General features: G+C 69.1%; 220 protein-coding genes and 6 tRNA genes (2 of these 226 running past the window's edge). 150 read left to right on the top strand and 76 right to left on the bottom strand.

The window, feature by feature from the left end; translation table 11 throughout:
• The 3 genes from AB0E56_RS17480 to AB0E56_RS17470 form a co-directional block, all read left to right on the top strand.
• Nucleotides 1-291 carry the end of a helix-turn-helix domain-containing protein gene (locus tag AB0E56_RS17480; protein WP_062635493.1) on the top strand. Its footprint begins 447 nt before the window's first position, so only the last 291 of its 738 coding nucleotides appear in the window; the start codon falls outside the window, past its left edge; it ends in the stop codon at nt 289-291.
• Between the two features lie 14 nt (nt 292-305).
• On the top strand, nt 306-1,436 hold the full coding sequence (locus AB0E56_RS17475; protein WP_062635495.1) for a tyrosine-type recombinase/integrase: 1,131 nt from the start codon (nt 306-308) through the stop codon (nt 1,434-1,436).
• A 90-nt stretch (nt 1,437-1,526) separates the two neighbouring features.
• The gene (locus tag AB0E56_RS17470; RefSeq protein ID WP_029266130.1) at nt 1,527-2,474 is read left to right on the top strand and encodes a hypothetical protein; all 948 of its coding nucleotides are present in this window, start codon (nt 1,527-1,529) and stop codon (nt 2,472-2,474) included.
• Nucleotides 2,475-2,642: 168 nt separating this feature from the next.
• Here AB0E56_RS17470 and AB0E56_RS17465 read toward each other — a convergent pair.
• From AB0E56_RS17465 to AB0E56_RS17455, 3 genes are all read right to left on the bottom strand, one after another.
• Nucleotides 2,643-2,715, bottom strand: a tRNA-Phe gene (locus AB0E56_RS17465).
• 69 nt (nt 2,716-2,784) lie between these two features.
• Nucleotides 2,785-2,858, bottom strand: a tRNA-Asp gene (locus AB0E56_RS17460).
• 29 nt (nt 2,859-2,887) lie between these two features.
• A tRNA-Glu gene (locus AB0E56_RS17455) sits at nt 2,888-2,960 on the bottom strand.
• 211 nt (nt 2,961-3,171) lie between these two features.
• Here AB0E56_RS17455 and AB0E56_RS17450 point away from each other — a divergent pair.
• Nucleotides 3,172-4,539 (top strand): peptidoglycan DD-metalloendopeptidase family protein, encoded by a 1,368-nt coding sequence (locus AB0E56_RS17450; RefSeq protein WP_359801143.1) that lies wholly within the window; start codon nt 3,172-3,174, stop codon nt 4,537-4,539.
• Between the two features lie 75 nt (nt 4,540-4,614).
• Here AB0E56_RS17450 and AB0E56_RS17445 read toward each other — a convergent pair whose 3' ends face one another.
• Both AB0E56_RS17445 and AB0E56_RS17440 read right to left on the bottom strand, forming a co-directional pair.
• Complete coding sequence (locus tag AB0E56_RS17445) at nt 4,615-5,106, bottom strand: inorganic diphosphatase (RefSeq protein WP_046014122.1); 492 nt, start codon at nt 5,104-5,106, stop codon at nt 4,615-4,617.
• An 82-nt stretch (nt 5,107-5,188) separates the two neighbouring features.
• Nucleotides 5,189-5,854: a TMEM175 family protein gene (locus tag AB0E56_RS17440; RefSeq protein WP_359801142.1), complete on the bottom strand. Its 666-nt coding sequence runs from the start codon at nt 5,852-5,854 to the stop codon at nt 5,189-5,191.
• Nucleotides 5,855-5,924: 70 nt separating this feature from the next.
• Here AB0E56_RS17440 and tilS point away from each other — a divergent pair, with 70 nt between their 5' ends.
• Nucleotides 5,925-6,926 carry a tRNA lysidine(34) synthetase TilS gene (gene tilS, locus AB0E56_RS17435; protein ID WP_359801139.1) on the top strand — a complete coding sequence of 334 codons (1,002 nt, stop codon included), beginning with the start codon at nt 5,925-5,927 and terminating at the stop codon, nt 6,924-6,926.
• Nucleotides 6,927-6,977: 51 nt separating this feature from the next.
• On the opposite strand, the gene AB0E56_RS17430 is transcribed toward tilS, so the two are convergent.
• A complete protein-coding gene (locus AB0E56_RS17430; protein ID WP_359801136.1) occupies nt 6,978-7,580 on the bottom strand; it encodes a DUF937 domain-containing protein in 603 nt (200 codons plus the stop codon).
• Between the two features lie 125 nt (nt 7,581-7,705).
• Between AB0E56_RS17430 and hpt the strand changes: the two genes are divergently transcribed.
• The 10 genes from hpt (at nt 7,706) to AB0E56_RS17380 (ending at nt 16,355) form a co-directional block, all read left to right on the top strand.
• On the top strand, nt 7,706-8,257 hold the full coding sequence (gene hpt / locus AB0E56_RS17425; RefSeq protein ID WP_359801135.1) for a hypoxanthine phosphoribosyltransferase: 552 nt from the start codon (nt 7,706-7,708) through the stop codon (nt 8,255-8,257).
• A gap of 71 nt (nt 8,258-8,328) precedes the next feature.
• Complete coding sequence (gene ftsH / locus AB0E56_RS17420) at nt 8,329-10,329, top strand: ATP-dependent zinc metalloprotease FtsH (protein ID WP_359801134.1); 2,001 nt, start codon at nt 8,329-8,331, stop codon at nt 10,327-10,329.
• A gap of 1 nt (nt 10,330) precedes the next feature.
• The gene (gene folE / locus AB0E56_RS17415) at nt 10,331-10,939 is read left to right on the top strand and encodes a GTP cyclohydrolase I (RefSeq protein WP_359801132.1); all 609 of its coding nucleotides are present in this window, start codon (nt 10,331-10,333) and stop codon (nt 10,937-10,939) included.
• The gene (gene folP / locus AB0E56_RS17410; RefSeq protein WP_359801129.1) at nt 10,936-11,745 is read left to right on the top strand and encodes a dihydropteroate synthase; all 810 of its coding nucleotides are present in this window, start codon (nt 10,936-10,938) and stop codon (nt 11,743-11,745) included. Before folE ends, folP begins: the two co-directional genes overlap by 4 nt.
• A 44-nt stretch (nt 11,746-11,789) precedes the next feature.
• A complete protein-coding gene (folB, locus tag AB0E56_RS17405; RefSeq protein ID WP_359801128.1) occupies nt 11,790-12,185 on the top strand; it encodes a dihydroneopterin aldolase in 396 nt (131 codons plus the stop codon).
• Nucleotides 12,182-12,724: a 2-amino-4-hydroxy-6-hydroxymethyldihydropteridine diphosphokinase gene (folK, locus tag AB0E56_RS17400; protein ID WP_359801125.1), complete on the top strand. Its 543-nt coding sequence runs from the start codon at nt 12,182-12,184 to the stop codon at nt 12,722-12,724. Before folB ends, folK begins: the two co-directional genes overlap by 4 nt.
• Nucleotides 12,721-13,203 (top strand): DUF3180 domain-containing protein, encoded by a 483-nt coding sequence (locus AB0E56_RS17395; RefSeq protein WP_220173945.1) that lies wholly within the window; start codon nt 12,721-12,723, stop codon nt 13,201-13,203. The genes folK and AB0E56_RS17395 overlap by 4 nt, the downstream gene beginning before the upstream one ends.
• Entirely contained in the window at nt 13,154-13,735 is a 582-nt protein-coding gene (locus tag AB0E56_RS17390; RefSeq protein WP_359801123.1) for a PH domain-containing protein, read from the top strand. The genes AB0E56_RS17395 and AB0E56_RS17390 overlap by 50 nt, the downstream gene beginning before the upstream one ends.
• Nucleotides 13,732-15,660, top strand: a complete 1,929-nt coding sequence (locus tag AB0E56_RS17385; RefSeq protein WP_359801121.1) for a PH domain-containing protein — start codon at nt 13,732-13,734, stop codon at nt 15,658-15,660. Before AB0E56_RS17390 ends, AB0E56_RS17385 begins: the two co-directional genes overlap by 4 nt.
• 2 nt (nt 15,661-15,662) lie before the next feature.
• A complete protein-coding gene (locus AB0E56_RS17380) occupies nt 15,663-16,355 on the top strand; it encodes a DUF2520 domain-containing protein (RefSeq protein WP_359801266.1) in 693 nt (230 codons plus the stop codon).
• A gap of 28 nt (nt 16,356-16,383) precedes the next feature.
• Here AB0E56_RS17380 and AB0E56_RS17375 read toward each other — a convergent pair whose 3' ends face one another.
• Nucleotides 16,384-18,261 (bottom strand): DUF2207 domain-containing protein, encoded by a 1,878-nt coding sequence (locus tag AB0E56_RS17375; RefSeq protein WP_359801120.1) that lies wholly within the window; start codon nt 18,259-18,261, stop codon nt 16,384-16,386.
• Nucleotides 18,262-18,341: 80 nt separating this feature from the next.
• Here AB0E56_RS17375 and lysS point away from each other — a divergent pair, with 80 nt between their 5' ends.
• Nucleotides 18,342-19,874: a lysine--tRNA ligase gene (gene lysS / locus AB0E56_RS17370; protein WP_359801118.1), complete on the top strand. Its 1,533-nt coding sequence runs from the start codon at nt 18,342-18,344 to the stop codon at nt 19,872-19,874.
• A 14-nt stretch (nt 19,875-19,888) separates the two neighbouring features.
• On the opposite strand, the gene AB0E56_RS17365 is transcribed toward lysS, so the two are convergent.
• Nucleotides 19,889-21,007, bottom strand: coding sequence for a DUF4192 family protein (locus AB0E56_RS17365; protein ID WP_359801116.1), 1,119 nt, complete (start codon nt 21,005-21,007; stop codon nt 19,889-19,891).
• 112 nt (nt 21,008-21,119) lie between these two features.
• Between AB0E56_RS17365 and AB0E56_RS17360 the strand changes: the two genes are divergently transcribed.
• The 3 genes from AB0E56_RS17360 to AB0E56_RS17350 all read left to right on the top strand — a co-directional run bounded on the left by AB0E56_RS17360 (nt 21,120) and on the right by AB0E56_RS17350 (nt 23,624).
• Nucleotides 21,120-21,293 (top strand): hypothetical protein, encoded by a 174-nt coding sequence (locus AB0E56_RS17360; RefSeq protein WP_359801115.1) that lies wholly within the window; start codon nt 21,120-21,122, stop codon nt 21,291-21,293.
• Nucleotides 21,294-21,381: 88 nt separating this feature from the next.
• Nucleotides 21,382-22,842, top strand: a complete 1,461-nt coding sequence (cls, locus tag AB0E56_RS17355; RefSeq protein ID WP_359801113.1) for a cardiolipin synthase — start codon at nt 21,382-21,384, stop codon at nt 22,840-22,842.
• Nucleotides 22,843-22,889: 47 nt separating this feature from the next.
• Entirely contained in the window at nt 22,890-23,624 is a 735-nt protein-coding gene (locus AB0E56_RS17350) for a hypothetical protein (RefSeq protein ID WP_359801110.1), read from the top strand.
• Between the two features lie 63 nt (nt 23,625-23,687).
• Here the strand turns inward: AB0E56_RS17350 and AB0E56_RS17345 are convergent, their stop codons facing one another.
• Nucleotides 23,688-24,686, bottom strand: coding sequence for a diacylglycerol kinase family protein (locus tag AB0E56_RS17345; protein ID WP_359801107.1), 999 nt, complete (start codon nt 24,684-24,686; stop codon nt 23,688-23,690).
• Between the two features lie 82 nt (nt 24,687-24,768).
• Here AB0E56_RS17345 and AB0E56_RS17340 point away from each other — a divergent pair, with 82 nt between their 5' ends.
• Entirely contained in the window at nt 24,769-25,299 is a 531-nt protein-coding gene (locus tag AB0E56_RS17340) for an RNA polymerase sigma factor (RefSeq protein ID WP_359801105.1), read from the top strand.
• A gap of 33 nt (nt 25,300-25,332) precedes the next feature.
• Here AB0E56_RS17340 and AB0E56_RS17335 read toward each other — a convergent pair whose 3' ends face one another.
• Nucleotides 25,333-25,713 (bottom strand): nuclear transport factor 2 family protein, encoded by a 381-nt coding sequence (locus AB0E56_RS17335; protein WP_359801103.1) that lies wholly within the window; start codon nt 25,711-25,713, stop codon nt 25,333-25,335.
• Nucleotides 25,714-25,904: 191 nt separating this feature from the next.
• On the opposite strand from AB0E56_RS17335, the gene serS reads away from it, so the two are divergent.
• From serS to AB0E56_RS17290, 9 genes are all read left to right on the top strand, one after another.
• Nucleotides 25,905-27,221 carry a serine--tRNA ligase gene (gene serS, locus AB0E56_RS17330; RefSeq protein ID WP_359801102.1) on the top strand — a complete coding sequence of 439 codons (1,317 nt, stop codon included), beginning with the start codon at nt 25,905-25,907 and terminating at the stop codon, nt 27,219-27,221.
• Nucleotides 27,218-28,039: an HAD hydrolase family protein gene (locus AB0E56_RS17325; RefSeq protein ID WP_359801099.1), complete on the top strand. Its 822-nt coding sequence runs from the start codon at nt 27,218-27,220 to the stop codon at nt 28,037-28,039. Before serS ends, AB0E56_RS17325 begins: the two co-directional genes overlap by 4 nt.
• A 43-nt stretch (nt 28,040-28,082) precedes the next feature.
• Nucleotides 28,083-28,167: transfer RNA gene (locus AB0E56_RS17320), tRNA-Ser, on the top strand.
• Nucleotides 28,168-28,217: 50 nt separating this feature from the next.
• On the top strand, nt 28,218-29,456 hold the full coding sequence (locus tag AB0E56_RS17315; RefSeq protein ID WP_359801097.1) for an LCP family protein: 1,239 nt from the start codon (nt 28,218-28,220) through the stop codon (nt 29,454-29,456).
• Between the two features lie 61 nt (nt 29,457-29,517).
• Complete coding sequence (locus AB0E56_RS17310; RefSeq protein ID WP_359801095.1) at nt 29,518-30,522, top strand: LacI family DNA-binding transcriptional regulator; 1,005 nt, start codon at nt 29,518-29,520, stop codon at nt 30,520-30,522.
• Between the two features lie 179 nt (nt 30,523-30,701).
• Nucleotides 30,702-32,333 (top strand): glycoside hydrolase family 13 protein, encoded by a 1,632-nt coding sequence (locus tag AB0E56_RS17305; RefSeq protein ID WP_359801263.1) that lies wholly within the window; start codon nt 30,702-30,704, stop codon nt 32,331-32,333.
• A 51-nt stretch (nt 32,334-32,384) separates the two neighbouring features.
• Nucleotides 32,385-33,755, top strand: coding sequence for an extracellular solute-binding protein (locus tag AB0E56_RS17300; RefSeq protein WP_359801094.1), 1,371 nt, complete (start codon nt 32,385-32,387; stop codon nt 33,753-33,755).
• A 6-nt stretch (nt 33,756-33,761) separates the two neighbouring features.
• A complete protein-coding gene (locus AB0E56_RS17295; protein WP_359801092.1) occupies nt 33,762-34,727 on the top strand; it encodes a sugar ABC transporter permease in 966 nt (321 codons plus the stop codon).
• Nucleotides 34,724-35,671, top strand: a complete 948-nt coding sequence (locus tag AB0E56_RS17290) for a carbohydrate ABC transporter permease (protein ID WP_359801089.1) — start codon at nt 34,724-34,726, stop codon at nt 35,669-35,671. Before AB0E56_RS17295 ends, AB0E56_RS17290 begins: the two co-directional genes overlap by 4 nt.
• A gap of 140 nt (nt 35,672-35,811) precedes the next feature.
• Here the strand turns inward: AB0E56_RS17290 and AB0E56_RS17285 are convergent, their stop codons facing one another.
• Complete coding sequence (locus AB0E56_RS17285; RefSeq protein WP_359801087.1) at nt 35,812-36,393, bottom strand: TetR/AcrR family transcriptional regulator; 582 nt, start codon at nt 36,391-36,393, stop codon at nt 35,812-35,814.
• Between the two features lie 94 nt (nt 36,394-36,487).
• On the opposite strand from AB0E56_RS17285, the gene AB0E56_RS17280 reads away from it, so the two are divergent.
• Nucleotides 36,488-38,761, top strand: a complete 2,274-nt coding sequence (locus AB0E56_RS17280; RefSeq protein WP_359801084.1) for a glycoside hydrolase family 3 C-terminal domain-containing protein — start codon at nt 36,488-36,490, stop codon at nt 38,759-38,761.
• Nucleotides 38,762-38,855: 94 nt separating this feature from the next.
• Here AB0E56_RS17280 and AB0E56_RS17275 read toward each other — a convergent pair whose 3' ends face one another.
• From AB0E56_RS17275 to AB0E56_RS17265, 3 genes are all read right to left on the bottom strand, one after another.
• The gene (locus AB0E56_RS17275) at nt 38,856-40,730 is read right to left on the bottom strand and encodes a DUF5979 domain-containing protein (protein WP_359801082.1); all 1,875 of its coding nucleotides are present in this window, start codon (nt 40,728-40,730) and stop codon (nt 38,856-38,858) included.
• A gap of 116 nt (nt 40,731-40,846) precedes the next feature.
• A complete protein-coding gene (locus AB0E56_RS17270; RefSeq protein WP_359801081.1) occupies nt 40,847-42,115 on the bottom strand; it encodes a hypothetical protein in 1,269 nt (422 codons plus the stop codon).
• A 104-nt stretch (nt 42,116-42,219) separates the two neighbouring features.
• Nucleotides 42,220-43,227 (bottom strand): LacI family DNA-binding transcriptional regulator, encoded by a 1,008-nt coding sequence (locus AB0E56_RS17265; protein WP_183151899.1) that lies wholly within the window; start codon nt 43,225-43,227, stop codon nt 42,220-42,222.
• A gap of 148 nt (nt 43,228-43,375) precedes the next feature.
• Here AB0E56_RS17265 and AB0E56_RS17260 point away from each other — a divergent pair, with 148 nt between their 5' ends.
• From AB0E56_RS17260 to rhaS, 4 genes are read left to right on the top strand one after another with little or no spacing between them, the layout of a single operon-like run.
• Entirely contained in the window at nt 43,376-44,905 is a 1,530-nt protein-coding gene (locus AB0E56_RS17260) for a sugar ABC transporter ATP-binding protein (protein ID WP_359801078.1), read from the top strand.
• Complete coding sequence (locus AB0E56_RS17255; protein ID WP_359801075.1) at nt 44,902-45,930, top strand: ABC transporter permease; 1,029 nt, start codon at nt 44,902-44,904, stop codon at nt 45,928-45,930. Before AB0E56_RS17260 ends, AB0E56_RS17255 begins: the two co-directional genes overlap by 4 nt.
• Nucleotides 45,927-46,976, top strand: coding sequence for an ABC transporter permease (locus AB0E56_RS17250; protein WP_359801073.1), 1,050 nt, complete (start codon nt 45,927-45,929; stop codon nt 46,974-46,976). Before AB0E56_RS17255 ends, AB0E56_RS17250 begins: the two co-directional genes overlap by 4 nt.
• A 55-nt stretch (nt 46,977-47,031) precedes the next feature.
• Entirely contained in the window at nt 47,032-48,075 is a 1,044-nt protein-coding gene (rhaS, locus tag AB0E56_RS17245; RefSeq protein ID WP_359801071.1) for a rhamnose ABC transporter substrate-binding protein, read from the top strand.
• A gap of 55 nt (nt 48,076-48,130) precedes the next feature.
• Here rhaS and AB0E56_RS17240 read toward each other — a convergent pair whose 3' ends face one another.
• The 6 genes from AB0E56_RS17240 to AB0E56_RS17215 all read right to left on the bottom strand — a co-directional run bounded on the left by AB0E56_RS17240 (nt 48,131) and on the right by AB0E56_RS17215 (nt 55,602).
• Nucleotides 48,131-49,531, bottom strand: a complete 1,401-nt coding sequence (locus AB0E56_RS17240) for a rhamnulokinase family protein (protein ID WP_359801069.1) — start codon at nt 49,529-49,531, stop codon at nt 48,131-48,133.
• Between the two features lie 106 nt (nt 49,532-49,637).
• Nucleotides 49,638-51,674, bottom strand: coding sequence for a bifunctional aldolase/short-chain dehydrogenase (locus AB0E56_RS17235; protein ID WP_359801068.1), 2,037 nt, complete (start codon nt 51,672-51,674; stop codon nt 49,638-49,640).
• 92 nt (nt 51,675-51,766) lie between these two features.
• On the bottom strand, nt 51,767-52,528 hold the full coding sequence (locus AB0E56_RS17230; RefSeq protein WP_359801066.1) for a DeoR/GlpR family DNA-binding transcription regulator: 762 nt from the start codon (nt 52,526-52,528) through the stop codon (nt 51,767-51,769).
• Between the two features lie 35 nt (nt 52,529-52,563).
• The gene (locus AB0E56_RS17225; RefSeq protein ID WP_359801064.1) at nt 52,564-53,541 is read right to left on the bottom strand and encodes a LacI family DNA-binding transcriptional regulator; all 978 of its coding nucleotides are present in this window, start codon (nt 53,539-53,541) and stop codon (nt 52,564-52,566) included.
• A 70-nt stretch (nt 53,542-53,611) separates the two neighbouring features.
• The gene (locus tag AB0E56_RS17220) at nt 53,612-54,766 is read right to left on the bottom strand and encodes a Gfo/Idh/MocA family oxidoreductase (protein WP_359801062.1); all 1,155 of its coding nucleotides are present in this window, start codon (nt 54,764-54,766) and stop codon (nt 53,612-53,614) included.
• Nucleotides 54,763-55,602 (bottom strand): aldolase, encoded by an 840-nt coding sequence (locus AB0E56_RS17215; RefSeq protein WP_359801060.1) that lies wholly within the window; start codon nt 55,600-55,602, stop codon nt 54,763-54,765. The genes AB0E56_RS17220 and AB0E56_RS17215 overlap by 4 nt, the downstream gene beginning before the upstream one ends.
• Nucleotides 55,603-55,754: 152 nt before the next feature.
• On the opposite strand from AB0E56_RS17215, the gene AB0E56_RS17210 reads away from it, so the two are divergent.
• The 12 genes from AB0E56_RS17210 to AB0E56_RS17155 all read left to right on the top strand — a co-directional run bounded on the left by AB0E56_RS17210 (nt 55,755) and on the right by AB0E56_RS17155 (nt 68,209).
• Nucleotides 55,755-56,762, top strand: coding sequence for an aldose 1-epimerase family protein (locus tag AB0E56_RS17210; RefSeq protein WP_359801057.1), 1,008 nt, complete (start codon nt 55,755-55,757; stop codon nt 56,760-56,762).
• Nucleotides 56,763-56,886: 124 nt separating this feature from the next.
• Nucleotides 56,887-57,963: a LacI family DNA-binding transcriptional regulator gene (locus AB0E56_RS17205; protein ID WP_359801055.1), complete on the top strand. Its 1,077-nt coding sequence runs from the start codon at nt 56,887-56,889 to the stop codon at nt 57,961-57,963.
• Nucleotides 57,960-59,006, top strand: coding sequence for a hypothetical protein (locus AB0E56_RS17200; protein ID WP_359801053.1), 1,047 nt, complete (start codon nt 57,960-57,962; stop codon nt 59,004-59,006). The genes AB0E56_RS17205 and AB0E56_RS17200 overlap by 4 nt, the downstream gene beginning before the upstream one ends.
• A complete protein-coding gene (locus AB0E56_RS17195) occupies nt 59,003-60,412 on the top strand; it encodes an FGGY family carbohydrate kinase (RefSeq protein WP_359801051.1) in 1,410 nt (469 codons plus the stop codon). Before AB0E56_RS17200 ends, AB0E56_RS17195 begins: the two co-directional genes overlap by 4 nt.
• 3 nt (nt 60,413-60,415) lie before the next feature.
• Nucleotides 60,416-61,258, top strand: coding sequence for an ATP-binding cassette domain-containing protein (locus AB0E56_RS17190; RefSeq protein WP_359801049.1), 843 nt, complete (start codon nt 60,416-60,418; stop codon nt 61,256-61,258).
• Complete coding sequence (locus tag AB0E56_RS17185) at nt 61,255-62,337, top strand: ABC transporter permease (RefSeq protein ID WP_359801046.1); 1,083 nt, start codon at nt 61,255-61,257, stop codon at nt 62,335-62,337. The genes AB0E56_RS17190 and AB0E56_RS17185 overlap by 4 nt, the downstream gene beginning before the upstream one ends.
• Nucleotides 62,338-62,389: 52 nt before the next feature.
• Nucleotides 62,390-63,385 carry an ABC transporter substrate-binding protein gene (locus AB0E56_RS17180; RefSeq protein WP_359801044.1) on the top strand — a complete coding sequence of 332 codons (996 nt, stop codon included), beginning with the start codon at nt 62,390-62,392 and terminating at the stop codon, nt 63,383-63,385.
• Nucleotides 63,386-63,446: 61 nt separating this feature from the next.
• Entirely contained in the window at nt 63,447-64,214 is a 768-nt protein-coding gene (locus AB0E56_RS17175; protein ID WP_359801043.1) for an SDR family oxidoreductase, read from the top strand.
• 1 nt (nt 64,215) lies between these two features.
• Nucleotides 64,216-65,703, top strand: a complete 1,488-nt coding sequence (locus AB0E56_RS17170) for an FGGY-family carbohydrate kinase (protein WP_359801041.1) — start codon at nt 64,216-64,218, stop codon at nt 65,701-65,703.
• Nucleotides 65,700-66,455, top strand: a complete 756-nt coding sequence (locus AB0E56_RS17165; protein WP_359801038.1) for a class II aldolase/adducin family protein — start codon at nt 65,700-65,702, stop codon at nt 66,453-66,455. Before AB0E56_RS17170 ends, AB0E56_RS17165 begins: the two co-directional genes overlap by 4 nt.
• Entirely contained in the window at nt 66,452-67,186 is a 735-nt protein-coding gene (locus tag AB0E56_RS17160) for an SDR family oxidoreductase (protein WP_359801036.1), read from the top strand. Before AB0E56_RS17165 ends, AB0E56_RS17160 begins: the two co-directional genes overlap by 4 nt.
• Nucleotides 67,187-67,198: 12 nt before the next feature.
• Complete coding sequence (locus tag AB0E56_RS17155; RefSeq protein WP_359801035.1) at nt 67,199-68,209, top strand: PfkB family carbohydrate kinase; 1,011 nt, start codon at nt 67,199-67,201, stop codon at nt 68,207-68,209.
• A 21-nt stretch (nt 68,210-68,230) separates the two neighbouring features.
• Here AB0E56_RS17155 and AB0E56_RS17150 read toward each other — a convergent pair whose 3' ends face one another.
• Nucleotides 68,231-69,445 (bottom strand): HAD-IA family hydrolase, encoded by a 1,215-nt coding sequence (locus AB0E56_RS17150; protein WP_359801034.1) that lies wholly within the window; start codon nt 69,443-69,445, stop codon nt 68,231-68,233.
• 79 nt (nt 69,446-69,524) lie between these two features.
• Here AB0E56_RS17150 and AB0E56_RS17145 point away from each other — a divergent pair, with 79 nt between their 5' ends.
• Both AB0E56_RS17145 and AB0E56_RS17140 read left to right on the top strand, forming a co-directional pair.
• The gene (locus AB0E56_RS17145; protein WP_359801032.1) at nt 69,525-70,433 is read left to right on the top strand and encodes a hypothetical protein; all 909 of its coding nucleotides are present in this window, start codon (nt 69,525-69,527) and stop codon (nt 70,431-70,433) included.
• A 67-nt stretch (nt 70,434-70,500) separates the two neighbouring features.
• The gene (locus AB0E56_RS17140) at nt 70,501-71,481 is read left to right on the top strand and encodes a LacI family DNA-binding transcriptional regulator (RefSeq protein ID WP_359801261.1); all 981 of its coding nucleotides are present in this window, start codon (nt 70,501-70,503) and stop codon (nt 71,479-71,481) included.
• A 24-nt stretch (nt 71,482-71,505) separates the two neighbouring features.
• Here AB0E56_RS17140 and AB0E56_RS17135 read toward each other — a convergent pair whose 3' ends face one another.
• Nucleotides 71,506-73,722, bottom strand: coding sequence for a nucleoside/nucleotide kinase family protein (locus AB0E56_RS17135; RefSeq protein WP_359801029.1), 2,217 nt, complete (start codon nt 73,720-73,722; stop codon nt 71,506-71,508).
• A gap of 83 nt (nt 73,723-73,805) precedes the next feature.
• On the opposite strand from AB0E56_RS17135, the gene AB0E56_RS17130 reads away from it, so the two are divergent.
• The 3 genes from AB0E56_RS17130 to AB0E56_RS17120 all read left to right on the top strand — a co-directional run bounded on the left by AB0E56_RS17130 (nt 73,806) and on the right by AB0E56_RS17120 (nt 76,867).
• On the top strand, nt 73,806-74,534 hold the full coding sequence (locus AB0E56_RS17130) for an SDR family oxidoreductase (protein ID WP_359801027.1): 729 nt from the start codon (nt 73,806-73,808) through the stop codon (nt 74,532-74,534).
• 71 nt (nt 74,535-74,605) lie between these two features.
• Entirely contained in the window at nt 74,606-75,391 is a 786-nt protein-coding gene (locus tag AB0E56_RS17125) for an SDR family oxidoreductase (RefSeq protein ID WP_359801025.1), read from the top strand.
• Between the two features lie 27 nt (nt 75,392-75,418).
• Nucleotides 75,419-76,867: an FGGY-family carbohydrate kinase gene (locus tag AB0E56_RS17120; protein WP_359801022.1), complete on the top strand. Its 1,449-nt coding sequence runs from the start codon at nt 75,419-75,421 to the stop codon at nt 76,865-76,867.
• 21 nt (nt 76,868-76,888) lie between these two features.
• On the opposite strand, the gene AB0E56_RS17115 is transcribed toward AB0E56_RS17120, so the two are convergent.
• A complete protein-coding gene (locus tag AB0E56_RS17115) occupies nt 76,889-77,821 on the bottom strand; it encodes a sugar-binding domain-containing protein (protein WP_359801021.1) in 933 nt (310 codons plus the stop codon).
• A 142-nt stretch (nt 77,822-77,963) separates the two neighbouring features.
• Here AB0E56_RS17115 and AB0E56_RS17110 point away from each other — a divergent pair, with 142 nt between their 5' ends.
• From AB0E56_RS17110 to AB0E56_RS17090, 5 genes are all read left to right on the top strand, one after another.
• Nucleotides 77,964-79,010 (top strand): NAD(P)-dependent alcohol dehydrogenase, encoded by a 1,047-nt coding sequence (locus AB0E56_RS17110; protein WP_359801019.1) that lies wholly within the window; start codon nt 77,964-77,966, stop codon nt 79,008-79,010.
• Entirely contained in the window at nt 79,007-80,596 is a 1,590-nt protein-coding gene (locus AB0E56_RS17105) for a sugar ABC transporter ATP-binding protein (protein ID WP_359801017.1), read from the top strand. Before AB0E56_RS17110 ends, AB0E56_RS17105 begins: the two co-directional genes overlap by 4 nt.
• Nucleotides 80,593-81,600, top strand: coding sequence for an ABC transporter permease (locus AB0E56_RS17100; RefSeq protein WP_359801015.1), 1,008 nt, complete (start codon nt 80,593-80,595; stop codon nt 81,598-81,600). The genes AB0E56_RS17105 and AB0E56_RS17100 overlap by 4 nt, the downstream gene beginning before the upstream one ends.
• A 50-nt stretch (nt 81,601-81,650) precedes the next feature.
• Nucleotides 81,651-82,724, top strand: coding sequence for a substrate-binding domain-containing protein (locus AB0E56_RS17095; RefSeq protein ID WP_202045558.1), 1,074 nt, complete (start codon nt 81,651-81,653; stop codon nt 82,722-82,724).
• Between the two features lie 73 nt (nt 82,725-82,797).
• Nucleotides 82,798-84,198, top strand: a complete 1,401-nt coding sequence (locus AB0E56_RS17090; protein ID WP_359801014.1) for an FGGY family carbohydrate kinase — start codon at nt 82,798-82,800, stop codon at nt 84,196-84,198.
• 38 nt (nt 84,199-84,236) lie between these two features.
• Here AB0E56_RS17090 and rhaI read toward each other — a convergent pair whose 3' ends face one another.
• Both rhaI and AB0E56_RS17080 read right to left on the bottom strand, forming a co-directional pair.
• Nucleotides 84,237-85,403, bottom strand: a complete 1,167-nt coding sequence (rhaI, locus tag AB0E56_RS17085) for an L-rhamnose isomerase (protein ID WP_359801011.1) — start codon at nt 85,401-85,403, stop codon at nt 84,237-84,239.
• The gene (locus tag AB0E56_RS17080; protein ID WP_359801009.1) at nt 85,400-85,780 is read right to left on the bottom strand and encodes an L-rhamnose mutarotase; all 381 of its coding nucleotides are present in this window, start codon (nt 85,778-85,780) and stop codon (nt 85,400-85,402) included. The genes rhaI and AB0E56_RS17080 overlap by 4 nt, the downstream gene beginning before the upstream one ends.
• Before the next feature lie 209 nt (nt 85,781-85,989).
• Between AB0E56_RS17080 and AB0E56_RS17075 the strand changes: the two genes are divergently transcribed.
• Entirely contained in the window at nt 85,990-86,997 is a 1,008-nt protein-coding gene (locus AB0E56_RS17075) for a LacI family DNA-binding transcriptional regulator (protein ID WP_359801007.1), read from the top strand.
• 16 nt (nt 86,998-87,013) lie between these two features.
• Here the strand turns inward: AB0E56_RS17075 and AB0E56_RS17070 are convergent, their stop codons facing one another.
• Nucleotides 87,014-89,602, bottom strand: a complete 2,589-nt coding sequence (locus AB0E56_RS17070; protein WP_359801005.1) for a family 78 glycoside hydrolase catalytic domain — start codon at nt 89,600-89,602, stop codon at nt 87,014-87,016.
• A 43-nt stretch (nt 89,603-89,645) separates the two neighbouring features.
• Entirely contained in the window at nt 89,646-90,356 is a 711-nt protein-coding gene (locus AB0E56_RS17065; RefSeq protein ID WP_359801003.1) for a potassium channel family protein, read from the bottom strand.
• Between the two features lie 159 nt (nt 90,357-90,515).
• Between AB0E56_RS17065 and AB0E56_RS17060 the strand changes: the two genes are divergently transcribed.
• Together AB0E56_RS17060 and AB0E56_RS17055 are read left to right on the top strand one after the other, a co-directional pair.
• A tRNA-Ser gene (locus AB0E56_RS17060) sits at nt 90,516-90,604 on the top strand.
• Nucleotides 90,605-90,658: 54 nt separating this feature from the next.
• Nucleotides 90,659-91,333, top strand: coding sequence for a haloacid dehalogenase type II (locus tag AB0E56_RS17055; RefSeq protein WP_359801002.1), 675 nt, complete (start codon nt 90,659-90,661; stop codon nt 91,331-91,333).
• Here the strand turns inward: AB0E56_RS17055 and AB0E56_RS17050 are convergent.
• Nucleotides 91,330-92,226 carry a LysR family transcriptional regulator gene (locus tag AB0E56_RS17050; RefSeq protein ID WP_359801001.1) on the bottom strand — a complete coding sequence of 299 codons (897 nt, stop codon included), beginning with the start codon at nt 92,224-92,226 and terminating at the stop codon, nt 91,330-91,332. The two genes, AB0E56_RS17055 and AB0E56_RS17050, sit on opposite strands and share 4 nt — an antisense overlap.
• Nucleotides 92,227-92,339: 113 nt before the next feature.
• Between AB0E56_RS17050 and AB0E56_RS17045 the strand changes: the two genes are divergently transcribed.
• Genes AB0E56_RS17045 through AB0E56_RS17020 form a run of 6 tightly spaced genes read left to right on the top strand, consistent with a single transcriptional unit; the run spans nt 92,340 to nt 98,073 of the window.
• Entirely contained in the window at nt 92,340-93,683 is a 1,344-nt protein-coding gene (locus AB0E56_RS17045; protein WP_359800999.1) for an MFS transporter, read from the top strand.
• Nucleotides 93,684-93,726: 43 nt separating this feature from the next.
• Nucleotides 93,727-94,656, top strand: a complete 930-nt coding sequence (locus AB0E56_RS17040; RefSeq protein ID WP_359800997.1) for a carbon-nitrogen hydrolase family protein — start codon at nt 93,727-93,729, stop codon at nt 94,654-94,656.
• Between the two features lie 30 nt (nt 94,657-94,686).
• On the top strand, nt 94,687-95,589 hold the full coding sequence (locus tag AB0E56_RS17035) for an NAD(P)-dependent oxidoreductase (protein ID WP_359800995.1): 903 nt from the start codon (nt 94,687-94,689) through the stop codon (nt 95,587-95,589).
• Nucleotides 95,586-96,011 (top strand): carboxymuconolactone decarboxylase family protein, encoded by a 426-nt coding sequence (locus tag AB0E56_RS17030; protein ID WP_359800994.1) that lies wholly within the window; start codon nt 95,586-95,588, stop codon nt 96,009-96,011. The genes AB0E56_RS17035 and AB0E56_RS17030 overlap by 4 nt, the downstream gene beginning before the upstream one ends.
• Before the next feature lie 32 nt (nt 96,012-96,043).
• Nucleotides 96,044-96,853, top strand: coding sequence for an N-acyl homoserine lactonase family protein (locus AB0E56_RS17025; RefSeq protein WP_359800993.1), 810 nt, complete (start codon nt 96,044-96,046; stop codon nt 96,851-96,853).
• Nucleotides 96,844-98,073, top strand: a complete 1,230-nt coding sequence (locus AB0E56_RS17020; protein WP_359800992.1) for an alpha/beta hydrolase — start codon at nt 96,844-96,846, stop codon at nt 98,071-98,073. The genes AB0E56_RS17025 and AB0E56_RS17020 overlap by 10 nt, the downstream gene beginning before the upstream one ends.
• On the opposite strand, the gene AB0E56_RS17015 is transcribed toward AB0E56_RS17020, so the two are convergent.
• Nucleotides 98,059-98,589, bottom strand: a complete 531-nt coding sequence (locus AB0E56_RS17015) for a hypothetical protein (protein WP_359800990.1) — start codon at nt 98,587-98,589, stop codon at nt 98,059-98,061. The genes AB0E56_RS17020 and AB0E56_RS17015 overlap by 15 nt on opposite strands.
• Nucleotides 98,590-98,706: 117 nt before the next feature.
• Here AB0E56_RS17015 and AB0E56_RS17010 point away from each other — a divergent pair, with 117 nt between their 5' ends.
• From AB0E56_RS17010 to AB0E56_RS16960, 11 genes are all read left to right on the top strand, one after another.
• Nucleotides 98,707-100,326 carry a sodium-dependent transporter gene (locus AB0E56_RS17010; RefSeq protein ID WP_359800987.1) on the top strand — a complete coding sequence of 540 codons (1,620 nt, stop codon included), beginning with the start codon at nt 98,707-98,709 and terminating at the stop codon, nt 100,324-100,326.
• Entirely contained in the window at nt 100,323-100,457 is a 135-nt protein-coding gene (locus tag AB0E56_RS17005; protein ID WP_359800985.1) for a methionine/alanine import family NSS transporter small subunit, read from the top strand. Before AB0E56_RS17010 ends, AB0E56_RS17005 begins: the two co-directional genes overlap by 4 nt.
• A gap of 99 nt (nt 100,458-100,556) precedes the next feature.
• On the top strand, nt 100,557-101,420 hold the full coding sequence (locus tag AB0E56_RS17000) for an AraC family transcriptional regulator (RefSeq protein ID WP_359800983.1): 864 nt from the start codon (nt 100,557-100,559) through the stop codon (nt 101,418-101,420).
• A gap of 103 nt (nt 101,421-101,523) precedes the next feature.
• Nucleotides 101,524-102,168 carry a GyrI-like domain-containing protein gene (locus tag AB0E56_RS16995; protein WP_359800981.1) on the top strand — a complete coding sequence of 215 codons (645 nt, stop codon included), beginning with the start codon at nt 101,524-101,526 and terminating at the stop codon, nt 102,166-102,168.
• A 55-nt stretch (nt 102,169-102,223) separates the two neighbouring features.
• Nucleotides 102,224-103,024 carry a DUF1206 domain-containing protein gene (locus AB0E56_RS16990; protein WP_359800979.1) on the top strand — a complete coding sequence of 267 codons (801 nt, stop codon included), beginning with the start codon at nt 102,224-102,226 and terminating at the stop codon, nt 103,022-103,024.
• 80 nt (nt 103,025-103,104) lie between these two features.
• Entirely contained in the window at nt 103,105-104,412 is a 1,308-nt protein-coding gene (locus AB0E56_RS16985; protein WP_359800977.1) for a SufS family cysteine desulfurase, read from the top strand.
• Nucleotides 104,409-104,843 (top strand): Fe-S cluster assembly sulfur transfer protein SufU, encoded by a 435-nt coding sequence (gene sufU, locus AB0E56_RS16980; RefSeq protein ID WP_359800976.1) that lies wholly within the window; start codon nt 104,409-104,411, stop codon nt 104,841-104,843. The genes AB0E56_RS16985 and sufU overlap by 4 nt, the downstream gene beginning before the upstream one ends.
• Before the next feature lie 71 nt (nt 104,844-104,914).
• Nucleotides 104,915-105,556: an NAD(P)-binding domain-containing protein gene (locus tag AB0E56_RS16975; protein ID WP_359800973.1), complete on the top strand. Its 642-nt coding sequence runs from the start codon at nt 104,915-104,917 to the stop codon at nt 105,554-105,556.
• Between the two features lie 121 nt (nt 105,557-105,677).
• Nucleotides 105,678-106,343: a GntR family transcriptional regulator gene (locus AB0E56_RS16970; protein WP_359800971.1), complete on the top strand. Its 666-nt coding sequence runs from the start codon at nt 105,678-105,680 to the stop codon at nt 106,341-106,343.
• Nucleotides 106,344-106,450: 107 nt separating this feature from the next.
• Entirely contained in the window at nt 106,451-106,696 is a 246-nt protein-coding gene (locus AB0E56_RS16965) for a hypothetical protein (protein WP_359800969.1), read from the top strand.
• Nucleotides 106,693-107,556 carry a hypothetical protein gene (locus AB0E56_RS16960; RefSeq protein ID WP_359800967.1) on the top strand — a complete coding sequence of 288 codons (864 nt, stop codon included), beginning with the start codon at nt 106,693-106,695 and terminating at the stop codon, nt 107,554-107,556. Before AB0E56_RS16965 ends, AB0E56_RS16960 begins: the two co-directional genes overlap by 4 nt.
• 16 nt (nt 107,557-107,572) lie before the next feature.
• Here the strand turns inward: AB0E56_RS16960 and AB0E56_RS16955 are convergent, their stop codons facing one another.
• Complete coding sequence (locus AB0E56_RS16955; RefSeq protein WP_359800964.1) at nt 107,573-108,412, bottom strand: SDR family oxidoreductase; 840 nt, start codon at nt 108,410-108,412, stop codon at nt 107,573-107,575.
• Between the two features lie 133 nt (nt 108,413-108,545).
• Between AB0E56_RS16955 and AB0E56_RS16950 the strand changes: the two genes are divergently transcribed.
• A complete protein-coding gene (locus AB0E56_RS16950; protein WP_359800962.1) occupies nt 108,546-109,130 on the top strand; it encodes an asparagine synthase in 585 nt (194 codons plus the stop codon).
• 64 nt (nt 109,131-109,194) lie between these two features.
• Nucleotides 109,195-109,267: transfer RNA gene (locus AB0E56_RS16945), tRNA-Arg, on the top strand.
• Between the two features lie 69 nt (nt 109,268-109,336).
• Here AB0E56_RS16945 and AB0E56_RS16940 read toward each other — a convergent pair.
• A complete protein-coding gene (locus AB0E56_RS16940; protein ID WP_359800959.1) occupies nt 109,337-110,266 on the bottom strand; it encodes a LysR family transcriptional regulator in 930 nt (309 codons plus the stop codon).
• Nucleotides 110,267-110,343: 77 nt separating this feature from the next.
• Between AB0E56_RS16940 and AB0E56_RS16935 the strand changes: the two genes are divergently transcribed.
• Complete coding sequence (locus tag AB0E56_RS16935; protein WP_359800958.1) at nt 110,344-112,074, top strand: FAD-binding protein; 1,731 nt, start codon at nt 110,344-110,346, stop codon at nt 112,072-112,074.
• Nucleotides 112,075-112,166: 92 nt separating this feature from the next.
• Here AB0E56_RS16935 and AB0E56_RS16930 read toward each other — a convergent pair whose 3' ends face one another.
• Complete coding sequence (locus AB0E56_RS16930) at nt 112,167-112,475, bottom strand: hypothetical protein (protein WP_359800956.1); 309 nt, start codon at nt 112,473-112,475, stop codon at nt 112,167-112,169.
• Nucleotides 112,476-112,616: 141 nt separating this feature from the next.
• Between AB0E56_RS16930 and AB0E56_RS16925 the strand changes: the two genes are divergently transcribed.
• The 5 genes from AB0E56_RS16925 to AB0E56_RS16905 are packed head-to-tail and all read left to right on the top strand — an operon-like array spanning nt 112,617 to nt 117,146.
• Entirely contained in the window at nt 112,617-114,113 is a 1,497-nt protein-coding gene (locus tag AB0E56_RS16925; protein WP_359800953.1) for an L-serine ammonia-lyase, iron-sulfur-dependent, subunit alpha, read from the top strand.
• Between the two features lie 59 nt (nt 114,114-114,172).
• Nucleotides 114,173-114,928 (top strand): AAA family ATPase, encoded by a 756-nt coding sequence (locus AB0E56_RS16920; RefSeq protein ID WP_359800951.1) that lies wholly within the window; start codon nt 114,173-114,175, stop codon nt 114,926-114,928.
• A 50-nt stretch (nt 114,929-114,978) separates the two neighbouring features.
• Entirely contained in the window at nt 114,979-115,575 is a 597-nt protein-coding gene (locus AB0E56_RS16915) for a TetR family transcriptional regulator (RefSeq protein WP_359800949.1), read from the top strand.
• Nucleotides 115,576-115,632: 57 nt separating this feature from the next.
• Nucleotides 115,633-116,415 (top strand): ABC transporter ATP-binding protein, encoded by a 783-nt coding sequence (locus AB0E56_RS16910; protein ID WP_359800947.1) that lies wholly within the window; start codon nt 115,633-115,635, stop codon nt 116,413-116,415.
• Complete coding sequence (locus AB0E56_RS16905) at nt 116,412-117,146, top strand: ABC transporter permease (RefSeq protein ID WP_359800944.1); 735 nt, start codon at nt 116,412-116,414, stop codon at nt 117,144-117,146. The genes AB0E56_RS16910 and AB0E56_RS16905 overlap by 4 nt, the downstream gene beginning before the upstream one ends.
• A gap of 21 nt (nt 117,147-117,167) precedes the next feature.
• Here the strand turns inward: AB0E56_RS16905 and hrpB are convergent, their stop codons facing one another.
• The 3 genes from hrpB to AB0E56_RS16890 all read right to left on the bottom strand — a co-directional run bounded on the left by hrpB (nt 117,168) and on the right by AB0E56_RS16890 (nt 121,958).
• Nucleotides 117,168-119,720, bottom strand: coding sequence for an ATP-dependent helicase HrpB (gene hrpB, locus AB0E56_RS16900; protein WP_359800943.1), 2,553 nt, complete (start codon nt 119,718-119,720; stop codon nt 117,168-117,170).
• A gap of 84 nt (nt 119,721-119,804) precedes the next feature.
• Nucleotides 119,805-121,400 (bottom strand): SPFH domain-containing protein, encoded by a 1,596-nt coding sequence (locus tag AB0E56_RS16895; RefSeq protein WP_359800941.1) that lies wholly within the window; start codon nt 121,398-121,400, stop codon nt 119,805-119,807.
• 129 nt (nt 121,401-121,529) lie between these two features.
• A complete protein-coding gene (locus AB0E56_RS16890) occupies nt 121,530-121,958 on the bottom strand; it encodes a MarR family transcriptional regulator (RefSeq protein ID WP_359800939.1) in 429 nt (142 codons plus the stop codon).
• Between the two features lie 389 nt (nt 121,959-122,347).
• On the opposite strand from AB0E56_RS16890, the gene AB0E56_RS16885 reads away from it, so the two are divergent.
• A complete protein-coding gene (locus AB0E56_RS16885; protein WP_359800937.1) occupies nt 122,348-122,848 on the top strand; it encodes a hypothetical protein in 501 nt (166 codons plus the stop codon).
• Between the two features lie 43 nt (nt 122,849-122,891).
• Nucleotides 122,892-123,374, top strand: coding sequence for a hypothetical protein (locus AB0E56_RS16880; protein WP_359800936.1), 483 nt, complete (start codon nt 122,892-122,894; stop codon nt 123,372-123,374).
• A gap of 43 nt (nt 123,375-123,417) precedes the next feature.
• Here the strand turns inward: AB0E56_RS16880 and AB0E56_RS16875 are convergent, their stop codons facing one another.
• Complete coding sequence (locus tag AB0E56_RS16875) at nt 123,418-124,251, bottom strand: hypothetical protein (protein WP_359800934.1); 834 nt, start codon at nt 124,249-124,251, stop codon at nt 123,418-123,420.
• A gap of 48 nt (nt 124,252-124,299) precedes the next feature.
• Between AB0E56_RS16875 and AB0E56_RS16870 the strand changes: the two genes are divergently transcribed.
• Nucleotides 124,300-124,935: a hypothetical protein gene (locus AB0E56_RS16870; RefSeq protein ID WP_359800932.1), complete on the top strand. Its 636-nt coding sequence runs from the start codon at nt 124,300-124,302 to the stop codon at nt 124,933-124,935.
• A gap of 79 nt (nt 124,936-125,014) precedes the next feature.
• On the opposite strand, the gene AB0E56_RS16865 is transcribed toward AB0E56_RS16870, so the two are convergent.
• Nucleotides 125,015-125,968 (bottom strand): bile acid:sodium symporter, encoded by a 954-nt coding sequence (locus tag AB0E56_RS16865; RefSeq protein ID WP_359800929.1) that lies wholly within the window; start codon nt 125,966-125,968, stop codon nt 125,015-125,017.
• A gap of 157 nt (nt 125,969-126,125) precedes the next feature.
• Here AB0E56_RS16865 and AB0E56_RS16860 point away from each other — a divergent pair, with 157 nt between their 5' ends.
• The 3 genes from AB0E56_RS16860 to AB0E56_RS16850 all read left to right on the top strand — a co-directional run bounded on the left by AB0E56_RS16860 (nt 126,126) and on the right by AB0E56_RS16850 (nt 129,387).
• Complete coding sequence (locus AB0E56_RS16860; protein WP_359800927.1) at nt 126,126-126,776, top strand: GntR family transcriptional regulator; 651 nt, start codon at nt 126,126-126,128, stop codon at nt 126,774-126,776.
• Between the two features lie 207 nt (nt 126,777-126,983).
• Nucleotides 126,984-128,000 (top strand): TerC family protein, encoded by a 1,017-nt coding sequence (locus AB0E56_RS16855; RefSeq protein ID WP_359800925.1) that lies wholly within the window; start codon nt 126,984-126,986, stop codon nt 127,998-128,000.
• A gap of 94 nt (nt 128,001-128,094) precedes the next feature.
• Entirely contained in the window at nt 128,095-129,387 is a 1,293-nt protein-coding gene (locus tag AB0E56_RS16850) for a hemolysin family protein (protein ID WP_359800923.1), read from the top strand.
• Nucleotides 129,388-129,393: 6 nt separating this feature from the next.
• On the opposite strand, the gene AB0E56_RS16845 is transcribed toward AB0E56_RS16850, so the two are convergent.
• The 3 genes from AB0E56_RS16845 to AB0E56_RS16835 form a co-directional block, all read right to left on the bottom strand.
• Complete coding sequence (locus tag AB0E56_RS16845) at nt 129,394-130,317, bottom strand: arginase family protein (protein WP_359800921.1); 924 nt, start codon at nt 130,315-130,317, stop codon at nt 129,394-129,396.
• A gap of 39 nt (nt 130,318-130,356) precedes the next feature.
• On the bottom strand, nt 130,357-131,262 hold the full coding sequence (locus AB0E56_RS16840; protein WP_359800920.1) for an SDR family NAD(P)-dependent oxidoreductase: 906 nt from the start codon (nt 131,260-131,262) through the stop codon (nt 130,357-130,359).
• An 80-nt stretch (nt 131,263-131,342) separates the two neighbouring features.
• A complete protein-coding gene (locus AB0E56_RS16835) occupies nt 131,343-131,879 on the bottom strand; it encodes a small multidrug efflux protein (protein WP_359800918.1) in 537 nt (178 codons plus the stop codon).
• 155 nt (nt 131,880-132,034) lie between these two features.
• Between AB0E56_RS16835 and AB0E56_RS16830 the strand changes: the two genes are divergently transcribed.
• The 10 genes from AB0E56_RS16830 (at nt 132,035) to AB0E56_RS16785 (ending at nt 144,656) form a co-directional block, all read left to right on the top strand.
• A complete protein-coding gene (locus AB0E56_RS16830) occupies nt 132,035-133,234 on the top strand; it encodes a histidine kinase (RefSeq protein WP_359800916.1) in 1,200 nt (399 codons plus the stop codon).
• Nucleotides 133,231-133,833 carry a response regulator transcription factor gene (locus tag AB0E56_RS16825; protein WP_220173975.1) on the top strand — a complete coding sequence of 201 codons (603 nt, stop codon included), beginning with the start codon at nt 133,231-133,233 and terminating at the stop codon, nt 133,831-133,833. The genes AB0E56_RS16830 and AB0E56_RS16825 overlap by 4 nt, the downstream gene beginning before the upstream one ends.
• Before the next feature lie 222 nt (nt 133,834-134,055).
• Nucleotides 134,056-134,820, top strand: coding sequence for a 23S ribosomal RNA methyltransferase Erm (gene erm, locus AB0E56_RS16820; protein ID WP_359800915.1), 765 nt, complete (start codon nt 134,056-134,058; stop codon nt 134,818-134,820).
• A gap of 536 nt (nt 134,821-135,356) precedes the next feature.
• The gene (gene thrC / locus AB0E56_RS16815; protein ID WP_359800913.1) at nt 135,357-136,760 is read left to right on the top strand and encodes a threonine synthase; all 1,404 of its coding nucleotides are present in this window, start codon (nt 135,357-135,359) and stop codon (nt 136,758-136,760) included.
• A gap of 215 nt (nt 136,761-136,975) precedes the next feature.
• Complete coding sequence (locus tag AB0E56_RS16810; RefSeq protein WP_359800911.1) at nt 136,976-138,316, top strand: cytosine permease; 1,341 nt, start codon at nt 136,976-136,978, stop codon at nt 138,314-138,316.
• Between the two features lie 43 nt (nt 138,317-138,359).
• Nucleotides 138,360-139,907, top strand: coding sequence for a hydantoinase/oxoprolinase family protein (locus tag AB0E56_RS16805; protein ID WP_359800910.1), 1,548 nt, complete (start codon nt 138,360-138,362; stop codon nt 139,905-139,907).
• Between the two features lies 1 nt (nt 139,908).
• Nucleotides 139,909-141,009 carry a DUF917 domain-containing protein gene (locus AB0E56_RS16800; RefSeq protein ID WP_359800907.1) on the top strand — a complete coding sequence of 367 codons (1,101 nt, stop codon included), beginning with the start codon at nt 139,909-139,911 and terminating at the stop codon, nt 141,007-141,009.
• Nucleotides 141,006-142,109, top strand: a complete 1,104-nt coding sequence (locus AB0E56_RS16795) for a DUF917 domain-containing protein (protein ID WP_359800905.1) — start codon at nt 141,006-141,008, stop codon at nt 142,107-142,109. The genes AB0E56_RS16800 and AB0E56_RS16795 overlap by 4 nt, the downstream gene beginning before the upstream one ends.
• Before the next feature lie 10 nt (nt 142,110-142,119).
• The gene (locus AB0E56_RS16790; protein ID WP_359800903.1) at nt 142,120-143,148 is read left to right on the top strand and encodes a DUF917 family protein; all 1,029 of its coding nucleotides are present in this window, start codon (nt 142,120-142,122) and stop codon (nt 143,146-143,148) included.
• Entirely contained in the window at nt 143,145-144,656 is a 1,512-nt protein-coding gene (locus AB0E56_RS16785; protein ID WP_359800900.1) for a helix-turn-helix domain-containing protein, read from the top strand. The genes AB0E56_RS16790 and AB0E56_RS16785 overlap by 4 nt, the downstream gene beginning before the upstream one ends.
• A 3-nt stretch (nt 144,657-144,659) precedes the next feature.
• Here AB0E56_RS16785 and AB0E56_RS16780 read toward each other — a convergent pair whose 3' ends face one another.
• From AB0E56_RS16780 to AB0E56_RS16765, 4 genes are all read right to left on the bottom strand, one after another.
• On the bottom strand, nt 144,660-145,070 hold the full coding sequence (locus AB0E56_RS16780) for a VOC family protein (RefSeq protein ID WP_359800897.1): 411 nt from the start codon (nt 145,068-145,070) through the stop codon (nt 144,660-144,662).
• A 95-nt stretch (nt 145,071-145,165) separates the two neighbouring features.
• On the bottom strand, nt 145,166-145,432 hold the full coding sequence (locus AB0E56_RS16775; protein WP_359800894.1) for a thioredoxin family protein: 267 nt from the start codon (nt 145,430-145,432) through the stop codon (nt 145,166-145,168).
• Between the two features lie 84 nt (nt 145,433-145,516).
• The gene (locus AB0E56_RS16770) at nt 145,517-146,527 is read right to left on the bottom strand and encodes an FUSC family protein (RefSeq protein WP_359800891.1); all 1,011 of its coding nucleotides are present in this window, start codon (nt 146,525-146,527) and stop codon (nt 145,517-145,519) included.
• 52 nt (nt 146,528-146,579) lie between these two features.
• A complete protein-coding gene (locus tag AB0E56_RS16765) occupies nt 146,580-147,320 on the bottom strand; it encodes an SDR family oxidoreductase (protein WP_359800890.1) in 741 nt (246 codons plus the stop codon).
• A 97-nt stretch (nt 147,321-147,417) separates the two neighbouring features.
• Here AB0E56_RS16765 and AB0E56_RS16760 point away from each other — a divergent pair, with 97 nt between their 5' ends.
• The gene (locus tag AB0E56_RS16760) at nt 147,418-148,767 is read left to right on the top strand and encodes a M20/M25/M40 family metallo-hydrolase (RefSeq protein WP_359800889.1); all 1,350 of its coding nucleotides are present in this window, start codon (nt 147,418-147,420) and stop codon (nt 148,765-148,767) included.
• Nucleotides 148,768-148,822: 55 nt separating this feature from the next.
• Nucleotides 148,823-150,283 (top strand): MFS transporter, encoded by a 1,461-nt coding sequence (locus AB0E56_RS16755; protein ID WP_359800888.1) that lies wholly within the window; start codon nt 148,823-148,825, stop codon nt 150,281-150,283.
• Between the two features lie 50 nt (nt 150,284-150,333).
• On the opposite strand, the gene AB0E56_RS16750 is transcribed toward AB0E56_RS16755, so the two are convergent.
• The 4 genes from AB0E56_RS16750 to AB0E56_RS16735 all read right to left on the bottom strand — a co-directional run bounded on the left by AB0E56_RS16750 (nt 150,334) and on the right by AB0E56_RS16735 (nt 153,427).
• A complete protein-coding gene (locus tag AB0E56_RS16750; RefSeq protein WP_183151968.1) occupies nt 150,334-150,624 on the bottom strand; it encodes a hypothetical protein in 291 nt (96 codons plus the stop codon).
• Nucleotides 150,625-150,779: 155 nt separating this feature from the next.
• Complete coding sequence (locus AB0E56_RS16745) at nt 150,780-151,949, bottom strand: RtcB family protein (RefSeq protein ID WP_359800886.1); 1,170 nt, start codon at nt 151,947-151,949, stop codon at nt 150,780-150,782.
• A gap of 272 nt (nt 151,950-152,221) precedes the next feature.
• Nucleotides 152,222-152,626 (bottom strand): VOC family protein, encoded by a 405-nt coding sequence (locus AB0E56_RS16740; RefSeq protein ID WP_359800885.1) that lies wholly within the window; start codon nt 152,624-152,626, stop codon nt 152,222-152,224.
• A 33-nt stretch (nt 152,627-152,659) separates the two neighbouring features.
• Nucleotides 152,660-153,427, bottom strand: coding sequence for a siderophore-interacting protein (locus tag AB0E56_RS16735; protein WP_359800882.1), 768 nt, complete (start codon nt 153,425-153,427; stop codon nt 152,660-152,662).
• Nucleotides 153,428-153,526: 99 nt separating this feature from the next.
• Between AB0E56_RS16735 and AB0E56_RS16730 the strand changes: the two genes are divergently transcribed.
• From AB0E56_RS16730 to AB0E56_RS16715, 4 genes are read left to right on the top strand one after another with little or no spacing between them, the layout of a single operon-like run.
• A complete protein-coding gene (locus AB0E56_RS16730; protein WP_359800881.1) occupies nt 153,527-154,519 on the top strand; it encodes an ABC transporter substrate-binding protein in 993 nt (330 codons plus the stop codon).
• 48 nt (nt 154,520-154,567) lie between these two features.
• Nucleotides 154,568-155,554, top strand: coding sequence for an iron chelate uptake ABC transporter family permease subunit (locus AB0E56_RS16725; RefSeq protein ID WP_359800880.1), 987 nt, complete (start codon nt 154,568-154,570; stop codon nt 155,552-155,554).
• 22 nt (nt 155,555-155,576) lie between these two features.
• Nucleotides 155,577-156,590: an iron chelate uptake ABC transporter family permease subunit gene (locus AB0E56_RS16720; RefSeq protein ID WP_359800879.1), complete on the top strand. Its 1,014-nt coding sequence runs from the start codon at nt 155,577-155,579 to the stop codon at nt 156,588-156,590.
• Entirely contained in the window at nt 156,587-157,342 is a 756-nt protein-coding gene (locus AB0E56_RS16715; RefSeq protein ID WP_359800877.1) for an ATP-binding cassette domain-containing protein, read from the top strand. The genes AB0E56_RS16720 and AB0E56_RS16715 overlap by 4 nt, the downstream gene beginning before the upstream one ends.
• Before the next feature lie 10 nt (nt 157,343-157,352).
• On the opposite strand, the gene AB0E56_RS16710 is transcribed toward AB0E56_RS16715, so the two are convergent.
• Genes AB0E56_RS16710 through AB0E56_RS16700 form a run of 3 tightly spaced genes read right to left on the bottom strand, consistent with a single transcriptional unit; the run spans nt 157,353 to nt 159,283 of the window.
• A complete protein-coding gene (locus AB0E56_RS16710) occupies nt 157,353-157,550 on the bottom strand; it encodes a hypothetical protein (RefSeq protein WP_359800876.1) in 198 nt (65 codons plus the stop codon).
• A 22-nt stretch (nt 157,551-157,572) separates the two neighbouring features.
• Nucleotides 157,573-158,532, bottom strand: a complete 960-nt coding sequence (locus AB0E56_RS16705; protein ID WP_359800874.1) for a DNA-3-methyladenine glycosylase 2 family protein — start codon at nt 158,530-158,532, stop codon at nt 157,573-157,575.
• Between the two features lie 46 nt (nt 158,533-158,578).
• The gene (locus tag AB0E56_RS16700) at nt 158,579-159,283 is read right to left on the bottom strand and encodes a winged helix-turn-helix domain-containing protein (protein ID WP_359800872.1); all 705 of its coding nucleotides are present in this window, start codon (nt 159,281-159,283) and stop codon (nt 158,579-158,581) included.
• 332 nt (nt 159,284-159,615) lie between these two features.
• Between AB0E56_RS16700 and AB0E56_RS16695 the strand changes: the two genes are divergently transcribed.
• From AB0E56_RS16695 to AB0E56_RS16680, 4 genes are all read left to right on the top strand, one after another.
• Nucleotides 159,616-159,924, top strand: coding sequence for a GNAT family N-acetyltransferase (locus tag AB0E56_RS16695; RefSeq protein WP_359800870.1), 309 nt, complete (start codon nt 159,616-159,618; stop codon nt 159,922-159,924).
• Between the two features lie 50 nt (nt 159,925-159,974).
• Nucleotides 159,975-160,457, top strand: coding sequence for a DIP1984 family protein (locus AB0E56_RS16690; RefSeq protein WP_359800868.1), 483 nt, complete (start codon nt 159,975-159,977; stop codon nt 160,455-160,457).
• A 251-nt stretch (nt 160,458-160,708) separates the two neighbouring features.
• Nucleotides 160,709-161,878: an exonuclease SbcCD subunit D gene (locus tag AB0E56_RS16685; RefSeq protein WP_359800866.1), complete on the top strand. Its 1,170-nt coding sequence runs from the start codon at nt 160,709-160,711 to the stop codon at nt 161,876-161,878.
• Complete coding sequence (locus AB0E56_RS16680) at nt 161,879-164,902, top strand: SMC family ATPase (RefSeq protein ID WP_359800865.1); 3,024 nt, start codon at nt 161,879-161,881, stop codon at nt 164,900-164,902.
• Nucleotides 164,903-164,927: 25 nt separating this feature from the next.
• Here AB0E56_RS16680 and AB0E56_RS16675 read toward each other — a convergent pair whose 3' ends face one another.
• Complete coding sequence (locus AB0E56_RS16675) at nt 164,928-165,485, bottom strand: nucleoside phosphorylase (protein ID WP_359800863.1); 558 nt, start codon at nt 165,483-165,485, stop codon at nt 164,928-164,930.
• Nucleotides 165,486-165,594: 109 nt separating this feature from the next.
• Between AB0E56_RS16675 and nadE the strand changes: the two genes are divergently transcribed.
• The 3 genes from nadE (at nt 165,595) to AB0E56_RS16660 (ending at nt 170,745) form a co-directional block, all read left to right on the top strand.
• Nucleotides 165,595-166,413: an ammonia-dependent NAD(+) synthetase gene (gene nadE, locus AB0E56_RS16670; protein ID WP_359800860.1), complete on the top strand. Its 819-nt coding sequence runs from the start codon at nt 165,595-165,597 to the stop codon at nt 166,411-166,413.
• An 85-nt stretch (nt 166,414-166,498) separates the two neighbouring features.
• On the top strand, nt 166,499-169,969 hold the full coding sequence (locus AB0E56_RS16665) for a TM0106 family RecB-like putative nuclease (protein ID WP_359800859.1): 3,471 nt from the start codon (nt 166,499-166,501) through the stop codon (nt 169,967-169,969).
• Entirely contained in the window at nt 169,966-170,745 is a 780-nt protein-coding gene (locus AB0E56_RS16660) for a hypothetical protein (RefSeq protein WP_359800856.1), read from the top strand. Before AB0E56_RS16665 ends, AB0E56_RS16660 begins: the two co-directional genes overlap by 4 nt.
• 22 nt (nt 170,746-170,767) lie before the next feature.
• Here AB0E56_RS16660 and upp read toward each other — a convergent pair whose 3' ends face one another.
• A complete protein-coding gene (upp, locus tag AB0E56_RS16655; protein WP_220173979.1) occupies nt 170,768-171,400 on the bottom strand; it encodes a uracil phosphoribosyltransferase in 633 nt (210 codons plus the stop codon).
• Nucleotides 171,401-171,479: 79 nt separating this feature from the next.
• Between upp and tadA the strand changes: the two genes are divergently transcribed.
• Entirely contained in the window at nt 171,480-171,935 is a 456-nt protein-coding gene (tadA, locus tag AB0E56_RS16650) for a tRNA adenosine(34) deaminase TadA (RefSeq protein ID WP_359800853.1), read from the top strand.
• A gap of 19 nt (nt 171,936-171,954) precedes the next feature.
• Here the strand turns inward: tadA and AB0E56_RS16645 are convergent, their stop codons facing one another.
• On the bottom strand, nt 171,955-172,926 hold the full coding sequence (locus AB0E56_RS16645) for a cation diffusion facilitator family transporter (protein ID WP_359800851.1): 972 nt from the start codon (nt 172,924-172,926) through the stop codon (nt 171,955-171,957).
• Between the two features lie 59 nt (nt 172,927-172,985).
• Between AB0E56_RS16645 and proC the strand changes: the two genes are divergently transcribed.
• Together proC and AB0E56_RS16635 are read left to right on the top strand one after the other, a co-directional pair.
• On the top strand, nt 172,986-173,825 hold the full coding sequence (gene proC, locus AB0E56_RS16640; RefSeq protein ID WP_359800850.1) for a pyrroline-5-carboxylate reductase: 840 nt from the start codon (nt 172,986-172,988) through the stop codon (nt 173,823-173,825).
• Between the two features lie 4 nt (nt 173,826-173,829).
• On the top strand, nt 173,830-174,117 hold the full coding sequence (locus tag AB0E56_RS16635) for a DUF1905 domain-containing protein (protein ID WP_359800848.1): 288 nt from the start codon (nt 173,830-173,832) through the stop codon (nt 174,115-174,117).
• A gap of 210 nt (nt 174,118-174,327) precedes the next feature.
• On the opposite strand, the gene AB0E56_RS16630 is transcribed toward AB0E56_RS16635, so the two are convergent.
• The 4 genes from AB0E56_RS16630 to AB0E56_RS16615 form a co-directional block, all read right to left on the bottom strand.
• On the bottom strand, nt 174,328-175,920 hold the full coding sequence (locus tag AB0E56_RS16630) for a hypothetical protein (protein WP_359800845.1): 1,593 nt from the start codon (nt 175,918-175,920) through the stop codon (nt 174,328-174,330).
• Nucleotides 175,902-176,678 (bottom strand): ABC transporter ATP-binding protein, encoded by a 777-nt coding sequence (locus tag AB0E56_RS16625; protein WP_359800842.1) that lies wholly within the window; start codon nt 176,676-176,678, stop codon nt 175,902-175,904. The genes AB0E56_RS16630 and AB0E56_RS16625 overlap by 19 nt, the downstream gene beginning before the upstream one ends.
• A gap of 74 nt (nt 176,679-176,752) precedes the next feature.
• The gene (locus tag AB0E56_RS16620; RefSeq protein WP_021198064.1) at nt 176,753-177,424 is read right to left on the bottom strand and encodes a TrkA family potassium uptake protein; all 672 of its coding nucleotides are present in this window, start codon (nt 177,422-177,424) and stop codon (nt 176,753-176,755) included.
• Nucleotides 177,417-178,847, bottom strand: a complete 1,431-nt coding sequence (locus tag AB0E56_RS16615; protein ID WP_359800840.1) for a potassium transporter TrkG — start codon at nt 178,845-178,847, stop codon at nt 177,417-177,419. The genes AB0E56_RS16620 and AB0E56_RS16615 overlap by 8 nt, the downstream gene beginning before the upstream one ends.
• A 107-nt stretch (nt 178,848-178,954) precedes the next feature.
• On the opposite strand from AB0E56_RS16615, the gene AB0E56_RS16610 reads away from it, so the two are divergent.
• On the top strand, nt 178,955-179,374 hold the full coding sequence (locus AB0E56_RS16610; RefSeq protein WP_359800837.1) for a metalloregulator ArsR/SmtB family transcription factor: 420 nt from the start codon (nt 178,955-178,957) through the stop codon (nt 179,372-179,374).
• 179 nt (nt 179,375-179,553) lie between these two features.
• Here the strand turns inward: AB0E56_RS16610 and AB0E56_RS16605 are convergent, their stop codons facing one another.
• A complete protein-coding gene (locus tag AB0E56_RS16605) occupies nt 179,554-180,381 on the bottom strand; it encodes an ABC transporter permease (protein WP_359800835.1) in 828 nt (275 codons plus the stop codon).
• Nucleotides 180,378-181,271, bottom strand: coding sequence for an ATP-binding cassette domain-containing protein (locus AB0E56_RS16600; RefSeq protein ID WP_359800832.1), 894 nt, complete (start codon nt 181,269-181,271; stop codon nt 180,378-180,380). The genes AB0E56_RS16605 and AB0E56_RS16600 overlap by 4 nt, the downstream gene beginning before the upstream one ends.
• A gap of 102 nt (nt 181,272-181,373) precedes the next feature.
• On the opposite strand from AB0E56_RS16600, the gene AB0E56_RS16595 reads away from it, so the two are divergent.
• The 11 genes from AB0E56_RS16595 to AB0E56_RS16545 all read left to right on the top strand — a co-directional run bounded on the left by AB0E56_RS16595 (nt 181,374) and on the right by AB0E56_RS16545 (nt 187,803).
• Nucleotides 181,374-182,306: a helix-turn-helix domain-containing protein gene (locus AB0E56_RS16595; RefSeq protein ID WP_359800830.1), complete on the top strand. Its 933-nt coding sequence runs from the start codon at nt 181,374-181,376 to the stop codon at nt 182,304-182,306.
• Between the two features lie 38 nt (nt 182,307-182,344).
• Nucleotides 182,345-183,271, top strand: coding sequence for a cyclase family protein (locus AB0E56_RS16590; RefSeq protein ID WP_359800827.1), 927 nt, complete (start codon nt 182,345-182,347; stop codon nt 183,269-183,271).
• Nucleotides 183,272-183,346: 75 nt separating this feature from the next.
• Complete coding sequence (locus AB0E56_RS16585; RefSeq protein WP_359800825.1) at nt 183,347-183,538, top strand: helix-turn-helix domain-containing protein; 192 nt, start codon at nt 183,347-183,349, stop codon at nt 183,536-183,538.
• Between the two features lie 16 nt (nt 183,539-183,554).
• A complete protein-coding gene (locus AB0E56_RS16580) occupies nt 183,555-184,040 on the top strand; it encodes a hypothetical protein (RefSeq protein WP_359800824.1) in 486 nt (161 codons plus the stop codon).
• A 113-nt stretch (nt 184,041-184,153) separates the two neighbouring features.
• Entirely contained in the window at nt 184,154-184,252 is a 99-nt protein-coding gene (locus AB0E56_RS16575) for an AURKAIP1/COX24 domain-containing protein (RefSeq protein ID WP_003792170.1), read from the top strand.
• A gap of 78 nt (nt 184,253-184,330) precedes the next feature.
• Nucleotides 184,331-184,633 carry a rhodanese-like domain-containing protein gene (locus AB0E56_RS16570; RefSeq protein ID WP_183151995.1) on the top strand — a complete coding sequence of 101 codons (303 nt, stop codon included), beginning with the start codon at nt 184,331-184,333 and terminating at the stop codon, nt 184,631-184,633.
• Complete coding sequence (locus tag AB0E56_RS16565; protein ID WP_359800811.1) at nt 184,630-184,926, top strand: glutaredoxin family protein; 297 nt, start codon at nt 184,630-184,632, stop codon at nt 184,924-184,926. The genes AB0E56_RS16570 and AB0E56_RS16565 overlap by 4 nt, the downstream gene beginning before the upstream one ends.
• Nucleotides 184,923-185,225, top strand: coding sequence for a Dabb family protein (locus AB0E56_RS16560; protein ID WP_359800809.1), 303 nt, complete (start codon nt 184,923-184,925; stop codon nt 185,223-185,225). Before AB0E56_RS16565 ends, AB0E56_RS16560 begins: the two co-directional genes overlap by 4 nt.
• A 175-nt stretch (nt 185,226-185,400) precedes the next feature.
• Entirely contained in the window at nt 185,401-186,219 is an 819-nt protein-coding gene (locus AB0E56_RS16555; protein WP_359800807.1) for a basic amino acid ABC transporter substrate-binding protein, read from the top strand.
• Between the two features lie 34 nt (nt 186,220-186,253).
• Entirely contained in the window at nt 186,254-187,051 is a 798-nt protein-coding gene (locus AB0E56_RS16550) for an amino acid ABC transporter permease (protein WP_359800806.1), read from the top strand.
• Nucleotides 187,048-187,803, top strand: coding sequence for an amino acid ABC transporter ATP-binding protein (locus AB0E56_RS16545; protein ID WP_359800804.1), 756 nt, complete (start codon nt 187,048-187,050; stop codon nt 187,801-187,803). Before AB0E56_RS16550 ends, AB0E56_RS16545 begins: the two co-directional genes overlap by 4 nt.
• Before the next feature lie 86 nt (nt 187,804-187,889).
• Here the strand turns inward: AB0E56_RS16545 and AB0E56_RS16540 are convergent, their stop codons facing one another.
• The 6 genes from AB0E56_RS16540 to AB0E56_RS16515 form a co-directional block, all read right to left on the bottom strand.
• Nucleotides 187,890-188,066 carry a YegP family protein gene (locus AB0E56_RS16540; protein ID WP_183152001.1) on the bottom strand — a complete coding sequence of 59 codons (177 nt, stop codon included), beginning with the start codon at nt 188,064-188,066 and terminating at the stop codon, nt 187,890-187,892.
• A gap of 89 nt (nt 188,067-188,155) precedes the next feature.
• Complete coding sequence (locus AB0E56_RS16535; RefSeq protein ID WP_359800802.1) at nt 188,156-189,247, bottom strand: ABC transporter ATP-binding protein; 1,092 nt, start codon at nt 189,245-189,247, stop codon at nt 188,156-188,158.
• Entirely contained in the window at nt 189,244-190,035 is a 792-nt protein-coding gene (locus tag AB0E56_RS16530) for an ABC transporter permease subunit (RefSeq protein WP_359800800.1), read from the bottom strand. Before AB0E56_RS16530 ends, AB0E56_RS16535 begins: the two co-directional genes overlap by 4 nt.
• Nucleotides 190,032-190,970, bottom strand: coding sequence for an ABC transporter permease (locus tag AB0E56_RS16525; RefSeq protein WP_359800799.1), 939 nt, complete (start codon nt 190,968-190,970; stop codon nt 190,032-190,034). Before AB0E56_RS16525 ends, AB0E56_RS16530 begins: the two co-directional genes overlap by 4 nt.
• The gene (locus AB0E56_RS16520) at nt 190,967-192,106 is read right to left on the bottom strand and encodes an ABC transporter substrate-binding protein (RefSeq protein ID WP_359800797.1); all 1,140 of its coding nucleotides are present in this window, start codon (nt 192,104-192,106) and stop codon (nt 190,967-190,969) included. Before AB0E56_RS16520 ends, AB0E56_RS16525 begins: the two co-directional genes overlap by 4 nt.
• A 136-nt stretch (nt 192,107-192,242) precedes the next feature.
• On the bottom strand, nt 192,243-192,758 hold the full coding sequence (locus AB0E56_RS16515) for a GNAT family N-acetyltransferase (protein ID WP_359800795.1): 516 nt from the start codon (nt 192,756-192,758) through the stop codon (nt 192,243-192,245).
• A 112-nt stretch (nt 192,759-192,870) separates the two neighbouring features.
• Between AB0E56_RS16515 and AB0E56_RS16510 the strand changes: the two genes are divergently transcribed.
• The gene (locus tag AB0E56_RS16510) at nt 192,871-193,656 is read left to right on the top strand and encodes a TSUP family transporter (RefSeq protein ID WP_359801260.1); all 786 of its coding nucleotides are present in this window, start codon (nt 192,871-192,873) and stop codon (nt 193,654-193,656) included.
• Between the two features lie 95 nt (nt 193,657-193,751).
• On the opposite strand, the gene aspS is transcribed toward AB0E56_RS16510, so the two are convergent.
• Nucleotides 193,752-195,533: an aspartate--tRNA ligase gene (aspS, locus tag AB0E56_RS16505; protein ID WP_359800792.1), complete on the bottom strand. Its 1,782-nt coding sequence runs from the start codon at nt 195,531-195,533 to the stop codon at nt 193,752-193,754.
• A gap of 115 nt (nt 195,534-195,648) precedes the next feature.
• On the opposite strand from aspS, the gene AB0E56_RS16500 reads away from it, so the two are divergent.
• The gene (locus tag AB0E56_RS16500) at nt 195,649-196,023 is read left to right on the top strand and encodes a DUF5684 domain-containing protein (protein WP_183152007.1); all 375 of its coding nucleotides are present in this window, start codon (nt 195,649-195,651) and stop codon (nt 196,021-196,023) included.
• Nucleotide 196,024: 1 nt separating this feature from the next.
• Nucleotides 196,025-196,654, top strand: a complete 630-nt coding sequence (locus tag AB0E56_RS16495; RefSeq protein ID WP_359800789.1) for a histidine phosphatase family protein — start codon at nt 196,025-196,027, stop codon at nt 196,652-196,654.
• A gap of 72 nt (nt 196,655-196,726) precedes the next feature.
• On the opposite strand, the gene AB0E56_RS16490 is transcribed toward AB0E56_RS16495, so the two are convergent.
• Nucleotides 196,727-197,632, bottom strand: a complete 906-nt coding sequence (locus tag AB0E56_RS16490) for an NAD(P)/FAD-dependent oxidoreductase (protein WP_359800788.1) — start codon at nt 197,630-197,632, stop codon at nt 196,727-196,729.
• 54 nt (nt 197,633-197,686) lie between these two features.
• Here AB0E56_RS16490 and AB0E56_RS16485 point away from each other — a divergent pair, with 54 nt between their 5' ends.
• The 5 genes from AB0E56_RS16485 to ccsB all read left to right on the top strand — a co-directional run bounded on the left by AB0E56_RS16485 (nt 197,687) and on the right by ccsB (nt 202,420).
• The gene (locus AB0E56_RS16485) at nt 197,687-198,091 is read left to right on the top strand and encodes a MerR family transcriptional regulator (protein ID WP_359800787.1); all 405 of its coding nucleotides are present in this window, start codon (nt 197,687-197,689) and stop codon (nt 198,089-198,091) included.
• Nucleotides 198,092-198,154: 63 nt separating this feature from the next.
• Complete coding sequence (locus AB0E56_RS16480) at nt 198,155-198,805, top strand: TlpA disulfide reductase family protein (protein WP_359800786.1); 651 nt, start codon at nt 198,155-198,157, stop codon at nt 198,803-198,805.
• Nucleotides 198,806-198,821: 16 nt separating this feature from the next.
• On the top strand, nt 198,822-199,607 hold the full coding sequence (locus AB0E56_RS16475; RefSeq protein ID WP_359800784.1) for a cytochrome c biogenesis protein CcdA: 786 nt from the start codon (nt 198,822-198,824) through the stop codon (nt 199,605-199,607).
• Between the two features lie 43 nt (nt 199,608-199,650).
• Nucleotides 199,651-201,435 carry a cytochrome c biogenesis protein ResB gene (locus AB0E56_RS16470; protein WP_359800782.1) on the top strand — a complete coding sequence of 595 codons (1,785 nt, stop codon included), beginning with the start codon at nt 199,651-199,653 and terminating at the stop codon, nt 201,433-201,435.
• A gap of 4 nt (nt 201,436-201,439) precedes the next feature.
• Nucleotides 201,440-202,420: a c-type cytochrome biogenesis protein CcsB gene (ccsB, locus tag AB0E56_RS16465; protein ID WP_359800780.1), complete on the top strand. Its 981-nt coding sequence runs from the start codon at nt 201,440-201,442 to the stop codon at nt 202,418-202,420.
• A gap of 8 nt (nt 202,421-202,428) precedes the next feature.
• Here ccsB and AB0E56_RS16460 read toward each other — a convergent pair whose 3' ends face one another.
• The 3 genes from AB0E56_RS16460 to AB0E56_RS16450 form a co-directional block, all read right to left on the bottom strand.
• Nucleotides 202,429-203,019 carry a 2'-5' RNA ligase family protein gene (locus AB0E56_RS16460; RefSeq protein ID WP_359800778.1) on the bottom strand — a complete coding sequence of 197 codons (591 nt, stop codon included), beginning with the start codon at nt 203,017-203,019 and terminating at the stop codon, nt 202,429-202,431.
• Nucleotides 203,020-203,124: 105 nt separating this feature from the next.
• The gene (locus AB0E56_RS16455) at nt 203,125-205,098 is read right to left on the bottom strand and encodes a YhgE/Pip family protein (protein ID WP_359800776.1); all 1,974 of its coding nucleotides are present in this window, start codon (nt 205,096-205,098) and stop codon (nt 203,125-203,127) included.
• A complete protein-coding gene (locus tag AB0E56_RS16450; protein WP_359800774.1) occupies nt 205,095-207,893 on the bottom strand; it encodes an MMPL family transporter in 2,799 nt (932 codons plus the stop codon). Before AB0E56_RS16450 ends, AB0E56_RS16455 begins: the two co-directional genes overlap by 4 nt.
• 131 nt (nt 207,894-208,024) lie before the next feature.
• Between AB0E56_RS16450 and AB0E56_RS16445 the strand changes: the two genes are divergently transcribed.
• Nucleotides 208,025-208,648 carry a helix-turn-helix domain-containing protein gene (locus AB0E56_RS16445; RefSeq protein WP_359800772.1) on the top strand — a complete coding sequence of 208 codons (624 nt, stop codon included), beginning with the start codon at nt 208,025-208,027 and terminating at the stop codon, nt 208,646-208,648.
• A 6-nt stretch (nt 208,649-208,654) separates the two neighbouring features.
• On the opposite strand, the gene AB0E56_RS16440 is transcribed toward AB0E56_RS16445, so the two are convergent.
• Entirely contained in the window at nt 208,655-209,638 is a 984-nt protein-coding gene (locus tag AB0E56_RS16440) for an o-succinylbenzoate synthase (RefSeq protein WP_359800770.1), read from the bottom strand.
• Between the two features lie 138 nt (nt 209,639-209,776).
• Here AB0E56_RS16440 and AB0E56_RS16435 point away from each other — a divergent pair, with 138 nt between their 5' ends.
• From AB0E56_RS16435 to AB0E56_RS16385, 11 genes are all read left to right on the top strand, one after another.
• The gene (locus AB0E56_RS16435; protein WP_359800769.1) at nt 209,777-210,109 is read left to right on the top strand and encodes a helix-turn-helix transcriptional regulator; all 333 of its coding nucleotides are present in this window, start codon (nt 209,777-209,779) and stop codon (nt 210,107-210,109) included.
• Between the two features lies 1 nt (nt 210,110).
• Nucleotides 210,111-211,106 (top strand): permease prefix domain 1-containing protein, encoded by a 996-nt coding sequence (locus AB0E56_RS16430; RefSeq protein WP_359800767.1) that lies wholly within the window; start codon nt 210,111-210,113, stop codon nt 211,104-211,106.
• 84 nt (nt 211,107-211,190) lie between these two features.
• Nucleotides 211,191-212,111, top strand: a complete 921-nt coding sequence (locus AB0E56_RS16425; protein WP_359800765.1) for a 1,4-dihydroxy-2-naphthoyl-CoA synthase — start codon at nt 211,191-211,193, stop codon at nt 212,109-212,111.
• 13 nt (nt 212,112-212,124) lie between these two features.
• Nucleotides 212,125-213,279 carry an AMP-binding protein gene (locus AB0E56_RS16420; RefSeq protein ID WP_359800763.1) on the top strand — a complete coding sequence of 385 codons (1,155 nt, stop codon included), beginning with the start codon at nt 212,125-212,127 and terminating at the stop codon, nt 213,277-213,279.
• Nucleotides 213,280-213,320: 41 nt separating this feature from the next.
• On the top strand, nt 213,321-214,112 hold the full coding sequence (locus tag AB0E56_RS16415) for a class I SAM-dependent methyltransferase (RefSeq protein ID WP_359800762.1): 792 nt from the start codon (nt 213,321-213,323) through the stop codon (nt 214,110-214,112).
• A gap of 61 nt (nt 214,113-214,173) precedes the next feature.
• Nucleotides 214,174-215,352, top strand: a complete 1,179-nt coding sequence (locus AB0E56_RS16410; RefSeq protein ID WP_359800760.1) for a histidine kinase — start codon at nt 214,174-214,176, stop codon at nt 215,350-215,352.
• Complete coding sequence (locus tag AB0E56_RS16405; protein WP_359800758.1) at nt 215,349-215,984, top strand: response regulator transcription factor; 636 nt, start codon at nt 215,349-215,351, stop codon at nt 215,982-215,984. Before AB0E56_RS16410 ends, AB0E56_RS16405 begins: the two co-directional genes overlap by 4 nt.
• Before the next feature lie 116 nt (nt 215,985-216,100).
• Nucleotides 216,101-216,862, top strand: a complete 762-nt coding sequence (locus AB0E56_RS16400) for an ABC transporter ATP-binding protein (protein ID WP_359800756.1) — start codon at nt 216,101-216,103, stop codon at nt 216,860-216,862.
• Nucleotides 216,859-218,319, top strand: coding sequence for an ABC transporter permease (locus tag AB0E56_RS16395; RefSeq protein WP_359800755.1), 1,461 nt, complete (start codon nt 216,859-216,861; stop codon nt 218,317-218,319). The genes AB0E56_RS16400 and AB0E56_RS16395 overlap by 4 nt, the downstream gene beginning before the upstream one ends.
• 18 nt (nt 218,320-218,337) lie before the next feature.
• Nucleotides 218,338-218,997, top strand: a complete 660-nt coding sequence (locus tag AB0E56_RS16390; RefSeq protein WP_359800753.1) for a 2-phosphosulfolactate phosphatase — start codon at nt 218,338-218,340, stop codon at nt 218,995-218,997.
• A 65-nt stretch (nt 218,998-219,062) separates the two neighbouring features.
• Complete coding sequence (locus tag AB0E56_RS16385; protein ID WP_359800752.1) at nt 219,063-219,539, top strand: DUF3054 domain-containing protein; 477 nt, start codon at nt 219,063-219,065, stop codon at nt 219,537-219,539.
• Nucleotides 219,540-219,546: 7 nt separating this feature from the next.
• Here AB0E56_RS16385 and AB0E56_RS16380 read toward each other — a convergent pair whose 3' ends face one another.
• From AB0E56_RS16380 to AB0E56_RS16365, 4 genes are all read right to left on the bottom strand, one after another.
• On the bottom strand, nt 219,547-220,035 hold the full coding sequence (locus tag AB0E56_RS16380; RefSeq protein ID WP_359800750.1) for a SprT-like domain-containing protein: 489 nt from the start codon (nt 220,033-220,035) through the stop codon (nt 219,547-219,549).
• Nucleotides 220,036-220,079: 44 nt separating this feature from the next.
• On the bottom strand, nt 220,080-220,607 hold the full coding sequence (locus AB0E56_RS16375; RefSeq protein ID WP_183152020.1) for a hypothetical protein: 528 nt from the start codon (nt 220,605-220,607) through the stop codon (nt 220,080-220,082).
• Between the two features lie 152 nt (nt 220,608-220,759).
• Entirely contained in the window at nt 220,760-221,620 is an 861-nt protein-coding gene (locus AB0E56_RS16370; RefSeq protein WP_359800748.1) for a fused MFS/spermidine synthase, read from the bottom strand.
• Nucleotides 221,621-221,649: 29 nt separating this feature from the next.
• Entirely contained in the window at nt 221,650-222,912 is a 1,263-nt protein-coding gene (locus tag AB0E56_RS16365) for an LCP family protein (protein ID WP_359800746.1), read from the bottom strand.
• A gap of 188 nt (nt 222,913-223,100) precedes the next feature.
• On the opposite strand from AB0E56_RS16365, the gene AB0E56_RS16360 reads away from it, so the two are divergent.
• Together AB0E56_RS16360 and AB0E56_RS16355 are read left to right on the top strand one after the other, a co-directional pair.
• The gene (locus AB0E56_RS16360; protein WP_359800743.1) at nt 223,101-223,331 is read left to right on the top strand and encodes a hypothetical protein; all 231 of its coding nucleotides are present in this window, start codon (nt 223,101-223,103) and stop codon (nt 223,329-223,331) included.
• A 293-nt stretch (nt 223,332-223,624) separates the two neighbouring features.
• Nucleotides 223,625-224,820: the 5' portion of a sugar ABC transporter substrate-binding protein gene (locus AB0E56_RS16355; RefSeq protein ID WP_359800742.1), read on the top strand. It continues 94 nt past the right edge of the window; only the first 1,196 of its 1,290 coding nucleotides appear in the window; the start codon lies at nt 223,625-223,627; its stop codon lies off the right edge, out of view.

Here is a 224,820-nt window from a genome sequence, read left to right as displayed (position 1 = left end):
GAGTCGTATGACCAGGTGGATGCACAGTGGGGGGCCATGACGGAGGTGCCCGACCGTGACACGCGTCAGAGCGCTCGTCGGCCTAGTGTGAGCCTTGCAGAGTCTCGGGCGGCAAAGAAGCTTGGGATACGCCCACCTCTGCTTCAGCAGTACGCGGCGCGACTCTGGGGCCATTCCCTTGAAGTCGAGGCCCTGCTCCGTGCCGGCGAGGACAGCACGCCGCAGGCGCGTGGGCGCGTCACGCGTGTGCTCATTGACGAACTCCGCGCATCCACCGACGGTGAAGTCTGATGGCCAGACCTCGAATGGCGATCGGAACCTACGGCACCATCCACGTGGCCGAGGTTCAGCCGGGGAAGTGGCGTGCCCGCACGCGGTATCGTTTCGCGGACGGCAAATCCCGCCAGATCGAGAAGCACGCGCCGAGCAAGGCCAAGGCGACGGCCGCGCTGAGGCATGCGCTGACCACGATCGAGGCCGACCGCGGTGGCGAGCTGAAACCGGCAACGCACCTCCGCGCCCTCGGCCAGAGGTTCTTGGAGTCCCGGCGTGAGTTGGGGCGCTCAGAAGGCACGCTGGAGACCTACGGCTATGCAGTCACCGCTCATATCGCGCCCCGGATCGGCGACCTCTCAGTCGCCGAGGCCACACCTGAACGGCTGCAGAAGTTCCTTAACGCCGTTGAGAAGGAAGCCGGCCCGGGGGCAGCAAAGAACTGCCGATCGGCGCTGAGTGGCATGCTCGGCCTAGCGGTGCGGAACGGGGCTTTGTCGCACAACCCCGTGCGTGAGCTCGAGCGCGTCACCCAAAGGAAGAAGAAGGGCAGCACCGCAATCCCGTTGGACGAACTGCCGATGTTTCTCCAGCGCGTCCGTGAGGACGAGAAGCTCAACGAGTGGGACACGGTGGATCTGATCACGTTCATGCTCGCGTCAGGGTGGCGAGTGGCCGAGGTGTGCGCGCTCGAAGCGAGCGCTATCGACTTCGCCGCCGGCACAGCTTCCGTTGTCGCGCAGAATGTGCGTGTGAAGGGGCGGGGAATTGTGCGGCAGGAGTTCGCGAAGACCGACAAGTCCGCGCGTACCACCCACTTGCCGGAAGCGACCATGCTCCTCCTTCACAAGCGGCACGAGAGGCTGCGCGCCGATACCAACCTCATCTTCCCGACTCCGCTGATGCGCCCTCGCGATCCCTCGAACACGCAGCGGGAGCTTCGAGACCGTCGCGACGGCCTGGGGTACCCGGGATTGTCAACGCACGCGTTCCGAAAGTCGGTAGCCACGATTCTTGACAAGGCTGGACTGTCCGCGACAGAGATCGCCGACTACCTCGGACACGAGAACCCGAGCATGACCCAGGACGTGTACATGAACACCATCAAGGGCTCCACCAAAGCTGCAGGCATCATGGGCCAGAAGCTGGACGGGCTGATCTAATCCGGTGCGAGAAGCAGCCCGGGGCGGAGTGAGGAGAGGGCTTCCGCTCTACCCGATCGTAGTGTCCGTGGCTGCGGATACGATCCATCGATGACTGATGAGCAGCCGCCGGCGCCTGATCCTGCGAGCGGGCTGAATCTTGCGGACGAGCTGAACCGTGACTTCTATTCGCATTCACCATCGCAGTACCTGCGAACTCGAATCGCGTTGCTCGTCGCCCTCGGCGACGCCGATGCCGCCTTGCATCCCGCGCTCGTTGGAGGTGTCCGTGCGTGGGGTATGGGCGTCGAGCTAGAGGTGCCACTAGACGACGAAGAGATCGACGGATTCGCTGTGGTCGAGTCGATCTCGATCATGTACCTCGCGGCGGAGGCACTCCTGCGGTTGTACTTCGCGCACGTGGAACCGGAGCCTTGTCCGCCGCTGAAGCTCTCGTCGTTGACGAGCTTCGCGAAGTTCAAGCAGATGGCGGGCGACTTGTTGACCAGCCCTCCGCGCAATGAGCTATTGCGCGAGGTATTCCGCGGCAGGCTCGATGCGCCTGCTGAGGTATCCGCGGAGGCATGGACAGAGGACGCTGACGTCCTTCGATTTCTCTTGACTCGGGCAGCCGCGCTGCTCGCCCGCGAGGCTAACGTGTACAACTCGACGAAGCACGGGCTTGCAGTGCAACCTCGGAAATCCGGGCTGCGCCTCGGTAGCGAGGAGGACCCGAATGGCGTGATCATCGACCACCACGGACCGTCCATCCGGTTCCTCAGCAAGGGTCCTAGCGCCGAAGAGGGGGTGCAACAGTGGCGAGAGACGATCCAGTTCGCGTTCCCTTCCATCAACCTCGCAGTTGCATCCGCTTTCGCCGACGAGATCGACGCGATCCACGCGGTGGCGAAGGCGCGCTTGACTGGTGAACAGGGCTCAGTGACGATTCGTCAGCGAGCGTTGATTGACCACCTTCGTGCCGTGCCCTTCGCTAGCAACTACACGGGGCTTCTATCTCTGGGGATGCATCGAGACTTTGGGGTCAGGATTGGGCGCTAGTTGCGTTCGGGCGACGCTGCTGCCTGAGCCTGATAGTGCGGAGTTTGTGCGGAGTCCACGACTGAAAACCCCAGAGCCTGCCCGGAGGGAGGCAGTCGCTGACGCGGAAAAACCCTGATAAGCGCATAAAAGAACCCCCGCGATGTAGAAGCTACGCGAGGGTTCCAGTGGCTCCGACCGGCATCGATCCGGTGACCTTTCGATTTTCAGTCGAACGCTCTACCAACTGAGCTACAGAGCCGCGCGACCGGCGAACCTGTCGCGTCCTAGACGAAGAGCCCTCTCCGAAGAAAGAGCTCATCGCACGGAGCGACCCTGACGGGACTTGAACCCGCGACCTCCGCCGTGACAGGGCGGCACGCTAACCAACTGCGCTACAGGGCCATACTTGTTTTCAATTATATCGGAAGGTGTGACCCCAACGGGATTCGAACCCGTGCTACCGCCGTGAAAGGGCGGCGTCCTAGGCCGCTAAACGATGGGGCCGAGTCAGTCCCGGGGGACTTCCTTGCCGACGCTCAAGCATAAGGGATGATCCGAGCAAATCGCGAATCGAGGGCGCGTCGTCTTCCCCCGGGCGTGTTCCGGGAGGACGATGGGTGCATGTGGGCGTCGCCGTATCCGCTCCCCCCGGCTCTGGTGCGGATGTGAAAGTTGTTGTTAGTGTGGCATTTGTGAAACCGGCGGAAGGGGCCGTGTGAACGACCACCAGGAAGCTCTGGACGCCGCGGTTGCTGCGGCCTCAGACGATTGCGGCTGCGCACCCAGCCCGTCCGAACAGCGCGCGTTCGGCAAAGAGGGCTTCAGCCGTCGCGGGGCTCTCGGGTTCGGCGTGCTCAGCGTCGTCGCGCTCAGTGCCTTCGGCATCTCCAACGGCGTCTCCGCTGCCTACGCCGCCACGTACCCGAGCTGGGACGACGTGCAGCGCGCGAAGAACAACGAAGCGGCGAAGTCGGCCGAAGTCGCTCGCATCGAGGGGCTCATCCAGTCGCTGACCCAGAAGGTCGCCGAGACGCAGGCCGCTGCAGAGGTCGCCTCGGACGAGTTCTACGAGGCCCAGCAGAAGTACTTCGCCGCCGCCACCGAGGCGGATTCCCTCCAGGCGAAGGCCGACGAACAGGCCGCGAAGGCCGACGAGTCGGCGAAGAAGGCCGGCCAGGTCGCGGCGCAGCTGTACCGCAACGGCGGTGACGACACCTCGCTGGAGCTGCTGTTCACCGGCTCCGCCGACAACGCCGACGAGCTGCTCGCGCGCCTCGGCACGATGGACAAGCTGTTCGAGTACAACCAGTCGGTCTACGACGACGCGGTCGCGGCCCGCAATTCCGCGCAGTCTCTCAGCGACCAGGCGGTCCTGGCGCGCGATGAGCGCGATCGGCTGCAGAAGATCGCCGAAGAGAAGATGATCGTCGCCCAGCAGGCGGCGGACGCTGCTCAGGCCGCGCTCGACGAGCAGTCCGCGAACCTCGCGACCATGCAGGCGCAGCTCGCGGCGCTCAAGGACACGACCGCGAAAACCGTCGCCGGCTATCGGGCAGGCGTCGAGGCCGCTGAGAAGGCGCGGCGCGAGCGCGAGGCCCGCGAGGCCGCAGCAGCAGCCGCCGGCAACGGCGGCGGTGGCGGCGGTGGTGGCGGATCCCAGGGCAGCGGCGGCTGGTGCCGTCCGCATGGCGGCGGCAAGAGCTCGGGCTACGGACCCCGGTCGCAGCAGTGCGGTCCCCAGGGCTGCTCGTCGAGCTTCCACTACGGTACGGACTTCGCCAACGGCTGCGGCGCCGCGATCTATGCCGCCCAGTCCGGCACGGTCGACTACGCGGGCGGCAACGGCGGTTACGGCAACTACATCCGCATCCAGCACGGTGGCGGAATCGGCACCGGCTATGCGCACATCCGCAACGGCGGGATCCTCGTCCGCTCCGGACAGTGGGTCCGCTCCGGACAGGTCATCGCCTACGCCGGGAACACCGGCCGCTCGTTCGGCTGCCACCTGCACTTCGAGGTGTACGTGAACGGGCAGGCCGTCAACCCGGTGCAGTTCCTGGCGCGACACGGCGTCTCCGCCTGAACGCCCACCTCACGACAGACGAAAGACCCCCGGCCGCTCGTGCGGAGCCGGGGGTCTTCTGCGTGAATGCGGGAGTCAGTGACCCTGCTCGCCGAAACGGACGATCGCCTCGTCGAGGATGCGCTGCGCCTCGGCGGCGTTCCCCCACTCGTCGACCTTGACCCACTTGTTGGGCTCGAGATCCTTGTAGTGCTCGAAGAAGTGCGAGATCTCCTTCTTCGTGTAGTCGGCGATGTCGTCGATGTCCTGGATGTGCGCCCAGCGCGGGTCTTTCGACAGCACGGCTACGAGCTTGTCGTCTCCGCCGGCCTCGTCGCTCATCTTCAGCACGGCGACAGGACGGACCTCGACGACGACGCCGGGGTAGATGGCGTGATCGAGCAGCACGAGCACGTCGAGCGGGTCGCCGTCCTCGCCGAGCGTGTTGTCGAAGTAGCCGTAGTCGGCCGGGTAGCCGAAGGTCGTGTAGAGCACGCGGTCGAGGTGGACTCGTCCGGTCTCGTGGTCGACCTCGTACTTCACGCGGCTGCCGCGCGGGATCTCGATGACGGCGTCGTGTGCGCCCATACGTGTGCTCCTCAGGAAAAGTTCGGTTGGATACCGCCGACCAGCCTACCGTCGGCTTCTTCGCGACCGGGGGCCGGCATCCTCAGGAGGAGGCCTCGGCAGGCGGCCTCGGGCTGTCGTCGCCGCGTCTGCGCAGGAGGCGATTCAGCAGGCGGCTCATCGGGTCGCTCAGGAGGAGAAGGAGGAGTCCTGCATAGCCGTTCGGAGAGGCGAGGACGGCGATGGCCAGTGCCGCGACGAACAGGATGATCGCCGCGAGGTCTCCGATGGCTCCCAGGCGCACGGTCTCGGCCGACACGGAGCCGAGCTCGGGATGACGCGCCAGATACAGCCAGCCGGCGAGGGTGGTGACCTGCGTCATGATCAGCGTGCCGATGTACACCACAGCCTGCAACGCGTCGGTGTCCATCTGCCCGATCATGGCGGTGGGCACGGGCAGCCACACGATCGTCGCCATCCAGGCGACGTTGATCCACAGCAGGGGGCCGGTGACGAACTCCACGTCCCGGTACTGGCGGTGATGTCCCATCCAGAACGTCGCGATGAGGAGGAAGCTCAGCCCGAAGCTGAGGAGCTGACCCGAGTGCTCGTCCAGGAATTCCGCGGTACTCATGTGGGCGGACGCCGCCTCGGAGATGGACTCCATGAGGGGGAGGATGAGCAGCGTCATGGCGATCGCGACGACGGCATCGATGAACGCCTTGAAGCGATCGCTCGGAATCGGCCTCGTGCGTGGAGTCTCGGTCACGGCGTCAGGATAGACCCGAGACGGTCGCCGCGTGCCGCGGGGACAGCGGGCTGTGCCCTACCGTTGTCCTGTGTCGTCACTCGCTCCCGCCGTCGCTGAGATCCGCCTCGCCGTCCGCACCGCGCTCGCGGAGCTCTCCGAGGGATCGACGGTCGCCGTCGCGCTCTCCGGGGGAGCAGACTCGCTCGCGCTCACCGCCGCCACGGTCTTCGAAGCGCGTCGTCGGGGGATCCGGGTGGTCAGCGTGACCGTCGACCACGGCCTCCAGGAGGGGTCGTCCCTCATCGCGAGCAGGGCAGCTGTCGCCGCAGAAGCAGTGGGCGTCGACGACGCGCTGCAGACCCGAGTCGCGGTCGAGCTGGCGTCCGGCTCAGGGATCGAGGCCGCCGCTCGTGATGCCCGATACGCGGCACTCGCCGGTGTCGCGCGCGCGGAAGGAGCGTCAGCGGTGCTGCTCGGGCACACGCTCGACGACCAGGCGGAGACCGTGCTGCTGGGGCTCGCCCGGGGTTCGGGCGCGACCAGTCTGCGCGGCATGGCCCCCTCACGCGAGGACGAAGACGGGCTCCGCTGGATCCGCCCGCTGCTCGCCGTGCGTCGCGAGACCACTCGTGCGTTCTGCGTCGCATCCGATCTCGAGTTCTGGGACGATCCCCACAACCTCGACGACCGCTATGCCAGGGTGCGGGTGCGGCAGCGGGTGCTGCCGGTGCTCGAGGCCGAGCTGGGCCCCGGCATCGCGGATGCCCTCGCACGAACTGCAGAACAACTCAGGGAGGACGCGGAGGCCTTCGACGAGATGATCCACGAGACGATCGAGGACATCGTCGAGCACGCCGAGGCAGGGATCTCCGTCAGCGTCGCCGCCCTCGCCGCGAATCCAGCGGCATTGCGCAACCGCATCATCCGCCTCGTGGTCGACAGCGAGTTCGGGGTCAGCCTCACGAGGGCGCAGACCGTCGAGGTCGCGCGCCTCGTGACCGACTGGCACGGTCAGGGCCCGATCGACCTTCCCGAGTGCTCCGCCGTGCGCCAGGGCGGACGCATCGTGTTCACCGCATCCGGCCGCTGAGCAGGACTCGCCGGCAGCGGTCGTCTCGCGACCGGATGCGTCGGTGTGGTCCTACTTCTTGCCGCCGAAGAGGCCGCCGAGGAGGCCGCCGAGGTCGATGCCTCCGCCCGAGCCGCTGCTGCCGCCGCCAAGCAGACCGCCGATGACGTCGCCGATGACGTCGCCGATGCCGCCGGAGGAGCCGCCGTTGCCGCCGCCGAGGATGCCGCCGATCACGTCCCCGATGCCGCCGGAGCTCTCGCCTCCGGCCTCCGCCTTCGACGTCTTGTCCTTGCTGGCGTTCGCGATGAGCCCCATCACGATGGGGGCGAGGATCGGGAGGAGCTTGCCGAAGTCGATGCCGGGGGTCGCCTTGGACTCGGTCAGCTCCTTGGTGACCTCCTTCTCCTTCGAGCCGAGGATGTGCGCGACGATCTTGCCGCCGTCGGTCTGATCGATGTCGTCGACCTTCGCCGCGCCGGTGGTGCCCGCGTGCTTCTTCAGGGCGTTCTGGATCGCGGCCGACCCCTCCTCGGTCTCCGCGTTCTTCGCGAGCCCGCCGAGCAGAACGGCGCCGCCCTGCTCGACCGCGACCTTCGCCTCGTCCCGCGAGACACCAAGCTTCTCCGCGATGTCGTCGATCGGCACCTGCGCGAGGATGTCGTCAAGAGCCATGGTGAATCCTTCCGTCCGGGGCGTCCGCCCGCATCTCCCGCTCACAGTAGTGCGGATGGTCGACGTTGGGGAGATATCCGCGGCACTGCGTCGAAGCACGCGGCGACGTCGCCTAAAATCGATCCATGCGCGCCGCGGAGATCCAGGACGACCTTGCACAGATCCTCGTCACAGAGGAGGAGATCCTCGCCAAGCTCGATGAGCTGGCGGCGCAGGTCGCCGAGGACTACGAAGGCAAGGACCTCGTGCTCGTCGGTGTGCTGAAGGGGGCCGTCATGGTCATGGCCGACTTCGCGCGGGCCCTGCCGTTCCACGCCCCGATGGACTGGATGGCCGTGTCGAGCTACGGAGCGAGCACAAAGTCCAGCGGTGTCGTGCAGATCAGGAAGGACCTCGACACCGACCTCAACGGCAAGCACGTCCTGATCGTCGAGGACATCATCGACTCCGGCCTCACGCTCAGCTGGCTGCTCGAGAACTTCGGGTCCCGCGGCGCCGAGTCGATCGAGGTGCTGGCGCTGCTGCGCAAGCCGGAGGCGGCGAAGGTCGTGATCGACTGCAAGTACGTGGGCTTCGACATCCCCACCGACTTCGTCGTCGGATACGGCCTCGACTACGACGAGCGCTACCGCAACCTGCGCGATGTCGCCGTGCTCGCACCGCACGTCTACTCCTGACCGCCGACGCGCTACGCCGTGGGTGAACGCACAGCGACCCCCTAGGACGCGCGCGATACGCTGATCCGATCATGGATGTGAAGAAGCTCACCCGGAATCCGCTGATCTACGTCGCGCTGATCGGCGTGCTGCTCTTCGGCGGATTCCTGCTGATCTCGAATCTGGGTGCGCCCGCGCAGATCACCACCCAGGAAGGCCTGAAGCTCCTGGGCGGTGAGACGGTCACCAAGGTCGTGAACACGGATGGCGATCAGCGCGTCGACATGACACTCTCCAAGCCGTTCGAAGGCTCCGAGAACGTGCAGTTCTACTACGTCGATGCCCGCGCCGACGAGGTGGTCAGCGCGATCAACGAGGCCGCGCCCAAGGACGGCTTCAACGACGCGGTCCCGCGCGCGACCTGGTTCGACGGCTTCCTCTCCCTCCTGCTCCCTCTCGTGCTGCTGGGCCTTCTCTTCTGGTGGCTCCTCTCGTCGATGCAGGGCGGCGGCGGCAAGGTCATGCAGTTCGGCAAGTCGAAGGCCAAGCTCGTCAACAAGGAGACGCCGACCGTCACCTTCGCCGACGTCGCAGGCGCCGACGAGGCGATCGAAGAGCTCCACGAGATCAAGGAGTTCCTGCAGGACCCCGCGAAGTTCCAGGCGATCGGCGCCCGCATCCCGAAGGGCGTGCTCCTGTACGGTCCTCCCGGAACCGGCAAGACGCTCCTCGCCCGCGCCGTCGCAGGCGAGGCCGGTGCCCCGTTCTACTCGATCTCCGGTTCCGACTTCGTCGAGATGTTCGTCGGCGTCGGCGCCTCCCGCGTGCGTGACCTGTTCAGCCAGGCCAAGGAGAACGCCCCGGCCATCATCTTCATCGATGAGATCGACGCCGTCGGCCGGCACCGTGGCGCCGGGATGGGCGGCGGAAACGATGAGCGCGAGCAGACGTTGAACCAGATGCTCGTCGAGATGGACGGCTTCGACCCGAACGCGAACGTCATCGTGATCGCGGCCACCAACCGTCCCGACATCCTCGACCCCGCGCTGCTGCGTCCCGGTCGCTTCGACCGCCAGATCGGCGTCGACGCCCCCGACCTCAAGGGCCGCCAGAAGATCCTCGAGGTGCACAGCAAGGGCAAACCACTGTCGAAGAACGTCGACCTCGAGGTCGTCGCCCGCAAGACCCCCGGCTTCACCGGCGCCGACCTGGCGAACGTGCTGAACGAGGCCGCGCTGCTCACAGCCCGCTCGAACGCCCAGCTCATTGACAACCGTGCCCTCGACGAGGCCATCGACCGCGTGATCGCCGGTCCGCAGCGCCGCACCCGCGTGATGAAGGACAAGGAGAAGCTCATCACGGCGTACCACGAGGGCGGTCACGCGCTCGCGGCGGCGGCGATGAACTACACCGACCCCGTGACCAAGATCACGATCCTGCCCCGTGGCAAGGCGCTCGGCTACACGATGGTGCTGCCGCTCGACGACAAGTACTCGGTGACCCGCAACGAGCTGCAGGACCAGCTCACCTACGCCATGGGCGGCCGCGTCGCCGAGGAGATCGTCTTCCACGACCCGACGACCGGCGCGTCGAACGACATCGAGAAGGCGACCTCGATCGCTCGCAAGATGGTGATCGAGTACGGCATGACCACGCAGGTCGGCCCGGTCAAGCTCGGCACCGAGGGCGGCGACATGTTCGTCGCGCGCGACGTGGGACGAGGTCGCGAATACTCCGAGAAGGTCGCCGAGCGGGTGGATGCCGAAGTGCGCGCCCTGATCGAGCAGGCGCACAACGAGGCGTACGCGGTCATCAGCGAGAACCGCGACATCCTCGACAAGCTCGCCCTGGCGCTCCTCGAGGAGGAGACCCTCGACCACAACCAGATCGCCGAGATCTTCACCGAGGTGAAGAAGCTCCCCGAGCGTCCCCTGTGGCTCTCGAGCGAGGATCGTCCGGTGTCGGAGCGCCCCCCGATCGAGGTGCCGAAGAAGGACGTCTCGCTCGCCGCATCCGTCGAGGCTCCGGCCACCGCGCCGCGCACGCAGCAGGGTTCGGCGGGAGCCGGGCACCCGCGGCCTGCGACGGCGTGACGTGGCCGTCGACAGGGAACGCGTCGAGCGTCTCACCCGGGAACTGCTCGAGGCGATCGGCGAGGATCCGGACCGCCCTGGGCTGAAGCAGACCCCGTCGCGGATGGCGGAGTTGTACTCGGAGTTCTTCTCCGGTGTGGGAGCGGATGCTGCCGCGCCCCTCGCGCGCACCATCAGCGTCTCGCGAGGCCCCGCACCCGACACCCTCCCGTCCGGCGCTGTGCTGCTGCGTGACATCCGCTTCCGCTCGGTCTGCGAGCACCACCTGCTGCCGTTCGCCGGTCACGCCCACATCGCGTATCTCCCCGGTGAACAGGTCGTGGGCCTCGGGGCGCTCGTGCACGTGGTCGAGATCCTCGCCGCCCGCCCGCAGGTGCAGGAGCGCCTCGGCGAGCAGATCGCCGACACGATCGCCGATGGCCTCGACACACGGGGTGTCCTCGTGGTCCTCGACGCCAGCCACGGCTGCGTCACGATGCGCGGCGGCCGGCAGACGGAGGCCTCGACCCTCACGATCGCCGCACGCGGCGAGTACACGGACGCCGTCGCCAGAGCGGAGCTCATCACGCTGATCGGTGCATCGGCGGCCAACGGAAGCGCGCACGGATGACGGCCATCTGGGGCATCGTCAACGTGACGCCGGATTCCTTCAGCGACGGCGGACGCTATCTCGATGTCGACAGCGCCGTCGCTCACGGTCTGCGCCTGCGCGCAGAGGGAGCTGACGTGCTCGACATCGGCGGCGAATCCACCAGACCCGGCGCAGACCGCGTCGGCGACGAGGTCGAGCAGCAGCGGGTTCTTCCCGTGATCGAACGACTCGTCGCCGCGGGTGCGCCCGTGAGCGTCGACACGCTCAGCGCCGTCACGGCCGCCGCCGCCGTGCGGGCGGGAGCCAGGATCGTCAACGATGTGTCAGGGGGACTGGCCGATCCGGAGATGCTCGGGGCCGTCGCCGAGTCGGGGGCGGATTTCGCGATCGGCCACTGGCGCGGCTTCTCGGCCGACATGTACGCGAACGCCGAGTATCGTCGCGTCGCGCGCGAGGTCGCGGGGGAGCTTCACGAGCGCATGGGCGAGGCGGCAGCGGCGGGGATCGCCCCGTCCCGTCTGATCGTCGACCCCGGTGTCGGGTTCGCGAAGGCGGGTTCCCAGAACTGGGACGTGCTGCGCGGGCTCGATGAGATCGTCGCACTCGGTCCCCGCGTTCTCGTCGGCACATCCCGCAAGCGCTTCCTGGCAGAGACACTGCGGCAGAGCGCAGGGTCGGAGGACGAGGTGTCGGAGTCGCGACGCGACCTGGCGACCGCGGTGACGAGCGCCCTCGCCATGCGCGCCGGAGTCTGGGCCGTGCGGGTGCATGACGTCGCCGCCACGCGCGATGCGCTCGCGATCGCGCGCGCATGGGCAGGCTGAGCCCGCACCCCCGCCGAGAGGGCGCGTCCCCGTACGCTAGTCACATGGATTCCCTCGATGAGATCGTCCTCACCGGTCTGACCGTCTTCGGCCGCCACGGCGTGTACGCGAAAGAGCGCGAAGAGGGGCAGGAGTTCACGGTCGACCTCCGGCTGAGCCTGTCGCTCGAGCAGGCCGCGGCGACCGACGACGTGGGCGACACGGTGCATTACGGAGAACTGGCCGAGAAGGTGGCCGCTGTCGTGTCCGGTGAGCCGGTGAACCTGATCGAGACGCTCGCCGAGCGGATCGCCGAGGTGGCGCTGGCGGATGCCCGGGTGCAGAACGTGTCTGTCACCGTCCACAAACCGCACGCCCCTATCGCCGTGCGTTTCGCCGACGTGTCCGTCACGGTCCGCCGCAGCCGCGCCTTCGAGGCGCTCGAGGACATCACGGTATGAGTCGGAACCTCGCGAACCCGCTCGATCGTGCTGCCCCCGCGCAGCGGCGGCCCGAGATCGAGGCTGTCGTCGCGCTCGGCGCGAACCTCGGAGACCGCCAGGCGACGATCGAGGCGGCAGCAGCAAGGATCGCCCGGTTGCCGTTGGTCAGCGAGGTGCGTCTGTCGCGACTCTTCGAGACCGTCGCCCTCAGAGTCGACGGCCCCGACCCCGAGGCGCCGGGCTATGTCAACGCGGTCGCGCTGGTGACGACACGGCTCGCGCCCGAGATCCTCCTCGGGATGCTGCACGCCATCGAGGAGGAGAACGGCAGGGAGCGCCGGGAGGTGTGGGGCGATCGCACCCTCGACCTCGACCTCATCGCGTACGGCGACGTCACCTCCGACGAGCCGCGTCTGCGATTGCCGCACCCGCGCGCCGCGGAGCGCCTGTTCGTGCTGGAGCCCTGGCTGGACGTCGACCCCGAGGCCGAGCTCCTCGGCCGGGGGAAGGTGGCGGACCTCGTGGCCGAACTGCGTGCACGGGGCGACGAGAGATGAGGCGCACCTCCGCCGGAGTCCTCATCGTCCTCGCGCTGCTCGCTGCCGGCGCCGGGTTCCTCCTCGATCACATGCTGACGGCGACGGGGCGCGTCACCTTCACCCCCTCGCTCTTCCTGCCGGTGCTCCTGGTCCTGATCGCCGCAGCATCGGTGGGCGTCGCCTGGCCGGTGCGGCGCAGCGTGCGGTCGGGCATCCGCATAGACCCGTTCCGGGCGCTCAGGGCGGCGACCCTCGCGAGGGCATCGAGCCTGCTGGGTGCCATCATGGCGGGGTTCGGTGCCGGGCTGCTGGTCTTCCTGCTGTCCCGGCCGGTCGATCCACAGGTAGGGTCGACTGTGGCCATGCTGGCCCTCATCGGGAGCGCGATCGTCCTCGTGATCGCCGCACTCGTCGCCGAACAGTTCTGCACCCTGCCGAAGGATCCTGATGACTCAGAACCCAGAGACCGCGCCCCTGAACCCGGCGGAGGGCACTGACCTCGACGCGCTCGATCGGGGCACATACCCGGAACTGCGCACCGCACGCAATGAGGCGCGCCTCGAGCTCGACGGCACCTGGCACCAGATCTCGCCGCGATACGTCGTGTCGCAGGTCCTGCAGAACGTGATCTTCCTCGTCTTCGTCGCGGTCGTCGCCGTCGTGCTGAGCCTCGTGCTCGACCAGCAGTGGGTGTGGATCCCCGCCGGCATCATCCTCGTCATCACGCTGTTCGCGCTCATCATCCTCCCGCGTCAGGCCAAGGCGATCGGATACATGCTGCGCGCCGACGACATCGTCTTCCGCAAGGGCATCCTCTGGCAGCGCATGATCGCCGTGCCCTACGGTCGTATGCAGCTCGTGGACATCACGCAGGGTCCGCTCGACCGCGGCTTCGGGATCGCCCAGCTCAAGATGGTGACAGCCGCTGCGACGACCGGTGTGCAGATCCCCGGGCTCACCCAGCAGGCCGCAGAGGCATTGCGCGACACTCTGATCCAGGTCGCCGAGACCCGCCGGACAGGCCTGTGAGCGAGCCGCAGCTTCCGCCCACCACGCCCGTGCAGGAGGCCGCCGTGCCGTCGACGAGCATGGCGAACGGCGAGTGGCATCGCATGCACCCGCTCACGCCGCTCTTCAAGGGCGGCCTGGCGTTGATCATCATCGCGGGCATCGTGATCGCGAACATGCGCGACCGTCTCATCGCATGGGCCGTAGGCATCTTCACCCCGGAGGAGGCGCATTACGGCGACTACACGGGTGGCGATCCCGTCGACTGGGTGCTCTCGAACAACCTCATCCTTGTCGCACTGCTCGTCGTGCTGGGGCTCGTCGTCGTCCTCGTGCTCATCTTCTGGTTCGTCTGGCGCTTCCAGCAGTTCCGGATCACCGGCGACCATGTGGAGGTCCGCAAGGGGATCATCTTCCGCTCGCACCGTCGCGCGCCGCTCGACCGGGTTCAGGGCGTGAACCTGACGCGTCCGTTCCCCGCTCGCATCATCGGCCTCGCGAAGCTGGAGGTCGTCGGAGCGGGCAACGATGCGAACGTCGAGTTGGAGTACCTGGCGACGCAACGGGCCGAGTCGGTCCGTGCCGACATCCTCCGACTCGCTTCCGGGGCGAGGGCAGCACGCGATGCCGCGCTGAACCCCTCGGCGGGCGCACCGGCCCAGCCGGTTCCGACCTCCGCTCGCGCGCAGCTCGTCGGGTCGATGAACGACGGTGTCAACGGACTGATCGCGGGCGTCGACCTGGCCGATGTCGTACCAGAGAGCGTCGTGAAGATCCCCACGGGCCGTCTGGTCGGATCGCAGCTGATCTCTGGGCTGTTGTGGTTCGTGTTCTTCGGTGCGATCTTCGCGATCGCGATCGGCAGCGCGCTGATCGGCATGTTCATCGACGGCGACACGGGCGGTGGAGTCGTGCTGCTCGGCCTGGGCCTGGGCATGGGAATCCCCATGGTCGTGGCTGTGGTGGGTATCACCTGGGCGCAGATCTCGAAGTCGCTGCGGTACTCGATCGCCCCGACGCCGGACGGCGTGCGCATCACCTACGGGCTGCTGACGACCGTGACCGAGACGCTTCCGCCCGGACGCATCTTCGCCGTCGAGGTGTCGCAGTCTCTGTTGTGGCGTCCGTTCGGCTGGTGGACCATCAAGATCAACCGGATGAGCGGCAAGAGTGCCGCTCAGCAGTCGTCCGGCAGTGGGCAGCAGTTCAACGTGGTGCTGCCGGTGGGGAAACGTGCCGATGTCGAGCGGGTGCTCGCGCTCGTGCTGCCCGACGTGCCGGCCGACAGGATCCCGTCCGTCTGGGATCAAGGAGTCATGGGTCCGATCGAGGGGGACCCCTACCGGTCGATGCCGCGGCGTGCCTGGTGGCGACGGCCCTTCTCCTGGAAGCGCCACGGCTACCTGGTCACCGACTTCGGCCTGCTGCTGCGCAGGGGGATCGTGTGGCGCAAGCTTGCCGTGTTCCCCCTGGCCCGGCTGCAGGGTGTGTCCTTGAGTCAAGGACCGATCGATCGGGCGCAACGCGTCTCGGGCGCGCAGGTGCACACCGTCCCCGGCCCGATCACGGGCTACCTCTCCGGTCTGGAGCGCGCCGACGCGCTGGCGCTCCTCGACGACGTGAGCCGTGCCGCTGCCGAAGCTGCGTCACGGGACACCACCCACCGTTGGAGTCAGCACGCGATCGAGACTCCGGTCGCACGGTCCGCGGCGCCGCCCGCCTACGCGGGACCGCCGCCCGTGTCGCCGCCTCCCGCCTTCGTGCCGCCGCTCGCGCCCCCGTCTCCAGGGGCGCAGCCGGCGCCGTACGCGCCGCCGCCTACGTTCGTCGCTCCTCCGCCTCCGGCCGCACCTCCGGCTCCTCCGCCTTCGGCAGCACCTCCTGCTCCTCCGCCTTCGGCAGCACCTCCTGCTCCTCCGGCGCCTCCCGCTCCTCAGGGCGAGTGACCGTGTCTCGTGACGGGCGCCTGGGCGTCGGAGTCATCGGGGCGGGGCGAGTCGGACCTGTGATCGGGGCGGCGCTCGGAGCGGCCGGGCACGCGGTGGTCGGCATCACCAGCGGATCCGATGACGAGCGCGCTTCCGCGGTACTGCCGGACGTTCCCGTGCTCGAGGCGCTGGAGGTCGTCCGCCGGGCGGAGCTCGTGATCATCGCGGTCCCCACGGAAGAGCTGCCTTCGTTGGTCGCCGGGATCGCGGAGGTCGGGGGCTGGCAAGTCGGGCAGCTGGTCCTGCACACCGATCCGGCATACGGCATCGACGTGCTGCGGCCGGCTGCCGAGCGCGGCGCCATCCCGCTCGCGGTCCACCCCGCGATCACGTTCACGGGGACATCCATCGACGTACGGCAGCTGCAGGCGGCGTTCGCTGCGGTGACGGCCCCGGCTCCGGTGTTGCCGATCGCGCAGGCGCTCGCCGTGGAGATGGGCTGTGAGCCGGTGGTGATCGCCGAGCAGGACCGGCCCGCCTACGCCGACGCCATCGCGACGGCCACGGAGTTCTCCCGATCGATAATCGGACAGTCGACCGCCCGGCTGCGCGAGATCGGCATCGAGAACCCGGGTGGTTACCTCTCGGCTCTGGTGCAGTCGACCGTGGAGCGGGCCCTGCGCGATGCGTCCGACCCGCCTCTCCTGACCTGAGGGTGCACCGGAACTGAGCGCACTCGGCTCAGCGCCCGCCGGAGAACCCGCCGCCTCCGCCGCCTCCGGAGAACCCGCCGCCGAACGACCCGCCGGCGCTCGACGACGTGCCAGCCGATGGTGCTGAGTAGGTCGCGGCCGCGTGCGACGACGCTATGAACGACGCGAGCTGCATCCGGAGGGCGAACGATGCCGGGTCGCCGATCCACGTCGCCCCTCGCCCCTCGTGCGTGTAGGCGCGTTCGAGCACTCCGCCCCACTCGTCTTCCATGCCGAACAGGATCGCGTAGGGGAGGAGTCGCTCGTACACGTGGATGACATCGGCGGCACCGTCCGTCCGCCGCTCGGCGCCGCTGTACGACTGGAGCATCTTCAGGCGGTCGGCCTCGGCCACGCGGATGAACTCCTGCACGCCCTGCAGATACTCGTACGTGCGGGCTCCCTCGGACGTGAGCACCGTGTGCTTCGAGAAGGCGTACAGGCTCGACAGGAGCACGAGGAAGGCGACGAACGACATCACCACGAGCGCGGGTATCGCGGAGAGGCGCCCCGTGGTCGCTCCCCAGATCCCGAGCGCCAGACCGACGGCGGCGATGCCGATCGCGGTCCACTGCAGGATGACGGCGCCGCGGCTGCGGACCTTCTCGGTGAGACCGCGCGTCGCCGCCGCGGTCGCACCGCTCTGCTCCAGGACGCTCATCCGCGCGGCGAAGCCCTCGTCTTCTGCGGGCAGGTCGACCACGCCTTCCGCATCGGCGTCCACGAAGAGTGCGTCCAGTGCGTCGTGATCGAGGTCATCGAGTGCGCGCGGGGAGGAGAGACGCCGCAGTCGCGGTTGCTCCTCTTCCGCCCCTTCTTCGATACGCAGGGCACCGCTCACAGCGAGATGCACGATCTCGGCGGGGACGACATCCTTCGCGCCGGGGATCACGGCTCCCGCGATCAGCGGCGGCAGCGAGGCGGGTACGTCGTACTGGGCGACGACGATCCCGGTGGCCTTCCGCCGCCGTCGTGCGAATCCCGCGACCGCGAACCAGCTCCCGACCGAGAGGGCCGCAGCACCGCCGGCCGCGATGAGAGGGGCGACATCGCCGACCGGATCGGGGGTGCGGGCAGTGGGCTGTGTGACGGTGCCGGCGTCGAAGCCGACGGCGACCGTCACCCCGTCGCCGGCCGGACGTTCGCCGGATTCGACGCGGAACGTCGCGGTGCCGTCGGTCACAGTCGGACCTTGCAGATCGCAGGTCTCCGTCGACCCCGACGTCCCGGTGTAACACCGGGTCGCGCCGGTCAGCGCCGCGGTCATCGCGGTGTCGAACACGACATCGGCGCGGAAACGCTCGATGGCCTGGGTGCTGTCGAGCGGCAGCAGGTCCCAGTAGAACTCGTCGACCGAGGGCGTCGTCGCTCCTGCCGCGGGCTTAGTCGCGAGGATGACGTCGCGCATCTCGTACTCGATGACGTACGTGGTGAGGCCCTGCACATAGTCGTCGGTGCCCGTCTGCACGTAGAGAAGTCCGTCCTCCTCGTCGGTCTCGTAGGGGACGGGGGTGCCATCTTCGTCCGTGACCGCGATGATGCGCGTCTCGAGGCTCGCTCCCTCGTACGACGTGGGAAGGCCGCGGACGATGCCTCTGTTCTGGTCGGTTTCGGGGAATCGGGCGACCAGAGTCTCGGTCACATGCATCCGAGCGCGGCCGTCCTCATCAAGCCCGACACGATAGGAGGCATCCCACGAGGCGTAGGAGAAGTCGTCCACCTCCGCGGCGACGACGGCGGGGTGACCGCCAGAATCTGCCGCGGGTGCGACGTCACCCGTAGCGGCTGCGACCGGAGTCGGGGCGGCGATGGCGGCGAGGGCGAGAGCGAATGCAGCGAACGCGCGGAGGATCCGTGTGTGGGCCATTCTTCGAGGCTACCCAGCACGCGCCGAAGAGCGGCACGTCGCCTCGGTAAACTGGGAGGGACTTCCAAGGAGCCCCGCACATGACTGACGCGTCCGCCGCGCCCGAATCGGCCTCGACCGACCCTTCCATCGAAGAGGACGTCCACGAGCAGAAGGCCGTGCGCCTCGCCAAGCGCGAGCGCCTGATCGAGAAGCGCACGGACGCGGCCGGAGGGGCCTTCCCGGTGAGCGTTCCGGTGACCCACACGATCCCCGCGCTTCGCGCCGAGTACGGCGCCCTCGAGGCGGGAGCCGAGACCGGTGTCGTCGTCGGTGTCGCAGGGCGTGTCGTGTTCAGCCGCAACACCGGCAAACTGTGTTTCGCCACCCTGCAGGCCGGTGACGGCTCGCGCATCCAGGCGATGATCTCGCTGGCGAACGTCGGTGAGGAGTCCCTCGCGGACTGGAAGGAGTACGTCGACCTGGGCGATCACGTCTTCGTGCACGGTGAGGTCATCTCGAGCCGCCGCGGCGAGCTGTCGATCATGGCGGACGGCTGGGAGATCGCGTCCAAGGCGATCCTCCCGCTTCCGAACGCCTACGCAGAGCTCAGCGAGGAAGGGCGCGTGCGCAGCCGTTACCTCGACCTCATCGTCCGGGAACAGGCGCGCACCACCGTCCGCGCCCGCGCCGCTGTGAACGCGAGCCTGCGTGCCACTTTCACCAGCCACGACTACCTCGAGGTGGAGACTCCGATGCTGCAGGTGCAGCACGGCGGCGCTTCTGCGCGCCCGTTCGTCACCCACTCCAACGCCTTCGACACCGAGCTCTACCTGCGTATCGCTCCGGAGCTCTACCTGAAGCGCGCCGTCGTCGGCGGCATCGAGCGCGTATTCGAGATCAACCGGAACTTCCGCAACGAGGGCGCTGACTCGACTCACAGCCCCGAGTTCGCGATGCTCGAGGCGTATCAGGCATACGGCGACTACAACCAGATGGCGGCGCTGACCCAGGAGCTCGTGCAGAAGGCGGCGATCGCCGTCTCCGGCTCGACGACCGTGACCTGGGCGGACGGCACCGAGTACGACCTGGGCGGCGAGTGGGATCGCATCTCGATGTACGAGTCGCTCTCGGCCGCGACCGGTCGCACGATCACTCCGCAGGACTCGGTCGAGGACCTCATCGCCTTCGCCGAGGCGAACGAGGTCGAGCTTCCCGCGCAGGCCACTCACGGCAAGCTGGTCGAAGAGCTGTGGGAGCACTTCGTCAAGGGTGACCTGGTCCGACCGACCTTCGTGATGGACTTCCCCGTCGACACGTCGCCTCTCGTGCGCGAACACCGCTCGATCGCCGGCGTCGTGGAGAAGTGGGATCTCTACATCCGCGGCTTCGAGCTGGCCACCGGATACTCCGAGCTCGTCGACCCCGTGATCCAGCGCGAGCGCTTCGTGGAGCAGGCGAAGCTCGCGGCACGGGGCGACGTGGAAGCGATGCCCGTCGATGAGGAGTTCTTGCGGGCGCTCGAACACGGCATGCCGCCGTCCGGCGGGATGGGCATGGGGATCGATCGTCTGCTGATGGCGATCACCGGCCTGGGGATCCGTGAGACCATCCTCTTCCCTCTGGTCAAGTAGGGCTCGGCAGGTCGTCATCCGGCCGAACCTCGACGGAACGCCCACTCCGGAAGGAGAGCGATGCCGATCATGGCCTCGAGCAGTGCCGCCAGGGAGTACCGGGGGTCGATCTCCCGCACGCGCTCGAGGTAGATGCCGGCATGAGTCGATCGCCCCAGGGCCCAGGACAACCACGCGGCGGCGGTGAGCGGTGCGGGTCGCGACGCTCGAGGTGCCCGTGCGGCCGCCGCTCGGACGACCGAGAGCGCGAGGCGCAGGCGATCCGTGGAGGGGGCGGGGCCCTCACCCAGGAAGACGCGCCCCAGTTCATCGGGCACCATCTCGCCGGACCTGGCATACGCCGTCTGGGCTTCGAGCGCGCGGATGCCACCTGCGAGGTCGGTCGCCCACTGCGCGAGGGCGACGTCGCGGAGCAGCGGACGTTCCAAGCACCACAGCAGTGCCGCCGTCTCGAAAGAGGGAAGGTCACCGGGGGTCTTCAGCACAGACTCGAAGAAGGCGGGGATGTCTTCGAGCAGCGCCAGGGCCGCGATCAGCTGCGGGTGCTCCCGTCCGGTCAGACGGACCCCGCCTTCCGGGTCGAGCAGCGCGGCCACGTCGAGCAACGCCCTCCCCACCCTCTCCTTCTCCGCCAGATTGACCACCGGGAGCGCGACCCCTGACGCCTGGTCTCCGGAGACATCGGCGACGGACGACACATCAGCCGGGGTGCATATCTCGTCGAGACTTCGAAGCGCGGGGATCGCCTCGATGTAGCTGGACCAGCCGGAGGGGGTGACGCACAGTGCGTCGATCACCCGGAGACCCGCATCCTCCGCGCAGCCGAGGAGCTCCTCCAGTGCCACGACGTGCGGGAGTACGAGGCCGTCTCGCGTGGCTTCCGCTTCCACGTCGGTGTACACGACCGCGGCCATGGCGTCGGTGCCCGGGACGCGCGAGAGGAGTCCGACCGCCGCATCGGCGTAGTCGTCGAGGGGTGTTCCCTCGTGCGGGAGGTCGAGCCGCATCGCGCCCTCGGTGCGGGGGCCGCGGAACGGGAGGAGCACGATGCTCCGGTGCGGTGTGAAGCCGGCGAGGGCGGGGACGAGGCCGAGGAATGCGGCGGAATCGGTGGCTCGAAGCACTGTTGTCATGCCGAGAGTGTCGCCGGTTCGCGCGCCCGTCGGGAACGAGATGCCCCATTGTGGATGCGGATCCTGAGAAGCCGGGAATGTGCATGAACAGTGGCTCGCGTACCATGGGGTGATGGACAACTTCTGGCTCGCCGTGGCATGGTCGCTCCTGCCGACCATCGGAGTGAGCGTCGTGTTCGTCCTCGTGCTCCGAGGCATCCTCCGCTTCGACCGCACCGAGCGCAAGGTCCATGCGCAGATCGAGGCGGAAGAGCGTGCGGCCCGCGGTCTCCCGCCGCGCGCCTGAGTCCGACCCATCCGCTACTGTGAAGCCAGCGCACCCGGTTGCGGTGCGCGTCCGAGGTGACCGTCACCGCGGTGGGTGAGGGGGCACGATGACCGCGGAGACCTGGGGATGGTGGATCGCCGCCTTCCTCGTGGCCCTCGATATCGTGATCCGCGTCACGGCGATCATCGTCATCCCGCGGAACCGGCGGCCCACGGCCGCCATGGCCTGGCTCCTCGCGGTGTTCTTCATCCCGTTCGTCGGCGTCTTCCTGTTCCTGCTGATCGGCAATCCGCGCCTGCCGCGCGCGCGGCGCCGCAAACAGGACCAGATCAACGAGTACATCGCCGACACCAGCGAGCATCTCCACTTCGGCACCCTTCGGCCGAACGCACCCGCGTGGTTCGGACCGATCGTCCAGATGAACCAGAGGCTGGGCGCGCTCCCGCTCTCAGGTGACAACGGCGCGCACCTGATCTCCGACTACCAGGAGTCCCTCGACGAGATGGCGGAAGCCATCCGCACCGCCGAGGACTACGTGCACGTCGAGTTCTACATCCTTCAGTCCGACACCTCGACAGACAACTTCTTCCGAGCGCTCGAAGAGGTGGCCGAGCGGGGCGTCGAGGTGCGGGTGCTGCTCGACCACTGGGCGAACCGCGGCAAACCTCGGTACAAGCAGACCATCGCCCGCCTCAACGCGATGGGTGCCGACTGGCGACTGATGCTGCCGGTGCAACCGCTCAAGGGCAAGATGCAGCGCCCCGATCTGCGCAACCACCGCAAGCTGCTCGTCGTCGACGGGATCGTGGCCTTCCTCGGCTCGCAGAACATCACGGACTCGACGTACAACCTCAAGAAGAACATCAAGAGGGGCTTGCACTGGGTCGACCTCATGGTCCGCCTCGACGGCCCCGTCGTGCTGAGCGTCAACGCGATCTTCCTCAGCGACTGGTACAGCGAGACCGATGTCGTGCTCTCGGAGATCGACATCGCGCACGCGAACATCGGCTCGGGCGACCTCGACTGTCAGGTCGTGCCCTCTGGCCCGGGGTTCGAGGTCGAGAACAACCTGCGCCTCTTCCTCGCGCTGCTGTACGCGGCGAAGAAGAAGATCATGATCGTCAGCCCGTACTTCGTGCCGGACGAGGCCCTCCTGCTCGCTGTCACCGCTGCTGTCGACCGGGGGGTGCACGTCGAACTCTTCGTGTCGGAAGAGGGCGACCAGGCCATGGTCTATCACGCGCAGCGCAGCTACTACGAGGTGCTGCTCAAGGCAGGGGTGCGCATCTGGATGTACCGCAAGCCGTACATCCTGCACACCAAGACCCTCACGATCGACGAAGAGGTCGCCGTCATCGGCTCCAGCAACATGGACATGCGCTCCTTCGGCCTGAACCTCGAGGTGTCGATGCTCGTGCGGGGCGAGGAGTTCGTCGCCGAGATGCGCGAGGTCGAAGACAAGTACCGTTCGCTCAGCAGGGAGCTGACCCTCGAGGAGTGGATGCAGCAGCCGTTGCGGTCGACCGTGCTCGACAACCTCGCCCGCCTCACCTCCGCTCTGCAGTAGGCGCCGCAGGCTATCCCGCCTACAGCCGTGCCAGCTACCCTGTGAGCATGACCACTGCGCTTCGTCCCCTCGTCTCCGCCGTCGGCCTCATCGCGGCGGCGCTCCTCGTCGCGGGATGCACCAGCGGTCCGGGTTCGGAGACCCCGACGAGTTCGCCCGCCCCCAGCGCCGGTGGCGTCGATGTCGACGACCAGAACGACGTGGAGGGCACGCTGCTCGACGACGGACGCATGTTCGCCGTGATCACCTGGGGGTCGTCGACGTGCGTGCCGCAGGTCGATCAGGTGTCGGCCGAAGGCCAGACCGTCACGGTGACCCTCGTCGACCCCGACGGCGAGACGCCGCGACCGTGCACGAAGGACATCGCGCCCCGGGCCAGCCTCGGCGCTCTGCCGGAAGGCGTCGATCCGAAGAACGACATCACCCTGAACGTGACCTACGGCGACATCACCGACGACGTCGACCTCGACGGCGACCCCGCAGCCACGGGCACGCCGGGAACCCCGGGCGAATACCTCCCGTCCGCCGGGTGGTTCGACGACGACGGCCTCGTATTGCTCACCTGGGGTTCCTCGTCATGCGTCCCGGTCGTGGATTCCCTCGAAGGGTCGGGCAACGCCGGCACCGTGACATTCGCGACCGCCGAAGACCAGGTGTGCACGATGGACATGGCACCGCGCGCGACTCTGCTCGCCTTCGGCGACGACATGATCGAGGACGACGGTCCCTTCACGTTGACGCTGGTCGGCGGGGGCCTCGACGGCACGGTCGAGGTCCGCTGAACCGTTCGCGGCGACCCTCCTCGGTGCGCGCGAACGTGGCAAGACCGACTGAGGGCGTGCTCCTCAGAGCATGTGCACGGGGTGACCGGGCGGCAGCGCCAGCAGCAGCGCGCCCGGATCGGCCCAGCAGGTGATGCGCACGGCCGCGCCGAACTCGTCTCCGTCGAGCTCGATCGGGACCGGGCCCGGGGCCGCCGCCTCGGCCGCGGTCCCGTGGAAATAGTGCACCGAGGCGTTCTTGCCCCGTCGCTCCAGCACGCGGCGTCCGGCGCGGAAGCGCCGCAGCACGGAGTTGTCCCACCAGATCTTGCGCCACACCGCGAACCAGCCCAGTACGCCCGTTGGTTGAATGACCGCGATGTCGAGGGCGGCGTCCGTGATCGAGGCATCCGGGATCAGCGCTATGCGCGCGGGAAGCGTGCCGCAGTTCGCGAACAGGAGGCTGTACGCACGGTGCGTGTGCAGACGTCCGTCGTCGATCTGGTACACCGCGCGGAACGGCTTCGCGCGCGGCAGCGATCGTGCGGCACCGTCGACATAGGCGATCCACCCGACCGACTTCTTCAGATCCGAGCGGGTGTTCGCGATCATGTCGGCATCCAGCCCCATGCCGGCCAGCACGACGAACGCGTGCTCCTCCTCGTCGCCGTCCTCGCGGGTCAGACGCGCCCAGCCGATGTCGATCGGATGGCGGAAGTCGCCGAGTGCGGCCCGGATCATCTCCGCAGGGTCACCGAGAGGCAGCCCGAGGTTGCGCGCCAACAGGTTCCCGGTTCCGCTCGGCAGGATCGCGAGCGGGACTCCCGTGTTCGCGATCGCCTCCGACACAGCACGCACCGTCCCGTCGCCACCGGCGACCAGCACGACATCGACACCGCGCGCGAGAGCCTGCGCCGTCGCGTCCTGCCCCGCATCCTCGACCGTCGTGGGGTAGAAAGCGGGATGCTCCCAACCGGCCTCACGCGACAGGTCGCGCACGGTGGCTCGGAGTTGTTTGCCGTCGACCTTGATGGGGTTGTAGATGAGCGCGGCCTGTCGCTGAACGGAGGCAGGCGTGGTCATGGCGCTACTCTAAACCGGGACGCGGCCGTGTCGCCCCATCCGGGTCGGGTGGCAGGGATGCGTCGGAGGAGGGAGCAGTCGGATGCCCGAGGAATCCGGCGCGGCGGCCCGAGGGGTGCTGTCGGAGCTGATCACGGCCGAACCCGACCGGCTCCGCCGCCGCAGCATCTCCCTCGGGGTGCCCGTGGATGACGCCGAAGACGCTGCGCAGACCTCGCTGCTTCGCGCCTGGCGCTCGATCGCGCACCTGGAGACCCCGGGACCGGGACGCGTGTGCTCCTGGCTCGATGCGATCGCCCGCAATGTCGCGATCGATCTCGCCAGGCAACGCGCACGTCGGCCGCAAACCGTGCTCGAGGAGGACACGGCGGGGGAGCAGCCGGGCGTCGACGCCGCGGTCGAGATCCGCGTGTTCCTCGACGGCGCTCTGGGCGCGCTGCACGCACTCCCGGAGACGATCAGGGAGCCGTTGCTGCTGTCGGTGGTCGACGGACTCTCGGCCGAGCAGATCGCGGCGCGCCTCGGCATCGAACCCGCCGCCGCGAGGCAACGGATATCTCGCGGCCGCAAGGCGATGAAGGCGTGCCGCAGCTCCGGGATGGGCGAAGGCTGAGGGAGACCGGCGGAGTTCCGACCTCCCCGAGTTTCACGCCGTGCCGAAGGGGTTGTCGACGACGTAGCGCCAGCCGTGCGTCTCGTCGTACACCGCGACATCGGCGGTCGTCCCCGCCAGCGAGACCGCAGACCCATCGGGGCCGGTGCCGGTGATGGTCCAATCGGCGATCGCGAGTCCGGCGCCCGCGCTCTCGAAGACATGGCGCACCGTCATCGAGATCGGCAGTTCGAGTCCGAGGAACTGCGCGAGCGCACCGCGGACGGCGTCGGCGCCCGTCACCGGAGTGCCCGGTGCGGGGACGAAGACGACGTCGGGCGCGTTCAGGGCCATCAGGCCGTCGAGGTCGCGCGCATTGAATCGCTCGGCGAACGCGAGGTTCAACTGATCGAGAGAGGTCACAGGAGTGGTCATGGACGTTCCTTCCGAGGTCGGCCGTGCGCCGACCATCGCAGAGGAAGACGACGCAGCGGCGGACGTGTGACATCCTTCTTCGGCCGGCGTGCCTCCTGCGCCCGCCTCGGCCGATTCCTCGGCCCGAATCGGGGTGGCTCGCCCGGAGCAGGGCCGCTCGACGACCCGATAGCGCACCGTAGACTTGGCAGATGATCGACCTCGCACTCCTCCGCGAAAACCCGGAGATCGTCCGCCGTTCACAGGCTGCCCGTGGAAACGACCAGAGCACCGTCGACGTCGCACTCGAGGCCGATCGATCGCGCAGGGCCGCGCTCGCCGCCTTCGAAGAGCTGCGGGCCGAGCAGAACGCGTTCGGTAAGCAGGTCGCGAAGGCTCCCAAGGACGAGAAGGCGGCGCTCGTCGCGCAGGCCAAGGATCTCGCCGAGCGCGTCAAGCTGGCACAGCATGCCGCCAACGAGGCCGCGGAAGCGGCGTCCGCCGCACTCGCCCGCATCGAGAACGTCGTGATCGACGGCGTCCCGGCGGGCGGCGAGGCCGACTTCGTCGAGCTGCGGCGGGTCGGCGAGGTGCCGGCCTTCGACTTCGAGCCCCGTGACCACCTGGAACTCGGCGAGCTCCTCGGTGCGATCGACATGGAGCGCGGGGCCAAGGTGTCTGGTGCGCGCTTCTACTTCTTGCGCGGCATCGGGGCGCGACTCGAGATCGCGTTGATGAACCTCGCTCTCGACAAGGCTCTGCAGAACGGCTTCGTCCCGCTGATCACCCCGACCCTCGTTCGTCCCGAGATCATGCAGGGAACCGGCTTCCTCGGCGAGCACGCCGACGAGGTCTACCACCTCGACAAGGACGACGACCTGTACCTGGTCGGCACCAGCGAGGTCGCGCTCGCCGGATACCACAAGGACGAGATCGTCGACCTGGCCGACGGTGCGCTCCGCTACGCGGGGTGGTCGACCTGCTACCGCCGCGAGGCCGGTTCGCACGGCAAGGACACCCGCGGCATCATCCGGGTCCATCAGTTCAACAAGCTGGAGATGTTCGTCTACACGACGGCGGAGGACGCCGAGGCCGAGCACCTGCGACTCGTCGCCCTGCAGGAGGAGATGCTGACCTCCCTCGGTCTGGCCTACCGCGTGATCGACGTCGCGGCCGGAGACCTCGGCTCGAGCGCCGCCCGCAAGTACGACATCGAGGCGTGGGTCCCGACGCAGGGCGCCTTCCGCGAGCTCACCTCGACCTCGAACTGCACGACGTACCAGGCGCGCCGTCTCGATGTGCGGTATCGCCCGACCGTCGATGCTGCGGATGCCGCAGCGCAGGGCGCCGCGAAGACCCAGCACGTCGCCACCCTCAACGGCACTCTCGCCACCACGCGGTGGATCGTGGCCCTGCTCGAGACTCACCAGCAGGCCGACGGTTCGGTCCGCGTCCCGGAGGTCCTGCGGCCCTACCTCGGGGGCCTCGACGTGATCCACCCGGTCGAGCAGGGGCGGGCCGCGCGGTGACGGAACCCTGGCTGGTCGGCCTCGACGTCGACGGCACGATCCTCCTCCAGGACGAGACGATGAGCCCTGGTGTGCCCGAGGCCGTCGCCCGCGTGCGCGACGCCGGGCACCTGGTCACGATCGCGACGGGGCGCAGCTGGATGGCCACGCGTCGGTACGTCGAAGAACTCGGTCTGCTCGCCGACTACGTGGTGTGCTCCAACGGCGCCGTCACGATGCGCCGAGTCGGCGACGACTGGGAGCGCTGGAACGTCGAGACGTTCGATCCGACCCCCGTCCTCGGTCTGCTGCGCAATCGGCTTCCCGAAGCCCGCTACATGGTCGAGCTGGCGTCGGGGCAGCGGTTGTTCACGGAGCAGCTCGACGACTGGACCCTCGACGGCGGCCGACAGGTCGACTTCGACGAGCTCGGAGCGTTGCCCGTCTCGCGCATCGTCGTGGTCTCGCCCGGTCACGACGAGGACGACTTCCACCGCCTGGTCGCGGATGCCGGCCTCAACGAGGTGTCGTACGCCATCGGATGGACCGCGTGGTTGGACATCGCCCCGCAGGGTGTCGACAAGGGCACGGCTCTGGAGCAGGTGCGTCTCGAGCTCGGACTCGACCGAGGCCGCATCCTCGTCGCCGGCGATGGGCGCAACGACATCGGCATGTTCGGCTGGGCGCGGTCTCTCGGAGGACGCGCCGTCGCGATGGGGCAGGCGCCGGACGAGGTCAAGGATGCCGCCAGTGAGGTCACCGCAGACGTCGAGGACGGAGGGCTGGCGCAGGCGCTCGACACGCTTCCAGCGCCCGCCCAGGTCAGCGCGGGAGAATAGAACTCGGCTAGACTCACGCCTTGTCGACGGATGCGTCCGTCGAGGAGGGTTGTCCGAGCGGCCGATGGAGCTGGTCTTGAAAACCAGTGGGCAGAGATGTCTCGTGGGTTCGAATCCCACACCCTCCGCAGACTGAGCACGGTGACCCCGCACCGGTGCTGAATCCGAAAGGCCCTGAGTGAGCGAGAACACCCGACGCCGCCGCACCGTCGCGCGACATGGCCAGTTGGCCACGCCGGGTCCGATCAGCCAGCTGCTCAAGTTCATCGCGATCGGCCTGGCCGTCGTCCTCGTGAGCGGGCTGGGGGTCGGAGCCTACATCGCCTACGACCTCTCCAGCACGGTCTCGGCCAACGCCGTGGAGCTCGACGGGCAAGGTGCACTGCCGCCGGACATCGGCGAGTACGAGGGCGGCTTCAACCTCGTCCTCACGGGAGTGGACACCTGCGAGGAGAAGTACAAGGACCTGTTCGGCGACCGCTGCACCGGTGGCGACGCCGAGGGCACTCTGAACGACGTGAACCTGCTGGTGCACGTCTCCCAGGAGCCGCGGCGGATCACCGTCGTCAGCTTCCCGCGCGACCTCATGATCCCGATCCCGGAGTGCACGGACGAGCAGGGCAACACCCACTCCGCGATGAGCAAGCAGCCGCTGAACACGGCGTACACGGACGGCGGTCTCAACTGCGTCGTCCAGACGATCTCCGAGCTCACCGACCAGGAGGTGCAGTTCGCGGCATCCGTGACCTTCGGCGGAGTGATCGAGATCACCAACGCGATCGGCGGCGTCGACGTCTGCCTCGCGAACCCGATCAAGGACCGCTACACCGGGCTCGACATGGCAGCGGGCACCCACACGGTCGAGGGTCTGCAGGCCCTGCAGTTCCTCCGCACGCGGCACGGTGTCGGCGACGGCAGCGACCTCGGGCGCATCGGCAACCAGCAGCAGTACATGTCGAGCCTCGCCCGCAAGATGATCAGCGGTGAGGTGCTCGGCAACGTGCCGGTCATGCTCAAGCTCGCCAACACCGCCCTGAGCAATCTCGAAGCCAGCACCTCCCTCGCGAACAACCCGATGACCCTCGTGCAGATCGCCCTCGCCGTGAAGTCGGTTCCGTTCGAGGACATCGTCTTCGTGCAGTATCCGACCGGGGCGGACTACGCCGACCCGAACAAGGTCGTTCCCAATTACGAGGCGGCCGACGCGCTCTGGGAGGCGATCGCCGCCAACGCGCAGCTGCAGATCACGCATGAGAACAACAGCAACGACGGCGTCGTCGTGCAGGAGCCGACGGAGCCGACCCAGGAGGCGACTCCCGACCCCACGGCCACGCCGGACGACGTGGTGGCCCTGCCGGACTCCATCAAGGGCAACTCGGCTGCACAGGCGACCTGTTCCAACGGCAACGTCCGCTGAGCGGAACGTCCTCACGCAACCTGCTTGCGCGTCCTTGCAAGATCTTGCGTAAGCTGACCGCATGTCGAAGCGACTCGCCGAGGTGGCGCGCAAGGTCGGAGTGAGTGAGGCCACGGTCAGCCGTGTGCTCAACGACAAGCCAGGGGTGTCCGATGCGACCCGGCAGGCCGTGTTGACCGCTCTCGACGTGCTCGGCTACGAGCGTCCGTCGAAGCTGCGCGGTGAACGTGCCCGTCTGGTCGGACTGGTGCTGCCGGAACTGCAGAATCCGATCTTCCCGGCGTTCGCCGAGATCGTGGGCGGCGCGCTCACGCAGAACGGGTACACGCCGCTGCTGTGCACGCAGAATGCGGGAGGCGTCACAGAGTCGGACTATGTCGATCTCCTCCTCGCGCAACAGGTGTCCGGCGTGATCTTCCTCGGGGGCAACTACACCCAGGCGGATGCCGCCCACGAGCACTACGAGCGGCTGCGCCAGGTGAATCTGCCGACCGTGCTCGTCAACGCGCGCGTGCCCGAACTGCAGTTCGCGACCGTTTCGACCGACGACACGGCGGCTGCGGAACAAGCGGTGCTGCATGTGCATCAGCTCGGCCATCGCCGGATCGGGATGTTGCTGGGACCCGAGGATCATGTGCCCTCACAGCGCAAGCTCGAGTCCGCCCGGCGTCTGCTCGAGCGCCTGGGAGATCCGCTCTCCGCCGAACTGGTGGTCCGCGGTCTCTACTCGCTGGAATCCGGTCAGGCGGGCGCCGCACGACTCTTCGCAGCAGGAGCCACCGCGGTCGTGTGCGCGAGCGACCCCCTGGCTCTCGGCGCCGTGCGCGCTGCCCGCCGCGCGGGGCTGTCGGTGCCCGGAGACGTCAGTATCGTCGGCTTCGACGACTCGGCGCTGATGAGCTGCACGGAGCCGCCGTTGACGACCGTGCGGCAGCCGATCGAGTCGATGGGGCGCGCCGTTATCGCGCTGCTGCTCGCGCAGATCGCCGGCACCGCGCAGCCGAGCGATGAGCTGTTGTTCGAGCCCGAGCTGGTGCTGCGCGCGTCGACGGGTCCCCTGGCCTGAGCGGTCCTCTCGGGACATACGCTGTCGTGCGCCCGCAAGTCATCGCAATTTTGCGACAAACTGTTTAGTTCTTGCGTCTACAGTGCAGAAAAGCTACATTCAACTCATCGCCATCGACGACGAGGAGTTCCGTGGACACCGATGTTCTGCGTTCTGCCGCACCGGCCCGCGCTCTGACCATGCCTGCGGGCGAGGGATGGTGGCGCACGGCCGTGATCTACCAGGTGTACGTGCGCAGCTTCGCCGACGGCAACGGCGACGGCACGGGCGACCTGGCCGGGGTGCGCTCCCGCCTGCCGTATCTGAAGAGCCTCGGCGTCGACGCGCTCTGGTTCACGCCGTGGTACCGGAGCCCGCTCGCCGACGGTGGCTACGACGTGCAGGACTATCGGATGATCGACCCGCGCTTCGGGACGCTCGCCGAAGCGGAGCAGCTGATCGCCGAGGCTCTCGAGCTCGGCATCCGCACGATCGTCGACATCGTCCCCAACCACATCTCGGATCAGCACGAGTGGTTCCAGCAGGCGCTGTCCGCAGGGCCGGGCAGCGCGGAGCGGAAGCGCTTCTGGTTCCACCCCGGCCGTGGTGACGACGGCGGAGGGATGCCGACGAACTGGGTGTCCAGCTTCCAGGGCGAGACCTGGACACGCACGCAGAACCCCGATGGGACGCCGGGGGAGTGGTACCTGCATCTGTTCACCCCGCAGCAGCCGGATCTGAACTGGAACCACCCCGACGTGCGCCGCGAGCACGAGGACGTGCTGCGCTTCTGGTTCGACCGAGGCGTCGCCGGTGTGCGCATCGACTCCGCAGCCTTGCCGGTCAAGGACCCGACGCTTCCGGACCTGCCCCCGGGCGCCGCTCCGACGGATGACCACCCCCACATCGACCGCGACGAACTGCACGATATCTACCGCGACTGGCGCGCGGTCGCCGAGGAGTACGACGGCGAGCGCGTGCTCGTCGGCGAGGTCTGGCTCGACGACCCGGAGCGCTTCGCGCGCTACCTGCGGCCGGGCGAGATGCACACCGCCTTCAACTTCGGGTTCATGACCCAGCCGTGGAGCGCGCAGGCGATGCGCGACTCCATCACGCGCACGCTGGCCGAGCACGCTCCTGTCGGGGCTCCGGCCACCTGGGTCTTGTCGAACCACGACGTCACCCGTCCGGTCACACGCTACGGACGGGCCGATTCCTCGTTCGCGTTCGAGCGCAAACGCTTCGGGACGGCGACCGATGCCGAGCGGGGGACGAAGCGGGCGCGCGCCGCGGCACTGCTCGTGGCCGCCCTGCCGGGGAGCCTGTACATCTACCAGGGCGACGAACTCGGGCTCCCCGAGGTCGAACTCCCCCTCGACGCGATCGAGGACCCGATGCACTTCCGCTCCCGCGGGGTCGACCCAGGGCGCGATGGATGCCGCGTGCCGCTGCCGTGGAGCGGGAACGCGAGTCCGTACGGCTTCGGCGGTCGCCCGTGGCTTCCGCAGCCCCAGGGCTGGGCGGGACTCACGGTCGAGGCGCAGGAGCGCGACCCCGGCTCGACCCTCAACCTCTACCGGACGGCGATCGCCCTGCGCCGCCGGACTGCCGACTTCAGCGGCAGCGACCTGGAGTGGCTGGAGCTCGGGGCCGACATCCTCGCGTTCCGTCGCGGTGACGGCACCGTGAGCATCACGAATCTCGGTTCCGTCCCTGTGCCCCTCCCCGCGCACCACGAGGTGCTCCTCTCGAGCGCGCCCCTCGACGGCACGCTCCCTCCGGACGCCACCGCGTGGCTCGCCCTCCGCGCCGTTCCGGCGCGCTCCGCCTGAGCGGTCGACAGCCCTGCACCACCCGATCAGCACCACATGGAAGGACAGACGATGAAGTCACCAACGAAAGCCCTGGTCGCCGGCGTCGCGGTACTCGCGACGGTCGGCGCCCTGGCAGGATGCACCTCGAGCGGCAGCGATGACAGCGCCGACGGCAAGACGGAGCTGCGCGTCGCGACGTTCCCCCCTGGCGCCGACGCCGCGGCCTACGAGGCGTTCGCCGCGCAGGAGAAGCAGTTCGAGAAGGAGCACCCCGATATCGACATCATCGGGGTCGAATACGAGTGGGAGGGCCCGACCTTCGCCGTGCAGCTCGCGGGCGGCAGCCTGCCGGACGTCTTCACCGTGCCGTTCACCGACTCCAAGACGCTGCTCGAGAACGGGCAGCTGATGGACGTGACCGACGCGATCGAGGAGCTCGGCTACACGGACAAGTTCAATCCCATCATCCTCGACGGGGTCACCGGCTCCGACGGGAAGCTCTACGGGTTCCCCCGGCAGGCGTACGCGGCAGCACTGCACTACAACCGCGACCTGTTCGAGCAGGCGGGCCTGGACCCCGACAACCCGCCGGAGACGTGGGAGGAGATCCGCGAGGCTGCCAAGGCCATCACGGAGGCAACAGGCAAGGCCGGATACGCGCAGATGGCGATCAACAACACCGGCGGATGGCAGCTCACCTCGCAGACGGTGGCGCGTGGTGGTCGCACGCAGACCGACAACGGCGACGGCACCGCCGAGTCGACGATCGACAACGACGCGACCAGGGCCACCCTGCAGTTCCTGCACGACGTCAAGTGGGAGGACGGCTCCTTCGGATCGAAGGTCGACCTCGACTGGGGCACGATCAACCAGGAGTTCGCCGCGGGCAACATCGGCATGTACTCGTCGGGATCCGACATCTACACCGCCCTCGTGCGCGACTTCGGCATGGACTCCGACATCTACGGCATGACGGTGGTGCCGATGGAGGGCGACGACCCCGGCACGCTCGGCGGCGGCGACATCGCGGTGATCAGCCCGACCGTCGACGAGACGACGAAAGCCGCGGCCGTCACCTGGATCGACTGGTACTACATGCAGAAGCTCATGGACGAGGACGCGGCAGCCCTCGACGCCAAGACATTGAACGAGTCGGGTCAGGCCGTCGGCACCCCGCTGCTGCCGGTGCTCAGCCGCGAGCTGTACGACGAGTCGCAGGAGTGGATCGCCGACTACATCAACGTGCCGGTCGACCAGATGGCACCGTTCAGCGAACGGATCTGGGACCAGACGCCCGTCGGTGAGCCCAAGGTGAAGACACAGGAGGTGTATGCGCTCCTCGACGCCGTCGTGCAGACCGTGCTGACCGATCAGAGTGCCGACATCGACGCTCTGCTCGCCCAGGCGCAGACCGACGCGCAGGCGAAGCTCGACGAGTAGCAGTCCATGACGATGACGCTCCCCGAGCAGCGGGCGGCGGTGGAGGACTCTCCGCCGCCCGCTGTGCGCCCTCCCCGCCGCCGCTCGCCCCTCACCTGGTTCCGCGGCGGCGGGCTTGCGAACCTGCTGTTCGTGCTTCCCATGCTGTTCGTCTTCGTGTTCTTCTCGTGGTCGCCGATCGTGCAGTCGGTGATCATGAGCCTGCAGAAGACGAACCTGATCGTCTCCGAATGGGTGGGCTTCGACAACTACCTCGCTGTGATCGGTGACCCCGAGCTGGGCCGCGCCGTGATCAACACGCTGTGGTTCGCGGTGCTCGCCCTGCTCTTCGGGTTCCCCTTACCGCTGCTCATGGCGGTGCTGATGAGCGAGGTGCGGCGGGGCAAGGGCATCTATTCGGCCCTCGCCTATCTCCCCGTTGTGATCCCACCGGTCGTGGCGGTGCTGCTGTGGAAGTTCTTCTACAGTGCAGACCCGTCCGGTGTGTTCAACACGGTGCTCGGGTTCGTCGGCATCCCGCCGCAACCCTGGATCCAGGACGCTGTGCAGGCCATGCCGTCCCTCGTGCTCGAAGCCACCTGGGCGGGTGCGGGCGGGTCGATCATCATCTACCTGGCCGCGCTCCTTGGCGTCCCGCCTGAGCTCTACGACGCGGCGGAGGTCGACGGTGCCGGTATCTGGAAGAAGGTCTGGCACGTCACGCTGCCGCAGCTGCGCGGCATCCTCTTCATCATGCTGATCCTGCAGGTCATCGCGACGGCGCAGGTCTTCCTCGAACCGTTCCTCTTCACCGGGGGCGGACCCGCCGGCGCGACCAAGACCGTGCTGCTGTACATCTACGACAAGGCGTTCCGGAACAGCCTGGGCGGCGACTACGGCGAGGCGACCGCCGTATCGGTGCTGCTCGCGATCGTCCTCGCCCTCCTCTCCTGGCTGTACTTCAAGCTGACCGACCGTTGGAGCACGACGTGAGCCTCACCACCCGCCTCTCCACCCGTGCCGCGGAGAAGGCCGCAGCGAAGGCCGCCGACCGCGTGGGCGACCGCACGGTCATCTCGGACTCGGAGCGTCGGCGCCCCGGCATCCGCATCGGGATGTCCGTCACGCACGTGTTCCTCGCGGTCGGGCTGGTGGTCGCCGGTCTCGGCCCGATCCTGTGGCTCGCGAAGTCCGCTGTCACGCCGACGCAGGACACCCTGCAGCAGCCGTTCGCGCTGTGGCCGAACGGCATCGACTGGGAGAACCTGTCGACGGCATGGAACGACATCCATATCGACCAGTACTTCCTGAACACGGTCGTGATCGCGCTCGGCGCCTGGTTCGTGCAGCTGTTCATCGCGACGACGGCAGGCTACGCGCTCTCGGTGCTGCGGCCGAGGTACGCGCCGGTGCTCAATGCCCTCGTGCTGGCGACACTGTTCATCCCCGGCATCGTGCTGCTCGTGCCGCTGTACCTCACGATCGTGAATCCGCCGCTGCTCGGCGAGGTGAACCTGCTCAACAACTACCTCGCGGTCTGGCTCCCGATGGGGGCGAATGCCTTCAACATCCTGCTGGTCAAGCGCTTCTTCGACTCGCTGCCGCGTGAGGTGTTCGAGGCGGCACGCACAGATGGCGCCGGTCCGTTCCGGCTGTTCTGGTCGATCGTGCTGCCCATGTCGAAGCCCATTCTCGGAGTGGTCTCGGTGTTCGCCATCATCGCCGCGTGGAAGGACTACCTGTGGCCCATGCTGGTGCTGCCGGATCCCGCGGTGCAACCGCTGTCGGTGCGGCTTCCGGCCGTGCAGTCCCAGACCGAGCTCGATGTGTTCCTGGCGGCGCTGGCGATCGCGACGTTGATCCCGATCGCGATGTTCCTGCTGTTCCAGTCGGTCTTCCTGCGGTCGGCCGGTCTCGGAGGTGCGGTCAAGGGCTAGCGGGCGACGTCGTTCGGTCCGCACGGATGTCGGGCGGGCGAGCGGATGCAGGACCGGATCCGAGGCATTCGCCCGACATCCGGACATCCGCCCGACAAGTGTCCCCTCCGGGAGGGGCGGACGAGTGTGCGGGAGGGGCGCTAGGAGTCGTGCGCCGTCGGGGGGAGCAGGGCGTCGATCAGGGCGGCCATGATGCCGGGCATGTCGACGGTCGGATCGATCATCCACTGCAGCTGGAGTCCATCGGACACGGCCTGGATGACGCGGGCGAGAGTGTCGGGGTCGAGGGAGGAGTGCTGCTCTCCGCCGCTGAAGTTGTCGGCGATGGACTCCCGCAGGCGCGCACTGCGGTCGAGAAAGTACGGGTGGGCGGGATGCGCCGGGTCTGCCGCATCCACCGCGAGCCGCGAGAACAGGGCGACGAGCCCGGGGACCTCGGTGTTGTGCCGGATCACGTCGAGGAACGCCCCTCGGGCATCATCCGCGCTGAGGCCGGCAGGGTCGAGGCCGTCGTGCTCGTCGCGCTTGCGGAGGACCTCGGTGAAGAGCTCTTCCTTCGAGCCGAAGTAGTGAAGGAGGGCGGCAGGGGTGACGCCGACGACCTCGGCGATCTCTTTGAGCGAGGCGTTCTGGTACCCCTTGCGCCCGATCACGTCGAGCGCGCTCTCGAGGATCTCTTCGCGTCGCGCGACGCCCTTCGCGTATGAACCTCGTCGAGCCATGCTCCGAGACTAATCCTGAATGCCGTTTGAAATCTAATACTGAAGAGCATAAGGTTTTCGCAAGGACATCGATGTCGCCCGCGAAAGGACCACAATGACCGAGAACTCGGCTTCCGACCTCACGCTCGAGGAGAAGGCCTCGCTCACCAGCGGTGCGGACTTCTGGACAACGAAGGCCATCGACCGTGTCGGCATCGCCTCGGTGATGATGACGGACGGCCCGCACGGGCTCCGCAAGCAGTCAGGGGCCACCGACCACCTCGGTCTGGCCTCCAGCGTGCCGGCCACGTGCTTCCCTCCCGCCGTCGGCATCGGCTCCTCCTTCGACCCGGAGATCATCGAGCGGGTGGGCGCTGCGATCGGGGTGGAGGCCGCGATCGAGGATGTCGCCGTCGTGCTCGGCCCCGGCGTCAACATCAAGCGCTCACCGCTGTGCGGCCGCAACTTCGAGTACTTCTCCGAGGACCCGATCGTGTCGGGCGTGCTCGGCGCCGCCTCGGTCCGAGGCGTGCAGTCGAAGGGCGTGGGCACGTCGCTGAAGCACTTCGCCGCGAACAACCAGGAGTTCGACCGCATGCGCGCGAGCTCGGACGTCGACCCCCGCCCGCTGCGGGAGATCTATCTGCGCGGGTTCGAGCGCGTGGTCAAGGACGCCGCGCCGTGGACCGTCATGTGCTCGTACAACAAGCTCAACGGCGTGTGGACCTCGGAGGATCCGTGGCTGCTGACGAGCGTGCTGCGTGACGACTGGGGCTTCGACGGCCTCGTCGTGTCGGACTGGGGTGCGGTGAACGACCGCGTCGCGGGTATCGCCGCTGGACTCGATCTCGAGATGCCCGCATCAGGAGGACGTACTGACGCGCAACTCGTCGCGGCGGTGCGGGCGGGAACTCTGGAGGAGAGCGCGCTCGACACCGCAGCCGCACGCGCGATCGACCTGGTCCGCAGGGCACAGGAACGACCGATCGTGGAGGGTTCGTTGGATGTCGACGCGCACCACGCGCTTGCGCGTGAGGCCGCAGGCCGCTCGATCGTGCTGCTGAAGAACGACGGAGGTCTCCTGCCGCTCGCCCCCGAGCAGCGGATCGCGGTGGTCGGCGCGTTCGCGACCGAGCCGCGTTTCCAGGGAGCGGGTTCATCGCTGATCAACCCGACCAGGATCGACAAGGCGCTCGACGAGCTGCGCGCCGTCGGCGGGGAGAACGTCAGTTACGCTCCCGGCTTCGCGGTCGAAGGCGGAGTCATCGCTGCCTCTGGACGGACTGACGACGACCTTCGGGCGGAGGCGGTCGAGGTCGCCGCCGCGGCGGACGTGGCGGTGGTCTTCCTCGGTCTCCCCGCGGCAGAGGAGTCGGAGGGGTTCGATCGCGAGCACATCGACCTTCCCGCGGAGCAGCTCGCCGTGCTGGATGCCGTGCTCGAGGTGAACCAGCGCGTCGTGGTGGTGCTCTCGAACGGCGGCGTGGTGGCCCTGCCGTTCGCCGACCGCGTGCCGGCGATCGTCGAGGGCTGGCTGCTCGGACAGGCCGGGGGCAGCGCTGTCGCCGACGTGCTCTACGGCGCGGTCAATCCTTCCGGAAAGCTCACCGAGACCGTGCCCGTGCGCCTGGAGGACAACCCGTCGTTCGGCAACTTCCCGGGGGAGTTCGGACACGTCCGCTATGGAGAGGGACTGCTGGTCGGCTACCGGTGGTACGACGCGAAGGGCCTCGACGTGGCCTTCCCGTTCGGGCACGGACTGTCGTACACGAGCTTCGACTATGCGCCGGCGACGGCCGAAGTGGGCGCGAGCGGAGACATCGTCGTGCGGGTCGATGTCACGAACTCGGGCGATCGTGACGGGCGCGAGGTCGTGCAGGTGTATGTGGCGCCGGAGCAGTCGATCGTGCAGCGCGCGCCGAGAGAGCTCAAGGCATTCGCTTCGGTCGCGGTCGCCGCGGGGGAGACCCGCACGGTCGAGCTGGTCGTGCGCCGGGAAGACCTCGCCTACTGGGACGTGCGTGTCGACCGGTGGATCGTCGAGGGCGGCGCCTACGTCGTCGACGTCGCCGCGTCGAGCCGTGACATCCGGTCGACGTCGACCGTCGACGTCGCGGGTGACGAGGTGCGTCAGGAACTCACCATGAACTCGTCGGTGGGCGATCTGATGGCGCATCCGGTCGCGGGGCCTATCGTGCAGCAGGCGCTCGGCGGTCTCCTGGGCGGGCAGGCCGGTGATGCTGCGGCGGCGTCGATGATGCCGAAAGACGAAGCGATGGAGAAGATGATGGCCTCGTTCCCGATCGGTCGACTCGCCGGCTTCCCGGGTCTCCCCGTCACCTTCGAGCAGATCGAGCAGCTGATCGCCTCGGCCAACGCGGAAGGCTAGCGCGACCGGTCTCGGGCTCACACAGGGGCGTGCACGGTCAAAGAGATGCGGCACCCGGGACATGTCCCGGGTGCCGCATCTGGCTAGATCACGATCAGTGCTTCACGCCCTTCCGTCGCGCGACGACCACGGCGCCGCCGGCGATGAGCAGGCCCAGGCCGAGAAGTGCGGCCGTGCCGGCTGCGAATGACGAGCCCGTCTGCGCCAGTCCCGTCGGAGGAGTGGTCGGAGGCGTCGTCGGCGGAGTGGCCGGAGGCGTCACCGGCGGCGTGGGCGGCGGGACCAGGGTCGTCGGGTTCTCGAGTTCGACGGCGAGTGCCTGGTCGGCGTCGGTGATGGTGACGGTTGCCGTGGTGCCGAGGGTTTCGCCGCCTGCGGTGAAGACGGGGTCGCCGTACTTCACGGTGCCCTGGTCGGTGGTGACCGACTCGGGTGCGACCTCGGTGAAGGTGACCTCGGTGCCGACCGGGAGGTCGGCGTCGATCGCGGCGGTGTCACCGTCGGCGATCGTGAGGTCGCCTTCGGTGGCGGTGCCGTCGACGGTGTACGCGTAGTGGACCGTGTACTTCGCGTCGGGGACCAGCGCGGCGCCCGCGCCGGTGACGTGCTTCGTCACGGAAACGGTGCCCGTGGGCGGCGGGACGACGTCAGCCGAGTTGTCGAGCGTGAGCGCGACGGCGGTGCTGTCACCCGGGGTGACGGAATACGTACCATCGCCGTTGTCGGTCACGCCAGGGCCGGTGATGGTGTAGTCGCCCCAGGTCAGCCCCGCGACGGTGGGGATGTCGATCTCGGAGATCACGAACGTCGATCCGATCGGGTACCGCTCGGACTGCACACGGTTGGCCTCTCCGGCTTTGACGGTCATATCGTGGGTGTCACCTGCGACGGTGTAGTGCACCGTGAACTCCGTGTCGGCGGGCACGAGCGATGCGCCATCGCCGGAGACAGCCTTGGCGATCGAGAAGCGCGCGTAGGACTTGGCGTCTCCGTCGCCGCCGCCCGACGCCTGGTAGGTGTACGTCGTGTTCACCGTCGTGGACTGCACGGTCGCTTCGTTGGCGTACGCGTCGCCAGGGAAGAACGCCCCGTCAGGGGTGGTGTAGTAGATGACCTGATAGGCGCGAGCCTGGTCCGCCGGAACATTGCCGATGGTGAGGGTGAAGGACTTGCCGCCCGCGGCGAAGGTGTTCTCCAGGAAGTCCGACGCGGGAACAGCGGTGGCCGGCCCGGTGAGGTTGCCGTTGCCGTCGACGGCACGCCATTCGGCGCGCACCTGCCCCGTCAGCGTGTGGTTCTCGAGCTGCAGCGAACCGGGGACGAGCGTGTCCTGGATCGTGAACTGCCCACCCGAGGCGACCGAGCTGGGGACGTTGATCGTCCAGCCCCAGACGCCTTCGTCGAACGACTGCCATCCGTCCTTCGAGACCGTTGTCGGGGCGGGGCTGGAGCCGACGATCGGCTCGCCTCCCGGGATGCCGACCGGCACGAAGGTGTTGCCGATCTGGAACTCGAGCGTCGAGTCCGTCGTCGACTTGACGGCCTGAGCCTTGAACCAGAGGCTTCCGCTGATGTCTTCCTTGCCGTTGACGAAGTCCGTCAGCGTGCAGGTGAGGATCGGCGTGGCATCCTCGCTGATCGTGCAGGTGCCGACCAGATCCCCCGCGGGGTTGTTGAGGTCGAACGCACCACCGGCGAGGTTGTGAAGCTCGGACGGCAGTGTCATCCCGAAGGTCTCGCCCCCGACGGCGCCGTTGGGCACCGACCAGTCGGCCGTCACCGTGAAGATGTCCCCGACCTCAGCGGGAGCCGTCTCCCCGGTGTCGAACGCCATCTGCACGTTCGTGATCGCGTCGGGATATGTGTATGTGGCGGCTGAAGCCGTAGCCCCGGCGGAGATGACCCCCAGAGCCGCCAGCCCCACCACCGTCACCGATGATAAGAGCTTCTTGAGCGATTTGATGCGCATTTCAATTCCCCTAACGGCCCCCAGGCCCACTGCGCTTATTATTTGACGAGTAAGATGTTACTGCATGAAACGCCAGCTGTCATATGTGTTCGATTTTCGACGTGGACGGGCGGCGGTCAGCCGTTGAGCCGCCCACGGCGGATGACCACAGCGGACGTGACCGCCAGGGCCACCAAGGCCACCACGAGGGCCGCACCCAAGCCGGTGATGACGGGAGCGACGACGGCGCGCGTGGCGATCGGCCCTTCCGCAGACGCGGCATCGCCGACGCCGACGTACTCCGGTAGCGCCGCGTCGCCCTGCGGAGATGCGAGGTCGACGCCTTGTCCGCGCGCGGCGCGGGAAGGTTCGGCGTGCTGCGGCGACACGTCGGCCGTCGCCGACTCGGCCGACGGCGTAGCGCCGGTGACGGGTCGCGCGGGCCCCGACGCGTCGGCGGCATCGAGGGCAGGGCTCTCCGCCTGGCTCGACGGACCGGCATCGGGCAGAGAGCCGGCATCAGACAGAGAGCCGGACTCGGCCGGCGCAGGATCCGGTGCCGGGTCTGACGCCGGTACGGGGTCGGGGGCCGGAGCGGGAGCGGGCTGTTCCGGCGTTGCCGGGATGGCAGGATCGGCCGGATCGCCAGGAGTGGTCGGGTCGGTGGGATCGGCCGGGTCGGCCGGATCCGCGGGGTCGGTCGGAGCACCAGGGTCGGTCGGAGCACCAGGGTCGGTCGGAGCACCGGGACCTGCCGGATCGGCCGGGTCGGCCGGGGCGCCAGGGTCGGTCGGGTCGGTCGGATCGGCGGGGTCGGTCGGAGCGCCGGGGTCGGTCGGAGCACCCGGATCGCCGGGGGTGTCGCCCTCGCCGTCCCCGGGCGTCGGGCGCCCGGGCATGACGATGGGTGCGCCGCCGGGGATCTCCACCCTCACGACGTCGGCGCCGATGCGGAAGTCGAGGCTCGAGCCCGCAGACGCGGTCGCGGCGATGGCCGTGAAGCGAAGCGAGCCCTCGACGCCGTCCCTCCGATGAACGGTCCCCAGCAGGGTGCAGGTGAGTGTCGGGCCGGCGCCCACGCCGACGGAGCAGGTGACCACGGGCTGTCCGTGGGCGTCGACGGCGCCGAAGGGCACTTGATCCACGCCGCGCAACTCGGGTGGCAGGACCATGGCGAACGTATCGCCGCCATCCGCTCCGACGGGAACGGCCCAGTCCGCCGTGATCTGGAACGCCCCTCCGATGTACGCCAGGTGGGCGTCGTCCGCGAATTCCATCCGGACGTCGGTGAAGCCCCCCGCGTCGCCGGCCGCGAGCGCCGTCGAACTCGCCGCGGCGATGCCGATCACTACGAGCCCTATCGCCGTCGTCGGCGCGATAACGCGCCACATCGTCTTCTTCCGCATGTCGCCATGCCTCCCCAGTGTCGTTTCCCCTGTGTCGCGTCCCCACGCGCACGGTAAAGTATTACACGACACTCACGGGGGTGCCGCCGAGGAACCGCTGCGGCTCAGCCCGTGGTGGAGCGGCGCACGATGAGTTCGGGCGGGAAGACCGTCTGCCGCGGGATGCTGTCGGGGTCGGCGGCCTCTTCGAGCACGATGCGGAGCGCGGTGCGTCCGATCATCCGGCTCGGCTGTCGGATGGACGAGAGCGGAACGGCAGCCGCCGCAGCGAACGGGATGTCGTCGAACCCGATCAAGGCGATCTCGTCGGGGACGAGCACCCGGCCGCCCGCGGCGAGGGACTGCAGCAGGCCCAGTGCGAGGAGGTCGTTCGCCGCGAACAGCGCGTCAGGCCACTCGCGACGAGGGCGGGTGAGGAGCCTCGCGCCTGCTGCCGCGCCCTCCTCCACGGTCATCGCCGCCGTGGGGACCACCTCGAGGTCGACGTGCACGGAGGCGTTCTCGGCCGCGGCGCGTGCGCCGGCGAGCCGATCGGTGACCTGGCGCATGTCGAAGGGGCCCCCGACGAAGGCGATGCGGCGTCGGCCCACCTCGATCAGGTGCTCGACGGCGAGCCGTCCTCCGGCGACGCTGTCGACCGAGACGGAGGAGAACCCGCTGTCGGCGCTGAACCTGTCGACGAGCACGGTGGCGATGCCGCTCGCGCGGAACCGGCGCAGCTGCGTCATCACGTCGCCGTAGGGTGCGATCAGCAGACCGCGCACCTGCTGCTCGCGGAAGAGGTCGAGGTACACCTTCTCGCGGGAGGGGTCGTCGTCGGTGTTGCCGTACAGGATCGCGATGCCGTGACTGGATGCCTCGTCTTCGGCGCCGCGGACCACGTCGCTGTAGAACGGGTTCTGTCCGTCGAGCACCACGAAACCCACTGTCGTGCTGACGCCGGCGCGCAGTTTGCGGGCGGCGTCGTTGCGCACGTATCCGAGTTCCTCGATGGCGCGGCTCACGCGTGCGACGGAATCGCTCGAGACCTCTTCCGGTCGGTTCAGGACGTTCGACACGGTGCCGACGGAGACGCCCGCACGGAGGGCGACATCGCGGATGCTGACCGCCACGGCTGTCCTCTCGTCGTCGGGTGGATCACGGTTCGGGTATCAGGGCTTGACCTGACGCTCGCATCACATACACTAGCCTGAAACCCACCTGAATCGATTCATCTCGGTTCATTCCGAACATCATCCCCCTCAACGGAGAGGAAAGCCAGTGGTCGACGACGCACACGCCCGCAGTGCTCCCCCCACCGCGCTGGAACTGCACCGCGTCGTGAAGTCCTTCGGACCGGTCATCGCGCTGCGCTCCGGAAGCCTCACGCTTCAGTCCGGTTCGATCCACGCCCTCATCGGCGAGAACGGCGCGGGCAAGTCCACGCTCGTGAAGATCATGGCCGGGCTGTACCGCCGCGACTCCGGAGACTTCCGCCTCCACGGCGAAGAGGTCGACTTCACCAGCACGGCGCAGTCCAAGGCCGCAGGCATCGCCGTGATCTACCAGGAGCCGACGCTCTTCCCCGACCTCTCCGTCACCGAGAACATCTTCATGGGCCGACAGCCCACGCGCGCCCTCGGCCGCATCGACCGCAAGGCCATGCGCGCCGAGGTCGACCAGATCTTCCGGCGGCTCGGTGTCGCGCTCGACCCCGATCGCATCACCGAGGGGCTGTCGATCGCGGACCAGCAGATCATCGAGATCGCCAAGGCCATCTCCCTCGACGCGAGCGTGCTGATCATGGACGAGCCGACCGCAGCGCTCAGCGGCGTGGAGGTCGACCGCCTGTTCGCGGTCGCGAGGAGCCTGCGCGACGAAGGACGTGCGATCCTGTTCATCTCGCACCGCTTCGACGAGGTGTTCGATCTGTGCGACACGGTCACCGTGATGCGCGACGGCGCCTACATCGACACGACGCCCGTCGCCGACACCACCGTCGACGACCTCGTGCGTCAGATGGTCGGCCGCGACGTCACCGAGCTCTTCCCCAAGCAGGAGGCCGAGATCGGCGAACCGCTGCTCGAGGTGCGAGGACTCACGAGCCCCGGCGTGTTCCATGACATCTCGTTCACGGTTCGAGCCGGCGAGATCGTCGCGCTCGCCGGTCTCGTGGGTGCGGGTCGCAGCGAGGTCGCACGCGCCGTGTTCGGTGTCGACGCCTACCGGGAGGGGGACGTACGGATGCTGGGCGCCGGCGTTCCTCGTCGCAACCCCACCGCCGCCATGCGTCACGGCCTGGCTCTCGTGCCGGAGGACCGACGCAAGCAGGGGCTCGTGATCGATGCGAGCGTCGGCGGCAACATCACCCTCGCCATCCGTCGCACCCTCGCCAAGTGGGGTCTGATCACCACCGGGATGGAGAACCGTGCGGCCACGCTCTGGGCGTCGCGACTCGAGGTCAAGACGCACGCCCTGGACACGGTCGCTGCCACGCTCTCGGGCGGCAACCAGCAGAAGGTGGTCCTCGCCAAGTGGCTGGCCACCGACCCTCGCGTGCTGATCATCGACGAGCCCACCCGCGGCATCGACGTCGGCACGAAGTCCGAAGTGCACAGACTGCTCTCGCAGCTCGCGGGCGAGGGGAGGGGGATCCTCATGATCTCGTCGGAGCTGCCGGAGGTGCTCGGCATGGCCGATCGCGTGCTCGTCATGCGAGAAGGACGCATCACCGCCGAGATCGCCCGCGAGGACGCCACCAGCGAGAACGTCATGTTCGCCGCGACCCACGCATCGGAGCAGCACGCATGAGCACCACGGCAACGGCGGCACCGGCCCCCGCGATCGCGAAGAAGCCCGGCGGCATCGGCCGCGCCCGCGAGGTCGGGATCCTCGTCGCGCTGATCCTCGTCGTGATCGCCGCGACGGTGAAGAATCCGAACTTCCTGTTCAGCGCCGACGGCTGGCGCGATCTGCTGCTGACCCCCTCGATCCTCGTGCTCGTCGCGGTCGGGCAGGCGATCGTCATCATCACCCGCAACGTCGACCTCTCGGTCGGCTCGGTCATGGGCCTCACGGCATTCCTCACCGGTCGCCTGTTCATCGACGTCCCCGGCATCCCCATCGCGCTCGTCGTGATCGCCGCCGTGATCTTCGGAGGGCTGCTCGGACTCATCAACGGCGCGCTCGTCGCGTTCGCCAAGGTCCCTGCGATGGTGATCACGCTCGGCACCCTCTATGCCTATCGCGGCATAAACGTGCTTTGGACGGGCAGCGACCAGGTGCATCCGTCGGATCTGCCCAAGGAGTTCCTCGGTCTGGGCACGCAGCAGATCCTCACCATCCCGGTGCTGTCGATCGTCGCGATCGTCGTCCTGGCGATCGCCGCCTGGTACATGCGCAACACCAGGGGAGGGCGCGAGTACTACGCGATCGGGTCCGACCCCGCCGCCGCGGAACTGTACGGTCTCAAGACCACGCGCCGCGTGCTCAGCGCCTTCGTGCTCTCGGGGGCGCTCGCCGGCCTCGCCGGAGTCTTCTACGTCGCCAGATACGGATCTGTGAGCTCGCAGGTCGGCTCGGGATGGGAGCTGGATGCGGTGGGCGCCGCCGTCATCGGAGGCATCGCGATCACCGGCGGCGTCGGGTCGGTGTGGGGTGCGGCCATCGGCGCGATGCTGCTGATGACGATCAACAGGGCGCTGCCGATCCTCGGCATCCCGGACTTCTGGCAGCGCGCCGTCGTCGGCGTGCTCATCATCGGCGCGATCGTGCTGGACCGCGTGCTCGCCGTTCGGCAGAAACGTCAGCTCATCGAGGCGAGGGACGACTCATGACCACCACGACCACGACCTCGACGCGGATCATCCGCGACTACGACCGACCGCTGTGGCGTCGGGTGCTGATCAACCGAGAGTTCGCGATCATCGCCCTCCTGGTGCTCGTCGTGCTCGTGTCCGCCGTGTCGATCCGCGGCTTCGCGCAGCCCATCACGGTCAACTACCTGCTGCTCGACGTCGCCCCCATCCTGCTGATCGCCCTGCCCATGACCCTCGTCATGATCACGGGCGAGATCGACCTCTCGGTCGGCTCCATGGTGGGCCTGGCGAGCGTCGTCACCGGCGTGCTCACCGAATCCGGCGCGCCGTTCGAGGTCGCCGCGCTGGCCGCGCTCGCGGTGGGCGTCGTCGGAGGAGCCTTCAACGGGTTCCTCGTCACGGTCGTCGGACTTCCGTCGCTCGCCGTCACGATCGGCACGCTCGCGCTGTTCCGCGGACTCGCCGTCGGACTGCTGGGGACCACCGCGGTGACCGACTTCCCGGAGATGTGGACGGCGCTCGCGAAGGCGAAGATCGCCGGCACGACGATCCCCTACATCGTCATCCCGTTCCTGATCCTCCTCGCGATCTTCGCCGTGGTCCTCCACTTCACCCCGTTCGGCCGTGGCATCTACGCCATCGGCCTCTCGAAGGATGCCGCGCGGTTCTCCGGCGTGAACGTCGAGCGGACGAAGTTCATCCTGTTCATCCTGTCGGGGGTGGTGGCCGCTTTCGCCGGCATCTTCTACACCCTGCGCTTCGGCAGCGCCCGCGGCGACAACGCCACCGGTCTCGAACTCCAGGTCATCGCCGCGGTCGTGCTCGGCGGTGTGTCGGTGTTCGGCGGCAGGGGCCACCTGCACGGCGTCGTCGCCGCGGTGCTCCTGATCGGGGTGCTCGGAAGCGGCCTGCGCCTCGCCGGAGTCACCTCCGACGTCATCAACATCATCACGGGCGGCCTGCTGATCTTCTCGGTCGTCGCAGCCAGCGTCCTCGCCTGGGCGCAACGCGTCCGCGCGAAAGCGGGACCGCCCCTCCGCGTCGCAGCCTCTCCCGCACCATGAGGCAGCCTCTCGCCGCCGGCATCCGCCCGCGGTGATCATCACGAAAGGAAGAACAATGACGTTTGCACGCAAGAGGGTCACGGCGCTCGCCGCGGTGGCCGTCGCCGCAGCGCTCGTGCTGACCGGCTGCGCCGACACCGGCAGCGGGTCGGGCGACTCCGGCTCCGGTGAGGGCGGCGGATCCGACAACCTGTCGATCACGTTCCTGCCCAAGAACCTCGGCAACCCCTACTTCGACACCTCCAGCGAGGGAGGCAAGAAGGCCGTCGAGGAGTTCGGCGGAACCTTCGCCGAGGTCGGCCCCGCCGAGGCGACCCCCGACGCACAGGTGAGCTACATCAACACCGCGACGCAGCAGGCGGTGGGCGCACTCGTGGTCTCGGCGAACGACCCGAAGGCCATCTGCGACGCGCTCAACGAGGCGCGGGACGCCGGGGTCAAGGTCGTCACCTTCGACTCCGACACCAACCCCGAGTGCCGCGACGTGTTCATCAACCAGGCGGACTCCGACGGCATCGCGAAGGTGCAGATCGACCAGGTCGCCGAGCAGATCGGCGGAGCTGGCGAGATCGCGATCCTGTCGGCATCGGCCAACGCCACCAACCAGAACGCCTGGATCGAGTTGATGAAGGAGTACGTCGCGAGCGACTACCCCGACATCACGATCGTGGAGACCGTCTACGGCGACGACGACGACCAGACCTCGTTCGACAAGACGGCGGCCCTGCTGCAGAGCCACCCCCAGCTGAAGGGTATCGTCTCGCCGACCACGGTGGGCATCGCGGCCGCAGCCCGCTACCTGTCGACCTCGGACTTCAAGGGCAAGGTCGCGCTGACCGGGCTCGGCACGCCGAACCAGATGCGCGAGTACGTGGAGGACGGCACCGTCACCTCGTTCGCGCTGTGGAACCCGGCCGACCTCGGCTACCTGTCGGCGTTCGCGGCCAAGGCGCTCGTCGAGGGTGACATCACCGGCGAGGAAGGCGACACCTTCGACGCCGGGGACCTCGGGGAGTACACGGTCGGCGCCGACGGCGTGGTGCTGCTCGGCGACCCCTTCGTGTTCGATGCGGACAACATCGGCGATTTCGACTTCTGAGTCACCGCGAAGAGGGCGCCGGGGCTTTCAGCCTCGGCGCCCTCTGTCGTTGCGATCACGCGTGCGGGACGAACCGCTCCGGCGCATGGGTCGCCGCGACCAGGGCGCGCAGTCCCTCGAGCGTCGCCGGTGCGGCACCGAGAGCGCGCGCCTGGATCAGCACATTGCCGAGCGCGGTCGCCTCGACCGGGCCGGCCAGGACCGGCAGTCCCGTCCGGTCGGCCGTCGCCTGGCAGAGAAGACGGTTGAGCGACCCTCCGCCGACGAGGTGGATGGCGTCGAGCGTGCGCCCCGACAGGGCGGCTGCGCTGTGGACGGCCCCGGCGAAGGACGCCGCGATCGACTCGATGATCGTCCGCGCGAAGGCCGCTCGCGACGTCGGGGCCGCGTCGCCGAGGAGCACGGCGATGCGCTGCGGCATGTCTCCCGGAGCAGTGAGCGAGGGGTCCTCGGCGTCGAACACGGGCACGGGACCACTGACGTCGGCTGCCGCGGACAGCAGCTCCGGCAGGTCGATGCTCGCGCCGTCCTCTGCCTCCCACGCGCGCACCGTCTCGCTGAGCAGCCAGAGTCCGGTGACGTTGTGCAGGAACCGGAAGCGGCCGTCCACTCCGAGCTCGTGCGTGAAGTTCGCTGTGCGCGCGGCATCGGTCAGCACGGGTTCGGTCAGCTCCACCCCGACGAGGCCCCACGTGCCGCACGAGATGTACGCGGAGTCGGGCGTCGCGAGGGGAGTGGCCGCGACCGCGGAGGCCGTGTCATGCGAACCGACGGCGATCACAGGGAGGTCCTTGCCGATGCGTGCCGCGAGCTCCGGGCGCAGCGTCCCGATCGTCGCGCCCGGATCCACGAGCGGCGGCAGGATGCTCGAGCGGATGGACAGCCGGTCGGCCAGCGCCGTGTCCCACTCGCCGTCGGCCACGCCGAGCAGACCCGTGGTCGAGGCGTTCGTGCGTTCGGCGACCGCAGACCCCGTGAGCAGGTACGCGATGAGGTCGGGGATCAGCAGTGCGGTGTCGGCTTCGCCCAGGTGTGCGTCCACCCGGTACTGGTACAGCGTGTTGAACGGCAGGAACTGCAGTCCGTTGCGCGCGTACAGCTCGGTGAAGGGGGCGATCGCATGCACCTCGTCGACCCCGCGGGCGGTGCGTTCGTCGCGGTAGTGGAACGGCTCGCCCAGGAGCTCTCCGTCCGCGAGCAGGCCGTAGTCGACGGCCCACGAGTCGATGCCGATGCTCTCGATGCCCGGTTCGCGACGCACGGCCTCGGTGAGCCCCTCGAGCACATGCTCGTACAGCGCGCCGAAGTCCCAGTGGAGCCCGTCTTCGCGTGCCACCGGTCCGTTCGGGAACCGCGTGACGAGTTCGAGGTCGAGGCGTCCTTCGCCGATCCGTCCGATCATGACCCGCCCGCTGGTGGCGCCGAGGTCGACGGCCGCGACCGCTCGGACGGTCATGCGCGCATCCCCCTCGCCGCGTGCACGGCATCCTGCCGAGCGCACGGCGCATTCACGTGACGTTCCCGTGCGTTCGGCGAGGTCCCGTGCACTCGGCGGAGGAGAGTCATCGCAGGAAGGCCGCGGCGACGCCGGAGTCGACCGGGATGTGCAGGCCCGTGGTGCGGCTCAGCTCGGGGCCGGTCAACACGTACACCGCGTCGGCGACGTTCTCGGGCACGACTTCGCGCTTGAGGATCGTGCGGTTGGCGTAATACTGGCCGAGGTCCTCTTCCTTGACGCCGTAGGTCGCAGCGCGGTTGGCGCCCCAGCCCGAGGCGAAGATGCCGGAGCCGCGGACCACGCCGTCGGGGTTGATGCCGTTGACGCGGATGCCGTGCTCGCCGAGCTCGACCGCGAGGAGGCGCACCTGGTGGGCCTGGTCGGCCTTGGTGGCGGAGTAGGCGATGTTGTTGGGCCCCGCGAAGACGGAGTTCTTCGAGGAGATGTAAATGATGTCGCCGCCGAGCTTCTGGTCGATGAGCACGCGGGCGGCAGCCTTCGACACGAGGAACGAGCCCTTGGCCATCACATCGTGCTGCAGGTCCCAGTCCTTCTCGGTCGTCTCCAGCAGCGGCTTCGACAGCGACAGGCCGGCGTTGTTCACGACCAGGTCGACACCGCCGAACGCGAGCACCGCGTCATTCAGCGCGGCCTGGACCGCATCGGCATCGGCCACGTTGGCGGCCACCCCGATCGCGACGTCGCTGTTGCCGAGCTCGGCCGCGGCGGCCTTGGCCTTCTCGAGGTCGAGGTCGGCGACGACGACACACGCGCCTTCCGCCGCGAGACGGGTGGCGATGGCCTTGCCGATGCCGCTGGCGGCGCCGGTCACGAAGGCGATACGGCCCTGGTGCGACTTCGGCTTCGGCATGCGCTGCAGCTTGGCTTCCTCCAGTGCCCAGTACTCGATGTCGAACTTCTCGGCGTCGGAGATCGGTGAGTAGGTCGAGAGCGACTCGGCGCCGCGCATCACGTTGATCGCGTTGACGTAGAACTCGCCGGCGACACGGGCGGTCTGCTTGTTCGCGCCGTAGGAGAACATGCCGACGCCGGGGATCAGCACGATGAGCGGATCGGCACCGCGGATGGCGGGCGACTCGGCGGTGGCGTGCGCGTCGTAGTACGCCTGGTAGTCGGCGCGGTATTCGGCGTGCAGCTCGTGCAGGCGCGCGACCTGCTCCTCGACGGATGCCGTTGCCGGCAGGTCGAGGATGAGCGGCTTGATCTTGGTGCGCAGGAAGTGGTCGGGGCAGCTGGTGCCGAGGGCGGCCAGCGCCGGGGCCTTCTCGGACGCCAGGAAGTCGAGCACGACATCGGCGTCGGTGAAGTGGCCGACCATCGGCTTGTCGGTCGACGCGATGCCGCGGATCGTGCCGGCGAGTGCGGCAGCGCGCTCCCGGCGCTCGGCGGTCGGCAGCGCCTCGAAACCGGAGCGCACTCCGCCGAACGGCTCAGCCTTTCCGTGCTCCGCGATGTACGCGGCCGCGGTGTCGATGATCCAGAGGGAGTTGGCCTCGGCTTCTTCCGACGTGTCGGCCCAGGCGGTGATGCCGTGCCCGCCGAGGATGCAGCCGATCGCCTGCGGGTTCTGCTTCTTGATCTCGGCGATGTCGAGGCCGAGCTGGAAGCCGGGGCGCCGCCACGGGACCCAGGCCACCTTGTCGCCGAAGATGCGCGTCGTGAGGGCCTCGCCGTCTGCCGCGGTGGCGATCGCGATGCCGGAGTCGGGGTGGAGGTGGTCGACGTGCGCGGCGTCGACGAGGCCGTGCATGGCGGTGTCGATCGAGGGGGCTGCTCCGCCCTTGCCGTGCAGGCAGTAGTCGAAGGCCGCGACCATCTCGTCTTCACGCTCGATGCCGGGATAGACGTCGACGAGCGCGCGCATGCGGTCGAGGCGCAGCACCGCGAGGCCGCTCTCGGTCAGGGTGCCGAGGTCGCCGCCGGAGCCCTTGACCCACATGAGCTCGACCGGCCGCCCGGTGACCGGATCGGTCTCGGTGCCCTTGGCGGAGGTGTTCCCGCCCGCGTAGTTGGTGTTCTTCGGGTCGGCGCCGAGGCGGTTCGACCGGGCGATGAGTGCGGCGGCGGTGGCGTTGGTCATGACTCTCCAAGACGGGGACGAAGCGCACGACCGTGCGCTCGTGCTGTTACTTCATGTGAAATCTAACACGAACTGACGCACAGGTGAAGTGCTCAGAGAATGTCGGTGCGGTCGCGGAACGGGGCGAGCCGCTCGTCTCCTGGATCGAGTTCGGTGATCAGGGCCGAGATGTCGTCGCGCTCGAGGGCGCGGGCGACGGATCGCCGGTCGAGCTTGCTGGAGTCGATGCACACCACGGTCGTGCCCGCGTTGGCCGCCATCGCCTGCTTCAGCTCGGCCTCGTCCACGGACACCTCGGACGTGCCGTCGGCGATGTCGAGGGCATCCGCGGAGGAGAAGAAGATGTCGAAGTACACCGACCTCATGCTGCGACGTGCAATGGGCCCGACCAGGCTGCCGGTGGTCGGCTCGGCGGTGCCGCCGGAGATCACCGCGGTCACGCCCTCGAGCGGATGCAGCAGCTGAAAGGACTCGAACGAGTTCGTGTAGGCGGTGAGGCCGGTCCGCGGCCCGATCATCGAGGCGAGCACATTGACGGTGGAGGAGGCGTCGAGCGCGATGCTGCCCCGGGCGGGGACCAGCTGCAGCGCCTTCTCGGCGATGGTGCGCTTGGCGCTCGCGCGGATCGCCCTCCTGGCGTCGAACGAGCGGGCTCTCGGTGCGGCCGTCGCTCCGCCGCGGACGCGCCGCACCCGCCCCTCGGCCTCCAGCTCGAGGAGGTCGCGGCGGATCGTCATGGACGAGACGGAGAACAGTTCGGCTGCCGCCTCGATCATCACGCCCTGCGGGCCGTTCGCGAGTTCGACGAGTTCGTCGCGGCGTCGTTGCGCCTCGAGATTGCCGGAAAGAGCCATGAGAGGAAATCTATCCGGTGCTCGATCCCGCCGCTCTAGCGGGACCGTCCGCCGCGGTCCACGAGCGTCGTCGGCACGAGGTGAAGAGTCGGGTCGGCGAGAGGGCCTCCGGCGATGCGGTCGAGCAGGGTGGTCGCCGCGAGCGTGCCCAGCGCGGACACGTCGTAGGACACCACCCGGATGGGCCGCGGCAGCATCCACGACAGCTCGAAATCGTCGAACCCGGTGACCGCGATATCGGACCCGCGCACCATGAGCTCTTCGAGGGCGCCGACGGTCGCTCGGTTGTTGCCGCAGAAGAGCGCGGTGGGTGCGGCGGCGGAGTCGAGCAGCGTCGACACCGCAGCGCGTGCGTCTGCCGGTGTGTGCACGCCCGTGATGAGGAGCGCGGGGTCCTGCGAGCGGCCGGCGGCGGCGAAGGCTTCGAGCGCACCGGCGAGACGCTCGTCCATGGTGTAGATCTCCGTCGTGTCGAGCAGCATCGCGATGCGCTCGTGGCCCGCTGCCAGCAGTTCGGCGACCGCGGCCCGTGCCCCGCCGCGGTTGTCGAGGAGCACGGTGTCGGCGTCGATGCCGTTGCCCGGTCGATCGAGGAACACCACGGGTGTGCCGTGCGCGACCTCCGGCGCGAGGTACGAGTGATCCGCCGACGTGGGCACGAGGATCAGACCGCCGACCCTCCGCTGGCAGAGGTCGAGCGCGACGCGTCGCTCGGTGGCGGGGTCTTCCTCGCTCGAGGCCATCACGACGTGCATGCGTCGGTGCGCGGCGACGGTCGACACCGCCGCCGCGATGCCCATGTAGAACGAGTTCGACAGGTCGGCGGCGAGGAACGCCACCGTGTCGTTCGTGCCGGAGCGCAGGCTCGCCGCCAGGGCGTTGCGGTGATAGCCCAGGCGCTCGATGGCCTCGGCGACCCGGCTCGCCATCGTCGCGTCGACGTTCGGTTCGGCGTTGATGACGCGCGAGACGGTCTTCAGGCTCACCCCTGCGGCGGCGGCGACGTCGTTCATCGTCGGTCTGCCGCTGCTGCGCATCGCCCGCCCTTTCGTCACTCCCACGATAGAAGCCGGCAGGGCACACTCAGCGCTGCGGCGCGACCGACCCGCCGGACTCGTGGGAGGAGATCGCCGCCGCGAAGATGCGGTGGGTCTGCGCGGCCTCCTCCGGACGCACCGTGCCGAACCCGTCGCCGAGTTCCCCCTGGCGCTCCGCGAGGAAGGCGGCCCACATCTGCAGGATCGCGTCGGAGAACCCCGACTCGAAGTTCGGCCCGGTGACGGTGGGCCACACGGATTGACTCCCCGCATCGATGCGCTGCCAGCTCTGCTCGCGGCCGATCCCCGGCACGTCCACCACCGCGAAGACCTGCACCTCCTTGGGGTTCTTGGTGCTGAACCGCACGCTGCCGTTCATGCCGATGGCCTCAAACTCCCAGGTGTTCTTCTCGCCCGGAGCGATCCGCTTGGTCTCGGTCGTGAGGGGGAAGCGGGCGCCCTCGTGCGATGCCCAGGAGTGGATGACCGCGTTGTCCCAGGTGTCGCAGGGGAGCGGGGTGCCGTCGGGACCCGGCCGCTCGGTCACGATGTCCTGCAGCACCCCGAACACGGTCTCCGGGGTCCAGCCGAGTCGCAGAGGCACGTGCCAGGTGTGCATGCCGAGGTCGTTGAGCACACCGGCGGCCCCGCAGTACTGCTGCTGTCGCTTCCAGTTCAGCGGCTTGGTGGTGTCGAGATCGCTGGCGTGCAGGAACGAGCACTTCGCCTCGACGATGCGACCGAGCGCGCCAGAGCGCACGTAGTCGATCGCCCACTGCGCACCAGGGAAGAACGGCATCTCGCTCGACACCCGCACGAACGCGTCGGGGTTCTCCTGGATGGCCCGCATGATCGCATCGGCGGCCGAGCCGTCGATACCGAAGGGCTTCTCGGCGAGGAGCGCCTTGCCCGCCCTGATCGTGTCGATGTAGAGCTGCTCGTGCAGGTCGTGCCGTACGGCGACGTACACGACGTCGATGTCGGGATCGGCCAGGAGCTCCCGGTGATCGGTGGTCGTGAGGCGCACGGTGTCGATGCCCTGGAACCACTCGAGGGCCGCCGGGTTGATGTCGCACACCGCGACGAGACGGGGGTCGGCGGGGTGGTCGACGAGCGCGGGCCAGCGCCGCAGCGCGGCAGCGAGCTCCCTGCCCATCAGTCCGCCGCCGATGATGCCGATATTGACCCGGCGCCCGCTCATCGCCCGGCTCCGATCAGACCGAGAGCATCGTCGACGGAGGCATCCTCGTGGACGACCGCCATGAGGGCCGCGGTGATGCCGGCCGGGTCACGGTGCTGGATCACGTTGCGCCCGTAGACGATGCCGCGGGCGCCCTGCCGAAGCACCTCGACCGTGCGTTCGAGCAGCACCCTGTCGTCGACTCGTCCGCCGCCGCGCACGAGCACGGGGGTGTCTCCCGCGGCCTGCACGACGAGGTGATAGTCGGCGATGTCGTCGGTCGGGTCGGCCTTGATGAGGTCGGCTCCGAGCTCTCTGGCCTGGCGGACGAGGGTCACGATCCTCGAGGTGTCGCCGTCGACCGCGTAGCCGCCGGATCCGGGCTTCGTCTGCATCACGAGGGGCTCGATCATCAGCGGCATCCCGAAGCGTTCGGCATCCGTGCGCAGGGCGAGGATCGATCGGATGCACTGCTCGCGCACCTCGGGGTGGCCGGGGAGGTCGAGCAGGTTCACGCACACTGCGACGGCGTCGAGTCGTACGGCGACCTCGATCGCATCCGGCACGTGGATCGAGTGCAGCGGCGACTCCAGAGGATCGTTGTACACGTTCGCGATGTCGGTGCGCAGCACGAGACCCGGCTTCTGCTTGCCGGGGATCGACTGCAGGAGGGGTGCCTGCCCCAGGGTCAGCTGGATGGCGTCGGGGCCGGCATCGACCAGGGTGCGGACGGTGGCCTGCATGTCTTCGATGCCGCTGAGGAACGAGTGCTCGTGGAACGCCCCGTGGTCGACGGCGACGTCGAAGGCGCGCCCCGAACGGGCGTGGAACAGGCGGTTGAGGCGAGGCTTCGTCATCGAGTGTGCTCTCTGCGTGAGGGTGGCGCGGCGGTGCGCAGCCTCAGTATGCAGATCTGAGACAACGTTGTCAATCGCCCGTCCGTAAGGTGCGACGAGCGGCTGATACGGTGGCCGCACGCGCCGGGTGGGGCTGCGGGAAGGGCGGGAGCATGTCGGCAGAGCTGTACGGATCGCCGATCGCGGAGGCGTGGCGCCGCCTCGGGCATCGAGGGCAGGCGGTCTCCGTCGAATCGTCTCGGCGCACCGACGGGCCGGATGCGGGGAGCCGGCGGATCCGCGTGGTCAACGGCGACCTGGAGCTCGAGATCCTCCCCGATCGCGGCCTCGACCTCGGGCAGTTCCGCGTCGCGGGCGTCCCGCTGGCATGGACGTCGCCGACGGGCTTTCCTCCCGTGCCCGCCGACCCCGACGGGCGCGGCTGGCTCCGCGCGTTCGGGGGTGGGCTGCTCACGACCTGCGGCCTTCTCAGCTTCGGCGCCCCTTCGATCGATCAGGGGGAGTCACACCCCCTGCACGGCCGGTACTCGTCGCTCGCTGCACAGGTGACGCGCGCGGAGGTCACGGAGAGCGAGGTCGTGGTGGAGGGCGTCACGCGAGAGGTCGAGGTCTTCGGCACCCACCTGGAGCTGCGACGGAGGATCGTGAGCCCGATCGGCTCGCGCCTCGTGCGGGTGGAGGACGCGGTCGTCAACAGGGGCGCGAAGGGGGTCGAGCCGATGGTCCTGTACCACCTGAACCTCGGCTGGCCGCTCGTCGACGAGGGCACCGTGCTGACGAGTCCGGCGACCGAGGTGCGACCACGCGATGCGGAGGCGGAGCGGGGGCTCGCCACCTGGGAACGGTTCCCGGCGCCCGCCCCCCTCTATCCCGAGCAGGTCTTCCAGCATGAGCTGCCGGAGCGGTCCGACGTCGAGGTGACGGTGGAGAGCGCCCGGGGAGTCGCGCTGCGCATCGGCTTCGACACCGCGCAGCTCGGCGCGATGTTCCAGTGGCGGGTGGCGGAGGAAGACGGGCATGTCGTGCTCGGCATCGAGCCGGCGACGGCCCCCACGATCCTCGGTCGCGCCGACGCGCGCGCACGCGGGCTGCTGCGTCCGCTCGCGCCGGGTGCCCGGCTCGACCTCGCCGTCGAGATCGAGGTCACGGCGACGGCGTGAGCTCGCCGAACGACGGCCACTCGAAGATTCCTGCTTGACAACGTTGTCGAGGGAGTCGCATGATGAGTGGCAATCGAGCCGCGATGACCGCGGATTCAACGATGACAACGATGTCGAGGTAGCAATGACGCACGAACACGACGAGCCGGCCCCGCGCGGCGGCGCACGCCGTGACGACCGACGCCGCGCACGGATCACCGATGTCGCGCACCTCGCCGGCGTGAGCATCAAGACCGTCTCACGTGTCGTCAACGGCGAAGCAGGGGTCCTCCCCGACACCCGCAAGCGCGTGGCAGCCGCCGTCCTCGAACTCGGATTCGTCCCCGATCGGCGGGCGCGCTCGCTCAAGCGCGGCGACACCGACACCATCGGGATCCTCATCGACGCGATCTCGGACCCGTTCTTCGCGGCCTTCGTCAGCGCGGTGGAGGAACTCGCCGTCGCGGCAGGCCTCAACGTCCTGTTCGCCAGCACCGTCCACGACGCCGCGCAGGAGCGTGAGCAGCTCGCGCGTCTGACCGGCGACCGTCTGCGCGGTCTCATCATCTCGCCGTTCGCGATCGAGGCTGCCGAGCTCGAGCCGCTCCGGCGACGGTTCCCCGTGATCTGCGTCGACCGTTCGCGCGAGGGGATCGACTCCGTCATCGTCGACGACTTCGGCGCGACGTACGAGGCCATCAGCGGCTTCCTCGCCCGCGGGCACCGGCGCATCGGCTTCATCGGCGAGGAGACGCCGTATCCGACGGTGCACGAGCGCCTCCGCGCCTTCCGCGCCGCGCATGCGGAAGCCGGCATCGAGGTCGACGAGACGCTCGTGATCTCGCAGGGCCGACACCGCGAGGAGCGGTCGATCAGCGACCTCCTCACGCGCAACGACGCCCCGACGGCCGTCTTCTGCGCCACGAGCCCTGCGGCGATCGCCACGATCCACGTGCTCAGCGCCGACCACATCCCGATGCCCGCTCTCATCTCGTTCGGCGACTTCCAATTCGCGGACGTCTTCACGCCGGGCATCACGTGCGTGGACCAGGATCCGCGGCTCATCGGCGAGGCTGCCTTCCGCCGGCTCATGGAGCTCGGCGCGGACAGTGAGGCCGAACCCGCCCACATCGTGGTGCCGACGCGCCTGGTCGCCCGCGGCTCGGGAGAGACGGCGCCGGACCGTGCGGTGCCGACCCGCCCGATCGGAGACCTGCGATGATCCCCGTCCTGCTTCCGCCCAACCCCGTCCAGCATTTCTACCGCGGCGGCGACCGCATCGCGGCGCTGCGCGGGATCGTCCCCGAGACCGACCACCAGCCGGAGGAGTGGCTCGGGGCGACGGTCTCCCGGTTCGGCGACCCCCGCACGGGGCTCGCGATCACCGCAGACGGCGAGATCCTGCGCGACCTCGTCGCCGCGGACCCCGCAGGATGGACGGGGCCGGTGAGGGGACGGGACGCCGGAGACGTCGGCATCCTCGTCAAGCTCCTCGACGCGCGTCAGCGCCTCCCCGTGCACGTGCACCCCGGACGCGGCTTCGCGGTCGAGCACCTCGACTGCCCCTACGGCAAGACCGAGGCCTGGTACGTCCTCGACACCGAGCCCGACTCCGCGGTGCACGTCGGTTGGAACACCGACCTCGACCGCGACGAGCTCGACCGTCGGCGCGACGCGCAGGACAGCGAGTGGATGCTCGCCCACATGAACCGCGTCGTGGTGCGCGAGGGCATGGGCATCCTCGTCCCGGCCGGCACCGCGCACGCGATCGACGGCGGGATCTTCGTCGCCGAGGTTCAGGAGCCGACGGACTTCTCGATCCTCCTGGAGTGGTCGGTGACGACGTCGACCCGCGAGGAGTCGCACCTGGACCTGGGCTTCGACACCGTGATGCCTGCGGTGTCGTCCGACCGTCTCGCGCCGGAGCAGCTCGCCGCGCTCATCAGCGAGGTCGGGACCGCTCCTGCGGGCACACGCTTCCGTTCGCTCCTGCCCGCAGCCGCCGACCCGTATTTCCGCCTGTGGGATGCCGCGACGCTCGGCACGCGCACGTCGGTGCGTCCTGCGGGCTTCGCCGTCGTGCTGATCTCGGAGGGAGCGGGCGAGTTCGTGGGTGGCGACGGACGCCTCCCGGTCTCGCAGGGACAGGTGCTGGCCGTGCCGCACTCCTTCGGGGACTGGACCGTCGAGGGGGATGCCGCCGTGCTCGTCGCCGAGCCGGGTGCCGGATGGCCGACGACCCTCGCCACGGCGGAGCTGCGATGAACGCGTACATGGTCGGCGTCGACGTGGGCTCGACGAGCATCAAGCTCCTCGTGACCGGGACGGACGGCCGTCAGGAGCTCGTGACGAGCAGGCGGTCGCCGTGGCGGAGCCGCGAGCACGGGCGCGCCGAGATGTCGGCCGCTCTTGTCATGGACACGGTGCGAGAACTCGCGCACGAGGCCGATTCCCTGCTCTCGGAGCGCGGACCGTACCGCGTCCTCGCACTCGGGGTGTCCGGGATGGCGGAGGCCGGAGTCGTCCTCGACCCTGCTGGTCGGCCCGCGGCCCCGATCCTCGCGTGGTTCGACCCGCGGGGTGCCGAGGAGATCCTCGCGACGCCCGAGGCCTTCCGTGCCGAGTTCCTCGGTCGGACCGGGCTGCCGGTCGGCCCCCTCGCCTCCATCGCGAAGCTCCTGCACCTTCGCGGCACGGGGGTCGACCTCCACGGGCAGACCTTCCTGAACGTGCCCGAGTATGTCGTGCACTCGCTCGGGGGTCCCCGTGTGGCCGAGTACTCGCTCGTCTCGCGCACCGGCCTGCTCGACCAGGACGACAGCACGCCGTGGGACACCGCGTTCGAGGTGCTGGGCGTCGGCCCCGACCTGCTCGCCGAGCGGGTCGGCGCGGGCACGCCCGTCGGGATCGTCACCGACGACGCGATGCCGGACGGATTCCGCGGGGCGGTCCTCACCGTCGCCGGCCATGATCACCTCGTGTCGGCCGTCGCGGTCGGCGCGGTCCACAGCGGCCAGCTCTACGACTCGATGGGAACCGCCGAAGCGCTCGTGCGCGTGCTCGACGAACCCCTGCCCTTCGACGCGCGCGAGCGCCTCGCCGTGGCGGGCATCAACACCGTCCGCCATGTGCTGCCCGGCAAGTACGTCCTCCTCGCCGGCACCAAGTCCGGCCTCCTCATGCGGCGGGTGCTGCAGGTGCTCGGCATCGCGGATGCGCAGGGGCGGGCCCGCATCGACGACGAGGTGATGGCACTGCCCGTCGCCGGCTCCCTCGCCGACGGCGGGTTGAGCGTGACGGGCGCCCGCAACGACGACGGCGTGCTGAAGATCGTCGCCAACAGCGACGGTCTCACCCCCGCCGAGCTGTTCACGGCGACGCTGCTGCACGGCAACGACATGTGCGCCGAGCTGATGGAGGTCATGGACCGCGAGGTCTCTCCTCCCACTTCGACGGTGCTCACCGGCGGCTGGTCGAGCATGGCCAGCATCGTCAGGGCCCGGCGGTGCGTGCTGCCCGACGTCACGGTCGCGACGCACGACGAAGCCACCGCCTTCGGGGCGGCGCTGTTCGCCGCATCGGCCGCGAGCAGCGAAGCCGACTTCGAGAGCGTGGCCGCCGGGTTCCGCTCCGGACACTCCGATCACAACCACAGCAAGGGAAGGAGCTGACCCATGTCGCTCAGTTCTACGGTTCCGGTTCTCCAGGCGCGAGGACTGTCGCGTCAGTTCGGTCACGTGCGCGCGCTGAACGACGTCGACTTCGAGGTGTACCCGGGGGAGGTGACGGCGTTGATCGGCGACAACGGCGCGGGCAAGTCGACCCTCGTCAAGGCGCTCTCGGGCAACCTCGCCATCGACTCGGGGACGATCCTCTTCGACGGCGCAGAGGCCGACATGTCCACCCCGTCCGCGGTGAGCGCGCTCGGCGTCGAGACGGTGTACCAGGACCTCGCCCTCGCCCCGCATCTCGACCCCGTGCAGAACATGTACCTCGGCCGCGAGCTGCGCCAGAACGGGCTCGCCGGCGCCCTCGGCTTCATGAAGACCAAGGAGATGCGCGCGCAGTCGCGCGCCGCCTTCGACGAGCTCGGTGCGACCGTGCGCTCGCTGACCTCGCCGGTCGGCGAGATGTCGGGTGGACAGCGCCAGGCGATCGCGATCGCCCGTGCCGTGCACTGGGCGTCACGGGTCGTCTTCCTCGACGAGCCCACCGCGGCCCTCGGCGTGCGGCAGACCAAGAACGTGCTCGAGACGATCCGCCGCGTGCGCGACAAGGGCATCGCCGTCGTGTTCATCTCGCACTCCATGCCGCACGTCATGGAGGTCTCCGACCGCATCCAGGTGCTGCGCCTTGGCACCAGGGTCGCGAACATCCCCGCGAACGACACCTCGATGGAGGAGCTCGTGGGGCTCATGACCGGCGCCGTCACCCGTGACGCCGCCCCGCCCGCCGACCTCGCGCCCGAAGGCGACCTCGCCGAGAGCACTGACGCTGAGAAGGAGTCGAACCGATGAGCACCACGAAGCCGCCGACCGAGACGGTCGCGATCGGCACGCTGGAGGAGCCGAAGACCGGCTACTTCCGCAACCTGATCAAGGCGCAGGCGTTCCAGATCCTGCTCGTGCTGATCGCGATCGTGCTGGTCTTCAGCGCGCTGGCGCCCGACACGTTCGCGCAGTGGTCGAACTTCCGTCTGATCATCCAGAACGCCTCCATCCTCGCCGTGCTCGCGGTCGGCATGACCTACGTGATCATCACGGCGGGCATCGACCTGTCGATCGGCTCCGTCCTGGTGTTCTCTGGGGTGGTGTCGGCGATGGTCATGCGTGCGATGGGCGGCGACGGGTGGGGCACCGCTTTCGTCGGCATCCTCGTCGCGATCGCCTGCGGCATCGGCTGGGGCCTCCTCAACGGATTCCTCATCGCCAAGGCGAAGATCCCGCCGCTGATCGTCACGCTCGGCACGCTGGGCATGGCGCTCGGCCTCGCACAGATCCTCACCGGCGGCGTCGACATCCGCGAAGTGCCCTCGGTGCTGACCACGACGATCGGCTACGGGAACGTCTTCGGCACCATCCCTACCATCTCGGTGATCGCCCTCGTGGTCGTGGTCATCGGCGGCGTGGTGCTGCACTTCACCCGCTTCGGCCTGCACACCTACGCCGTCGGGTCGAGCGAGCTCGCTGCGCGCCGCGTCGGCGTCAAGGTCGACCGGCACCTCATCTCCATCTACACGCTGTCGGGCGGACTCGCGGGCATCGCCGGCATCCTGTCGCTGTCGCAGTTCTCCACCACCGCGATCGCCGGACAGTCGCAGACGAACCTGAACGTCATCGCCGCGGTCGTCATCGGCGGCACGAGCCTCTTCGGCGGCGTCGGCACGATCGTCGGGACCGTGGTCGGTCTCTTCATCCCCGCCGTCCTGCAGAACGGCTTCGTCATCACGGGCGTCCCGCCGTTCTGGCAGCAGGTCGCCGTCGGCGCCGTCCTCATCACCGCCGTCTACGTCGACCAGGCCCGCCGGTCGGCGGCCATGCGCGGCGGTTCGCAAAGCCTCTGGCGCAAGTTCGTCAGCGGGGGCCGGCGTACCTGACGCCCGGCCCACCACCCATCCACACACAGTCAAGAGAAGAACGGTGATCACAATGAAGTGGAACAGGAAAGCGATCAGCATCGCCGCGCTCGGCGCGAGCGCAGCGCTCGTCCTCGCCGGCTGCGCAGGCGGAGGCGACGATGCCGGCGGAGACGGCGGCTCCGGCGGCGACGATGCCTACGAGATCGCATTCGTGCAGGGCGTGGCAGGAGACGAGTTCTACATCTCCATGCAGTGCGGCATCGAGGAGGCCGCGGATGCCGCGGGTGCGACGGTGAAGGTGCAGGGTCCGGAGAAGTTCGACCCGACCCTGCAGAAGCCGATCGTCGACGCGCTCGTGGCCTCCAAGCCCGACGCGCTGCTCATCGCCCCGACCGATGTCACGGCCATGCAGGCGCCGATCCAGGCGGCGGCAGACGCCGGCATCAAGGTAGTCCTCGTCGACACGACGCTGGAGGACCCGTCGATGGCGGTCTCCCAGATCGCGTCCGACAACGAGGGTGGCGGCGCCGCGGCGTTCGAGGCCATCCAGGCCGCGCACCCCGATGGCGGCAAGGTCCTCGTCGTCTCGATCGACCCGGGCATCTCGACCTCCGACGCGCGTGCAGAAGGATTCGAGAACGCCGTGGCGGAGGACTCCAAGTTCGAGTCGCTCGGCATCGAGTACTCGCACAACGAGCCCGCCGAGGCCGCCCGCATCGTGACCGCAGCGCTGCAGGCGAACCCCGACATCGTGGGGATCTTCGCCGCGAACCTGTTCGCGGCCGAGGGCACCGCCACCGGCATCCAGCAGGCGGGCAAGCAGGGCGAGGTCACGGTCGTCGGGTTCGACGCCGGTCCCGCACAGGTCGAGGCGCTCCGCAACGACATCGTGCAGGCCCTGGTCGCCCAGGAGCCGGCGACCATCGGCAAGGACGGCGTCGCCCAGGCGCTCGCCGCTCTCGAGGGCGACGCCAACGAGGAGAAGATCCAGACCGGGTTCACGGTGATCACCAAGGAGAACATCGACACCGACGGCGCGGACGCCGTCTACAAGTCGACCTGCTGACACCACCCTCTTCCGGCGGCCGGGGACACCCGGCCGCCGGAAGCCACACCGAGAGGACACCATGAGCTTTCCTGACCTCGCGGGGCGCGTCGCCGTCGTCACCGGCGGAGCCCGCGGCATCGGCTATTCCCTCGCCTCCACCCTCGCGCGCCAGGGCGTGAGCGTCGCCCTGCTCGACCTGCTGCCCGACGTCGAGGAGTCGGCCGCAAGACTCGCAGCCGAGACGGGCGTCGCGACCGCGGCCGCCCGTGTCGACGTGACCGATGCCGCAGCGGTCGAGGCGGCCTTCGCGACCGTGCCGGAGCACCTCGGCGTCGCGGATCTGCTCGTGACCGCGGCAGGCATCACGATCTGGGGTGACTCGACCGAGGTCGATCCCGCCACTTGGTCGAAGGTGATCGAGGTGAACCTCAGCGGGACCTTCTACGCCACGCAGGCGTTCGCGCGCCCGCTGCTCGCCGAGGGCCGAGGCGGTTCGGCGATCCTGATCTCCTCGATGTCGGGGCGAGTGGTCAACGTTCCGCAGCATCAGGCGTCGTACAACGCCTCCAAGGCCGCGGTCGACCAGCTGGCGAAGTCGCTCGCGGTCGAATGGGCACCGCACATCCGCGTCAACGCCATCGCCCCCGGTTACATCCTGTCCGACATGACGCGGCAGTTCACCGAGGCGAATCCCGAGCTCGCGGCCGACTGGATCTCGCAGATCCCCGCAGGTCGCATGGGCGAACCCGCCGACCTCGACGGACTGCTCCTGCTGCTCGCCTCATCGGCCTCGTCGTACCTCACAGGGCAGACGCTGGTGATCGACGGCGGCTACACCGCGATCTGACATGTCGACCGCCTATCTCGCCGTCGACCTCGGCTCCTCCAGCGTGCGCGTCATGGTCGGGATCCTCCGCACCGTGTCGGGCGTGAGGTCGCTCGTGATCCGGGAGGCCGGCCGCTTCCCGAACGTCCCGGTGCGACGACCGGAAGGGCTCGGGTGGGACGTCGGCGCCCTGTACGCCGGGGTCATGGAGGGTCTTCGGTCGGGCGTCGCCGCGGCCAGGGCTGCCGACGCGGAGGTCCGGGGCATCGGCGTCGCCGCGTGGGGCGTCGACTACGCCAGGCTGACCGCGGACGGCACGCTCCGCGATTTCGTCCGTCATCACCGCGACGCCGATGCCGTGCTCGCGGCGCAGACCTCATCGGAACGCGACCTCGCCGCGGACTACGCCATGACCGGCGTGCTCGATCAGGCGATCAACACGGTTCACCAGCTCCGGCAGGACCGGGCGGCGGGGATCGGCGCCGCGGACGACACCATCCTGCTGACCGCCGACATCTTCGTGCATCTGCTGACCGGACGTGTCGGCGCCGAGATCTCGCTCGCCTCGACGACCGGACTGCTCGACCGCGCGACCGGCGACTGGTCGATCCCGCTCTCTGCAGGGCTGCCGGCACTGCTGCCGCCGATCGTCGAAGACGGAGCGTGGTCGGGGTCGACCACCCCCGAGGTCACGGCGGCGATCGGAGCCGACGACCCCGTGCCCGTGTTCGCGGTCACGGCGCACGACACGGCCGCCGCGTTCATGGCCGTGACCGACGCCGCGGACGAGGGGACCGGCGTGGTCTCCAGCGGCAGCTGGGGAGTCGCCGGTCTGGCCCTCGCCGCGCCCCTGCTCGACGAGAGCGCGCGACGGGAGGGCTTCACGCAGGAGATCGGTGCGGACGGTGACACCCTGCTCGTGAAGAACCTCAGCGGCATGTGGCTCCTGCAGCAGACACTGCGCGAATGGGCGGAGGCGGATGGCTCGTCCGCATCGCCCATCGAGATGCTCACGGACCTGCTCGCCGCGGCCGCCGACTCGCACTACCGCGGAGGCTTCGACCCGGCCGACCCGTCCCTGCAGGCACCCGACGGACTGACGGCGCGCATCGCCGCGGCGTGCACGGCCACCGGGAGCGAACCGCCGACCTCGCGCGCCGACCTCGTCCGGGCGATCGTCGACAGCCTCGCCGCTGCGTATGCCGACACCCTCCGCGTGGCCGCGGACCTGAGCCGACGGCGCCTCGAACGCATCCGCATCGTCGGCGGAGGAGCCCGCAACGATCTGCTGTGCGCGCTCACGGCCGAGCGCAGCGGCCTCCCGGTCATCGCCGGGCCCGTCGAGGCCTCGGTGCGCGGCGTGCTGCTGCAGGTGGCCGTCGCCGCGGGTGACCTGACGGATGCCGCCTCCGCCAGGGGCATCGCCGTGGACGACGGTGACGGACCTGCGCGCTTCCATCCGGCGGCCGCCGTCGCCGCCGCAACCCCGACGATCGGAGATCCTTCGTGAACCACCGCGACCTGTTGGCAGACCTCAGTCGACGCTTGGGCGACCCCGTCATGGAGGCGGCGCTGCTCAGCGAGGGCAACACCTCGGCACGGGACGGCGACCACATGCTCGTCAAGGCCTCGGGGGCGGTGCTCGGCTCCGCGCAGCCGGAGGACTTCGTGCGGATCGCCCTCGACGAGGCGCTGCACCTGATCGACGACGAGCACACGGACGGAGCCGACATCGACCGGTGGTTCGACCGGATCGCCGCGGAGCAGGGTCGGCGCCCCTCCGTCGAGGCGCTGCTCCACGCCGTGCTGTACGACCAGACCCCGGCGCGGGTGATCGCCCACTCGCATCCGACCGCCGTGAACGCCCTGCTGTGCTCGGAGCATCCGGAACTGCTGGTGGACGGGGCGCTGTTCCCCGACCAGATCGTGGTGCTCGGCGCCGCACCGCTGCTCGTGCCCTACATCGACCCCGGACTCCCACTGGCGCGTGAGGTGCGCCGCCTGGTGCGTGCACACGCGGGTCAACATGGCAGGCCGCCGGCGACCGTCTATCTGCAGAACCACGGGATGTTCGTGGTCGGCGCAAACCCCGATCAGGTGCTGGGGATGACCGCGATGGCCCAGAAGTGCGCGCGGGCGATCATCGGAGCTGCGGCCGTCGGCGGCGTGCGTTTCATGCCCGCAGAGGAGGTGCGACGTATCGACACGCGTCCCGACGAGATCTATCGCAGAGCGCTGCTGGCCGAGGGCGTGGCGCGATGACCGCCGTGACGCTCGAGGGCAAGGTCGCCGTGTTGACCGGTGCGAGCTCGGGGATCGGGCTCGCGACGGCGAACGCGCTCGCCGCGGAGGGGTGCCACGTTGTGGCCGTCGCCCGCGACGCGGAGCGCCTCGCCGCGCTCGCCGCCGACCACCCCGACCGCATCTCCACGATCCAGGCCGACGTGTCGGACCCCGCGGCCGCGACGCAGATCGTCGACGAGACGCTCCGACGGCACGGGCGCCTCGACATCGTGCTGCCCAACGCCGGCATCTACCTCGGCGGCGACCTGGCCGATGCCACGGTCGACCAGATCGCTGCCGTGGTCGCGACGAACGTGACCGGTGTCATGGCGCTCGTGCGCGCGGCGCTGCCCTCGCTCCTCGCACAGGGCAGCGGCGACATCCTGGTGACCAGTTCGGTCTCGGGGCACCAGGACATCGAGTGGGAGCCGGTGTACTCGGCCAGCAAGCACGCCGTGCAGTCGTTCGTGCACACGGTTCGCCGGCAGTACGCCGACAGCGGCGTGCGGATCGGCGCCATCGCGCCCGGAGTGGTGCTCAACCCGCTGTGGGGCTTCGCGCACGGCTCTCCGGAGGAGGCGGAGCGCATCGCCGAGGGGACGGGGATCCGCTCCGCGGACGTCGCCGATGCGATGCTGTTCATGCTGACGAGACCGCCGCACGTGGTCGTGCGCGATCTCGTGCTGCTGCCGACCGGGCAGCCGATCTGACGGAGGCACGACATGAGCGAGCGCGATGCGCATCCCGTTCCAGCGACACCCTCGGTCGTGACGCTCACCGCGTCCGGCGCGATCGATGCGACCTATCGGATCGCCACGCTCGAACGCGGCGCGTTCACGAGGGCGAGCGGGTATGAGCGCGAGCTCAGCGGCAAGGGGGTGAACGTCTCGGCCGCCCTGGACCTCGCCGGGGTGGGCACGGCGGCGGTCGTCGTGGTCGGGGAGGACGACCTGGCGTTCGTGCAGCGTTCGCCGCACCGTGACCTGCTGCGCATCGTGGCCGTTCCGGGGGCGACGAGGGTCAACACCTCGGTGATCGACGACGCCGGCTCCACGACGAAGATCAACGCCCCGACGCCGCCGATCACCGCCACGGCATGGCTCGAGGCGCAGACGGCGGTGAGCGCTGCGTGCTCGGATCTCGGGGCGGGATGGGTCGTGGTCTGCGGGACCGTGCCCGTGGTCGACGGTGCTCCGGCGCCGCTCGTCGACGTCGTGCGGGCCGCGGGGCGCGACGGTCGCCGTGTGGCGGTCGACACGAGCGGGGCCGCACTCACCGCGCTGGCGGCCGACCCCGCAGGCATCGCGCTGATGAAGCCCAACACTCACGAGCTGGCCGAACTCGTCGGCACGCCGCTGCGGACGATCGGCGACGTCGTGTCCGCCGCCCGGCAGCTGCGGGCACGCGGGGTGGGCATCGTCTACACGAGCATGGGGGCCGACGGAGTGCTCGTGGTGGCGGAGTCGGGCGTGGTCCATGCCAAGGCCGAGGCGCGGGCGCTGGTGAACACGGCGGGCGCGGGCGACGCATCGCTGGCGGGCTTCCTGGTGGGTCTGGGCGGCGAAGGGGGCGGCGAGGCTGCGCTCGCACGTGCGGCGGCGACGGCGGCCTCGTGGGGAGCTCATGCGGTCGCGCAAGGCACGACGATCCTGCGCACCCTCGACGGTCTGCCGGCGGCCGAGGTGACCCGCGATCCGGATGCCGCCATCGCGCTGACAGAGCCGGCCGTCTGAGCGGAGCCCGCCCGCACCCGCTCAGCCGACCGGATGCAGGCGGATGCCCTCGGCGTCGAGCGACACGGTGAGACGGTCGAGTCCGTCGATCGCGAGGTCGGCGGGGAGCGCGGAGGGCTCGACCGTCCCGGTGACCGCGATGACGGCGCACCCCGCCGCGCGTGCCGCCTGGATCCCCGCGGTGGCGTCTTCGAGCACCAGGCACCGTTCGGGGTCGACTCCGAGCCGATCCGCGGCCAGGAGGAAGGGCTCGGGGTCGGGCTTGCCCCTGGTGACATCGTCGGACGTCACGAACACCCCGGGGGCGGTGAACCGCGCGGCACGAAGGCGCGCAGTGGCGAGCGGCGCCGTGCCAGAGGTCACGACCGCGCGTCGCTCGGCGGGGATGCTGTCGTAGAAAGCCCGTGCTCCGCGCACCTCGGGGAGGGCGACCGCGTCGGCGAGCTCGAGCTCGAGGATGCGGTCGAGTCCTTCACTCCGCAACTCGGCCGGCAGCAGTCGGGCGATCAGCGTGCGCGCCGGCTGCCCGTGATTCTCGTGCAGCGGGTCGGAGGAGACGCCGTAGTGCGCGGCGAAGCGGCGCCAGGCGCGGATGACCGAGGCGGTGGAGTCGACCAGAGTGCCGTCGAGGTCGAAGAGCACGGCGTCGAAGCTGCGCGAGAAGAGGGCGGCATCGGGATCCAGCGGGGTCCTGATCCCGAGACCCGCGAGCACCCTCGCCGACTGCTGGGAGGTCGACAGCTCCGCATCGATCCGCACCACGGGGATCGAGGGGGTGCGTGCCGGGGTGTCCGTGCGATGACGGTCCCTCGGCGCGCCGCGCGCAGCCCTCCGCGCGGCGAGCAGCTGCGGGTCGCCCTCGAGGTGCACCATGCGCAGCGTGGCGGGTGCGACCGCTGCGCGCAGGTGCGCCCACTCCTCGCCGCCGTCGAGCTCAGTCGTGAACGGAGCGACGAGCACGACACCTCCCGCCGTGGCGACCGCGTCGGCGGCGACCGCCCGCAGCGCGGCATAGCGCCCCTCGCGGATCGTGCGCGCGTGTGGTCCGCTCAGCCAGTGTCCGCCGAGCACCGCTTCGTCGAGGGCGTCGAGGAGGGGGTTCGTGACCGCGTCGAGGTCGACGAGCGGAAGGCGCAGCGACGCCGCGAGCGCGCGGCCGAGGGTCGACTTGCCGCTGCCCGCGATGCCGCTCACAGCGATCGCCACGGGCTCCGGTGGTTGACAGGTGTCGTTCATACCTCCACCATAGAGGGAGAAGACACCGGTGTCATGGTTGATTTTCCGCGGAACACCGGTGGCGATGAGAAGAGGACAGATGACCACCCGCACCGCTGTGAACCCCCTCACGACGCTCGAGCGTCGCGCACTGCAGTCGATCACGACGCCGGAGGGCAGCATGCTCATCGTCGCCGCCGACCAGCGCAACGGCATGAAGGCCGCGATCCCCGATGCGCCAGGCGGATCCGAGGCGATCACCCGCGACGAGCTGTCCGCGGTCAAGGCCGATCTGGTGCGCCATCTCGCCAGGCACGCACCGGCGATCCTCCTCGACCCCGAGGTCGCCCTTCCGTCGATCGTCGATGAGGGAGTGCTGGATCGTGACACGGCGCTCGTGGTCGGCCTCGACGCCTCCGGGTTCGAGACCGTCGACGGACTCCGGTACACGCGCTTCGTGCCGGGGGTGACGCCGCGCACCGTGCGCGAGCTGGGCGGTGGGGTCGCGAAGATGCTCTATTACACGCGTCCCGACCGCCAGGACGAGAGCTCGCGCGTCTTCGACGAGATCCGTGCGCTGGTGGCCGAATGCGAGGCCGAGGGGCTGCTGCTCATCGTCGAGCTGCTCACGTATCAGCTCGACGGCGAGAGCGACGAGGAGTATGCGGCCGCATTCCCGTCGCTGGTCGCCGACGGTGCCGCGCTCGCCGTCGCCGCGGGCGCCAAGATCCTCAAGCTGCAGTATCCCGGTTCCGGCGAGGCGAGCGCGGCGGTGACCGCGGCCGCCCAGGGTGTGCCGTGGGCCGTGCTCTCGGCCGGTGTGGACCACGAGACCTTCATCGTCCAGGTGTCCGAGGCCGTCAGCCACGGCGCGGCAGGGGCCATGGCCGGACGGTCGCTGTGGAAGGACAGCCTCTCGTACGATCCCGCGCGCCGCGAGGAGCTGCTTACCACGCGGGCACTGCCTCGTCTGCGCGAGCTCGCCGACGCGGTCGACGGGCGCAGGTGAGGCTCGAGCGCCGGTAGGGTGGCGGAGGCGACCCCGGCCCGGGGGTGAGGAGGTGCCCGTGACGACCATGCGCGATGTCGCTGCGCACGCAGGAGTCAGCACCAAGACGGTGTCGCGAGTGTTCAACGACGACCCGCACGTGCTGCCGCACACGCGAGCGCTGGTGGAGCAGGCGATGCGCGAGCTCAACTACGTGCCCAACGTCCTGGCGACCACCTTCCGTGCCGGGCGCACGTCGGTGATCGGCGTCGCCGTGCCGGACATCGTCGATCCCTTCTTCGCCTCGATCGCCCGGGCCATCGAAGACGTCGCGCGGGAGCGCGGTCTCTCCACGCTGGTCACGAGCCTCGGCGACGACCCCGACGACGAACGCGGCGCGATCGAGTCGATGCTCGGTCGTCAGCTCTCCGGCCTGGTCGTGGCGCCCGTCGGCGTCGACCATTCCTGGCTCGACCGCTGGCGGGAGCACACCCCCATCGTGTTCGTCGACCGCGCCCCCGTCGCCCTCGACGCCGACACGTTCATCGAGGCCGATGAGCGCGGCGCACACGCGGCGGTGCAGCACCTGGTGTCGCACGGGCACACGCGTATCGCCTACGTCGGCGATGCCGTGCATCTGTCGACCGAGGCGAACCGGCTCGAGGGCTGGCGCCGCGGGCTGCGCGAAGCGGGCATCGAACCCGATGAGCTGCTGGTGCGGTCGCAGGTGTCGGATCGTGAGGCGGCGCGGACGGCCGTCGCGGACCTGCGCGCCATCGCCGATCCTCCGACGGCGATCTTCTCGGCGAACGCGCGGTGTTCGATGGCGCTCGCGGCGGCGCTGCGGGGAGACCCGCTGGCCCTCGTGGGATTCGGCGACTTCCCGATGGCCGACGTCCTCACCCCGTCGATCACCGTGATCGATCAGGATCCTCACCGACTCGGGACCCTCGCCGCGGAACGGATCTTCGCGCGCCTCGGCGACCAGGAGCTCGGCGCCCCGACGCTGACCGTCATCGATGTGGACCTGGTGGAGCGGGAGTCCTGCGGCGGGGTGCTCTCGGCCTGATCGGCGCCGCGCCGAGCGGGTCGGTCACCCCACGGCGGCGATGCTCGCCCGCGCCCCGTCCGCGATGAGGGACGCCCGCGCCGCGATGAACGCGCTGCGGAGCCGGTCATCCGCTCCGAGGGTGCCGAACACGGGGGAGTGGTCGAGGAAGGCCCCCGGCTTCACGGCCTCGGCCACGATCGCGGCGCGGAGTCCCTCGAAACGTCGATCGGACACGGGCACCGGCATCCCGCCGCCCCCTGCGCGCTCGAGGAAGACGCTCCAGGCCGCGAGCACGAGCGCGGCGTGCTCGATGGGCCCTCCCGCCGTGAGCTGCTCGCGCACGACCGGGAGCAGGAACGTCTGGATGCGGTCGGCCCCGTCCACGACCTGACGGGCCAGGGTGTCGCGCACGGCGGTGCTGCCGAAGCGCTGGAGAAGCTGCTCGCAGTAGTCGTCGAGATCGATGCCAGGCACCGGGCGGAGCGTGGGGATCGCCTCCCGGTGCATGTAGCCGCGCAGGAATCCGATGAAGAGGGGATCGGAGCACACCTCGTGCACCATCGTGGCGCCTGCGAGAATCCCGAGATAGCTCATCGCCTGATGCGAGGCGTTGAGCAGTCGCAGCTTCATCAGCTCGTAGGGCTCGACGTCGTCGACGAGCTGCACTCCGACGGTCTCGAAGGGCGGACGGCCGAGCGGGAAGTCGTCTTCCAGCACCCACTGCACGAAGGCCTCGGAGCGCACGGGCCACCGGTCGGCGATGCCGAAGCGCTCCACCACGTTGGCGCGTGTCTCGTCGGTGGTCACGGGAGTGATCCGGTCGACCATCGAGTTCGGGAACGCGACGGTGCTGCGGATCCAGGCGCCGAGACCGGGATCTATGCGATCCGCGAAGCCGGAGACAGCGGTCCGCGCCGTATGACCGTTGCCCTGGATGTTGTCGCACGACATCACGGTGAAAGGAGCGACGCCGGCCTCGCGCCGCCGAAGCAGAGCGGCCACCAGGTACCCGACTGCACTGCGAGGGGCCTGCAGTCGGCCGTGGGCTGCGTCGTCGAGGTCGGCGCAGGTGGCGGCATCCTCCGGCGAGAAGGCGCCCGAGGTCTCGTCGATGCCGTATCCCCCCTCCGTGATCGTCAACGAGACGATGCGCGTCCGGGGATCGCACAGGGCCGACAGTACGGCGGAGGGGTCATCCGGTGCGTACAGGTACCTCGTGAGGGATCCGATGACGCGAGCCGATTCGGTCCCGTCCGTGGCTGCAGTCACGAGCGTGTACAGGCCGTCCTGGGTGCTGAGTGCATCGCGCATGGCGGCGTCGTGGGGGAGCAGACCGACCCCGCAGATGCCCCATTCGCGCTCGCCGTCGTTCAGGAGGCGGTCGACGAACATCGCCTGGTGGGCGCGGTGGAAGTTGCCGACACCGATGTGCACGATGCCGCAGTGCACGTCGTCCGGGTCGTACGAGGGCCGCGCGACCGTGTCGGGGAGGTCGTCGAGGCTGTGCGCGCCGAGGGCGGTCGCAACCGGCGCCTCGGCGATGCGGACGATGAGGTCGGCGCGCTCGCGTGTCGCGTCGACGAGGCTCGCGTTCGGCTCGTCGACGTGCTCGACCCAGGCGGTCGCCTCGGCGAGCGGATGCCCGTGGCCGAGGCGCCGTGTCACCAGGCGCCGACGGCGGGTCTCCGCGTCGACGTCGATGTACCAGACCTCGTCGAGCAGGTCCCGCACCTCGTGCCAGCCGTGGTCGGCGAGCAGCAGGTAGTTCCCCTCGGTGATCACGAGGGGGGTGTCGGCGCGGACGGCGACGGCGGAGCCGATCGACTCCTCGAGTTCCCGATCGAAGATGGGAGCGTGGATCGTCCCCTCCGTCTGCGCGGACAGGCGCTTCAGCAGGGCGACGTAGCCGTCGACGTCGAACGTGTCGGGCGCGCCTTTGCGTTCGCGCCGACCGAGGCGCCGCAGTTCGGCGTTCGAGAGATGGAAGCCGTCCATGCCCACCACGACCGCCCGATCGCCGAGGGCCTCGAGCAGCGCGGCGGTCACGGTCGACTTCCCGGCTCCCGGGGGTCCCGCGATGCCGAGGATGCGCCGCCGCCCGTCAGCCGCGAGCTCACGCGCGCGTTCGGCGAGGGCGCGGATGGTCATGCCGTCTTCCGGCATCGACGAGGGCGGAGTGGGGAGCACGGCTTCGTGGTCTTCCTTCGGGGGATGCGGGACATCGGGATGCGAGATCGCTGGGTGCGCGACTTCGAGCACGCTACGCTGTGCATGTCACCGGTGTCAAGGTCTCTGCGACCCCGGTGGCGGACCCCGAACACCTCTCGCTCAGGAGATGACCCATGACTGAATTCGATGGCCGCACGATCCTCGTCACCGGCGCCGGCGGCGGCATCGGAGGCGCCACCGTCCGCCACCTCATCGCGGCGGGCGCCGACGTGCTGGCCGCGGGGCGTACCGCGGAGAGCGTGGCGGCGATCGTGAGCGAGACCGGCGCAACCCCCGTGGTGTTCGACCTCGAGGACGAGGACCAGATCCGGGCGGCGATCGAGGGCCGAGATCTCTACGGCGTCGTCAACTGCGGCGGCTGGGGCGGCGAGATCGCGACCCCGATGGACACCGACATCGCGGTGTTCGACAGGGTCATGAGCATCAATGCCCGTGGCTCTCTGCTGGTGACCAAATACGCGTCGCGGGAGATGATCCGCGTCGGTCGCGGCGGTGCCATCGTCAACGTGTCGAGCCAGGCGAGCCTCGTCGGGCTGGCCGGGCACATCTCGTACGGCTCGTCGAAGGCCGCTCTCGACAACATCACCCGCGTCTCGGCGCTCGAGCTCGGCGGGTACGGCATCCGGGTCAACAGCGTGAACCCCACGGTCGTGATGACCCCGATGTCGGCGTGGTACTGGGGGCGTCCCGACATCGAGGGCCCCTTCCTCGATGCGATGCCGCTGCACCGGTGGGCGACCGAGGATGACATCGCCGCGCCGATCGTGTTCCTGCTCGGCGACGGTGCGGGGATGATCTCCGGGGTCTCGCTTCCGATCGACGGCGGGTACACGAGCCGCTAGACGGATCGGGTTCCGCATGCTCATCTGAGCGTGCAGTATTCTGCAATGAGCGCAGCGGCTAGGCTCTGCTCATGTCTGGAAACACCACTCAACCTCTCCTGAACCGTGTCGCCGTCGTCACGGGCGGCGCGCGGGGCCTCGGCTACGCCATGGCGGAGGCGCTCGCGGCCGCGGGCGCCGGCGTCGCCCTCCTGGATCGCCTCGACGCCGTCGGCGACGCCGCCACCACCCTGCAGTCCGCCTCGGGGCGCCGCTGCGTCGGCGTCACCGTCGACGTCACCGACGAGCAGTCCGTCGCCGCCGCCTTCGACGCCGTCGCGGAGGGTCTCGGCGTCGCCGACGTGCTCGTCAACAGCGCGGGCATCACGCTCGGGACGCCGCTGATCGACACCGCGCCCGGCGACTGGCGGCGTGTGCTCGACGTGAACGTGACCGGCACGTTCGTCACGAGCCGGGAGTTCGCACGCCGGCACATCGACGCCGCGCGCGGGAACCCGGCGAGCCTCGTCAACGTCTCCTCGATGTCGGCCTTCGCCGTGAACATCCCGCAGACGCAGGCGGCGTACAACACGTCCAAGGCCGCCGTGTCGATGTTCACCAAGAGCGCGGCTATCGAGTGGTGGCCGCACGGCATCCGCGTCAACGCGATCGCACCGGGGTACTTCGCCAGCGACATGACGAGGGACTTCGTGGCGGAGAACCCTGAGATGGCGGAGGACTGGGTGCGGCGCATCCCGGCCGGTCGCATGGGGGAGCCGGGAGAGCTCGGCGACCTCCTCGTCTACCTCGCGAGCGAGCGATCGAGTTACGTCATCGGCCAGAGCATCCTCATCGACGGCGGATATACCAGCGTCTGATCCTCGGCGGACCATAGGCTGAGAGGCATGCCCGAACTGCCCCTCGGCTCGGCGACCTTCCGAGCTGCCGCCGTCGACCTCGGCGGCTCCAGTGGACGCGTCGTGAGTGCGTCCGTCGACCGACGGCGGCTGCGGATCGATGGAGTGCACCGATTCCGCAATCGCGCGTTCACCGATGAGCTCGGACTGCGGTGGGATGCCCAGCGCCTGTTCCGTGACGCGGTGGCCGGACTCAGAGCGCTGCGTGCCGAGGGGTCGGGGTTCGCCAGCGTCGGCGTCGATGCCTGGTCGGGCGACTACGGTCTGCTCGCCTACGACGGTCTGCTGGACGCCCCGTTCCACCAGCGCGATGCCCGGACCGATCGCAGCTTCCCGGCCGTCGAGGCCCTCCTGCCCGGGGATCAGGCCTTCCGGGAGACCGGCGTCACGGCGCTGCCGATCATGACGATCTACCAGCTCATGGCTGATCTCGACGCGGGGCGGCTCGACACCGTGCGTCGAATGCTGCTGATGCCCGATCTGCTCGCGCACTGGCTCGGCGCGGCAGAGGTCGCCGAGGCCACGAACGTCTCGAGCACCGGCCTCGCTCTGCCCTACGGCCGCGGCTGGGACCCCCATCGGATCGACGCGCTCGCGCTGCCGTCGCGGATCTTCCCCGAGACCGTGCTGCCTGGCACGATCACGGGCCGCGTGACCGCGGGGATCCTCGCGCCGGGCGACGCGACCGACATCACGACGGTCGCCTCGCACGACACTGCCAGCGCCGTGGTCGCCGTCCCGGCGGGCGACGAGAACTTCGCGTTCGTCTCGTGCGGCACCTGGATCCTCACCGGAGTCGAGGTCGACCGGATCATCACGAGCGACCGTGCACGCGAGGCGGGCTTCACCAACGAGCTCGGACTCGACGGCACCGTGCGGTTCCTGCGCATCGCCGCGGGGCTGTGGATCGTGAACGAGTGCATGCGCGAATGGGGTCTGGACGGATGGGGAGCACGCAGCACCGCCGCACGTCGCGAGCTGCTGGCGCGTGCCGAGGCCGCCCCCGCCACGGGGATCCTGGTCGACACCGGGGACCCGCGACTGCTGCGTCCCGGGCAGATGACGGCTCGCATCGCCGAGCTGGTCGCCGAGGCGGGCGGTCGCATGCCTGATGATCGCCCCTCCGTGGTGCGGCTCGTGCTGGAGAGCCTCGGCGCTTTCGTGGCTCGCCAGGTCGACGAGGCCGCGGCGCTCTCCGGGGTCGACGTGCGGGTGATCCACCTCGTGGGCGGCGGATCCGAGTCGCCCATCCTCGCCCAGGCCGTCGCCGACTGGTCCGGACGCCCCGTGCTGGCGGGACCCTCCGAGGCGACCTCGATGGGCAACATCCTGGTCCAGGCGCGTGCGCACGGCGCAGCACCCGGTGGCCTCGGCGACCTGCGGCGCATCGTGCGTGCGTCGACCGAGCTGCGCCGCTACGAGCCGAACCGGCGCTGAGCCGTCGGGGCGAGCGTCGCCTCAGCCGGCGGTCTCGAGCAGCCGCCGCGCGAGGGCTGCATCGGTGACGAGGGAGTCGATGATCCCGGAGCGCAGCGCTGCGGCGACCGCTCCGGTCTTCGAGGGTCCTCCGGCGACCGCGATGACCTCGGGGATGCCCCGCAGCTGCTCCGTCGAGACCGCGAGGGCACGTTCGGCCACCGAGCCGACCACGGCGCCGTTCTCGTCGATGAGCGTGGCGCAGATCTCCGCCTTCACGCCGGCGGCCAGCAACTCGTCGAGGGCGCCAGCGCGTCCGGCGTTGTCGTAGAGCTGCGAGTCGGGCGGACTCCAGGAGCCGATCGCGACGACCGCCTTGGTCACCGAATCGAACCGTCGGAACGTCTCCAGGATGCCGGGCTCGCGCCGGAGGGCCGATGCGGTGGCGGCGGTCTCGACGAGGAGGGGTGCGAAGATCGCCCGCGAGCGTCCGCCGGAGATCCTGCTCACCTGGCGGATCACCTCGACGCCGTTCTCGGGCGTGGGGGCCGCGACGCCGGCGAGCTGCACCACCTCGCACGTGGCGAGGGAGCGCAGGTGTCCGGCCATCGCGGTCAGCGTGCGACCCGCCGTGAGGCCGAGCACGTCGCCGTCGGTGACGATCTCGCTGAGCAGGTCGGCCGCGGCGCGTCCGAGTCGATCCTGGATGAGGTCCGGGGTCGTCCCCGGCGTGATCACCGCCAGCGCGCGGGTGAGGCCGAAACGCGCACGCAATTGCATCGACAGGTCCAGGTCGAGCGAGTCCGGCGCCTCGATCGTGATCTTCACCAACCCCTGCTCGAGCGCGTGCTCCAGCATCCTGGCGATCTTGAAGCGGGAGACGCCGAGCTCGTCGGCGATCTCGATCTTCGTCAGCCCGTCGAGGTAGTGCCGGCGTGCGACGTGCGATATCCGCACCAGTTCATCGGGACCCATATCGCCTCTTCGTCTCGCATCGGTCAGTGCGCTCAGCATATCCCTGTTTCCGCGATCGCGCTCATCTGAGCACTCATTTGTCTCATTCGTCATGCATGGCTAATGTCGGTCGAGCAATCACGACTGCACCCTGAGGAGCCCGATGAAGCGCACTGAACTGCCGGCGACCATGCGTGCGAGCGTGCTGGTGCGAGCCGGCGAGCTCACGGTCGAGACCCGCCCCGTGCCGGTCCCGCTGCCCGACCAGGTGATCGTCCGGGTGAACGCGGTCGGCATCTGCGGATCGGATGTCCACTACTTCCACGAGGGGCGCATCGGCGACTTCGTGGTGGAGGAGCCCCTCGTGCTCGGGCACGAGTCGGGCGGAGTGATCGTCGCGGTCGGCGAGGACGTCGATCCCGCTCGCGTGGGAGAGCGCGTCTCGATCGAGCCGCAGCGTCCGTGCCGGGTGTGCGAGTTCTGCCGCAGCGGTCGCTACAACCTCTGCCCGCGCATCGAGTTCTACGCCACCCCGCCGATCGACGGCGCCTTCGCCGAGTACGTCGCGATCTCGAACGACTTCGCGTACACGGTGCCCGACGCGGTGAGCGATGACGCGGCGGCCCTCATGGAGCCCCTCTCGGTCGCGATCGCCGCGATCCAGAAGGCGGGCGTACGCCCCGGCAGCCGCGTGCTCATCACCGGAGCAGGACCGATCGGCATCGTCACGGCGCAGACCGCGCGGGCCTTCGGCGCCGCCGCGATCGTCATCAGCGACCCGATGGCCGAGCGCCGCGAAGTCGCCCTCCGTTTCGGCGCGACCGAGGCGGTCGACCCGGCCTCCGGCCCGCTCGGCACCGGATACGACGCGTTCATCGACGCATCGGGATCCCCTGTCGCGGTGAAGCAGGGCATCTCCGCTCTGAAGCCGGGCGGCGTCGCCGTCCTGGTCGGCATGGGCGCAGACGAGATCGCGCTCCCCGTCTCGACGATCCAGAACCGCGAACTCGTCGTCACCGGCATCTTCCGGTACGCGAACACCTGGCCGACCGCGATCCAGCTGGTCGCGTCGGGGGCCGTCGACCTCGACGCGCTCGTCACCGGGTCGTTCGGGATCCGCGAGGTCCGAGAGGCTCTCGACTCGGCGTCGCACCCGTCGACGCTGAAGAGCATCGTGCGTCCCGACCGCGAATACGCGAGGGAATCATGACCGACCTCGGGCGGACGGGAAGCATCACCCTCGACGAGCAGCCCGACATGCTGGCGTGCGTCGACATCCGCAAAGCCTTCGGCGGAGTCCCCGTGCTCAAGGGCGTGGGGCTCCACCTCGAGCCGGGCACCGTGACCGCGCTCGCCGGAGAGAACGGTGCCGGCAAGTCGACGCTGATGAAGATCGCCTCCGGCCAGATGAAGGCCGACAGCGGCACGGTCCTGGTGCGCGGCGAGGAGCTGTCCGCCGGATCTTCGCGTGACGCCCACCAGCACGGCATCGCGATCGTCCCGCAGGAGCTCGCCTCGATCCTCGACACCACGGTGTACGAGAACATCTTCGTCGGCCGGGAGCTGCGCGGTCGCCTCGGTCTCGTCGACCGCCGTCGCATGGCGCGGGAGGCGAAGGAGATGCTCGCCGAGTTCGGCATCGACATCGACCCGAGCGCGCGCATGGGCTCGCTGCCCGTCGGGCTCCGCCAGATCGTGGAGATCGTCAAGGCCACCAGCACCGGCGCCCGCGTGCTGCTGCTGGACGAGCCGACGAGCGCGATCGCCGAACGTGAGGTCGCCCGGCTCATCGAGAGCATGCGGATGCTCCGCGACCGCGGCGTCGCGATCCTCTTCACCACCCACAAGATGGAGGAGATCCGCGCGATCGCCGACCGGGTCGTGGTGCTGCGAGACGGGGGGCTCGTGGCCGATGAGCCGCTCTCGGCGCTCACCGACGACGACATCGTGACCGCCATGATCGGCCGTGAGCTCGAGGACCTGTTCCCCGACCTGGCGCCGGCGGACGACGAGGTGGCCCTCTCGGTTCGAGGTCTCGAGTACGCGGCCGCACCCGAGCCGGTCGACCTTCAGGTCCGCCGCGGCGAGATCGTCGGTCTCGCCGGTCTCGTCGGGGCCGGGCGGACGGAGCTCATCGAGGCGCTGTTCGGCGTGCGCGCCTCATCGGCGGGCGAGATCACCGTCGGAGGCACGCGGGTACGACGCGGCCGTCCCGCCGACGCGATCACCGCGGGCATGGCACTCGTCCCCGAAGACCGCAAGGGCGCAGGCGCCGTGCTCAGCATGGACATCCTCGCGAACGCGACCCTGCCGCGCATGGGGCAGTTCTCCGTGGCCGGGTGGCTCAAGGGGCGCAGCCGCGTCGACGCGGTGTCGGAGGTCATGAGCTCGGTGCGCTTGCGCAGCCGTGGCCTCGGACAGCTCATGGAGACGCTCTCCGGCGGCAACCAGCAGAAGGTCGTGCTCGCCCGCTGGCTCACCGGCGAGGTCAAGGTGCTGCTGCTGGACGAGCCGACCCGCGGCGTCGACATCGGCGCACGCAGCGAGATCTACCGCATCATCACCGACCTCGCCGCGTCCGGCATGGCCGTGGTCATGGCTTCGAGCGACATGCCGGAGATCCTGGCGCTCTCGCACCGCGCTCTCGTGCTCAAGGGCGGCGGCGTGGTGGCGGAGCTCGACCGCACCGCACTGGCCCAGCCCGACGTGCAGGACCGCATCTTCCGCCTCGCGAGCGGCCTCGACATCTCCGACGCGCCCTCCGGCGCCGCATCCTCCGCAAAGGACGACCAATGACCGACACCCGCACTGCAACGCAGACCTTCGTGCCGGAGTCCGGCACGAAGCGCTTCAGCCCGACCTGGTTCGGCGACCTCGCGATCCGCTACGCCATGGTGATCGTGATGGTGCTCATCATCGCGTTCTTCCTCTACCGCAGCGCGCGCTTCGGCACGGTCGACAACCTGCAGACGATCCTGGTTGCCGCGGCGCCGTTCGCCCTGATCGCACTCGGGCAGACCCTGGTGATCCTGACCGGCGGCATCGACCTCTCGGTCGGCAGCGTGATCGCCGCGGCAGCGGTGTTCGGCAGCCTCACCGCCAAGGCGTTCCCCGACCAGATCTGGCTCGCGATCGTGGCCGGCGTGGTGGTCGGTTTCGTCGCCGGCGCGATCAACGGATTCGTGGTGTCGGTGATCAAGGTGCCACCGTTCATCGCGACGCTCGGAATGCTGACGCTCGCGTCCGGCGTCGCCTACGTCGCGGGCAACGGCGCCCCCATCACGGGGCTGCCCGCCGACTTCTCCCGCATCGCCAACGCGCAGTTCGGCGGGCTCACGCTCCCGGTCATCCTCATGATCGTCGGCATCCTGGGGCTCGCGATCATCATGCGACGAACGACCTGGGGCATGCGCGTCTATGCGATCGGCGGCAACCCCATCGCGGCCGGGATCGCCGGTATCAACGTCGGGCGGACGATCTTCAGCGTCTACGCGATCTCGGGCATGCTCGCGGGCATCTCGGGCGTCATGCTCGCCAGCCGCGTCACCCTCGGCGCGCCGAACCTCGGCGTGGGGTACGAACTCGACGCGATCGCGGCCGTCGTCATCGGCGGGGCCAGCCTGCTCGGCGGGCGGGGCTCGATCTGGGGCACCGCCCTGGGCCTGCTGCTCATCCAGACGCTGAACAACGGTCTCGACATCCTGACCGTCCCCGCCTACTGGCAGAAGGTCATCAAGGGCGTGCTCATCGTGGCGGCCGTCGCCGTCGACGTGTGGGCGACCCGCCGCCGAAGTCGCTGACGATCTTCGAAGAACTCTGCTTCACCGCACCACCCAACGAGAGGAATCCCATGTTCACCAAGAAGAGCCGCATCGTCGCTGCTTTCGCCGTCAGCTCGGTCGCCGCGCTGATGCTCGCCGGCTGCGGCGCGGGCGATCCGAACGCGAACGCCGGCGGAGACGACAGCGGTCAGGAGCGCATCACCATCGGTGTGAGCGTGTACGACATGTCGTCGTTCGTCACCGAGGGCAAGGAAGGCATCGAGCGCTACGCCGAGGAGAACAACATCGAGATCCTGTGGAACTCGGCGGGTCTCGACGTCAACACGCAGGCGAGCCAGGTCGACCAGTACGTCACGGCCGGCGTCGACGCGATCGTCGTCATCCCCGTGCAGGCCGATTCGCTGCAGCCGCAGATCGCCGCCGCGAAGGCCGCGGACATCCCGTTCTTCGACGTGAACGCCTCGCTCAACAGCGATGACCTCACGGGTTCGGTGCAGCCGGACGACGTCGCCGCCGGTGAGCAGGAGGCGCAGATGATGATGGACGCCCTCGACGGCAAGGGCAACGTCATCATCCTGCAGGGACCGCTCGGCGGCTCCGGCGAGATCAACCGCGGCAAGGGCATCGACAACGTGCTCGCCGAGAACCCCGACGTGAAGGTCCTCGCGAAGGACACCGCGAACTGGAAGCGCGATGAGGCCGTCAACAAGGTCAGCAACTGGATCTCGGCCTTCGGCGACGACATCGACGGCGTCATCGCGCAGAACGACGACATGGGCCTCGGCGCCCTGCAGGCACTCAAGGAAGCCGGCATGACGGATGTGCCGATCGTTGGCATCGACGGCATCGCCGACGGTCTCGAGGCCGTCAAGAACGGTGACTTCATCGGCACGTCGCTGCAGAACGGCACGGTCGAGCTGTCGGCCGGTGTCGCCTACGCCGCCGCCGTGGTGCGTGGCGAGGACGTCAAGGAGAACCCGGTCTACCTGATGCCCGCGATCACGAAGGACAACGTCGACGAGGCGATCGGTCACGTGGTCACCGAGCGCGACGCGTTCCTGAAGAACCTCAGCGAGATGACCAACAAGAACCTCAAGAGCGGAAACATCGCTTACGAAGGTCTCACCGGCCAGACTGAGTGACGGCTGACCTCGAGCCACGAGGGTGCTCCGGCGCCCTCGTGGCTCGTGGCGTCGCAGACGAAGGGAGAACCGGATGCCGCCGACCTATGTCGCGGGCGTCGACTCGTCCACGCAGAGCTGCAAGGTGAGCGTGCACGACCTCGCCACCGGGGAGGTTGTGCGCAGCGGCCGCGCCTCGCATCCATCCGGAACCGAGGTCGATCCTGAGGCGTGGTGGTCGGCTCTTCAGGCGGCGATCGCGGACGCCGGGGGCCTGGACGACGTCTCAGCCATCTCGGTCGCGGCGCAGCAGCACGGACTCGTCGCGCTCGACGCGCAGGGCGACATCGTCCGCGACGCTCTGCTGTGGAACGACGTCCGCAGCGCTGATGCCGCTGCGGCGCTCGCGGCGGAGGTGGGCGCCGAGGAGTACGCGCGGCGGGTCGGAGTCGTCCCGGTGGCATCGTTCACCGCCGCGAAGCTGCGTTGGCTGCGCGACCAGGAGCCGGCGAACGCCGCGAGGGTCGCCGCGGTCGCTCTCCCGCACGACTGGCTCTCCTGGCGGCTCCGAGGCTACGGACCCGCGCGTGCGAGCGAGCTCGGTCCCGATCTCGACGCCCTGGCCACCGATCGCTCCGACGCGAGTGGTACCGCGTATTGGAGTGCCGCGGCGGGCGAGTACGACCTGGGACTGCTCGAACGCGCACTCGGTCGAGTCCCCGTCCTCCCTCGCGTGCTCGGCCCCGCCGACCGGATGGGGGTCACGCTCGGCGGCGCGGTCGTCGGCGCCGGTCTGGGCGACAACGCCGGCGGTGCCCTCGGACTCGGTGCGCGTCCCGGTGACGCGGTCATCTCGATCGGCACGAGCGGGACGGTGTTCGCGGTCTCGGACCTGCCGATCAGTGACCCGAGCGGGGTGGTGGCGGGTTTCGCCGACGGCAGCGGCAACCACCTGCCGCTCGTCGCGACGCTGAATGCGGCGAGGGTGCTCGATGCGATCGCCGGCCTCCTCGGGGTCGATCACGGCGAGCTCGCCCGTTTGGCGTTGGACTGCGCGCCCGGCGCGGACGGGCTCGTCCTGCAGCCCTACTTCGAGGGGGAGCGCACGCCCAACCGCCCGGATGCCACGGCGACGCTCTTCGGCATGTCGCTGTCTTCCACGCGACGCGAGACGCTCGCCCGCGCCGCGATCGAGGGACTGCTGTGCGGTCTCGCCGACGGCCTCGATGCGATCCGTCGCTGCGGAGTGCCCGCTGGGCGCATCCTGCTCATCGGCGGTGCCGCGCGCAACCCGGCGGTGTCGCAGATCGCCACCCAGGTGTTCGACGTGCCGATCGTGGTGCCGGGCATCGATGAGGCCGTCGCGCGCGGTGCGGCCGTCCAGGCAGCCTGGGCGCTGACCGGCGAACGTCCGTCATGGGCCGACCAGGACGCGCGCTCCTTCGCCGCGGACCACCACCCGGTCATCCGCGAGCAGTACGCCGCCCGGGCCTAGGGCACGGGCGGCGCACGGACGGCGAGGAGCGGGAGCCGTCAGGCGCCCCAGCCCGCCTGCACGCCGCCGACGCGCTCGGCGGCGATCTTGTGCTGGTAGCCGGACGCGGCGTATGCGGCCATCGGGTCGGCGGCGAGGCCGCGGCTCTCACGCCATTCGGCCAGGGCGGGGCGGACGTCGGTGTAGAAGGCGTCCATGAAGACGGCGTTCGCAGCGAGCACGTCTCCGGACTTCTGTGCGGCGGTGAGGGCGTCGCGGTCGACGAGCAGCGCGCGGGCGGTCATCTCCTGCACGTTCAGCACCGAGCGGATCTGGCCGGGGATCTTGTCCTCGACGTTGTGGCACTGGTCGAGCATGAAGGCCACGTCGGGGTTGTTCAGACCGCCGCCGCGGATGACCTCGAAGAGGATCCGGAACAGCTGGAAGGGGTCGGCGGCGCCCACGATGAGGTCGTCGTCGGCGTAGAAGCGCGAGTTGAAGTCGAACGAGCCGAGCTTTCCGAGACGCAGCAGCTGCATGACGATGAACTCGATGTTCGTGCCGGGCGCGTGGTGGCCCGTGTCGAGGCAGACCATCGCCTTGTCGCCGAGAGAGCTCACCTGGGCGTACGAGGTGCCCCAGTCGGGGACGTCGGTGTGATAGAACGCCGGCTCGAAGAACTTGTACTCGAGCACGAGACGCTGGTCGTCGCCGAGGCGCGCGTAGATCTTCTGGAGCGACTCCTGCAGCCGGTCCTGGCGACCGCGCAGGTCGGCCTGGCCCGGGTAGTTCGAGCCTTCGGCGAGCCAGATCTTCAGGTCGCGGCTGCCCGTCGCATCCATCACGTCGATGCAGGCGAGGTGGTGGTCGATCGCCTTCTGGCGGATGGCGGCGTCTTCGTGCGTGAGGGCGCCGAACTTGTAGTCGTCGTCCTGGAACGTGTTGGAGTTGATGGTGCCGAGCGTGACCCCGAGGTCTTCGGCGTGCTTGCGCAGATCGTCGTACGAGTCGACGAGGTCCCACGGGATGTGCAGGGCCACGGAGGGAGCGAGCGCCGTGTACGCGTTGACCTGCGCGGCGTCGGCGATCTTCTCGTACGGATCGCGCGGGGTGCCGGGAGTGCCGAACACCTTGAAGCGGGTGCCGGAGTTGCCGAACGCCCAGCTGGGGAGTTCGATGCCCTGCTGTTCGAGGGCGGCCAGGTTGTCGGGCGAGAGGATGCTCACGGTGCACTGCTTTCGTTGTCGGTTGCGGGGGTCGGTGTCATGCCGGCGGCGGCGAGCTGGTCTTCCAGGTGGAACACCTCGGTGAGGGCCGTGGCCGCCTGGTCGGGGCGCCCCTCGAGGTCGGCGAAGAAGCGACTCATCTCGGACTCCCACCGGGCGGCGACGGGTGAGGCGGCGAGGTACGCCTGGGCGGCCGCGTCGTCATCGGTCTCGTAGTAGCCGATGAGCGTCCCGCCGTCGCCGAGGAACAGCGTGTAGTTCCGGCGTCCCGCTCTGGCGATCTCGGCGAGCATCTCCGGCCACACCGGCGCGTGTCTCGCGAGGTATTCGTCGAGCAGCTCGGGCCGCACCTGGAGGCGGAAGCCGATACGCGTCATGGGGCTCCTCTGCCGATCGTGACGAAGTACATGAATCGTTTCAACGCTCATCGTAAGCCGACGGTCCTCGACGCGTCAAGCGGGGCCGCCGGCCGGGCATGGGCTACTGTCGAACCGCAGCGGGGGAAGGCGGATGCGGCCGTGACGCACACGCCGAGATCCGCATCCGGCCGGCAGGATCGTGCCGTCGACAGCGACGAGGAGCAGCAGTGGCAGTGAGCGTGCGCGACGTCGCAGCGGCAGCGGGGGTGGCGGTCGGCACGGTGTCGAATGTGCTGAACCACCCGGACAAGGTCGCGCCGGCGACCGTCGCGCGGGTGCAGGCGGTCATCGCGGAGCTCGGATTCGTGCGTAACGACGCGGCGCGCCAGCTGCGCGCAGGCCGCAGTCGCAGCATCGGGTTGGTCGTGCCCGACGCCGGCAACCCGTTCTTCGCCGATGTGGCACGCGGCGCCGAGGCACGTGCGGATGAGGGTTCGCTCGCGGTACTGCTCGGCAACAGCGACGAGGACCCGTCGAGGGAGGACAACTATCTCGACCTGTTCCGCGAGCAGCGGGTGAACGGCGTGCTCATCACCCCGGCATCCGGCGACGTCGAGAAGCTGTCGCGCCTGCAGGCAGCGGGCATCCCGGTCGTGCTCGTCGACCACGAGGTTCCTGGATCGGCCTTCTGCTCAGTGTCGGTCGACGATGTCGAGGGCGGCTTCCTCGCCGTGCGGCATCTGCTGCAGCAGGGGCGACGTCGCATCGCCTTCGTGGGCGGACCCTCGTCGATCGCGCAGGTCGCCAACCGACTGCGCGGCGCTCGGCGTGCGGTCGCCGAGGAACCGCGCGCGACGCTCGAGGTGGTCGGGATGCCGGCGCTCACGGTGCTGCACGGCAGAGCGGCCGGCGAGGAGATCGCCGCACGTGCCGACGTCGAGCGCCCCGATGCGGTCTTCGCCGCGAACGACCTGCTCGCGGTGGGACTGCTGCAGGCGCTGACCATGCTCCGCACGGTGCGGGTGCCGGAAGACATCGCCCTCGTCGGCTACGACGACATCGACTTCGCCACGGCAACGGTCGTCCCCTTGACCTCGGTCCGGCAGCCGGCGCAGCTGATCGGTCGAACCGCCGTGGAACTGCTGCTGCGGACGATCAGCGATCCGGACGGCGACTACGAGCGCCGCGTGCGCTTCCGTCCCGAACTCGTCGTGCGTCGGTCCACGACTGGCTGACCCGCGGTCGCGGTCGTCATATGCGAACCGCTCGGGAGTGCGCGCCGTGTCCGAGTTCTTCGATCCCCAGGCCGGGGACGTCGAGTTCTGCGGTCGTGCCGACCGGGACGACGAGATCGACGAGAAGCGCGTCCTGCTCGATGCGCCAGGAGATCGAGGCCTCCCCGTAGGGGGTGAGCTGCACCGCCGCGGCGTGGGTGAGTCCTCCGCCAGGACGCGGGGCGAACCGGATGCGGCGGTAGCCAGGGGCCGCGGGGGCGATCCCGGCGAGCCGGCGATGCATCCAATCCGCGACCGCGCCGAGCGCGTAGTGGTTGAACGAGGTCATGGTGCCCGGATTGACGGTTCCGTCGGGAAGCAGCGCGTCCCAGCGCTCCCAGATCGTGGTCGCGCCGTGGACCACCTGGTAGAGCCACGACGGACAGCCCTGCTCCTGCAGCAGCGCGTATGCCGCGGCGGTGTGGCCGGTCAGGGTGAGGGCGTCGCACACGAGGGGAGTGCCGACGAAGCCGGTCGCGATGCGGTTGCCGGCGGCGTGCACGAGGTCGGCGAGACGCTCGCCCGCGGCCGCCCGCTGCGTCTCGTCGGCGAGGAGGTCGAACACGATCGCGAGCGCGTACGCGGTCTGGGCGTCCGAAGACATCGTGCCGTCGGGGTTCACATGGGCGGCGCGGAAGGCGGCCGCCACCTCGGCGGCCAGGATGTCGTAGCGCTCGGCGTCGGCGGTGCGGCCGAGCACGACGGCCATGTCGGCGACGACGCGGGCGGACCGCGCGAAGTAGGCCGTGGCCACGAGGTAGCGATCGGTGCGGGCATCGGCCGGGTCCTGCGGGGGCGCGGCGGGATCGAGCCAGTCGCCGAGTTGGAAGCCCTCGTCCCATAGGTGATCGGGACCCGCAGCGGCGTCGATGCGGTCGACCCAGCGGCGCGCGCTGTCGAACTGCGCTGCCACGACGCCCTCGTCGCCGAAGCGCTGGTACAGGGTCCAGGGCAGCAGCGTCGCGACGTCGCCCCATGCCGCACCGGGGCGGATCGGCGACCAGACCTTGTGCGACGGGATCACCGGGACGAACCACGGCACGGTTCCGTCGGGAAGCTGCTCCGCTGCGACGTCTCTGAGCCAGCCGGAGAGCATTCCCGAGACGTCGAACAGCGTCGACGCCGTGGGGCCGAAGACCTGGATGTCGCCCGTCCAGCCCACGCGCTCGTCCCGTTGCGGGCAGTCCGTGGGGATGTCGACGAAGTTGCCGCGCATCCCCCAGACGACGTTGCGGTGCAACTGTTCGACGAGCGGGTCGGAGCACGCGAACCACCCCGTGCGCTCGAGGTCGGTGTGCAGCACGCGCGCGGTGAGGGCACCCGCTGCGGCGTCCGCATCGAGGTCACCTGGCCAGCCGTCGACCTCGGCGTAGCGGAAGCCGTGGAAGGTGAACCGCGGCTCCCATTCCTCGCCGTCGGGGTGGCCGGCGAGCGTGTAGGCATCGCTGGAGCGGGCGCTGCGCAGGGGGCGCGTGTACAGCTCACCCTCCTGGAGGACTTCTGCCGTGCGCAGCGTGACCGTCGTCCCGCGCTGCCCGGTGACGCGGATGCGGACGCGGCCGACGAGGTTCTGTCCGAAGTCGAGGATGCGTGCGCCACGGGGTGAGGTGAGCACGGCGACCGGCGCGATCTCTTCCGTCACGCGTACCGGCGGTCCGGTCGGGGCGACGAGGGTGTGCGGATCGCGATCGCGGACCGAGACCGGCAGCCAGGCGGTGTCGTCGAAGGGCGCGGTCGACCAGCCGGGCAGCTCCTGCCGTGCGTCGTAGTCCTCGCCGTCGTAGATGCCGGAGCGGAGGATCGGGGAGAGCGCGGCCCTCCAGGTGTCGTCTGTGGCGACCGTCTCACGGCGGCCGTCGGCGTACGTGATCTCCAGCTGTCCGAGGAACGAGAGGTCGGAGCCGAAGACGTTGCGGTGTCCGCCGCGCCACCCCAGGCGACCGCGATACCAGCCGTCGCCGAGCCAGGCGCCGATCGCGTTGTCGCCCTCGCCGAGCAGCGCCGTCACGTCGTAGGTGTAGTACCGCAGGCGCTCGCGATACACCGTCCATCCGGGGGAGAGGGTGTCGGAGCCGACGCGCACCCCGTTGATCTCGGCTTCATAGAGCCCGTGTGCCGTGGCGTAGAGCCGTGCATGGGCGACGGGGCCGTCGACGCGGAAGGTCGAGCGCACCAGAGTGGCTCGACGGGCGTCGCTCTCCGGGTCTTCGTCGAGGTCGAGTCCGACCGGCCTGGCCGACCAGTCCGCCGCGTGCAGCAGTCCCGTCTCCAGCCAGGTCTGCGGACTCGACGCCGACCACATGCCGTCGATGCCCTGCACCGCGACGCGGACGCCGATACGTTCGCGCGAATCGAGCGCGCGGCCCGGCCAGGGCACCAGCACCTGCTCGGAGGACACCACCTCCACGGTCTCGTCACCCGCGGGGCGGGTGAGGGTGATCGCGTATGCGCGCTGCTGCCATCCCGCCGGGGCATCGCCGAGCGTCCAGCTCACGCGGGGTCGGGCTTCGCCGATGCCCAGCGGCTCGCGGTGGTGTTCGATGCGCGGCGCGGAGACGGTCGTCATGCCCCTCATCCTTCCCGATCCGACTGCCGTCGCGCCGTGCCGCTCACGCGACCGGCGGAGTGCTGCGTCTCGCGCTCGCGCCGCGCATGATGCGGGCGACGGCGGTGATGAGGAACAGCTGGCCAGTGATGGCCTCGGCCACCGCGACGGCCTGGCCCCCGGGGCCCGCTGGCACGAGGTTGCCGTACCCGGTCGTCGTGAGCGCGGTGAAGGAGAAGAAGAGCTGGTTGCCCAGCGACTCGGGGCTGTCTTCACCGAACAGGGGAGTCGGTGAGATCTGCGACATCAGGTTGTAGACGAACGCGAAGAACATGCCGACGAGGATGTACGCGGTGATCGCGGCGAGCAGCGCCTCGAGGTCGAGTCCGCGCCGCGTGACCTGGTGCGCGATGATCACCCAGGGCGCGACGAGCAGCGCGACCATCGACGCCGCCGACAGCGGGACGGCCAGCAGAGGGCCGTCGGCTCCGAGCGCAGCCGCCACGATCGCCGCCGCACCCGCGACGGAGAGGACCACCCACGACACGCGCTGAGCGAGAGGGCTCGCCCCGGTGACGTAGAAGACCACCGCGACCGTCGCCAGCATGAAGAGGAAGGCCCAGGGGCTCGGATCCGTGCTCGGTTGCAGCGCGCACAGACCGTACGAGGCGATCAGCAGGGCGAGCACGATCGCGTACCCGATGGCGCGCCTGCTCCACAGTCGCTCGGACGGGCTCGCCTCCACCCCGCCCTGCGCCGACGGCATTCCGGTCATGGCGTCTCCTTCGCATCCGTGGGTCGAGCGCCGCGATCTGCGGTCAGTATCCCAGCCTGCGAGGGAGTGTTCGGGAGGCGGGGCGGGGGCGCGGTTCGTGTCCGCTCCACATACCCGTTATGATTGCCTGGTGCATCCGTGCTTTCGGGTCGGATGCCTGGAGACGTCGCATAGTCCGGCCGAGTGCACCACCCTGCTAAGGTGGAGTCCCCTCACGGGGACCAGGGGTTCAAATCCCCTCGTCTCCGCACTTTCTTCTTCGAGAAGACCCCGGCGGTCGCCGTCCACGGCAGACTCGAAGGATGATCCGGTACATCACCACCGTCGTCTTCGACGTGCTCGGCACTCTCGTCGACGAACCGCGAGGAATCCGTGCGTCGATCGTCGACGCCGTGGGGCCTGGGCATGACTCCGACGCATTGCTCGGCGTCTGGCGTGGGCATGTCGAACGCGAGCAGAGGCGCATCGCGCGGGGTGAGCGCGAGTACGTCGACACCGTGACGCTCGATCACGAAGCAGCCGTGCGGGTGGGTGAAGCCGCGGGGGTCGAGGATCCGGCGGTCATCCAGCGGCTCGCCACCGCATCCCAGCGTCTGCCGCCGTGGGACGACGCGGTCGAGGGTGTCGCGCGTCTCGCGAACCGATTCTCCGTCTTCGGACTGTCGAACGCGTCGCCCGAGACCCTGCGCGGGTTGAGCACGCATACCGGGCTGTCGTGGCATCGAGCCCTGTCGGCCGACGAGGCCCGAGCCTACAAGCCGGCTCCCGAGGTCTACGCCCTCGCCGTGGAGGCGGCAGGCGGCGATCCGACCCGCGTGCTCATGGTCGCGGCCCACGCCTGGGATCTGCGCGGAGCGCAGGCGGTGGGGATGCGGACGGCGTACGTGCGACGCCCCGTGGGCGATGCCCCGACCCCGGCCGACGAGTTCGACGGCCGCTTCGACGGGCTGCGACGGCTGGACGACGCCCTGGTCTAGAGTCCCTGCACCTGCACGAACGTGTTGCACAGCTGGCGGATCCACTGGTTCTCGATCAGGCCGTCGACCTCCGTGCGCCAGAGCGCGGAGATCGTGAACCGCGGCATCTGCAGGGGAACGGGCGAGACGCGGAGGTCGAACATCTCGCCCACGCGCACAGCGACGTGCTCGGGAATGGTCGCGATGACGGGAAGGTCGAGGAGGATCGGCCCGATGCCGCTGAAGTGACTGATCGTGCACAGGGTGTTCCGCTGGTGGCCCATGGCGGCGAGCACCTCGTCGACCCAGCCGCGTTGCAGGTCGTAGGACACGCGAAGGTGACGCGTCTCGATGTACTCCCGGGTCGTGAGCGGGTTCGAGAGGTTCAGGAGCCGCGGGTTGTGCACACAGCGGTAGTCGCCGGAGAACATGGGCTCGGCCCGGAAGTCGGCGGCCATGTGCGCGGGGGTCGTGGTGAGCACGACATCGATGAGCGGGTCGTCGAGCGTCTCGCGCCACAGATGACTATTCGTCTGATGGATGGCGAAGTTCACGCTCCAGTTGTGGTCGAGCTTCTGTCGCGCGACCCAGGGCCCGAACAGCATCTCGATGTCGTCCGACATCGCGAGGTGGAACGTGCGCGCGCTCTGCCACGGCTCGAACTCGACGTCGTCGAGGATGACCGCGGCGATCGTGCTGAGGCTCGGACCGATGCTCAACGACAGGGAAAGAGCCTTCGGCGTCGGGGTCATTCCCGCGCGGGACCGCTCGAACAGCGGGTCGTCGAAGAGCTTCCTGAGTCGGCCGAGCGCGGCGCTCACGGCGCTCTGCGACAGGCTCAGCTTGTAGCCCGCCCGGGTGACGCTGCCCTCCTGCATGAGGGCCTGGAACACGACGAGCAGGTTGAGGTCCACCTGGTGTAAATCGATTCTGTTGATACTGCCCATGATAAACATCGGTTTGACTGTTGTCGATACGCACCGCAGATTGGGGGATGAGACTTCATGTGACCAAGGGAGATCACGCCATGGACGACACCGCCACCGACAGAGCAGCCTCGGCTGCAGCCGAGCATCCGATCACCGCGACGACCGCACTGACCCGCTCCGACCGCACCCGCCGCATGACGGCCGTCGGCATCGGCAACTTCATGGAGTGGTTCGACTTCGCCATCTACGGCTACTTCGCCGCCATCATCGGCGCCCAGTTCTTCCCCTCGGGCAACGCCACGGCGGAGATGCTCTCGGCGCTCGCGGTCTTCGCGGTCGGTTTCGTCTCCCGGCCCTTCGGCGCTCTCATCCTCGGTCCGCTCGGCGACAAGCTCGGCAGGCGGAGCGTGCTGATCATCACCGTCCTCGGCATGGGCATCGTCACCACACTGATCGGACTGACCCCGTCGTTCGAGACGATCGGCATCGCAGCCCCGATCATCATCGTCGTCCTGCGGCTGCTGCAGGGTGGGTTCGCCGGGAGCGAGTGGACCAGCGCGGCCGCCTACATCGGGGAGAGCGCGCCGACGAAGAAGCGCGCCATCTACGCGAGCGTCGTCACCGGAACGGCCGGGCTCGCGTTCCTCGTCGGCACCGTCACCGCGGCGACCCTCACGGTCGCGATCCCGGAAGACGCCCTCAACTCGTGGGGCTGGCGCATCCCGTTCATCGGCTCGCTGCTCATGGCCGTGATCGCGATCTACATCCGCCGGAAGCTCGTCGACACGCCGGTGTTCGAGGAGGTCGAGCGCAAGCGCGCGGCGAACACGATCGAGCACACCGCCGCATCGGCGAAGGTGAAGGCCTTCGTGATGACGCTCGCCTTCTCGGGTGTCTTCGGAGTGAGCCTCTACTACCTCATCACGTACATGAACAACTTCCTCTCCGGACCGGTGGGGATGCCCCGTGTCGACGCGCTCGTGGTGTGCGGAATCGTGATGGCGATCTACGTGGCGTTCAACCCGCTCGTCGGCGTCGTCGTCGACCGCATCGGACGGCGTCCCGTCCTCTTCACCGGACTCATCGGTCTGGTGGTGTGGAGCGTCCCGGCGTTCTGGCTGATGAGCACGGCGAATCCCTGGCTCGCCGGCATCGCGATGGTCCCGTTCGCCCTCTTCGTGGCGTGCACGGCGGTCGTGAACAACGTCCTTCTCGTCGAGGTCTTCCCCGCGTCGATCCGCGCCACCGGCTCGGCGATCGGCTACAACGTCGCCTATGCCGTCCTCGCAGGACCGGGTCCGCTCATCGCGGCGGCGCTGGTCGCCGGCACCGGCATCCTCATCTCGCCGGCCTTCTACGTGATCGCCGTCGCCGTGCTCGCCCTCGGGATCCTCCTGCCCACGCTCAAGGAGACCAAGGGCATCGACATCTCCCGTGGCTGAGCGCTCGGGCATGTCGGAGGCAAGGCAGACGGAGGAGAAGACGATGACGGATACGCGCAGAGTCGCGGTGGTGCAGGCAGCGGCGATCCCCTTCGACGCCGCGGCGTCGACCGGCAAAGCGGTGAAGCTGCTCGCCGAGGCGGCTCAGGGCGGCGCCCGGGTGGTGGTCTTCCCCGAGGCGTTCATCGGGGGCTATCCCAAGGGCAGCACCTTCGGGTCGCCGGTCGGCATCAGGACCGAGCAGGGACGGGATCAGTATCGGCGGTATGCCGAGGGCGCCGTCGGCGTCGATGGTCCGGAGATCGCGCAGCTCTGCGACGCCGCACGAGAGCACGGGGTGTTCGTGGTCATCGGCATCATCGAACGCCTCGGCAATACGCTTTTCTGCACCGCGGTCATGATCGACCCGAGCAGCGGCGTCGCCGGTCTCCACCGCAAGCTCATGCCCACGGGGGCCGAACGACTGATCTGGGGCTTCGGCGACGGATCGACGCTCGACACGGTCGATTCGCCGGCGGGCCGCATCGGCACCGTCATCTGCTGGGAGAACTACATGCCGCTGCTGCGGCAGGCGATGTACGCGAAGGGCGTCGAGCTCTACTGCGTTCCGACGGCCGATGACCGCCCGACCTGGGCGGCGACCATGATGCACGTCGCCATCGAAGGACGCACGCACGTGCTCTCGGCGTGCCAGTTCATCACCAAGGACGCGTTCCCGGCGGACCATCCGTTCGACGCGGAACCGCCGCACGGCGACACGGTGATGCGCGGCGGGAGCATGATCGTCGCACCGTCCGGGGAGATCCTCGCCGGACCGGTCTTCGACGAGGAGACGATCCTCTACGCCGACATCGACCAGGGCGACAAGACCCGCTCCCACCTCGATTTCGACGCGGTGGGGCACTACTCACGACCGGATGTCTTCGAGCTCCGCGTCGACACACGTCCGCAGCGCTCCGTCGTCTTCGACTGAGCACGCGCGGACTCGAGGGAAAGGCGACGGATGTCGACCACACTGTTCATCGGTCTCGGCCACATGGGAGCCCCCATGGCCATCAGACATGCGCGCGTCCACCCCACGGCGGTCTTCGACGTGTCCGGCGAGGCGGTCGCGGAGGTCGTGCGCTCCGCCGGCGCCGTGGCCGTGGATGCGCTCGACAACCTCCCCGCCGATGTCGGAGTCGTCATCCTGATGCTCCCGACCAGCAGACACGTCGAGAGCATCCTCCTCGGAGCGGAGGGACTGCTGACGACGCTCGCGCGGGGTTCGATCGTGATCGACATGGGCTCGAGCGAACCGGACAGCACGCGCGCGCTGGCAGCGGAGGCAGCTCGTCGGGGCATCGACTACGTCGACGCCCCTGTCTCCGGCGGCGTGCCCAAGGCGGTGTCGGGCGAGCTGGCGATCATGGTCGGCGGGACGACGGCGGCCGTCGAGCGGGCGATGCCGCACCTCGACGTGCTGGGGGCCTCGATCCTGCACGTCGGCCCGGCCGGCGCCGGAGACGCCGCGAAAGCGCTGAACAATCTCGTCAGTGCGAGCAACATCGCGGTGGCCAGCGAGGCGCTCTCGATCGCGGAGCGCTTCGGGATCGACCCCGGCACCATGACCGCGGTGCTCAACGAGGCGACGGGACGCAGCCAGGCCACCGAACTGAAGTTCCCCCGGTACATCCTCACCGGCTCGTTCGACAGCGGCTTCGCCTACGACCTCATGCTCAAGGACATGTCGATCGCGATGGGCATCGCAGACGGACTCGAGACGCCGGTCGTCGACACCGTCTTCGAGACGTTGCGCGGTTCACGCGGCCGCCTCGGCGACGCCCCGGATCATACCGAGATCGGTCGGCTGTACGGACTCGGCACGACCCCGCACGACCCCACAGAGAAGGAGACATCGAAGTGAGCGATTCCCCCGCATCCCTCGACCCCCAGGCGTACATCGACGACATGGCAGCGAAGCGCGGATACGTCCTCGACTACCACAAGATCATGGCGAAGCAGGACTTCCCTGTGCTCCAGGCCGCCAACCACATGGTGTCTGCGGCCTACCTCGACCAGCGCACGCTCGATCGCAGGACGAAGGAGCTGATCTTCATCGTCTCGCTCACGGTGATGCGGGCGTCCAAAGGGCATATCCAATCGCACATCCGGGTCGCGCTCGACCTGGGCCTGACACCGACCGAGATCCTGGAGGCGATCGAGATCGCTCTTCCCGAAGCGGGCATCGTCGCCTTCCAGACCGGGTTCGAGGCCTGGCGCGAGGTCGTGGGTGCCGACGGCATCGAGCCCAGCGTCGAGGTCCATCAGGGCGGCTCGGGCGAGTAGCCCGGCCCGCCGACGAGTCTCGGAGGATCAGGATGCCGGAGATGCAGAGCGAGACCCGCGAGTGGCAGGTCGTGATCGTCAAGCACGGAACGCGCAGCACCACCCGGTCGGACGCCTTCATGAACTACTCGTTCTACGGGGAGCAGGATGCTCCCTTCCGTCTCGACTACTTCTTCTGGGTCCTTCGCAGCGGCGACGATGTGGTGATCGTCGACACCGGGTATTCGGGCACGGAAGGCAGAAGACGAGGGCGCGAGGTGCTCGTCGATCCGGTCGACGCCCTCCGTGCGCTCGACATCGACCCGGCGGCGGGTCATCCCGTGGTGATCACCCATGCGCACTACGACCACATCGGCAACCTGACCGCGTTCCCGCGATCGCCGATCCACATCTCGCAGGCCGAGGTGGGGTTCTGGACGGGGTCGATGGCCGATAAGACCCTGTTCGCGCATTTCGGCGATGCGTCCGCCGGCGAGGCGATGGCGTCCGCCGACGCCGACGGTCGACTCCGGGTCTTCCGTGAGCAGGTCGACGTCGCGCCCGGCGTGCGCGTGACCGCGGTGGGAGGACACACGCCCGGCCAGGCGATCGTCGAAGTGCACACGAGCGAGGGGCTGGTGATCCTCGCGAGCGATGCGATGCACTTCCACGAAGAGCTGGAGGGCGACAAGCTGTTCCAGTCCATGGCCGACCTGCCGCTGTCGTTCGAGGTGCTGGAGGAGCTGCGCTGCCGCTCGGCCGCCCACCTGATCAGCGGTCACGATGCGGGCGAACTCGACAGGCACCGCCCGGTGGGTGGTGTGCTGAGCGGACTCGCGGCGACGATCGGTCGATGGCGATGAGCGACCGGTGGGATCAGGCGGTCGCCGACCCGCACGTCGGTGCGCTCCTCCGCGGGGTCGACACCGTCCTCTCGATCCAGGGGAGCAGCTGGTCAGTGGTGTTGTCCGTCTCCGACGGCCGCATACGGCGGACGGAGGGCGGAGAAGGAGACCGGGAGCCACGGTTCGTGCTGCGCGCGACGGACGAGGTGTGGGACCTCGTCCTCGCCGAGCATCCGGCGCCCGGATGGCAGAGTCCCCTCCACCTCGTCCGGACCGGGAGCATGGTCGTCGAGGGCGACGAGCGGGAGTATCTGCGACACCTGCACGTCGTGCGCGCGGTGATCGAGGCCGCACGGCACGAGGAGGCGATCGACGCCGTCGTGCCACGCCGCCCGCTCTCCGCGGTCGGCACCTACCATCGCGTGCATTCGGCACTCGGCACCGCCGACGTCTACGTCGAGAGGTGCGGTTCCGGTCCGCAGCTGCTGGCCCTCGCGACCGCCGGAAGCGACACGTCGCAATGGCACGGACTCATCACCGAGACGGACGTCACCGACCGCTACGAGCTGATCACGGTCGATCTTCCGTGGCACGGCCGATCGAGTCCGATCTTCGGCGACCCCGCCGGGTCATGGACGCTCACGCCGGCTCGCTACACGGACTTCATCGTCGCGGTCGCCGATGCGCTGGAGCTGCCGTGCCCCACACTCGTCGGCGCATCGATGGCCGGAGCGGCTGTGGTGCATGCGCTCGCGACGCATCAGGACCGTTTCGCCGGAGCCGTGGCCTGTCAGGTCGGGCACGGGGTCGGCAATCGCGCTGTCGCGGAGCTCAGAGCCGCCGACATCGATGCCTCGGTCTTCGTGCCCGAGTGGACCTACGGGTTGATGAATCCCGCATCGCCGTCGTCGTTCCGCACGAGGGTCTGGTGGGGGTACTCGTCCGGCGGGCACGGACTGTACGCCGCAGACATCGACTCGTATCAGCAATGGCGCTTCGAAGAAGTGGCCGCCCTCCTCACCTCTGCGAGTCCGCACATCGCCGTGCTCAGCGGCAGCTACGACACGAGTGTGCCGCCAGAGGCGTCACGCGCGCTCGCCGCAGCGATCCCGAACGCGTCCTTCGCCGAGATGCCGGAGCTCGGCCACTTTCCGCATGCCGAGAATCCGGGACGATTCGCGCCGCACCTGGAGTCCGCGCTCAGGCGCGTGGCGGCGCATCCGTCACGATCCGGGTGACGCGGGCGGGCGGGCGCCCTCCGAGCGGGCGACGCCGATCAGCTCGACCTCCGTCGACTCGTCGGCGATCCCGAACCGGATCAGCGCTCGCGGGTCGGCGCGGTAGTCGGGCGGAGCGGTCGGGAGCGCCGCGGCATCGAGCAGGGTGAAGTCGGCCGCGGAGCCGACGATGCGAAGGGTCCCGACGGGGAGGCAGTCGGCCACGAACTGCACCTCCTTCTCGTGCTGGTGCACGATCGCAGCGGTGATCGACCATGCGGTGAACTCGTTCGCCGTCCGTGCGCAGATCCAGTTCTGCTGGGCGACACCGGTCACGCGCAGCAGGGCGGTGTTCCCGCGCAGGCGCGTCGACTGTCGCAGCTCGAGGAGCACACCGACGGCACCACCGAGCACGTCGACGATGACCCGTGTGATCTGTGCGCCGATCAGGGCGTCGGCGTGCAGGAAGGGATTCTCCTCGTCCTGGAGCCTCGGAAGTTCGCGGGGGACGCCGATGAGCAGGTCCCTAACCTTCATGTCGAATCGATCTCCCCAGTTTTCCCCCGATCATTCGACAATATGTGACCGCTGTTCACAAACTCTGAACGCAGAGTGTGAAACGAGATCCGGTCGGGCTCTAGTAGTCTCGCCCGCATGGCCACGTCAACGACGCAGACCCCCAGACGCGAGGCCTTCGGCTCGCGGAACGTCTTCATCCTCTCGGCGATCGGATCCGCGGTCGGCCTCGGGAACATCTGGCGCTTCCCGTATGTCGCCTACGAGGGCGGCGGCGGGGCTTTCCTGATCCCGTACCTGTGCGCGCTGCTGACCGCCGGCATCCCGCTGCTCTTCTTCGACTATGCGATCGGACACCGGTTCCGCGGTTCTGCGCCGCTGGCCTTCCGTCGCATGCACCGTGCCGCCGAGCCCCTCGGGTGGTGGCAGGTGCTCATCTGCGTCGTGATCGCGGTGTACTACGCGGTGATCGTCGCCTGGGCGGCCATGTACACCTGGTTCTCGGCACAGCTGACCTGGGGCCCCGGCAACGAGGACGCCTTCTTCTTCGGCGACTTCCTGCAGTCGGCCGACGTCGCTGAGGTCGGTGTGTCCACGCAGTTCGTGCCGCAGGTGGGTCTTCCTCTCGTGGCGGTCTGGCTGATCGTGATCGTGATCATGGCGCTCGGCGTCAAGCGCGGCATCGGCACGGCGAACATGATCCTCATGCCGCTGCTCACGGTGATGTTCGCGATCCTCGTGGTGCAGTCGCTGTTCCTGCCGGGGGCGATGGACGGGCTGAACGCGTTCTTCACGCCGAACTGGGAGGCCCTGGCCGACCCCGGAGTCTGGGCGTCCGCCTACGGCCACATCTTCTTCTCGCTGTCGGTCGCCTTCGGAATCATGGTGACCTACTCCTCGTATCTCAAGCGCAAGACCGACCTCACCGGCTCCGGACTCGTGGTGGCATTCGCGAACTCCGGCTTCGAGATCCTCGCCGGCATCGGCGTCTTCGCCGCGTTGGGTTTCATGGCCCAGGCTCAGGGGACCGAGGTCGCAGGGGTGGCGACGTCGGGGATCGGCCTGGCGTTCGTCGCCTTCCCGACGATCGTCTCGCAGGCGACGGGCGGCTCGATCATCGGCGTGCTGTTCTTCGGTGCTCTGGTGTTCGCCGGCATCACGTCGCTGATCTCGATCCTCGAGGTGATCGTGGCCGCCCTGCAGGACAAGCTCGGGTGGGCGCGCGTTCGCACCACGCTCACGGTGTCGATCCCGCTTGCGCTCGTCTCCCTGGCGCTGTTCTCCACCACCACGGCCCTGACCGTGCTCGACACGGCCGACGCGTTCGTCAACGCGTTCGGCATCATGGCGGTGGCGCTGGTGGCCGTCATCGTCGTGGCCTGGTTGCTGCACAAGCTCCCGGTGCTGGTGGAGCACCTCGACCGTCGCTCCAGCTTCCGGGTCGGCACCATCTGGAAACTCCTCGTCGGCGTCCTGGCCCCTCTCGTGCTCGGTTACCTCTTCGTCAGCGAGCTCATCGCGAAGATCTCCGAGCCGTACAGCGGATACCCGGCGTGGTTCCTCGCGATCTTCGGCTGGGGCATGGTTGTCGCCCTCGTCGTGCTCGCTCTCGTCCTCTCGGCGCTGCCGTGGAGCGGGCGTTCCCACGCGAAGGACGACCCCGAATACGACGAGTTCCTCGACCAGGAGCAGTACGAGCCGGATGCGGAGACATCGGCGATCCCGGTCGCCCCCGCGACGAAGGGAGCAGAATCATGACCACCACAGCGATCGTCATGATGATCATCGCCATGGTCACGGTGTGGGGCGGACTGATCGCCGCGATCGTGAACCTCGCCAGGCACCCCGAGGTGGCCGAGACGGAGCCCGCACCGCCCGTCGAGCTGTGACCTCGCACTGACGGCGGACGCGAGCTGATCGCATCCGACCGGAGAAGTCGGGTGGCCCCGGCCGACGCACGGCGACGATGGTGGGGAAAGGAGGACCCCATGATCGGTACGCTCAACGCCCTGGTCGACCAGGTGGAAGCCGTCGGCGTCGATGAGATCGATGTCGCCGCGTTCGCGCGCGAGCACGGCACCACCGAGTACCACCTGCGCCGGATGTTCTCGGCACTGGCGGGGATGCCGCTGTCCGAGTACGTGCGACGTCGGCGGATGACGCTCGCGGGTGCGGAGCTGGCGGCGGGTGCGCCGAGCCTTCTCGACGTGGCCGTGCGCCATGGGTACGGCTCGGTCGAGGCGTTCGGACGTGCTTTCCGTGCCGTGCACGGGATCGGACCGGCCGATGCGCGCCGAGAAGGGGGCCCTCTCCGAACACAACCCACGCTCCGGTTCCGCCTGAGCGTCGAAGGGAGCACCCCGATGGATGTCACCATCACCCACCACCCCGCGTTCACCCTCGTCGGCCATGCCGCGGAGGTCCCCCTGATCCACGAGGGGGTCAACCCGCACATCCAGGCGCACATCGCCGCGATCCCGCCCGAGGAGCACGCGCGCCTCAAGGCTCTCGGCGACGCCGAGCCCTCGGGGATCCTGGCCGTCACCGCCGACGTCGAGCCGGACGCGCCCGAGGGCGCCACGCTCACGTATCTGCACGGCGTCGCCCTGAAGGCGACGACCGCGGTTCCGGATGACCTCGACGTGCTCCGGCTCGATGACGGCGCCTGGGCCGTCTTCGCCGCGCGCGGCCCGTTCCCCGAGACGCTGCAGAGCCTCTGGGCCGCCACTGCGACCGAGTGGTTCCCGTCGAACCCGTGGCGGCTGCGTCCCGGTCCCTCGATCGTGCGCTACCTGGAGTTCTCGGGGGACTTCGCCTCCTGCGAGCTCTGGTTGCCGGTCGAGCAGGCGTGAGGTCGGGGACCGGTTCGTCGGGCACCGGTCCGGGTGGGGTCCGCCCGTCCGGAGCGGTGTCTGACCCGTGTGCCACACTGGGCGCACGATCCGAGGAGGGACCATGGCGGCGACCGATCCGAAGAAGACGCTCGACGCGTATCGGGCGAAGCGCGGCGAGTTCCGCGTGGTCGAGGTGCCGCCGATGCAGTACCTGATGGTCGACGGCGCCGGCGACCCCAACACCGCTCCCGCCTACGCCGACGCGGTGTCCGCGCTGTTCCCCCTCGCCTACACGCTCAAGTTCGCGAGCCGGAAGGAGCTGGGCATCGATACGGTCGTGATGCCGCTCGAGGGGCTCTGGCACGCGCCCGACATGGCGTCCTTCACCACGGCCCGAGACAAGTCGGCCTGGCTGTGGACCATGATGATCATGATCGGCGACCACATCACCCCGTCGATGTTCGACGATGCGGTCGCCGCGGTGTCGCAGAAGGCCGCGAAGAAGAAGGAGCCGCTGCCCGCTCTGGATTCCGTCCGGCTCGAGACGCTCGACGAGGGCCGGTGCGTGCAGACCCTGCACGTCGGGCCGTTCGACGACGAAGGACCTGTGCTCGACGAGCTGCACAACCGCTTCATCCCCGACAACGGTCTGCAGATGCGGGGGCGGCACCATGAGATCTACCTGAGCGACCTCCGCCGCGCCGACCCGGCCAGACTCCGCACCATCCTGAGGCAGCCCGTGGCGCCCGCGCGACTGACCGTCTGAAGACCGAAAATCAAGCCCCTCCGCAGATGCGCGCTGCGCTGGATACGCTTCATCGATGAGCACGGTGAAGCATGCGGCGCGGGTCGCCAAGAGATCCTCGGCCTTCCGTCGGATCGCCCGGGCCGGGTTCGTCGTCCTCGGACTCATCCACGTCATCATCGGATCGATCGCCATCTCGATCGCGGCCGGCGCCTCCGGTGACGCGGATCAGGACGGTGCGATGGAGCAAATCAGGCAGAATCCCATCGGCGGTCTCCTGCTCCTGCTGATCGGTACCGGGCTGCTGGCGCTCGCCGTGTGGCAGATCGCGAGCGCCTTCCTCGCCGCAGACCCCGCGGAGACCAAGAAGTGGGGGAAGCGGATCAAACTCTTCGGCATCGCCCTCGCCTACCTCGTCGTCGCGGGCATGGCGATCATCTACGCGGTGGGTGGTCGTGCCGACTCGGAGGAGGCGTCGAAGACCCTGAGTGCGGTCGTACTCGCCGCTCCCGGCGGTGTGGCTCTGCTCGTCGTGATCGGGCTCGCGGTGGTGGGCGTCGGAGTGGGGTTCGTCGTCGGCGGGTTCACCCGGGGATTCGAGAAGCTCGTCGATCTGCCGTCCGGAGTCGCGCGCGGCGGCATCGTGACCCTGGGAGTCATCGGGTACTTCGGGAAGGGCATCGCCGTGGCCGTGACGGGGGTGTTGTTCGTGGTGGCCGCCGTGACGCAGGACCCCGAGAAGGGGGCGGGACTGGACGCCGCGCTGCACAGCCTGCTGGATCTGCCACTCGGCGGGCTCGTGCTGGGAGCTGTCGGCCTCGGCTTCGCGATCTACGGCGTCTTCTGCATCGCGAGGGCCCGGTACGCCCGCATGTGACCGGAGCGCGTCGGGCTCTCACGCGGTCGCGTGCCGGCCACCCGGGCCCAGGCATCCTCCGCAGGTGGGAAACTGGAACGATGAGCACTTCTTCCGGTGTCGACGTGATCGCCCCTCTGAGCGAGGACGAGGTCCGGCGCATCCGTGACGACTTCCCAATCCTCCGCGCCGAGGTGCAGGGGCATCCGCTCGCGTACCTCGATTCCGGGGCGACGTCGCAGCGCCCGCTCGCCGTCCTCGATGCGGAACGCACGTTCGCGAGCACCCTGAACGCGGCGGTGCACCGCGGCGCCCACACCCTCGCCGCCGAGGCGACGGAGCTCTTCGAGGATGCCCGCGCCACGGTCGCGCGTTTCGTGGGGGCGGACGACGACGAGATCGTCTGGACCTCGAACGCCACCGAGGCGATCAACCTCGTCGCCTACTCCCTGTCGAACGCGTCGCTCGGGCGTGGGGGCGCGGCCGCCGAGCGCCTCCGACTCCGCGAGGGCGACGAGATCGTCACGACCGAGATGGAGCACCACGCGAACCTCATCCCGTGGCAGGAGCTCGCCGCACGCACGGGCGCGGCGCTCAAGGTGATCCCGCTCGACGACGACGGAGCACTCCGTCTCGACATCGCCGCCGAGCTCATCACTGCACGCACCAAGCTCGTGGCCTTCACCCATGTCTCCAACGTGCTCGGTGTGATCAACCCCGTCGACGACCTCGTGGCACTCGCCCGCGAGGTCGGCGCGCTCACCCTGCTCGACGCCTGCCAGTCGGCCCCGCACCTGCCCCTCGATGTGCGCGCGCTCGGCGTCGACCTCGCCGTCCTGTCCGGACACAAGATGCTCGGTCCGACCGGCATCGGCGCGCTCTACGGCCGCCGCGAAGTCCTCACCGCGATGCCCCCGTTCCTGACCGGCGGTTCGATGATCACCACGGTCACCACGACGCAGGCCGAATACCTCCCGCCGCCGCAGCGCTTCGAGGCAGGCACGCAGCGGGTGTCGCAGGCGATCGCGCTCGCCGCTGCCGTCGACTATCTGACGGCGGTGGGGATGCCGCGCATCGCCGCGCACGAGGCCGCCTTCGGTCGCCGACTGGTCGACGGGCTGAGCGCGATCGAGGGCGTCCGGGTCCTCGGCGCCGACATCGATCTGCCGCGCGTCGGGCTGGCGAGCTTCGACATCGCCGGCATCCATTCGCACGACGTCGGGCAGTACCTCGACGATCTCGGGATCGCGGTGCGCGTCGGACACCACTGCGCCCAGCCGCTGCATCGACGCCTCGGAGTGACCTCGTCCACCAGGGCGAGCACGTATCTCTACACGACGGATGCCGAGGTGGATGCCGTGATCGAGGGCGTCGCCGGAGCGATCGATTTCTTCCGGAGGGGCGCATGAGCGACCTGCAGAACCTGTATCAGGAGCTGATCCTCGACCACTCGCGCACCCCGCACGGCTACGGGCTGCGCGAGGAGATCGCGGCGCAGTCGCACCAGCTGAATCCCACGTGCGGCGACGAGATCACACTGCAGGTGCATCGGGGCGACGATGGCGGCGTCGAGGCCATCGCGTGGGAGGGACACGGGTGCGCGATCTCCCAGGCGTCGGCGTCGCTGCTCGCAGAACTCGCCGAGGGCCTCAGCGTCGAAGACCTCGAGGTCCGCATCGCAGCCTTCCGCGAGGCGATGCGCTCACGCGGGAAGATCGAGCCCGACGAGGAGCTGCTGGGCGACGCGGCCGCGCTCGGAGGGGTGTCGAAGTACGTCGCCCGCGTGAAGTGCGCCATGCTCGCCTGGGTCGCCGCAGAGGACGCCCTGAGCCGCAGCTGAGCGCGGCGCACCGTACCCGCCATGCGGTGACATGGCGGGAATAGTCGCTGCCCGGGGGCGTTGCCACGAGCATGACAACTCTCGGAATCATCGGTGCAGGACACATCGGCAGCCAGGTCGCCCGGGTGGCGGTGGCGAACGGCTACGACGTCGTGATCGCGAACTCACGGGGCCCGGAGACGCTCGCCGACCTCGTCGAGGAGCTCGGACCGCACGCCAAGGCCGCCACAGCGGAGGAGGCAGCAGCGGCCGCGGACGTGGCGGTCGTCACCGTCCCGCTGCACGCGATCGACAAGCTTCCTGCCGAGCAGCTCGCCGGCAAGATCGTCCTCGACACCAACAACTACTACTTCGAGCGCGACGGGCGCATCGAGGCCCTCGACAAGGGCGAGACCACGACGTCGGAGCTCGTGCAGCGTGCTCTCCCGGAGGCGAAGATCGCCAAGGCGTTCAACCACATCTTCGCGTCGGAGATCACGGCTGACGGGTCGCCGGCCGGCACACCGAACCGGCGCGCGCTCGCCACGGCGGGAGACGATGCCGACGCCGTCGCCTTCGTGACGCGCTTCTACGACGAGGCCGGCTTCGACACCGTCAACGTCGGGCCGTTGAGCGAGTCGTGGCGGATCGAGCGCGATCGTCCGGCATATGTCGTGCGGCAGAACGCCGAGGAGTTGACCGCCAACGTCGCGCGCGCGAACCGTCTTCCCTGATCCGCGGCTGCGGCGAGGGTCGGACGCGTGACTCCTCGCCGCAACGCCTCGCGCGTGCACACCGACGCCGGTTGGGATACCAAAAGTTGAGGAACGCGGCCCGGAATGCAAGAATGCCCAGATGGCGGGGGCTATGGGGACGAACGGCGAACTCGAATCTGTCAGGGTCACGCGGATCCTGAGAGACGATATCGTCCTCGGTCGCCGCATACCGGGGTCGCGCCTGGTCGAGCGAGACATCGCGGCGGAGCTGAACGTGTCCCGCCTCCCGGTGCGCGAGGCGATCCGCACGCTCGTGGCCGAGGGCGTCGTCGTGGCTCGTCCTCGCACCTGGGCCGTCGTGCGCGAGTTCACCCATCGCGACATCCAGGACTTCGCCGAGGTGCGCGAGGCCATCGAGACGCTGATCTTCGTCTTCGCGGCCGAGCGACACGATGCGGCTGGTCTCGCCCGGATCCAGGGCGCCTATGAGCGTGAACTCGCGGCCGCGCGCGCCGGCGACTCGGAGGCCGCGAGGATCGCTGCGGCGGAGTTCCACGAGATCGCCGTCGAGATCGCGGGCAACGAGATGCTGGGGGAGTTGATCGCGGTCTTCCTCACACGGTTGCGCTGGCTCTTCGGGCAGCACGACGACCTTCTCATGATGGCCGAGGAGCACCGCATCATCCTCGAGGCTCTCGCCGCCAGGGACGCCGATGCGTTGCGCCGCATCATCCCGGCACACCTGGCGAGCGGCCAGTCGGCCGCGGAACGGCGTCTCGCCGACGGCAGCGACCTGCTGGTCTGACGCGGCGGACGGGGCCGACCCGTCGGTGACCACAACGTCGACCGCTCCGGCTGTATATTGGGGCGATCGGAGTCGGTCCGAACTGTCGCGCTGTCCTGGGGAGCGAGATGCGGAATCTTGCTGTCGCGGTCGGGTGCCTGCTACTTCTGGGCGGAGTCGCGCTCGTCGCGGTCGCCGATCAGGAACGCACTGCGGCCGTCGCCGCCGTCAAGGCGGAGATCGAGCGCGTCGAGCACGCGCTCGAAGAGTCTCGCGGGGACAACCTCGAACTCGCGGAGAAGCTCACCGCGCTCCGCTCGCAGCTCGCCGAGCAGGACGCCGAGATCTCCGACACGACGGGCTTCCTCCAGTGAGCCGCCGCATCCTGGCCGTCACCGTCGCGGCGGCTGTCATGCTCTCCGCCGGGATGCTCGCCAGAGCGGAGGACCTCGAGCAGCAGCGGGCGTCGGCGGTGGCGCAGCTCGATCTCCTGACGCTGCAGTACCGCGAGGCGGGACAGCGCACCGACTACCTCGAGGGATCGGTCGAACGCGCCGAGGCCGACGTCGCGGATCGGGCATCCGTGCTCGCCCTCCGGCCGGCCTTCGTCGCCGAGATCACCGCGCTGGCCGCGGCCCTCGAGCGCGCGGAGGGGATGGTCGACACGGCTGCGCACCGTGCGGCGGCTCTCTCGGCTCAGCAGACCGTGCTGGCCGAGAAGGCCGACCCCGATACGGTGAAGGCGGCCACCGCGACGGTGCACGCGCTGACCGACAAGGTCGGGTCCGAGGTCGCCTCCGTGCAGGCGGCGCAGAGCTCCGGTCCGGGCGGGCCCGCGTGGTCGTCGAGTGGTCCCGGCGGGTATGCACGCGTACGGGCAGCGCTCGACCTGGTTGGGGGCGGCGGCGTAGGGCTGTACGAGTCGGCATCCTGCGCGGGAGGAAACGCCCCGGCGTGCGCCAACAGCAACGGGTACATCAAGTACCGCGCCGACATCGTGAACTGGAGTTCGGGCCGACTCAACTGGGCGATGGCGCACGAACTCGCGCACATCTATCAGTTCCGCGTGTGGGGAGCCCTCACGTCGTCGGCGGCCTACGGGTCGCTGTTCGGCGCCGATCCGGAGTTCCTGGCGAACTGCATGGCCGTGGTCAGAGGGTTTCCCGGCTCGGTCGGCTGCAACGGCGACCAGCAGGCCTGGGCCTCGGGCATCTGGGTCGGCGCGGTGCGCTGACGGCGACCAGGGGGCGTCAGGCGACCGGTGTGGTCGTATCGATCGCGGCCCTCAACGGCCGACGCATGACGCGCCAGTACGCACTCGGCGCGAGGCGGACGAGGGCGTCGATCAGGCGTGCCTCACGGCCGACCATCGTGCGCGCGGCGCGTCGCTCGGTCGCGCGGATGATGAGCGCCGCCGCGTCCGCGGGGTCCGTGTGATACATCGCGGCCTGCGCCTGGGCTGCGCGCGCGGCGATGGCCGGGTCGAGCGCCGCGGCGTAACGGCCGTGCAGGATGATCCCGGTGCGCACGCCCGCGGGGTAGACCGCGCCGACACTGACCGTGGTGCCCTCGAGCTCGTGCCGGAGGGCCTCGGAGAATCCACGGACGGCGAACTTGCTCATCGCGTAGGGGATGCGGCCTGCGGGGGCGGCGAGTGCATAGACGCTCGCGAAATGCGTGATGTGTGCGGCCGGAGCGGCGCGCAAGGCCGGAAGCATCGCCTTGGTGATCGAGACGGTTCCCCACAGATTCACATCGGTGAGCCACCGCATCTCCTCCATCGTGAGCTGATCGAGGCTTCCCAGCATCGACGATCCGGCGCACGTGATCAGCGCGTTGATCTGCGGATGCGCCGCCCTGATCGCGTCGGCTGTCGCGAACACGGCGTCGTCGTCACGGAGGTCGACGACATGGGTCGTGACCCGCGTCCCGTCGAGGTCGGCGGCGGCGGCGTCGAGCGCTGCGCGGTCATGATCGAGCAGGGCGAGGTGGGTTCCCCGCGCGGCCAGCAGTCGGGCGATGTGGGCCCCCATGCCGTTCGCCGCGCCGGTGATCACGGTGGTGCTGCCGGTGAGGTCCAGACGTTTCATGTGACTCCTGCCGCGTGCCCGATTCGGCGTCGAACCGGGCGGATGTCGGATGTGCGGGGCATGCTGATCCGGAACCATTCTGGCCGACACCGGGCACCAGTGATACCGGTACGCTCGAGGAGAGGAGGTACCGGTGGGACGGACAGCGGATGCCATCGCCGAAGGCGTCGCGATCGCGACCGCTGCCGCGCGCCTCGCCGTGAAGAACCACATCCTCATCGGCACGATCGCCGAAGACGGCGTCTTCGACATGGACAAGTACATCGACGATGCGCGGGAGGCGCTCCGGGCGATGGCCGAGGAGTCCGAGGAGGCTGCAGCGACGGTCACCGCACTGCGCAAGCGCGCGAGGGGTCGGCACTCCGATCCGGTGGGCACGCATGACTATCGCGATCGCGATGTGCGAAACCTCCGCCGACGGGCGAAGCAGTCCACCGGGGTCGCCGTCCGGTTGCGGGAGATGATGGAAGACCGCGATCGGCTCGCCGAGATCGTCGAGGAGGCGCGCGACGCGGCATGGGCGGACGTGCGGCACAACCTCGACCGTCGGCTGCGCGTCGAGGGCATGCGTCCCGATCAAGATCCCGACTACGGCCGGATGCGCGAGGCCCGCATGCAGGCGCTGCGGCTCGTCGACCTGCAGGCGCTCTCCTCGGAGCAGAGAGCGAAGGCGAAGCGGCGGAAGAAGCAGCAGAAAGCCGCGGCGTCGAGCGACTGAGGCGCCGTTTCGCTTTCCCGTCGGGACTGTTGTAGGCTGTTCCACGGCCCGCTGAGCGGGCTGGGCGCCCGTAGCTCAATGGATAGAGCATCTGACTACGGATCAGAAGGTTAGGGGTTCGAGTCCCTTCGGGCGCACACTGTGTTGAGACAGTACAGAAACCCCCGTCGCATCAGCGGCGGGGGTTTCTGCTTTCTCCGCCTGATTCAGAGCAGACTCGTGATGGCGGGGTCGCGCTCGGCCACGTCCGCCGCTGTCGAGACGATGACGCTGCGCATCGCGGCCACCGCGACGGCCGGTGTGACGTCGGAGCGGTGCGCCAGGCTGATCGTGCGCGACATCGCCGGGTGCGCGAGTCGGGCCGACCTGAGCAGCGGGCGGTCGAAGAGCACCATGGCCGGAACGACGGCGACACCGACGCCGCGTTCCACGAAGCGGAGCACCGCGTCCATCTCAGCCCCCTCGAGCGCGAGCCTCGGGGTGAGGTCGGCGCTGCGGAACGCGGCATCCATCGTGGCGCGCAGCTCGTAGCTCTCGTCGAAGGCGATCAGCGGAAGGGTCGCGAGGTGGGCGAGGCTGATCGACGGCCCGTGGGTGACCGGTGCAGCGGCCGCCGACGAGACGACGACGAGTTCCTCCGAGAGCAGCGGCATGTGCGTGAGGCTCACACCGGCAGGGGTGGGACCGTCGGACTGGGTGACGAGCGCGATGTCGACCGCACCGACGGCGAGCTCTTCGACGAGCCGGCGTGAACCGCTCTCCGTGAGGTGCAGGTCGACGTCAGGGTGAGCCGAGTGGAATGCGCTGATCGCTTCGGCGACCAGGCTCGTGCACAGGGTCGGCGGCGCGCCGAGGCGTACGCGTCCTCGGCGGAGGCCGGCGAGTTCGCCCATCTCGTCGCGGATGGCGTCGGCTTCGGCGAGCATGCGCTGCGCGCGCGGGAGCAGGGTCTCGCCTGCGGCGGTGAGCGCGATGTGGCCGCGCGCGCGGTGGAACAACTCCGCGCCGAGCTCACGCTCCAGCGTCGAGATCTGACGGCTCAGCGACGGCTGGGCGAGGTGCAGGTGCTCGGATGCGCGGGTGAAGTGTCCGAGGCGGGCGACTTCGACGAACCCGCGGAGTTGCTCGAGGTTCATGACCATAGCCTAGCCGCATGGTTTCCAGTCGGACTATGCATTGGAGTTATTAGGATGCCCTAATTAGCGTGGAACGCATGGCTACCCCCGAACGTCAGATATCCACCACCGTCCTCGTCATCGGCACCGGCGGCTCCGGCCTGCGAGCGGCGATCGAGATCGCCGAGCACGGTGTCGACGTGCTCGCGGTCGGCAAACGTCCGCGTCAGGACGCGCACACCTCCCTCGCGGCCGGCGGCATCAATGCGGCCCTCGGCACCATGGACGCCGAGGACAGCTGGCAGCAGCACGCGGCCGACACCATCAAGGAGAGCTACCTGCTCGCCAACCCGCACACGGTCGAGATCGTCACGCAGGGCGCCGAGCGCGGCATCCGTGATCTGGAGCGCTGGGGCATGGACTTCGCGCGGGAGGATGACGGTCGCATCTCGCAGCGGTTCTTCGGTGCGCACACCTTCCGTCGCACCGCTTTCGCGGGCGACTACACCGGTCTCGAGATCCAGCGCACACTCGTGCGCAAGGCCGAGCAGCTCGAGGTCCCGATCCTCGACCACGTCTACATCACGCGCCTGCTCGTGCGCGACAACGTCGTGTTCGGCGCCTACGGCTTCGACCAGGCCGACGGCACCCGCTACCTCATCCACGCGGATGCCGTGATCCTCGCGGCGGGCGGACACAACCGCATCTGGCGGCGCACCTCGTCACGCCGCGACGAGAACACGGGCGACTCCTTCCGCCTCGCGGTCGATGCGGGGGCACGCCTGCGCGACCCGGAGCTCGTGCAGTTCCACCCGTCGGGGATCATCGAGCCCGAGAGTGCGGCCGGCACCCTGATCTCCGAGGCGGCGCGCGGCGAGGGCGGCATCCTGCGCAATGCTCTCGGTGAGCGCTTCATGGCGAACTACGACGCGGAGCGGATGGAGCTGTCGACCCGCGACCGCGTCGCGCTCGCCGCGTACACCGAGATCCAGGAGGGACGAGGCACCGAGAACGGCGGTGTCTGGCTCGACGTCTCCCACCTGCCGCGCGAGACGATCATGAGCCGTCTGCCCCGGGTGTACCAGACCATGATGGAACTGCAGATGCTCGACATCACGAGCGACCCGATCGAGATCGCCCCGACCGCGCACTACTCGATGGGCGGGGTCTGGGTGCGTCCGGAGGATCACCGGACCGACGTCGAGGGCCTCTACGCGATCGGCGAGGCCTCGAGCGGGCTGCATGGAGCGAACCGCCTCGGCGGCAACTCGCTGATCGAGCTCCTGGTGTACGGCCGCATCGTGGGGCAGGCGGCCATGGAGCACGCGGCAGGTCTCGACGCGCAGCGGCGATCCGCGTCAGCGGTGGCGGCGGCTCGGGCCGAGATCGATGATCTGCTCGCGGCGGAGGGGCGCGAGAACGTCCGGGCCCTCCAGCGCGCGATCCGCAACCTCATGACCGAGTACGCCGGTGTCGTGCGCTCGGAGGAAGGACTGCGTGCAGGGCTCGCCGACCTCGACATGATCGAAGGGCGCATGGAGGACGTCGGCATCCACCCCGACATCGCCGGGTTCCAGGATCTCGCGCACGCCTTCGACCTCAAGGCCTCGGCGCTCGCGGCGCGGGCCACGCTCGAAGCTGCGCTGGAGCGCCGTGAAACCCGCGGATGCCATAACCGCAGCGACTTCCCCGACACCGACCCCACGTTGCAGGTGAACCTGGTGTGGTCGCCGACCGCAGGCGTGACCCGCGAGGAGATCCCGCCGGTCTCGCCCGAGATCGCCGACCTCATGCGCGAGGTCGACACCGCGGGCAAGCTCGTCGAGTGACCTGCCGAGGGGTCAAGACACGCCGCTCGCCCACGGCAGGCTACGGCGTGTCTTGACCCCTCAGGTGGGAGGTGGGGCGGGTGGGAACGATCTCAGTCGGCCTGGGGCTCCTCCGTGTCGATCACGCCGATGCCGACGGCCTCGTGGTCGGGCTCCGGCTCGTCGCGCTTCGGGGCCTTGGGCTCTTCACCGGGAGCCTTCTCGGTGCTCGGCTCCTCGAGGTCTGCGGTGTCGGGCACTTCGCTCGGGTCCGCGTCCTCGGGAGAGTCGGCTTCGGCCGGCGTCGTGACCTCACCCTCGCTCGTGTCCGAAGCGGGGGTGGGGGTCGGCGTCTGCGCCTCGGCGGAGTCCTCGTCGGCGCGCTCCTGCCCGGGCTCAGGTGCTGGCGTCGTGTCGGTCATGATGGCCCCTTTCTGATGTCGTCGGTTCAGGATGCCGCGTCGGCGGGCCGCGGTGAAGGGGGTTGACGTGTCTGGCGCCGCCACACCGGGACGCGGGTCGACCGCGGCGAACCAGAGGCGGATCCGGCGTAGCCTTGAGGGGTGACTGCGTACGTCTCGGCTTTCGACCTCTTCTCCATCGGAGTGGGGCCGTCGAGTTCCCATACGGTCGGACCCATGCGGGCGGCCCTCGACTTCGCGCGACGGCTGACCACGACGGGCGTCCTCGACCGGGTGGCCCGGGTCGGTGGCACGCTGTACGGCTCGCTGGGTGCGACGGGCATCGGGCACGGGACGCCGGATGCGGTCGTCGCCGGACTCCGTGGGCTCGCGCCGGAGACGTGCGATCCGGCAGACGTGCGCGCGGCCTGGACCGATCTTCCCGCCCAGGCCGTGATCCGGATCGACGGCGCCCACGACGTGCCGTTCGTGAAGGACGACATCGTCTTCGCCCCGCGCACGCGCCTGCCTGGGCATCCGAACGCGATGACCCTCACGGCATGGGCCGCCGACGGTGCCGTCGTGGCGGAGGAGACCTACTATTCCGTGGGTGGCGGGTTCATCCGCCGCGACGGCGAGGAGGCGAAGCTCACCACCGCCGGCTTCCCGTACGCCTATGCGGATGCCGCGTCACTGCTCGCCCTGTGCGACGAGAACGGCCTGTCCATCGCCGAGGTCGCACGACTCAACGAGACCTCGGTGCGCAGTGAAGAGGAGGTTGCGGCGGGTCTGGATGCCATCTGGGACGCGATGTCCGGATGCGTCGACGCCGGTCTGCACGCCGACGGCACCCTGCCCGGCATCCTCAAGGTGAAGCGACGGGCCGGCGTGATCCGGGGTCAGCTCGAGGCGGTCGAGGCCGAGGGTCATCGTGAGCTCCCCGGCGAGTGGCTCGGCGCGTTCGCCCTGGCGGTCAACGAGGAGAACGCCGCGGGCGGACGAGTCGTCACTGCGCCGACGAACGGCGCCGCCGGCATCCTCCCCGCCGTCGCCATGTACTGGTGGCGGTTCCTCGCCGACTCCGGTCTCGGAGCGGGCAACGCCGTGACGCCCTATGGCGAGCTCGTCGGCAGTGCACTTCTGGGGTTCGAGCCGGATGTCCGTGCGCTGGACGCCGCGAGCGACCTCGACGACGAGCAGACCGCCGAGGCGAATCGCCGCCGCGGCATCCGTCGCTTCCTCCTGACCGCCACCGCGCTCGGGTCGCTGTTCAAGGCCAACGCGTCGATCTCCGGCGCCGAGGGGGGATGCCAGGCCGAGGTCGGCTCCGCCTGCGCCATGGCGGCGGGCGGCCTCACCGCGGTGATGGGCGGCACCAACCGGCAGATCGAGAACGCCGCCGAGATCGCGATGGAGCACCACCTCGGTCTCACCTGCGATCCGATCGGCGGACTCGTGCAGATCCCGTGCATCGAGCGCAACGCGATCGCCGCGTCGACGGCCGTCACGGCTGCCCGTCTCGCTCTCCGGGGAGACGGGAGTCACTACGTCTCGCTGGACGCCGTCGTCGAGACGATGCGGCAGACCGGAGCCGACATGTCGACGAAGTACAAGGAGACCAGCGAGGGCGGTCTCGCGGTCAACGTCATCGAGTGCTGATGCTCCGCGTCGGTGGATGCCGATAGCCTCCACGGGACACCACGCGCGGAGGGATCAGCATGGACGCGTTCTGGGAGCCGAGCTCTCGTCGCCGGAGACGGCAGCCGGTCGTCGCGGTCCGCCCCGACGACGACGCTCCGGCACCCGATGGGCAGTGGCCGACCAGCATCCCTGCCGTCGCCCAGGTGCTGCGGGAGGGGATCGATCTCGACCCCGGGGTCACCTTCCTCGTGGGCGAGAACGGCAGCGGCAAGTCGACCCTGGTCGAGGGCATCGCGATCGCGTACGGCCTCTCGCCGGAGGGTGGTTCCCGGCAGGCGCGACACACCACGCGGGCGACCGAGTCTCCGTTGTCCGACTGGCTGCGTCTGCAGCGGGGCGTGGGGGCCAACCGCTGGGGGTTCTTCCTGCGCGCGGAGACCATGCACTCCTTCTACACGTACCTCGAGGAGAATCCGTCGACGGGTGCCGCCGATGTCCCGTTCCACGAGATGAGTCACGGCGAATCGTTCCTCGCCCTGCTGGAGAGCCGCTTCGACGAGCCGGGCTTCTACTGCCTCGACGAGCCCGAGGCGGCGCTCTCGTTCAACTCGACGCTCGCTCTCATCGCCGTGCTCCGCCGCATCGCCGACGACGGGGGTCAGGTGCTGTGCGCGACCCATTCACCGGTGCTCGCCGCTCTTCCCGGCGCGAAGATCCTCGAGGTGGGGGAGTGGGGTGTGCGCGAGGCGGAATGGGGCGACCTCGAGATCGTGAACCATTGGCGCTCGTTCCTCGAGCACCCCACGCGATACCTCCGTCATCTGCTCGATTGAGTCGTGCGCACGGGGATGGCCGCCGCGTGCGAAGTCGTAGGCTGGCGGGCATGACCGAGCAGAAGTCCCCGCGCCGCCGTGGGCGCCCGAAGGGCGTCTCCGATTCGCGTGAGCGCATCATCGCCGCGGCGGTCGACGAGTTCGGCGAACAGGGATACGACGGCTCGACCATCCGCTCGATCGCCGCCCGTGCCGGGGTGGACTCCGCGCTCGTGCACCATTACTTCGGCACCAAAGCCGACCTCTTCGCCGAGGCCGTCGGCATTCCGCTTCGGCCGGACATCGACGTGCCGGCGATCGTCGCCGGGCCGCGTGACGAGGTCGGGGAACGTCTGGTCCGCTACGTGCTCGAGGCGTTCGAGCAGCCGGAGGTGCGCAGACGCGGCGTCATGCTGCTGCGTACCGCGCTCGGAAGCAGACTCACGACGCCGCTGCTCGCCGGGTTCTTGTCGCGCGAGCTGATCGGACGCATCGCCCGAAGCCTCGGCACCGAGGACGCGGACCTGCGTGCGTCGCTCGTGGCCTCGCAGATCGCCGGCATGCTGATCGCGCGGTACCTCCTGCGGCTCCCGGCGCTCGCCGCGGCGCCGGTGGACGAACTCGTCGGGCGCGTCGGGCCTACCGTGCAGCGCTACCTCTTCGACTGACGAAGGGGCGCGCGAAGGTCGTTGACGCCGTGCGCCGGCCGGCGCATAATTCATCACATGATGAATAACTCGGCTGTCGAGATCACGGACCTCCGCGTCCGGCGCGGAGTCGTGCACGTCTTCGAGGGGATCGACCTCACGATCCCGCGCGGACAGATCACGGGTCTCCTCGGGCCTTCCGGGTGCGGCAAGACCACCCTCATGCGCTCCATCGTCGGTGTGCAGAGGATCGCGGAGGGCGAGGTTCTGGTCCTCGGTGAGCCCGGCGGGTCGCGGCAGCTCCGCCACCGGGTCGCGTACGGCACACAGGGCGCCGCGGTGTACGGCGACCTCAGCGTGCGCCAGAACCTCGCGTACTTCGCGTCCCTGTTGAAGGCGCCGAAGGGCGATGTCGACAGGGTCATCGACGAAGTCGGGTTGCGCGCGCAGGCGGGGCAGCTCGTCGATTCGTTGAGCGGTGGTCAGGCCACGCGCGTCTCGCTCGCCGTTGCCTTGATCGGCGCTCCCGAACTCGTCGTGCTGGACGAGCCGACCGTCGGGCTCGACCCGGTGCTGCGAGCCGAGCTGTGGGCGCTCTTCCGCAGGCTCGCGGATCGTGGGGTCACGCTCATCGTGTCGAGTCACGTCATGGACGAGGCGGTGCGCTGCGATCGGCTGCTGCTCATGCGAGAAGGTCGCATCATCGCCGACACCACTCCGACGTCGCTGCTGGAGGACACAGGCACGACCGACGCGGAGGCGGCGTTCCTGGCCCTCATCGAGCGTGATCGCGCCAGCGACGCCGACACCAGGCGGTCACGTCGAGAAGCACGCGAGCACCGTGGGGAGGTCGGCGAATGAACGGCCGCCGCATGTTCGCCACGGCAGGTCGGGTCCTCGCCCAGTTGCGGCACGACCCGCGGTCGATCGCCTTGATGCTCGTCGCTCCGAGCCTGCTCGTCGGGCTCTTCGCGTGGCTGTTCAGCGACCAGGAGGGCGTCTTCGACCAGTTCGGCGGTGCCATCCTGGCCCTGTTCCCGTTCATCGTGATGTTCCTCATCACGTCGATCACCACCTTGCGCGAGCGGCGGTCGGGCACGCTCGAACGCCTGATGACGACACCGCTCGACAAGGCCGACTTCATCCTCGGCTATGCGCTCGCGTTCGGGCTGATGGCCGTGCTGCAGGCGGTGATCACGGTGTCCTTCGCGGTCGGCGTGTGCGGGCTCGACGTCGACGGTCCCCTCTGGCAGCTCGGGCTGGTCGCGGTGGTCGACGCGCTCCTCGGCACGGCGCTCGGCCTGCTCGCGAGCGCGTTCGCGCAGACCGAGTTCCAGGCGGTGCAGTTCATGCCGCTGCTGGTGTTCCCGCAGATCATCCTCGGCGGGCTGTTCATGCCGCGCGACCAGATGCCCGACGTGCTGTACGCGATCTCCGACTGGCTGCCTTTGAGCTATGCGATCGACACGATCAATGGGGTCGCCGCGGGCGATGAGGGGTGGGACGTGTTCGGGCCGCTGCTCGTGGTGCTCGCGTTCGCCGTCGGTGCGCTGATCCTGGCCTCGCTCACTCTGCGCCGACGCACCCGCTGAGTCCACGGCCTGCGCCGTCGATCACCGCGCGGCACGGTTCTTGGTGTGCTTCGTCGGAACGGCTGCCCACGGATCCTCCGGCCACGGATGCTTCGGGTAGCGTCCGCGCATCTCCGCACGCACCTGTGCATACGGACCGGACCAGAACGAGGCGAGGTCATCCGTGACCGCGAGCGGACGCCCGGCGGGGGAGAGCAGGTGGAACAGCACCGGCACGCGCCCGTCGACGAGCCGCGGAGTCTCCGCCCACCCGAAGCACTCCTGCAGCTTCACGGCGACGACGGGCCGCGCGTGCGGGTCCTCGGCGTCCGGATAACTGACGCGGATGCGGGATCCGCTGGGCACCTCGAGGCGTTCGGGCACGAGCTCGTCGAGACGCACGGCTTCGGGCCAGGGCAACAGGCGGCGAAGGGCCGCGACCAGGTCGAGGCGTCCCACCGGTGTGCCGGCCGCCAGCGCATCGAGCTCGGGTGCGAGCCAGGCGTCGAGTGCCTCGATCAGCCCCGCATCCGACACATCGGGCCAGGGCGCTCCCCGCTCGCGTCGCAGCAGTGCGAGCCTGCGGCGCACCTGGTCCGCGGCGTCGGACCAGGTGAACATCCCGAGACCGTCGCGGCGGAGTGCGCGGCGCACGGCGTCGCGAGCCTCCCGGGTCGATGCCCGCACCGGCGCCGAACTGCGCAGGATCGCACCGACCCTCTGCTCCCGCCGAGCCCGGACGCGTCCGCCGAGGAACTCCGCCTCCACGCGGTCGGAGATCAGGTGGTTCGCAGCCCGCTCCAGCTGGGCATCGGTGAGCGCCGCGGCGGACCGGATGATCGCCCCTGATCCGGCCGCTGCCCGGGAGGCGGCGCGTGCCACATCGGCGACTGCGAGCCATTCGACCGCCGCGAGCGGGTCGCTGACCCCCGCCCTCGTGCCCGATGCCAGCAGGAAGGTCGCTCCATCGGCGGTGCGCTCGACCCGGTGGGCGACCCTCTCAGGGAAGGCCAGTGCGATCACGAGGCCCACGCCGTCGAGACCCGCGTCGACCCGTGGCGTGAGCGGGACCATGCGCTCGAGGCGATCGGCATCATCGCGCCATCGGCGTGCATCCGGAGTTCTGCCCCCTCGCAACGCGATGAGCGCCTGCGCGACGTCGGCATCGGAGACGCGCAGGTCTCCGCCGAGCACGGCGACGGTCTCGGCCGCGAGTCGACGCCCGACCGCCGGGCTGCCGTCGCGGAGGGCACGGGCCAGTCGCGGATCGGTCGGGATGCGGGCCAGCGCGCGGCCCTCCGCCGTGGCGCGACCGTCGTCGTCGATCGCGCCCAGACCGCGAAGCACGCGCAGGGCGTCGGCGAGGCTCTCGGCAGGCAGCGGGTCGATCAACCGCAGGCCGCTCCCGCCAGGTGCGCCCCAGCATGCGAGCAGCAGAGCGGCGTCCGCGAGCTCGGTCACCGCGATCTCGGGTGTCGGACGCGCGGGGGCGGCCGCGTAGGAGCGCTCGTCCACGCAGCGGATGACGACGCCGGGGCCCTGTCGTGTGGCGCGCCCCGCCCGCTGCACGCACGACGATCGGGCGGCCGCTGTGGTGACCAGACCCGTCATCCCACGGGTGGCATCGCGCTGCGGCTGCCGCGACAGGCAGCTGTCGACGACCAGGCGGACACCCGGCACCGTGAGCGAGGACTCCGCGAGAGACGTCGTGACGATGACGCGGGGAGGGTCCTCCGGCGCGCGGCCTCGGATCACGGCGTCCTGCGCGGCGGGTGGGATCTGGCCGTGCAGTTCCCGCACATCGAAGGCGTCGCTCGCGGCACGGACGCGCCGGGTGATCTCCGACACCTCGCGGGCGCCGGGGGCGAACACGAGCACGTCGGCATCGGGTTCCTCGCGGATCAGCTCCAGGGCCGCTGATGCCGTGACCTCCGCGATGTGATCGAGGAATCCCCTGGTCACTCCGCGCTGGTCGAGGCGCGGCACGGCGCTCGGGGCCCAGCGCTCGGTGAGGGGGAAGGCGGCGACGGCGTGCTCGACGATCGGGGCGGGGGCCTCGTCCGTGCCGATGACGGCAGCCACGCGTGCAGCGTCGAGCGTGGCGGACATGGCGACGACGAGGAGGTCGTCCCGCAGCTCACGCACCTCGGAGAGCAGTCCGATGAGGAGGTCGGTCTCGAGCGCGCGCTCGTGCACCTCGTCGATGACCACCGCGTCGACGCCGTCGAGTCCCGGGTCGTCGAGCATCCGTCGCAGGAGGACTCCGGCCGTGACGAACTCGATCCGCGTCTGAGTCCCGACGGAGCGCTCGCCGCGCACCGTGAAACCGATGCGGGAGCCGACGGCCGAGCCGTCGAGGTGCGCGAGACGACGGGCGGCTGCGCGGGCGGCCACGCGCCGAGGCTGGGTGACGACCACGCGACCGGTGCCTCGTGCGGCGATGAGCGGCGGCACGAGGGTGGTCTTCCCCGTGCCGGGCGGCGCCGTCACGACGGCGCATCCTCTCGCGTCCAGCGCTGCTGAGAGCTCGTCCAGGGCGCCGGCGAACGAGAGTCCCGCGCCGATGGTGGCGAGGTCGAAGGCGGCGCGCGTCATGTGTCCAGTCTGCCCGGTCGGCTCTCGCAAGACAGCGGATGCCGCGACCGAGGTCGGCCGCGGCATCCGCTGTGCTGAGGGTGGCTACTCCGCTGCGGGAGAGGGAGCCGCGGGCGCCGGCGGGGTGGTCGGCGTCGAGACGCGCGGTGCGGGCGGCGTGGCCTCCGCGACCCCGGCCCCGATGCCGCGGCCGACGGCCTGGCCCTGGATGATGCCGGCGAGGTCGAGTCCGGTCGCCGAGTGCACGCTGTCGAACACTGAGCGCAGTGCCTTGGCGCTGTCGGCTCCGACGACGTTCGAGGCGCCGTCCTCTCCCGAGCCGCCGATGATCGACACGTTGCCGATAGCCGCATAGCCCTTGGAGAACTCGGCCATGATCGACGGCAGCACCTCGAGCACGCGCTGCGAGAGGAACGCGTCCTGGTTCGAGGCGATGGCCTTCGCCTCGGCTTCGAGCGAGGCTGCGCGGGCGTCACCTTCGGCACGGATGGCGTCGGCCTCGGCGTTGGCGCGGAGGCGGCGGGCCTCCGACTCGGCCTCGGCCTGCGCGCGCAGAGCGTTCGCTTCACCGCTGGCCTTGGCGATCGCCGCGGCTGCTTCACCCTCGGCGCGAGCCTTGTCGGCCTGCGCCTGCTGCTCGGCGATGCGGGTGCGGGCCTCGGCCTGCTTGACCTGCTCGATCGCGGCGGCCTCGGCGGCGCGTTCGCGGGTGTAGAGCTCGGCCTGGGCGCGTGTCTCGGCCTCATACCGCTGGGCGTCGGCGACGCGTTTGACGTCGGCGTCGAGCTGCGCCTGCTTGTTCTCGGCCTGCTGCTGCAGCACGGCCTGCTCCGCCTGGGCGCGGGCGAGTGCCTCCGCCTGCTCCGCCTCGGCACGTGCGCGACCGATGCCCGAGTCGGCGTTGGCGGTGTTCGTGTCGAGCGCGGTCTGCTCGATCAGGTTGGCTTCCTGGTTGGCGATGTTCTTCTGGTTGATCGCGCGGTCCGCATTGGTCTGCGAGATCTCGGCGGCCTGACGCTTCGCCTGGATCTCGGGGGCGCCGAGCGACTGGATGTAGCCGACCTTGTCGGTGATGCCCTTGATCTGGAACGAGTCGAGGATCAGGCCCTGTTCGGCGAGCTCCTGCGACACGTCGGCGGCGATCTGGTCGGAGAACTTCTTGCGCTCGCGCATCAGCTCCACGACCGAGAGGGTCGCGACGATGCCACGGAGTGCACCTTCGAGCTGCTCGGTCGTGAACTGCTCGATGGCCTTGTCCTGCGAGGCGAATCGCTCGGCGGCGCGGCGGACGTAGAGCGGGTCGGAGCCGATCTTGACGATCGCGACGCCGTCGACGTTGAGGGTCACGCTGTCGAGCGACTGGGCCTCGGCGTTCAGCGAGACCTGGCGTGAGCGGAGGGAGATGATCTCGTGGCGCTGGGTGATCGGGTTGACGAGCGACTTGCCGTTGACGATGACCGTCACGGGAGACTCGGCCATCTCGGAACTGGTCGTGCCGTCGGCGGCGATGACCGCGCGCTGGATCTTCTGCTTGCGTCCTGAGATGACGAGGGCCTCGTCGGCGCGAGCGACCTTGATCCAGCTGCGTGCGAACAGCAGCAGGATCAGCAGCAGGACGACGGCGACGACGACCGCGATTCCGACGATGACGAGGATGCCGACGATTCCGGCGATCTCCATGGATGACCTCCCTGGTTCCCCCCGAGGGGGCGGTCTGACGTGCCCGCGCTCATTGCGGGCGTACGCGATCCACCCTGCCAGAAAAGAGCGGAACCCGTTCTCGCGGCGTCGGCCGCCCGAGGATCGGCGTCAGCGGGAGCGGAGCTTCTCCGAGAGGTCGCGCAGCGTGCGCAGTTCTTCATCGTCGAGGCGTGACATGCGGTCGGCGATCGAACGGCCGTGCACGGTGGCGAGCGAGCGGAACGCCCGGGCCCCCTCATCGGTCGCACGGATCAGCGCGCCGCGGCCGTCGTCGGGGTCGGCGCACTTCGCGACCAGGCCGCGGGTGACCATACGGTCGACCAGGCGCGAGACGCTGGGCTGACTGATGAGCATGTTCGCCGTGATGTCCCGCAGCCGGGCTGTCATGTCGGGGGAGCGGGTGACGGTCAACAGCACGTCGTATTCGGCCTGTGCGAGATCGCTGTCGTCGAAGTCGGTCATCATCTCGGTGAACAGCTCGTGCTGCGCGCGGAACAGGCTCTCCCAGGCCTCGAGGGCGAGCTTGCGATCGGTCATCCCCTCAGAATACTGGGAACGGTAAAGGGCCGGTCGGAGAGGCTCCCGACCGGCCCTTGTCCCTTGCACCAAGAGTGTCCTGCAATCACATGCGGTGGATGCCACAGCAAACATTCACCGTGCGATCACTGTATAACGGCGAGGTAACGAATGCAACGGTTTGGTCACGGAATTTTCCGGAGTGGACATCCGTCGTCCGTGCGGTCGCACGGGGCGACGTGGCGATCCCAGCCAGCGTGCACGATCGGGTGCAGGCTGGCATCATCCGGGTGGTGCAGGGCCGCCGGACTCTAGGAGGAGTGCCGATGTCATCTCGTTCCGGTGATGCGAGCGGCCGGGGACGTCGCCCCGAGAGGGAGCGGCGGCGGAAGAACCGACCCTCGTCCGACATGCCCGTGGGACAGGTGCGGGAGTGGGTGTCGTCCTACGTCTACGGGAACATCACCGTCTTGAGCGCGGCGATCGCCGTCGGGCCGGAGCAGATCCGACACGGCGCGGCGGTGTGGGCGGTCCTGGCGACGGGGATCCTGACGTTCCTCGCCCATGTGCTCGCCCACGTGGTGGCACACGGGTACGGACAGACCGCGGACGAGCGGAAACCCGAGGCGCGTCGCGAAACCCTCCGCGAAGTGCTCGGCACCGCTCGCCCGATCGCGACGTCTGCCCTGATCCCCGCCGCGCTCTATGCCGTCGCGTGGATCGGATGGCTGCCGACCGGCTGGATGCAGACCGCGGCGATCGTCGTCCTCGCCGTCCGCATCGCCTTCGTGGGGATCTTCCTGCGGCGAATGAGCGGCACCACGCTGACCTTCGGCGCGCTGTGGAGCGGAGTGGCACTCGCTCTGGTCGCCTCGGGTATCGGAATCGCCAAGGTGCTGCTCACGCACTAGACGTCTGCGCGACTCCGGCGCGGAGCGGGGTACCGTGTCCGGTATGAAGCCGGATGAGCTCTGGATGGCGCAGGACGGCAACTTCGCACAGGTGATCCCCAAGGGTGCGGTTGCACGGGCGATGATCTTCGTCGGCGGTGTCGTCCTGCTCCTGCTGGGACCCGCGATGATGATCGTGATCGCCGTGGCGGGCGCCTTCGAATGGCCGACACTCGTCGGAGGGATCGCGATCCTCCTGACGGCCGGAGGGTACGGCGTGCTCTCGATGGTGTCGGCGGTGAGGATGCAGCGACGTGTGCGACGGCTTGCTCGCAACGGTCGACCAGCGACGGCAGAGGTGATCGCCTCGAGGACGGCGAGCATCGGCGAGGAGACCGGTATCGAGGTGACCGTCCGCGTGAGCGGTCCTGACGTGCCATCCTTCGAGATGACGCACCGCAGCACCGAGAGCCGCATCGCCGCTCACGGGGAGACGTTCCCCGTGATCGTCGATCCCTCGGACGGGGCGTACAGAATCCTTCGCTGAGCAGCGCCGCACATGACCACCGAGCCGAGATGACATGAGACGTCTACGGTGCGGGGACGACCTCGAGCGAGATGCCGGCGCTGTCGGCGAGCGCGGTGAGGATGACCTGCGCATCCGTCGCAGACTCGGGCCGCAGTTCGACGCTCATGCTGTCGTCGTCGATCGCGATGTCGCCGACGTCGAGCTCCTGCGCCCGGGTGATGATCGGCAGCATCCGGTCGATGTCGTCCTCTGCCGCCAGGCGCGCGGTGAGGAAGGTGTCTCCTGGTGGGTCGTCTTCGCCGTTCTCGTCCCACTCTCCCTCGAAGTCGAAGGCGAGTCCACGGAGGTGTCCGTCCAGTGCGCGCAGCGCGTCGACCAGTCGGTTCCGTTCGGTCGTCGCCGTCGAGACCTGCACGACGCTCTCGGCAGGCTCAGACTCGCGGGGGTCGTCGAGGAAGACGCCGAATCTCCCGTCATAGTCCGCACCGAGCTCCTGCATCGCTGCGCTCGCCCGTGCGAAGCCGATCAGATCGGACTCTGCGATGCAGGGGCTCAGCGAATACGAGGAGCGCACGTCGAACACGGCTCCCGGCGCGGAGATGTCCGCGTCGGTGGTGACGGTCAGCCGGCCGATCTCGACCTCGCGGTCGCACGTCGTGTGCGCGATCTCCCTGGCGTCGGCGTCGGTGAGCCGGGCATCGAGGACGATCGTGAGTCTGTGCTCAGCGGGTGTGACGACACCTCCGGCACGGACGTAGTCGACGGATGCGACGCCGGGCAGGCTCTGCAACCTCGAGACGAGATCGCTCTGCGCCGGCGCCTGGCCGACGCAGCCGACGAGGAGCGCGATCGGGGCGAGGCAGACGAGAAACGCTGAAGACGATCGGACCCGCATCACTCCACCCTGCCATCTCTTCGCCCGACTATCAGAGAGGATGGGGTCATGCGTCGCCCTCTCGTTCTGCTGCTCACTGTGGTCGCCGCTCTCGGTCTCGCCTCCTGTTCCTCCGCGCCGACCCCGGAAGAACGTCAGGCGACACTGCGCACGCAGATCGAAGCGGTCGACGGGGTCGCCGCTGCGAAAGTGAGCGGCTACGAGGTGGTGGTCGGGGCGGAGGAGGGGCTCTCGGCCGAGGACTCCCAGCGCGTCCTGGACGAGGTCCACTCGCTGGTGCTCGCATCCGAAGACCCGGAAGATCTCGGCCGGGTCGCTTTCCTGTTCTCCGGCCCCGGCGATCAGGAGTGGCGTGGAGTCTGGGAGTCGGGGGCGATCGTCGCCGACGAGTTCACGCAGCAGGCGGACTTCCTGGCGAGCCTGTCCGGCTGGGACGGCATCGCGGCCGCAGACGCACCGATCACGAAGCTCGAGCTGGGAGTGTCGGATCTGAGCGACACGACGGCCGAAGACCCGCAGGTCGTCGGGATCGACGTGTACGACGCCGGTGCGTCGGGTGGACTGGCGACCCTGGAGTACGTCGATGCGGGCGAACCCGCGACAGGAGCACGTGCCGAGCTGCTCCAGCTCTGGCTGTCCAGCGGGGGCGCCTCCGACCAGATGTTCCAGTGGCGCGTCCCCTGAGCCGTCCCTGAGCTGGGCCCGACGCCTTACGCCGTCGAGCCGAGCTGGACGACCGCGACAGCATCGCTCTGATCGGCGGTCATCGTGAACGGATCCAGCGCGGGACCACCGCGACCATGATCACCATCACGACGAGTTCCACCATCGTCTGGGTGACGACGACGAGCGGAGCGAGCGCGAAGGCCTCCGGCAGGGCGAGCGCGAGTGGGAGCACGACGAGCGAGTTCCGGGTCACGCCGCTGAAGAGGACCGCGCGGCTGCGGGGCGCATCCAACCGCGCGATGCGGGCGAGGAGTGCGCCGAGCGGGGCGAGGATCAGGGCGAAACCGAGGAACACCGGCACGACGGATACGAGCTGAGGGACCGCACCGCTGACTCTCGAGATCTGAGAGGCGACGATCGTGGCCAGAGTGAGCATCATCACGGGCACCACCACGGATCCCGATGCGCGCTCGATACCGCGTGCGAAGCGGACTCTCGCGGCCAGCAGCTGCGTGAGCACGGCGAGCATGAGCGGCAGCGCGATCAACAGCGCGAACGCCGCAAGAAGCGGGCGGGGATCGAGAGCACGCGTCGCCTCGGAGCCGACCATGACCGTCAGGAAGACCGGGACCAGCAGGATCTGCAGCAGCATGAGCAGGGGAGTGGCGGCGAGGAGCCTCGTGCGGTCGCCGCCCGCCAGCCCCGCGAAGACGATGACGTAGTCGACGCAGGGCGTGAGCAGCACGAGCAGTACTCCCAGGAGGATCCCCGCATCTCCCGCGACCGTGCGACTCAGCCCGTACGCGACCACCGGCACCACCACGAAGTTGAGCAGTATCACCACGACGAGGAAGCGCCGATCGGCGAATGCCCGACCGAGCGCGGCGAACGGCACCCCGAGGAACGTCGCGAAGAGCAGAACACCGAGAAGCGGCGTGATCGCCGTCTCCAGAGGTCCAGCCAGCGATGGCGCGAGAAGCCCGACGACTCCGCCGAAGACGATGGCCGCCAGATACAGCGCCACCTGATTCCGCTCTCCCCACGCCACCATTCAGCGATCATCTCGTGTCGACATGGTGTTTTTCACGGTCGTGCGCCTCCGGGATGCGATACATTGCATTGTAGGTAGAACTTCAGGCTCTACTACGACGTCGTACTCGAGTGGAGGACATGTGGCACTCTCAGGCGGACCTCTCGAGCGCAGGTCCATGAGCGACGAGGCATACGCGCGGCTGCAGGACGCGATCATCAACGGGGAGCTGCGCCCAGGCGAGCGTCTGCGAGACTACGAGCTCGCCGAGCGGCTCGGAACGTCGAAGACGCCCATCCGCCACGCGCTGGATCGCCTCGCGGATCATGGGCTCGTCGAGATGCAGCGCAACCGGTACACCCGCGTCGCGCCCATCGACCTCGACCGCGTCCGCAACGCCGTCGACCTCTTCGGAGACATCTGGATCGGGTCGGTGCGCCACGTCATGCCGCTGATCCAGGACGACGATGTCGCCTATCTCGTCGACCTCACCGACGAGATGTCGGCGGCGGGCAAGTCCCGCGATGTCGCGCGGTTCGGCGCAGCGCTGCGCAGCGCTGCCACCGGCTTCGCGCGCATCGAGGGCAACGCCGCACGCGCCACGATCATCGAACGGCTGGGGCCGCAGATCGGCAGGTTCAGTCAGCACGCGAAGGACGCGTTCGACTGGGACGCCGTCGACGCTTTCGTCGTCGCGATTCGTGAGGCGATCACCGAGCGCGACGCGGTGAAGACGCGAGCAGTGCTCGTCACCCTGTTCGACGAAGCACTCCCTGCGAGCATCGATCGCGCAGAAGAGCAGAACCTGATCGAGTACGACGAGGACTGACCACGACGTCTCCCCGCACGCGGGCGTTCCCGGTGAATCCACAGGAAGCGCAAAGGGTCGTCTTCTAGCCTGGAGATCCCAAGGGGAGTACTCCGATACGGTCGGGTCGTCATTACGGATGCATGTCGCATCCCGGGCCACCGGTTCCTGGGCAGGAATGGAGAAGACTTTGGCGGTGCTTTCGTACCCCGAGTCTGGAGTCCCCGTTTGGATATCACCCCGCTGATCTGGATCATCACGATCGCGATCACGATCGCCTTCTTCGTCTACGAGTTCTTCGCGCATGTGCGCACGCCGCATGAGCCGACGATCGCGGAGTCTGCGCGATGGTCCATCTTCTACATCAGTCTCGCGCTGCTGTTCGGTGTCGGCATCGGCATCTTCTCCGGCTGGACCTTCGGCGGCGAGTACTTCGCCGGGTATCTGACCGAGAAGGCGCTGTCGATCGACAACCTCTTCGTCTTCCTCATCGTGATGACCGGCTTCGCCGTTCCCAAGAAGTACCAGCAGAAGGTGCTGATGATCGGCATCGTCATCGCCCTCATCCTGCGCGGTATCTTCATCGCCGTCGGTGCGACGCTGATCGAGAACTTCTCGTGGATCTTCTACCTGTTCGGGGCGCTGCTTCTCGTGCTCGCCTACCGTCAGGCGTTCAGCAACCACGAGAGCAATCCGGCCAACGGACGGTTCATGACCTTCGTCCGTCGTCACCTGCCGGTGAGCGACGAGTACAACGGCGACCGGCTAACCGTCGTCAAGAACGGCAAGCGCTTCGTGACGCCGATGCTGCTCACCATCATCGCGATCGGCTTCATCGACCTGGTGTTCGCGGTCGACTCGATCCCCGCCATCTACGGCCTCACCGATCAGGCGTACATCGTCTTCACGGCGAACGCGTTCGCGCTCATGGGACTGCGTCAGCTGTACTTCCTCATCGGCGGACTCCTCGAGCGTCTGGTGTACCTGGCCCAGGGCCTCGCGGTCATCCTCGGCTTCATCGGCGTCAAGCTCGTCCTGCACGCGCTGCACGTCAACGAACTGCCCTTCATCAACGGCGGCCAGGGCGTCGAGTGGGCGCCCGAGATCCCGATCTGGTTCTCGCTGCTGTTCATCGCCGCGACCATCTCCGTCGCCACCGTCGCGAGCCTCATCAAGACCCGGCGCTCGCCCGACGCCATCACCTCACAGACCGACACGACCCCCACCCAGAAGGAGCACTCTTGAGCGCGCAGCGCTGTTCTGACTCTTCGGACTCTGACAGTACGAGCGCCCGGTTCACGCCGGGCGCTCACCCCGCCACCGAGGAGGGGGCCCGCTGATGGGCGACCTGCTCTGGAACATCGCCCTCGTCTTCGTGTTCGTGCTGATCGGCGGTGTCTTCGCCGCGACGGAGATGGCGCTCGTCACGCTGCGCGAGAGTCAGATCAATGCGATCGGCCAACGCGGTCGCCGTGGCGCGAAGGTCGCCGCGCTGGCGCGGAACCCCAACACCTTCCTCTCGGCCGTGCAGATCGGCGTCACGGTCGCGGGCTTCGCGTCGGCCGCGTACGGGGCGACGTCGATCGCACCATCGCTCGCGCCCGTGCTCGAATCGTGGGGGCTCGCGCCCGCGCTGTCGCTCACCCTTGCGACGCTGGTGCTGACGCTCGTCATCGCCTACCTGTCGCTCGTGCTCGGAGAGCTCGTGCCGAAGCGCCTCGCGATTCAGCGCAACGCCCAGTTCGCCTACGCGGTCGCACCCGCGCTCAACGGATTCGCGACGGTCATGCGCCCCGTGATCTGGCTGCTCTCGGTGTCGACCAATGCCCTCGTGCGGCTGCTCGGCGGAGACCCGCACAAGACCAGCGACGAGATGACCGACGAGGAGGTGCGTGACATCGTCGCCAGCCATCAGGGGCTGCCGGACGATGAACGCCGCATCCTCGACGACGTGCTCTCCTTGAGGGGACGACAGGTCAGCGAGGTCATGCGTCCGCGGCCCGAGGTGGTCGCCCTCGACGAGGCCGCGGGTATCGGCGAGGTGCTCTCCCAGGTGCGCGACCTCCCTTACTCCCGCTACCCCGTCTCGAACACCTCGATCGACGACATCACCGGATTCGTGCACGTGCGCGACCTGTTCGAGGCGGCCGCCGATGATCCTGCTCGTCCACTGAACACCCTCGTCCGAGACATCCCGTACATCCCCTCGAGTGCACGGGTGCTGCCCACGCTCACGCGGATGCGAGCCGAGGGGCATCACATCGCCGTCGTGGTCGACGAATACGGCGGGACCGATGGCCTGGTCACGCTGGAAGACCTCGTCGAGGAGGTGGTGGGCGAGATCTTCGACGAGTACGACGCCGAGGTGTTCTTCTCGGCCGACGAGGGGCTCGACGGACGCCTCAACCTGCAGGACTTCGAGGAGGCGACGGGGTTGGCGATGCCGCGCGGCTCGTCGGACACCATCGCCGGGTTCGTGACCGAGCAGCTGGGCCGCCTCGCCGTCGTCGGTGACACGGTCGAGGTGCCGGGCGCGACGATCCAGGTCGCGGAGGTCGACCGTCGGCGCATCTCTCGCGTGCGGGTCACGCCGCACACGAGCCCGGAGCCTGCGGGCGCGACCGACGCCTGACCGGCCTCAGCCGGGGACGCCGCCGTCATCGCGGCGGACTCGGCTGCCGAGGTCGGGCAGCCCGGCCGTCAAGATGTCGACGAGCAGGCGGGCATATCGACCGTCGGGGTCGAGGTCGGGATCGAACACCGTGATCGAGATGCCGACCGCGTGCGGCGCCAGCTCCTGCAACAGCGTCGTGAGTTCGTGTGCGCGGATCCCCCCGGCGTCGGGGCTGTCGACCGCGGGCATCACCTCGGGATCGAGCACGTCGACGTCGACCTGGAGCCAATAGTCGGGGCCGGCCACGGCCGCGGCGTCGGCCGCCACCCTGGCCGCCCCGAGCGTGACGACGTCGGACGCGGGAGTGACGCGGCCGAGGAGCGCGCGCACCTCCTCCTGCTCTTCGTCGTCGCTCCGGTGCCCGATGTGCGCTGTGCGCTCCGGCGCGAAGTAGGGACGGCGTCCCTCGATGTCGGCGATCGCCGGCCAATGCTGTCCGACGGCCGCGGCGAGAGCCTCGCCGGCCACACTCGCGCATTCGTCGCTGTTGCCGGGATGGCGGAAGTCGGTGTGCCCGTCGACGTGCACGAGTCCGACGCCTCCGCGGCGGGACACCGCGAGCCCAGCGCCGAGCAGGATCGCGCAGTCGCCGCCGAGCACGACAGGGGCGTCTCCGCGGTCGAGTGCCGCGCCGATGCGGGCGGCCAGGCGCAGGGAGTGGTCGATCGTCGCCGCTTCGTTCCGCACCAGGCCAGGTGGCCTCGTGGCGTCGTCGTCGACGTAGCGACCGGCGAGGACGACACCGGAGTCGGTGGCGCCGAGCGCGGCGAAACGCGCGTGCAGGCCTGCCTCACGCAACGCCTCTGGAGCCTTCGCAGCACCGGGGACGCTCCTGGGCTCGGGCGGCCGGAGTCCGAGGTTGGACGGAGCGGAGAGCAGAGTGATCATGGCTTCAGCGTGCTCCGGGGGTCGGACATTCCCGCGCGATCACGCCGGGAAGCGCACCCCGGTGAGCCGCTCGGCCGCAGCCCACACTCCGGCGCCCGTCGTGGGAGAACGCACGAGGTCCGACGCCGCGACCGGGGTCGGCGCACCGCGGAACTCCAGCAGGCCGCCGGGTCCCCAGTAGTCGCCGTTCGAGACGTCGTCCGACGCGGTCGCGTGCACGATCGGCAGCGCGCCGTCGTCCTTGCCCTGGACCAGGAAGCGAGTCGGCGCCGCCAGCACACGGAGGGCGCCGGACACCTCGGCGAGGCCAGGGCGCTCCGGCGTGAGCGGATCGACCGCGTACCCGGGGTGTGCGCAGACGGCGGCGCGCGAGGAGCCCGACCAGCGCCGGGCGAGTTCGAAAGCGAACGCCATGAGCGCCGCCTTCGACATCCCGTACTGACGGAGCGAGGATCCTCGCCACGGAGCGTCGATGCGTGCGGGATCGAGTCGCGCGAAACGGTGTGCGAGGGAGCCGACCGTGACCACCCTGGCGTCTGCGGTGAGAAGCGGCTCCAGCTGTGCGATCAGCGCGAAGTGCCCGAGGAAGTTCGTTCCGACCATGAGGTCGAACCCGTCACCGGTGCGCTGCGCGGGATCCGCCGCCTTCACTCCGGCGTTGCAGACGACCGCGTCGAGGGGGCGGCCGAGGTCCGCAGCCGCGTGGGCCACGCTGTCGAGGGAGCCGAGGTCGAGAGGGAGCACCCGCAGCTCGGCGTCCGGCACCTCGCTGCGGATCGCCGCCTCCGCTGCGTGCGCGCGCTCGGGGGAACGGCATCCGAGGACCACGCGGGCTCCGCGTCTCGCGAGCTGCTCCGCGCACCAGTAGCCGATCCCCGCATTCGCGCCGGTGACGAGGACAGTGCGCTCACGAAGGTCCCGGAGCGGGGGAGAAGCGGCATCCATTCCCCCAACCTAGGCGGCCACGCTCCCGCGTGCACCAAGGTGGGGAGCATGACCGCGTCGTCGTGCTCCCCACCGGTCGATCAGCGGATCGCGTACACCGCGCTCCCGACGATGATGGCGACGGCGGTCGTCCACCCGATGATCGCCAGGGCCTGCCAGAACAGGATCCGAGCCTTGCCGATGCCGGATGCGGCGAGCATGGTCGCCGTGAACTGCGTCGGCAGCAGCAGCGGCCCCAGCAGGCTCACGCCGGGGACGCCGTAGCGCTCGAACGCCCGCTGGAACTTCTCGCGACGGGGAGTGCGGGCCGTGTCATCCACTTCCACCGCCGCGTCTTCGGTGCCGCCGCCGGCGAGGGCCGCCGTCTTCGCACGCGACCGGTTCACGACCGCCTGGCGCGCGCCGGAGCTCGCGAGGACCAGGACGGCGACACAGAGGAAGTTGCCGACCATCGCGGCGATCGCGGCGACCACGGGCGGGATGCCTCCGATGATGCCGATGCTCACCGCGCCCTCGCCCTCGATGAACGGGATCGCGCCGGCGAGCGCGACGATCAGCGGCTGCAGAAGCTCGGGGACCTGGGCGACCAGGTTCTGGAAGGTCTCGATGAGGTTCATGGGATGCTCCCGGATGTCGGTGCGGACGGTGTCTCCGTCGCGATGACTCCAGTCCACTCGAGCGCGTCCCTCCGCGGCAGTGTCGAGCCGTCACCGCTTTCCGGGTGGATCGCACGGCGCATCCGTGACAACTGTCACGGCCCTATCGTGGGAGCGTGAGCAGCCGCGTCGAGACCGTCGCCCCCGCCGACCTGAGCCCGGGGGCGCGACAGCTGTCCCGCGGGATCACGGCGACCTGGTGGTACACGGTGACCGCGGTGCTGTTCATCGAACTCATGCTCGTCGGCGCCTGGACGGGCATCGCCGTCGCGGTCGACCTCCGTGGCGGCAGCATCCTCGTGGTCGGTCTCGGCGGTGTGCTGTGGTGTGCGTCGACGCTGATGCTGCTCGTGGACTACCGTCACCGTGTCGATGCCGGGCCGGGAGTGGCCTGGGGGCGGGCGGCGGTGCCGTTCGTCGTCGCCCTCGGTTACGGCGTGACGGCCGGCCTGCTCGTGGGCAGCTGGCAACTGGTGGCCATGCCGGTGGTGCAGTTCTTCGTGCTGCAGAGCTGGCCGCGCGGGGTGCGCGTGCGGGTCGTGGTCGCGGCGTCGTTCGTGCTGGTCGCCCTCGCCGTCGTCGATTCCGCGACCGGGCTCGGCTTCGGTCTGCCATGGTGGGTTCCGGTCATCTACGGCGCGATGCTGCCGGGCATGACCGTGAGCTCGCTGTGGTGGTGGGATGTGCTGGTCACGCTCGACCGCGCTCGTGCCTCGGAGGCGAAGCTCGCCGCGACCCAGGAGCGTCTTCGGGTGGCGACCGACGTGCACGACCTGCAGGGGCACCACCTCCAGGTGATCGCGCTGCAGCTGGAGCTGGCCGAGCGCCTGCTGCCGACCGACCCCGGCGCCGGGATGGAGCAGCTCCGCGCGGCGCGGATCAGCGTCGATGAGGCGCGACAGGGGACGAGGGATCTCGCCACGCGCTTCCGGTCGGTTCCGCTCGGAGACGAGCTGGCCAACGCGCGCGACCTGCTGACCGCCGCCGGACTCGAGGTGGAGGCCGCGATCGACGTGCATGCGGACTCCGCGCCCGCATCCGCTCTCGGGCCGGTGATCAGGGAGACGACGACGAACGTCCTGCGGCACGGCGGCGGTCGTCATGCGCGCCTTGTCCTCACGCGGACGACCGACGCCTGGCGCTACGAGATCGCCAACGATGCGGCACCTGACGCGGAGGCCGAGCGCGACGGCTCAGGGCTGGACGGCGTGCGGCGACGCATCGAGGAGGCGCACGGTTCGCTCGAGGTGCGCCGCGACGCGGACGAGTTCGTGGTGATCGTCACCGTCCCCTCGGAGTCGGAGGAAGCGCGATGATCCGGGTGCTGCTCGCCGACGACGAGGCGATGATCCGTTCGGCGCTCGCCGCACTGCTGCGGTTGGAGGACGACATCGAGGTCATCGCCGAGTGCGCTGACGGAGAGCAGGCGGTGGCCGAGGCGCTGCGTCTGCTTCCCGACGTGTGCCTGCTCGATCTCGAGATGCCGGGCCTCGACGGCGTGCAGGTGGCCGAGAAGCTGAACCGCGCGATCGCGACGCGCTGTGTTGTCGTGACGCGCCATGCGCGTCCCGGCGTGCTTCGGCGCGCTCTGGCTTCCGGTGTGTCGGGCTTTCTGCCGAAGTCCCGTGGCGCCGACGAGGTCGCGGCGGTCATCCGCAAGGTCGCTGCGGGCGCACGCTACGTCGACCCGGAGATCGCCGCCGATGCGCTGAGCGACGAGCGCTCGCCGCTCACCGACCGTGAGCTCGATGTGCTGCGTGCCGGTCGCAGGGGGGAGACGACGGGGCAGATCGCGCGTGCTCTCGCCCTCGCTCCCGGGACCGTGCGCAACCACATCTCGGTGATCCTGGGCAAGCTCTCGGTCGGGACTCGTCAGCAGGCGGTGCTGATCGCCGAAGAGCGCGGCTGGATCTGAGCCGATATGCTGGCAGGTATGGGAACAATATGCGCAGCGCCCGTGATGGGGCGCACCCTCGTGTTCCGCGACCGCCGCGCCTGACGGCGCGCTCGCTCTCCGCACGCATCTGCGCGCCGTCCACCGAGATGTCATCGCACCTCGGGACGGGCCGTTTCATCGACGCCTCTTCGCGTCGTCCCCTCCTCCGTGGTGCTCCGATCCTTCTTCTGGAGCGCACTCATGCCTCGTTCAATCCATGGCGGCCGTCACGAACTCGGCCAGAACTTCCTCACCCACCGTCCGACTCTCGCCCGCATCACCTCCCTCGTCGACCGCACGTCGGGGGCGATCCTCGAACTCGGGTGCGGTGACGGGGCGCTCACCCGCAGGCTCGCGGCCCTCGATCGACCTCTCGCCGCGATCGACATCGACGAGCACCGCGTGCGTCGGCTGCGCAGAGCCCTGCCGAGCGTGCAGGTCGAGGTCGCAGACGCGACGCGCCACCCGCTCGACGCCGACGTCGTGGTCGGCAACATCCCGTTCCACGTCACGACCCCGATCCTGCGGCGACTGCTCTCGCACGGTCGGTGGAGCGAGGCCGTGCTGCTGACCCAGTGGGAGGTCGCCCGCAAGAGAGCCGGTGTCGGCGGAGGGACCATGATGACCGCGCAGTCGGCGCCGTGGTTCGCGTTCTCGGTGGAGGGCCGGGTCCCGGCGTGGGGCTTCTCGCCGCAGCCGAGCGTGGACGGCGGCATCCTGGCGATCACACGTCGGGGCTCACCGCTGGTACGGGCATCCGATCGACGGGAGTACGAGGCCTTCGTCCGGGCGATGTTCACCGGGAGGGGCGGCACGCTCCCCGCGGTGCTGGCCGCTGCCGCCGGCATCCCGGCTCGGCGTGCACGGAGCGTGGTGGCGATGGCGGGAGCGGCCGATCGTCGGCTTCCGCGCGATCTGCACCCCGAGCACTGGGCCGCCCTCTGGCATCAGATCTCACGCGGGTGACGCCGCGGGGAGGTGACTGGTAGTCGAGAGCCACGAGGACATCCGGGCCGGAATGTGAAACGTGGGAATCCATATCCGGTACGGAGGTCGTCGAGTTTGTGCATGTTCGCTTTCTCTCATAGATCGACAACTAGTCGTTTCGTCTGCTGCCTTTGATGCGCGCGATCAGGTAACCGATGAGCGCGATGACGGCGACGACCACGATGATCGTGACGACGAGGTGGGCGGGTGTGATTCCGGAAGACATGTGCTTTTTCCTTGATCCGTTTTCGACCCGCGTGGCCACTTTCCGCGACGTCGCGCCCAACTTGGCGTCTTACATGTTACCGACACCCTCGTCCGGGTCGTCGCCGGCGACGGGCTGGGCGGATACTCGGGCGGCGATGAGGGGCACGGGCTCGAGACCAAGCGCTGGTTGCTGGAACACGAAGGCGCACTGCCCACGTCCTCTTCTGAGCGGGGCCGCGTCATCCGTCATCTCGACCCGGAACACCCTGCGAGAATGGACGAGCCGAGTACCGAGCCGAGGAGCCACCGTGCCGTTCATCTCCACCCGCGGCGGCATGCAGCCGCAGTCGTTCAGCGAGACGCTTCTGGAGGGCCTCGCGCCCGACGGCGGACTGGCGGTGCCGGAGGTCATGCCGACCGTCGACGGCGAGACGCTCGAGCGCTGGCGTGCGCTGACGTATCCGCAGCTCGCGACCGAGGTGCTCGCGCTGTTCGCCACTGACATCCCTCGCGCCGACCTGGCGCGGATGACGGATGCCGCCTACGCCGACTTTCCCGACGGTGTCGTGCCGCTGCGCGCGATCGACGACGACCTGACGCTCGTCGGACTCTCCGAGGGGCCGACGCTGGCGTTCAAGGACATGGCGATGCAGTTCCTCGGTCAGGTGCTCGAGTACACGCTGGAGCGCGACGACGCGGTCCTCAACATCCTCGGAGCCACCTCTGGCGACACGGGTTCGGCCGCCGAGCACGCCCTGCGCGGCAAGGAGCGCGTCGCCGTGTTCATGCTGTCGCCGCAGGGTCGCATGAGCGCATTCCAGCGTGCGCAGATGTTCTCGCTCGACGACGCGAACGTGCACAACATCGCGGTCGAGGGCGTGTTCGACGACTGCCAGAACCTCGTGAAGAAGCTTGCGGGAGACCTCGACTTCAAGCGTGCTCAGCACCTGGGTGCGGTGAACTCCATCAACCTCGCCCGCATCACCGCGCAGACCGTCTACTACTTCTGGGCGTGGCTGCGCGCGACCGACGCGGGCGGCTGGACCGAGCTGTCGTTCACGGTGCCCTCCGGCAACTTCGGCAACATCCTCTCCGGGTTCTTCGCGAAGCAGATGGGGCTGCCGATCCGTCGGCTCGTGCTCGCCGCGAACGAGAACAACGTGCTGGACGAGTTCTTCCGCACCGGCATCTACCGTCCCCGCAGCGCCGCGCAGACGCTCGCGACCTCGAGCCCCTCGATGGACATCTCGAAGGCGTCGAATCTCGAGCGGTTCATCTTCGAGCTGGTCGGCCGCGACCCCGCCCGCGTCGTGGGTGCCTGGGACGACCTGGAGGCGCAGGGGTACTTCGACTTCTCCGCGGACCGCGAGCGCTTCGTCGAGGAGTTCGGCATCGTGAGCGGCACCTCGACCCACGCCGACCGCCTCGCGACGATCCGCGCCGTGTACGAGGCCACGGGGGAGGTCATCGATCCGCACACCGCCGACGGCGTGAAGGTCGCGCGCGAGTACGTCGAGCCCGGTGTGCCCATGCTCGTGCTCGAGACCGCGAAGCCCGAGAAGTTCGCCGAGACCATCCACGAGGCGATCGGCGTCGAGCTCGGCTACTCGCCGGAACTGCAGGCGATGCTCGACGCTCCGCAGCACGTGACCGAGATGGCGGATGACGCGGAGGCGCTCCGGGCGTTCATCGCCGCGAACGCCCTGCACTGATCCGCGCCGGGTCGAGATCCCGGTTCCCGCACAGACCCCCTGACGCCTCGCCGGCGACAGGGGGTCTCTGCGTCGGATCGAGGCTGCGAGGGGGTGCCCGGGATGTGCGACCTGCACACAGGTGGACGATCCTGGTGCGCAATGCACATTTCGAGGGAAGAACAGGCTGGCTACTGTGGCCACAACCCGTTACCCCCTCCTCCCGAAGGATCCTCATGGCACGCACGGCGCACGCAGACGACTTCGCGCTCTCCCGAGTGACGCCCGAGGCTCGCAAGCCCTGGTTCGGAATCGCCGTTCAGCGATTCGGACAGGTCTCGGCCCTCTCGCAGTTCCTCCTCGGCGCGACCCTCGGTTACAGCATGACTTTCGGCGAGGCCGTCCTCGCCTTCCTGTTCGGCTCGCTCATCCTCGAGGTGATCATGTGCGTCGTCGGCTTCATCGGACAGCGCGAGGGCCTCAACACCGCACTCCTGGCCCGATGGACCGGATTCGGCGAGATCGGCGCCTCCCTGGTCGGCCTCGCGATCGGCATCAGCCTGATCGGATGGTTCGGCATCCAGTCCGCCATCTCCGCGCAGTCGCTCGACGCCCTGATGCCCGGAGCGCTGCCGGTCTGGGCGTGGAGCCTCATCTTCGGCCTCGCCGTCACCGCGATCGTGGCGTTCGGCTTCGTCGGGATGCAGTGGCTCGCGAACATCACCGTCCCCCTGTTCCTGATCCTGGTGGGCTGGTCCGTGATCTCCGAACTCACCCGCCACGACATCGGCGAGCTCCTCACCGGCCCGGCGCCGGGACCCACCATGAGCGTCTGGGCCGGAACCGGCATCGTCGCGGGTGGTCTCATCGTCGGCGCGATCATCACCGGCGACATGACCCGCTTCAACCGTTCGCGCGCCGACGTCGTCAAGCAGACCGTGCTGGGTGTCTCGCTCGGCGAGTTCGTGATCGGCCTCGCCGGAGTGCTCCTCGCCCACGCTGCCGCTACTGGCGACATCGTCGCGATCGTGACCTCGTCGGTCGGTTTCATCGGCCTGTTCATCGTGCTCACCGGCACGCTGAAGATCAACGACTGGAACCTGTACTCCTCGACCCTGGGCCTGGTGAACTTCATCTCCACCGCCTTCGGCAAGAACCTGCACCGCGTCACCACGACCATCGTGCTGGGCGTGGTCGGCTCCGTGCTCGCAGCCGTCGGCATCCTCGGACAGTTCACCGAGTTCCTGGTCGTGCTGAGCGTCGCGTTCCCGCCCATCGCCGGCATCATGGTCGCCGAATACTACGTGGTGCGCCGCTGGCGTCCCGAGCTCGACGCCACCCGCGAAGCCGGCACGCTGCCCGCCACGGCCCCCCGCATCGTCCCGGCGACCATCATCGTGTGGCTCGTCTCCGCACTGGTCGGGTACTTCGTGACCTGGGGCATCCCGTCGCTGCTCAGCCTCTTCCTCTCCATGGTGCTCTACATCGTCGCGGGCAAGCTCGGCTGGGTGCGCGGCGTCGGCGTCGCTACCACCCGGCAGGCGAATCAGGCCGACAGCGCCCCCGCTGCGGTCTGAGCAGACCGCCAGGAACAGAACCACCTCCACGAAAGCGAGAATCATGCACATCGGCATCGACGTCGGCGGCACCAACACCGACGCCGTCCTCATGGACGGCACGCGCACCCTGGCCGGGGTGAAGCACTCGACGACCCCTGACGTCACGAGCGGCATCGTCCAGGCGATCGAGGATCTGCGCGCGGGGCACTCCTTCGAGGGCGCCGACATCGATGCCGTCATGATCGGCACGACGCACTTCATCAACGCGCTCGTGCAGGCGAGCCGACTCGCCCCCGTGGCGGCTCTCCGGCTCGGGCTCCCGGCCACGCGGGCGCTGCCGCCGCTGATCGACTGGCCCGAGGTGCTGGTCGCGGCCACGCAGGCGCGCAGCTACCTCGCGCACGGCGGCTACGAGTTCGACGGGCGTCCCATCTCGCCCCTCGACCCCGACGAGATCCGCGCGCACGCGGAGGACATGAAGGCGCACGGCATCCGCTCCGTCGCCATCTCCTCGGTCTTCAGCCCGGTCAACCACGACCTCGAGGTGCGGGCGGCCGAGATCGTCGCCGAGGTCCTGGGGGAGGACGCCGCGATCTCGCTCTCGCACGAGATCGGAAGGATCGGCCTGCTGGAGCGCGAGAACGCGACCATCATCAACGCCGCGCTTCGTGAGCTCGCCTCCGAGATCGTCGACGGGCTGACCTCGGCCGTGCGTGCCCAGGGCATCGAGGCGCCGATCTTCCTCAGCCAGAACGACGGCACGCTCATGGACGAGGAGTACGTGCGCCGCTACCCGGTCGCCACCTTCGCCTCGGGGCCGACGAACTCGATGCGCGGTGCCGCGGCCACGAGCGGCCTCGACGACTGCGCCGTGATCGACGTCGGCGGCACCACGGCCGACATCGGGCTGCTCATCAACGGCTTCCCGCGGGAGACGGCGAACGAGGTCAAGGTCGCCGGCATCCGCACCAACTTCCGGATGCCCGACGTGCTCTCGCTCGGCATCGGCGGAGGCAGCATCGTCGACGAGGAGACCGCAGAGGTCGGACCCGCGTCGGTCGGGTACAAGCTCACGACCGAAGCCCTGGTGTTCGGGGGTTCCACGCTGACCGCGACCGACATCGCGGTCGCTGCCGGCCGCGCGCAGGTGGGGGACCCGAGCAGGGTCGCGCACCTCGACCCCGCGTTCGTGGCGCGCGTGCTCGCCCGCATCGCGGAGCGTGTCTCCGAGGCGGTCGACCGGATGCGCACGTCGCCCGACCCGATCGCCGTGGTCGCGGTGGGCGGCGGCTCGATCCTCCTGCCGGACGAGCTGCCTCTGTTCGGCACCGTGCACCGTCCGGAGAACTACGCGGTCGCGAACGCCATCGGCGCCTCGATCGCCCAGGTCGGCGGCGAGATCGACAAGGTGTACGCGATCGAGCCAGGGCGCCGTGAGGAGACTCTCGCGGAGGTGCGCGGCGAGGCCGTCGACAAGGCCATCGCCGCGGGGGCCAAGCCGTCCACCGTGTCGATCATCGACTTCGACGAGGTGCCCATCCCGTACCTGCCCGGCAACGCCACACGCATCCGCGTCAAGGCGGTCGGCGACCTCGACATGGGGGCGTGACATGAGCTGGACCATCACCCCCGCCCACATCGACGGACTCGCCCGCGGCGCCGCAGTGCTCGGCACCGGCGGCGGCGGCGACCCCTACATCGGCGCGCTCCTCGCCCGTCAGGCCTTGTCCGCCGGTGACGTCACCGTCGTGGGCCTCGACGAAGTACCGGACGACGCCCTCGTGCTGTTCGTCGCGATGATGGGCGCGCCCACCGTCATGGTCGAGAAGCTGCCGAGCCTGGCCGAGGTCATCGAACCGGTCAAGGCGCTGGGCATCCATCTCGGCCGCCCCGTGACGCACATCGCCTGTGCCGAGGTCGGCGGCGTCAACTCCACCATCCCCATCGCCGCCGCGGCCGCGCTCGGTCTCCCGCTCGTGGATGCGGACGGCATGGGCCGCGCGTTCCCCGAGCTGCAGATGGTGCTGCCGACCCTGTACGGCGTGACCGCGTCGCCCCTCGCGTTCAGTGACGAGAAGGGCAACACCGGCGTGCTGCAGACCGCCGACAACTCCTGGACGGAGCGCATCGCCCGCGTGGCCTGCGTCGAGATGGGCTGCTCGGTCATGATCTCCGGGTTCTCGATGTCGGGCGCGGCGGCGCGGGAGTCGCTCGTCGCCGGCTCGCTGTCGCGGTGCATCGAGATCGGTCAGCGGATCGCCGTCGCCCGCGACGAGAAGACCGACCCGGTCTCCGCCGTGGTCGAGCTGCTGGGCGGCCGGGAGCTGTTCGGCGGCAAGGTCGCCGACGTGAACCGTGCCACGACGACCGGCTTCGCCCGTGGACGTGCGCGCATCGACGGGGACGGCGGCGCATCCCTGACCCTCCAGTTCCAGAACGAGCACCTGGTGGCCGAGGCCGACGGCGAGGTGCTCGCGACGACTCCCGACCTCATCATGGTGCTCGACGGCGAGTCGGGCGAGCCCGTCACCACGGAGGGGCTGCGGTATGGACAGCGGGTGCGCGTGATCGCGGCTCCGGCCGATGAGCGCTGGCACTCCGATGCGGCCCTCGCGATGGTCGGCCCCGGCTACTTCGGCTACGACATCCCGGCGCACCGGTTCGACGGCAGCATCTCGGCCGGGAGCGCCATGGAAGGGACGGCGGCATGAGCTGGCAGCTCACCGCCGCCGACCTGCCCGACCTCGCTCGTGGCGCCACGCTGCTCGGAACCGGCGGCGGAGGGGACCCCTACATCGGCAAGATGCTCGTCGAGCGCGTGCTGGGTGAGGGCAGCATCACGATCCTCGACCCGGATGACCTCGCAGACGACCTGTTCGTGATCCCCACGGCGCAGATGGGCGCGCCGACCGTGATGGTCGAGAAGATCCCTGCAGGCACGGAGCCCACCCTCGCTCTGCGCACGCTCGAGGAGCACCTCGGGCGGAAGGCGGATGCCACCATGCCGATCGAGTGCGGCGGGATCAACTCGATGATCCCGCTGATCGTGGCGGCGGAGACCGGACTGCCCGTCGTGGACGCCGACGGCATGGGGCGCGCATTCCCCGAGCTCTCGATGGAGACCTTCGCCGTCTACGGTGTGCACGGCTCGCCGCTGGCGCTGGCCGGGGAGCGTGGAGAGCAGGTCGTGATCGACACCGGCGACGACGATCGGCAGATGGAATGGCTCGCCCGAGGCATCACGATCCGGCTCGGCGGCGTCGGCCACATCGCCGAATACGCGATGAGCGGAGCGGATGTCCGCCGCACTGCGGTGCCGCGCACCATCTCGATGGCGCTGGCTCTCGGCCGGGCCATCCGGCTCGCGCGCGAGGGGCACCGCTCGCCCTTCGACGCGATCGCCGAGACCCTGTCCACGACGCTCTACCCGCACCTGCGGGAGCTCTGCGTCGGCAAGGTCGTCGACGTGGAACGCCGCACGACCGAAGGCTTCGCGAAGGGCAGGGCGGTCATCGCTCCGCTGGGCGCCGAGGAGGGCGACGTGTTCGAGATCGCCTTCCAGAACGAGAACCTGATCGCGCGTCGATCCGGCGTGCTCGTCGCGATCGTGCCGGATCTGATCTGCATGGTCGACCACGAGACGGCCGAGCCGATCACCACGGAGGGGCTGCGCTACGGACAGCGCGTGCGGGTGCTCGGCATCTCCACACCGGACATGATGCGCACTCCCGAGGCGCTCGCCGCGTTCGGTCCGTCGGCGTTCGGCCTCACGGAGGAGTTCGCCCCCGTCGAAGAGCTGGCCGCGCCATAGGCTGGTCTCCATGAAGCTGGTGCGCGACGACCTCGGGGCCCTCGCGCGCGGCTACGCGCTCCTCGGATCGGGCGGCGGAGGATCGACCACCATGCTCGAGCTGATGCTCGGCGCGTCCGACGAGTGGCCGATCGAGGTCGCCGACGCATCGTCGCTCGACCCCTCGACGCCGTGTCTGGGAGTCGCCTTCGTCGGCTCCACCATGCTGCTGGGCGAACGGATGCCGGGAGCGGCGCCGTTCGCGTCGCTTCTGGCGGCGGTCGAGCGATGGCTCGGACACCCGGTGCCCGCGGTGTGCTCGCTGGAGGGCGGCGGGATGAACGGGCTCTCGCCGCTCACTCTCGCCGGTACGCACACGGTCGTCGACGCGGACTGCACCGGCCGCGCCGTGCCCGGTCTCGACCAGATGTCGTTGTTCGTCGATCGCGTGCCGGGACTCGTGTTCGCGTGTGAGACCGGTGCCGACGGAGTCGCACTCGTGGAGGCCACCAGAGCGATCGACGCCGAACGCGTCGTGCGCTCCGCCATCGTGCAGGCCGGCGGGGTGGGCGGCGCCGTCCTCGCCGGCTTCACGGTCAGCGACCTCCACGAGCACGCCATGGAGGGCCATCTCGCGAGGGCGTTGCGGCTCGGTCGGTCGTTCCAGGCCGCGGCGTCGTCGCCGTTGCCCGTCCTGGCGGAGACCCTCGGCGGCGAACTCCTCGCCGAGGGGCGCATCGTCTCCATCAGCACGTCTCCCGCCGACCCGCATGTGAACGCGGTGGAGATCGCCGGGCGCAGCGGTGCGATCCATCGGGTCATCACGCGGTCGGAGACACTGGCGGTGCTGAGCGACGGCCTGCTCGTGGCATCGGCGCCGACCATCATCGTCGTCGTCGATGCCGTGTCGCGGGAGATCCTGGAGGTCACGGATCTGGGGCTCGCGCGCCACGTCGCCGTCCTGGGTCTGCCCGCCCCGGAGTGGTGGAACGCCAGAGCCGACCGCCTCGCCCGTGTGGTGCCCTCCGCGTACGGGCTCCAGGATCTGGATGCCGCATGAATGAGAGCCTGCCTCTGAGCGCGCTGCTGGCCGAGGGCGAGAACGGCGGAGTGCGTCATGTCGCCGGGCCGTCGACGAGCTGGGACGCGGTCTCGGTGGAAGCGACGGAGGCCGATCTCCCCGACGACGGCGACGGCCGCCTCGCGATCCTCACCGGCAGTGCGCCGTCGACGACCTGGCAGCAGGACGCGATGCTGCGCCGCGTGCGCGATCGCGGCTACACGGGGCTCGCGCTCCCCGGAGCGGCGGGGATCGATGCGGGCTCGTTCCGGCTCGCCGACCGCATTGGGCTCTGCCTGCTCGACGTCGCACGCCCCGTCCAGCTGGCGAGGGCCTGCTGGATGCTCATCGAGGCACGCGACGCGCTGACGCTCAACCGGGTGCGGAAGATCGCTCAGTCTTTCGAGTACGCCGCCGACGACCTCGGCGATCTCCTGGGGCACCTCGCCGCGAACCTGGGCATCGGCGTCGCTCTCATCGATGCCGCGGGTGTGCTGCGCGAGGCGGGGGCGCATCTGGACACGGCGCTGCACGCCGCGATCCGCTTCGACTCCTGGATCGACGGCGCCAGAGCCGGTGAGTCCGCGGCAGCCTCGGTGCGCGTCGACAGCCCGGGGCGCACCGGACTGCGGCTGGTGCTGTTCGGACGAGGACTCGGCGAGTCGCAGCTGCAGTCCCTCTCGGTCGCCGCCGAGGTCGCGATGCCGGCGGTCGCTGCACGCATCCTGATCGACGAGATCGCCGCGGTCAACGATGTCGCCGCGTCGTCAGGCCTGCTCAGGGACTTCGTCGATCTCCGCGGAGCCGCCGACGCCGACGTCGAACGACGCATGGTGGAACGGGGCTGGCGCACCGACGGTCACCACATCGGGTTCCGGATGGTGGCACGCGGACGGGTCGACCCGTTCTCGCTCCTGCGTTCGATCAGCGCCGGTCTGAGCGCGATCGATGCCGAAGCGCACGCCACCACGGCGGGGCGCGGCATCAGCGGCTGGCTGTCGTTCCGGGAGGCGCCGGGACCCGACCGGGTCGAACGGTCGGTGGCCGCCCTGCGCGAGCTGCACCTCAGTGCGTTGCGGGACTTCGCCGTCGCTACGGGCGTCGGCTCGCTGCAGAGCGGCTCCGAGGGTCTGGCCGGCACGCTCGACGAGGCCGGCGACGCCGCCCGGATCGCCGCCGCGAGGTCGGCCACCGGCTGGTTCGTGCGGGTCGACAGCCTCGGGCTGGAACAGCTCCTGCTCGCCTGGACGGGGAACGACACCTTCGTCCCGGCGGCGCAATCCCTTCTCGCTCCCCTGCGGGAAGGTGGAGGGGAGCTCCTCACGACGCTGTCGTCCTACCTCGACCACGAATCGGGCATCGCCGCGACCGCGGCCGCGCTCGGCCTGCACCGCAACACCGTGGCCGTGCGGATCCGGCGCGTGCAGGAGCTGCTCGGCATCGACATGAGCGATCCGGAGGCGCGACTCGCGCTGCACCTGGCGTGCCGGGCCGTGCTGCCCGGCTGAGCGTCACTCCGGGTCACCGTGCAGCATCCAGGCGATGCCGAAGCGGTCGACGAGCATCCCGAACGTGCCGCCCCACGGCGGGGTGTCCAGGGGCATCGTGATCGTGGCGCCGTCCGAGAGGCGGTCCCAGACCTCCTGGGTGCGCGCTTGCGTGTTGCCGCTCAGTGACACCGAGATGCCCTGGGGCTTCTCGTACGTCATGCCGTCGGGGGTGTCGGAGGCCATCAGCACGAGTCCGTCCGGCGTGTTCAGCTGCGCGTGCATGATGAGCTCGCTCTGACTCGGGTCCTGCACCATGTCGGGGAAGTCCCCGAACACGCTGAGGTCGAGGTCGCCGCCGAGCACGCTCTGGTAGAACTCCATCGCCTGGCGGGCTTCCGTGCGGAACGAGAGGTACGGGTTGAGAGCGGGCATGAGGATCTCCAAGTCGGACGGAAAGGTGTCACGGCCGGCACCGTTGACGCTCAGTCTGCGCCGCGTTCGGCCGCCTCGCAAGAGGGGCGTCTCCGTCACTCCGGGAGGGCGCGCACGGCCGCTGTGAGCACCTGCGGCACCGTCGGAACGCCCTCGGCGCGGAAGACTTCCGTTCCCGAGGCGTCGCGGATGATCACGGTCGGCGTGAAGCGGATGTCGAGCTCCTCCGCGAGGTCCGGCTCTTGCGCGATGTCGATCTCCGAGACCACCGCATCCGGGAGGTAGCGCGCCGCGTCGCCGAGCACGGCTCTCGTCCGCGCGCAGGCGCCGCAGAACGAGGAGGACACGAGTGTCAGCTCCATGCGGTCTCCTCCCGACCCGGTCGGCCTGCCTCCTCGGGTGCAACCGCGGACCGGGGCCACCTGTTCCCCCCGCCGTCACCCCGCTCAGGTCGTCTTCGGCGCGGCGCGAGGATGCAGGAGTCCCGAGGCCGCTCCGAGTGCGGCGCCGACGACCGTGTCCACGATCCGTTCCCAGGCCACGTCCATCGACCCCACATCGCCCGTCGCGGCGCCCGTGAGCAGGAGCACGAGCGGGGTGATGAAGACCAGAGCCAGCGCGTAGTGACGCACCACGACGAGCTCGATCGTGAACTGCAGCGCGCCGAGCAGCAGCGCGAGCCACAGTCCGGACGGGTGCGAGAGCACCAGCAGCGCGTACAGCCCGGCGCCGACGATCGTGCCGAGCATGCGGTGCAGTCCCCGCTCGAAGGCGGCGCGACGGGCAGCCGCGACACCGACGACCGCGACGGCCGACCCGACGATCCAGTAGGTGCGCGCGGGGTCGATCACCAGACCGAGCAGCACTCCGAGCACCGCCACGATGGCGACGCGCATCACGAGGACCCGGGAGCCCGGCGACAGCGCGGGACCGGGGAGCAGCTCGCGGAGCGGTCGCGGAGCCGCAGCCCTGGACCGAGGGAGCACGAGAGGCGCGACGGCGAGCAGATACGAGAACACGCACCCCGCTGCGAGAGCCGTGATGTAGGTGAGACGCGCGATCGCGGACGAGGCCACGACGTGCGCGGACAGGCCGAACACGAGCACGAAGAACAGCGGCCCCGGCGGGCCGAGCCGGAACCCGAAGGCGAGTGCGGCGGATGCGACTGCGACGATCACGACGCCGATGCTGACGAGCAGCGCGTTCCCGGCGACCAGAACTCCCGCCGTCGCGCTGAGCACGAGCCCGGCTGCGACCACCGGCAAGGCGCGGGCGCGATCGATGACCGCGGCCGAGCCCAGGAACAGCACGGTGAACGCACCGCTGGCCGCGATGTACCCCAGCGCCGGCTGGCCGGCGAGCGTCATCACGGCGATGGGGACGCTGATGCCCAGCGCCGCCTGCGTTGCGAGCGGCCATCTGCGGCCGCGAGACGGGGCGAAGGCGAAGAGGCTCACCCCTCCATTCTCGTCCTCCGTGGAGGCTGTGCTGACGACGGGGCCGAGCGATTCACTGCGCGCTGAGCCACTCGTCGAAGGTCTGCCGGCCGAGATCGGCATCCCGATCGGGGAGCGCCTTCCCCGATCGCATGCCCGACATCTGGGGTCCCGGCACGCTGACAGCCGGGACCCAGCCGCGGTATCCGGTGCGGCGTGCGAAGGCGCGCACCATGTCGGCGAGCTGCTCCTCGCGCGGTCCGGCGAGGTCGCGCACCCGTCCCTGCGCACCGCCGGAGGCGAGCTGTGCCAGGCGCTCTCCGACCTCGCCGGCTGCCACGGGCTGCGTGCGTGCTCGGGGTGCGATGTGCAGGGGGCCGAGCTTCGCGCGTGCGAACATCTGCGCCGCGAACTCGTGGAACTGCGTCGCCCGCAGGAGCGTCCACGGCACCGGCGACGCCTGCACGAGCTTCTCCTGGGCGATCTTGCCCGCGTAGTAGTCGTAGGGGATCCGGTCGATGCCGACGATCGACAGCAGCACGATGTGCCCGACACCCGCGTCCGCCGCCGCGGCGATCAGATTGCCCGTCGCGGCCGTGAAGAACTCGATGGCGGTGCTCGCCTTCAGCGTCTCGATGCTCGCGACGTCGATCACCGCGTCCGCGCCCTCCAGAGCCGCCGCCAGGCCGCGGGCGGTCACCAGGTCGACGCCGTGCGAGCGGCTGAGCACGACGGGGTCGTGTCCCTCCGCGCGCACGGCCTCGACCGTGCGGCGTCCGACGACGCCGGTTCCCCCTGCGATGGCGATCCTCATGTGCGTGCTCCTTCGTCCCGACACATCCTCCTCCTTCCTCGCGTGCGATGACGGGCGACGCGACGGGTCGGCCCTCTCCCCGGACGCCCTCGCTACGATGACGACTGTGACCCCCACGACCGTACGCCCCGGCATCGCCGAGCGTCTTTCGCAGATGATCCGGATCCCGACGGTCTCGGCGGAGCTCGAGCAGCGCGGCTCCGCGCCGTTCGAGGAGTTCGTCGCGCTGATCGCCGAGCTCTATCCCCTCGTGCACGAGGGGCTCACCCTCGAACGCCACACCGAGTTCGGTCTGCTCTTCCACTGGGCGGGCTCCGGCGCGGCCGACGGAGGGCCTGTGGTGCTGATGGCCCATTACGACGTCGTCCCGGTCGACGAGAGCGATTCATGGACGCATCCGCCGTTCGACGGGGTGGTCGCTGACGGCTCGGTGTACGGTCGCGGCGCCCTGGACGACAAGGGGCCGCTGATCGTCGTGCTCGAAGCGGTGGAGAACCTCCTGGCGGATGGATTCGTGCCCGCCCGCGACGTGTACCTCTCCTTCGGCGGCAACGAGGAGACCTACGGCAGGGCCGCAGAGGAGATCGCACGGGTGCTGCACGACCGCGGCATCGTGCCGTGGCTGGTCGTCGACGAGGGCGGCGCGGTCGTGGATGCGCCGCTCCCGTTCGTGCCGGGCCGCGCCGCGATGATCGGCGTCGGCGAGAAGGGCGTGATGACGGTGCGGCTCTCGGCGCGCGGCGAGGGCGGACACGCTTCCGCTCCGCCGTCGCTCACCGCCGTCCGTCGCATCGCCAGGGCCGTCGACCGGCTCGGACCAACGACGTTCCGTCCGCGGGCATCGAACGCGGTCCTGCGGATGCTGTCGCAGCTCGCGGCGCAGACGCCGGGTTCTGCGCGACACCTGCTCCGGCTCCTGGCCTCGGTGCGGCCGCTCACCTCGCAGGTGTTCGCCGCCCTCGGCGGCGAGCCCGCGGCGCTGGTGCGCACGACGGTCGCGCCTACCATGCAGTCCGGCGGAACCGCGGCGAACGTGCTGCCCTCGCAGGCGACCGCCACCGTGAATCTGCGCATCGCGCTGGGAGACACGACGCAGCAGGCCGTGTACCGCCTGCGCCGCCGGATCCGTGACCCGCTCGTGCAGGTCGAGGTCGTCGAGGCGAGTGAGCCGTCGCCCGAGTCGTCGACCGACAACGCCCAGTTCGCCCTGCTCGCGGCTGCGCTGGAGGTCTCCCATCCCGGCGTCCCCGCCGTGCCGTACGTGATGATGGCGGCCACCGACTCGCGCCATTTCCATCGCTTCGCGCCGGCCGTCTACCGCTTCGCCCCGCTGGACATGTCCAACGCGCAGCGTGCCTCGATCCACGGCGTCGACGAGAGTGTCGAGATCGCGGCCCTGGAGCGGGGGGAGCGGTTCCATCGCACGCTCCTCGAACGGCTAGGGTGATCTCAGCCGCCTCCCGCCGCCCGCTGGAGGACCCGAACGAGAAGCAGGAGACGCGATGACGCGCACCCGCACCCTGGGGACCCTCGCCGTCGTCGTCGGCTTCCTCGCCTTCGTGGAGTTCACGAGCGGCGTGCTGCAGGGCTACTACACACCCATGCTCAGCGACATCGCACGGCATCTCGGTATCCACGACGCAGACGTGAACTGGCTCGAGGGCACGCAGCTCATGCTGTCCGCGCTCGTGGTACCGGCGTTCGCGAAGCTCGGCGACATGGTCGGCCACAAGCGGATGCTGCTCATCTCGACGGCCGTCACCGCCGCCGCCGCCCTGGTCCTGCCCTTCACCGACTCCTTCGCGGTGTTCCTCGCGGCCTGGGCGCTCATGGGCTTCTACGTGGTGTGGCTGCCGCTGGAGATCGCCCTGATCTGGTCGCGGTCGCGGCGGATGGAGGGGCGTTCCTCGATCACGGCCAAGGCGGCGGGGCTCCTGGTCGCGGCGCTCGAAGCCGGCGCGATCATCGGTGCCCTCGTCGGCGGAGCGCTCATCGACGTGCTGCCTCTCACAGTCGTGCTGCTGATCCCCGCCGTGCTCATCGTGGTGTGCTTCTTCGTGATCCTCTTCGGCGTGACGGAGTCGCCCGAGCCCACAGGAGGCGTCTTCGACACCGTCGGACTGGTGCTGATCTCTCTCGCACTGCTCTGCTTCACGGGCGGTCTGAGCCTGCTGCGCCTCGAGGGCGGTCTGGTCAACCCGTGGTCGTGGGCGGTCGTGGTGCTCGGCGTCCTGCTCGTGGTCCCTTTCGTGCGGTGGGAGCTGCGCTGCGACGACCCGCTGATCGACGTACGGATGTTCCGCTCTCCCGCCCTCGGTCCGGTGTTCCTGACCGCCGGTCTCTTCGGGGTCAGTGTGCTCGGAGCACAGGCTCCGCTGTCGACGTTCGCGCGCACCGACCCGAGCGTCTACGGCTATGGTCTGGGAACCAGCGGCTTCGCGACCTCCCTGATCATCGGGGTGTATCTCGTCGCGATGATCGCCGGGGCACTCCTGTTCCCCGTGATCGCACGAAGGTTCTCGCCCCGCCTGACCCTGATGGGCGCATCCGTGCTCGTGGGTGTCGGGTTCCTGCTCTTCCTGCCGTTCCATGACGCCTACGGTCAGGTCATCACGAACATGGTCGTCGTGGGGCTCGGCTCCGGCGCGCTCGTAGCGGCGCTCCCTGCGGCGGCCGCGTCCGCCGCACCCGCCTCGCAGACCGGCGTCGCGACCGGACTCACGAATTCCGTGAAGACCGTCGGCGGGGCGATCGCCTCGTGTGTCTTCGGCATCGCACTGCTGCACGGGGTCGCGAGTGCGGCAGGGGGTGCCGAGGGGACGGCCGGCTCGCTCGCCGGGTACTTCACCGTCTGGATCGTGTGCGGAGCGACCGCGCTGGCCGCGGCCGTGATCCTGGTGTTCGTCCCCAAGACCGCGTTCACGGACCGCACCGTCGACGCCGAGATCGCCCCCGTGGTCTGATTCCCGTCGACGCGACGAAGACCGTCCGCGCGGGCGGCCTTCGGGATTCCTCAGTCGCGATCGAGTCCGAAGGTGCGCTTCATGATCGCCTGCACATCCCGGTCGAGTCCGTCAATGCGGGTGTTCACGGTATCGAAGCGCGCGTTCATCTCGGTGCGCAATCCGTCGATCTGACCGTTCATCTCGGTGCGGAGTCCGCCGATCTGGCCGTTCATCTCGGTGCGGAGTCCGCCGATCTCCGTGCGGAGCACTCGGATGAACAGCGTCGAGACGAGGGTCAGGGTCCCGAACATCAGCGTGACGAAGGCCCCGATCATCGTCCAGATCTGCGCATCGTTCATGAATCCCACTTCCTCATCGTCGCATCGATCCGGCCAGCCTGCCAGAGCGCGAGCCGCGAGGATATCGGTCGTACGAGGATTGTGGAGAGCCTGTCGATTCCACGCACCGAGCAGGAGAAGACCGGGCGACGGACTGCTCCGTCACCCGGTCCTGCTCAATCGCCCTTCACGTTGACGAGCTGCCGCAGCGTGTGCCGGATCGTCACCAGGCTCGCGGCATCCGCCATCACCTGGTCGATGGGCTTGTACGCCTGCGGGATCTCATCGACGAAGGCATCCGTGTCTCGGAACTCGATCCCGACCATGGCCGCACGTAGCTGGTCATGCGTGAACGCCCGCCTGGCGGCCGACCGGGAGTACTCCCGCCCCGCGCCGTGCGGGGAGGAGTTCAGCGACTGCGGGTCGCCGAGCCCCTCGACCACGTACGAGGCGGTACCCATCGACCCCGGGATGAGTCCCGGTCGCCCGGCATCCGCCTGGATGGCGCCCTTGCGGGACACCCAGACCTGCTTGCCGTAGTGCTTCTCCGACTCGGTGAAGTTGTGATGGCAGTTGATGCGTTCCTGCTCGTCGACCGCGGTGCCGAGGAACTCCGACACCTGGCGCACGACCCGGTCCATCATCTCCTCCCGGTTCAGCAGCGCGAACCGCTGCGCCCACCGCAGCTCGCGGATGTAGCGGGTGAACTCCGGTGTGCCCTCGACCAGGTACGCCAGGTCGGGGTCGGGGAGGTCGATCCACCACTGCTTCGCCAGCCGCTGGGCGACGGAGATGTGGTGGCCGGCGATCTTGTTGCCGACACCCCGCGAACCCGAGTGCAGGAACAGCCAGACCCGGTCGAGCTCGTCCACCGACACCTCGATGAAGTGGTTCCCGGATCCCAACGTGCCCAGCTGCAGGCGCCAGTTCCCGGCGTACTGCGCGGGGTCGAAACCGTTCGTCTCTGCCAGCTGCTCGAGCTCGGCGATGCGCGGCTCGGCCGTGGCCACGACCTTGCGGTTGTACCGGCCGGCCGACAGCGGGATGGCGCGCTCGATCTGCTCCCGGAGCTCGGCGAGCTCGCGGCCGTCGAGGTCGCTCCTCGTGAACTGCGTGCGGACGGCGATCATGCCGCAGCCGATGTCGACGCCGACAGCGGCCGGGATGATGGCGCCGAGCGTCGGGATGACCGAGCCGACCGTCGCCCCCTTGCCGAGGTGGGCATCCGGCATCAGTGCCAGGTGCGGGTGGATGAACGGCATGCGAGCCGTGGTGTACGCCTGATCGAGTGTCTTCTCGTCGATCATCGACGCCCACGACAGCAGCCGTGCGGAGAGCCTCTCCATGATTCCTTTCCTTGTGGTGGTGTCCAGCCAAAAGGTCAGGGGCCTCCAACGGAAAACGCCCCGGACCTGACGGTGCGGGGCGTTGCGAGAGCGGATGCTGTCACACGGCGCGCGCCGGAGGGTACGACTCGTAGCGGTCATTGCGCTTCGGCTGAAGCTGCAACACCGCTGCGATGGGAAGATTCCGCTGGGCGGTCATCCGTCGGCTCCTCGGCTGGCGTGCTGGCCGTTCGGCGCAGCTTTGCCACCCTAGGGTGCGACACGCCCGGGAGTCAAGCGCTGTCGCGCGGCGGGTTGTACATGAACTCGATCCGGATGCCGTCGGCGTCTTCCACGAACGACGCGTAGTAGCGCTCCGAGTAGCGCGGGTACTCCTTCGGCTCCCTGACCGCCGTCCAGCCTGCTTCGATCGCGAGCGCGTGCAGGCGATCGACCTCGTCGCGGGAGGGCACGGCGAAGGCGATGTGCTGCCAGCCGACGCGGCCGTGGCGGTGCGGGGACCCGTCGTCATCCCAGGTGTACAGGATGATCTCGGTCTCTTCGCCGTTGTTCCACGAGAGGGAGTGGTCGTCTTCGCCACCGCTCACGTATCCGAGCGCCGTGAGGACGGGATGGAACTGCGTGCGTCCGCGCTCGAGGTCGGCGACGGTGATGCCCAGATGATCGAGGAGTGCCATCCCGTCAGTCTTCCAGGGGCGGCGGACCTCGCACTAGTGCGGGGCGTGGTGCTCGGCTTCGCCGCGCTTCCAGTAGCCCTTCACGACGGCCTTCGCGGTGTCGACACCCCAGCGCTCGAGCAGCGCCCGACCCGGCTTGACGATCGACTGCTCGGCGGCGATGAACACGAAGGGGTCGGAGCCGACGGTGTCATCGGCGGTCAGGGTCTCGAGGAAGGCGATGAGAGAGGAGCCGGAGGGTGCGCGGCCGCGGTGCAGCCACTCGATCTCGACAGGCGCCTCGATGTCGAACTCGCGGCCCTGGTTCACCGTCTCCACCACGATGCGGGCGGGAGTGCCTGCGGGGATCAGCGCGGCGAACCGGCGGATCGCAGGGATCGCGGTCTCATCGCCCACCAGCAGCCAGGAGCCGGGCTCGCCGACGAGGACCGCGGACCCCCGAGGTCCGCCGATGCCGATCGCCGAGCCGAGCGGTGCTGTCGCCGCCCAGGGAGCCGCCACGCCCTGGTCGCCGTGGACGGCGAACTCGACGTCCAGCCAATCCTCGCCCCAGGCGAGCGGGGTGTATTCGCGGCTCGGTGCGGAGCGCAGCTCCTCCACCGAGCCGACTGGGCCGTCGGGGAAGAAGAGCCGCATGTGGTCGTCGGAGCCGAGGGAGTCGAAGCCGGCGAGGTCGCTGCCGGTCAGGCGGACGCGCACGAAGTCCGGGGCCAACCATTCGCGTGCGCTCAGGGTGACGTTGCGGAAGCGCAGCTCGAGGCCGTGACGCTCGATCGAGAAACCGGATTTCGTATCGCTCATAAAGTAAGGCTAACCTAATCGAAGCGAGGTCAGGTCACCCTAACTTCGTTCCCGGCGCCCTTCGTGTGCGCGACGATCCCGCAGAACAGGAGTCTCTCCATGTCCGTGCCCAGAACCCTCACCGCTACGAGCGTCGCGCTCGTCGGACTTCTCGCCCTCGCCGGCTGCGCCTCCGGCAGCACGGCGGAACCGGAGGAGACCGAACCGGCGGCCGGCTCCGTCACGATCGAGGACAACACGGGCACGCACGAGATCGACACCCCGCCCGCGTCCGTCGTCGCCCTCGACAACCGCACGTTCCAGACGCTCTCGGACTGGGGCGTCGAGCTCTCGGCCGGCGCTGTGGCGCTCATGCCGGAGACAGTCTCGTATGCGGAGGACGAGAAGATCGTCGACATCGGACTGCACAGCGAGCCGAACCTCGAGGCTGTCGTCGCGGTCGAGCCCGACCTGATCATCAGCGGTCAGCGATTCACCCAGCACAACGCCGCGATCGCCGACCTCGTGCCCGAGGCCACGATCATCGACCTCGAGCCGCGCGAGGGCGAGCCCTTCGACGAGGAGCTCAAGCGCCAGGTCACCGTCCTCGGCGAGATCTTCGGCAAGCAGGACGAGGCCGCGAAGCTGGTCGACGACTTCGACGCCGCGGTCGAGCGCGCCAAGGCGGCGTACGACGACGCCGACACCGTGATGGCCGTGAACACCTCCGGCGGCGAGATCGGCTACCTCGCGCCGACCGTCGGCCGCTCGCTCGGACCGATCTACGACATCCTCGGCCTCACTCCGGCCCTCGAAGTCGATGACGCCAGCGACGACCACCAGGGTGACGAGATCTCGGTCGAGGCCATCGCGTCGTCGAACCCTGACTGGATCCTCGTGCTCGACCGCGACGCCGTGTTCGCCGCCGAGACCCCCGACTACGTGCAGGCCGCGGAGATCCTCGAGAGCTCCGAGGCGCTCGCGGGAGTGACGGCGGTGCAGGACGAGCAGATCGTCTACATGCCCACCGACACCTACCTGAACGAGGGCATCCAGACGTACACGACGTTCCTCAACGACTTCGCCGACGCCCTCGAGAAGAGCGGGAACTGAGGTCTCGCGGCGGCATCCGGCTGATCCGGATGCCGCCGCACCGTCATCATGGTCACCACCGATATCACTGCGCCGCCCCGCCACGCCGGGCGGCTCTTCGACGTGAAACTGCTCATCGGCGTGCTCGTCGTCGCCGTCCTCCTCGTCATCTCGCTGTTCACCGGCGTGTACGACATCGCAGGCGCCGAAGACGGCGCACAGATGTTCCAGATCACCCGTGTCCCGCGCACGATCGCGCTGGTGCTCGCGGGAGCGTCCATGGCGATGGCGGGACTGGTGATGCAGCTGCTCACACAGAACCGCTTCGTCGAGCCGACCACCACCGGGACGACGGAGTGGGCAGGGCTCGGCCTTCTCGCAGTGATGATCCTCGTGCCGCAGCCGTCTCTCCCGCTGCGCATGGCGGGTGCCGTGATCGCCGCCTTCATCGGCACGATGGTGTTCTTCGCCTTCCTCCGCCGGGTCGCCCTCAAGTCGTCGCTGATCGTCCCGATCGTCGGCATCATGCTCGGCGCGGTCGTCGGCGCGCTGTCGACCTACATCGCGCTCGCCACGAACTCGCTGCAGGTCCTCGGCGTGTGGTTCGCCGGGAGCTTCACCTCGGTGATGCGCGGGCAGTACGAGATGCTGTGGATCGTCGCGATCATCGGGGTGATCGTGTTCATCGTGGCCGACCGGTTGACGATCGCCGGCCTCGGCGAGGAGATCGCCACCAACGTCGGCGTGAATTACAACCGGATCATCCTGCTCGGTACGGTCCTGATCGCGGTGACGACCGGCGTGGTGACGGTCGTCGTCGGCAATCTGCCCTTCCTCGGACTGATCGTGCCGAACATCGTCTCGATGGTGCGCGGTGACGACCTGCGCAGCAACCTGCCCTGGGTGTGTCTGCTCGGCATCGCCATCGTCACGGTGTGCGACATCATCGGGCGCACGATCATCATGCCGTTCGAGGTGCCCGTCTCGCTGATCCTCGGGGTCGTCGGCGCGGTCGTGTTCGTGCTCCTCCTGCTCAGGCAGCGTCGACGTGGCTAGCGGCACGGCGACTTCCCCGACCGTGAGCGCTCCGGTGCGTTCCGCCGGCTCGTTCACGGCACCGCGAGCCCGCCGTCGGTACGCGATCGTGCTCGGGATCCTGGTCGTGCTGTCGGTCGGATCGGGTTTCGGGCTCCTCGCGTGGGGCAACCCGATGCCCGTCGGAACACCGGGGTTCTGGCGCATCGCGCAGCATCGCGCGACCGACGTCATGGTCATGGCGCTCGTCGCGGTGGCCCAGGCGATCGCCACCGTGAGCTTCCAGACGGTCACGAACAACCGCATCATCACCCCGTCGATCATGGGTTTCGAGTCGCTCTACCGGGTCGTGCAGACATCGACCGTGTACCTGTTCGGGATCGCCGGTCTCGTCGCCATCCAGGGAGTGGGGGAGTTCGCGATCCAGGTCGCCATCATGGTCGGGCTCGCGGTCGCGTTGTACGGATGGCTGCTGTCAGGGCGATACGGCAACCTCCAGATCATGCTCCTCGTCGGAATCGTGATCGGCGGCGGGCTCGGCGCCGTCGCCACCTTCATGCAGCGCCTGCTCACCCCGAGCGAGTTCGACGTGCTGGCCGCGCGCCTCTTCGGCAACGTCTCCAACGCCGATGCGTCGTACCTCCCGCTGGCCATCCCCCTCGTCGTGGCGGCGTCCGCGCTGCTGTGGATGCGGGCGCGACGGCTGAACCTCATGGCCCTCGGCCCGGACGCCGCACGGTCGCTCGGGCTCGACCATCGGCGCGAGCTCTTCGTCGTGCTGTTCCTCGTCGCGGTGCTGATGGCGACGTCGACGGCTCTGGTCGGACCGATGACGTTCCTCGGGTTCCTCGTCGCGACGCTCGCGTACCAGTTCGCCGACACGCACGACCATCGACTGATCTTCCCCGTCGCCGCGCTCACCGCCTTCACCATCCTCGCCGGGGCGTACTTCGTCATGAAGAACGTGTTCTATGCGCAGGGCATGGTGTCGATCCTGATCGAGCTCGTGGGAGGCACCGTCTTCCTCATCGTCATCCTCAGAAAGGGCAGGCTGTGATCGCACTCGACGGCGTCCGCCGTGACTACAGCAGCGAGGTCGGGATCGGTCCCGTCGACCTCGAGATCCCCGCGGGCGGCATCTCGGCGCTCATCGGGCCGAACGGTGCAGGCAAGTCGACCCTGCTGACCATGATCGGACGCCTGAACGGGATGGATGCCGGAGCGATCGAGATCGCCGGACTCGATGTCGCCTCCACGAAGTCGAAGGACCTGGCGAAGGTCGTGTCGATCCTGCGGCAGGAGAATCACTTCGTCACGAGGCTCACGGTTCGTCAGCTCGTCGGCTTCGGGCGCTTCCCGCACTCGAAGGGCCGGTTGACCCGTGCGGACGAGGAGATCATCAGCAGCGCCATCGACTTCCTCGATCTGGGTGCGCTGGAGAGTCGATACCTCGATGAGCTCTCGGGTGGACAGCGTCAACGCGCGTACGTCGCGATGGTTCTCGCCCAGGACACCGAGTTCGTGCTGCTCGACGAGCCGCTGAACAACCTCGACATGCGGCATGCCGTGCAGATGATGAAGCACCTGCGGCGCGCGGCGGAGGAACTCGGCCGCACGATCGTCATCGTGCTGCACGACATCAACTTCGCGGGGCACTACGCCGATCACATCTGCGCCATGAAGGACGGAGCGGTCGTGGAGTTCGGCTCACCCGCCGCGATCATGACCGACGACGTCCTCACCCGGGTTTTCGAGACCCCTGTCCGCGTGGTCGACGGACCGTCAGGACCTCTGGCCGTGTACTACTGAGCGCGGTCGCTCAGAGCTCGATGCCGTGGTCTTCGTCGTTGACACCGGCGTTGTTGCCGCGGCGCGACTCGTATCCCAGGAACCAGCCCAACCAGACGATCGCGGCGAGGAGCACGCCGAGCCATACGTTCTGGAAGATCAGCCCGACCACGACGCCGACGATGAGGAGGCCGACGGTGATCGAGAGGCGCAGAGCGGTACGGGACATGGCCCCAGCATAGGCGGCGGTCTCAGCGGTCGCGATGGTCCTCGGGTGCGAGACGCGGACCCCGTCGAGGCTCGTGCACGCCGCTCGCGAAGATGAGACGCACGACGCGCTGACGGTGCCCCGCCCAGGGCGCGAGGAGTTCTAGCATCCCTGCGTCATCGGTGCGCTTTCCTGCGAGCGCGTACCCCACCTCGTGTGCGAGGTGATAGTCGCCGACGCTCACGGCATCAGGATCGCCGAGCGCCCGGATGCGGGTCTCGGCCGACGTCCACACACCCACGCCGGGCAGGCTCGTGAGCACGCGGTCGCGGTCGGCTCCAGAGGTGACCGCCTGCACGGCACGGGCGATGCGGTCGCCGCGTTCGGCCGCCCGCACGATCGTGCGGGACTGGGGTGGCTCGACACCGGCGCGGTGCCATGCCCAGGAGGGGATGCGCCGCCAATGCTCGGCGGACGGGGGTGCGAACAGGGGTCGAGGGGTCGGACCCGGCGCGCGCTCGCCGTAGCGGGAGACCAGCCAACGCCACGCGCCGAAGGCCTGCATCCCGGTGACCTTCTGCTCGATGATCGCGCAGGCCAGCGCGTCGAACACCTCGTCGGTGCGGGTGAGGCGCAGCCCTGGATTTCGTCGGCCTGCCTCGGCGATGAGCGGATGACGGGAGGCGTCGAAGCCGTCGTCGTCATCGTCGGCGCCGCAGAGTGCCGGTACACGTGCGAGTGCGTGCTCCGCGCCGGTACCCCAGGCCGTCGCCCGCACCTCTCCGCCGACGAGTCGGAGCGCCAGACTCGCCGGCCCGAGCGGGGTGCGCAGAGCACGCCAGATGACCGGTCCGTCGATGATCATCGTGGGATCGTTCCTGCCGCGGCGGAGCATCCCGACGGTGCGGAGCAGATCGAGGTCGTGCGGAGGGCGGTAGACGGTGTCCCTGCGGAGGTCTGCGTCGACGGCATCGGCCGCGGCGGAGTCCGCTGTCAGGGTCATGCGCCCACCCTACGCTCCGGCCCTGACACGGGCCTCCGGGTCGCGCTCAGAAGCGGTCGGGCGAGGGGGTTCCGTGTCCGTAGCGGATGACGACGTCGGCGTGCCTGTCGAACCGGTAGCCGATGCCGCGCACCGTCCGGACGATGTCCTCGTAGCGCCCGAGCTTGGCGCGCAGGCGACGCACGTGCACGTCGATCGTGCGCTCGCCAGGGGTCTCGTCGTCCTGTGCCTGCCAGAGCGCGGAGACCAGTTCGCTGCGCTCGATGGTGCGGCCCTCGCGGAGCACGAGGTACTGCAGCAGCTCGAACTCCTTGTAGGTGAAGGCGGCGGACTCGCCGTCGATGAGGACGCGCTTGCGGGAGATGTCGACGGTGACGCCCGTCTCCTCCTCGACCGTGTCGTCTTCGGCCGCGGCCTTCGTGCGGGCGATGGCGCCCGGCTCCTGCAGAGCGAGGCGGACGACGTCGAGGTCACGGCCGCCCGAGCCGTGCGGTGCGAGGGCGACCGTGGCGTGCGTCTCGGCGCCCGGTGCGAGCTCGGCGAGTGTGCGCCGCAGAGCGTCGACGAGGAGGGGGAGGCTGACTCCGGCTTCCGCGGCCTTGATCTCGTCGAGTCCGACGTAGAGGGCGAAGCCGCGAGGCGAGCGGACGGCGGGGAGATCGGCCGTGGTGGCGGCGAGAGGGGCGGGATCCGGCTGGGTGCGGATCGCGGCGGTGGTGGCGGGACGCTCGAGAAGTGCGGTGTTCGACATGATGATGTGGTCCTCAGGACGTGAGCCCGGATCGAGCGGGGCTCTGATGCGTTGCGTGAATGACCGGCGGAGCCGGGAAGCGAGCAAGGGTGGATGCTCGGTGACTCTGACCTCGCAGATGGCGAGAAGTTCAGGTCAGGCGGGGTGGCTGTTCGTTCAGCGACACATTCGGCAACACATGCCAACGCGACCGGGCATCATCATCCCGGCAGTCCCGTTCGCCTCCTGGGCGGACAAAGGGCGTGCGTTGGTGGTCATGGGGGGATTATGTCCGATCATGACGGCCCATGTCAAAACGCCCGGGCGGCCGCAGCGGGCGTAACGTGGGTCGAATGACGATCTCGCATACCGTCGGCGGCTTCATCCTGACCGACGAGAAAGACGCGTCGCGCTACACCCTCACGCGCGACGGCAAACTCGTGAGCGTGCTCGACTACCGGGACGACGGCAGCACGATCGCTCTCACCAGAGCCTTCACGATCCCGACTTTCCGCGGGAACGGCTACGCGGGCACGGTCGTCGAGGGTGCGGTGGCCGACATCCTCGAACGCGGTGATCGCAAGGTCGACGCGGTGTGCTGGTACGTCTCCGACTGGTTCTCCGCCCACCCTGAACACGCGCACCTGCTGCGCCATCGCTGACTCCCGCCGTATGACGTACTGTTACGCGCCGCGTTTGCAATGATGTGTGCATGAGACTCGCCGAAGCCCTTGCCGCACGAGCGGACCTGCAGCGCCGCATCGAGCAGCTGCGAGCGCGCATCGTCGCGAATGCGCGTTACCAGGAGGGGGAGGAGCCGGCGGAGGACGCCGCGACCCTGATCGGCGAGGCGGACACCGCGCTGGCCGATCTTCAGCACCTCATCCGCCGCATCAACGCCACGAACGCACGCCTCGACCTCGGCATCGACGGCACGATGACCGACGCTCTGGCGGCGCGTGACGTGCTGCGCCTCCGGCACTCGGTGCTGACGGATGCTGCGGCGGCCGCATCAGGGTCGAACGACCAGTACCTGCGCCAGATGCGCTCGGAGCTGCGGCAGGTCTCGGCACTCCCGGTGGCGCAGTTGCGTGTGCGGGCGGACGCGGTCGCGCAGGAGCTGCGCGAGCTCGACAACCGGATCCAGCAGGCGAACTGGTCGAACGACCTCGAGGAGGAGAGCGGGAGTCGGTAGTCGCGAAGGAGCGGGCACAACCCCAGCCGGAGGGGCAATTCCGGCCCTGTCGGGCGGAGGGCAGCCCTGATCTCGCATCGCGCAGCCCCGCACGCCGCACAGGTGAAGGTGCACGGAGCATCTCGCATCACCACGTGCCGGTCGTCGCGACGAGGGTGGGTCAGGGGACCTTCCGCCTCCTCCGCAGCCCGTGAACGTCGGGCACGGCACGCCTCGCGTGGAATGTCCGAGGTCCTTCGTACCGTGTGAGTATGCGAATCCTGCACACCTCCGACTGGCACATCGGCCGGACGTTCCATGGCAACTCGACCATGGATGCGCTGGCCGAGGTGCTCGGAGCGCTGACAGAGCAGGTTCGCGAGAACGCCGTCGACGTCGTCGTCGTGGCAGGAGACGTGTTCGATTCCGCGACGCCCTCCGGCCCGGCATACACCCTGCTCGGAGATGCTCTCGTCGCACTGCACGACACCGGCGCCCGCGTCATCGTGACGAGCGGCAATCACGACTCCGCTGCCCGCCTCGGCTTCCAGGCTCGCCTCCTGCGTGAGGGTATCCACGTGCTGACCGACCCCTCGGCGGTCGGGGTGCCCGTCACGATCGTCGACGCCGACGGACCCGTGCACTTCTTCGGGATCCCGTACCTCGAGCCCGCGATCGTTCGACAGCACTGGCCCGAAGGCGACGGTGCCGGGCGACCGCTGCGCACCCAGGCGCAGACCATGGCCCACGCGATGGACCTCGTACGCGCCGGAATGTGCACACATCAGGGGCGCTCGGTCGCGATCGCCCACTGCTTCGCCCAGGGTGTCGACGCCACGGTCGGGCTCGAACGGGAGGTGCGTCAGGGCGGGCTCGATCTCGTGCCGCTGAGCGTCTTCGACGGCCCCGACTATGTCGCACTCGGGCACATCCACGGACGACAGCAACTCAGCGATCGGGTGCGCTACGCGGGCGCCCCCCTGCACTACAGCTTCGGAGAGCAGAGCAAGCCTCGCGGATCGTGGCTCGTCGACCTCGACGCGAACGGGCTCGCGTCCGTCGCGTGGCTCGACCTGCCCGTGCCGCGTCGGCTCGTGACGCTCACGGGTCCGCTCGACGAGATCCTGTCGTCCGCGTCCGTGGCCGAGCACGCAGAGGACTGGGTCTGCGCGATCTACACCGATGCCGTGCCGCAGACCGAGCCGATGCGTCGTCTGCGCGAAAGCTACCCCTACTGCGCGATGGTGCAGCATCAGCCCGATGCGGTCGCCGAAGCGGAGCAGCGGTCGTATGTGCAGAGGCTTCGCACGGCGGTCACCGACGCCGACCGCATCGAAGCCTTCCTCGAACATGTGCGAGCGGGGCACGGACCCAGCCCGACGGAGCAGGAACTGATCCGTGACGTGCTCGATGAGCGGGTGCGCGCCGAGGCCCTCGTCTAGATGCGTCTCCACCGCTTGGAGGTCGAGGGGTTCGGTCCCTTCCGGTCGCGGCAGGTCGTCGATTTCGATGCGTTCGCCGACGACGGCATCTTCCTGATCGCGGGGCGCACCGGCGCAGGGAAGTCGAGCATTCTCGACGCCGTGTGCTTCGGGCTCTACGGGGGCGTGCCGCGCTACGACGGCGGGGAGAAGCGGCTTCGGAGTGACCACTGCGAGCCCGACGATCTCTCCGAGGTGGTGGTCGAGTTCAGCACCCCTTCCGGTCGGTTCCGGGTGACACGTTCGCCCGAATATCTGCGTCCGGCGAAGCGCGGCGGCGGCATGACGAAACAGGCGTCGGCCGTCGCCCTCGACGAGTGGAGAGGTGACGGCTGGGTCGGGCGGGCAGCGCGGGCCGTCGACGTCGGGAACGAGCTCGACGAGATCCTCCAGCTCAGCCGGGAGCAGTTCCTCCAGGTGATCCTGCTCGCCCAGAACCGTTTCTCCGAGTTCCTTCTCGCCGGGAGCAGAGACCGCCAAGCCCTGTTGCGCCGTCTGTTCGGCACGCAGCGGTTCGAAGACGTGCAGGCCCGGTTCGACGAGCGGCGCAGGGTTGCCGAACAGGGACTCAGCGCTCGACTCGCCACGGTCGAGGCCCGTGTCGACGAAGCCGAGCGCCTCGTGGCCAGGGAGGGACTGGCGGGGGAGCAGGACGATGACGTCACGGGGGCGACCGGAGAGCGGGCGGGTGCCTCCTCCGTCGACGACCGTCTCGCCGCGCTGACGCGTGCGAAGGCCCGTGCCGACTATCGCGCCGAGCGCCGGGCTTCCGAGCAGGCGGAGGCAGAGAATCGGTCGAACGCCGCCGACGCCGTGCTCGCGGCGACGCGGGAAGAGCAACACGCCCAGCGCGAGCGCGACCGCGCCAGGGCCGCTCTCGAGCGTCTGGATGCGGAGACCCCCGAGATCGATGCCGCCCGCGCGGAACTCGCGGCGGCGCGCGCAGCGGAGGCCCTGCGTTCCACCGTCGCCACAGCCGCCAGAGCACACGCCGAGTACCAGACGGCCGTCGAGACCGAACAGGCCGCGTGGGCCGCGTGGAACGCGTTCGACATCACGGTCGGTGGTGACAGCGAGGAGGGCGATCTCGAGGCGGGCGCGCTCGAAGAATGGGTGGCGGCTCGCACGAAGGAGACCGGTGCCTGGGAACGCGCCTGCGCGCTCGAAGAGCAGGAGGCGGGTCTCGCAGAAGAGCTGGCGACCGCGGCGGCAGCGGTCGAGGTGGCGACGGCCCGCGTCGAGAGCGGGGAACGCGAACGCGCGTCGTTGCCGGAGGCGATGGCGGCACTCACGGCTCAGCGGGATCAGGCGCGGCGCGTCGCCGACCGTGAAGGCGATCTGCGCGCGGCGCTCGATGCGGCGGATGCCCGTCGTGCCGCCGCGCGCGAGGTGCAACGGCTCCGCCGAGAGGAGGCCGCTGCCGACGCGCAGGTCGTCGAGGCCTCGGCGCTTCACGCTCAGGCGCAGACGGCTCTCGCGCAGCTCAGGCAGCGGCGCGCCGACGGTATGGCGGGCGAGCTCGCCTCTCGTCTCGTGCCGGACGCCGCATGCCCGGTCTGCGGCTCGCTCGAGCATCCCGCGCCCGCCACGCATTCCGATCCGGTCTCGCGCGAAGACGTCGAGGCCGCGGAGGTGGTGCGCGATGCTGCGGCGCAGCGCGAGCGTGAGCTCGTCGCCGCGTCATCCGCGCTGCGTGCCGAGCGCGCGGGAGCCGATGCGCGCTCGGACGGGCGGACCGTCGAGCAGGCCGAGGCGGAGTTCGCCGAGGCGGTCGCCGCGCACGCGCAGAGCCGTGCCGCTGCGGAAGAAGTCGTGGCGTTGGACACGCGGCTGGCGACGCTCCTCTCCCGAGCCGACGATCTCGAGACGGAGCGTGCGGAGGCTGCTGCCCACCTGGCGGCTGAGCGAGAGGCTCACGCCGTGCTGCTGCAGCGGAACGCCGACGCGCAGGCGGTGATCGCCGAGGCCCGAGGCTCGTTCCCTTCCGTCAGGGCGCGACTCGACGACGCGGCGGTCGCGATCGAGGCTGCCGATGCCCTCGTGGAGGCGATCGCCGAGACGGCCAGACGAAGGCAGGCGCTCGCGTCGGCGGAAGCCGAACGGGATGCGGCGCTGGCCGACACGGTGTTCGACAGCGTCACGGCCGTCGAACAGGCCCTGCGGACGGCGTCCATGCAGGGAGCTCTCGATGCACGCATCACTCAGCACGCCGTGCAGCGGGAGAAGGAGCGAGCCATCCTGTTCGACCTGGAACTGCGTACTCTTCCGGAAGACCCGATCGACCTCACCCCCGTCGAACAGGCAGCTGCCGCGGCGCGCGTTCTCTGGACCAGCGCGGTCGATGAGGCCGCCCGTGCGGGAGTCACCGCAGAGCGGCTCTCGGGGCTGATCGATTCGGCGTCGGCGGAGCACGCTCGTGCCGCCGACGACCTGGCGGGGTTCGAAGTGCTGCAGAACCTCGCAGACACGATCGCGGGTCGGGGCGCCAACACCCGCAAGATGACGCTGGAGACGTTCGTGCTCGCTGCCGAGCTCGAAGAGATCGTCGAGGCGGCCAATCGTCGACTGCACGACATGTCGTCGGGACGCTACCAGCTGCAGCACTCCGACGCCCTCGCCGCTCGCGGTGCCGCGTCCGGTCTCGGGATCGTGGTCGCCGACGCCTTCACGGGCCAGACCCGACCGCCGCAGTCGCTGTCAGGGGGCGAGACCTTCCTCACCTCGCTCGCTCTGGCGCTCGGCCTCGCCGAGGTGGTCACGGCGCGAGCTGGCGGCATCCGACTGGACACCCTCTTCATCGACGAGGGTTTCGGCTCGCTCGACGGCGACACGCTCGACGTGGCCATGCGCACGCTCGACGAACTTCGTCAGGGCGGCCGTACGGTGGGCGTGATCAGTCACGTCGAGGCCATGCAGGAGCAGATCCCCGCGCAGCTCACCGTGCGGGCACTGCCCAACGGGCCCAGCGTGATCGAGGCTCGCTGACGCGGGCGACCAGGGACGATCCGGTTCAGACGCCGTACTCGGTACGGATGACCTCGCGAAGCTGCACACTGCAGCGGGCGACGGCTTCGCGCCAGTCGGTGAGTGCGCCGTCCTCCGCCTGGTCGGACACGGCACGGAACACGCGGATCGGCACATCGAACTGCTCAGCGACCCAGATGTAGGCGTAGGTCTCCATGTCGACGAGCGCCGCGCCGGACGGGCGGATGACAGCCGTGATCTCGGCGTCCTCCACGAAGTGATCGCCCGTCGCGATCAGAACGCCGTCGCGCCCGGTCGACACGCGCGCGGGGAGGGAGACATGCTGCCCGGAGATGCCGTCGAGGTCTGTGACGTCGTGCTGGAAGGCGGCGCCGACCTCGTGCACCGTGGCCTCGAGCTCGGGATCGATGGCTCCCGCGGTTCCCACGACGACGATCTCGTCGTATACGTTGGCGTCGAGGGCGCGGGTGAGAGCGTACGTCGCCTGCAGCTTGCCCGGTCCGGTGACGAGACGGTCGAAGCCCGCGAGCTCCTCGGGGAATGCGGACAGTTCGGATGCGAGTGCGGCGAGCAGGAGTTTCACTGCCTCATTCTCTCAGGCCGCGACTGGCAGAAGCATCCGAACGCCGCGGCGTGACCCGGGCGTAACACGCAGGGGCGATACTGATTCGAAGACAAGACCGGAGGACCACATGTCGTTGCAACAGCAGATCTCCGAAGACCTCGGCGTCAAGCCCGAGATCGATCCCGAAGCCGAAGTCGATCGGCGTATCGGATTCCTCGCCGACTACCTTCGCACGACCGGTGCGAAGGGGTTCGTGCTCGGCATCTCCGGCGGGCAGGACTCGACGCTCGCCGGACGCCTCGCCCAGCTCGCCGTCGAACGGGTGCGAGCCGAAGGCGGCGAAGCGAAGTTCCTCGCCGTGCGGCTGCCGTATCGCGTGCAGCACGACGCTGCGGATGCTGCCGCCGCCCTCGAGTTCATCGCGCCGGACTCCTCGGTCGAGGTCAACATCCAGAACGGGGTGGACGGCGTCGAGGAAGACATCGAGTTCGCGGTCACGAGCGACATCAGCGACTTCAGCCGGGGCAACATCAAGGCGCGCGTGCGCATGGTCACGCAGTACGCGCTCGCCGGCCACGACGGTCTGCTCGTGATCGGCACCGACCACGCCGCCGAGGCCGTCACGGGCTTCTACACCAAGTTCGGCGATGGTGCGGCCGACATCCTCCCGCTGTCCGGGCTCACCAAGCGGCAGGGCCGGTCGCTGCTGCAGTTCCTCGACGCGCCGGACCGGCTCGCCTTCAAGGTGCCGACGGCCGACCTGCTCGACGGGCAGCCGGGCCGTGCGGACGAGGACGAACTGGGGCTCACGTACGAGCAGATCGACGACTTCCTGGAAGGGCGCACGGTGGAACCCGACGTCGCCGGCCGGATCGAGTCGAGGTACCTCGCGACCCAGCACAAGAGACACCTCCCGGTGACCCCTGACGACACCTGGTGGCGCTGACCGCCCGCACACGCCGGGGGTGCCCGGCTTCGCCCGTGTCGGATGCCGCGGATAGTGTCGAAGCATCCGACAGAACGGGAGCATCGTGCGGATCGACACTCAGGCGCAGCGCGTCATCTGGAGCGCGAGCGACCTCAAGGCGGCCGCCGAGTGCGAGTTCGCGTGGTGCCGGGCGATCGACGCGAAGCTGGGTCGGGTGCCTGCTGTCGAGGAACCCGAAGACGCGACCCTGAAGCGGGCGGCGGAGCTCGGAGACGTGCACGAGCAGAACGTGCTGGCGCGGTATATCGACGACCTCGGTGACGGCAGAGTCCACCGCGTCGAGAAGGTCTCCTCGGTCGACGCAGAGGCACTGGCCGCCGCGATCGACGAGACGGTGGCGGCTCTGCGCTCGGATGCCCTGGTGGTGTTCCAGGCGGCGTTCGCGACCGATGAGTTCGTCGGGTTCGCGGATTTCCTGCGCAAGGACGCCGAGGGGCGCTGGAGGGTCCAGGACTCGAAGCTCGCCCGCAAGGCGCGGGTGACCGCGCTCATGCAGTTGGCGGCATACGTCGACCAGCTCGACCGCCTCGGCATCCCCCGGTCCGACGAGGTCGACCTGATCCTCGGCGACGGAACGCTCAGCACGCACGCGGTCGACGACCTCCTGCCGCTGTTCCAGGTACGGCGCGCACGACTGCGCGCGCTCATCGCCGACAGGAGCATCGGCGACGGGGCGACGGGAGCACCGCTCGCCTGGGGTGACGACCGAGGCGATCTGCAGATCGTGGCGTGCGGGCGGTGCGCGACCTGCGAAGAGCAGGTGATCGCTCATCGCGACCTGCTGATGGTGGCGCGGATGCGTCCGGTGCAGCGTGCACGACTGCGGGCGTCCGGCATCGAGACGATCGATCGACTTGCCGATGCCACCGAGGCGCCGGTAGGGATGAACGTCGACACGTTCGAGACGCTTCGGGCACAGGCGCGTCTCCAGGTGCGGGCCGACCTCGAGGGAGTCCCGACCTACGAGGTGCACTACGCACAGGCGATCCACACCCTTCCGCTGCCCAGCCACGGCGACATCTTCTTCGACTTCGAGGGCGATCCCCTCTACACCGAGTCAGCGCCGGAGGGCGAGGCGCACTGGGGGATCGACTACCTGTTCGGGTGGGTCGACAACGCCGACCAGTACTCGGCGCTGTGGGCGCACACCTTCGCCGACGAGAAGCGTGCGCTCGAGACCTTCCTCGACTTCGTGAACGCCCGCAGGGTGGCGCACCCCGGCATGCACATCTATCACTACGCGCCGTACGAGACCTCGCACCTCGTGGCGATGGCGGCGCGTCATGGAGTCCGTGAGGGAGAGGTCGACCGGCTGCTGCGAGAAGGCGTGTTCGTCGACCTGTATCCGCTGGTTCTGCGCACGGTCCGCGTCGGTTCGCGGTCCTACTCGATCAAGAAGCTCGAGCCGCTCTACATGGGGGAAGACGTACGCACCAGCGATGTGCAGAAGGGCGACGACTCGATCGTGCAGTACGTCGCGGCGCGGGAGCTCGCGGCGGCGGGGGAACGAGCCGAGGCGGATGCGGTGCTGGCCGACCTCGCCGACTACAACCGCTACGACTGCGTGTCGACGCGACGCCTGCGCAACTGGCTCATCGACATCGCCAGGGAGAAGGGCGTGACGCCCGCGCCGCCCGACGATGCCGATGAAGTGATCTACGAGCCGTCGCCCCGTTCGGTCGCCCTGCTCGCCGATGCGGAGCGTGCCGTCGAGGCAGGTGGCGACGGGCTCGTGCACCGCATCGCGGCCGCCGCCATCGACTATTTCCCTCGAGAGGCGAAGAGCTTCTGGGTCTCGCACTTCCAGCGTCTGCGCGAACCGGTGACGATGTGGGACGGCACGCGCGATGTGGTGCGCATCGATGCGCCCACCTCGGCCGTCCGTCGCGATTGGAGCGTCGGCGAGGGGCGCCGGGTGATGTCCCGCGACCTCGAGATCCGCGGTGAGGTCTCTCCGGGCACCACGCTCGGTGCGGGATCCCAGCCGTTCGCGCTCTATGCGGTCCCCGCGCCGTTCGACACCGAGGTGCCGTCGCGCGCTGTGCACGTGCCCCACACGGTCACGGTGACCGAAGTCCTCGACGACGGCTATCTCGTCACCGAATCGGCGATCCAGGGTCAGACGTGGGATGAGCTGCCGCTCGCCCTCACACCGGCGGCGCCTCCTCGGGTGGTCTCGCTCCAGGGCGCGATCGACGAGTGGGCCGACGCCGTCCATGCCGCTGCACCGCAGTTCCCCGAAGATCCCGCCACCGACATCCTCCGCCGCGTCCCTCCGCGCACGGTGTCCGGCTCCGGCCTTCCTGCGGCGGACGACGACACGATCGATGCGATCGTGCGCGGGATCCTCGATCTCGACCGGAGCTACCTCGCCGTGCAGGGTCCTCCCGGTACCGGGAAGACCTACACGGGATCGCGGGTGATCGCGCGGCTCGTCAGGGAACACGGTTTCACCGTCGGTGTCGTCGCGCAGTCGCACGCCATCATCGAGACGCTCCTCGACCGGGTCGTCGCCGACGGCGTCTCGCCCGCGCAGGTGGGGAAGGCTCCCAAAGACGCAGACATCGATCCGCCCTACACGGCGATCCCGAAGAACGGCATGGCTTCCTTCCTCGCCGAGCATGCGGGAGAGGGAGCGGTGGTCGGCGGCACGGCGTGGGACTTCAGCAACACGCAGCGCGTCGATCGCGCGGGCCTCGACCTGCTCGTGATCGACGAAGCCGGCCAGTTCTCCCTCGCTTCGACCATCGCGGTCGCCGCCGGAGCGAAGCGGCTCCTGCTGCTGGGCGATCCACAGCAGCTCCCGCAGGTGAGCCAGGGCGCGCATCCCGAGCCGGTCGACACCTCGGCGCTCGGGTGGGTGATGGATGGCGATCCGGTCGTTCGCCCCGACTACGGCTACTTCCTTGCGCGCTCGTGGCGGATGCACCCGTTCGTCGCGGCACCCGTGTCCACTCTCGCCTATGCCGGGCAGCTCGCCTCGGCCCCCGGTACCGAGCTCCGATCGATCGACGGCATCGATCCGGGTCTCCACGTCGTGCCGCTCCGACACCGCGGCAACGCCACCCAGTCACCCGAAGAGGCGGCCGAAGTGGTGCGGCTCGTGGGCGATCTCGTCGGGCGCGTGTTCACCGACAACGACAGGGACGCATCGAGCAGACCACTCGCGCAGTCCGACATCATCGTCGTCACGCCGTACAACGCACAGCGCCAGCTGGTGCTCGATGCGCTCGCCGCGGCGGGATTCCCCGATGTCCCCGTCGGCACGGTCGACAACTTCCAGGGCAAGGAGGCGGTGGTCTCGATCACGTCCCTCGCCGCCTCGAGCGGCCGTGATGCCCCGCGGGGTCCGGAGTTCCTGCTGCTGCAGAACCGGCTCAATGTGGCGATCTCGCGCGCACAGGTCGTCGCGTATCTGATCCACTCGCCCGCGCTGCTCGATGACCTGCCGTACACGCCGGAGGGCGTCGCCCGGCTCAGCGCCTTCGCCCGTCTGGTGGGGGCAGCGGAATGAGCGGGCGTGCGCACAGCACGGAAGAGATCCTCCGCGCAGCTGCCGCTTGGGTCTGGTTTCCGCGCGACAGCGAGCACATCCGGGAAGAGCTGCTGCTCGTTCGAGACCCCGCGAGGTTCGGCGGCGGCGTGCGGGGATCCCAGGTGGACTCGGCGCTCGATCCCGTCGAGGTGGTCGATCGATCGCTGGCGCGGACGAAGGCCTGGGGAGAGACCCGGTTCACCTTCTGGACGAGCGCTGCCGACAGTCCCGACATCGAAGAGGAGATGCTCCGGCGGGGAGCGGAGCATGTCGACACGGTGGCGGTGTTCGCCCGGTCCCTCGACGACATCGAGATCGACGTGCCGTCCGACGTGTCGGTCGAGGTCGTGCGCACGCTCGATCAGGTGCGCGACCTCGACGGGGTCAACGTGCCAGTGTGGAAGCAGCAGCCTCTCGACGACGACGGTCTGCGCGAAGAACTCGCCGAGGTGACGACGGCGCTGGCGGCGCAGACCGGATGCCGCGTGCTCGCGAGGATCGACGGTCGATCGGTCAGTACCGGCGGATGCACGGTAGAAGGCGGATTCGTGCGGTTGTGGGGAGCGTCCACCCTCGAGGCGGAACGAGGCCGCGGCGCCTACCGTGCCGTGCTCGCCGAGCGGCTGCGGCAGGGGAGGGCCTGGGGTGCGAAGACGGCCCTCGTGAAAGGCCGGATCTCGACTTCCGCACCGATCCTGGCGCGAGCCGGATTCGCGCACTGCGGAGACGAACGCGTCTACCGTCTCGCGGTGTGAGGCGGGAGACGCGCGGACGTCGTCAGACCGTGCCGTAGAGCCTGTCGCCGGCGTCGCCGAGTCCTGGCACGATGTACCCCTTCTCGTTGAGGCGCTCGTCGAGCGCGCCCAGCACGAGGGTCACATCACGGTCGCCGGCCATGGCCTCGATCGCGGCGACGCCCTCGGGCGTGCCGAGCAGGCAGATCGCGGTGACGTCCTTCGCGCCGCGGTCGAAGAGGAACTGGATGGCGGCGGCGAGCGAACCGCCGGTGGCGAGCATCGGGTCGATCGCGAAGCACTGCCGGTCGCTCAGATCGTCGGGCAGACGCTCGGCGTACGTCGTCGGCTCGAAGGTGGTCTCGTCGCGCACCATGCCGAGGAACCCGACCTCGGCCGTCGGCAGCAGCTTCACGAGACCTTCGAGCATGCCGAGACCCGCGCGCAGGATCGGCACCACGATCGGTCGGGGCTCGGAGATCTTAACACCCATGGTGGTCGTCACCGGAGTGGTGATCTCGACCGGGCTGACCTTCACATTGCGCGTCGCCTCGTACGCGAGCAGGGTGACGAGCTCTTCCGTGAGCTGCCGGAAGACCGGCGACGGGGTTCGCGCGTCGCGCAGCACCGAGAGCTTGTGAGTGATGAGGGGGTGGTCGGCCACGTGAACACGCATGGATACAGGGTAATGCGCCGCAGGTCCCCGCACGACATCGCGCCCCGACCGAGAGCGGTCGCTGTCGTAGGCTCGACGCATGTCCGACGACGATGCTTCCGCGATGCGCCGTGCGCTCGCGCTCGCAGTCGAGGCTGCCGCGGCGTCGGAGATCCCGGTCGGAGCGGTGGTCCTCGACCCGGAGGGGCGGGTGATCGCAGAGGGCCGCAACACCCGGGAGGCGACACATGACCCCACCGGTCACGCCGAGATCGAGGCGATGCGCGGTGCCGCGGCGGCGGTGGGTTCCTGGAACCTCGAGGGGCACACTCTCGTGGTGACGCTCGAACCGTGCATCATGTGCGCCGGGGCGATCCTGCAGGCACGGATCAGCCGGGTGGTCTTCGGGGCGTGGGACGACAAGGCGGGTGCGGCGGGCTCCCTGTACGACCTGCTGCGCGACCGGCGACTTCCCTATCGTGCCGAGGTCATCGGCGGTGTCGAGGCGGAGGAGTCCACAGCCCTCCTGCGCGCGTTCTTCGCGCAGCGGCGCTGACTGCGGCGACGGTCCGCGATCAGTCGGAGGACTTCAGGACGAAGACGTCGGTCGGGGGCTCGGGGTCGATGGCAGGACGGTACACGTCGGGCTCGATGTAGACGATGCGCGCGACCGGCACGGCCTCGCGGATCCGCGCCTCGATCGCGTTGATATCGTCGGCGACCTCCCGCAGCGGCTTGTCGGCGGTGAGAGCGATCTTGGCGGCGACCATCAACTCGTCCGGACCGAGGTACAGGGTCTTCATGTGGATGATCTTCTCGATCTCGTCACCCGCGTTGATGGCGTCGACGATCCGGTCGTGGTCGGCCTGTGTCGCACCCTCGCCGACCAGCAGGCTCTTCGTCTCGACGCCCAGCACGATCGCGATCAACACCAGGAGCACACCGATCATCACGGTTCCGAGCGCGTCGAACACGGGGTTCCCGGTGATCAGGGTGAGGCCGACGCCGAGGAGCGCGAAGGTGAGTCCGGTCAGCGCACCCACGTCTTCGAGGAGCACGACCGGAAGTTCAGGGGCCTTCGAGCGCCGGACGAACGAGACCCACGACTGCCCCTTCTCGCGCACGAGATTGCTCTCTCGGACCGCGGTGCTGAGGGAGAACGACTCCAGCCCGATCGCCACGACCAGCACGACGAGGGGCAGCCACCACCAGGTCTTGTCCAACTCGTGAGGGTTCGTGAGCTTCTCGACGCCCTCGTAGATCGCGAACAGGCCGCCGACCGAGAACAGGATGATCGAGACGACGAACGCATACACATAGCGTTCGCGACCGTAGCCGAAGGGGTGCGCGCGGTCGGCCTCTCGGCGGGCCTTGCGTCCGCCCAGCATGAGCAGCAGTTGGTTTCCCGCGTCGGCGACCGAGTGGATGGCCTCAGCGAGCATCGAGGCGGAACCGGAGAGCGCCCAGGCGACGAACTTCGCGAGGGCGATGCCCATGTTCGCCAGGAACGCCGCGACGATGGCCTTGTTGCCTCCGGATGCACTCATGTCACGAGTCTAGAACCGCCCGCCTGAGGATGCGGGAGTGCCCGCCGTAGGATGACGACATGGCCGAATCCCTTCCTTCCCTCGCTTTCCTCGGTGCCGGTTCGATGGGGGGCGCGATCCTCCGTGGGGTGCTCGCCTCCGGGATCCGGATCGACGGGGGGATCACCGCGACCAACCGGACGGCCGAGAAGGCCGCCGCCTTCGCGGGCATCGACGGGGTCACCAGCATCGCCCTCGCCGAGCGGCCGGATGGCAACGCCGAGGCCGTCCGTGAGGCGCGCATCGTGCTGGTCGGGGTGAAGCCCGCGATGGTGCCGGACCTGCTCCGCGAGATCGCCCCGCACCTCGCCGCCGATTCGATCGTGGTGAGCGTCGCCGCAGGGGTCACACTGCAGACCTTCGCCGAGGTGCTGGGCGCAGACGCCCGTGTCATCCGGTCGATGCCGAACACCCCCTCCACCGTCCGCAAGGGCGTCACCGGTCTCGCCGCCGGTGCTGCCGTCTCCGACGACGACCTCGCTCTCGTGCGCAGTCTCTTCGAGACCGTCGGAGCGGTCGTCGAGGTGCCGGAGTCGCAGATCGATGCGCTGTCCACGATCTCGGGCTCCGGGCCCGCCTATGTGTACCTGCTGATCGAGGAGTTCACGAAGGCCGCAGTCGGCATGGGCTTCGCCGACGCGGATGCGCGCCTGATGGTGGAGCAGACGTTCATCGGCGCCACGGCTCTGCTCGACGCCTCCGGCGAGGACCCCGCCGAGTTGCGCCGCCGCGTCACGAGTCCGAAGGGCACGACCGAGCGCGCTGTCGCCGTGCTGCAGGACGCGCACCTAGAACGCACGTTCGGTGATGCCGCCGCTGCCGCGCTCGCCAGGGCGAAGGAACTCGCCGCCGGCGGGTGATCCCATGCGACTGCGGATCGAGGGCGCGATCTGGTTCTGGCGCGGACCCGCGCCGTTCCACTTCGTCACCGTGCCGCCGGTCGAGAGCGAGATGATCCGCGAGGTCGCCTCGGTGGTCACCTACGGCTGGGGGATGATCCCCGCGTCGGTCACGATCGGCTCCACCTCCGTGACCACGGCGCTCTGGCCGAAGGACGGCGGGTACATCGTGCCCATCAAGAAGGCGCTTCAGGATCGCGAGGGCGTCGGCGTGGATGACGTGGTCGAGATCGTTCTCGAGATAGACGCCTGACCCGTCAGGCTGACTCGAGGATGCGGGCTCGCTCGCGAACGGCGCACACGCGGAATCAGGCGCACGCGCGGAATCAGGCCGATTCGAGCACGTTCGGCCTGATCTCGCGTGATCGCCTGATCTCGCGTGATCGCCTGATCTCGCGCGATCGCCCGACGCCGTGGGGATCTGCGTGTCGCGTGCCTGCGTGTCGCGCGGTGCCTGCCCGCGTCAGCTCTCGCTCGATACTTCGGCGAGGACCTCGGGCCAGCGCCGGTTCAGGATGCGTCCGCCGAGGGCCGTTCCACCCCACACCGCGAGGGCGCCGAACACGAGACCGCACGCGAGACTGACCCAGCCGAACACCGGGTTCCAGATCCCTGCGATCGCGAAGCCGAACGCCGGGGCGCCGAGTGCGAGCGTGATCGGTCCGATGATGATCATCGCGAGCAGGGACTGCACCCCTCCCGACGAACCGCGACCGAACGGGTTGGCTTCCGGCGCGGGCGCTCTGCCCGGCAGGAAGCTGCCCACCCACGCTCCGGCACCGGCTGAGATCGTGGTCAGCCCGAGGGCGGATCCGATGCTGCCGGGGAGTAGATCCCACCGTCCGGCGATAAGGCAGGTGGCGACGCACAGCGCGATCGTCACGGGGATCGCGATGATCCCGAACCCGAGCAGGCGCCCTGCCCGATCGGCCGCGCCGCTCACACCGTTGAGGATGTGTGCGGCGATCGCGTCGTTGTCATAGGCGATCGCCATCTGCACGATCGTCCCCGCGAGGAGCGCGTTGATCGAGGGGATCAGAGTGATGACCGGAGCGAAGCCGACCGACTCCGCCTGCAGCCCGTTCATGAGGCTGAGCCCGATGAAGATCGCGGGAAGCAGGAGCAGCATCACGATGTTCACGACCTGCCGCGGGTCGCGGCGGAAGTAGCGCAGCGTCCGCGCGGCGATCGCCCCCGTCGGGTTCGCCGGGAGCACCCTGTCGAGCAGTCCGGCGGAGCGCACACGGCCGCCGCCGCTGCTCTGGATGGGGGCGACGAGACGAGCAGCGAGCAGCGCCCCCGCCGCGAACCACAGGGCGGCGACCGTCGCGAGGGCGATGAGGAGACGGAGCGCGGCGCCGATGATGTCGCCCTCGGCGGCGGAGGCGGAAACCCCGAAGACGGCACCGATCGGCGTCCACCCGACGATGTCGGCGATCATCACGAAGGTTCCGCCGACATCCCTCACCGTGCTCAGCGCGCCGATGCCGAGATTGAGCAGGAGGCCGGAGGAGGCGAGCAGCACGACGCCGAGGGTCAGTACGAGGTCTCGGGTGCTGCGGCGTGCCAACCACCCGGCGAGGACCCCGCTCACGACACGGGCGCCCAGCACGCAGGTCGCGACGGCGACGGGGATCAGCAGGAGGGCGGTGAGCAGTGCGGCAATGTTCACCGACCAGCCGAGGAGCATGAGCACCAGCGCCGCGGTCGTGCCGATGCCGCCGACGGTCGTCGCTCCGGCGACGACGAAGCCCGGGAGCAGCGTGCGGGCGGTCACCGGCAGCAGGGCGAAGCGCTCCGGTGCCAGCGAGTCGTCGGCGCTGACCAGGATCGAACCGATCCACCAGCCGAGGACGATCACGGCGCCGGCGAGGACGATGGCGGTGACGGCGGCGTCCGGCGCGGCGAATCGCAGCGCGACGAGCGCTGCCGTGAGTCCGCCGAGGAATCCCAGGGCGATCATGCCGGTGATGACCAGCGTGACGATCATCCAGGGGTTCCGCGACAGCTGGTGGCGCAGCTGGCGCCAGCGCAGGCTTACGAGGAGCGCAACCACGCGAGCGTCTCCGTCCCGAGGTCATGCGCGCCCACGAGCGTGAGGAAACGCTGCTGCAGCGAGAGCCCTGCGCGCACGTCGTCGAGCGCGCCATGGGCGAGCAGCCGGCCCTCGGCGACGATCGCGACCCGGTCGCACATCGACTCGACCAGCTCCATCACGTGACTGGAGAGCACGACGGTGCCTCCGCTGTCGACGAACGAGCGCAGGATCTGGCGGATCGTCTCTCCCGACACCGGGTCGACCGCTTCGAGCGGCTCGTCGAGGATGAGCAGGCGCGGTGCATGGATCAGGGCGCACGCCAGCCCGATCTTCTTGCGCATACCCGCGGAGTAGTCGACCACGAGCGTGTCCCGCGCGTCGGTGAGTCCGAGGGCGTCGAGGAGATCCCCGCTGCGGGAGACGACCTCGGCCTCGGCCATGCCGCGCAGCAGCCCGGTGTATCGCAGCAGCTCGGCACCGGTGAGCCTGTCGAGCATGCGGATGCCGTCGGGGAGAACCCCCATGCGCGCCTTGGCCGCTGCGGGATCCTGCCACACGTCCGCACCGAGCACCCACGCCGTCCCGGAGTCCGGGCGCAGCAAGCCCGTGGTCATCGCGAGGGTCGTGGTCTTACCCGCACCGTTCGGCCCCAGCAGGCCGAGCATGGAACCGGCAGGGACGTCGAGCGAGAGGTCGTCGACGGCCACCTTGGGCCCGAACTGCTTGCGCAGCCCGCGGAGGGCGAGGACAGGGGGAGCCACAGCGTGGTCGGTCATGCGCCCATCCCATCACGGCGACCGACGGCGACGCATCCACCGCCCGGGGGAGTCGAGAGATCGGGGGAGGGGCGTCAGCGGTCGAGGCCGGCGAACCGCTCGATGTCGCTGTTGGTGCCGGAGACGATGATGAGGTCGTGGTTGGTGACGATCGTGTTCGCCTCGGCGTAGCGGAAGGGCTTGCCCGGACTCTTCACCCCGACCACCGTGACCTTGTACTTCGAGCGCACGCCTGACTCGTTCAGGCCGACCCCGCGGATGAACTTCGGCGGGTACATCTTGGCGAGCACGAAGTCGTCATCGAAGCGGATGAAGTCGAGCATCCGCCCGCTGACGAGGTGTGCGACGCGCTCGCCCGCTTCGCGTTCGGGGTAGATGACGTGGTTCGCGCCGACGCGGGCGAGGATCTTGCCGTGCGACTGCGAGACGGCCTTGGCCCAGATCTGCGGCACCTTGAGGTCGACGAGGTTCGCGGTGATCAGCACGGATGCCTCGATGGAGGAGCCGACGGCCACGACGGCGACCTGGAAGTCCTGGGCGCCGATCTGGCGCAGGGCATCGATGTTCTTGGCGTCGGCCTGCACGGTGTGCGTGACCCGGTCGGACCACTTCTGCACGAGCTCGAGGTTGTCGTCGATCGCGAGCACCTCGCGGTCGAGGCGGTCGAGCTCTCCGGCGCAGGCGGCGCCGAACCGGCCGAGGCCGATGACGAGGACGGGAGCGTCGCCCCGGAGGACTTCAACCAACGATCGGCCTTTCCACGGGCAGCGAGTAATACTGCGTTCGCGATGTCGCGGCGACGGCCGCGGCGAGAGTCACTGTACCAACGCGCCCCATGAAGATGGTCGCGGCCATCACGTAGGACGCGGAATCGGGGAGATCCGCTGTGAGGCCGGTCGACAGCCCGACCGTTCCGAACGCGGAGATCACGTCGAACAGCACGTGGCTGATGTCGGCCTTCGTGATCTGCGATATCACGATGGTCGACAAGGCCACGATGGTGGCGCCCCACGCGACGACGCTGAGGGCGACCCGCTGCACATCGCTCGGGATGCGGCGGCCGAAGGCCTCGACGGACTGCCGTCCCTTCGCCTCCGACCAGACGGCGATCGCGAGGACCGCGAGGGTCGTCACCTTGATGCCACCTGCGGTGGAGGCGGAACCGCCTCCGACGAACATCAGCATGCTCGCTGCGAGCAGGGACGAGCCGTTCAGATCGTCCATCTCGATCACGTTGAAGCCGCCTGATCGAGTCATGGCAGACAGGAAGAACGCCTGGAACGTCGTGTCGGCGGCATCCATCGATCCGAACGTCTTCGGGTTATTGAACTCCAGGATCACGAAGACCGCGGCTCCGACGATGAACAGCAGCACCGTCGTCACGAGGGTGAGCTTGGAATGCAGCGACCACCGCTTCACGTGCCAGACGTGCTTGGCGAGGGTGTAGATGACGGGGAACCCGATGCTGCCGAGGAACACTCCGACCATGAGGAGGGAGAGCACGAGGTAGTCGTCGGCGAACACCGCGACGCCGCCGTCGTTCGGAGCGAATCCGGTGTTGGTGAACGCCATCGCGGCGAAGTACGGCGCTTCCCACAGGGCGGCGATGGGGTCGACCTTCGCCATCACGAGTGCCGGGTAGAGGAGCGCCGCGAGCGATGCCTCGATGATGAGGGCGGACACGGCGACCGTGGTCAGCAGCTGGCCGACCTCGCCGAGCCGGACGGTCTGACTCTCGTTGACCACGCCTCCGTGCGCCCGCAGCGGATTGGTGTCGCCGGCTGCCATGAGCTTCGCCCGCAGGCCGAGTCGCTTCGAGATGAGCATGCCCATGAGCGAGGCGAGCGTGAGGACGCCCAGCGCGCCGATGTTGACGCCGATGAACACCACCACATGGCCGAACGGCGACCAGTGGTTGGCCATGTCGACGGTCGCCAGCCCGGTGACGCAGATCGTGGAGACGGCGGTGAAGAGGGCATCGCTCAGTGGTGTGACGGTGCGATCGGCCGCCGCGATCGGCAGCGAGAAGAGCACCGTGAACACCATGATGAGAAGCGCGAACACCGCGATGGCGAAGCGGGAGGGCGACGAGGTGATGAGGTGCTTGACACGGCCGGAGGCATCGCGCAGACGGTGTCCTGGGGACGACGCCGAAACGATGCCCGACATCGCTGCCCCCTTCGAGTTTCTTCCTCGGTCACCGACCTCGGACGCACGGCGCCAGTCGCCGAGCCTTCGTCATGGTACTCCGTGCCGGGGGCGACTACCCTGAACTCATGACGGACATCTTCGACGTGATCGCAGACGGTACGAGGCGAGACATCCTCCAGCTCCTGCTGCGACGCACCACCGAAGGGGAGACCGGCACCAGCGTCAGCCAGATCGTCGCCGACCTCGGGATCAGTCAGCCGACGGTGTCCAAGCATCTGAAGGTGCTGCGCGACGCGGAACTCGTGTCTGTGCGGGAAGACGGGCAACGACGTTTCTACAGTCTGGCCGTCGAGCCGCTCGAGGTCGTCGACGACTGGCTCGTCCCCTTCCTGGTCGACGCCTTCGGAGACGGAGCGCCGGACATCGACTACCCGGGCGGTGCCCCGCTGCCGGATGGTGCGGCGCACGCAGCCGAGGTCGTCGGTCGTGCCGCGGCGTCTGCGAAGCATGTCGTCACCAGCGCACTCAAGCGACTCGGCGCCTGAGGTCCCAGACGTGATTCGCCCCTGACGACAGGGGGCGTGTCGTCAGGGGCGAGCCGCGAATCCCCAGATTCGCGCGGACTCGGCGGTGCCGGCACAAGTCCTGTGCCGACCATGGCAGCCGCGCCTGAGCGAACGGCGCACAACGCCTATGCCTCCGCTGGGACCGCATCACGCGGTCGTCAGCGTCGTCCGGCTTTACGGCGGAAGAGCCACGATCCCCAGGCCACGGCGACCACGAGGATGGCCACGCACCATCCGATCGCCCACCAGGCTTCGTCCTGCACCGGCGTATCCGTCAGCAGTCCGCGGATGGTCTCGACGATGGGCGTGATCGGCTGATTCGCGGCGACGGGCTGCAACCATGCGGGCATGCTCGCCACCGGGACGAACGCGCTCGACAGGTAGGGCAGGAACAGCAGGATGAAGCCGTACCCGTTGGCGGCTTCCGGGCTTCCGGCTGCGAGACCGATCGCCGCGAACAGGTAGGTGATGGCGAGGATGTACAGCGCGATCAGTCCGGTCAGGGCGAGCCATTCCCCGACCGTCGCGGCTGGTCGGAATCCCACGAGCACCCCGACGCCGATCACGATCGCGGTCGCGATGAGGTTGCGCAACACGCTCGCGACGACGTGACCCGTGAGGACGGCACTGGCACGCAGCGGCATCGTGCGGAACCTGTCGATGATGCCGGTGCGCATGTCGTTCGCGACGTACACCGCGGTGGAGGAGGCGCCGAACCCCGCACAGATGAGGATGATGCCCGGCACGACGTAGTCGACGTAGGCGCCGGACGGGTCGATCGCGCCGCCGAACACCCACGTGAACATCAGCATCAGCACCACGGGGAGCAGGATCGCCATCAGCAGAGATTCACCGTCGCGGAGCGAGTGGCGCAGGCTCCGGCCGACGAAGACCGTCTCTGCGGTGATGCCGCGCAGGTGCGGGCGGGGAGGTGCGGGTGGGGGTGCGGATGCCGTCGATCGCGGTGCGGCAAGGGCGATGTTCATGCGAGCTCCTTCACGGTGCGGGCGTCGGACGACGGGGAGGTGACCGCGAGGAACACGTCGTCGAGGGTGGGGCGACGCAGCGTCACGATGCCGTCCTCCCCTTCCTGGTCGAGCAGGTCGAGCGCTCGCCGCAGGTCGGCGACCGTGCCGTCGGTGGGGATCTCGCGGCGGAGCTCACCACGGTCGTCGTGCAGCTCGACGGTGTCGCCGCCGATGCGCGACTTCAACTCGGCCGGTATCCCGATCGCGGCGATGCTGCCGTCGTGCAGCACGGCGATCCGGTCGGCCAGCTGGTCGGCCTCTTCCAGATACTGCGTCGTGAGGAAGACGGTCGTCCCGGCGGACGCGAGCACTCGGATGATGCTCCACAGGTCGCGGCGGCTCCGGGTGTCGAGGCCGGTCGTCGGCTCGTCGAGGAACAGCACCTCGGGGGTGACCACGAAGCTGAGAGCCAGATCAAGGCGTCGACGCATTCCTCCCGAGAAGGTCCGCACCGTTCGCGAAGCGGCATCGGCGAGGCCGAACTGGGCGATGAGGTCGGTGGCCCGGCGTCGTGCGGCTGCCCGTCGGAGGCCGGCGAGTCGAGCGAACATGATGACGTTCTCGGTGGCGGTGAGAGCGTCGTCGACGGCGGCGGACTGACCGGTGAGGCTGATGCGCTGCTGGACCTCGAGGGCGTCGGCGCGTACGTCCCAGCCGGCCACGGTCGCTGTTCCGGCGTCTGCGGCGGTGAGCGTGGTGAGGATGTTGATCGTGGTGGTCTTGCCTGCTCCGTTGGGGCCGAGCAGAGCGAACACCTCACCACGGCCGACCTCGAAGTCCAGGCCGGCGACGACCGTCTTCCCGGAGAAGGCCTTGTGCAGACCCCGTACCTCGATGGCTGTGTCCATCGGATCATCCCTTCTGTGTATGTAGGAAACTGTGTATGAGCAACGCAACTGCGTATGACAGTAACACACTGTTTATTAAATAAACAGAAGTAGGATGGGGCCATGACCGAGACCGAGCTGCCCGAGCTGCCACGCGGGATCGCGCTCGCGTGGGGCGTCGCCGCGAATCCCCAGCGCGGACCCAAGCGCGAGATGAGTGTCGAGAAGATCGTCGACGCGGCTGTCGAGCTGGCGGATGCCGAGGGGATCGGAGCCGTCTCCATGGCCGCGGTCGCCGCCAAACTCGGCTTCACCCCCATGTCGCTCTATCGCTACGTCACCGCGAAGGACGATCTGCTGCTGCTGATGCAGGAGGAGGCGACGGGGCTCCCGCCCGAGAGTCACCTCGAGATCGACGGCTGGCGCGGTCGGCTGCTGGCGCTCTACGAGGCGCAGATACTCCTCTATCTCCGCCATCCGTGGATGCTGTCGCTCCCGATCACCGGCTCGCCGATCACGCCGCACAGTTCGGCCTGGCTGGATGCGGGGCTCTCGGCTCTGGAAGACACCCCGCTGAACGCGGAGGAGCGGATGGCGGTGGCGCTGGCAGTCACGGGCCATGCGCGCTGGTGCGGGATCGTGCAGGCCGGGTACACGGAGCAGTCCCGGTCGTCAGGGCTCGCACCGGAGGAGGTCGCGGCCCGCGAGGCGGCGCTGTTCGATCGTGTGATCACGGCGGAGGAGTTCCCCGCGCTCCGCCGGGGGATCGACGACGGTGTCTTCCTCTCCGAGGCCGACCCTTTCCGCTTCGCGGTCGAGCGGACACTGGACGGCGTGGCCGTTTATATCGCCGGACTCGATCGCGGCGACGCTCATGCCGCAGCCGCCGACTGGGTCGGGCTCGATGCCGCCGAGCTCGCCGGAGACCGTCGGCTCAAGGAGGCGCAGAAAGCCGTGCGTGAGGCGGAGAAGGCGCTGCGTGCCGCCCGCAAGCTCGAGCGGCAGACGCTCCGCGAGGCGCGCGACCGCGTCGCCAAGGCGAAGAAACCGGCCTGACCGCCCCGGGTGCCGCGCGACCTTGCCATGATGTGGATATGACGGCTGAGTACAGGGCGCATTTCGACTTCGACATCTCGTTCGCGAACGGCGGCGGTATCAGCGGCGAGGGCTTCCGTATCGACCTTCCGAGCGCCGACCTGAATCGAGACGCGATCGGCACGCTTCTCGTCCGCCACCTCGGTCTGGCGCTCGTGAGCGACATCGAACTCCGCGCTCTGCGGATCGTCGAGGAACAGCATCGCGGCAGTCGGGGTGTGACCGCTCCAGCCGCGACCGAGCAGGACGAGCGCGTCGTCGATCTCAGCCACGCGATCGAGGCCGGGCTGGTCACGTATCCCGGTCTGCCGGCACCGACGATCACCCCGTACCTCACCCGAGAGGACTCGCGCGCGCGGTACGCATCCGGAACCGAGTTCGCGATGGATGTGATCACGATGATCGGCAACACCGGCACCTACCTCGACTCGCCCTTTCATCGGTACGCCGACGGCGACGACCTCTCCGCGCTGGACCTGCGGACCCTGGTCGGCCTGCCTGCCGAAGTGTTCCACCTGCGCGACGCGTGGAGCAGCCAGCGGCGGGGGATCTCGGCCGCGACCCTCGCGGACCGGGACCTGCGGGGTTCCGCGGTGCTCCTCGACACGGGTTGGGATCGGCACTTCTGCACACCGGACTACGCCACGGGAGCGCCGTACCTGACGGCGGACGCCGCGAGGCTCCTCGTCGACGCAGGTGTCCGCCTCGTCGGCATCGACTCGCTGAACATCGATGACACGGAGGGGGGAGGGGCGCGTCCAGCGCACAGCATCCTGCTCGCGGGCGGGGTTCACGTGGTGGAGCATCTGACCCGACTCGACGCGCTTCCGGCGCGAGGTGCGCGCTTCACCGCCGCGCCGCCTGCGGTGCGCGGATTCGGGACCTTTCCCGTGCGGGCGTTCGCGACCTTCGCCGCCCACCACTGATCACAGGGGTCACACGGGTTTACACGCGTCCCAGCTACCCCATAGAGTGTGCACATCGAGAAAGGGGTACGTGGGATGCCCGAGGTTCCAGACGTCAGATTCCTCACGGTGGCCGAGGTCGCCGAGCTCATGCGCGTGTCGAAGATGACCGTGTATCGGCTCGTCCACGCCGGGGACCTGCCAGCCGTCCGCTTCGGGCGGAGCTATCGCGTGCCGGAGTCGGCCGTGGCCGACGCCCTGCAGCGGCCCATCGCCGACGTCGGTTGACTGCCCGGAGGAGATCGTGGACGTCAGCACGTTCTACGCACTCTTCTCCACCACGTGCTTCACGCTCACCGGGCTTTGGTGGAACGTGGTCAGAGCGCGACGCGACTGGACCGCGAACCCTGCGATGCGCCGGACGATCGGCGGCATCTACCTCTCTTTCCTGCTGCCGGCTCTGATGGGGCTCTTCGCCCAGGTGGGCGGCACCGAGAGCCCGCTCCTGTGGCGACTCTCCTTCGTCGTCGTCGCGGTGGTCGGCGGAATCTCGATGGTCCGACTCGTCGCGCAGGCAGGGCGAGACGGCACGTCGTCGGCGGTGCGTTGGATCCAGGTGGGCACGGTGATCGTGTACGCGGCCGTGGCCGTGATCGGTGTCGCACCCCAGCTCGTCGCTCCGCTGGGGCTCACGGGCATCCAGGTCGAAGCGCTGCTCCTCATCGGTCTCGTGGCTCTGGGGCACGCCCTCGTGTGGCGGTTCCTCGTGACCGATGACGTCGCGGAGTGACCCCGCACGGGGCAGGCCGTCGGGTTTGCTAGACTGATCCGAGGCATTTTTCCGTGCCCGTACCCGGGTGTCCGCTATCGGCGACACCCAGCCACTGACTTAGTGAGGTTTCCGTGGGTTCTGTCATCAAGAAGCGCCGCAAGCGCATGGCGAAGAAGAAGCACCGCAAGCTGCTTCGCAAGACTCGCCACCAGCGCCGCAACAAGAAGTAAGCGGCCGGACACGAGCGCCTGTCTTCGGACGGGCGCTTTGTGTCTCTGCCCGCGTCTCCGAACGTCGAGAGGGATGTCATGAAGTCGATCACCGTCACCGAGCTCGCCGAGCGTTCCGGTGTCCCGCTCATCGATGTGCGGGAGGTGGACGAGTTCGCCGCGGGCCACGTGCCCGGCGCCGTCAACATCCCGATGTCAGAGATCGGCAACCGCCTCGAGGAGCTGCCGGCGGAGGCGTTCGACGTCATCTGCCAGGCGGGCGGGCGATCGGCCAGAGTCGTCGAGGCCCTGGAGTCGCGTGGTTTCGACGCGACCAACGTCGAGGGCGGCACGGGCGAGTGGATCTCGCAGGGCCGCGCCGTCGAGGTGCCGTCGGCGTGACCACGCTGACCCTCATCGGCAAGCCCGACTGCCATCTGTGCGAGGTGGCCTCCGATGTGATCGACGCGGTCGTCGCGGAACTCCCTGACGCTGCGGCGGAGCAGATCGAGATCGTCGAAGCCTCGATCAACGACGATCCTGCGCTGTACCAGCTGTGGTGGGAGAAGATCCCGGTCGTCTTGATCGACGGCGAGATGCACGCCCATTGGCGTGTGGCACCCGACCGGCTGCGCGAGGCGCTCGAAGGGGCGCTCCGCGACGATGCGAACACCGAACTCGAGGAGTCACTGTGACGATCCGGCATGTCGTGACCTGGAAGCTCGCCGCCGAGGACTCCGCGGAGCGCGCCCAACAGGCCGCCGAGGTGGCGCGCCGCCTCAACGCCCTCGACGGGGTCGTCCCGCAGCTCCTCGCGATCTCGGCCGGCGCGAACGCGGCGTATCCCGAGACGAACTGGGACGTGACGCTCGTGGCGGACTTCGCGTCGGTCGAGGCCATCGAGGAGTACCAGGTGCACCCCGCCCATGAGGAGGTCGCCGTCTACATCCGCTCGGTGGTCGCCTCTCGCGTCGCGGTCGACTTCGAGGTCTGAGACCCCGTCGCACGCTGCGCGAGACTCGATTCCGCGCGCGGCTCGGGTGCGTAGTTGCAACACAAACGTGACACGTCCGTCACGGATGTCATTGGTCACGCGACGGGCCGCATGTTTAGATGTTCTCCTACCCGTCATCGGGCGTCACATTCGCCCTCGACTCACAGGAGCCGACATGCCTCGTCGTAACCTCATCGCCGGTCTCGCTCTCGTGGCGACCGCCACCCTCGCGCTCGCCGGCTGCGCCACCGGATCGACCGATGCGGGAAGCAGCGACTCGCCTGCCGCGGGCGACGACTACGGCCTCGTCGAGCCGGGCACTCTCACGGTCTGCTCGGACGTGCCCTACCCGCCGTTCGAGGTCGAGGACACGAGTACCGAGACCGGCTATTCCGGTTTCGACATCGATCTGCTCAGCGCGATCGCCGAGAAGATCGACCTGAAGCTCTCCGTGCAGGATGTCGGCTTCGACGCTCTGCAGTCCGGTACGACGCTCGCCGCAGGCACCTGCGACATCGGCGCCTCCGCGATGACCATCACCGAGGAGCGCAAGGCCAACATCGACTTCTCGGACCCTTACGTCGACTCGCTGCAGTCGCTCCTCGTGCGCGCCGACTCGGACATCAAGTCCATCGATGACCTGGACGGCAAGAACGTCGGCGTGCAGCAGGGCACCACAGGCGAGTCCTACGCCGGTGAGAACGCGCCGGGCGCTCAGCTCGTGCAGTACCCGTCGGACGGCGAGCTGTGGCCGGCTATGCAGGCCGGTCAGATCGACGCGATCCTCCAGGACCAGCCGGTCAACTACGTTCACGAGCAGGACGACCCCAACTACAAGATCGTCGAGACCTACCCGACCGACGAGTCGTACGGCTTCGCTTTCGCGAAGGGTGAGAAGGACGCGCTGCGCGAGGCGGTCAACAAGGCGCTGAAGGAACTGCAGGACGACGGCGGGTACCAGGAGATCTACGACGAGTACCTCGCGGCCAAGTGACCGGCGGCGTCAGCAGAGCAGGAGGACCTCGACGATGGCGTTGAGGCGTACGACGAAGAGCAAGCTCTATCGTTACTCGGTTTATGTGGTGCTGATCGCCATCGCCGTCTGGGCGATCGTCAGCACCGACTGGGCGAAGATCGGACCGCTGTTCTTCAACCCCGAAGTCGCGGCGAAGATGTTCCCCGGCATCATCACGACGGCTCTGGTCAACACGCTGTGGTTCACTGCGGTCGCCTTCACCGGAGGGCTCGTCCTCGGTGTGGTGCTGGCGCTGATGAAGCTGTCGACCATCGCACCGTTCCGCTGGATCGCAACGGTCTGGATCGAGCTGTTCCGTGGACTGCCGGCGATCCTCACGATCTTCGCGATCGCGTTCATCCTGCCGATCGCGCTGGGCGTGCCGGGTACGAAGCTCGGTGGCCCCGTGGTCCTCGGGCTCATCGGCCTGGTGCTCGTCGCCTCCGCGTACATGGCGGAGACGATCCGCGCCGGGATCCAGGCCGTTCCGAAGGGGCAGACCGAGGCGGCACGCTCGCTCGGCATGTCGCCCATGAAGACGACGTTCTGGATCATCGTGCCGCAGGGGTTCCGGATCATCATCCCGCCACTGACCAACGAGTTCGTGCTGCTGCTCAAGGACACGTCGTTGCTGTTCGTGGCCGGCTCCTTCATCTGGTCGAAGGAGCTCACCACGTTCGCCCGCGACGCGAGCACGCAGAACGCGAACGGAACGCCGCTGATCATGGCGGCGATCCTGTACCTGATCGTGACGATCCCGCTCACGCGCTTCAGTGCGTGGCTGGAGCGACGGATGTCGAGGCAGCGATGATCACCGAACTGATCGATGTGCACGCCCCCGCGATCGACGTGCGCGGACTCGTGAAGAGCTTCGGCGACAACGAGGTGCTCAAGGGCATCGACCTCACAGTCACCAAGGGCGAGGTCGTCTGCGTGATCGGGCCGTCGGGTTCCGGCAAGTCGACCCTGTTGCGGTCGGTGAACCTGCTCGAGGAGCCGACAGGCGGCACGGTGCTGATCGAGGGCATCGACATCACCGACCCCGACGTCGACATCGACCGCGTGCGGACCCGCATCGGCATGGTCTTCCAGAGCTTCAACCTGTTCCCGCACCTCGACGTGCTGGGCAACCTCACGATCGCGCAGCAGCGCGTGAAGAAGCGCTCCAAGAAGGAAGCCGAGCAGATCGCGCACGCCATGCTCGCCCGTGTCGGACTGGCGGAGAAGGCCGACGCCTACCCCGGCCACCTCTCGGGTGGACAGCAGCAGCGCGTCGCCATCGCCCGCGCGCTCTGCATGAACCCCGACATGATGCTCTTCGACGAGCCGACATCGGCGCTCGACCCCGAACTCGTCGGCGAGGTGCTGCAGGTCATGCGGTCGCTGGCCGATGAGGGGATGACGATGCTCGTCGTCACGCATGAGATGGGCTTCGCGCGTGAGGTCGGCTCGCGCCTGATCTTCATGGACGGCGGGAACATCGTGGAGGAAGGCGACCCGCGCGAGGTGCTCGGAAACCCGCAGCATCAGCGCACGAAGGACTTCCTCTCGCGCGTGCTCTGAGCTCTTACGGCGCCTCGCCACAGACCGAGACCCCGTGTCGCCATCATCAGCGGCACGGGGTCTCGGCGTGAAGTGCGGGTCGGAGGTCAGGCTTCGACGACCTCGGCATCGGCGGCATTCCGTCGGACGGAGTCGATCCCGTTCAGTGCGGCCGACTTCGACGAATAGCCTTCGCTGATCGCGATGACCTCACCGTTGCCGGCTTTGAGACGGAACCGGTACTCGCCGGACTTGTCGGTGTACAGCTCGAACGTGCCTGCCATGAGGCGTCCTTTCTCTCTCGGATGAAGGGGACCCCGCCCCTCGGGCCTCACGCTAGCGTTCAGTGCCAGCCCGGGGGAAGGGCAGCCGGTCAGGTGCGCGGGTGCACGGCCACCGGCTCGGGGGAGACGGCGATGCGCACGCGGTCGCCGAACGACGGGTGGATGCCCGGAGCATGCTGAACGCGCACGAGTTCACCCGATTCGGTGCGCACCAGTGTGCGTCGCATGCTGCCGAGGAAAGTGCTCTCTTCGACGAGAGCGTCGGTCGCCGCATCGGCCTCGGACGCGAAGTAGACGTTCTCGGGCCGGAGGTACACGTCGACCGGGCCGTCAGCCGGGGCCTGGAGGGGGAGCCGCTGGCCCCACACCCGCACGTGATCTCCCTCGGCGACTCCCGACACGACACTGGAGAGCCCGACGAACGCCGCCACCCCCGCGGTCGACGGGGTCGTGTACAGCTGCTCGGGGGAACCGATCTGCTCGATGCGCCCGGCGTTCATGACGGCGATCCGGTCGGAGACGGCAAGGGCCTCCTCCTGATCGTGTGTGACGAACACGGTGGTGATGCCGAGGCGCAGCTGAAGACGGCGGATCTCGTCGCGCAGCTGTACCCGCACCTTCGCGTCCAGCGCCGACAGCGGCTCGTCGAGGAGCAGCACCTTGGGTTCCGTGACCAGGGCACGGGCCAGGGCGACGCGCTGCTGCTGCCCGCCCGACAGCTGATGCGGGAAGCGGTCGGCGAAGTCGGAGAGGCCGACCAGGGCGAGTGCATCGAGCGAACGTCGAGCGGCCTCCGCCTTCCCCAGCCCCCGCCGCCGCAGGCCGAAGGCCGTGTTGTCGACGACCCGCAGATGGGGGAAGAGGGAGTAGGACTGGAAGACCATGCCGATGTCGCGCTTGTTGGTCGGCACTCGAGAGACGTCGCCGCCGCCGAGCAGCACGCTGCCCTCATCCGCACCTTCGAGGCCGGCGAGCACCCTCAGCAGCGTCGTCTTGCCGCACCCCGACGGGCCGAGAAGGGAGACGAACTCGCCGGGGGCGATGTCGAGATCCACCCCGTGCAGCACCCGCGTTCCGGAATAGCTCTTCACGATGCCGTGAAGCTCGACCCGTGTGCCTTCGCCGGCGCGGGCGAGCAGCAGGTTGTCCTTGGTGCGCGGCAGCGCGTTGTCGACGGTCATGAGCGGGCCTTTCGGGGGCCGCGAGCGACGCGGCCGATGAGGAGGAGCAGCAAGAAGACGAAGGCCAGGGCGAGCAAGGTGAAGATCGCCGGGGCGTACGGATCCTGTTTCTGCACGACGACCATGGCGGTCTGGAACACCTGGCGGTTCAGGAGTGAGGCGATTGTGAACTCGCCGAGCACGACCGCGATCGATATCAGGGATGCGGCGAGAAGACCCTGGCGCAGGTTCGGCGCGAGTACCTTGAGCACGACCGTCGGCCAACTCGCGCCGAGCGAGCGGGCGGCTTCGGAGAGGGTGCGCAGGTCGGCCGCGTCGATCGATGCCTGGATCGAACGGAATGCGAACGGCAGCACCGTGATGCCGTACGCGAAGGCGAGGGTCCAGGTGCCGGTGCCGAACGTGCGGCCGATCTGCAGATAGATGGGCGCGAGCCCGACGACGAGCACGATCGCGGGGATCGAGATGGGCAGCAGCACCGCGAACTCGAAGGCGGGCTTGAGCGTCGGGAAACGCAGGTTGACGAGGATCATCGTCGGCGCGAGCAGAAGCAGCACGATCGCGACGGTGACGACCGCGAGGATCAGGGAGTTGCCGAGGCCCGTCCAGATCGGCTTGATCGCGGCGGAGGCTGCGGGGTCGAAGACGGTGATCCACCGCTCGAGGGAGGGTCCGTCCTTGCCTCGAAGGGTGAAGAGGAAGGTCGAGATCAAGGGGATCGCGAAGAACGCACCGACGATGAGGCCGATGATCCACCGCGTCGCCCGGGAGGGGCCGATGCCGGTCACGACTGCCACCGTGCCGCTCGGCGCTGGATCAGCGAGTACAGCGCCATCACGATGCCGACGACGACGATCATGCCGAGCGCGAGCGCTCCGGCGAGATTCTCGCGACCGAGAAGGGTCTCGCTCGTGAGGGCGGTGCGAATCTGCAGCGGCACGATCTGCGACCCCTGACTCGCGAGCGCGGCGGCCGTCGCATACGACGAGAACGCGTTCGCGAACAGCAGCAGCAGGCTGGCGAGGAACGAGGGCGCGAGCACGGGGATGCCGATCCGCACCCAGAAGCTGGCTCCGGTGCCGCCGAGGGTGAGGTTGGCCTCGGCCCATTGCGGCTTGAGCGCGGCGAGAGCGGGCATGAAGGTGATGATCATCAGAGGTACCTGGAAGTAGATGTACGGCAGGATCAGCCCTGGCAGCTCATAGAGCCAGGTGCCGTTCGCGAAGATGTCCACTCCGAACGTGTCCTTGAGGAAGAGCGTGATCACCCCCTGGATCCCGATCGTGGCGATGAACGCGAACGCCAGCATGACGCCGCCGAACTGCGCGAGCACACCCGCCGCGGCATCGATCGAGGAACGGATCGCGCCGTCGGGATTGACCCCGAGCAGGGCATAGCAGACCAGCGCTCCGACGAGAGCGCCCACCACGGCCGTCAGCGCAGAGAGCCATGCGGAGTTCGCGAAGGTGTTCAGCACGACGGGGTCGCCGAGGGCGGCGACGTTGCTCCAGGTGAAGGCGCCGACGTCGTCGAAGAACCCGGAGCCGATCGCGAGCACGGTCGGCACCGCGAGGAACAGGACGACGTAGGCGGCGAACGGGACGAGCCCGAGCCAGGCGAACGACGGCGCGGCCCGCCGGGCCCTCGCATCGTGCGAGGACCCGGCGGGGATCGCGGGGGTGGATGCCGCAGCATCCGCCCCCGTTGCGGTGAGGGTGGTCACTGGACCGCCGCGGCCCACTTCTCGCCGAGGAGCGTGCCGGCGTTGGTCGACTGCTCCTCCGTCGGAACCACGGTCTCCTCCGGCGCTTCCGGGAGCGCGGCTGCGAGGTCGGCGTCGATCGTGCCGGCCTCGGTCATGGCCTCCATGCGCACGGGGCGAGCGCCGCCCTTCAGCCAGAGGTTCTGCACCTCGTCGCTGTAGAGGAACTCCTGCCACAGGCGCGCGGCGGCGGGGTGCGGGGCGTCGATGTTGATGGCCTGGTTGTAGTACCCGGCATAACCCGTGCCGTCGAACACGACGACCTTCCAGTCTTCGTTGTCTGCGGTGTGCGAGGCGTTCAGGTAGTCCCAGTCGAACACCACCGGCGTCTCGCCGCTCGCGATGGTGGCCGTGGTGACGTCGACCTTGAGCAGGTTGCCGGCCTTCTGCAGCTCCGAGAAGAAGTCGATACCGGGCTGGAAGTCGTCGAGAGTGCCGTCCGACTGCACGGTGGCGAGTCCCACGGCCGCGAAAGCAGCACCGGCCTGCGTCGGGTCGCCGTTGATCGCCACAGAGCCCTTGTAGTCGGCCGCGAGGAGGTCGGCGAGCTCGGAGGGAGCATCGAACTTCGACGAGTCGTAGCCGATCGACATGTATCCGCCGTAGTCGCCGACGAAGAGTCCGGTCGGCTCCTTGAGCTCGTCGGGGATCTCGTCCCACGTCTGCACCTGGTACGGCGCGAAGGTGTCGGTGTTCTGCAGAGCGACCGTCAGGCCCAGGTCGAACACGTCAGGAGCCGTGTCGAGGCCCTTGTTCGTCTCCGCGGCCTGGATCTCTTCGGCGCTGGAGACATCGGGCGAGGCCTCGTTGATGGTGATCTCCGGGTACTTCTCGGCGAAGAGGTCGAGGATCTCGCCGTAGTTCGCCCAGTCGCGCGGGAGGGCGATGACGTTGAGTGATCCCTCCGCCTTGGCCGCGGCTTCGAGGTCGGCGAAGGTGCCGAAGTCTTCCAACGAGGTCGCAGTGGAGGCGTCCACATCGGAGTCGCCGGCGGCGGGGGCGTCTGTGGCGGTGGCGCAGGAGGTCAGAACGAGTGCGGCCGTCGCGGCCAGGGCGATGCCGGCGCCGATGCGCGCGCGGCGGGTGATGCGAGCCATGAGTGTCCTCTCGGTGTCCGGCGCTGTGAGCCGGTGTCGGGTTGCGAGAGGACACTATGAGGCCGAGGTTGCCGACCGTCGCGGCTCAAGTGAACGGACGGTGGCGCGACGGTGGACGCTCGGGGGCGGCAGGCGCTCAGCGTGAGGGAACCGTGTACTTGAAGCCGCGGTGCGACCCGACGTAACCGAGGCGCTCGTAGAAACGGTGGGCGTCGGTGCGCGCGGCATCCGAGGTGAGCTGCACCATGGAGGCCCCTACAGCGGGAGCCGCGGCCTCGCCGACCCAGCGCATCACGGCCGAGCCGATGCCCGATGAGCGCAGATCGCTCCGGACGCGCACGGCCTCGACCAGGAGCCGCCGCGACCCGCGTCGTGCCATCCCCGGAATCGAGGTGAGCTGCAGCGTGCCGACGATCTCGCCGGCGAGCTCGACGACGAGCAGGTCGTTCGACGGTTCGGAGAGGATCTCGCGAAGCCCCTTCTCGTACGCCGGACGATCGGCTTCGGAGGCCACATCGCCGCGAGCGGCGCTGATCCGGTCGTCGGCGAGCAGCGAGATCACGGCATCCGCGTCGTCGGGAGTCGCCCTGCGCAGGAGCGCGTCCCCGACACGCGAGGCGAACGGATGCGGCAGGGGGAGGGCGTCGAGCATGGCCCCAGTCTGTCAGTGCGCGGGGGTGGATGCGGGGTCGACGCCCGCACTCTGGAATCATGGCCAGGTGGATATCGGCGCCGTGCTCGGACTCGAGCAGCTCACCTGGGGGATGCTGCTGCTCGTCGTGGTCGCCGCGTTCTGCGCCGGGTGGATCGATGCGGTCGTCGGCGGGGGAGGGCTGCTGCAGCTGCCCGCTCTGCTGCTGATCCCCGGCATCTCGCCCGTGCAGGCGCTCGCCACGAACAAGTTGGCCTCGATCTTCGGCACGGCGACGAGCAGCGTGACGTACTATCGCCGCGCGAAACCCGACATCCGCACGGCCCTGCCGATGGCGGCGATCGCCTTCATCGGCTCGTTCGGAGGCGCTGCCGTTGCGACCGTGCTGCCGCCCGCCGCGTTCAAGCCCATCATCGTGATCGCCCTGCTCGTCGTCGCCCTGTTCACCGCGTTCCGGCCGCAGATGGGAGCGGCGACGAAGCTGCGGTACCACGGGCACAAGCACCACATCATGGCGGGTGCGGCAGGACTCGGCATCGGCTTCTACGACGGGATGATCGGTCCGGGCACGGGTACCTTCCTGGTGATCACGCTCGTCGCCCTGCTCGGCTACGACTTCTTGCAGGCGAGCGCGAAGGCCAAGATCGTCAACCTCGCCACGAACGCCGGGGCGCTGATGCTGTTCATCCCCCATGGCGCGGTGCTGTGGCTGTTCGGCGGCATCCTCGCGGTGGCCAACGTGGCGGGCAGCTACCTCGGGTCGCGCATGGCCATCTCGCGCGGTACGACCTTCATCCGGGTGGTGTTCCTCGTGGTCGTGGTCGCGTTGATCGCGAAGCTCGGCGTCGACGTGTGGAACGAGAACATCGTGCCGGCGCTGGCTCTTCTCGCCTCGTGACACCGCGCCAGGTCAGGCAGAAACGCCGGATCAGGCAGGTTCTGTGCAGAACCGCCTGATCCGGCGTGAGTGCCTGATCCCGCGCGGGGCGGACCTCAGTCGGACTCGTCCTCGGGCTCCGCGTCCACGCCCGCTTCGGCGCGCTGTGCGGCGGTGATGGGAGCCGGAGCCGCGGTCAGCGGGTCGTAGCCGTTGCCCGACTTCGGGAAGGCGATGACCTCGCGGATCGACTCGGTCTTGGTCAGGTGCTGCAGCACGCGGTCCATGCCGAGCGCGATCCCGCCGTGGGGCGGAGCACCGAACTTGAACGCGTCGAGCAGGAACCCGAACTGCTCGTCGGCCTGCTCGTCGCTGATGCCCATGACCTCGAACACGCGCTTCTGCACGTCTTCGCGGTGGATGCGGATCGAGCCGCCGCCGAGCTCGGACCCGTTGCACACGATGTCGTACGCGTAGGCGAGGGCCGATCCGGGGTCGGTGTCGAACGTGTCCTGGAACTCGGGCTTCGGGCCCGTGAACGCGTGGTGCACGGCCGTCCAGGCACCCGCGCCGACGGCCACGTCGCCCGAGGCCACCGCGTCGGCGGCAGGCTCGAACATCGGGGCGTCCACGACCCAGGTGAAGGCGAACTCATCGGGGTTCAGGTAGCCGAGACGACGGCCGATCTCGACGCGTGCGGCGCCGAGCAGCGCGCGGCTCTCCTTCGTGGAGCCGGCGGCGAAGAAGACGCAGTCGCCCGGTTCGGCGCCCACGAGTGCGGCGAGCCCTGCCTGCTCAGCCTCGGAGAGGTTCTTCGCCGCAGGGCCGCCGAGCGAGCCGTCCTCGTTGAAGAGCACGTATGCGAGGCCACGAGCACCGCGCTGCTTCGCCCAGTCCTGCCAGGCATCGAGCTGCTTGCGTGGCTGCGAGGCGCCACCGGGCATGCGCACCGCGCCGACGTACTCTGCCTGGAAGACCCGGAAGGGCGTGTCCTTGAAGTACTCGGTCGCGTCGACGAGTTCGAGACCGAAGCGCAGGTCGGGCTTGTCGGAGCCGTACTTGGCCATCGCCTCGGCGTAGGTCATGCGCGGCAGCGGGGTCTGCACCTCGACGCCGATCGTGGCCCACATCGCCACGATGAGCGACTCCATGAGCGCGATCACGTCTTCCTGGTCGACGAAGCTCATCTCGATGTCGAGCTGCGTGAACTCGGGCTGGCGGTCGGCGCGGAAGTCCTCGTCGCGGTAGCAGCGAGCGATCTGGAAGTACTTCTCCACGCCGCCGACCATGAGCAGCTGCTTGAACAGCTGCGGAGACTGCGGCAGCGCGTACCAGCTGCCGGGGCTCAGTCGCGCCGGCACGAGGAAGTCGCGGGCGCCCTCCGGGGTCGAGCGGGTCAGGGTCGGCGTCTCGACCTCGGTGAAGTCATCGGCGTGCAGCACGTCGCGGATCGCCTTGTAGACGTTCGAGCGCAGACGCAGGGCGGAGGCCGGCGCCGGGCGGCGCAGGTCGAGGTAGCGGTACTTGAGGCGTGCCTCTTCGCCGACCGTCTCGGTCTCGGCGACAGCGGTGGAGACCTGGAAGGGAAGCGGGGCCGATTCGTTCAGCACCTCGACGTCGCTCGCGATGAGCTCGATCTCGCCGGTGGGCAGGTTCGGGTTCGCGTTGCCCTCCGGTCGACGCGACACCTCGCCGGTCACCCGCAGCACGAACTCGTTGCGCAGCGGATGGGCGATCTCCTCGTCCCGGATGACGACCTGGGCGATGCCGGAGGCGTCTCGCAGATCGATGAAGGCGACTCCTCCGTGGTCACGACGGCGATCGACCCACCCCGCGAGGGTGACGGTCTGACCGATGTGCTCTGCTCGCAGCGAGCCTGCCGAGTGGGTGCGAAGCACGGAGTATTCCTTCTGATCTGGGAAATGGGGAACCCGCCCATTCTACGGGGGACCGCGTCGCCCGCTCGGCCCGTACCGGGCGCTCAGTATGATCGCCAGGACAGAAAGGCGCATCATGGACTCCAACGGCATCTCCGACCTCTTCGGCGCGATCTTCTCGGGGACGACCGGGCTGATCGCCCTCGTCTTCTACGTCCTCGTCGTCATCGGCCTCTGGAAGGTCTTCACGAAGGCCGGCTACCCCGGCATCCTCGCGATCATCCCCATCGTGAATGTGATCTTCCTCGTCAAGATCGCCGGGATGTCCGGCTGGCTCGCACTGCTGTACCTGATCCCGATCGTCGGCTTCATCTTCGGCATCATCGTCGCCGTCAAGCTCGGCGAGAGGTTCGGCAAGGGGGGCCTGTTCTCGTTCTTCCTGCTGTTCGTCTTCCCGTACATCGGCTACCTGATCCTCGGCTTCGGCGACTCCCGCTACCGCGAGGCGTGACATGACGGCTTCGCGCCTGCATCTGGTCCGCCACGGCGAGGTGCACAACCCGGCCCGCGTGCTCTACGGCCGCCTTCCCGACTACCACCTGAGCTCTGCCGGACGAGGGATGGCGCAGGCGGCTGCCGATCACGTGGGCTCGTCGGGTCGAGCCGTCTCCGCTCTGTACGCGTCTCCGCTCGAGCGTGCGCAGGAGTCCGCCGAGCCCTTCGTCGAACGGTTCGACCTCGTGCCGGAGATCGACATCCGCCTGATCGAGCCGACGAATGTGTTCGAGGGCACGCAGATGCGTCGCTCGCTGATGAACCCCTTCAACTGGTGGCACCTGCGCCAGCCGTCGCTGCCGAGCTGGGGTGAGCCGTACTCCTCCATCGCGGAACGGATGCTGGGGGTCATGGACGAGGCCTGGGACACCGCCCCGGACGGCGACGTGGTGATGGTCTCGCACCAGGCGCCCATCTGGATCACGCACCTGCGGATCGCGGGGCTGCCCCTGCGACACGACCCGCGCACCCGGCGCTGCGCGCTGTCGAGCGTCACCTCGTTCGAACGCGTCGGCGACGTCTGGCGCGAAGTCGCCTATGCCGAGCCAGCGGCCACGGGCGGCGCGGTCGACGTCGGCGCGGTCTGAATCCCGTTTCGAATCGCGCAAAAGGCCGGATCCCGGTGACGGATGGCACCACCGGCGCGATTCGAGACGGAGTCAGTGCTCGGCCGCCAGCAGGGACTGGATGATGCCGACGGCGGCCAGCTGCCCGGCGGCGGCCGCCAGCAGCACCGACGCCATCGGCCCGGGGAGCGTCGCGCGGTGCGCGAGATCGCCCGCGGCGAAGACGCCGGGGTACGACGTACGCCCGAACTCGTCGATCTCGATGGATCCCGACTCGAGCATCCGGAGTCCGAGGTCTGCGGCGAAGGGGGCGCGTTGACGCATCGTCCCCGACGCCACGAAGACCCCGCCGACGGCGAACTCGTCATCCGCGGTGCGGATCCGCACGCCGCCGTCGCTCTTCTCGACGGATGCCGCGGGGGCGGAGCTGACGCGCACGCCGCGTTCCTGGAGCATCGCCGTGTCCTCGTCGGCGAACGGCTCTCCGACCGGGAAGACCGTGATGTCGCCCACGATGCGACCGAGCAGGCCGATCAGGTGCGCGGCTCTCGGCGCCGCCCCGAGGATGCCGATCGGGGTACCGGCGTGCTCGTGTCCGTCGCAGAACGGGCAGCTGAAGGCGTGAGTGCCCCACAGGTCCTGCAGCCCCGGCACCGGCGGAAGGTCATCGGCGACGCCCGTGGCCAGCACGATGTGACGTCCGGTCGCACTCGATCCGTCCGAGAGCTGCACCTCGAACCCGGTCTCGGCGGCGGAGATGGACGTGGCGGAGAGGTCGCGCACCTCCACGTCGTCGTAGGCGGCGAGCTCGGCTCTGGCCGTCGCGCGGAACTCCGCCGGGGGTGTCCCGTCCTCGCCGACCATGTTGTGCATGTGCAGCACCGTGCCGTTGCGGTACTCGCCCGAATCAAGCAGCAGTGCCGAGCGGTGCATCCGTCCGAGGGTCAGAGCGGCCTGCAGACCTGCCGGCCCTGCACCGATCACGATGGCGTCGTACATGTCAGTCCTTTCGGGGGAGTTGCGTTCTCCCACAGTCTGTGACTTCATGTCAACATGAAGTCAAGCGCCGAGCATCCCTGGTCCGTCGGCGATGTCGCCGCCCGGTTCGAACTGCCGACCAACGTGCTGCGGCACTGGGAGTCGGTCGGCCTGCTGCGGCCGTCGCGCGACGATGCAGGACGACGACGCTACGGCGAGGACGACGTCGTGCGCATCGCGGTGATCCAGCGCAGCAAAGCCGCGGGCATGAGCCTCGACCAGATCGCCGTGCTGCTCGACGACGGGAGCACCGGGCGACACCAGGTGCTCCAGCAGCACCTGGACGACATCGACCGGCGGATGGAGGAGATGCGGCGCTCGCGGGAGATGACGGAGCACGCCATGGGATGCCGCGCCCACGACATCGCCACCTGTCCGCGGTTCCGGGCCGGGGTCGACGACGTTCTGGCGCGGTTCTGAGGACCGTCTCGAGCCGCTCCGCATCCACCTCGTGCATAGGATCCTCTGCGTAAACTCGGAGTCGTGCCACGCGATTCGACGGTTTCCTCGATCCGCAGCGGCCGCTCCTCCCGCATTCGGCCTTCGCGCCGTGCGGTCGGTGCCGCGCTCGCTGCGGTGCTCGCGATCGGTCTGAGCGCCTGCGCTCCCGATCCGGTCAGCCAGTCGTTCCTGAGCGGGGAGAATACCGGGTATATCGCGGCCGACGGGGCGATCGTCGAGATCCCCGTCGCCGAGCGCGGCGAGCCCGTGGAGTTCGGCGGAGTCACCGAGACCGGCGAGAAGTTCGACAGCGCCGACATCGCCGGGCAGGTCACGGTCGTCAACTTCTGGTACGCCGGATGCGCGCCGTGCCGCCTCGAAGCCGCCGACCTCGAGTCGGTGTGGCAGAAGTTCGCCGACGAAGACGTCTCGTTCGTCGGCATCAACACGCGCGATCAGGCGGACACGGCCATCGCCTTCGCCGACGAGTACGACATCACCTACCCGAGCCTGATCGACGTCGACACCGCCGAGGCCAAGCTCGCGTTCGCGAAGGTCGTGCCGATCGCCGCCACGCCCACCACGCTCGTGCTCGACAAGCAGGGCCGCGTCGCTGCGAAGATCATCGGCCCGATCGACGGACCGTCGATCCTCTCCACACTCGTCAAGGACACGCTCGCGGAGGACTCGTGAGCAGCCTCGGAGCGCCGTGAACCCCGAAGCGATCATCGGCTCCGGCGCCCTCTGGATCGCGATCCCGGTCGCGATGCTGGCGGGCCTCGTGTCGTTCCTGTCTCCGTGCGTCCTCCCGCTCGTGCCCGGCTACCTCGGCTTCCTCGGGGGCGCTGTCGCCCCGCGGCAGACCACCGTCGCAGACGGGGATGCCTCGACCACGGTGCAGTCCACCGCGACCACGACGCGGGGCCGCCTCGTGCTCGGCGTGCTGTTGTTCATCCTCGGCTTCACGATCGTGTTCATCCTCTACACCGTGCTCGGCGGCACCGTCGGTGTGTTCCTGCTGCAGTGGGGTGACCTGATCACGCGCATCCTCGGCGTGGTGATCATCGCGATGGGACTCGTATTCCTCGGCCTCTTCGGCTTCGCGCAGAAGGAGCTCCGCTTCCACGTGGACTCTAAAGCCGGCATCATCGGGGCCCCGCTCCTCGGCGTCGCACTCGGCATCGGCTGGGCGCCCTGCATGGGCCCGACGCTCGCCGCGATCCTGGCCCTGTCCTTCAACGCCGGTGACCCCGTGCGCGCGGGGTTCCTCGGCCTGGCCTACTCCCTCGGACTCGGCATCCCGTTCCTGCTCGTCGCGCTCGGCTTCGGCTGGGCGACCAAGGCGATCGGGTTCCTCCGCCGCCACATCCGCGTGGTGAACATCGTGGGCGGCGTGATGCTGATCCTGCTCGGCGTCCTGATGGTCACCGGCCTGTGGACCGACATCATGTCGCGGCTGACGGCGGTGATCGGCAGTGTCATCCTCCCGCTCTGACCGCACCGACCGCACCGAGACGAACGCCCGCACGGAGAAGACCATGACGAAGAACAAGGGTGCCGTGCACAGCGACTCCAGCGATCCGCTCCGCCCGTCCGACCACGTCGACGGCGACGACTCGATCGCCCAGCCCCGGCTCGGCTTCGTCGGGTGGCTGCGGTGGGGGTGGCGGCAGCTGACCTCGATGCGCACAGCGTTGATCCTGCTGCTCGTGCTGGCGATCGCGGCGATCCCCGGCTCGATCTTCCCGCAGCGCATGGCCGACCCGAACGGCGTCACGCAGTGGGAGCGCGAGAACCCCGACCTGTTCCCGATCCTCGACGGCCTGAAGCTGTTCGACGTCTACCTGTCGCCGTGGTTCTCGGCGATCTACCTGCTGCTGTTCGCCTCGCTCGTGGGCTGCGTGATCCCGCGCATCAAGCACCACGCGAAGGCGCTGCGTGCGCGTCCGCCCCGCACTCCGGCCCGACTCCAGCGCCTCGAGGACTATCGCGCGGTCACGCGCGACCCGTCCGCCGGCTCCGGCACCAAGACGGGGGATGCCGAGGCGGAGGCCGCTGCGTCGATCGATGTGGCGACGAAACAGCTCAAGGCGCTCGGCTACCGGGTGGAGCGCTACGACCGCGGCCGCACCTTCTCGGTCTCCGCCGAGCGCGGATACTGGCGCGAGACCGGCAACCTGCTGTTCCACCTCGCGCTCGTGGGCGTGCTCGTCACGGTCGGCGTCGGCGGTGGGTTCTCGTACACCGGCCAGCGCGTGCTCGTCGAGGGCGAGACCTTCGCCAACACGCTTCTCGACTACGACTCGATGAACCGCGGGCGCTTCGTTGGCGATGACGCCTTCGCTCCGTACTCGATGCGCCTCGACTCCTTCGACGTCACATACCAGCCGTTCGGCGAGCCCGGGTCCGGTCAGGCCGGCGACTTCTCGGCCAACGTCACGGTGCAGGAGAACGGCGAGGAGCGTACCGGCGCCGTCAAGGTCAACGAACCTCTCGCGGTCGCCGACGACGATGTGTTCCTCCTCGGCAACGGCTACGCGCCGACCGTGACGGTGCGCGATCCCGACGGAACGGTGGTCTTCACCGGCAGCACCCCGTTCCTCCCGCAGGACAACAACATGACCTCGCTCGGCGTGCTCAAGGTGCCGGACGGCTTGGCCGAGCAGGTCGGGCTCGTCGGCTTCTTCTACCCGACGACGGGCGTCCTCGAGGACGGGGCGTTCTTCTCCGCCTACGGCGACCTCACCAACCCCACGCTCACGTTCGACGTGTACACCGGGGATCTGGGTATCAACGAAGGCGTTCCGCGCTCCGTCTACGTGCTCGACACCACCGGGATGACCAAGCTCACCGGACGCACCACCGATGTCGAGTCGATCAAGCTCAGCCCCGGGCAGACGGCCCAGCTGCCGAACGGCCTCGGCTCGGTCACCTTCGACGACGAGTCGCCGGCGGGGGCGACGGACGCCTCGGAGTCGGTGAAGCGGTTCGCCTCGCTGCAGATCCACCGCGACGAGTCCGGTGTCTGGGTGCTCGGCTTCGCGCTGCTGGCTCTCGGTGGACTCATGATCGCGCTGTTCGTGCCGCGTCGTCGCGTGTGGGTCAAGGCCACGGCGCACGACGGCGAGATCGCGTTCGAGTATGCCGCGCTGGCTCGCGGCGAAGACCCGACGCTCGCCGCTGCCGTCGACGACCTCGTCGCCGGCCACGCCCGTCTGCTCGACGCTGCCGGTGGGACGACACCGCGCCCGAGCGCTGAAGACACCGCGGAGGAGTCCGCTGCGCCGGAAGCCCCGGCACCCGACACCCGGAAAGTAGACTGACACCATGCTCGAGCTCAACGTGATCTCGCCGGTCCTGCTCTGGACGGCGATCGCGATCTACGCGGCGGCCTTCGTGGCCTACGCCTTCGATCTCGCGCGGCGCTCGCAGGCCACGGCCGATGCGCAGACCGTCCGCGAACCGGTGCTCGTCGGGGCGGCTGGCGGAGCGGCAACCGCATCCACCGGCGCGCCCGGTGCATCCGGTGACGCGCCGCCGCAGCGATTCGTCATGGCCCGCATCGGCACCTCGCTCACGGTCCTCGGCTTCCTGTTCCACCTGGCGGCGACCGTGACCCGCGGTATCGCGGCAGGACGTGTGCCCTGGGCCAACCTCTACGAGTTCGCGATGATCGGCACGCTGCTCATCATCGCGGTGTACCTCATCGTGCTGACCCGTCTGGACCTCCGCTTCCTCGGCACCTTCATCACCGGCCTGGTCGTCGTGCTGCTGGGCCTCGGCGCGACGAACTTCTATGTCGAGGTCTCGCCCCTGATGGACCCGCTGAAGAGCGTGTGGCTCATCATCCACGTCTTCGTCGCCTCGCTCGCGACGGCGTTCTTCGCGCTCGCGTTCGCCCTCTCGGTGATCCAGCTCATGCAGTCGCGTCGTGAGCGCCTCGTCGCCGAAGGCGCAGAGAAGACCGGCCCCGGATTCCTCCGCACGTTCCCGGGATCCGTTCGCCTGGAGAGCCTGGCGTACATGTTCACGATCATCGGGTTCATCCTGTGGACATTCACGCTCATCGCCGGCTCGATCTGGGCGTACTACGCCTGGAGCCGCTTCTGGGGCTTCGACGTCAAGGAGACCTGGACCTTCGTGATCTGGGTCATCTACGCCGGCTACATCCACGCGCGCGCGACCCGCGGGTGGCGCGGCAATCCCTCCGCCTGGCTGGCGATCGTCGGGTTCTCGGCCGTGATCTTCAACTTCACGATCGTGAACGTCTTCTTCAAGGGCCTGCACGCCTACTCCGGCCTGAGCTGAGGCCCGCGTCAACCGCCGAGGGGCAGCACCTCGGCGTGTTCGATGCCGTCTTCGTACCAGACCAGTTCGGCTTCGGTGATCGTCTCGGTGGACGCTGGTTCGAAGGCGCGCAGCTCCGCCTGTGTGAACCGCGACCACTCCTCCGGCTGGAGAGTCTTTCCGTAGATCACCGACAGGTGGAAGGTCCAGTCCTCCAGCGGCAGTTCGCCGAGGCGGCGGAAGCTCGTGCCGTCCAATGCAGTGGTCAGGGACGAGTACGCCGAGACGAGTGACGCGCTGCGGGCGAGGCGCACGATCACGATCTGCCAGGGAGAGGGGAACTCGTCCACAGCTTCGGCGATCGCTTCGATCGGGCGCTGCTGCGCGGCCCACATACGGATCAGCGCGGCGAGCTCTGCACGACGTTCCGGCTCGTAGAAGCCCCGGAGGGTGATGTGCCCGGTGTGCGGACGCCGTGCCGGGGAGTCGAGGCGTGCGAGCGCGGCATCCTGGACCTCCTGGTAGACCTCGGCGACCGCCCCGGTGGGCCGGAGCACGAGGTACTGCTGCCCCTCCAGGCTCGCGAGTTGCTCGGGGGTGTCCATGAACGGTCGGCGCATAGCAGGAGCCTAGGTCGCGGCGCGCCGCATGCGAAACGGAGACGGTCACAAACGCTGGCCCGGCGCGTCACATGTCGACGCGCCAGGCCGGGGGAGGGACACGTGTCAGGTGGTGGCGAGGAGCGCCTTGGCCGAGGTGGTGCGCCGCAGCGTCACCGCGAGAGTCGTGGCCACGAGCGACAGCACGCCCCACACCGCCAGGGCCGCGACCGCGGACCCGCTTCCGGCGATCAGACCCGCGAAGGCCGGAGCCGTGGGCAGAGCCGCCCCGAGCGCCGCCAGCCACCCTGGCACGGTCGAGATCAGCCCGGTCGCCACGGCCAGGACGCCGACAAGTGCGGAGATCCACCGTCCGACGCCGCCGAACAGCGCGACGAGTGCCTGGTTGACCGCCGCGAACACCACGCCGGCGAGCACCGCGGTGCCGGCGAACGCCCACCAGGTGGCCGCGTCGTAACTGGCCACGATCTGCACGATCAGCGACACCAGCAGTCCTTGCCCTGCTCCGATCAGCGCGGCGGGAGCGAACGCCCGCAGTGTCAGCGTCGCCGACGATCGGCGTGAGGTGAGCGTGCGGGCGGTGTGGGCGCGCATGACCACGAAGGTCGCCAGCCCGCCGAACCACAGCACGACCGCTGCCAGGAGCGGGATCGCGGTCGGGCCGAAGATCGTGTTCATCGAGGAGTTCGACGACACGGGGTCGGCGATCACCGAGGCGAGCGACTTCGAGTCGTTGTCGCTGAACGACGGGAGCGAATCGGATGCTGTGCGCAGCCCACCCGCGAGGTCGCTGGTACCGGTCGCCAGGGTGTCGAGCCCGGTCGTGAGCTCGGTAGCCCCGTCGGCGAGCGCGGTCGCGCCCTCCGACAGCTGGCCCGCACCCGAGGCGATGCCCCGTGCGCCGGTCGCGGATGCCGCGATGCCCTGATCCGCGAGCTGGGTGAGCCCGCCCGCGAGCTGCGTCGCGCCGGTGCCCGCCTGCGTCATGCTCGATGCGAGAGTGCTGAAGGTGCCGGGGAGTGCGGCGACGCCACCGGCGACCTTCGGATTGTTGAGGGTGCCGGATGCGGTCCCGGCAGCCTTCGCCACGGCTGCCGCGTCGGAGGCAAGGGAGGTGTACAGGTCGCACTGCGCCTGGTCTGCGACGGGTCGCGTGCAGGCGGTCTGTGCCAGCGCTCCGAGCCTCCCGGCCAGAGCGATCGACGTGTCCGAGGCCGATTTCGCCGACGCGGATGCCCCCTGGATCGCGCCGACAAGCTCTTGCGTCCCGCCGACGTTCTGCTGCAGGGTCGTTCCGCCGCTGGTCAGCCCCGACCCGATCTGCGCCGCGCCGGCCGCGGCCTCCCTCGTCTTGCCCGCGATGGTGTCGAGTCCGGTCGCGAGCGAAGAGGCGCCGGTTCCGAGTTCGCCCGCTCCGGAGGCCAGCTTCGAGGCGCCGTCGGGGATCGCCGCCGCGCCGGTAGCCGCGTCGCGAGCGCCGTCCGCGAGCTGAAGCGCGCCGTCCGCCGCATCGCCGATCTGGTCGCCGATCGTGGTGAAGCCCACGAGGATGTTCTCGGTCGTCGCCTCGGTGAGCATCGTGCCCATCGTCGATGCGGCGACGTCGGCGATCTGGCCGGTGATGAGGTCGTCGGCGACGAGCCCGTCATCCGGGGTCGTCACTGTGATGGTTGCCTGCTCCGCGTCGCCGCCGCCGTCGGAGATGGCTGTGCCGGCCGAGGTGGCCGCAGCGGAGAAGTCTTCGGGGATCGTGATGACGGCCTGGTAGGAGCCGTCGGCGAGCCCGTCTTTCGCATCGTCCTCGTTGGAGATGACCCAGGTGAGGTTCGAGTCGAGGTCGTCGGATCCGTCGACGAGTCCCGCGGCGAGCTGGCGGCCGAGCGGGGTGGTCTGCCCGTCGATCGTCACGGGCTCGTCGAGGTTGACGATCGCCGCGGTCATGGAGTCCAGGCGCTCGGTCGGGTTCTGCAGTGCCGCGACCAGGATGCCGCCGACCGCGGCGGGCAGCAGCAGCACGCCGAGGATGGTCAGCCAGGTGATGGGCTTGCGGGAGCGTGCGCGCTCGATGGGGAGGGTCATGCGGTCACCTCGGTAGATTCTGCGGCGCTTCGGTGGGGAGCACACGTGTCGAGAGTCTGCGCCTCGGGCCATCCCGCCTCGGCGAGGATGGTGCGGGCGGCGTGGGCATCGGATGCGGTGACGAACACCGCGAGGGAGCGGGCGGCAGCGGCATCGCGCAGCATCGCCGTCGCCTGATCCCGTCGGCCGCCGGTGAGACGGTCGAGTCCGTCGATCACGACGAGGCGTGAGGCGCCTCGCAGGGCTTCGACGAGGTCGTCCAGCGCGGCGTCGGCGTCGTCGACGAGCACGCAGCCCACGTGGGCGCGCACCCAGGCGGCGCGACCAGGCAGCAGGTGACCCGCCACGCGGATGCGGCCATCCGTCGGCGTCAGCCGCCCGGCGACCGTGAGCGCGAGTGCTCGCCGCGCGCGCACGTCACCTCCGGTCGCGACGAGTGCCCCTGAATCGGGCAGACGCAGCGAGAGGCCTTCGATGATCGGTGCGTCCGCAGCGATCTCGAGGTCGTCGGCGGCGATGACGGATCCGTCGCCCGGCCAGTCGGCGAGGTGGCGCTCGCGTTCGACGGCCTCGCCTTCGACATCCACGCGGGGCAGGATCTTCTCCAGCCAGCGCGGGAGCTCCCAGGCGCGTTCCCCGAGGATCGCCATCAGCGCCGGGATGAGGGTCATCCGCACCAGGAAGGCGTCGATCGCGATGCCGGCGGCGAGACCGAGCGCGATCGGCTTGAGGGACGAGTCTCCTTCGGGGACGAACGCCACGAACACCGCGAACATGATCAGTCCGGCCGCGGTGACGACCTTCGCCGAACCGGTGAAGCCGCTGCGCACTGTGCGCAATGCCGCGGCGCGCCGCTTCGCCCGATCGGGGCTCTTCGAGTCCGGGTCGTGCACGAAGTCCTCCCGCATGCGCGAGACGAGGAAGACCTGGTAGTCCATCGCGAGTCCGAACAGCACGCCCATCAGGATGATCGGCATGAAGCTGATGATCGGACCGACCTTGGCGACGTGCAGCAGGTCGGCGAACCAGCCCCATTCGAACACGGCTCCGACGACGCCGAACGCGGCGACGATCGAGAGCAGGTATCCCGCTGCCGCGGTGATCGGCACCCACACCGAACGGAACACGATCGTCAGCAGGATCAGCGAGAGGCCGATCACGAAGATGCCGAAGGGCAGCAGCGCGTTGCCGAGCTGGTCGGAGATGTCGATGCCCACCGCCGTGAAGCCGGTCACCTTGAGGTCGATGCCGAACTCGTCGAGCCACTCGTCGTGGTGGCTGCGGAGTTCACGCACCAGGTCGGCCGTCGCCGGGTCGTCCGGTGCGGTCTCCGGGATGATCTGCACGATGCCGGTGTCTGCCGTCTCGTTCGGTGTCGCGAGGGCGACCTCCTTGACTCCGGGGACGTCGGCGACGGCGTCTCCGAGGTCTTCCATCAGGGTGAGGGGGTCGGTGGAGGTGACGATCGTGCCCGTGAGGATCAGCGGACCGTTGAAGCCGGGGCCGAACTCCTCGCCCACGAGGTCGTAGGTCTGCCTGGCCTCGGAGTCCTTCGGCAGCACCCCGGCGTTCGGCAGGGCGAGGTTGAGGCTCAGAGCGGGGATGGCCACGACCCCGAGGCCGATCACGACGGCGAGCGACACCAGGACGGGCCGCTTGGTCACGCCGTTCACCCATCGGAGGCTGCCCTTGGCGCGAGGCGGAGCCATCGGTGCGTCGTCGGGGACGTCGTCCGCGCCCTTCTTCTTCCTCGCCTTCGGGGCGCGCCGTGGGCGGCCGACCACCTTGCCCTTCATGAATCCGAGCAGGGCGGGAGTGAGGGTCACGGCGATCGCGACGGCGACGGCGACCGCGACCGAGGCCGCGACGCCCATGGTCGTCAGGAACGGGATGCCGGCGAAACCGAGGCCGATCAGGGCGATGAGCACTGTGACGCCGGCGAACACGACCGCGGAACCGGCCGTGCCGACCGCGCGGGAGGCGGACTCCTCCGGATCGACACCCTCGCGCACCTGATCCTGATGTCGCGCCATGATGAACAGCGCGTAGTCGATGCCGACCGCGAGCCCGAGCATGAGTGCCAGCAGCGGGGTGGTGGAGGAGACAGTCGCGAAGGCGGTCGCGGTGAAGATCCCGGCCATGGAGATGCCGACGCCGAGGATCGCGGTGAGCAGGGGGAGTCCGGCCACCACGAACGACCGGAACGTGACGATGAGCACCAGCAGGGCGATCAGGAGTCCGACGGCCTCGGTCAGGGTGACGCCGGGGATGGAGATCGCGAAGAGGTCGCCGCCGAGTGAGGTCTGCGCGCCGTCGGGGAGCTCGGCGTCGAGGTCGCTGACGACGGTGCGCAGAGCGTCTTTCGTGTCCTCCGAGACATCGGTCGATTCGCCGTCGAACTGCACACGGACGATGGCCGCCGTGTCGTCGTCGTCGATCATGCCGCTGACCATCTCGTCGTAGGGTGAGGTCGCGGCGAGCACGCCGTCGAGGTCGGAAAGCTCGTCGACGGCGTCTTCGATGTGCTCGCGGTAGTCGTCATCCGTGATCTGGTCGCCGTCGGCGGCCACGACGATGAACTGTGCGTTCGTTCCGCTCACCTGCGGGAAGGAGCGCGAGAGCTGCTCGAGTCCAGCCTGCGACTCGGTGCCGGGGATCGAGAACGTGTTGTCCGTGCCTGCGCCCAGCACGAGCGCTCCTGCTCCGGCGATGCCGAGTGCGAGCAGCCACGAAACGAGGACGCGCCAGGGGTGCCGGAACGACCAGCGTCCGAGCGAGGACAGGAGAGTGGACACGCGTTCCTCCGAAGGGTGCGGGGTGGATACACAGGTGTATCCAATACATAGTTGTATCGTAAGGTGACCCGCCAGGATGAGTCTGTGTGCGGGGTGTGAATCGTGCGAGAGTGAAGGGTCAGGAGGGATCGATGTCGACACCCGCAACCCGAAGTCGCGTGAACACGCGCGCGCGTCTGCTCGAAGCGGCGGCGCAGGTGTTCGCCGAGGTCGGTCTCGACGGCGCCTCGGTCGAGGCGGTGTGCGAGCGTGCCGGATTCACGCGGGGCGCGTTCTACTCGAACTTCGAGTCGAAGGACGAGCTGTTCCTGATGCTCGCCGCGAGTGTCTCGGAGGTGCGCGTCAACGCCGTGCGCACGCGTGTCGAGGAGCTGACCGCTGCCGGCGCGCTGGTCGAGGGGTGCGATCCCATCGACCTCGTGCAGCAGATCATGGAGTTGGGCGGAGACGATCGCCTCGGCGTGATGCTGTTGAGCGAGATCCGCATCCGGGCGCTCCGCGACCCGAAATTCGGCGAGGCCTACCTCGCGCAGGAGCGCGAGATGGTCTCGAGCATCGCCCGAATCGTCGACGACATCGTCACTGCGGGACTCCTGCGGCTGCGGCTGCCCGCCGAGACCGCCGCGCGCATGCTCATGATCATCTGGGAGGGCATGACCGTGCGTGGAGCGATGGCGGGTCAGGATGACGCGCAGCTGCGCCACTCGGGCGGCGAGGAACTCGGACGTCTGGTTCAGCTGCTCATCGAGTCCTAGCCTCGATCACCCCGCGGCGGCCGTCAATTCGTAGTGGCAGCGTGCGAGGCGAGCCAGCCACCACTCCCGGCGCTCGTCCGATGCGGCGAGACGCGTGAGGGCGTCGCGCTCGGGCGTCACACGACCGACGGCGATCGCTCCGTCGACCGGGCGCCGGTCGGCCACGTCGTCGAGAAAGAGCGAGGCTGTGCCGAGACCGCAGTCGTAATCGAGGGCCGGAAGTGCCGCAGCGAGTGCGGCGCCCTGCGACAGCCCGATCGCGGTGTCCAAGGCGCTCGACACCACGACCGGGAGCCCCGCGGCGGTCACGATCTGCAGCGCGTGCGTGATGCCGCCCAGCGGCTGAGCCTTGACGACGAGCAGGTCGGCGGCTCCGGCACGGGCGACGGCCAGCGGGTCGGTCGACTTCCGGACGCTCTCGTCTGCGGCCACCGGGATGCCCATGTACTTCACGCGCCTGCGCAGGTCGGCCAGCTCGGCCACGCTCGCACACGGCTGTTCCACGTACTCCAGGTCGTATTCGCCCAGCGCGTGCACGGCGTGCTCGGCCTCGTCGACGTTCCAGGCGCCGTTCGCGTCGACGCGGATGCGTCCCTCCGGTCCCATGGCGTCGCGGACGGCCCGCACCCGTTGCACGTCGTCGGCGAGCGTCTGGCCGGGCTCGGCGACCTTGACCTTCGCCGTGCGGCACCCCGGGAATCGCGTCAGCAGCTCAGGAACGCGCGCGGCGTCGATCGTCGGCACCGTGGCGTTCACGCCGATCCGGTCGCGCAGCGGCGTCGGCTGCTCACGCCACGCGAAGTCGATCGCGGCGGCCAGCCAGGTCGCGGCCTCAGCGTCGTCGTACTCCGTGAACGGCGAGAACTCCGCCCACCCTTCCGGGCCCTCGAACAGCAGGGCCTCGCGCACGTCGACGCCGCGGAAGCGACTGTGCATCGGGAGGGCGACGACCCTGGCCGAGTCGATCAGTTCTGCGAGCGGCGGGATCATGAGCCCATTCTGCTCTGTGCGGGGCGTCGCGTGCCGCGCGCCGTGCGGGTGAGTCTCCGCCCCGGGTTGCGTCAGTGTGCATGTGCAACATAAATGTGTGATTGACAATGGTGTGTGACGCACAGTAATGTGATCGACATGAACGAGACGCTCGACACGCATCTGCAGGAACTGCGGCGCGGCACGGTGGTGCTCGCGTGCCTGCAACTGCTGCGCACGCCGGGATACGGATACTCGCTGCTCGAACAACTCGAGGAGCGCGGTTTCGCCACCGACGCGAACACGCTGTACCCGCTGCTGCGCCGACTGGAGAAGCAGGAGTACCTCACGAGCGAGTGGAACACCGACGAGGCACGGCCCCGCAAGTTCTACCGCACCTCGGATGCCGGCATCCGTCTGGCCGACACCCTCACCGACGAATGGCGGTCGCTCACCACGGCGATCGCCTCCCTCACCGCAGAGGAGAACTGACATGACCACGACGACCACGCTCACCGAGCGCTACATCAGCGCGACGATCCGCAGCCTCCGCCCCGAGACGCAGGACGATGTCCGCGCGGAGCTGGAAGCCTCGATCGCCGACGCGGTCGAGGCCAGGCTCGAACAGGGGGAGACGCCCGAAGCGGCGGAACGCGCCGTCCTCACCGAGCTCGGGGATCCCGGCGTCCTGGCTGCGGGATACGCGGATCGCCCCCTGTACCTCATCGGCCCGCGGTTCTACCTGACGTGGTGGCGGCTGCTCAAGCTGCTGCTGACGATCGTGCCCGTCTGCGTGCTCGGGGCGGTCGCCCTCGGCCAGACGATCTCCGCCGCACCGGTGGGAGAGATCATCTCGACCTCGATCCTCGCCACCGGCGGAGCGATCCTCCACATCTGCTTCTGGACCACACTGGTGTTCGTCATCCTCGAGCGCAGCAACAGCACGACGGCGATCGGGAAGTGGGATCTCGATCAGCTCCCGGAGCCCACAGAGAAGGGTGTGGGGCGGAGCGAGCTCATCGCCTCGCTCGTCTTCCTCGGGATCTCCGTGGGCGCGCTCCTCTGGGACCGGTTCCGCGGCTTCGTCGTGGTCGACGGCGATCCAGTGCCCGTCCTCGCCCCGTCGCTGTGGCCGTGGGGGATCGGTCTCCTGCTCCTGCTGATCGTCGCGGAGGCCGTGTTCGCCGTGGTGCTCTACCGCACCAGGCGCTGGACCACCGGGCTGGCTGTGGCGAACACGCTCCTCGCTCTGGCATTCCTCGCATGGGTCGTGATCCTCCTGGTCACGGGCCAGCTCGTCAATCCGGAGTTCCTCGCGCAGATCGCCGCAGCGGGCGGCGAGGGCTTCGCCGCCGGTCAAGCCGAATCGGCAGCCGAGGGCGGCGTCTTCCGCATCGTCGCGGTCCTGCTCGGATTCGGGATCGCGGTCGGCGTCGGATGGGACATCGTCGACGGGTGGGTCAAGGCCTCACGCGCAGGCCGCGTCTGATCGCACAGGACGCAGGAAGCGCCGTCCCGGTCGGGGCGGCGCTTCCTGCCTCGCCGGAGCGGGCCGAGGAATAGGCTGGATGTCGTGACCGATGCCTTCGTCTCCGACCTGTTCGACCCGGCCGAATGGGTGCTCGCGCCCGGCGCCGAGGATTACACGGACATCACCGCCCACGTCTCGCACGACGGCGGGGTGGCACGCATCGCGTTCAACCGGCCCGAAGTGCGCAACGCCTTCCGACCGCACACGGTCGACGAGCTGTACCGGGCGCTCGACATCGCCCGACAGGATGCGCGTATCGGAGCGGTGCTCCTCACCGGCAACGGCCCGAGCCCGAAGGACGGCGGCTGGGCTTTCTGCTCGGGAGGCGATCAGCGTATCCGCGGTCGGGACGGATACAAGTACTCCGATACCGACACGGCCATCGTCGACGGGGCGAGCCGCGCCGCGGTCGGGCGCCTGCACATCCTCGAGGTGCAGCGTCTCATCCGCTTCATGCCCAAGGTCGTGATCGCGGTCGTCCCGGGCTGGGCGGCCGGCGGCGGGCACTCCCTGCATGTCGTGTGCGACCTCACGATCGCCTCGGCTGAAGAGGCGCGCTTCAAGCAGACGGATGCCGACGTCGGCAGCTTCGACGCCGGATACGGCTCCGCCTACATGGCCCGTCAGACCGGACAGAAGTTCGCCCGCGAGGTGTTCTTCCTGGCCGAGGAGTATTCCGCACAACGGGCCTACGAGGCCGGGGCCGTGAACCGCGTCGTGCCCCACGCCGAGCTCGAGCGCGAGGCCCTGAAGATGGCCCGCACCGTGCTGACCAAGTCGCCCACGGCGATCCGCATGCTGAAGTTCGCCTTCAACGCGGTCGACGACGGACTCGTCGGCCAGCAGGTCTTCGCCGGGGAGGCGACGCGCCTCGCCTATGGAACCGATGAGGCCGTCGAGGGCCGCGACTCGTTCCTCGAGAAGCGCGACCCCGACTGGTCGTCGTTCCCCTGGCACTACTGAGTCGGAGGCCCTCATGACCGCGCTGATCCCCACGGATGCCGAAGATCCGGATCTGCTGCGGGACGCCTTGCAACGCGCACTCGAAGGCGGACCGGCGCTCGGGCTGGGGATGGTCTCCGGCGCCCCCGAGAACGTGGCGGACGGCATCGCCGCCGTGATCGCCACCTCGGGGTCGAGCGGCATCCCGAAGCGGGTCGCGCTGAGCGGCGAGGCTCTTCGGGCCAGTGCCGAGGCGACAGCGGCGCGCATCGGGAGCGGACGCTGGCTGCTCGCGCTCCCTGCGGGGTACGTCGCCGGGCTCCAGGTGATCGTGCGCTCGATCCTCGCCGACACGCGCCCCGCGACGATCGAGGGCCGGTTCTCGCCCGAGTCCTTCGCGGAAGCCACGCTCGGGATGCTGCGCCCGTCGTCGGGTGCCGGCCTCCCCGACCTGTTCACGTCACTGGTGCCCGCCCAGGTCGCCACGCTGCTCGATGCCGCAGACGACACCGCGGTGCGGGCGGCGCTCACGGCGTATCGCGCGATCCTGGTGGGCGGACAGTCTCTCCCGGAGCCGCTGCGCGAACGGGCGGCCGACCTCGGCGTGCGGCTCGTGCGCACGTACGGCTCGACCGAGACCAGCGGAGGGTGCGTGTACGACGGCGTGCCGCTCGATACGGTCGGGGTGCGCACCGTCGACGGAGAGCTGCGTATCGCCGGGCCCATGCTCGCAGAGGGCTACCTGGGCGACGGCTCGCTGACCGCGCGCACGTTCGTGCGTGACGAGCACGGCATCCGCTGGTACCGCACCGGCGACCTCGGCCTCGTGGAAGACGGCGTGGTGCGGGTGCATGGCCGCGCAGACAATGTGATCGTGTCGGGCGGCATCAACATCTCGCTCGACCGGGTGGAGCGGATCGTGCGGCGGATCGCGGGACTGCACGAGGCGGTCGTGGTCGGCGTGGAAGACGAGCGCTGGGGTGAGGCCTCAGTGATCGTGGCGGCGCGGGGAGAGGTGCTGCGACGCAGCGAGTCCGAGCAGCTGGCGCATGCGCGTGAGGCCGTGGCGGAAGAGCTGGGCAGACATGCGCGTCCGACCCGACTGATCGTGGTCGACGAGATCGACCTCCTGTCCTCCGGCAAGCCCGACCGAGAGGCGATCCGGCGAACCGTCGCCGACCTGCACTGATCGTCGAGGCCGCGGCGCGGAGCTCTGCCAGACTGAACCACATGGCCACCTATACGCATGGACACCACGAATCCGTCCTCCGCTCGCACAACGTGCGCGACATCGCGAACTCTGCGGCCTACCTTCGTCCGCACCTCACCGCGGCGACCAGGCTCCTCGACGTCGGGGCCGGGCCCGGCACCATCACGGTCGACTTCGCGGGAGTGGTCGCGCAGGTCACCGCTACCGAGATCGACGAGGACGCGCTCTCGCTGTCCCGCCGCCTCGCCGAGGAGCGGGGAGTCACCAACCTCGACTTCTCGGTGGAGGACGTGCATGCGCTGAGCTTCTCCGACGCCTCCTTCGACGTCGTGCACGCGCATCAGGTGCTGCAGCACGTCGGCGACCCCGTGCAGGCGCTGCGGGAGATGCGTCGCGTCACCGCGCCCGGCGGACTCGTCGCCGCCCGCGACGCCGACTACGCCGGGTTCCTCTGGTTCCCCGTTCTTCCCGAACTCGACCGGTGGCTCGCCCTGTACCGCGCGGCCGCGCACGCCAACGGCGGCGAACCCGATGCCGGGCGTCGACTGCTCGCATGGGCCCGTGCCGCCGGCTTCGAGGACGTCACGGCGACGGCATCCACCTGGTGCTACGCGTCCCCGGCGGAGCGTGCGTGGTGGGGTGGGATGTGGGCCGACCGCATCCTCGAGTCCGCGCTCGCCCGACAGCTCGTCGACAGCGACATGGCGAGTCCCGGCGATCTGCGGGACATCAGCGACGCGTGGAAGCGTTGGGCCGACGACGGCGACGGCTGGTTCCTGGTGCCGCACGGCGAGATCCTCGCCCGCGCCTGACCGACGACGGATACATCCCGCGACGGATGCTCGGGGAGAGGCGCTCGCGTAGCGTGGGGGAGTGATCCGCCCGCTCTCCCGCACGGCGCTGACCCTCGACATCGTCGGGGCGGCGCTGCTGTTCCTCGTCCTGCTGCCGATGTCGCTCGTGTTCTACGGGCCCAGCACGGGGAACACCGCGGTCGGCGGCGCGGCGGTCGTCGCGGTCGTCTTCGCGGGTGTGCTGATGTTCGGCGGTGTCGCGGTCGGGCGGCTCGTACCGGGGATCGCGCTCGCCGCGGCATGGGCGGGCGCCCTCCTGCAGATGCTGGCCGGCTTCGGTCCGCTGCCCATCGACTTCGCGATCCTCCTCGTGCTCTACGCCACGGCGGCATGGGGAACGAGACGCGTGCTCTGGTGGGGCTTCGGCTCCGCGCTCGTCGGCGGACTCATCGCTGCCCTCTACATGGTCGTGTTCAACGGTGTGGCCTTCGGCTCCGGCAGCGGGTGGGAGAAGGTCACGGCGGGCACGCTCCTCCTGGTCCTCTCGGTCATGGCCCTCGGATTCGCCTGGGTGTGCGGGCTCCTCTGGCGGGTCGTGCTGCGCTCACGCCGCACACGTGCGGCCCAACTGCAGGCCGAGTCCCTCGCGGTCGAGGAGCAGGAGCGAGTGCGTATCGCCCGTGACATGCACGACATCGTCGCGCACTCCCTCGCCGTCGTCATCGCGCAGGCGGACGGCGCGCGCTACGCGGCCGCGACGAAGCCCGAGATGGCGACCGAGGCGCTCGGCACCATCGCGCAGACGGCGCGCGGCGCCCTGAGCGACGTGCGGATGCTCCTCACCCAGCTCCGCCACCGACAGGGCGACGGCCCGCAGCCGACACTCGCCGACCTGGAGGCGCTCTTCGCGCAGGTCCGTCAGGCGGGGATCGAGCCGAGGGTCACGGTCGACCCCATGCCACCCGGCGAACCACCGGGCGCGATCCAGCTCGCGGTCTACCGCATCCTCCAGGAGGCGCTCACGAATGCGATCCGCCACGGCGACGGCGCCGTCGACGTGCACCTCGCCTGGCTCCCGGATCGGGTCGACATCGATGTGCGCAACACCATTCCGCGCGAGGCGACGACCACGGCGGGCGGCCACGGCCTGATCGGCATGCGTGAACGGGCGCAGCTCGTCGGCGGTAGTCTTCAGGCCGAGCGCCGAGGGGCGCAGTTCGTCGTCCACGCCTCGCTTCCGATCGGAGCCACCGAATGATCCGTGTCGTGCTCGTCGACGACCAGGCGCTGTTCCGCGCCGGTATCAGGATGCTCGTGGCCTCGCAGCCCGACCTCGAGGTGGTCGGCGAGGCGGGCAACGGTCAGGAGGCGCTCGAGGTCGTCCGCGCGGCGCGGCCCGATGTGGTGCTCATGGACATCCGGATGCCGGTTATGGACGGGCTCACCGCGACGGCCGAGATCCTCGCGCGTCCGGAGCCTCCGCGTGTGGTGATGCTCACCACGTTCGACCTCGACGAGGCCGCCGCGCGGGCGATCCGGCAGGGGGCGAGCGGCTTCCTCCTCAAGGACGCCGACCCCGAGTTCCTGCTCGCCGCGATCCGTACGGTGCACGCGGGGTCGAGCGTGATCGCGGCCTCCGCCACCCGTGACCTGTTCGCGCACTTCGCAGAGGCACCCACCCCTCCGCCGCCGCAGTACGCCACGCTCACCGACCGCGAGAAGGAGATCTTCGCGCTCGCGGCGCGAGGGCTTTCGAACGCCGAGATCGCCGGACGTGAATACCTCAGCGAAGCGACCGTGAAGACGCACATCAGCCGCATCCTCACCAAGCTCGCCCTGCGCGACCGCGTGCAGCTCGTGGTCTTCGCCTTCGAGCACGGTCTGGCCTGACATCCGGATCGTCGCGCGGTCGGTGAATCGCCACCCATGGGATCATCCTTCCGATGTACGGGGATGCGCCCGCAGGGCGATGACCGGCCCGGAGAGGTCGAAATAGCGTCGATGACATGGAGATCACGACCACCGACCTGGGCCTCGCCGCCCGCGTCCAGCACCTGAAGAAGACCTACGGCTCCGGCGAGGGCACGGTTCGTGCGCTCGACGATGTCAGCGTGGGCATCCGCCGCGGACAGTTCACCGCGATCATGGGCCCGTCCGGTTCGGGCAAGTCCACCCTTATGCACATCATGGCGGGGCTCGACAGCCCCTCGGAAGGGCGTGCCTGGATCGGCGACACCGAGATCACAGGTCTCGGCGACATCGACCTGACGATCCTGCGCCGCCGCCGTGTCGGCTTCATCTTCCAGGCCTTCAACCTCGTGCCGACGCTCGACGCGCTCGGCAACATCATGCTCCCGTTCGAGCTCGACGGACGCCGCCCCAGTGCGATCGAGCGGGCCCGCATCGACGGACTCGTCGAGACGCTCGGCCTCGGCTCACGCCTGAGCCACCGCCCGCATCAGCTCTCCGGCGGACAGCAGCAGCGCGTGGCGATCGCCCGTGCGCTGGCCACGGCGCCCGACCTGGTGTTCGCCGACGAGCCGACGGGCAACCTCGACTCCAAGACGGGGCGCGAGGTGCTGCGCCTTCTCGCCACCGCGAGCCGGGAGCACGGGCAGTCGATCGCCATGGTCACGCACGACGCGATCGCCGCGAGCCACGCCGACCGGGTGCTCTACCTGGGCGACGGCCGGATCGTCGCCGACCACCCGCGTCAGAGCGCGGAGGAGATCTCCGCGTACATGCTCGCCGCGGAGGTGGCGGCATGACCGCCGTCGCGACCGTCGTCCCCGAGACGCGGGCGACCGGACCACGGCTGGCCTGGCTGCGTGACCGCGGCATGGGCGCCAGCATCCTGGTGGCCGCCCTGTCCGCCGCGTTCGGCGTGCTCCTGGTCGAGATCACCGCCTACATCGGCGCGGTGCTGCAGGCCGACCCCTTCATCGGAGACAGCGAGACGCTCGCCTTCGTCGTGGCGCTGCTGTCGGTGCTGCTGACTGTCGTCGCGATGTACGTCGCCGCGATCGTCACCGCCAACACGTTCTCGACGATCATCGCCGGGCGCACCAGGCAGATCGCGCTCCTGCGCCTCATCGGAGCCACGGCGCGCTCGCAGCGGGCGCAGGTCGGCAGGCAGGGGCTCGTCGTCGGCGTGCTCGGCGCGGCGATCGGGCTCCTCGCCGGTCTGCTGCTCGCGACGCTCGGAGTGCAGCTCGGAGCGCAGATCATCGACAACGCTCCCGCCTCGTTCTCCCTCGCGCAGCCGTTCATCGCGTTGCCGGCGGTCGGTGTCGCGCTCACCACGTGGGCCGCAGCGTGGGCGGGGTCGCGGCGTGTCCTCTCGGTGACCCCGCTGCAGGCCCTCGGCGGATCGGTCGAGCGCACGCACGACGAGGTCTCCGGCAAGCCGGGCCGGCACATCGGCGCCTGGGTCCTGCTGGCGACCGGCGCCGCACTGCTCGCGGGGGGTGTGCTGGTCGGCCTGATGACTCCGCTCGGTGTCGTGGTCGCGTTCTTCGGCGGCGTGCTCTCGTTCACGGGTCTGGCTCTCGGCTCGGTGCTGTTCATGCCGCCGATCCTGCGTCTGGTGGGGCGGATGTTCGGCTCGAGCGCGACGGCCCGCCTCGCGGCCGAGAACGCGCTGCGCTACCCGGAGCGTTCGTCGCGCATGGCGATCGGCGTCGTGATGGGCGTGACGCTGGTGACGATGTTCGCGGTGGCGCTCGAATCGGCCAAGCGTCTGATGATGAGTCAGGTCACGGGCGACGTGCCAGAGGAGTTCTTTGCGCCGATGGATGCCTTCGCCGCGATCATGATGGTGCTCGTCGCGGTGTCCGCCGTGATCGCCGCCGTCGGCCTCGTCAACCTGCTCACGATCGGCGTCGTGCAGCGTCGTCGCGAACTCGGCCTGCTGCGGTCGATCGGGCTGTCCAACCGGCAGGTGCGGCGGATGGTCCTGCTCGAGGCCACCCACATCACGGTCGCCGCCACCCTGACGGGTCTGGTGCTGGGCGTCGTGTACGGCTGGATCGCCGCGCAGTCGCTGCTCGGCTCGGTGCCGACGCTGCCCGACTTCGTCCCTGCGGGGCTCGTGGCGCCGCAGATCCCGTGGCTCCCTGTCGCGATCATCGTCGCGGCGACGGCAGTGCTCACGCTGGTGGCTGCTGCCGCGCCGACCCGGCTCGCCACGCGCGTCGCTCCGGTCGAGGCGCTCGCGGCGGACTGACGCCTCTAGGCTGGTCGAATGCCGTCGCCGTTCGATCAGTCCACGTATCAGGTCCGCCTCGACTGGGGCACAGCGGGTCTCGCCCGGCTCGCCGCCAGTGACGTCGTCATCGTCGTGGATGTGCTGCGGTTCTCCTCCACCGTGATCGATGCGGTGGCGTCCGGAACCGAGGTCGCGCTGGCGGAGGCCGAGGGGTGGTCGCGGAACGGCGCGGCCCTCGCGTCCGCGGTCTCCGCCGAGGCGACGGTGCTCGTCGGCGGCATCCGCAACGCGTCTGCTGTGGCCAGGGCCGTGCAGACGATCCAGGAGCGCCGGCAGGCCAGGACGTCGGTCGCGGTCATCGCTGCGGGCGAGGCCGACGCGGCGGGCGCCCTGCGGTTCGCCGTCGAGGATCAGCTCGGCGCTGGTGCGATCATCCTGGCGCTCTCGGATCGGGGCATCGATCACACGGCACCCGATGCCGCGGTCGCGGCCGAAGGGTTCCGGGCCCTCCGCAGCGCGGTGCGGCACATGGTCGGCGCGAGCGGCTCCGGCCGCGAACTCGCCGTCGGCGTCGAGGCGACAGCTCGCATCGAAGCATCCGGCCTGGTGCCGACGAGCACAGCCGACGCCGCCGTGCTCGATGCCGTAGACGTGGTCCCGGTGCTGCGCCAGGGGTCGTTCGTCCGCTTCGACTGACGCCGATCTGCGCCGCATGCCGCGGGGGAGGCTGTGGTTCCGTCGTCGGCACGTAGGGTCGTGGCATGAGGTACCTTCCCGCCGTCATCGTCGACATCGTGCTCGTGCTCGTCTTCGCTGCGATCGGTCGTGCATCGCACGACGAGGACGCGGGAGGGTTCCTGCTCACCGCATGGCCCTTCCTGATCGCCCTGGTCGTCGGGCATCTGCTCGCGGCGCTGCTGCCGGGCAGGCCTCGCCGACCCTGGTCGATCCTGTGGGGCGTGGTCGTGTGGATCGTCACGGTCGCCGGCGGGATGCTCATCCGCGTGCTCAGCGGCGATACGGCCGAGGTGCCGTTCATCATCGTGGCGACGATCGTGCTGGGAGTGTTCCTCGTCGGCTGGCGTGCGATCACGGCGCTGCTGCGTCGCCGCCGCAGCGCTGCGCAAGGGCACGACGACATCCTCGACGTCCACGACGATACTGCGGACGCACGCGATGACGCCGTGGACGGCTCTGTCGGGAGTGCGCCCGACAGCCCGGAGAACCCGGACCGCTGAGTCCGGATCAGCGCGGCAGCTGGGCCGCGAGCCTCGCGTCGGTCGTGATCTCGCGACGTGTCCAGGAGAACAGGTGCCTGGCATCGTACGTGCGCGAGCAGCGTGCGCAGGATGTGGGACGCGTCGGTCGGCGATGCCGGTAGGTCACATGCCCCGCAGGGCAACTGCCCACCCACGGGGCGAGTTCGACGGCGGTCTCACCGTGATGCGTCGTACCACCCACATAGCCGAGATCACGCGCGAGGCGTTTCCAAGTCGGCCCGTGCGCGGCTGCGTGGCCGGCGAGAGCGTGGGCGACCTCGTGCAGCAGGACCTGATGGATGTCGTCGTCCTCGAACCGCGCCGCCAGATAGCGCGACACCGTGATGCGCTTCTTCGTGTAGTCGCACTGCCCCGCGCGCCGCTTGGCATTGTCGAAGCCGAAGGTCCAGCTGTCGTCGAGATGCAACGAGATGAGTGCTTCGCCCCAGACGCGCACACGATCGAGTTCCGCCATGCGCTCAGGCTAAGCCATGCGACCGACATCGCGGTCGCAGGGGCTCATCCGGCGACGAGTTGCGACGGACGCCGCCGTTCGGCCGCTTCGATCGCGAGCAGCGCGGTCTCGAGCTCACTGTCTTCGGCACCGGACTCCCGCCGCAGGAACAGCGAGAGCTTGAAGCTCTCCCGCGCGGTCTCGTAGTCCCCGGCGTCGTAGGCGTTCTTGCCGTGATGCTGGTACGCGAAGGCGGCGATCGACAGCCATCGCTGCCCTTCGGCCTCGGTCGCGCACGTCGCCAGTTCTTGCTCGGCGGCAGCATGGGCGCCGCGATACTGCAGGATCGTCGCGTGCAGGACCCGGGCGCGCAGCACGTCCTTGCGGGTTCCGGCCATACGGGCCTGGCGCACGGCTTCGTCGGCCAGTGCGAGGGCCTCATCGAGGCGGCCGAGCACCTTGAGCAGCCAGACGCGCTCCAGTAGTGCGGGCAGGCTGCGCTGCGATTCGATCTCCGCGAGACGGGTCGCGCACTCGTCGAGATCGACCACCTCGCGGAGGGTCTCCTGGTCGTATCCCCGGATGAAACTCATTGCTCTCCTTCCGCAGCGTCCCCGTCCAGTGTGCCTTCCCGGTGCGCGGTCGTCGGGGCGGCGCGCCCTGCTCACCGCATCCGGTCCGCGACACGCCGCACAGTGCTCCGCATCGGCAGGGTCGGAGCCGCGCTCCCGTCACGTCGGGCCACTCAGCGCAGGAACAGCGAGGCGTCGGGTCGCGGCGAGGCCACGGCATCCGTGTCCGTGACGACCCGCGCTCCCTCGACGAAGGTGCTGACCTCGGCGCCCTGCGCGATCTTCGCGGGATGCGGACCGGCCGCAAGCATGCGCGGCAGCCACTCGGTCGGGAGGGGAGAGGCGGATGCGGCGATCACGAGGTTGCCGAACCGGCGTCCCTTGAGCACTTGGGTGTCGGCCAGGACGGCGATCTCGGGCAGCACGGCTGCGATGGTCGCCGCCTGACGACGCGCGAACGCGAGGCCGGGGCCGTCGGCGACGTTCACGAGGAGCACGCCGTGCGGAGCGAGCAGCTCGGCGAGCTCGCGATAGAACTCCACGCTCGTCAGATGCGCTGGCGTCTGCGCGCCGGAGTAGACATCCGAGACGACGAGGTCGCAGTTCGCACGCAGGGCGCCGGGCAGTCGGCGCACCCCCTCGCGGGCGTCGCCGATCCTGATGCGGATGGCCGCCCCCTTCGGGAGGGGAAGGTGCTCCCTGACCAGCTGCGCGAGCGGCGCCTCGAGCTCGATCACCTGTTGCCGGGAGCCCGGTCGCGTGGCGTCGATGTAGCGGGGGATGGTCAGCGCACCTGCCCCCAGATGCACCGCGGTGAGGGGGCCTTCGGGGAGCTGGTCGATGACCGCCCCCATGCGGACGATGTACTCGAAGTGGAGGTGCGTCGGATCGTCGAGGTCGACGTGCGATTGCGGGGTGTCGTCGACGATGAGCTCGAAGCCGCTCGTGAACTCCGACGGCACGACACGCGCGATGCCGCCGTGATCGAGGCGAGCCTGCGGATGCTCGGTGTCTCGCGTTCGCGTGCGACCCATGGCCCGAGCCTACGCCGTGAGGACGCGCCTCAGTTCAGACGGCCGTTCGCGCAGGTCTCCTGCTCGAGGGACTGCCCGGAGATGTCGGGCGGCAGTGTGGTCCTGACCTCGGGGGCCGCCGTCTCCGTGCCGGGTGTCGGCTCCGCAGTGGTGCCGTCACCCGGTGCGGGCGTGGCGAGGGTGACTCCGCGATGAGTGGCGACGTCGCCCGTGAGCTGCAGCGGCTGACCCGACTTGACGGCAGCCCACAGCTGCTCGGCGGCTGCTTCGTTCGGCACCACCTTGTCGTCGTCGTCGGGATCGGTCACGTTCGGGTACTGCACGAACACGAAGTCGCTGAATCGCACATCCTTGAGCGCGAGTGCGAGCTGAGCGAGACGCACGGGGTTGCTCAGCTCATCGCTCGGGTCGATGTTCTCCGCGATCGCGTCTGCGAGCCGCAGCACCTTCGGTACGTCGGTCAGCGTCTCTTCGCTGAGCACCTTCTTCGCCAACCGGGACATGTACTGCTGTTGGTTCGAGATGCGGGCGAGGTCGCTCTCGTCGCCGACGCCATGTCGGGTGCGGATGAACTGCAGGGCCTCGACGCCGGACACCGTGCGCATCCCCGCAGGCCAGTCGATGCCGGTGTGCCGGTCGCGGATGCCTTCGCCCGCGATGCACACCTCGACGCCGCCGATCGCGTCGGTGACCTCCATGACCCCGTCGAAGCTGATCTTCGCGGCGTACTCGATCGGGATGTCGCCCATCTCGCTCACCGTCTTCGCCACGCAGGATAGACCGGCGTGCTCGAAGAGCGAGTTCATCGACGCCTTCCACATGGACGAGGCCACCGACCCGTCGGGGCGCGTGCACTCGGGGACCTCGACGCCGAGGTCGCGGGGGAGCGAGATGACGGTGACGTTGCGCGGCTCCGCCGACACGTGCACGAGCAGGTTCACGTCGTTTCGGCTCAGACCGTCGGCTTCGGAGCACCGCTCGGCGAACAGCGCTGTCGCCTTCGCCCCGCATTCGTCCGTCCCGATGATGAGGAGGTTGATCGCCTGATCTGCGGGGTACGCGCCGAGCGTCGGCGGGTCGACCTCGGGGGCTCCTTCCAGGGCGACGGCACCGTCCCCGACCCGGTTGAAGACGTCGATCACGAGGAACGCCGCGACGGCGACCGCAGAGACCACGACGACGCCGACGGCGATCCCGAGGAACTTGAGCACCGTCGAGAGGGCGCTGGGTGTCGGCAGGGTCGCATGGCGTGCGACCGTCGGGCGGTCGGCTTCGTCGTCGCGGCGGAGCATGCCGCGAGCCTACCGGCGGGGCTGCTCGACCCCGGGGACCTCGAGCCTGGGGAGTTCCTGGGAGAAGGCCGCGAGGCCACGATGTGACGTTTCGAACCGCTCGTCCAGGTAGTGTAATGTAACATTACACTGTGTGATTGTCGTAGCGTTCAAAGGAGAGCATTGTGGCTAGACGGACGAAATTACTCATGAGCGGGATGCTCGCAGCGGGCGCGATTGCGAGTGCTCTCTTCGGCGGTTCGGTGGCGACGGGCGTGGAGATCGGAACGCTGACCTTCGGCTCCGAGTACACGTGTCAGCACACTGTGCGCGACGCCATAGCCGAGGGCCAACTCGTGCGTCAGGGGTGCACCTATATCGGTCCGATGTTCTTGGGGTGGGCGACCGCGAGCGGACCGTGGATCGCGGTGATCGGTTGATCTCAGTCGATCAACCCCCGCCAACGACGAGAGGGCCCGGCGTCTGTACGCCGGGCCCTTTCGTCGTGCACGTGGCTCGTGGAACGGGAGAGATCGATGGCGGCGGGACGCTCGCCTCCCGCCGTCCCCCGTGGGGCACCGACTCAGCGGCTCGGCGCTGAAATCCGCGATGTTACGGGGATATGACGATTGTGGGAGGAACTTGCAGGTAATTAGTTAGTCGTGGATACTTTTTCCTAACCCCCGGTGAGTACCCGATGCCCGCCAGGACTTTCAAAGAGGAGATCCCCGCAATGCACAAGCGCATTCTTCCGGCCGTGGCGCTCGGCGCCGTGGCCACGCTCGCCCTCGCCGGCTGCGCCGGCGGCAGCGACAACGGCTCTGCTGACGGCGAGGGCCAGGAGCTCACCGTCTGGATCATGAAGGGCACCAACCCGGACGCGACCGCGTTCTACGACAAGGTGTCCGAGGCCTTCGAGAAGGAGACCGGCGCGACGGTCACCATCGAGGAGATCCAGTGGGCGGACGCCCACGACCGCTTCGTGACCTCGATCGCCGGTGGCACCACCCCCGACGTCGCCGAGACCGGCACCACCTGGACCGCCGAGTTCGCCGACGCCGGCGCGCTCCTCCCGCTCGACGAGTACGTCGACGCGGAAGACGGCCTGCGCGACGACCTCGTCGAGGGTCTCGAGGTCGCCGGCACGTACGAGGACGAGCTCTACGGCATGCCGTGGTACGCCGGCGTGCGTTCGCTCGTCTACCGTGCCGACGTGTTCGAGGAACTCGGCCTTGAGGTGCCGAAGACGTGGGACGACATCATCGCCGCTGGCGACGCGATCAAGGCCGCCAAGCCCGACATGCTGCCCTTCCCGGTTCCCGGCGACGCCGAGTTCCAGGTCTACCCCTGGGTCTGGGGCGCCGGCGGCGAGGTGGCCACCAAGGACGGAGACACCTGGACGAGCGAGCTCGACAGCGCCGAGTCGCAGGCCGGCATCGAGTTCTACACCGGACTCGCGACCGAGCACGGCTTCTCCTCCGCAGGTGCCACCACCTGGAAGGAGACCGACCTCAGCGATGCTTTCACGCAGGGCAACGTCGCCATGATGCTCTCGGGCTCGTGGACGCCGAACAAGCTCATCGAGGCGAACCCCGACCTCGAGGGCAAGATCGGCGCCGCGGTCATCCCCGGACAGGACGGCGGCATCGCTCCGTCGGTGCTCGGCGGATCGCACCTCTCGGTCTTCAACACGACCAAGAACGCTGACCTGGCGTGGAAGTTCGTCGAGCTCATGACCACCGGTGAGCTCGCCGAGCAGTGGTCGAACGAGACCGGATACTTCCCGGGCGTCCAGTCCGCGATGGAAGAGGCGCTGGCCTCGACCGACCCGCTCGTCGCACCGTTCGCCGAGCAGATGGTCGACGGCGGCGCATCCGTCCCGGTCACCCCGAACTTCGGCGCCGTCCAGGCGAAGAAGACGACCAACTC

The organism is Microbacterium sp. NPDC028030 (genome assembly GCF_040637855.1).
Lineage (GTDB): Bacteria > Actinomycetota > Actinomycetes > Actinomycetales > Microbacteriaceae > Microbacterium.
This window is presented reverse-complemented; position numbering and strand designations above follow the sequence as displayed.

Coding starts and splice junctions, on each gene's coding strand:
- AB0E56_RS16835 (WP_359800918.1), bottom strand. CDS start 131,879: ATGAACCTCATCGAGACCTTCCAGAACCTGGTCGCCCAGGTCCCCGAG.
- AB0E56_RS17175 (WP_359801043.1), top strand. CDS start 63,447: ATGAGCTTTCCTGACCTCGCGGGGCGCGTCGCCGTCGTCACCGGCGGA.
- AB0E56_RS16785 (WP_359800900.1), top strand. CDS start 143,145: ATGAATGAGAGCCTGCCTCTGAGCGCGCTGCTGGCCGAGGGCGAGAAC.
- AB0E56_RS17045 (WP_359800999.1), top strand. CDS start 92,340: ATGGACGACACCGCCACCGACAGAGCAGCCTCGGCTGCAGCCGAGCAT.
- AB0E56_RS16595 (WP_359800830.1), top strand. CDS start 181,374: ATGACCGAGACCGAGCTGCCCGAGCTGCCACGCGGGATCGCGCTCGCG.
- AB0E56_RS17125 (WP_359801025.1), top strand. CDS start 74,606: ATGTCTGGAAACACCACTCAACCTCTCCTGAACCGTGTCGCCGTCGTC.
- AB0E56_RS17195 (WP_359801051.1), top strand. CDS start 59,003: ATGAACGCGTACATGGTCGGCGTCGACGTGGGCTCGACGAGCATCAAG.
- AB0E56_RS16965 (WP_359800969.1), top strand. CDS start 106,451: ATGCGGAATCTTGCTGTCGCGGTCGGGTGCCTGCTACTTCTGGGCGGA.
- AB0E56_RS16920 (WP_359800951.1), top strand. CDS start 114,173: ATGGACGCGTTCTGGGAGCCGAGCTCTCGTCGCCGGAGACGGCAGCCG.
- AB0E56_RS17170 (WP_359801041.1), top strand. CDS start 64,216: ATGTCGACCGCCTATCTCGCCGTCGACCTCGGCTCCTCCAGCGTGCGC.
- AB0E56_RS16380 (WP_359800750.1), bottom strand. CDS start 220,035: ATGGCGGAACTCGATCGTGTGCGCGTCTGGGGCGAAGCACTCATCTCG.
- lysS (WP_359801118.1), top strand. CDS start 18,342: ATGACTGACGCGTCCGCCGCGCCCGAATCGGCCTCGACCGACCCTTCC.
- AB0E56_RS16780 (WP_359800897.1), bottom strand. CDS start 145,070: ATGCCCGCTCTCAACCCGTACCTCTCGTTCCGCACGGAAGCCCGCCAG.
- AB0E56_RS16825 (WP_220173975.1), top strand. CDS start 133,231: ATGATCCGGGTGCTGCTCGCCGACGACGAGGCGATGATCCGTTCGGCG.
- AB0E56_RS17395 (WP_220173945.1), top strand. CDS start 12,721: ATGAGGCGCACCTCCGCCGGAGTCCTCATCGTCCTCGCGCTGCTCGCT.
- AB0E56_RS16405 (WP_359800758.1), top strand. CDS start 215,349: ATGATCCGTGTCGTGCTCGTCGACGACCAGGCGCTGTTCCGCGCCGGT.
- folB (WP_359801128.1), top strand. CDS start 11,790: ATGGATTCCCTCGATGAGATCGTCCTCACCGGTCTGACCGTCTTCGGC.
- AB0E56_RS16540 (WP_183152001.1), bottom strand. CDS start 188,066: ATGGCAGGCACGTTCGAGCTGTACACCGACAAGTCCGGCGAGTACCGG.
- AB0E56_RS17215 (WP_359801060.1), bottom strand. CDS start 55,602: ATGACGAAGCCTCGCCTCAACCGCCTGTTCCACGCCCGTTCGGGGCGC.
- AB0E56_RS17080 (WP_359801009.1), bottom strand. CDS start 85,780: ATGACGCGTATCGGCTTCCGCCTCCAGGTGCGGCCCGAGCTGCTCGAC.
- AB0E56_RS17300 (WP_359801094.1), top strand. CDS start 32,385: ATGAAGTCACCAACGAAAGCCCTGGTCGCCGGCGTCGCGGTACTCGCG.
- AB0E56_RS17205 (WP_359801055.1), top strand. CDS start 56,887: ATGACGCACGAACACGACGAGCCGGCCCCGCGCGGCGGCGCACGCCGT.
- AB0E56_RS16555 (WP_359800807.1), top strand. CDS start 185,401: ATGCCTCGTCGTAACCTCATCGCCGGTCTCGCTCTCGTGGCGACCGCC.
- erm (WP_359800915.1), top strand. CDS start 134,056: ATGCCTCGTTCAATCCATGGCGGCCGTCACGAACTCGGCCAGAACTTC.
- AB0E56_RS16755 (WP_359800888.1), top strand. CDS start 148,823: ATGACGCGCACCCGCACCCTGGGGACCCTCGCCGTCGTCGTCGGCTTC.
- AB0E56_RS17155 (WP_359801035.1), top strand. CDS start 67,199: ATGAGCGAGCGCGATGCGCATCCCGTTCCAGCGACACCCTCGGTCGTG.
- AB0E56_RS16460 (WP_359800778.1), bottom strand. CDS start 203,019: ATGCGCCGACCGTTCATGGACACCCCCGAGCAACTCGCGAGCCTGGAG.
- AB0E56_RS16585 (WP_359800825.1), top strand. CDS start 183,347: ATGCCCGAGGTTCCAGACGTCAGATTCCTCACGGTGGCCGAGGTCGCC.
- rhaS (WP_359801071.1), top strand. CDS start 47,032: ATGACGTTTGCACGCAAGAGGGTCACGGCGCTCGCCGCGGTGGCCGTC.
- AB0E56_RS16470 (WP_359800782.1), top strand. CDS start 199,651: ATGACGAAGAACAAGGGTGCCGTGCACAGCGACTCCAGCGATCCGCTC.
- AB0E56_RS17035 (WP_359800995.1), top strand. CDS start 94,687: ATGTCGACCACACTGTTCATCGGTCTCGGCCACATGGGAGCCCCCATG.
- AB0E56_RS17015 (WP_359800990.1), bottom strand. CDS start 98,589: ATGAAGGTTAGGGACCTGCTCATCGGCGTCCCCCGCGAACTTCCGAGG.
- AB0E56_RS16790 (WP_359800903.1), top strand. CDS start 142,120: ATGAAGCTGGTGCGCGACGACCTCGGGGCCCTCGCGCGCGGCTACGCG.
- folP (WP_359801129.1), top strand. CDS start 10,936: ATGACGGCCATCTGGGGCATCGTCAACGTGACGCCGGATTCCTTCAGC.
- cls (WP_359801113.1), top strand. CDS start 21,382: ATGACCGCGGAGACCTGGGGATGGTGGATCGCCGCCTTCCTCGTGGCC.
- AB0E56_RS16970 (WP_359800971.1), top strand. CDS start 105,678: ATGGCGGGGGCTATGGGGACGAACGGCGAACTCGAATCTGTCAGGGTC.
- AB0E56_RS16885 (WP_359800937.1), top strand. CDS start 122,348: ATGCCCGTGGGACAGGTGCGGGAGTGGGTGTCGTCCTACGTCTACGGG.
- AB0E56_RS16890 (WP_359800939.1), bottom strand. CDS start 121,958: ATGACCGATCGCAAGCTCGCCCTCGAGGCCTGGGAGAGCCTGTTCCGC.
- AB0E56_RS17105 (WP_359801017.1), top strand. CDS start 79,007: ATGACCGACCTCGGGCGGACGGGAAGCATCACCCTCGACGAGCAGCCC.
- AB0E56_RS16905 (WP_359800944.1), top strand. CDS start 116,412: ATGAACGGCCGCCGCATGTTCGCCACGGCAGGTCGGGTCCTCGCCCAG.
- AB0E56_RS16550 (WP_359800806.1), top strand. CDS start 186,254: ATGGCGTTGAGGCGTACGACGAAGAGCAAGCTCTATCGTTACTCGGTT.
- AB0E56_RS16600 (WP_359800832.1), bottom strand. CDS start 181,271: ATGGACACAGCCATCGAGGTACGGGGTCTGCACAAGGCCTTCTCCGGG.
- AB0E56_RS16430 (WP_359800767.1), top strand. CDS start 210,111: ATGACCACGACGACCACGCTCACCGAGCGCTACATCAGCGCGACGATC.
- AB0E56_RS16590 (WP_359800827.1), top strand. CDS start 182,345: ATGACGGCTGAGTACAGGGCGCATTTCGACTTCGACATCTCGTTCGCG.
- AB0E56_RS16935 (WP_359800958.1), top strand. CDS start 110,344: ATGGCTACCCCCGAACGTCAGATATCCACCACCGTCCTCGTCATCGGC.
- AB0E56_RS17270 (WP_359801081.1), bottom strand. CDS start 42,115: ATGCGGAAGAAGACGATGTGGCGCGTTATCGCGCCGACGACGGCGATA.
- upp (WP_220173979.1), bottom strand. CDS start 171,400: ATGCGTGTTCACGTGGCCGACCACCCCCTCATCACTCACAAGCTCTCG.
- AB0E56_RS16930 (WP_359800956.1), bottom strand. CDS start 112,475: ATGACCGACACGACGCCAGCACCTGAGCCCGGGCAGGAGCGCGCCGAC.
- hrpB (WP_359800943.1), bottom strand. CDS start 119,720: ATGACGCGCGCCGCCTTCGACCTCGCCACCATCGGCGCGGGACTCTCG.
- AB0E56_RS16495 (WP_359800789.1), top strand. CDS start 196,025: ATGACGGCTTCGCGCCTGCATCTGGTCCGCCACGGCGAGGTGCACAAC.
- AB0E56_RS17295 (WP_359801092.1), top strand. CDS start 33,762: ATGACGATGACGCTCCCCGAGCAGCGGGCGGCGGTGGAGGACTCTCCG.
- AB0E56_RS17090 (WP_359801014.1), top strand. CDS start 82,798: ATGCCGCCGACCTATGTCGCGGGCGTCGACTCGTCCACGCAGAGCTGC.
- AB0E56_RS16375 (WP_183152020.1), bottom strand. CDS start 220,607: ATGAGTTTCATCCGGGGATACGACCAGGAGACCCTCCGCGAGGTGGTC.
- AB0E56_RS16390 (WP_359800753.1), top strand. CDS start 218,338: ATGCCGTCGCCGTTCGATCAGTCCACGTATCAGGTCCGCCTCGACTGG.
- AB0E56_RS17255 (WP_359801075.1), top strand. CDS start 44,902: ATGAGCACCACGGCAACGGCGGCACCGGCCCCCGCGATCGCGAAGAAG.
- AB0E56_RS16745 (WP_359800886.1), bottom strand. CDS start 151,949: ATGGAGAGGCTCTCCGCACGGCTGCTGTCGTGGGCGTCGATGATCGAC.
- AB0E56_RS17275 (WP_359801082.1), bottom strand. CDS start 40,730: ATGCGCATCAAATCGCTCAAGAAGCTCTTATCATCGGTGACGGTGGTG.
- ftsH (WP_359801134.1), top strand. CDS start 8,329: ATGGATGTGAAGAAGCTCACCCGGAATCCGCTGATCTACGTCGCGCTG.
- AB0E56_RS16455 (WP_359800776.1), bottom strand. CDS start 205,098: ATGACCCTCCCCATCGAGCGCGCACGCTCCCGCAAGCCCATCACCTGG.
- AB0E56_RS17095 (WP_202045558.1), top strand. CDS start 81,651: ATGTTCACCAAGAAGAGCCGCATCGTCGCTGCTTTCGCCGTCAGCTCG.
- AB0E56_RS17185 (WP_359801046.1), top strand. CDS start 61,255: ATGAGCACCACGAAGCCGCCGACCGAGACGGTCGCGATCGGCACGCTG.
- AB0E56_RS16760 (WP_359800889.1), top strand. CDS start 147,418: ATGACGACTGTGACCCCCACGACCGTACGCCCCGGCATCGCCGAGCGT.
- AB0E56_RS17150 (WP_359801034.1), bottom strand. CDS start 69,445: ATGAACGACACCTGTCAACCACCGGAGCCCGTGGCGATCGCTGTGAGC.
- AB0E56_RS17360 (WP_359801115.1), top strand. CDS start 21,120: ATGGACAACTTCTGGCTCGCCGTGGCATGGTCGCTCCTGCCGACCATC.
- tadA (WP_359800853.1), top strand. CDS start 171,480: ATGTCCGACGACGATGCTTCCGCGATGCGCCGTGCGCTCGCGCTCGCA.
- AB0E56_RS16845 (WP_359800921.1), bottom strand. CDS start 130,317: ATGATCACTCTGCTCTCCGCTCCGTCCAACCTCGGACTCCGGCCGCCC.
- AB0E56_RS16490 (WP_359800788.1), bottom strand. CDS start 197,632: ATGTACGACGCCATCGTGATCGGTGCAGGGCCGGCAGGTCTGCAGGCC.
- AB0E56_RS17055 (WP_359801002.1), top strand. CDS start 90,659: ATGATCCGGTACATCACCACCGTCGTCTTCGACGTGCTCGGCACTCTC.
- AB0E56_RS17230 (WP_359801066.1), bottom strand. CDS start 52,528: ATGGCTCTTTCCGGCAATCTCGAGGCGCAACGACGCCGCGACGAACTC.
- AB0E56_RS17240 (WP_359801069.1), bottom strand. CDS start 49,531: ATGACCGTCCGAGCGGTCGCGGCCGTCGACCTCGGCGCCACCAGCGGG.
- sufU (WP_359800976.1), top strand. CDS start 104,409: ATGAGCGACCTGCAGAACCTGTATCAGGAGCTGATCCTCGACCACTCG.
- AB0E56_RS17070 (WP_359801005.1), bottom strand. CDS start 89,602: ATGACGACCGTCTCCGCGCCGCGCATCGAACACCACCGCGAGCCGCTG.
- AB0E56_RS16765 (WP_359800890.1), bottom strand. CDS start 147,320: ATGAGGATCGCCATCGCAGGGGGAACCGGCGTCGTCGGACGCCGCACG.
- AB0E56_RS16940 (WP_359800959.1), bottom strand. CDS start 110,266: ATGAACCTCGAGCAACTCCGCGGGTTCGTCGAAGTCGCCCGCCTCGGA.
- AB0E56_RS16695 (WP_359800870.1), top strand. CDS start 159,616: ATGACGATCTCGCATACCGTCGGCGGCTTCATCCTGACCGACGAGAAA.
- AB0E56_RS17180 (WP_359801044.1), top strand. CDS start 62,390: ATGAAGTGGAACAGGAAAGCGATCAGCATCGCCGCGCTCGGCGCGAGC.
- AB0E56_RS16875 (WP_359800934.1), bottom strand. CDS start 124,251: ATGCGGGTCCGATCGTCTTCAGCGTTTCTCGTCTGCCTCGCCCCGATC.
- AB0E56_RS16370 (WP_359800748.1), bottom strand. CDS start 221,620: ATGGGTCGCACGCGAACGCGAGACACCGAGCATCCGCAGGCTCGCCTC.
- AB0E56_RS17225 (WP_359801064.1), bottom strand. CDS start 53,541: ATGAACGACGTCGCCGCCGCCGCAGGGGTGAGCCTGAAGACCGTCTCG.
- AB0E56_RS17310 (WP_359801095.1), top strand. CDS start 29,518: ATGTCGAAGCGACTCGCCGAGGTGGCGCGCAAGGTCGGAGTGAGTGAG.
- AB0E56_RS16545 (WP_359800804.1), top strand. CDS start 187,048: ATGATCACCGAACTGATCGATGTGCACGCCCCCGCGATCGACGTGCGC.
- AB0E56_RS16700 (WP_359800872.1), bottom strand. CDS start 159,283: ATGTCGAACACCGCACTTCTCGAGCGTCCCGCCACCACCGCCGCGATC.
- AB0E56_RS16800 (WP_359800907.1), top strand. CDS start 139,909: ATGAGCTGGACCATCACCCCCGCCCACATCGACGGACTCGCCCGCGGC.
- AB0E56_RS17390 (WP_359801123.1), top strand. CDS start 13,154: ATGACTCAGAACCCAGAGACCGCGCCCCTGAACCCGGCGGAGGGCACT.
- AB0E56_RS16385 (WP_359800752.1), top strand. CDS start 219,063: ATGAGGTACCTTCCCGCCGTCATCGTCGACATCGTGCTCGTGCTCGTC.
- AB0E56_RS17250 (WP_359801073.1), top strand. CDS start 45,927: ATGACCACCACGACCACGACCTCGACGCGGATCATCCGCGACTACGAC.
- AB0E56_RS16520 (WP_359800797.1), bottom strand. CDS start 192,106: ATGGCTCGCATCACCCGCCGCGCGCGCATCGGCGCCGGCATCGCCCTG.
- AB0E56_RS17115 (WP_359801021.1), bottom strand. CDS start 77,821: ATGGGTCCCGATGAACTGGTGCGGATATCGCACGTCGCACGCCGGCAC.
- AB0E56_RS16985 (WP_359800977.1), top strand. CDS start 103,105: ATGAGCACTTCTTCCGGTGTCGACGTGATCGCCCCTCTGAGCGAGGAC.
- AB0E56_RS16975 (WP_359800973.1), top strand. CDS start 104,915: ATGACAACTCTCGGAATCATCGGTGCAGGACACATCGGCAGCCAGGTC.
- AB0E56_RS17345 (WP_359801107.1), bottom strand. CDS start 24,686: ATGACCACGCCTGCCTCCGTTCAGCGACAGGCCGCGCTCATCTACAAC.
- AB0E56_RS16625 (WP_359800842.1), bottom strand. CDS start 176,678: ATGACCGACCACGCTGTGGCTCCCCCTGTCCTCGCCCTCCGCGGGCTG.
- AB0E56_RS16610 (WP_359800837.1), top strand. CDS start 178,955: ATGACGGACATCTTCGACGTGATCGCAGACGGTACGAGGCGAGACATC.
- AB0E56_RS16435 (WP_359800769.1), top strand. CDS start 209,777: ATGAACGAGACGCTCGACACGCATCTGCAGGAACTGCGGCGCGGCACG.
- AB0E56_RS17350 (WP_359801110.1), top strand. CDS start 22,890: ATGACCACTGCGCTTCGTCCCCTCGTCTCCGCCGTCGGCCTCATCGCG.
- AB0E56_RS17470 (WP_029266130.1), top strand. CDS start 1,527: ATGACTGATGAGCAGCCGCCGGCGCCTGATCCTGCGAGCGGGCTGAAT.
- AB0E56_RS17305 (WP_359801263.1), top strand. CDS start 30,702: ATGCCTGCGGGCGAGGGATGGTGGCGCACGGCCGTGATCTACCAGGTG.
- AB0E56_RS16440 (WP_359800770.1), bottom strand. CDS start 209,638: ATGATCCCGCCGCTCGCAGAACTGATCGACTCGGCCAGGGTCGTCGCC.
- AB0E56_RS16680 (WP_359800865.1), top strand. CDS start 161,879: ATGCGTCTCCACCGCTTGGAGGTCGAGGGGTTCGGTCCCTTCCGGTCG.
- AB0E56_RS17065 (WP_359801003.1), bottom strand. CDS start 90,356: ATGACCGGAATGCCGTCGGCGCAGGGCGGGGTGGAGGCGAGCCCGTCC.
- AB0E56_RS17475 (WP_062635495.1), top strand. CDS start 306: ATGGCGATCGGAACCTACGGCACCATCCACGTGGCCGAGGTTCAGCCG.
- proC (WP_359800850.1), top strand. CDS start 172,986: ATGGCCGAATCCCTTCCTTCCCTCGCTTTCCTCGGTGCCGGTTCGATG.
- AB0E56_RS17020 (WP_359800992.1), top strand. CDS start 96,844: ATGGCGATGAGCGACCGGTGGGATCAGGCGGTCGCCGACCCGCACGTC.
- AB0E56_RS17120 (WP_359801022.1), top strand. CDS start 75,419: ATGCCCGAACTGCCCCTCGGCTCGGCGACCTTCCGAGCTGCCGCCGTC.
- AB0E56_RS16880 (WP_359800936.1), top strand. CDS start 122,892: ATGAAGCCGGATGAGCTCTGGATGGCGCAGGACGGCAACTTCGCACAG.
- AB0E56_RS17280 (WP_359801084.1), top strand. CDS start 36,488: ATGACCGAGAACTCGGCTTCCGACCTCACGCTCGAGGAGAAGGCCTCG.
- AB0E56_RS16500 (WP_183152007.1), top strand. CDS start 195,649: ATGGACTCCAACGGCATCTCCGACCTCTTCGGCGCGATCTTCTCGGGG.
- AB0E56_RS17160 (WP_359801036.1), top strand. CDS start 66,452: ATGACCGCCGTGACGCTCGAGGGCAAGGTCGCCGTGTTGACCGGTGCG.
- AB0E56_RS16850 (WP_359800923.1), top strand. CDS start 128,095: ATGGGCGACCTGCTCTGGAACATCGCCCTCGTCTTCGTGTTCGTGCTG.
- AB0E56_RS16395 (WP_359800755.1), top strand. CDS start 216,859: ATGACCGCCGTCGCGACCGTCGTCCCCGAGACGCGGGCGACCGGACCA.
- nadE (WP_359800860.1), top strand. CDS start 165,595: ATGTCGTTGCAACAGCAGATCTCCGAAGACCTCGGCGTCAAGCCCGAG.
- AB0E56_RS16710 (WP_359800876.1), bottom strand. CDS start 157,550: ATGTCCCGTACCGCTCTGCGCCTCTCGATCACCGTCGGCCTCCTCATC.
- AB0E56_RS16910 (WP_359800947.1), top strand. CDS start 115,633: ATGATGAATAACTCGGCTGTCGAGATCACGGACCTCCGCGTCCGGCGC.
- AB0E56_RS17140 (WP_359801261.1), top strand. CDS start 70,501: ATGCGCGATGTCGCTGCGCACGCAGGAGTCAGCACCAAGACGGTGTCG.
- AB0E56_RS16535 (WP_359800802.1), bottom strand. CDS start 189,247: ATGACCGTCGACAACGCGCTGCCGCGCACCAAGGACAACCTGCTGCTC.
- AB0E56_RS17285 (WP_359801087.1), bottom strand. CDS start 36,393: ATGGCTCGACGAGGTTCATACGCGAAGGGCGTCGCGCGACGCGAAGAG.
- AB0E56_RS16735 (WP_359800882.1), bottom strand. CDS start 153,427: ATGAGCGATACGAAATCCGGTTTCTCGATCGAGCGTCACGGCCTCGAG.
- AB0E56_RS16955 (WP_359800964.1), bottom strand. CDS start 108,412: ATGAAACGTCTGGACCTCACCGGCAGCACCACCGTGATCACCGGCGCG.
- AB0E56_RS16750 (WP_183151968.1), bottom strand. CDS start 150,624: ATGAACGATGCGCAGATCTGGACGATGATCGGGGCCTTCGTCACGCTG.
- AB0E56_RS16795 (WP_359800905.1), top strand. CDS start 141,006: ATGAGCTGGCAGCTCACCGCCGCCGACCTGCCCGACCTCGCTCGTGGC.
- AB0E56_RS17445 (WP_046014122.1), bottom strand. CDS start 5,106: ATGGGCGCACACGACGCCGTCATCGAGATCCCGCGCGGCAGCCGCGTG.
- AB0E56_RS17040 (WP_359800997.1), top strand. CDS start 93,727: ATGACGGATACGCGCAGAGTCGCGGTGGTGCAGGCAGCGGCGATCCCC.
- AB0E56_RS17430 (WP_359801136.1), bottom strand. CDS start 7,580: ATGGCTCTTGACGACATCCTCGCGCAGGTGCCGATCGACGACATCGCG.
- AB0E56_RS16995 (WP_359800981.1), top strand. CDS start 101,524: ATGGCGGCGACCGATCCGAAGAAGACGCTCGACGCGTATCGGGCGAAG.
- AB0E56_RS17210 (WP_359801057.1), top strand. CDS start 55,755: ATGTCGGCAGAGCTGTACGGATCGCCGATCGCGGAGGCGTGGCGCCGC.
- AB0E56_RS17010 (WP_359800987.1), top strand. CDS start 98,707: ATGGCCACGTCAACGACGCAGACCCCCAGACGCGAGGCCTTCGGCTCG.
- AB0E56_RS17100 (WP_359801015.1), top strand. CDS start 80,593: ATGACCGACACCCGCACTGCAACGCAGACCTTCGTGCCGGAGTCCGGC.
- AB0E56_RS17000 (WP_359800983.1), top strand. CDS start 100,557: ATGATCGGTACGCTCAACGCCCTGGTCGACCAGGTGGAAGCCGTCGGC.
- AB0E56_RS16415 (WP_359800762.1), top strand. CDS start 213,321: ATGGCCACCTATACGCATGGACACCACGAATCCGTCCTCCGCTCGCAC.
- AB0E56_RS16445 (WP_359800772.1), top strand. CDS start 208,025: ATGTCGACACCCGCAACCCGAAGTCGCGTGAACACGCGCGCGCGTCTG.
- AB0E56_RS16365 (WP_359800746.1), bottom strand. CDS start 222,912: ATGCTCCGCCGCGACGACGAAGCCGACCGCCCGACGGTCGCACGCCAT.
- AB0E56_RS16645 (WP_359800851.1), bottom strand. CDS start 172,926: ATGAGTGCATCCGGAGGCAACAAGGCCATCGTCGCGGCGTTCCTGGCG.
- AB0E56_RS16660 (WP_359800856.1), top strand. CDS start 169,966: ATGAGCGGGCGTGCGCACAGCACGGAAGAGATCCTCCGCGCAGCTGCC.
- AB0E56_RS16805 (WP_359800910.1), top strand. CDS start 138,360: ATGCACATCGGCATCGACGTCGGCGGCACCAACACCGACGCCGTCCTC.
- AB0E56_RS16515 (WP_359800795.1), bottom strand. CDS start 192,758: ATGCTCGACGCCCTCCCCCTGCCGCATCCGTTCGCCTCGCGTGTCGGG.
- AB0E56_RS16860 (WP_359800927.1), top strand. CDS start 126,126: ATGAGCGACGAGGCATACGCGCGGCTGCAGGACGCGATCATCAACGGG.
- AB0E56_RS16420 (WP_359800763.1), top strand. CDS start 212,125: ATGACCGCGCTGATCCCCACGGATGCCGAAGATCCGGATCTGCTGCGG.
- AB0E56_RS16615 (WP_359800840.1), bottom strand. CDS start 178,847: ATGTCGGGCATCGTTTCGGCGTCGTCCCCAGGACACCGTCTGCGCGAT.
- AB0E56_RS17005 (WP_359800985.1), top strand. CDS start 100,323: ATGACCACCACAGCGATCGTCATGATGATCATCGCCATGGTCACGGTG.
- AB0E56_RS17025 (WP_359800993.1), top strand. CDS start 96,044: ATGCCGGAGATGCAGAGCGAGACCCGCGAGTGGCAGGTCGTGATCGTC.
- AB0E56_RS16400 (WP_359800756.1), top strand. CDS start 216,101: ATGGAGATCACGACCACCGACCTGGGCCTCGCCGCCCGCGTCCAGCAC.
- AB0E56_RS17235 (WP_359801068.1), bottom strand. CDS start 51,674: ATGACCAACGCCACCGCCGCCGCACTCATCGCCCGGTCGAACCGCCTC.
- ccsB (WP_359800780.1), top strand. CDS start 201,440: ATGCTCGAGCTCAACGTGATCTCGCCGGTCCTGCTCTGGACGGCGATC.
- AB0E56_RS17200 (WP_359801053.1), top strand. CDS start 57,960: ATGATCCCCGTCCTGCTTCCGCCCAACCCCGTCCAGCATTTCTACCGC.
- AB0E56_RS16840 (WP_359800920.1), bottom strand. CDS start 131,262: ATGGATGCCGCTTCTCCCCCGCTCCGGGACCTTCGTGAGCGCACTGTC.
- AB0E56_RS17335 (WP_359801103.1), bottom strand. CDS start 25,713: ATGACCACTCCTGTGACCTCTCTCGATCAGTTGAACCTCGCGTTCGCC.
- AB0E56_RS16865 (WP_359800929.1), bottom strand. CDS start 125,968: ATGGTGGCGTGGGGAGAGCGGAATCAGGTGGCGCTGTATCTGGCGGCC.
- AB0E56_RS16485 (WP_359800787.1), top strand. CDS start 197,687: ATGAAGTCAAGCGCCGAGCATCCCTGGTCCGTCGGCGATGTCGCCGCC.
- AB0E56_RS17375 (WP_359801120.1), bottom strand. CDS start 18,261: ATGGCCCACACACGGATCCTCCGCGCGTTCGCTGCATTCGCTCTCGCC.
- AB0E56_RS16775 (WP_359800894.1), bottom strand. CDS start 145,432: ATGGAGCTGACACTCGTGTCCTCCTCGTTCTGCGGCGCCTGCGCGCGG.
- AB0E56_RS16895 (WP_359800941.1), bottom strand. CDS start 121,400: ATGGAGATCGCCGGAATCGTCGGCATCCTCGTCATCGTCGGAATCGCG.
- AB0E56_RS16725 (WP_359800880.1), top strand. CDS start 154,568: ATGGTCACCACCGATATCACTGCGCCGCCCCGCCACGCCGGGCGGCTC.
- AB0E56_RS16810 (WP_359800911.1), top strand. CDS start 136,976: ATGGCACGCACGGCGCACGCAGACGACTTCGCGCTCTCCCGAGTGACG.
- AB0E56_RS17110 (WP_359801019.1), top strand. CDS start 77,964: ATGAAGCGCACTGAACTGCCGGCGACCATGCGTGCGAGCGTGCTGGTG.
- hpt (WP_359801135.1), top strand. CDS start 7,706: ATGCGCGCCGCGGAGATCCAGGACGACCTTGCACAGATCCTCGTCACA.
- AB0E56_RS16705 (WP_359800874.1), bottom strand. CDS start 158,532: ATGACCCTGACAGCGGACTCCGCCGCGGCCGATGCCGTCGACGCAGAC.
- AB0E56_RS17340 (WP_359801105.1), top strand. CDS start 24,769: ATGCCCGAGGAATCCGGCGCGGCGGCCCGAGGGGTGCTGTCGGAGCTG.
- AB0E56_RS17190 (WP_359801049.1), top strand. CDS start 60,416: ATGTCGCTCAGTTCTACGGTTCCGGTTCTCCAGGCGCGAGGACTGTCG.
- AB0E56_RS16570 (WP_183151995.1), top strand. CDS start 184,331: ATGAAGTCGATCACCGTCACCGAGCTCGCCGAGCGTTCCGGTGTCCCG.
- AB0E56_RS16990 (WP_359800979.1), top strand. CDS start 102,224: ATGAGCACGGTGAAGCATGCGGCGCGGGTCGCCAAGAGATCCTCGGCC.
- AB0E56_RS16740 (WP_359800885.1), bottom strand. CDS start 152,626: ATGGCACTCCTCGATCATCTGGGCATCACCGTCGCCGACCTCGAGCGC.
- AB0E56_RS16690 (WP_359800868.1), top strand. CDS start 159,975: ATGAGACTCGCCGAAGCCCTTGCCGCACGAGCGGACCTGCAGCGCCGC.
- AB0E56_RS16635 (WP_359800848.1), top strand. CDS start 173,830: ATGCGACTGCGGATCGAGGGCGCGATCTGGTTCTGGCGCGGACCCGCG.
- AB0E56_RS16915 (WP_359800949.1), top strand. CDS start 114,979: ATGACCGAGCAGAAGTCCCCGCGCCGCCGTGGGCGCCCGAAGGGCGTC.
- serS (WP_359801102.1), top strand. CDS start 25,905: ATGATCGACCTCGCACTCCTCCGCGAAAACCCGGAGATCGTCCGCCGT.
- AB0E56_RS16870 (WP_359800932.1), top strand. CDS start 124,300: ATGCGTCGCCCTCTCGTTCTGCTGCTCACTGTGGTCGCCGCTCTCGGT.
- AB0E56_RS17220 (WP_359801062.1), bottom strand. CDS start 54,766: ATGAGCGGGCGCCGGGTCAATATCGGCATCATCGGCGGCGGACTGATG.
- AB0E56_RS17130 (WP_359801027.1), top strand. CDS start 73,806: ATGACTGAATTCGATGGCCGCACGATCCTCGTCACCGGCGCCGGCGGC.
- AB0E56_RS17365 (WP_359801116.1), bottom strand. CDS start 21,007: ATGACAACAGTGCTTCGAGCCACCGATTCCGCCGCATTCCTCGGCCTC.
- AB0E56_RS16605 (WP_359800835.1), bottom strand. CDS start 180,381: ATGAACATCGCCCTTGCCGCACCGCGATCGACGGCATCCGCACCCCCA.
- AB0E56_RS16360 (WP_359800743.1), top strand. CDS start 223,101: ATGAGCGGGATGCTCGCAGCGGGCGCGATTGCGAGTGCTCTCTTCGGC.
- AB0E56_RS16685 (WP_359800866.1), top strand. CDS start 160,709: ATGCGAATCCTGCACACCTCCGACTGGCACATCGGCCGGACGTTCCAT.
- AB0E56_RS17145 (WP_359801032.1), top strand. CDS start 69,525: ATGACCACCCGCACCGCTGTGAACCCCCTCACGACGCTCGAGCGTCGC.
- folK (WP_359801125.1), top strand. CDS start 12,182: ATGAGTCGGAACCTCGCGAACCCGCTCGATCGTGCTGCCCCCGCGCAG.
- AB0E56_RS16510 (WP_359801260.1), top strand. CDS start 192,871: ATGCTGCTGCTCGTCGTGGTCGCCGCGTTCTGCGCCGGGTGGATCGAT.
- AB0E56_RS16730 (WP_359800881.1), top strand. CDS start 153,527: ATGTCCGTGCCCAGAACCCTCACCGCTACGAGCGTCGCGCTCGTCGGA.